The sequence below is a fragment of the Streptomyces sp. TSRI0281 genome (assembly GCF_001905125.1).
Lineage (GTDB): Bacteria > Actinomycetota > Actinomycetes > Streptomycetales > Streptomycetaceae > Streptomyces.
Map to the genome: position 1 here is coordinate 507,918 of NZ_LWLE01000012.1, position 202,410 is coordinate 710,327.

Genomic DNA, 202,410 nt, shown 5'->3' on the forward strand with positions numbered 1-202,410 from the left:
AGCCTCACCCTGCACGCCGACGAGGTCTCGGCAGCCGCGCCGGCGTTCGGAACGGTCAGCGCCGAACCACTGCCCGTGGCCGGTTCGGTCGCCCGTTTCGACCTGGCCGCACACGCCACCGTCACCGCCGACGGCGGACTGCGGTTGCAGGCCGAGTACGCCACCGACCTGTTCGACAACGACCGGATCACCCGGCTCCTGGAACACCTGGGCCGTGCCCTGACCCGTGCGGTGAGCGCCCCGGACGCCACGGTGTGCGACTTCGCCCTGCCCGGTCCGGACGAGGCCGCGCTGCTGCACCGGTGGAGCGCCGCGCGGGGCGAGGTACCGGCCGACGCCTCGCTGTGGGACCTGTTCGCCGAACAGGTCCGGCTGCGCCCCGACGCGGTGGCGGTGGTCGCCGGTGAGGAGCGGACGACCTATGCGCAACTGGCCCGGCGCGCCGAACGGCTGGCCGCCCGGCTGGCCGCCCGAGGAGCCACCCGGGGCAGCCTGGTCGGCCTGTGCACCCGCCGGGACACGGACCTTGTCGTCGGGATCCTGGGCATCCTGCGCGCCGGTGCCGCGTACGTGCCGCTGGACCCCGACTACCCGGCGCAGCGGCTGTCCTACATGGCCGCCGACGCGGGCCTGTCGGTGGTCGTCACCCAGCGAGGGATCGAGGTGCCGGTGTCCGCGCTTCTGCTGGACGCCGACACCGAAGGGGACCTCCCGGTGCCGGACGTGACCGTGACCGGTGCCGACCTGGCCTACCTGATCTACACATCCGGCTCGACCGGGGAACCCAAGGCGGTCACCGTTCCGCACGGCCAGGTCGTCCGGCTGATGCGGGCCACCCAGGACCGGTACCGGTTCGACGAGCGGGACGTGTGGACGCTGTTCCACTCGTTCGCCTTCGATTTCTCCGTCTGGGAACTGTGGGGCGCCCTCGTCCACGGCGGCCGGCTGGTCGTGGTGCCGTTCTGGCAGACCCGCTCGCCCGAGGACTTCCAGCAGTTGCTGGCCCGGGAGAAGGTGACGGTGCTCAACCAGACCCCGGCCGCGTTCCGGCAGCTGGTCGCGGTCGACGAGGAACGCCGGGAACCGCTGTCCCTGCGATACGTGATCTTCGGCGGTGACGCGCTGGACATCGACTCGGTACGGCGCTGGTTCGACCGGCACGGCGAGGACCGCCCCCGGCTGGTCAACATGTACGGCATCACCGAGACCACGGTCCATGTCACGTACTGCCCGCTGACCCGGAAGCTCCTGGATGATAACGCCGGCCCCATCGGCGAGCCGATCCCCGACCTGTCGCTGTGGGTCGTCGACCGGGCGGGGCAGCCGGCACCCATCGGCGTACCGGGCGAACTCCTCGTCGGCGGCGCCGGTCTGTCCTGGGGCTACCTGAACCGGCCCGGTCTGAGCGCGCAGCGATTCGTCGCCGACCGGTTCGGCGGGACGCCCGGCGCCCGGCTCTACCGCTCCGGCGACCTGGCCCGGCGCCGCGCCGACGGTGGCCTGGAGTACCTGGGCCGCATCGACCAGCAGGTCAAGATCCGCGGGTTCCGGATCGAACTCGGCGAGGTCGAAGCCGTACTTGCCGCACATCCTCGCGTCGACAGCGCGTGTGTGACCATGCGGGACAACCGTCTCGTCGGTTACGTGGTGGCCAGGGCTGCGGACGGTCCCGGCGACCTCGCCGAGATCCGCGCGCACCTGGCGGCCCGCCTGCCCGACTACATGGTGCCCTCCGCACTGGTACCCGTGGACCACATCGCGTTGACCGGCAACGGCAAGGTGGACCGGGGCGCGCTGCCCGCACCGGAGCCGAGCCGCGCCGGTGAGTTCGTCGCGCCGCGCAACGCCACCGAAGACGCGGTCGCCCGGATCTGGTCCGGTCTGCTGGGCACCGACCGGATCGGCGCACGCGACAACTTCTTCGACCTGGGCGGCACCTCACTCGACCTGACCCGGCTGCGTGCCGAGATCCGCCGGGAGTTCGGCGTCGAACTGGGCGTGCGCGACCTGTACTCGGCTCCGACCGTGGAGATGACCGCCATGCTGCTCGAACCGTCCCGCCGGCAGCGGACCCAGCCGTCGCCGCTGGTGCCGATCAAACCCACCGGCAGCCGGCCGCCGCTCTTCCTGGTCCACGCCGTCGGTGGATCCGTGGTGCCGTATCTGCCGCTGGCCCGCCTGTTCGACCCCGAGCAGCCGCTCTACGGCCTGGAGGATCCAGGGCTCGAAGGCGGTCCGGTCACCACGTCGCTGACCGACCTGGCCGCGCGGTACGTCGACGCGATCCGCGCCGTCCAGCCGCACGGCCCCTACCATCTCGGCGGCTGGTCCCTGGGCGGCGTGGTGGCCGCGGAGATGGCCGGTCAGCTGACCGCCGCGGGCGAACCGGTCGCGCTGGTCGTCATGCTGGACAGCGGAATGCCGCCGTACCTGGACGGGGAGCTGCCGGACCGCGCGGTGCTTCTCGGCGGGTTCGTCCATGATCTGGCCGGCCTGGCAGGGGTGCCGGCGCCCCGGTACGACGAGGCCGCACTGCGGGGTCTGTCGCCGGACCGTCAGGAAGAACTGCTGCTGGACCTGCTGGAAGGCGCGGCCCTCGTCCCGGAAGGCATCCGGGACGATATGCGGGACCGGATACGGGTCTTCGAGGCCAACACCCGCGCACTGCTGGGGCACCGCCCGGGTCCGGTCGACGGCCGCCTGGTGCTGCTGTCGGCGCGGCAGCGACCGCGCAGGCCCAAGACCCGCCCGTGGCGTGTCCTCGCCCGTGGCGGCTTCGAACTCCACACGGTCCCGGGTGACCACCACACCATGATGCAGCAGCCCCACCTGACCACGCTGGCGGAGAGTCTGCGGAGTGTTCTGGACCGGCTGGGCAGGTCGTGAGACGCCGCCCCGGCCCGGTCGGTCCGTGCGGAGGACCAGGCCGTCCGCCGCGCCGCCCTTCCCGGAAGCAGAGCCCCTGGGCCTCCGGCCTGTTCCGCCGCACGGGTCCCGCAGCGGATTCCGTGCCCGCGGGCTCGCCGGGAGGCGTGTGAACGCGAGGCAGGGTGAGCGCACGCACAGGACGGCAGGACGCACGCACAGGACGGCGGGAGCGTACGCACAGGACGGCGGGAGCGAGGAAACCGCTCCCGCCGTCCTGCCGACCGGGGTGTCAGGCTCGGTCCGGGGACCGTTCCCCGGACCGGGCGAGCTGGCCGGCGAAGTCCGCCAGCACGGGGTGTTCGAGCAGGACCCGGACCCGGACCGTGATGCCGAGGCGGCGGCGCACCGCGGCCACCACCTCCATGGCGGCCAGTGACTGACCGCCCAGGGCGAAGAAGTCGTCGTCGTCCTCGACCGGGACGCCCAGAACCTCCTGCCAGATTTCGGAGATCGCGGTGGTACCCATCGTCCATCAGCTCCTTGGCGGGCTCACGCCGGGCTCAGCCGCACCGGCAGGCTGGTCAGTCCATGGATGAAGTTGCCGGTGCTCCACACCGGCCTGCCGGCCGGGGCTATCGTGCGCACTCGGCGGATCAGCGCGGTCAGCAGAGCGGTCAGCTCCAGCCTGGCGACCCGGGACCCGACGCAGACATGGGGGCCCCAGCCGAACGCGACGTGCCGGTTGGGGGTGCGGTCGGGCCGGAAGGTGTCCGGGTCGGAGAAGACCGCCGGGTCGCGGTTGGCCGAGCAGAGCCAGGCGGTCACCCGCTCGCCGGGGAGCAGGTCGCTGCCGGAGACCGTCACCGGGCGGGTCACCGTACGCAGCCCGTGAAGGCCGGGGCTGGTCCAGCGCAGGATCTCCTCGACGGTGGTGGGCAGCAACTCCGGCGATGCGCGCAGCGCCGCCCACAGATCGGGCCGGTCGCCGAAGACCAGCAGCGCTCCGGCCGCCGCGTACCGGACGGTCTCGCTGGCACCGGTCAGCACCCCGCTGCAGTTGATCAGCAGCTCCTCGTCGGTCAGGTCGCCGCCGGCCGCGAGCAGTGCGCTGATCAGGTCGTCGCCGGGGCGGGCGCGCCGCTGGCCGATCAGGTCGGCGAAGTAGCCGAAGATCTCGGCGTTGGCGTCCAGCCGGTCGATGGGGTCGGGGGAATCCAGACCGTCGGTGGTGAGTCTGCCGATCAACGGCCAGTCCGCCCGGGGCAGGTTCATCATGGCGCAGATGACCTGGTTGGGCAGACGCTGGGTCAGGTCACCGACGGCGTCCCGGATCAGCGGCCCGGCCGCCTTGTCCGGCCGGTCCCCCAGGGGCCCGGCGACATCCGCCCCGACCACCTCGTCCACCAGGTCGGTGACGCCCGCGACGATCCGGTCGTGCCAGCGAAGCAGCGCCGCCGGGGTGAACGGCGCACCCACCACGCGGCGGATCCGGCCGTGCCGCGGCGGGTCGCTGACCACCATCATCCGGTCGGCGACCAGGCGGGCCGCCTCGTCCGATCCGCCGAGCCTGATGCCGGCGCGGGAACTGAACGTGGCCGGATCGCCCAGTACCGTCTGGACGTCGTCGTACCGGGCGGCCACCCAGAACCCGGGACCGTCCGGCTCCGGGTGCCAGGTCAGGCCCGGACGGGCGCGTACGGCCGCGAGCTGGTCCAGATGCCGTTGTCCGGCGAAGACGTCCGGCGTGAGCAGGTCGATGTCCATCGTCGGTCAGCGCGCCTCGATCACGGAGAACGGCGACCCCGGGATCGCCGAGACGTGGTTCATCCGGTAGCCGGCGGCCTCCAGGAGCCGGGTGAACCCGGCCCGGCCGCGTTCCCTGCCGCCGGTGAGGACCATCATGCCGAGGTCGCTCCAGCGGCTGACGTGCTGGGCGCCGTCCTCCGGTACCAGCATCTCGATCACCACCAACCGGCCGCCGGCCGCCAGCGCGCGACGGCTCGACCGCAGAATGTCCACCGCCTGGTCGTCGGTCCAGTCGTGCAGGACGCTGCACAGAAGGTGGGTGTCCGCGCCGGTGGGCACCGCGGCGAAGAAGTCACCCGGCACGGCGCGGCAACCGGGGACACCGCCGCGGAGGTTCACCTCGTCGATCACCGTGGGGCGGTCGAACAGAATGCCGCTCGCGTGCGGGGCCACCGAGAGGATCTCGCCGAGGAGGAAGCCGTCGGCACCGCCGATGTCCAGGATGACCTCCGACCGCGACCAGTCGACGGCCTCGGCCGCCTGCCGGTACAGGCGACCGGTCCGTTCCCGCATCCGGCGCAGGAACGCGACGTTCGCGCCGCGGCGGGTGTTCTTGACACCGAAGAAGTCGCCGCCGCCGTCGCCGTCGAAGGACGCCGCACCGGTACGGAACGTGTCCGTGGCGCGCAGCCAGGCCAGCTGGCTCTCGGCATTGACCAGCGAGGCGGAGAGGCTGCGCGGGTGGTCCCGTCGCAGCCTCGCGCCGAGCGCGGTCAGCCGGAAGCCGGTGGCGGAGTCGCCGGCGAAGAATCCGGCCGCGGCGAGTGCGGACAGCAGCCGGCCCAGGGCGTCGGGGGCGGCATCGATCAGGCTCGCCGTGGCCGCTACGGGCTGCGTGGTCGAGGAGTCCATCACATCGGCGACGCCGAGTTCGACGGCGATGCGCAAGGCGTGCGGCAGCACCGCGACCATGCTGTCGTCGACGAGCGTGAGGTAGTCCTCCACGATCTTGTCGGTGGTCTCGGTGTACGTGGTCATCGTCAGCCCCTTTCCTGGGGACGGGACGCGAGCAGCAGCTCGGTCAAGGCTCGGTGATCGACCTTGCCGTTGGCGTTGTGGGGGAGGTCGTGGAGGCGGCGCACCAGATCGGGCACCAGATGGCCGGGGAGCCGGTCGCGCAGTTCCGCGCGCACCTGGTTGGGGTCCGCGTCGCCGGTGAAGGCCAGCGCCAGACGTTCGTACGCGCCGCTTCGGCCGGACAGCGCCACCGCCACGCAGTCGCGCACGCCGGTGCGGACCGCGGCGTGGCTCTCCACCTCGCCCAGCTCCACCCGGTATCCGCGGATCTTCACCTGCCGGTCGGCACGGCCCAGGAAGTGCAGCACTCCCTCGGCGTCGCGTACCGCGCGGTCACCGGTGCGGTAGACCCTTGTCGGCACACCACGGACATCGACGGTGACGAACCGCTCGGCGGTGCGCTCCGGGTCGCGCAGGTATCCCTGGGCCAGCCCCGTGCCCGCGACGCAGAGCTCGCCGTCGATCAGATGGATCTCCGTGCCGGGCACCGGCCGCCCGATGGGCACGCCGTGCGGCCGGTCGCAGTCCTCGGGCCGGATGTGATGCATGGTGGCGAAGGCGAAACTCTCCACCGGGCCGTAACAGTTGTGGACGGTCGTGTCCGGATGCCGCAGCAGCAGTGCGCGCACCGGCTCGGGTGCCAGACGTTCACCACCGATGAACATCAGGTCGATTCCCCGGAAGCAGTCGGGATCCAGCCGTACCAGCAGGTTCACCACGGAGGCGACCAGGACGAGGGTGTTCACCCCGTGCCGTGCGATCAGGTCGCGCAGGGTGTCCGGCAGCAGATGGTCCTCGTCCGGCAGCACCACGGTGCCGCCCCGGCACAGCATGCCCCACAGCTCCAGTCCACAGGCGTCCCAGCCGACCGGGGCGAGCTGCGACAGCACCCGCCCGGGGCCGAAGGCCGCCAGGGGGCCGCTGTCGAAGAGCCGCAGCACGGCCCGGTGCGGAGTCACCACGCCCTTGGGGGCGCCGGTGCTGCCGGAGGTGAAGAAGACACAGGCCGGGTCGTCCGGCCCGATGTCCGCCCGGACCGTCCGGGACCCGGGTGCGGGTGCGGACGGTGGGGTCCAGCACGGTGCGCCGGCGAGCGGTGTGTCCGTGATGAACAACGGTGACCGCAGCAGGCGCAGCAGTTCCCGTACGCGCGCGTCCGGCCACTTCACGTCGATGGGGCAGTACGCCGCACCCGTCTTCAGCACGGCCAGCAGCAGCGTCACCATACGGGCCGAGCGGGCGATGCGAACCGGCACCAGGCAGCCCGGTCCCACCCCTGCCTCGACCAGTGAGGCCGCATACGAATCTGCCGCCGAAACAAGCTGGGAATAGGTGACGGGGCCATTGTCGCCCATCAGTGCAATATGGCCGCCGTATTCTGCCGCGCGCTCGTCGAGTGCCTGATGAATCAGCACGTACCGCTCCTTGTCCGCAGCTTCGATCGCACGCATATTCACCCGCCGCGGTGGCGTGCGCAACCCCTACGAACCCCATAGCGGATACCCCGGCACCCAGGTGCGGGAAGGGGCGTTCCGCACTGTTGGGCGGCTCCCAGCGGGGTGCATTGACATTCTTCCGTGCCCGTCCGTAGCGTTTTTTCGTCGCGGTACCGGGATCTGGAAATTCTTGTTCCCGCCGTTGAAACCGATTATCGATCCTTGGGGGAATTCGTGTCGTCCGCACCCCAGACCAGAAATCAGCACGCCGTCGACGCCGGCATCGACCACATCACACTCTCCGTCGGTGACGCCCGCGCCCGTGCGGCCGAGTTCGTCGACCGCTACGGCTTCGAGGTGATCGCCGCCGGGGACACCCCGGAGTTCACCGCCGTGGCGGTGCGGCAGCGGGACGTCGTCCTGGTGCTGCTGGAGGGCCGCACCGACGACCATCCCGCCACCCTGTTCACCACCCGGCACGGCGACGGCGTGAGCGACATCGCCCTGCTGGTGGACGAGCCGGACCACACGGTGCTCGAAGCCTTCGGCGACGTGACGCACACCTTTGTGAGCCGGCCCGCCGGCGGACCCTGGTCGCTGCCCGGTATCGCACCGGTGAGCACCGAGGAGACCACAGGGCCCCCGGCGCCGGCCGGGCGTCACCTGCTGTGCGTCGACCACATCGCGGTCTGCGTGGAGAACGGTGAACTGGAGCGAACCGTCGAGTCCTACCGGCGGGTGCTGGGCTGGCAGGTGGTGTTCGAGGAGGACATCCACGTCGGCGCGCAGGCCATGCAGTCCAAGGTGGTGCAGAGCCCGAGCGGGCGGGTGACGCTGACGCTGCTGCAGCCCATGAGCGGCGCCGCCCCGGGCCAGATCGACGACTTCCTGAAGAAGCACGGCGGCAGCGGTGTGCAGCACCTGGCTTTCGCGGTGCCGAACATCGTGGACGCGGTGGCCGATCTCGGCACCGCCGGCGTGCGGTTCCTGTCCACGCCCGACACCTACTACGAGAACCTCGAACAGCGGCACGGGTCCTCCGGTCATCCGGTGTCGGAGCTGCGCGAGCACAGCGTGCTCGTCGACCGGGATCACGACGGTGAGCTGTTCCAGATCTTCACCCGGTCCGAGCACCCGCGCCGCACCCTCTTCATGGAGATCATCGAACGCCGCGGCGCGACCACGTTCGGCAGCAACAACATCCGCAAGCTGTACGAGGCGGTCGAACGACAGGACCGGGCGTGACGGGCGGGCAGGCCGTCCTGGCGGCGGATCCGCTCACCCTCGCCGACATCGAGGACCGGGCCCGTGTCGTGCTGGCGCCCGAGGTGTACGACTTCGTGGCCGGCGGAAGCGGCCGCGAGTCGACGCTGAACGCCAACCGGACCGCGTTCGACCGGTGTCACCTGGTCCCTCGCGTCCTGTCCGGGGTGGACACCGCCGACACCACGACCACCCTGCTGGGGGCGCCCGCGTCGATGCCCGTCGCGGTGGCGCCGATGGCGTTCCACTCGGTGGTGCACCCGGACGGCGAACCCGCGGTGTCCCGTGCGGCGGCCGCGGCCGGCATCCCCTTCACGGCGGCGACCCTGGCCGGCTGCCCGCTGGACGAACTGTCCGGCTCCGGCGGTGACCTGTTCTTCCAGCTGTACTGGCTGCGCGACCGGGCCCGCACCGAGTGGCTGATCGGTGAAGCCGAGCGGCTGGGCGCCCGCGCCCTGATCCTCACCGTGGACGTTCCGTTCATGGGCCGACGGCTGCGCGATCTGCGCAACGGGTTCGCCGTGCCCGCGCACGCCGCACCGGTGAACCTGGCCGACACCCAACGCGGCGCCGGGCAGAGCGTCGGCGGGCACGCGGCTGCGGTGATCGACCCCACACTGTCCTGGTCCGACCTGGACTGGGTCCGGCGACGGACGCGATTACCGCTGGTGCTCAAGGGAGTTCTCGACCCGGCGGACGCGCGGCGCGCGGTGGACCTCGGCGCGGACGGCCTGGTGGTGTCCAATCACGGCGGCCGGCAACTGGACGGCGCCGTACCCAGCCTGCTGGCCCTGCCCGCGATCCGGGACGAGGTCGGTGACGCGTGCGAGGTGCTGCTGGACAGCGGTGTGCGCAGCGGCACCGACGTGCTGCGCGCGCTGGCCCTCGGCGCATCCGGGGTGCTGCTCGGCCGGCCGGTCCTGTGGGGACTGGCCACCGGCGGCGAGCAGGGCGTGACCGCGGCGCTGGAACTGCTGCGCACCGAACTAGAGGTGTCGATGGCCCTCGCCGGTGCGCCGCACGTGGCCGCGGCCGGGCGGCTGGGCGTGCGATGGGCGCCCGGAACGAACGAACGGGAGGAGCGATGACTGAGTCGTCCCCGGCCCGGACGGCACGCCCCGGCGCGGTGATGGACCTGGCCGACCTGCACGGGTCGCTGTCCGATCCGGCGCTGCTGTCGATGAACCTGCTGAACGAGGTGTCCGACCGCTACCCGGACGCGGTCTCCTTCGCGGCCGGACGGCCGGACCCGGGCACTTTCTCGGTGGAGGACGTCCACCGCTTTCTGCGTACCTGGACCGCGTACGTCACCGACGGCACGCCCCACGGCGCGGAGGTGGCCCGCAACCGGCTCTACCAGTACGGCGGAACGAAAGGGGTGATCCAGGACCTGGTGGCCCGCAACCTGGTGACCGACGAGAACATCCACGTCGACCCGGAGTCGATCCTGGTGACCGTCGGCTGTCAGGAGGCCATGGTCCTGGTGCTGCGCGCGCTGCGCGCCGACGACCGCGATGTGCTCCTGGCCACCTCACCGGCCTATGTGGGCATCACCGGCGCGGCCCGTCTGGTCGATATGCCGGTCGTGCCGGTCGACAGCGGCTCCGGCGGCATCGACCTGGACGACCTGGCGGCCAAGGTACGCGGCGCACGCGAGGCCGGACTGCGGCCCCGGGCCTGCTATCTGGTGCCCGATTTCGCCAATCCGACCGGGCTGAGTCTCGACGTACCGACCCGGCACCGGTTGCTGGAACTGGCCGCGGAGCTGGACATCCTGCTCATCGAGGACAACCCGTACGGCTTCTTCGGTGACGGCGCGCCCCCGAAGCCGACGCTCAAGTCGCTGGACACGGGCCATCGGGTCGTCTACCTCGGCTCGTACGCCAAGACCGCCCTGCCCGGCGCCCGGATCGGGTTCGTGGTGGCGGAGCAGCCGGTCGTGCGGGACGGAGAGCTCGTCGGCACCCTCGCCGACGAGCTCTCGAAGATCAAGAGCATGATCACGGTCAATACCCCGCCGATCGCGCAGGCGGTCATCGGCGGCAGGCTGCTGGAGAGCGACTTCGCTCTGCGCGAGGCGAACCGGGACGCCACCGCGCGGTACGGACAGCGGCTGCGGCATCTGCTCGACGGGCTGGCCGCGCGGTTCCCGACAACGTCGCCGGTCACCTGGAACCGACCGGACGGCGGATTCTTCCTGGTCGTCACGGTGCCGTTCGTCGCCGACGACGACCTGCTCGCCTACTCGGCCAAGCGGCACAAGGTCATCTGGACGCCGATGCACCACTTCTACGCGGCAGGGGGCGGTCTGCGACAGCTGCGACTGTCCTGCAGCTCGCTCACGCCGGAGAAGATCGACCTCGGTCTGGACCGGTTCGCTTCGCTGGTGACCGATCTTCTGGAGAGGACCTGAGAACCATGAGAGCGCTGACGGTAAATGACCGGATCATTTCGGACGAGACCGACGCCTATGTGATCGCCGAGATCGGCCACAACCACGAGGGCGATCTCGGCAAGGCGGAGGAGTTGGTACGTCAGGCAGCCGCGGCCGGGGCCAGTGCGGTCAAGCTGCAGAAGCGCAACAACCGCTCGCTCTACACCAGGGCGATGTTCGACTCCCCCTACACCGGACGCAACAGCTTCGGCCCGACGTACGGAGCGCATCGCGAGTTCCTGGAGTTCGGCACCCACGAGTACACGTATCTCCAGCAGCTGTCGGCCGAACTGCGCGTGGACTTCATCGCGACCGCCTTCGACTTCGCCAGCGTGGACTTCCTGGCCGAACTCGGTGTGCCGGCGATCAAGATCGCGTCCGGGGACATCAGGAACACCCCCCTGCTCGCCTACGCGGCGAAGGTGGGCAAGCCGCTGATCGTGAGTACCGGTGGTGCCGACATGGAGGCCGTACGGCGCGCCTGCGGCACCGTGCTGCCGATCAACCCGGACCTCGCGCTGCTGCAGTGCACGGCGATGTACCCGGCCGAACCGGAGGCGTTGAACCTGGCGGTGCTGAGCACCTACCGGGCCGAGTTCCCGGAGACGGTGGTCGGTTTCTCCGGGCACGACCTCGGCCCGTGGGCCGCCTGGACCGCGTACGCGCTCGGCGCCCGGGTGGTGGAGAAGCATGTCACTCTCGACCGCACCCGGCCCGGCAGCGACCACAAGTTCTCGCTGGAGCAGGCGGACATGGCCGAAATGGTCGACGGGCTGCGCCGGGTGCGGCGCTCGCTGGGCGGCCGGGACAAGCAGGTCCTGCCGGGCGAGCGGCCCGCGGTCACCAAGATGGGCAAGAAGCTGGTCGCCCAACGGGACCTGCCGGCAGGCCACCGCCTCACCCTGGAGGACGTGGCGATCAAGTCGCCGGGCGACGGGCTGACTCCCGACCGGCTCGCCGACGTGGTGGGCCGCCACCTCGGCGGGCCGCTGACGGCCGACGCCGACATCACCCTGGACGGTCTGGTGGACGGCGATGCCGACCGCGATTGACCTGACCGGATCGGTCGCCGTCGTGACCGGGGTGTCCGGACGGCTCGGCGCCGTATGGGTGGACGCCCTGCTGGGCGCCGGTGCCGATGTGCTGGGCCTGGATGTGCGGGACACCCGCGGGCCGGAGCTGCGGGCGGTGCTGGACCACCACGACCCGAAGCGGTTCGCGACGGTGGTCGCGGACATCACCGACACCGGCAGCCTGCGCCGCGCGCTCGACGACTGTCTCGAACTGGCCGGCGAGCCGACCATTCTGATCAACAACGCCGGGGTCGACAGTCCACCGTCGGACCGGGGCGCCAGCTGGCGCTTCGAGGACATCCCGGACGAGGTGTCCGGCGGCATACTCGCGGTCAACGCCCAGGGGACGCTGCGGATGTGCCAGGTGTTCGGGTCGTGGATGGCCCGGCACGGCGGCGGTTCCATCATCAATATCGGATCGATGTACGGCGGCCTCGCGCCCGACCCCCGGATGTACGAGCACCTGCCGGTGGATCCGCCGTTCCTGAAACCGCCCGCGTACGGCATGTCCAAGGCCGGCGTCGCCTCGCTCACCCGGTACCTCGCGGCGCTGTGGGGGCCGGCCGGGGTGCGGGTCAACACCCTGTCGCCGGGCGGTGTCCTGGGCGCGCAGGACCCCGCGTTCCGGGAGAAGTTCCACGCCCGCGTGCCGCTGCGGCGCATGGCCCGCGCCGAGGATCTGACCGGACCGCTGCTGTTCCTCGCGTCCGACCTGAGCAGCTATGTCACCGGTACCGAACTCGCCGTGGACGGCGGGTTCGGCTGTTGGTGACACCGACCCCTCCACGAGGAGAAGCCATGGACAGCTCCTTGGCCTGGATACCGCGCACCGAGTTCGAGCGCGTCCTGGGCCATGTCGACGATCCGTACGACAGGGCCCTCGCCTTCACAGCGATGTCCCGGATCAACACCCTCTACATGATCGCGCGTGCCGGGTCGGGCCACATCGGTTCCAGCTTCAGCGCCGCCGACGTGGTCAGCTGGCTGTTGCTGGAGGAGCTCGACCAGCCGTTCGAAGCCGACGGCGATGTGTACTTCTCGTCCAAGGGGCACGACGCGCCCGGACTGTACGCCGCGATGATCGCGCTCGGGCAGCTGGACGAGGACCTCCTGCACCGGCTGCGGCGGATCGACGGGCTGCCCGGTCACCCTGACGTCGGCACCCCGGGAATGCCCTTCAACACCGGTTCCCTGGGCATGGGCATCTCCAAGGCGAAGGGCCTGATCCTCGCCCATCGCCTGGCCGGCCGGGTCTCCCGGGTGGTGGTGATGACCGGGGACGGCGAACTGCAGGAGGGCCAGAACTGGGAGGCGCTGCCCAGCGCCGCGCGGTACGGGATGGGCGAGCTGACCGTGGTGGTCGACCACAACCGCCTGCAGTCCGACACCTTCGTCACCGACGTCAGCGACCTCGGTGACCTCTCGGGCAAGTTCACCGCCGCGGGCTGGGGCGTGCTGCACTGCGACGGGCACGATCCCCGGCAGCTGGAGAAGGCGTTCGCCCGCCGCGCCGAGGACTACCCGGAGCAGCCCGTGGTGATCGTCGCGGCAACGGTGAAGGGCGGCGGATGCCCCACGTTCGCCGCGACCTCGATGGCACCCGGCGAATGGCGCTACCGCCACCACAGCGGTGCGCCGAGCCCGCAGGACTACCGCTCCGCGCACCAGGAGCTGACCGACACCGCCGACGGGATACTCCGCAGTCACGGCCTGTCGCCCCTCCGGCAGGTCCTGCGAACGCTGGACCTGCCGGTGAAACCGGCCGGGGTGCGGCTGCCCGAGCTGTACGGCCGACTCCTCACCGAGGCGGCACACGACGATCCGCGGATCGTCGCGCTCGACGGCGACCTGGTGCTCGACACCGGCCTGATCCCGTTCCGTGAGGCCCACCCGGACCGTTTCGTCGAATGCGGCATCGCCGAGCAGGACATGGTCTCGATGGCGGGCGGACTGGCGGCCGGGGGTCTGCGGCCATTCGTGCACTCCTTCTCCTGCTTCCTGCACGCGCGCCCCAACGAGCACATCTACAACAACGCCACCGAGCGGCGGCCGGTGGTGTATGTCGGCTCGCTCGCCGGGCTGCTGCCCGCCGGGCCCGGACATTCGCACCAGGCGGTCCGCGACGTGTCGGCGCTGTGCGCCGTCCCCGGTCTGACCATCCTGGAACCGTCCCACCCGGCCCAGTTGGCCGCCGCCCTGCACTACTGCCGCTCCACCTCGGACAGCGTCTACCTGCGGCTGTCCAGTCAACCGGTCCCCGCCGAACTGGCGGATCTGCCGCCCGCGCCCCTGGTGGCCGGCCAGGGCCGGGTACTGCGTACCGGCGGTCGGGCGGTTGTGTTCGGTGCCGGTCCGGTGGTCCTCGCGCAGCTGCTGGGCGCCGCCGACCTGCTCGCCGCACAGGGCATCGCGCTGACCGTGGTGGACCTGCCCTGGCACAACCGGGTCGACCCGGTGTGGCTGGGCGGGCTGCTGACCGGCACTTCGCACGTGTTCGTGGTCGAGCACCAGTACAGCAGCGGTGGCCAGGCCGACCTGATCGCCCGTCAGCTGATGGAGACGGGCGCCGGGGACGGGACCGCCTTCCGCGGCGTCGGTCTCACGGACGTACCGCGCTGCGGCACCGACGCGGAAGTACTCGCCGCACACGGCATGGACGCATCGCACCTGGCACATCTGATCGGCGCGGACGTCCTGGACCGCACCCGTACCACCCAACCGACGGGAGACACACCGTGGAAACTGTCCGCAACGAGCTGAACCGCCCACCCGAGGAGATCGTCGAGGGCTTCCGGGCGGTGCTCGCCGAGTACAGCCCGAGCTGCCTGGTCACCGACGCCCGGCGGCGGGTCGGTGCGATCGGCGGGCTGCTGCCGGTGAAGCACCATCACAAGATCGCCGGACCGGCGCTCACCGTCAATCTCTCGATCGACGACCTGGTCGACTGCATGCCGGTGCTGACCCGGGCGCAGCCGGGCGACGTGATCGTGGTGGCCTGCCACGGCACCACCCGCACCGCGATGTGGGGCGGCCTGATGTCCACCCTGTCGCGGCAGATCGGTCTGGCCGCCGGCATCGTCGACGGTGCCATCCGCGACGTCGACGAGATCCGCGACCTGGACTTCCCGGTCTGGTACCGCAGCACCGTCCCGAGGCCCTCCCCGACCGCCGTGCACGACCGTACCGAGCCGGTCCAGGTGAACGTGCCGGTGGTGATCGACGGTCAGGTGATCAACCCGGGGGACATCCTGGTCGCCGATGAGAACGGCATCGCGGTCGTACCGCAGGGCGAGGCCGAGACCGTGCTCGCCCGCACGAGGATGAACATCGACAGGGAGCGGGTGATCCGCGAGAAGATCGGCTCCGGTCTGTCGGTCGCCGAACTGATCGCCGAGTTCGGACACCTGTGATGCGCGTCTACCTCACCGGCGCGGACGGGATGCTGGGCACCGCGCTGCGGCAGGAGCTCGCGACGCGGCCGGAAACCGCCCACTGGCCGGTCCTCGGGGTGTCCCTCTCCGACTTCGACATCGGCGACGAGACCGCCGTCCGGGACTCGATCGCCGATTTCAGGCCCGACGTGGTGGTGCACACCGCCGCGAACGCGGTGGTGGACTCCTGCGAGCGGGACCCGGCGACGGCCCTGCGCGTCAACGTGGGCGGCACCCATCACGTCGCGGAGGCCTGCCGGCGGAACGGCAGTCGGCTGATCTACATCTCCAGCGACTACGTGTTCGACGGCCGGGCGCCCGGGCCGGCCGGGTACAACGAGGAAGACATACCCGCCCCGGTCAGCGTGTACGGGCTGAGCAAACTGGCCGGTGAGCGGATCGTCGAGGCCGTGCCCGACCACCTCGTGGTGCGCACGTCCTGGCTGTACGGCGGCAGCGACCCACGCCTGGACCAAGTGGTCGCCGCCGCCCGGGAGTTCCTCGACGGCGGCCGGCCTCGACTGATCGACGACCAGTTCAGCAGCCCGACCTACGTCCCCGACCTGGCGTCCGCGCTCGTACGGCTGCTGCCCGGCGCACTGGCCGTCCGCGGCCTGCTGCACATCGCCAACCGGGGCCGGGCGAGCTGGTACCAGGTGGGTCTGGCACTCGCCGAACGTCTCGGCACCGCCCACCCGGTGCCGATGTCCATGGCCGACGCCGGTTTCTTCGGCGGCCGGCCGCGCGACTCACGCCTGGACAGCACCCGCGCGGCGGCCTTCGTGCACGCGATGCCGCACTGGACCGACGCCCTCTCCCGGTACTGCGCCCGGCTCACCGCTGTCGACCGAGGGCCGGTGAACCACTGATGCCCACGCCGTTCCTGCTGCTGGACTTCGACGGTGTGGTGTGCGACACCGAACGGGCCGCGCTGCTGGCCTGGCAGGACCTCTACGACCGGCTCGCGGTGCCCCTGAGCGGCGAGGTACGGGCCAGGATGCTCGGCAACTCGGCCGGAGCCCGGGTCGCGCTGGCCGACCTGGCCGCCCGGCTGGGCCGGCCGGTCGGGGACGACGAGTGGGCCTGGCAGCGGCAGCGGCGGACCGCCCGGTGCGCCGCCGCGCCGGCCCGGCCCGGCGTGGACCGGCTGCTGTCCACCGCCGAGGGTGCCGCGATCGTGTCCAGCAGCCCGAGCGCCTGGGTGGAGGAACACCTGCGGCGGCTCGGGCTGCGGCACCGCTTCGACTTCCTCGTGACCGGCGACGACACCGACCGGCACAAGCCCGAACCGGACCTGTATCTGCTCGCGCTGGAACGCGCCGGGGTGGGTGCCGACGACGCGTTGGCCGTCGAGGACTCCCCGATGGGGGTCCGCGCCGCCCAGGCCGCCGGTCTGCGCTGTGTGGCGGTGCCCTGGGAACCGGCCGGGGCAGCCGGACTGGCCGGTGCCGACGCGGTGCTGACCAGCCTGAGCGAGCTGGATCCGCGGCGCTACCAGCGTAACGAGGTGTGACATGGAGATCACGGCGGACAACGCCCTGGACGAACTGTCCCGGCACGTCCTGATGGACGGCCTGGACCTCGTACTGGACCTGGAACGCAGCCGCGGCAGCACGCTGGTCGACGCGCGCGGCGGCGAGGAGTACCTTGACCTGCTCACCTTCTACGGCTCGTTGCCTCTGGGCATGAACCACCCCGGCATGACCGGCGACCGGGCGTTCCTGGCCGAACTCACCAGGGCCGCGCTGCACAAGGTGACCAACTCCGACATCTACACCGCGCAGTACGCGCGGTTCACGGCGACGTTCAGCCGGGTGCTCGGCGACGCGAGGTTGCCGCACCTGTTCTTCATCGACGGGGGCGCCCTGGCCGTGGAGAACGCGCTGAAGGTGGCTTTCGACTGGCGAGCACAGCGACCGCGCCTCGATCCGGCGGCGCCCCTCGAAGTCCTGCACATGGAGAGCGCCTTCCACGGGCGCAGCGGCTACACGCTGAGCCTGACGAACACCTCGCCGACGGTGACCGCGCGGTTCCCGGTATGGACGTGGCCGCGCGTACCCGCGCCCGGGCCCGGCGGCGAACGAGAGGCGGTCGAGATCGCGCGACGGCACCTGGCCGAGCGCGGCGACCGGATCGCCTGCTTCATCGCCGAGCCGATCCAGGGAGCAGGCGGAGACCGGCATCTCAGCAGGGAATTCCTGCTGCGCATGCAGGACCTGTGCCATGAGTACGACGTGCTGTTCGTGCTCGACGAGGTGCAGACCGGTTGCGGCATGTCCGGCGCGCCGTGGACCTACCAGCGGCTCGGGCTCGCACCGGACGTGGTGGCCTTCGGCAAGAAGACCCAGGTGTGCGGCCTGATGGCGGGCGGCCGGGTGGACCAGGTGCCCCAGGGCGCGCTGGCCGTGCCGGACCGGCTCGGCTCCACCTGGGGCGGCAACACGGTGGACATGGTGCGGGCCACCCGGATCCTGGAGATCATCGAACGGGACGGCCTGGTCGACGCGGCCGAGACCAAGGGCGGACACCTGGGCCGACTGCTCGCCGACCTGGCCGCGGCCCACCCGGCGCTGGTGCGCAATGTGCGTGGCCTGGGCCTGATGTGGGCGTTCGACCTGCCGGATCCGGTACTGCGCAATGAGGTCCTGGACCGCCTGCGCCGCTTCCACCGGGTGCTGCTGCTGCCCGGTGGGGCGAGCGCCGTACGGTTCCGCCCGGCACTCACCATCGGGCTCGACGACCTGGACAAGGGGGTTGCCGCGGTGGACGCGGTTCTCACCTCGATCAGTGCGCGATGAACTCCGGGACCCGGCATCGCATACGGGGACGTAGGGGTTGTCAGAAGGTTGTGGCGCGGCGAAAATACGGGCAGCTTTGTATTTCGGCGGAAACAAGGAGTGCGATGGCTCATGAGTAATCCGTTCGAGGATGAGAATGCCTCATACTGCGTTCTGGTCAATGCGGAGGAGCAGTATTCTTTGTGGCCGGATTTCGCAGAGGTCCCGGCCGGCTGGACCGTCGTCCTGCCGAGCACGACCCGGCAGACGTGCCTGGACTACGTGAACGAACACTGGGTCGACATGCGTCCCAAGAGCCTCGTCGAAGCGATGGACCAGGCCGGCTGACGCGCCCTCCCCAGGACAGCCAGGGATCACGCCGCAAGGCGGCGTGATCCCTGGCTGCGTGTTCCGTGTCGGCCCGCACCGCGTGAGGCTTCGGACGGGAAGCGGGCGGCAGCGTGCTGCTGACGAAGGCGCGGACGAAGACGAATTGCATGGATATTCTGCACTTGTTTCGAGCGCGTCGGACGCCTCGGTACTCCCGACGCCGTCACCGGTTCACTATCAGGATTCTTTCGTTTCCGCATCGCGGCGCACGGCCGATGCCTGTGACACCCGATAGCGCGCTGATAGCCGGTCGATGAGCCGGGCGGTAAGCATGGGTCGCGTCGCTGACCGGAACGCCCGGCAGTCGCCGCGGCTCATCGACGAGGGCACGTTGCGAAGACGCATGCACTGATGCCGCAGCACACGTATGCGACCTACTGCCTGGCCGAGGAATGGTTTTCCCTCTTTCTCACTGACCCATGGTTGGAGTTCGCGGTGGAACTGGTGGAGCGCGAAACACCGTTGGCGCTACTGAACGCGCTGGCCGAACAGGCGCGGGACGGACATGGACGCGCCGTGCTCGTCTCCGGACCGGTGGCGGCCGGCAAGAGTGTGCTGGTGCACAACTTCGCCGATCGTGCCCTGAGTCTGGGAATGCTCCCGCTGTCGGCGCTGGGATCCAAGGATGAGCGGCACCTGCCCCTGGGAGTGGTGCGGCAGTTGGTGGACGACGCGCCGCTGGACCCCGAGGACCGGGCGCGGGCCGTGGCGCTGATCGAGGACGGCGTGCGCGCCGCCCGGTGCCAGGGCACCGGAGCGCAGGTGGACGACGGCATCGTGCACGGGCTCTGCACCGTTCTGCTGGAACTGGCCGAACGCTGCCCGCTGTACATCGCCGTCGACGACGTGGACCAGGCCGACCAGGCCTCGCTGACGTGTCTGGCGTACCTGGCGCGGCGGCTGAACAGCGCCCGGGTGCTCGCGGTGTTCACGCACAGCGGGCACGGGTGCGACACCGAGTTCCGCTTCGGGGCCGGCCTGCTGCGGCAGCCCAACTGTCACCGCGTCGAGGTCACGCAGGTCTCCCCGGCAGGCGTGCGGCAGCTGGTGGCCCAGCACCTGGGCGAGGCGATCGCCGATGAGCGGTCCGCGGACTGGCACGCCTACAGCGGGGGCAACCCGCTGCTGGTCGAAGCGCTGGTCCGCGACCACCTCGGTGGTGACGAGGCGGGCCCGCGCTACCGCGAGTCCGTACTGTCCTGCCTGCGCCGCGGCCGCCCGGACATGGTCCGTGTGCTGAGCGGCTACGTGGTGCTCGGCGAACTGGACAACCTGGACAGCCTGGTGGGGCTGAGTCCCGCCCGGACCACGGAGGCGGTGCACGCGCTGATCGCCTGCGGACTGCTCACCATGGACGGTTTCCGGCACGAGGCGGCCCGTGACGCGGTGGTCGGCGCGATCGATTCCGACGAGCTCGCCCGGCTGCACGTCCGAGCCGCGGTCCTCGCCCACGAGCGCGGTGCCGGCACCGCGGTGGTCGCCGACCATCTGCTCCACGCCGGTGCGCCGGCCGACGGCGGTGCGCTGGAGGAGCCGTGGGCGCTGCCGGCACTGGAGGACGCCGCGGCGCACGCTCTGCGGGACGGCGCGGCCGGCCGTGCGGTGGACTGCCTCCGGCTGGCCCGGCTGGTCTGCACGGACTCGCTCCGGCGGGCACGCATCACCGCCGCTCTGATCCGGGCCGAGTGGAGCATCAACCCCGGTGTGTCCAGCGGCCGCCTCGGCGAACTCGTCGAGGCGATGCGAAAGGGCTGCCTGCGCGGCGCCGACGCGCTCACGCTGGTCCGGGCGCTGCTCTGGCACGGCCGCTTCGAACAGGCCCAGGAGGTCCTCGGGCACCTGGCCGGATCCGGGCAGGTGATGGACCCGGAGACAGCCACCGAGCTGCAGATCACCCGACGCCGGCTGAGGCACACCTATCCGTCGTTCCTGGCCGCGCTCGGCCCGAGGTCCGGTGCCGGACGTCCCCCCACGCACTCGGTGAGCGCCGACCGCCGGTTGCAGGCGGTGTCCGCGCTGGCCGCCGTACTCGGCGAAGGTTCCTCCCAGGAAGCCGTCGGCGTGGCGCAACGGGTGCTCCACGGCACCCGGCCGGAAGAGCTGTCCACCGAGACCGTCGAAAGCGCCCTCCTCACCCTCGCGTACAGCGGGCGGGCCGAGCGTGCGACAGCCTGGTGCGATCTGTTCCTGGACCGGATGCAGGCGAGGCACACGCCGAGCAGACAGGCGAGACTCGGCGCGGTACGGGCCGAGATCGCCCTGCGCCGGGGCGACCTGACCGACGCCCTGCGGTACGCGAGTGAAGCGCTCGCCACCCTGCCGGCGATCAGCTGGGGAGTGACCGTCGGCGCACCGCTGAGCACACTGATCCTGGCCACCACCGCGATGGGCCGCTACGACGAGGCACAGGCCTACCTGGACCACCGGGTTCCGGAGGCGATGTTCGACACCCGTTACGGCATGCACTACCAGTACGCGCGGGCGCGGTTCGGGCTGGCCACCGGCCACCTGGAGATGGCCCTGGAGGACCTGCGCCGGTGTGGCGCCAAGCTGTGCCAATGGGGGATGGACACGCCTGGCCTGATCCCGTGGCGAACCGATGTCGCCGAGGTGTACCTGGGACTGGGCCGCCCGGACGACGCCAGGCGGATACTTGAGGAGCAGTCGGCCAAGTTCACCGTGATGCCGAACCGGGTCCGCGGCACCGCGACCCGGGTCCTGGCCGGAGCGGGCGCACCGGCGCACCGGCCCACGCTGCTGCGCCAGGCGGCGGAGCTGCTGCAGTCCGACGACGGCGACCGGTACGAACTCGCCCTGACCTTCGCCGACCTGGCCCGTGCCTACCGGACCCTGGGGGAGTTCCGGCGTGCCGCGGCGGCCGAGCGCCGCGCCGTCATCGTGGCCGCCGACTGCCACGCCGAAGCCCTGGTCCGGGGCCTGGCGGTGGAGAGCGCCACCGCGCTGCCGGCACTGGCCGACGGCGGTGACGGGCTCACCGAGGCGGAGCGCCGCGTGGCCGCCATGGCCGCGGTCGGCTGTTCCAACCGGGAGATCGCCGAGGGTCTGCACGTCACGGTCAGCACGGTCGAGCAGCACCTGACCCGCACGTACCGAAAGCTGCGTATCAGCCGCCGCGCGGACCTGCCGTCCCTGCTGGGCGGACCGGCGACGGTGGACCTCACCGACGCGCGGCGGCGGTGACGGACCGTGTGACATCCGATGCCCCGGCCGGTCCCGGCGACAGGTGCCCGAGGGGCTCGTCCCGTAGTTGAATTTCCGACAATTTGGCTTGGCCGCCTTCTCGGAACTGCGGTGAATCCACACATTGCGTCCCTTCGCCGAATCTCCGGCCACTTCAGTAACGCCGTTCACTGGATAGACCCGATCGGGTCAGGTAGATATGATGTTGGTGCGTAGCTGACCGGCGGGAACTGTGTCGTGGATGTGAAGGACGGTCATGCGCTTTCGTCTATTAGGGCCGTTGGAAGTGGTCGGCCCTGGTGGCCCAGCGCCGATCACCGCCGAGCGTCAGAGAATCGTCTTGGCGGTTCTGCTGCTGGAGCCCAATCGGATCGTTCCGATGGGTCGGCTGGTCGACGCGGTCTGGGGCGCGTCACCGCCGCCCACCGCGCGCGCCCAGATCCAGATCTGTGTCTCCATGGTCCGCGCCAGCATGGCGAAGGTCGGTCTGCCCGACGTCATCCAGACCAGGTCACCCGGTTACCTCGCCGAAGTCGGGGATGACGAGCTGGACCTCTATGTCTTCGAGCGGGCCGCTTCGGCCGGACGTACCGCCGAGGAGGCAGGCCGTTTCGACGAGGCGGCGTCCGCCTTCGAAACGGCGCTCGGGCTCTGGCGCGGGTCTTCGTGCTTCGGCGGTGGCATCACCAGCACGGCACTTCAGGCTCCGGCCGCGCGGCTGGACGAGCAGCGGCTCGCCGTCGTGGAGCAGTGGGTGGACGCGCGGCTGGCCCTCGGTCTGCACCAGCGGCTGGTGGCGAGACTGATCGACCTGGTCATGCAGAACCCGCTGCGGGAACGCCTTCGCGCCCAGCTCATGGTGGCGCTGTCCCGGTCGGGCCGCAAGGCCGAGGCGCTGGAGGTCTACCGGCGTGGTCGGCGCGAGCTGATCGATGAACTGGGCATCGAGCCGGGGGAGGAGCTCCGCCGGCTGCAGGAGTCGATCCTGTCCGGCCGGTTGGACGGTGCGCAGCCGGTGAGTACGCCGCCCGCGGCGCAGGCGGTGCCGGCCGTGCCCGCGGCCCGCTCGGCGTTACCGGCGCCGACGGCGGCCGCGACGTTCGTCGAACCACCGGCGGTGCCCCGGCTGCTGCCCGGCGCGATCGCCGATTTCACCGGACGTGACGATGTGCTCGCCCGGCTCGAAGCGGCGCTGGAAGAAGCCACGGATACGCCGTACGCCCTGCGGATCGTTTCGATCACCGGCAGAGGAGGCGTCGGCAAGAGCACCCTCGCGGTGCACCTCGGACATTCCTTGGCGAATCGATTCCCCGACGGTCAGATGTTCGCCAAGCTGCGAGGACCGTCAGCCCAGCCGATCCTGCCCACGCGTATTCTCGAACGCTTCCTGCGCAGCTTGGGAATACGGGGCTCGGCAATGCCGTCGAGCCTTGAGGAACGGGCGGAACTGTTCCGGAACCTCGTCGCCGACCGGCGCATGCTGATCGTTCTCGACGACGCGATCGACGAGGAGCAGGTGCGCTGGCTGTTACCCGGATCGTCCAACTGCCCGGTTCTGATCACGAGCCGGTCCCGGCTGGCCGGTCTGGAGGGCGCGTGCTCCGTCCGGATCGACGTGTTCTCCACCGAACAGGCCTTACAACTGCTCAGCCGGATCCTCGGAGCCGAGCGGATCCACAGCGAACTGTCCAGCGCCCTGCTCCTGATAAAACTGTGCGGCAACCTCGCGCTGGCGTTGCGGATCGTGGCGGCGCGGCTGGCGGCCCGGCCGCACTGGCCCCTGAACAAGATGGTGGCCCGGCTGCGTGACGAACGCCAGCGGCTGGATGAACTGACCCATGGCGGGGTCGGCGTCCGGGCCGGCCTGGCCATGGCCTACCAGGGCCTGCCCTCCGACGCGCAGCGCCTCTTCCGGCGACTGTCCATGCTGGAGGCGGCGGAGTTCTCCAGCTGGGTCGCGGCGCCCTTGCTCGACGTCGGGGTGGCGGAGGCCGAGGACACCCTGGAGTTCCTCGTGGACGCCCAGCTCGTCGATGTCGAAGTGGTGAAGGGCAGCCGCCCCCGCTATCGCCTTCACGACCTGGTCCGGGTCTACTCCCAGGAGTGCCTGGCCGAGCACGAGAGCACCCCCGAGCGAGCGGTCGTACTCGGCCGGGTGCTGAGCACCTGGCTGTTCCTGGTCGAGGAGGCGCACCGGCGGGCCTACGGCGGGGACCACACGCTGATCCATGGACACGCGCCGCGCCTGGCACTCGATGAATCGGTCATCGACCGGGAACTCGGTGATCCGCTCAGGTGGTTCGAGGACGAACGGGTCAGTCTGATCACGGCGGTCAGACAGGCCGCCGGCGCGGGTCTCGACGAGCTCTGCTGGGATCTGGCGCTGACGCTGGTCACGCTTTTCGAGATGTACGGCTACTTCGACGACTGGCGCACGACGCACGAGATCGCGCTCGGGGTCACTCAGCGCAACGGCAACCGGCGTGGTCAGGCAGCGATGCTGTACTCCCTGGGAACACTGCATATGTTCCAGTACAAGCTGGACGAGGCGCGAGGCCGCCTGGGGCTCGCCGGTGAACTGTTCCGTCAGGTCGGCGACGTGCACGGCGAAGCGCTGGCCCTGCGCAACGGCGCGTTCGTCGACCGTATCCAGGGCCGCCTCGACGAGGCGATGGCGGGCTATGAGAAGGCGCTGGTCATGCTGTGCGCGGTGAACGACTCGACCGCAGAGGCGCACGTGCTGAGCAACATGGCACAGATCCACTTGGATCGTGGCCTGATCGCGGAGGGGAAGCAGACCATGGCGGCCGGTCTGTCCGCGGTGGAGCGGTCGGGCAACCGGCGGGTGCGCGCGCAGATTCTGTGCCGCTTGGGCGAGGCGCATCTGCAGATCGACGAGGTGGCCGACGCCGAGTACGTTTTCTCACGGGCGCTGGAGACCGTCCGTTCGGTCGGGGACCCGGTGGGCGAGTGCTACGCGCTGCGCGGTCTGGCCATTGTCCGGTCGCACCAGGGGAGTCACAGCGCGGCCTACGAGATGCTGGAACAGGCCATGGTGATCGCTTCCCGGGCCCATGAGTATCTCGCCATCGGCCGGGTCCAGCTCTCCCTCGGCGAAGTGGCCGCGGACCGGGGCAGCTACGAGCGCGCCAAGGAGCACATCACCGCGGCGCTGGACATCTTCGGGCGGATGCAGGCCACCAGGTGGAAGAATCAGGCGTTGCGTCTCATGAGCGACGTCTGCGCGGCCTCCGACGACGCGGCCGCCGCCTACGCACGGGCGAGCTCGGGCTGATGCCGGGGCCCTCGGAGCGAACGACGGCAGAAGCTTCCGCCGTCGTTCCCGTCTCCGACAGCCGGACCCGGGGTCCCGGCACCGGCACCGGAACCGGCCATCTGGAAACGGAACTCCCGCGTCTCTTACGGCCGCGTGGCACGATGCCCACCTCAGCGGGAAGATCCGTCCGGACAGCGGATGCCGGGCGGTGGGAGGGAAGGGCCGAACCGTCGCGGTAGCGGCGGGGGCCGATGTTCGCAGACGGGACGCATACCGGTGTTCCGTCCCACAAAGGATGCAATCGATGAGGCCGGTGTTACGTGAAGCTCGGAGTGTGTGTCTCTGATGGAACCACTGGGCGGCCCGTCGACGGGCTGATGATCCGCATCGAACGGCCTCGCCTGGACGAGTGGCAGACCGTGTGGCACGGGCTGACCGGCAGGGACGGGCGGCTGGACCGCCCCTCCCTGCCGGAGGACACTCCCGGGCCGTTCCGGCTGGTCCTGGAGAGCGACCGGTATTTCACGACGCTCGGGAGGCGGCCGTTCTACAGTCACATCGTGGTGGCGTTCGCCGAGTGGGAGATCGATCAGGAGATTCCGATCGTGATCGCCCCCCACGGTTATGCGGTGTGTGCCGTCGGCCAGTAGCCGTGGCGCACGAGTGAGGAACGAGGACGGGCGACCCCACCCCGGTCATCTCCCCTGCGGTGGCGCGGTCGCGTGAAGTCCGGCGGTTCCGTCGTCGGCGCGGACGGAACCCGTGCTCGTCGTCGGCGCGGACGGAACCTGTGCCCATGGCGACGGGGCGGCGGCGGGCGAAGGCGATCCCTCGGTCCCGCACCTCGCCGAGCGCGGCGGTCGGCAGGGCGGTGGCCACGCGGATCAGCGCTGACGGTTGCCTCACGAGGGAAGTTTCGCCCTCCAACCCCGGTCGCTTAGCGAGTACTTAGCGTTCCAGTAGGAGGACGAAAAGGGAACTCACTAGAACTGGAGGTGTCCACCCGGACCTCCGGGTCACGAGTTTCCGCATGGGAGATCGCTATGTTGGCTCTGCTGTACACCCTGGCTGAATTCGCGGGCGACCACCGCCAGGACGACACCATCTGGGGCTGACTTTCCGCCACTTGGCAGGTGGTTGTCACCGGGGCCGGCAGGGCTTTCCCACGACATGGCGCGAGAGAAGGGCCGGACGGAGTGCCACGAAGGGCACGCGTCGGCCCCGGCGACAATGCGGCCCGGACGAGGAACTGCCCGGACCGCATTCGGCCGGCGAGTGCCTTCACGTACTTATGACGCAGGATGTGATGCGGTGTTGATGGCATGGGAAGAGCGGACGCCGAACGGCCTGTACCGACCGGGAGGTGACGGTACATGAGCATCTCGGTTCGGGTCATCGATTCCACCAGTGGTTGCCCGGTCGCGGATCTGGTCGTCACCCTGCACGCCCGGGAGGACGGCGCGTGGCCCGTCGTGTCCCGGTCGCGGACCGACAGCGCGGGGAGGATCAACTCGCTGTCCGGCACGGCCCTGCCGTACGGGTCCTACCGGCTGGTCTTCGAAACCGGTGAGTACTTCGCCGAGCGGGCGGTCGACAGCCTGTACGGGGAGGTCATCGTCTCGCTCCACTATCAAGGTGACCCGAGCCATCTGCACGTTCCGTTGCTGTTGAGCCCGTTCTCGTACACCACCTACCGGGGGCTCGCCCCCAGGACCGCGGTCGCCGAGAAGGTGTGAGGCCGGACCGGCGACGGCGCGGGGTGCGGTCGGTGTGACGCCGCCATGGCCCTCGTACGCCGCCGGGGCCGCCCGGACCTCCCGTGCCGGTATCGGTCGGCGTCCTCGGCCCGGCACGAGGACGGCGTGAGATCCCGTATGCGCGGATGGGCGAAGGCTCGCAGTGAAGGCGCCTGCGGACATGGCCCAGGGGCACCGCAAGCAGAAGGGGTGGAACAGTTGTTTGACGCATCGCAGTCGACGATTCACACAGTGCCGGTCGAATCCCTGCTGCCGGCGGACTCGCCGCGACTGGAAGGTCTGAGCGAGGGCCATGCGCAGGCACTGGCGGAGGGCGGGACCGAGTTCGAACCGATCCTCGTGCACCGGGACACGGGACGCGTGGTCGACGGCATGCACCGGCTCCGGGCCGCGATCCTGCGCGGGGAACGCCGCATCACGGTCCGCTATGTCGAGGGCGCGTCGGCCGATCTGTTCATCCGGTCGGTGCAGGCCAACATCAGCCATGGCCTTCCCCTGACACTCGGGGACCGCAAGGCGGCGGTCCTGCGCATCCTCGCGACCCACCCCCACTGGTCGGACCGGGCCATCGCCGCCGTCACAGGGGTGTCGCCGAAGACGGTAGGGGCAGTACGGGGGAGATGTTCGACTGAGGAATCTCCTCAGTCGAATCCCTCGGTCCCACGTGTGGGCAGGGACGGCCGGGCGCGCCCGGCGGACATGCCGGAGCGCCGGGAGAAGGCGCGGTCCCTGCTGACGGAGCGGCCCCGCGCGACCCTGCGCGAAGTGGCCCAGGAGGCCGGTGTCTCCGTCAGCACCGCGCACCGCCTGCGGCAGGAACTGCGGTCCTGCGCGGCCGTGCCCGAATCGGACGAGCAGACACCGGCCGCGGTGGCCGTGCACGAGGACTCCGCGTCCCTCACCGCGCTCGTGACCGTGGCGCCCGCGCGATGTTCCGGCCCGGTCTCCCGTCCGACTCCGCCGGAACCCGCCTCGCGGGGGACCGCGCGCATCCGGGTGCGGGCCATGGACGTTCTCTCCAACGATCCATCGATTCGCTTCACGGACAGCGGCCGCGCTCTCCTGCGCTGGCTCAACGGCCAGGCCCACGGGCTGGCGGCGGGCGAGCAGCTGCTGGCGGCCGTCCCACCGCACTGCGCCAGAGCCCTCACCGAAGTGGTGAGTCACTACGCCAGGGAGTGGGAGCGGCTGGCCGCCGGGCTGCAGAGCCCGACCCGATGAACGGCTCCTGGTGAGCGGTCCGGTGAGGCCACCGGCGGTGTGCCGTCGGCGGTGACAGGTCCCTGCCGGCGGCTGTGGGACGGAGACCGGGCGAACCGGCGCTGTGCGGTCGGGTGTTGGCCGGCGTCGCAGGACGGCGTGGCGCCCGTCGGCCATCCGGCGCTGGCAGCGTCCGCGTCGTACGGACGGATGTGCCATCGCCCCCTGCCGCGCCACCGCCTTGAGATCGTCGCCCGTCGCCCGTGCCTAGGCCGGTGACCGCCTCACGCGGTGTGTCGTGCGCCCACCCCGCGACGTGCGGCGTCGACGCACTTCGGCGCCTTCCCAGGGACGGGCGGCGAACATGAGAAACGCTCGGTGACGAAGCTCACGTTTGATGGGTGGATCGCATCCTCTTGGCGCCTTTTGTGTGGGGGACAGAGTGGTGAATGTGCTCAATTACCGGACTCGTGTGCATGGGTGAAACCTTCTGCGGCGCTCACTTCGTGGTTACGGTGAGACGCGAAACGAGGGGGCAGGCATCGAGCCCCGGGCTTCGCGGCCGTGCTCCCCTCGCCCGGATCCGTTCTGCTGATCCGAGTGATGTGGTCCGCACGTCATGGACCTCGTGTTCCACGGGCGCCGGTGGCAGTCCGTCAGAGGCGGGCCGACGTCATGGGTGGCGTCGACGCGTCGGAACACGAGACGGTCCGCGTGCAGGTGACCGGCGGGCCCATGCGGCAGGTGCGATGTGTTCTGACAGGAGCAGAGTGAACATCTCGGTGGACGATGTCAGAGTCAAGGCCAAGGCACTTTACGAATCACGTGCGACGGGCCGCCCCATCCCTCCCTTCACCGACGAGCATCCCGCGCTGGACATGCACGACGGATACGCCATCCAGCGCGAACTGGTCGGGATGCTGACAGCGGCCGGCGACACCGTCGTCGGCTACAAGGCGGGACTCACCTCCGTCCCGATGCAGGAGCTGTTCGGTGTCAGTACCCCGGACTACGGACCGGTGCTGGGTTCGACCGTGTACGAGAACGGAGCCACCACGCCGAGCGGCTCGTTCATCGCGCCCAAGGTCGAGGCGGAGATCGTTTTCCGGCTCGGCACGCCGCTCAAGGGGCCCGGTGTCACCGTGGCCGCGGCACGTGAGGCGATCTCCGACGTCATGGCGGGGCTGGAGATCGTCGATTCCCGGATCGAGGACTGGCGGATCCGGCTCGCGGACACCATCGCCGACCTCGCGTCGAACGGCGCGGTGGTACTCGGCCCTCCGGTTGCCCTGCCCGACGACTGCGATGTGCGCCTCGTCGGTATGGCCTTCTCCCGCAACGGCGCACTCGTGGCGACCGGAGCCGGTGCCGCAGCCCTGGGTGATCCGGTCGCGGTGGTCGCCTGGCTGGCGAATGTGCTCGGCGAGCACGGTGTGACGCTCGAAGCGGGCCAGCTGATCATGACGGGCGCCCTTCACGCCGCAGTCGCGATGTGTCCCGGCGACAGCTTCGTGGCCGAGTTCGACCGGCTGGGCACCGTCACCCTTCACGTGGGCGACACGTAGACCACCGACGCGCCCCAAGGCGAATCTCGGTGAATCTCTAGAGAGGGAAGGGCAAAGCAGCCATGAAGCGAAACGGGCGCCTGCCCGTGGCCGTCCTCGGCGCCGGCCTCATCGGAGTCGATCTGGCAGAGAAGATCATGCGTTCCGAGTACCTCGACTGCGGGCTGGTCGTGGGACGCGACGAAAAGACGCCCGGCCTGCGGCAGGCGGCCGAACTCGGTCTTGCCATCGGTACGCGCGGTATCGAGTCCCTCCTGGACGCTCCGCAGCCGTTCGGCATCGTGTTCGACGCGACCAACGCCATGGCGCATGCCGAGCACGCGGAACGCCTGAGCCTGTCGGGTACGAAGCTCGTGGACCTGACACCGAGCAAGGTCGGGCGGATGGTGATTCCGAGCGTGAACGGGGCGGAGGTCCTGAGCTGCGACGACATCAACATGATCAGCTGTGGTGGCCAGGCGTCGATACCGATCCTGCACGCGATCACCCAGGGACACAGGGTCGAGTACGTCGAGGTCGTCACGACGGCCGCCAGTCCGAGTGTCGGGCGCTCCACCCGGCTCAATCTCGACGAGTACGTCGAGACCACGCAGGACGCGGTACGTGACTTCACCGGCGTCAAGGACGTCAAGGCGATCCTCAACGTCAGTCCGGCCAGGCCGCCGGCGACCTTCCGGGTCGCCATGTCGATGCTGGGGGAAGGGTTCGGCACGGCGTCGGTGAACGCGGCCGTGACGGCCGCGGCCGACCAGGTGCGCTCCTTCGCCAAGGGATACCGGATCACCGCGTGTGTCGTGGAGGAGAGCAAGGTGTTCGTCGCCGCGGAGGTCACTTCGTCCGGCGGACGCATCCCCCGGTACGCCGGCAACCTCGACATCATCAACTCCGCCGCGGTTCATGTCGCCGAACAGTGCGCGGCGGTCGGCCTGGCGAGCACGGGTACGGAGACGTCATGAGCGCAGCAGCATCTCCCGGCGGCGCCGGAAGGCCGGTCCTCATCTACGACGCGTCCCTGCGCGACGGCCATCACGCGGTCCGTCACCAGCTGGACCGTGAACAACTGCGGTCCTACGCGAGGGCGGCGGACGCCGCCGGCGTTCCCATGGTCGAGGTGGGGCACGGCAACGGTCTGGGAGCCTCCTCCCTCCAGGTCGGGCAGTCCCGGCTCGGTGACGACGAGATGCTGTCGATCGTGCGGGAGTCCCTGCGCGACAGCAGGATGGCCGTCTTCATGCTGCCGGGATGGGGTACGACCGCGGACCTTGAGCGGGCCATCGCCCATCAGGTGGACGTGGTGCGGATCGGCACCCACTGCACCGAAGGGGACCTCGCCGAACGGCATCTGGGCTTTCTCCGGGAGCAAGGGGTCCAAGCCCAGGCCGTTCTTCTGATGAGTCATATGGCGAGTCCCGAACGGCTGGCTCATGAATGCGCCCGGCTGGTGGAGTTCGGCGCGAACGCGGTGGGCATCATGGACTCCTCCGGTCACTATCTGCCGGCCGATGTCACGGAGCGCATCGCTGCCATGCGGGAAGCCGTCGAGGTGCCGGTGATGTTCCACGCCCACAACAATCTCGGGATGGCGGTCGCGAACTCGATCGCCGCCGCGGAAGCGGGTGCGGACATCCTGGACGCCTGCGCCCGGGGTTTCGGAGCGGGCGCCGGGAACACTCAGCTGGAGGTCCTGGTGCCCGTGCTGGAACGGATGGGCTTCTCGACGGGAATCGACCTGTACGGTCTGCTGGACGCGGCCGACCTCGCCGAGCGCGAACTCATGCCGGCACCGCCCACCATCGACTCGGTGAGTGTCGTCAGCGGCCTGGCCGGAGTGTTCTCCGGGTTCAAGAACCGGGTCCTGGACATCTCGCGGCGTGAGGACGTCGATCCGCGTGATGTCTTCTTCGAACTGGGCAAGAGGCAGGCCGTGGCGGGCCAGGAGGACCTCATCGTCGAGGTGGCCCTCGCCCTGAAGGCTGCTCGTAGTGCGTGAGAGCCGCGAGCCCGCGGCCTCCGGTCGGGTGAGGACAGTGAGGGAAGAGCCAGTCGTGTACGACGTACTCAAAGACATCCTGGTCGGCGAATTGCACGTACGCGAGGAGGATGTCGTGCCGACGGCCACCCGTGAAGAGGTCGGGCTGGACTCCCTGTCGGTGCTGGAACTCGCCACCGCACTGAACGAGCGGCTCGGCATCGAGGTCCACGACTACGAACTGCTGGACGCCGGCACCCTCGCCGACGTGGCCCGTCTGATGGCGGAACGGCGGCCGGGAGGCTGAGCCCCACAGTCGATTCGGACGCCGTTCGCACGACCGAGCGTGGCGGCGTCCCCTCCACCGGGAGTCCCATGTCTTATCCACCGCTGCGCGCGGTTCTCGAAACCGTTGCCTCCTACAAGCCGTCCGACGGTGTCTACGGATCGACCGCGCGACCTCGCCCGCTGTCGGCGAACGAGTCGCCGCACACCCCCCTGCCCGGCATCGTCGAGGTGATCGAGGGGGCCGGTTCCCTGGTGAACCGTTATCCGGACCCCGGCTGCGGACCGCTGATAGGTGCCATCGCCCGGTCCCACGGGATCGCGGAGGACCGCGTCGTGGCCGGTGCCGGTTCCGTGGCGCTCCTGCAGACGCTGTTCCAGTCGATCGCCGATCCCGGCGCCGAAGCCGTGTACGCCTGGCCGTCGTTCGAGGTCTACCCCACGCTCGCCGCCCTGGCCGGCGTGGAATCCGTGCAGGTGCCGCTGGACGACGAAGCCCATGACCTGCGGGCCATGGCCGACCGGATCTCCTCCCGGACCAGGCTCGTCATCATCTGCAACCCCAACAATCCGACGGGCACGGTCGTCGGTCACGAAGAACTCCGGGAGTTCATCGAGTCCGTACCACCGACGTGCCTGGTGGCCGTGGACGAGGCCTACTACGAGTACGTCCGCGGGCCGGCGGCGTCCAGTGCCCTGTCGCTGTGCGCCGCGCATCCGAACCTGGTCGTGCTGCGCACGTTCTCGAAGGCCTATGGACTGGCCGGACTGCGGACCGGATACCTGGTGGGGGATGCCCATGTCGTCGAAAGGCTGCGCAGGGCATGTCTCCCCTACGCGGTGAACACCGTCGCGCAGCAGGCGGCCGTCGCAGCCCTCGGACTTGCGGAGCAACTGCTGCGGCGCGTCGACAGCACGGTCGCGGAACGCACTCGCGTACGGGACTCCCTGGTGCGCCGCGGCTGGGAGATCCCGGACAGCCAGGCGAACTTCCTCTGGCTGCGACTGGGCCGCCACGCCGTCGACTTCGGTGTGTGGTGTGCGAGCAGGGACATCGCGGTACGGGCGTTCGGGGACGTGGGCGTGCGTGTGTCGATCGGTTCCGCCGAGGACAACGACCAGTTCCTCGCCGCGGCGGACGAGTGGCGCTCCGCAGGGCGGATGGCCACGACCGGAGCCGGGCAGCCGCGTCAGGTCCGAAAAGAGGCGGAGGTATGACCACTCTTCACACCGCACAGGACGCTCTGGTCCCGGCCGACGCCGGGGTCTCCCGTCATGTGGTCGTCGCGCCGGGCATGTGCAGTGGCGGCTCCACGGTGTTCGGCCGGATCGGGGACTGGACCTGGGAGGTGGTGAGCGAGTCGTGCCGGGTCAACGTACACGCGGCCCGGACCGCCGCCGGAGACCCCGCCTATCTGTCCTTCTACTACTTCCATGTGCGCGGCGGAGATGTCGTCCACCCCCACGGACTCACCTTCGGCGACGAACTCCGGGTCGACTCCCGGGCCTTCCAGTTCGGCAGTCAGTCGGTCATCACCCTGCACCGGCTGGCCCCCGCCGGTCTGGAGCTGCCGGACGGACCACTGGACCCGGCGGAAGTGTACGAACACCCGCACCCGCACTGCCTCTACGCGGAGAACTTCAACCGGTGGATCGCCCGCAGCACCGCGGGCAGCAACCGGGGTCTCGCCCAGGTGACACCCCCGGACTTCAGCTACCAGGAGCTGGCGCCGCTTCCGAACGCCTACTCTCCCCGGTCCCTGGTGGGCCGGGCCCGGGCCACCGGAAGCTTCCACCCCACAGGCCCGCCCGGATTCCAGGAGGCCGGGCAGCCCCGGACCTTCGCCTACGCACTGGACGTCGTGCGCGACCTCAACGGCGCCGGACTGATGTACTTCGCCTCGTATTTCGCGGTCTTCGACACGATGCTGCTGCGTCTGTGGCGATCGCTGGGACGGACGGACGAACAGTTCCTGCGGCGCAGGGTGATCGACCAGAAGATCGGCTACTTCGGCAACGCCGACCCCGGCACGGTCTTCGAGGTCACCGTACGCAGGTGGCGGAGCACCGGGTCATCGCAGGTCGAGGTGGCCGACATGGCCCTGCGCGACACGGCGACCGGGCAGCTGATAGCCGTCACCGCGATCGAGACCGAGGTCGGGGCAGCAGGCATCCGCTCCTCGGACGGCGGGTGAGGCCCCGGCCGTCCGCTGCCCGCCCGCCCGGGAAAGCTCTCTTCGACGAACCACACCCCGGATGGAGCACATGACCGACGAATTCAACAACGGTGGCGCCGTCGGCGCGACGGTGTGGCTGACCGGCCTGCCCAGCGCGGGCAAGACCACGATCGCGCTGACCGCGGCCGCCGAACTGCGGTCCGCCGGGCGCCGGGTGCACATCCTGGACGGCGATGAGCTGCGCGCGCACCTGACGGCCGACCTCGGCTTCTCCCGCAAGGACCGGGAGGCGAACGTGTGCCGCATCGGCTACGTCGCGGAGCTGCTCGCCTCCTACGGTGTGACGGTGCTGGTACCGGTCATCGCCCCGTACACGGACGCCCGCGAGGCGGTGCGCGAGCGGCACGAGGCCGCCGGTACCGCGTATGTCGAGGTGCATGTGGCGACGCCGGTCGAGGTGTGCGCCGTACGCGATGTGAAGGGTCTGTACGCCAGGCAGGCGCGGGGCGAGATGGCCGGACTGACCGGCGTCGACGATCCCTACGAGCCGCCGGCCGCACCGGATCTGCGGATCCCGGCGCACGAGCAGAGCAGGGCGGAGTCGGCACAGGCGCTTGTCGCGCTGCTGCGGGAGAAAGGGCTGGCATGACGACGGCGACGACACGGTCCCAGAGGACCGACAACCCGTACACCCTGACCCACGCGGACGCGCTGGAGTCGGAGGCGGTGCACATCCTCCGCGAGGTGGCGGGTGAGTTCGAGCGGCCGGTGATTCTCTTCTCCGGCGGCAAGGACTCCATCGTCATGCTGCACCTCGCGCTGAAGGCATTCGCCCCCGCCCCTGTGCCGTTCGCGCTGCTGCACGTGGACACCGGACACAACTTCCCGGAGGTCCTGGAGCACCGGGACCGTGTGGTGGCGGCCCACGGGCTGCGTCTCCATGTGGCCTCCGTACAGGACTACATCGACCGTGGCGCGCTCAAGGAGCGCCCCGACGGGACCCGTAATCCGCTGCAGACGCTGCCGCTGACGGAGAGGATCCAGTCGGAGCGGTTCGACGCGGTCCTCGGTGGCGGCCGTCGTGACGAGGAGAAGGCCCGGGCCAAGGAACGGGTGTTCAGCCTCCGGGACCAGTTCTCGCAGTGGGACCCGCGCCGCCAGCGTCCGGAGCTGTGGCAGCTCTACAACGGCCGGCACGCCCCCGGTGAACATGTACGCGTCTTCCCGCTGTCCGACTGGACGGAGCTGGACGTGTGGCACTACATCGCCCGCGAGGGCATCGAGCTGCCGGAGATCTACTTCGCCCATGAGCGCGAGGTCTTCCAGCGCTCCGGGATGTGGCTGCCCGTGGGGAAGTGGGGCGACCCGAAGGACGGCGAGACCGTCGAGAAGCGGCTCGTCCGCTATCGCACGGTCGGTGACATGTCCTGCACCGGCGCGGTCGAGTCCGAGGCGGTGACCCTGGACCAGGTGATCGCGGAGATCGCCGCGTCCCGGCTGACCGAGCGGGGCGCGACACGTGCCGACGACAAGCTCTCCGAGGCCTCCATGGAGGACCGCAAGCGCGAGGGGTACTTCTGAGCATGACCAGGACCACGGAACTCCCGACCACCACCCTTCTGCGGTTCGCCACCGCCGGCTCCGTCGACGACGGCAAGTCCACGCTGGTGGGCCGGCTGCTGCACGATTCCAAGTCCGTTCTGGCCGACCAACTGGAGGCCGTGGAGCGGGCGTCGGCCGGGCGTGGCCAGGACACGCCCGACCTCGCCCTGCTCACCGACGGTCTGCGCGCCGAACGGGAACAGGGCATCACCATAGATGTCGCCTACCGCTACTTCGCCACCCCGAAGCGGCGGTTCATCCTGGCCGACACACCCGGGCATGTGCAGTACACCCGCAACATGGTCACCGGTGCCTCCACCGCCCAACTGACCGTGATCCTGGTCGACGCCCGCAACGGTGTGGTCGAGCAGACCCGCCGTCACGCCGCCATCGCCGCGCTGCTGCGCGTTCCGCACGTCGTCCTGGCGGTCAACAAGATGGACCTGGTCGGCTACCGCGAGCCGGTGTTCGACGCGATCGTGACGGAGTTCACGGCGTACGCGGCCGAGCTGGGCATCCCCGAGGTCACCGCGATACCGATCTCGGCACTGGCCGGGGACAACGTGGTGGAGCCGTCGGCGGTCATGGACTGGTACAGCGGCCCGACGGTGCTCGGCCACGTGGAGACGGTCCCGGTCAGCCACGGCCCGGCCCACCGCCACGCCCGGCTGCCGGTGCAGTACGTCATCCGCCCCCGGACCGCCGAACACGCCGACTACCGCGGCTACGCCGGCCGGATCGCGGCCGGTTCCTTCCGCGTCGGCGAGTCGGTCACGATCCTGCCGTCCGGCCGTACGACGAAGATCTCCGGTATCGACCTGCTCGGCAGGCGGGTCGACGTCGCCTGGACCGGGCAGTCGGTGACCGTCCTGCTGGAGGACGACATCGACGTCTCGCGCGGTGACCTGATCGCGCCGACGGCGGACGCCCCGGCGGCCACCCAGGACATCGAGGCGACCGTCTGCCATGTGGCCGACCAGGACCTGACCGTCGGGCACCGGGTGTTGCTCAAGCACGGCACCCGCACGGTCAAGGCCATCGTCGAGAGCATCCCCTCCCGGCTCACCCTCGACGACCTGTCCCCGCACCCGCACCCGGGCCGGCTCGTCGCCAACGACATCGGCCGCGTCAAGATCCGTACCGCGGAGCCGCTGCCCGTCGATTTCTACGCCGACTCGCGCCGCACCGGCTCGTTCATCCTGATCGACCCCGTTGACGGCACCACCCTGACCGCGGGCATGGTCGGCGCCTCCGCCGCCGTTCCCGAACCGGTCAAGGGCGCCGCCGACGACGGCTGGGACTTCTGACGTGCGACCGTCACCCGCGAGGGGACGGACGCGTACTTCGCCGTGGCAGGGCCATGACCGCCGCGCTCTCCGTCGCCCGGTTCATCGCCCTGCCGTCCCTTCCGCGGCTCTGTCCGTCAGCACCGCGCCGATCGAGGCGAGCGGAGCGGGATCCAGCATCTCGTAGTGGCCGCACGCGACGTCGAAGGCCGAGAACCGCCCGCCGCCGTACGCCTGCCAGACCTCCGGGGCGGTGCCCGGGCCGTCCGACGCGGCCCGGAAGTGGAGCACGTCCACACCGCGCGTCCGTGCCGGAGCGGCCCGCAGCGCGTCCACCGCCGACCGCACCGCCAGCCGCGCGCCCTCCACAGCCCGCTCCCCGAGCAGCGCGATCTGCTCCGGTGGCGTCCCGTCCGCGGCGAACCCGGCCGACCCGGCCACGTGCCGGTGCGTCTCCTCCCAGTCGGGCAGCCCCTCCTCGGGAGCCGGGTACGAGTCGAGCAGGGCCACGAACTCCACGGCCTGCCCCCGCTCCACCAGCTCCGCGGCCACCGCGTAGGCGAGGGTGCCGCCGACCGACCAGCCGAGCAGCCGGTACGGCCCCTCCGGCTGCACCTCCCGGATCCGCCGCGCGTACTCCCGCACCAGCTCCTCCGGCTTGCGCGCACCGCCGTCCGGATCGGCGAGGCTCGGCGCCTGCAGCCCGTACAGCGGCACATCCGGATCCAGGTGCGGCAGCAGCCGGGCGTACGGCCAGGCGAGGCCGCTCGCCGCGTGCACCGCGAACAGGGGCCGCAGACGTCCGCCGGTCCGCAGCGGCAGCAGAACGTCCAGGCCGGAGCGGTCTCCCGCGCCGTCGAGCCGGCGTGCGAGGGCCGCCGGGGTCGGCGCCTCGAACAGGGCTCGGACGGACAGTTCGGTGCCCAGGACCGCACGTACCCGGCTCACCAGCCGGGTCGCCAGCAGGGAGTGCCCGCCCAGATCGAAGAAGCCGTCGTCCGGACCGACCCGCTCCACCCCGAGCACCTCGGCGAACAGCGCGCACAGCGGCTCCTCGTGCGCGTGGGCCGGCCCCCGGTGGACGGTGGCGCCGTACGTGGGGGCCGGCAGCGCCGACCGGTCCAGCTTGCCGTTCGGCATCAGCGGGAACCGCTCCAGCTGCACCACCGCCGACGGCACCATGTGGTCCGGCAGCGTGTCACGGGTGAAACGCCGCAGCTCCGCGCCGTCGAGCGGCGTGCCCGGCTCGGCCGCCAGGGCGTACGCGACCAGCCTGCGGTCTCCCGCCCGGTCCTCCCGTACGACCGCGACGGCCTGCGTCACGCTCCCGTGCCGCAGCAGGGCGGCCTCCACGTCGCCGAGTTCGATCCGGAAGCCACGGATCTTCACCTGGCCGTCGAGCCGGCCCAGATACTCCAGCTGCCCGTCGGCCCGCCACCGCGCCCGGTCGCCCGTGCGGTACATCCGGCCGCCGGGCGCGCCGGACGGACAGGCCACAAAGCGCTCCGAGGACAGCGCCGGCCGGTTCAGATAGCCGCGGGTGACGCCCGCGCCGGCGATGTACAGCTCTCCCGGCTGCCCCACCGCGACCGGCTGGAGCCAGGGATCCAGCACGTACACCCGGCAGTTGGGCACCGGCCGGCCGATCGGCGGATCGCCGTCGGCGTCCTGGTCGCCGCTGCGCCACCACGTCGAGTAGGTGGTCGCCTCGGTGGGGCCGTAGATGTTGGTGACCGCGCAGCCGGGCACCCGCTCCCGCAGCTCGCGCAGCAGGGCGTGCGGCACAGCCTCGCCGCCGAGCACCACGTGCCGTGCCGACACCTCGAAGGCGTCGCCCGCCAGCATGCTCGCCATTGCCGAGGGAACGCCGCTGACCAGGCTCCCCTCCCAGCCGTCCCGTTCGAGCAGCGCGAACAGGTCGTCGACCAGCTTCAGATGGCCGCCGAGCGCCAGGGTCGTGACGATCTCGAAGACCGACACGTCGAAGCTGAGCGAGGTGGACGCCAGGACCCGCGCCATGCCGTCGGCGCCGAAATGGTCCTCGACGGTCGCCACGAAGTTGACGGCGTTCGCGTGCTCGACGACCACGCCCTTGGGGACGCCGGTGGTGCCCGAGGTGTAGATGACGTAGGCGGGGTGCCGGGGGAGGAGCGGTCCCGGCCGCTCCGCGTCCACGACGTCCGTCCCCTCCTGCTCCTCGACGCGCCGTGCCACGGAGGGGTCGTCCAGGACGAGCGCGGCCGTCCCCTCCGGCAGCACACCCCTGGTCGCCTCGGTGACGATGGCGAGCCGGGGCCGCGCGTCGCCGAACATCCGCGCCACCCGGTCGGCCGGGTAGCGCACGTCGACCGGCACATAGGCGGCCCCGGCCTTGAGCACGGCGAGCAGGGCGACGACCATCTCCGCGGACCTCGGCAGCGCCAGGGCCACCCGGGTCTCCGGTCCCGCACCTTCGGCGAGCAGCACGCGCGCCAGACGATTCGCCCGGCGGTTGAGCTCGTCGTGGTCGAGGGTCCGCCCCTGGTGCGACAGGGCGGGCCGCCGCGGGATCCGGGCGGCTCGCGCCTCGATCAGACCGGGCAGCGTGGCCGGTGCCACCGGGCGGTCGGTGGCGTTCCATTCCTCCAGTACCCGTCGGCGCTCGCCGTCCGACAGGACGGGCAGGCTGCCGGCCGCCCGGTGCGGATCCTCGGCGATCGCCTCCAGGATCCGTTCGAGCCGCCCGGCGATCCCCTCCACCGTCCCGCGCCCGAGCAGATCGGGCCGGAAGTCGATCCGGATGGCCAGTCGCTCGGCCGGCGTGCAGATCAGGGAGAGCGGATAGTGGGTGGCGTCGAACCCCGTGACATCGACGAGAAGTGCTTCGCCCAGACGGCGTTCGCCCGTGCCCATCGGATAGTTGTCGAAGACGGTCGTGGTGTCGAACAGGGCCCCGAAGCCCGCCTGCTGCTGGATCTCCGTCAGCCCGACGTGGTGGTGCTCGAACAGGTCGAGCTGCTCGTCCTGGACCCGTTCGAGGAGATCGAGCAGCGTGTCCCGCGGGTCGATCCGCACCCGCGCCGGAACGGTGTTGATCAGGAGCCCGACCATCGTCTCGACGCCGTCGACCTCGGCGGCCCGCCCCGACACCGTCATCCCGAACAGCACGTCGCCCTGCCCGGTCAGCTGCCGCAGCACCAGTCCCCAGGCCACGTGCATCACCGTGCCGAGAGTGACCCCCGCCGCTCGCGCCCGGTCCGTCAGCGCGGCGGTACGCGCGGCGGTCAGTTTGCGCACCACCCGTTCGGGCACCACCGTGCCCCGCGCCCGCGGAGCCACCAGCGTCGGCCCCTCGATCCCGGAAAGCGCCTCCGCCCAGGCGTCGCGGGACCACTCGTGGTCCACCTCGCCGAGCCAGTCCAGGTAGGAGGTGTACGAGGGGGCGGCCGGCAGCGGGTTCGCCGCCGCGGCACCGGCTCCGGCGTCGTACAGCCGGAACAGCTCGTCGAGGAGGATCGAGGTGGACCAGCCGTCCAGAATGATGTGATGGTTCGTCAACGCGAAGCGCCACCGGGTGTCGCCCAGCCGGATCAGCAGGAAGCGGATCAGCGGCGGCCGGGCGGTGTCGAAGCGCCGCCGCCGCTCCTCCTCGACCAGCCGCGCGGCCTCGGCCTCCCGGTCCTCGGGCGCCGTCCCGGTGAGGTCGGCCGTCCGCCAGGCCGGCTCGACCCGGGGTGCCACGAACCGGACGGGCGCGCCCGACGCGTCCGTACGGAACCCCGAACGCAGGCTGTCGTGCCGGTCCTGGAGGACCTGGCAGACCCCTCGCAGAAGAACGGGGTCGAGCGGGCCCTCGAAGTCCAGTGCCAGCTGGGTGGTGTAGATGTCCTGGCCGTCGGTGTCGAACGCCGTGTGGAAGAACAGCCCTTGCTGGAGCGGCGCCGGTCTCGACGTCCGCTCATGGGTGCGATCTGGTGCGGTCACGCCGTCTCTCCCGGTTCGCCGGTGCGTGTGGTCAGGGTGTCCAGGGCCTCGAACCAGGCATCGGCCAGGGCCTCCACCCGGGGCCGCTCCAGGACGGCCTTCGGATACGCCCAGGTGATGTGCAGTTCCGGCCCGTCCCCGCGGTCGTGGACGATCGCGGACACCTCCAGGAGGTGCGTCAGGGGCATCTCGGGGTCGCCGCCTCCGGCGACCGCGCCGGCTTCCGGCGCCAGGCCCCAGTCGGACTCGTCCGGCCGGTCGAACCGGCCCAGGTAGTTGAACAGGATCTGCGCCCGGGGCAGTGCCCCGAGCACGGGCGCGGTCTCCGGATCGAGATGGCGCAGCAGACCGAAGCCGAGCCCCTTGTCGGGCATGCTCCCGAGCTGGCCGTCCACGGCCCGCACGGTGCCTTCAAGATCGTCCGGCCGCCCCGGGAGCCGCACGGGGAACATGCTGGTGAACCAGCCCACGGTCGCCGACAGGTCGAGGTCGCCCGTGATCTCCTCGCGGCCGTGTCCCTCCACGTCCACGAGGAACGGCGCGTCGCCGTGGGCCGCCGCGCCGTCGGAAGCACCGCCGGGGACCTGTGCCGTACGCCAGTGCCCCGCCGCCGTGCTCAGCGCGCCGAGCAGCACGGCGTTCACGCCGACACCGAGCCGGGCGGGCACACGGGTCAGGAGCGGCTCCGTCCGGTCGGCGGGAAGGACCCGGGTGACGGTGTGCTTCGAGCCCTCGACATCACGGGCGGCCACCAGGCCCGCACCTTCGACGAGATCCTCCGCCCCTTCGGCGATCCCGAGCCAGAAGGGGAGTTCGGACACCCGCCCGCGCGCCTCGCGCTCCAGTCGGCGTCCCCAGTCGGCGAACGACACGTGCGCGAAGTCCGGCCCCGTCGTCCGCGGGGCCGGGGCGCCGCCGGTGCTCAGGTCCTCCAGGAGGATCCGCCACGAAACGCCGTCCACGACGAGGTGGTTGATCATCAGGAGCAGCCGGCCGGGCCGGCCGGGACCCGCGTCGAACCACACCGCCTGGAGCATGTTCCCGTCTCCGGGCGCCAGACGCCGTCGTGCCGCGTCCGCCTCGGTGCGGACCAGGTCCGCGAGCTTCCCGGCGGCCAGGCCGCCCACGTCGATCCGTACGACGCGTCCGACCGCGTCGACCGCACCGCGCGGCAGGACATCGAGGCGCCACGTGGAGGCGCGCGTCAGCCGTATCCGCAACGCGTCGTGCCGGTCGAGCAGCGACTGGACCAGCGCCCGCAGCCGCGGCAGGGACAGGTCCGCCGGGGTCCGGACGAGCACGGACTGGTGGAAGCCGTCGACGGGGCCGCCCCGTTCGCGCTGCCAGTGGACGATCGGGGTGAGCGGCACCTCGCCGGCCGACGACGCCGGGGCGGGTCCGGTCGCCGCGCCCGCCCGGGGCGTCCGCACCTTCGCGTGGACGGCCAGTTCGGCGACGGTCCGGTACCGGAAGACGTCCCGCGTGGAGAGGGCCAGACCTCGTGAGCGGGCCCGGGACACCAGCCGGATCGACACGATGCTGTCGCCGCCCAGCTCGAAGAAATCGTCCTCGACGCCGACGTCGGGCCGTCCGAGGATGGCGGCGAACAGTTCGCACAGGAGCCTCTCGGCGGGGCTGTTCGGCTCCCGGGCCTCACGGGCGGGGGAGGCGGGTCCGTGCGGGGCGGGCAGTGCGGACCGGTCGAGCTTTCCGTTGGGCGTGAGGGGAAGCCCGTCGGGGAGCACGACGACGGTGGGGACCATGTACGGCGGCAGCGCCCGCCGCGCCCACCCGGTGAGTTCGGGGACGAGGCCGTCGGCGGTGCCGGCGCCCCGGAGGGGTGCCACGTAGGCGACGAGCCGGCGCTCGCCCGGCCGGTCCTCGCGCACCACGACGGCGCTGCGGATGACGTGGTGGTGCCGGTCCAGGACCGCTTCGACCTCGCGGGGCTCGATACGGAAGCCGCGCAGTTTCACCTGGTCGTCGGTGCGCCCGAGGAAGTCGAGTTCCCCTTCCGGGGTCCACCGGACCAGGTCGCCGGTGCGGTACAGGCGGGTGCCGGGCGGACCGTACGGATCGGCGACGAACCGCTCGGCGGTCAGCCCCGGACGGCCGAGATAGCCCCGGGCCACGCCCGCACCCCCGATGTACAGCTCGCCCGGCACCCCTACGGGAACCGGCCGCAGCGCCTCGTTCATGACGTACACCCGGGTCGCGCCCAGCGGGGAGCCGAGCGGCGGGCGCTCCGCGTTGTGCGGGCCGATCGGTGCCGCGAGGGACCAGATGGTCGTCTCGGTGGGCCCGTACACGTTGGTGACCTCCGCGGCCAGGGTGGCGAGAGCGCCGGCCAGAGCAGGAGGCAGTGCCTCGCCGCCGACGAGGACGCGCAGCCCCCGGACCGCGTCGGGGACCTCGGCCACGAGGCCGGACCACAGGGAGGGCGTCGCCTGGACGGCGGTGACCCCGTGCCGTCCGATCAGCCGGCCGAGGGCGAGCGGCTCGCGCACCTCGTCGGGAGAGGCGAGGACGACGGCGGCGCCGTCGAGCAGGGGCAGGAGGAGTTCCAGGTGGGCGATGTCGAAGGCGACGGTCGTCACGGCGAGCAGCCGGTCGGTGGGGCCCAGCGGCAGCCGGTCCCGCATGGCGGCCAGCAGATGGGCGACATTGCCGTGGGTGACCACGACGCCCTTCGGCCGGCCCGTCGAACCGGAGGTGTAGAGGACGTACGCCGTGGAGTCGGCCGGGATCGCCCCGTTCAGGACCGGGCCGTCGCCCCCGGCCCCGGCGGTGAGCGCGGCGACGAGGCGGGGGTCGTCCAGGGCGAGCCAGTCGTCGGTGCCGAGCGTGTCGCGGGTGGCGCGGTCCGAGAGCACCAGGAGCGGCGCGGCCTCGGACAGCACCGTCGCCACCCGGTCCCTGGGATGGTGCGGATCGATTGGGAGGTACGCGGCGCCGGTCCGGTGCACGGCGAGGAGGGCGACCAGCAGGTCGGGAGTGCGGTTCATGGCCACGGCGATCAGCCGCTCGGGGCCGGCGCCGAGCTTCCGCAGATGCCCGGCCAGCCGGTCCACCCGCGTGTCGAGCTCCCCGTACGCGATCCGGCGGTCCCCGTGGAGCACCGCCACCGCGTCGGGCGTCCGGGCGGCCTGATCCCGGAACCACTGTGGCACCGAACCGGTCGGCGGCCGCGCACCGGCCGCCGGACCGCTCCACTCCGCGAGGACGGTGTGCCGCTGGGCGGGGGACAGGACGTCCAACTGCCGCACCGGCAGGGTGGGACGGGCCGCCGCGTCGGCGAGGAGGGCGGTGAAGTACCCGGCGAGGCGTTCCGCGGTGGCGTGGTCGAAGAGGTCGCGGGCGTGGACGAGGGTGCCGTCCAGCCCCCCGTCGGACTCGGTGAGATCGAGGAGCAGGTCGAAGGGAACGGTCCGGTACCGGCCGTGGTGCAGCATGTCGACGTGGAGGCCCGGCAGTTCCACGGCGCCGGCCGCGTTGTTCTGCAGACTCAGCATGACCTGGAAGAGCGGGTGCCGGGCCGCCGACCGCGCCGGGTCGACGGCCTCCACGACCTGCTCGAAGGGCACGTCCTGGTTCTCCAGCGCGGCGAGGACCTCGGTGCGGACGCGGTCGAGCAGGCCGCCGAAGTCCGGATCCCCGGAGACATCGGTCCGTACCACCACGGTGTTCACGAAGCAGCCGACCAGGTCGTCGAGACCGCTGTCGGTGCGTCCGGCGACCGGGCTGCCGACGAGGACGTCCGTCCCGGCGCCGAGTTGCCGCAGCAGGACCGCCAGCGCGGCGTGCAGCACCATGAACACGCTGGCACCGTGCTTCCGCGCCAGGGCGGTGACACGCGCGTGGTCCTGCGGGGCGAGCCGGAACGGCACCGCGCCGACGCGGTGGGTGGCGACGGCGGGGCGTGGCCGGTCGGCGGGCAGCGCGATTTCCTCGGGAGCGCCGTCCAGCGTGCCGCTCCAGTGGGCGAGTTGCCGGGCGAGGGGGCTGTCCGGGTCATCGGGTTCCCCGAGTTCCTCACGCTGCCACAGGGTGAAGTCGGCGTACTGCACAGGCAGTTCCGGGAAGTCGGGAGTGCGCCCCCGCAGCCGGGCGGCATAGGCCCCGGAGAGGTCGCGGAGGAAGGGTGCGGCGGACCAGCCGTCGAAGGCGATGTGATGGATCGTGAGGGCGAGGACATGCTCCTCGGGGGCGCAGGCGAAGAGCTCCGCCCGCACCGGTCTCTCCCGCGCCAGGTCGAAGTCGTGCTCCGAAGCCGCAGCCACCGCCGCCTCGATGTCCCGCTTCGCCACCTCCCGCACCTGGAGGTCGAACTCCTCAGCGTTCAGCACCAGTTGACGGGGCACACCATCGGTGACCGGGAAGACGGTGCGCAGGCTCTCGTGCCGTGTCACCACGTCCCGGAGCGCCGCCGACAGCGCCCCGGCATCCAGCGGACCCGACAGCCGCAGAGCGGTCGTGACGGTGTGCGAGGCGGCTCCCTCCGCCAGCTCGCCCTGCAGCCAGAAACGTAGCTGGGAGAACGACGGCGGCAGTACGTCCCCGCGTGGCCGGGGCCGCAGCGGGCCGCGGCCGGCACCCGTGTCCCCGAACCTCCCGGCGAGTGCGGCGGGCGTCGGCGACTCGAAGACCGTACGCATCCCGATCCCGTCGTCCAGCATCTCGCGCAGCCGGTTCACCAGCCTGATGGCCAGCAGGGAATGGCCGCCGAGCTCGAAGAAGTCGTCATCCGCACCGACCGCCGGCAGGGTGAGGATCTCGGCGAACAGCGCGCACACGAGCCGCTCGGCGGGCGTGCGCGGCGGGCGGGAGCCGCTGCCCTCCCCGGGGGCGGGCAGAGCCGCCCGGTCGAGCTTTCCGTTGGGCGTGAGGGGGAGCCCGTCGGGAAGCACGACGACGAGGGGGACCATGTAGCCGGGCAGGGCCCGCCGGGCGTGCTCGGTGATCTCCGGTGCGGGATCGCCGTCGATGTCCGTGGCGGGGACGACATAGGCGACGAGGCCGCGCTCCCCGGGCCGGTCCTCCCGTACGAGGACGGCGGCGCGGCCGACGGCCGGATGGCGCTCCAGAGCGGCCTCGATCTCGCGGGGTTCGATGCGGAAGCCGCGTATCTTGACCTGGCCGTCGACGCGGGTGAGGAAGTCGAGCCGGCCGTCGGCGGTCCACCGGACGACGTCACCGGTGCGGTACATGCGGGTGCCCATCGCGCCGTAGGGGTCGGCGACGAAGCGCCCCGCGGTGAGTCCCGGGCGGCCGAGGTAACCGCGGGCCAGTCCGGCGCCGGCGACGTACAGCTCGCCCGGCACCCCCGCGGGCACGGGCCGGAGCCGCTCGTCCAGCACATACACCCGCGTGTTCGCCATGGGCCGGCCGATCGGCGGCTTGCCGCCGTCCGCGTCCCGGTCCGGGTCCAGGAACCCGAAGGTGGTGAACGTCGTGTTCTCGGTCGGCCCGTAGACATGGGTCAGCGCGGTGCCGGGGAAGTCCGTCAGCATCTGCCGCACGGCCCCGGCCGACGGCTGCTCCCCACCCGTCCAGATGTGTCCGAGCCGGCCGAGCGCCGGACTCCTCTCCGCGACCAGCAGGTTGAAGAGCGAGGTGGTGAGGAACGCGCTCGTCGCGCCCCCCTCGGTCACGGCCCGTTCCAGCGCCTGCTGCGAGGAGTCGCCGGCCGGCACCATCACGACCGTGCCGCCGCCGAGCAGCGGCACCCACACCTCGTACGTCGAGGCGTCGAAGGAGTGCGGCGAGTGGGCGAGCACCCGGGTGTGGCCACCGTCCGCGGCCCAGCACGGATCGGCGGCGAGAGCGACGATGTTCCGGTGGGTCACCAGGACGCCCTTGGGACGGCCGGTGGAGCCGGACGTGTACATCGCGTACGCGGCCCCGTCGCCGGCGATGTCCGGCCACCCGCCCGCATCCGGACCGGGGACGGCCGGACCGTCGCCGTCGCCGTCGACCAGGACCAGCGGCAGGCCGAGCGGCGGGCCCGCGAGCTCCTCGGCCCGCTCCTTCGTGGACGCGTCCGCCAGGAGCAGGCAGGGCCGCGCCTCCGCCAGGACCGTGCGCTGGCGCTCATCCGGGTTGCGCGGGTCCAGGGGAAGGTAGGCGGCCCCCGTGTTCAGTACGGCGAGCAGGGCGACGACCAGGTCGGCCGAGCGGTTCATGGCCACGGCGACCAGCCGTTCCGGACCCGCGCCCTGCCGGCGCAGACGGCCGGCGAGGCGGTCGGCCCTTGCCTCCAGCTCCGCGTAGGTGAGCCGGGACGCGCCGCAGATCACCGCGGTGTCATCCGGCGAGGCGGCGGCGCGCCGCCGGAAGAGCTCCGGTACGGAGGCGGCCGGGACCGCCGTGTCCCGGCCGTTCCACGTCTCCAGCGTCGTGCGGCGCTCGGCGGGGGTGAGGAGCTCCAGACCACCGATGCGCTGCTCCGGCTCGGCGACCGCCTGGGCCAGGAAGGCGGTGAAGCGGCGGACGAGACGCTCGGCGGTGTCGTGGTCGAAGAGGTCGAGGGCGTGGACCAGGCTGCCGTCGAGCGCCCCTTCGGTCTCCGTGATGTCGAGGAGCAGGTCGAAGTCGGCCCTCCGGTGGCTGTAGTCCAGCAGACGGGTGTCGAGGTGGGGGAGGTGCACGGCGGCGCCCGCGTTGTTCTGCACGCTGAGCATGACGTGGAAGAGCGGGTGCAGGGCTGCCGACCGGGCCGGGTTGACGGCCTCCACGACCTGCTCGAAGGGTACGTCCTGGTGGTCGAGTGCGGCCATGACGCCGGTCCGGGCCCGCTGGAGCAGTTCGTGGAAGTCGGGGTCGCCGGAGGTGTCGGTCCGGATGACGACGGTGTTGACGAAGCAGCCGACGAGGCCGTCGAGGCCGACGTCGGTGCGGCCGGCGACCGGGCTGCCGACCAGGATGTCGGTGCCGGCGCCGAGCCTTTGAAGGAGCCCCGCGAGCGCCGCGTGGAGGACCATGAAGGTGCTGACGCCGTGCCGGAGGGCGAGCCGGGTCAGCTGCCGGACGCTGTCGGGCGGCAGGTGGAAGGGGACCGCCCCGGCCCGGTGGGTGGCGGTGGCGGGGCGTGGCCGGGTGGTGGGGAGGGGGAGTTCGGCAGGCGCGTCGGCGAGGGCGCGGGTCCAGTGGGCCAGTTGCTCGGCGAAGACACTCCGCGGATCGTCGGGCGCACCGAGCTCCTTGCGTTGCCACAGGGTGAAGTCCACGTACTGGAAGGGAAGTTCCTCCCAGGACGGAGGCCGTCCGTCGAGGCGCGCGGTGTAGGCATGGGAGAGGTCGCGGAGGAACGGTGCGACGGACCAGCCGTCGAAGGCGATGTGGTGCACGGTGATCGCCAGCACATGGTGGTCGTGGGAGCCTACGGCGAGCAGGACGGCCCGCAGCGGGATCTCGCGCTCCAGGTCGAAGAGGTGCCCGGCCGCGTCGGCCACGGCCGCCCCGACATCCTTCTCCGCGACCTGCCGTACGGGCAGCTCGACCGTCACCGCCTCCAGGATGCGCTGCCCCGGCACTCCACCGGTGACCGGGAAGACGGTGCGCAGGCTCTCGTGCCGCGTCACCACGTCCCGCAGCGCGCAGCGCATCGCCACCGGGTCCAGCCGTCCCGTCAGCCGGAGTGCCATCGAAGTGTTGGGCGATTCGCCCCCGGGTTCCATCTCTCCCTGGAACCAGAACCGCAGCTGCGAAAACGACAGAGGGATCACGGTGGTCTCGGCCTCTCGGGTCTCTCGGATCAGTTCGCTTCGCATGCTTCGCGAAGGGCGTTCAGGTGGCGCAGCCCGTCCAGCACGGTCTTGGTGCCGATGCCGTAGTCGATCAGGCAGGCGATCTCGTCCACGCCGATGGCACGCAGCCGCTCGACCGTCGCCGTCGCCTCCTCCACCGTCCCGAACAGCCCCCGCTGCTCGAAGTAGGTGTCGAAGGACTGGGCGACGAGGAAGTCGAGGTCCTCGTCCTCCAGCGCGTCGATGTCGAAGTCGGGGTCCAGGGCGCTGAACGAACGGGCGAGGAGATGGACCGAGCTCCTGAGATAGGCGCGCAGCGGCCCTTCGACGGTGGCGCGCACCTCGTCCCGGTCGGTGCCGAGGAAGGTGTGCAGCATCAGGACGACATGCCCGTCCCAGCCGGGGTACGTCTCACGCGCCGTCCGCCGGTAGTCGGCGATCTTCGCGGCGAGTTCGTCGACATCCTGGTGCAGCAGGTGGGTGAGGACCCCGGCCCGAGCCGCCGCCGCCGAACGGAAGGTCTCCGCGTCGCCCGCGCTGGTCACCCAGAGCGGCAGTTCCCGCTGCACCGGCGGCGGGAACATCCGTACGGTCGCCGGGGCGCCGTTGCCGTCCACGACTTCGTGGCCGTCCCCGCGCCACAGCCCGCGGAGCTGCTCGATGCTGTCGGTCAGCACGCGTTTGCGGTCCCCGTACGGCACCCGGCTCAGCGCGAAGTCCACCGGGTGCCAGCCGGAGGCGAGGGACACCCCGGCCCGGCCGCCGGAGAGGTTGTCCACGACCGACCACTCCTCGGCGATCCTCAGCGGGTGGTGGAGGGGCGCGACGACGCTTCCGGCGCGGATGGCGACGGTGCTTGTGACCATCGCCAGCGCGGCGCCCACCACGGAAGGGTTCGGGTAGAGCCCCCCGAAGGGGTGGAAGTGCCGCTCGGGCGTCCACACCGCGCGGAAGCCGTGCCGGTCGGCGAAGCGGGCGCCCTCCAGCAGCAGCTCGTACCGTCCGGCGTCCCCGTCCGGTGTGCTGTCGTCGGCGAAGTAGAAGAGGCTGAAGTCCATCGGGAACCCTTCGATAACCCTGGCCGTACCTGATCCGTTCGGTGTCGCGGGCCCGCGCCGCGTCAGTCGGGGCGGGGCATCCTCCGCAGGCCCGGTCGCGCCTTGCGGGCTCCCGTGAGCCGGGACGCGAGGCCGGCCACCGTGGGCGCGTCGAAGACCGTGCCGACCTGGAGCTCCACCCCCAGTTCGGCGCGGACGCGGCTCACCAGCCGGGTGACGAGCAGTGAATGGCCACCGAGGGCGAAGAAGTTGTCGTCGATCCCCACCGCGAACGCCGAGCCGGTCTCGCTCGACGCGTCCGGCCCTTTCGCCGTGCCGGCCGTTCCGGCCGCGTCCGTTCCGTCCGCCGGTTCCGCCGTGACGAGCCCGAGGACCTCCGCGTACATCCGGCACAGCGCCGCCTCCTGCGGACTCCGCGGTCGGCGGCCGGCCCCGCGCCGGGCGCGGAGAGGGGCGGGCAGGGCGGCCCGGTCGAGCTTGCCGTGCGGGGTGAGCGGCAACTCGTCGAGGACGACGACCGCGGACGGCACCATGGACACGGGGAGGTACGCGGACGCCCACGCGGCAACCGACGCGATGAGCTCCGCGTCGTCGGAAGCCGCGAAGGGAACGTTGACATGGTGCTCGGGATCCACCATCGGCTCGGTCCCCGTCTCCGGCGGGAAGTCCCGCTCCCCGAAGGAGAACTCGGCGTCGACGTGGTCGGGCCCCCCCTTCGCGGACCAGCGCACCACGACGCGGTACCCCAGCCGTTCGCCGAGCCGCGCCAGGTCCTCCGGGTCCGGACGGGAGCCCGGCGACCTGCCGGACGCGCGCAGATCCTCGGCGAGGCGTGCGTTGGGCACACCCGTGACCCGGACGGACGCGGCTTCCCGCGCGCTGTCCCGCAGGGTGGCGGCGAGGCCGTCGAGCGTACGGACCTCCGCTCCCCACAGCAGTTCCGTCACCGCACCGGTGCGGGGCCGCGCGCCGCCGGTGCGGCGCAGGACGACGTCGTAGCGGTAGCGGGTCAGTTCGTTGTGATGGGTTCCCCGTTTCAGCCGTACGTCGCAGGTCGCGAAGCGCGGCCCGGAACCCTCGGCCATGACCGTCAGCGACCGGAAGAACTCCGGATCCACCAGCAGCTCCGGCTCCGTGGCCATGCCGCGTGCCACGGCCCGGCGGTGCTCCACACTGCCCGGTGCGGCGTCCGCCGAGCGGGCCGCGACCGCCCCGTGGAAGGGCTCCAGAAGCCCCAGGTGCCGGACGTCGCCGACGAACACCGCGCCGCCGGGCGCCAGGGCGGCCGCAGCGAGCTCCAGCACCCGAGCGAGATAGCGCCCGCTGGGGAAGTACTGGAGGACGGAGTTGAGGACGACCACGTCGAAGTACCCGCGCGGGACGCCCTCGTGGTCGTCGGCCGGCCGGCTGTGCAGGACGACCCGCCCGGCCAGGTCCGGTTGCCCGTCCACCTGCCGCCGCAGCCGCTCGATCACCCGGGGCGACAGGTCGAGCCCCCAGTAGGCCTCCGCCTCGGGGGCGAGGCGTGACAGCAACAGGCCATTGCCCACGCCGAGTTCGAGGATGCGCCGGGGCCGCAGGGCGCGGATGCTCCGTACGGTCTCGTCGCGCCACTCCCGCAGCTGCTCCAGCGGCAGCGCACGGCCGTCGTATCGGCTGTTCCACCCGCTGAAGTCCTCGCCGAAGGCCGTCGGTCCGTCGTCGGCCGGCACGGCGTCGTGGACGAGCCGCCAGTCGGCCACGCGGTCCGCGTCCCTCGGGAGACCGGCGCCCGCCGGCGCGGCCGGCTCGCGGCGGATGTAGGCCACGAGCCTCCGGTCGCCGTCCTGGTCCTCGTGCACGGTCACGGCGGCGGCGGACACCCGGGGGTGGTTGACGAGCCGCGCCTCGATCTCGCCCGGTTCGATCCGGTGCCCGCGCACCTTGACCTGGTCGTCCGCGCGCCCGGCGAATTCCAGTTCGCCCGACGTCCTCCGGCGGGCCAGGTCGCCGGTGCGGTACATCCGCGTCCCGGCCGGGCCGTACGGGTCCGCGACGAAGCGCTGCGCCGTCATTCCGGGCCGGTCGAGGTAGCCGCGGGCCAGGCCCGCTCCGGCGACGTACAGCTCACCCACCACTCCGGCGGGCACCGGCCGCAGGGCGGCGTCGAGCAGGTGGAGGCGCACGCCCCGGACAGCCCCGCCGATCGGCGGCGTGCCGGAGCTCTCCGTGAGGGGCCGGCTCATCGTGGCGCAGACCGTGGTCTCCGTCGGTCCGTACGCGTTGATCAGGGTCCGGCCGGGAGCCCAGCGCCGCTGCTGTTCCGTGTCCAGGGCCTCGCCGGCCGCGACCAGGACCCGTACGCGCGGGAGGGCGTCGGACGGCAGGACGCGCAGCACGGACGGGGGCAGGGTGACGTGCGTGATCCGCTGCTCGTCGGCGAGACGGCGCAGGCCGGGCCCGGGCAGCAGGCTGCGGGCGGGCGCCAGGACGAGCGCGGCTCCGACGGAGAGCGCCATCGCCAGCTCCCAGAAGAACGCGTCGAAGCTGGGCGAGGCGAACTGCAGGACTCGGCTGTCGGCGTCCACCGCGAGGGTGCCGCGCTGGTGGGCGGCCAGGTTGGCGAGACCGGAGCGGGTGACGACCACGCCCTTGGGCAGGCCCGTGGACCCTGAGGTGTAGATGACGTACGCGGGCAGGTCACCCTGTGCGCGCCGGGCGCCGGCCGGCGGGGCGGACGCCGGGGCACGCCGCAGCGCCGCGCCGGTCTCCGGATCGTCCAGGTCGGTACGGGGTACGCCGGTGCCGTCCGGGAGGACCGTGCCGGAATGCGCGAGGAGCAGTGCCGGGGCCGCGTCGCCCAGGATGTGGGCGACGCGCTGCTCCGGGTAGCCGGGATCCACCGGAAGGTGGGCCGCCCCGGCCTTCATCACCGCCAGCACCGCGACGACCAGCTCCACCGACCGGTCGAGCGCCGAGGCGACCACCGTCTCCGGCCCGGCGCCCCGTGCGGCCAGCAGGTGGGCCAGCCGGTTCGCACGGGCGTCGAGCTCCGCGTACGAGACGCTGTCCTCGCCGAACACCAGGGCGGTGGCGTCCGGGGCGGTCCCGGCACACTCCTCGAAGAGGTCGAGCAGCGGCCGTGCCGGGGCGTCGGAGGCGTCGGGGGAGTCGCGCGGCGCGGGGTCCTCCGGGGCGTCGGGCGCGGGGGCCGCGGACGTGACATGGGCGACGGGACGCCGCTCGTCGGAGCGGTCCTCGCGGGCGGTGACCACGGCCCGGCGCGCATGGGGGTGTTGGCCCGGTACGTCCTCGGTCCCGCCCCGCTCGATCCGGTGGCCGCGCGGCTCGGTCCGGTCGTCCACCCGGCCGAGGTGGGCCAGCTCTCCGCCGGGGAGCCGGCGGACCCGGTCGCCGGTGCGGTACATCCGGGTGCCGGCCGGACCATGGGGGTCGGCGACGAACCGCTCGGCGGTCGGTCCCGGGCGGCCCCCGTACCCGAGGACGACACCGTCACCCGCGAGGTACAGGTCTCCCGGCTCGCCCTCGGCCACCGGCCGCAGTGTGCCGTCGAGGACGTGGGCGCGTACGGCGGGCAGAGGCGAACCGATATGGGGTAAGGGGCCGGTGACGGGCGCGGCGGTGGAGACGAACGTGCACTCCGCGGGCCCGTACAGATGGACGGCGTCCACCCGCCCCCGCCCGGCACGTCGCGTCAGGTCCGCCCAGAGGGCCCGGGACACGGGCTCCCCGCCGAGGAAGAGCCGCAGCGGAGCGGTGTCCGGCCCCTCGGGCACCACGTAGGGGCGCAGGACCTCCCACTGGGACGGGGTGGCATCGAGGTCGGTGGCCCCGTACTCCCGGAGGAATCGGGCGAACAGCTGTGGGTCGGCGCGCAGTTCGTCGGTCGGAAGGAGCAGGGTGTCGCCGCGGCAGATCCGGGCCCACTGCTGGACCGGGGCATCGGAGCCGGGGCCCGCGTTCCACACCACCCGCGAAGGGGCCGGGGGATAGACACCGCGGTCCTCCAACGCGCGGACGAGATGCGCGGTGTTGCGCCGGGTGACCGTCACCCCCTGGGGGCACCCGAAGGGGCCCGAGGTGTGGACGACGCACGCCGCTGCGCCGTCCGGCACCTCGCGCGCCGGGGCCGGTGTGCCCGAGGCGAACGGGCCGGGGCCGGAGGCCGGATCGAGGCGGCGCGTGCCCGTCGGCCACTCGGTGCCGTCCGTCCCCGCGGTGAGCACCAGGCGCGCCCCGGCATCCTCGGCGAGCAGCCGCCGCCGGTGCGCCGGGTGGGCCGGGTCGAGCGGTACGTACGCCGCGCCGGCCCGCCACACCGCGAGCATCGCCGTCACCAGGCCGACACCGCGGGGGAGGTTCAGGGCGACGGTCGTACCGGGCTCCGCGCCCGCCGAGCTCAGCGCCCGGGCAGTCCGCTCCACGCGCTCGTCCAGTTCGCCGAACGTCACCGACTCCGACGGTGTGACCACGGCGGCGCGCTCGGGGTGCCGGGCCGCCTCCCGCAGAAAGCGGGTGAGGAGGTCGATCGCGCTGGTGACCACGGACAGCTCCTTGTAAGGGAAAGGGGTTTGCCGGTGTGGGCGATGACGGAGGGACCGGGGGCGGTCGCGGCGCCCCCGGAGCAGGCCGCCGCTGGTGCGGTGCCATGTCCGTCGTGGCGCGCAGGCCAGTCGGCCATGCCGGTCCGGGCGTGCCGCACGCAGTCCAGGCATGCCACCCGCAGGCCTGGTCCGAATGCCGCGTTCCACCCGTCCGGAATATCGAATTCCATAGGCCGGAGGAAGTGCTGGTCCTCCTCATTGACAAGGACCGGGAAATGACCGGAATCGCTCTCTGACGGACAGGCCATCCGGGGCTCGACTCTGGCACGGGGCATGGTTCGTTGGCAATGGAAACGGTCGAGCCGAAGGGCTGCCCCGGTGGGAAACGGCCACCCTGGTTTCCGGGGCGATGAACTTGTACGCTCCAGCGCGAACCAACGGCCATCGCACCTTCTGTGGCGCGTCGGAAATCCGTCGGTTGTCGAAGTCCGGAGGCCCCTGATGGAATCCGCCATGCCGGCTGCCGCGCGGTCCGCCAAGGGTCAGGACCGGCGGCCCCACCGGAACTTCCGGTTGCTGCTCATCGGCGAGACCACCAGCAAGCTGGGCACCAGTGTGACGTCCGTCCTGCTGCCGCTCGTGGCCGTCACCACCCTCCACGCCTCGCCGTTCGTGATGGGCGTGCTCACCGCCGCGCCGTGGCTGCCGTGGCTGATACTCGGCCTGCCCGCGGGTGCGTGGGTCGACCGTCTAGCCCCGCGCCGGGTGATGCTCGTGTGCAACGCCGTCTCCGCGGCGGTGTTCGTGAGCGTGCCGGTCACCTGGTGGCTGGGGGCCCTGACCCTCGGGCATCTCCTCGGGGCTGCCCTGATCTCCGGTGCCGCCTCCGTCTTCTTCTCCACCGCCTACTCGGCCTATCTGCCCCAACTGGTGCCCACACAGGACCTGATGGAGCGCAACGCGCAGCTGCAGGCCGGGGATCAGACCGCCAGGGTGGCGGGCCCCGGTCTCGGCGGGCTGATCGCCCAGACCCTGGGCAGTGTGCCGGGCCTGCTCCTCGACGCGGTCTCCTTCGTGGTGTCATCGCTCTGTCTCACGGCCATCCGCTCCGACGTTCCGCGCCCCGCCCCGGCACCCCGGCGGCGGCTGAGCCGCGAGATCTCCGACGGCCTGCGCTTCGTCGTCGGTGATCCGCAGGTCCGGGCCGTCACCGCGTTCGGTGCGGCGGTCAACCTGGCGATGGCCGGCCTCCAGGCCGTCCAGGTCGTCTTTCTCGTGCGGACCGTCGGCGTCGACTCCGACACGCTCGGCTGGCTCGTCTCCTGCGGGGGCCTCGGCGGGGTGCTCGGCGGCCTCGTGGCCGGCCGGCTCGCCACACGCATGGGGTCGGCACGCGCCCTCCTGGCCATCCAGTTCGCCGCCTCGCCCTTCGGCCTGCTGGCCGCGCTCACCGGTCCCGGGCCGCGACTGGCGTTCTTCGTGTTCGGAACGGCCGTGATGCTCGCCGGGGTCGTGGCCTGCAACGTCATCATCGTCAGCTTCCGGCAGGCGTACTGCCCGTCCGAGCTGCTGGGGCGCGTCACCGCGACCACCCTGTTCCTCAACTACAGCACCATCCCGCTCGGCGCCCTCCTCGGTGGCTCCCTCGCCTCCCTCTTCGGTGCCCGCCCCACGATGTGGGTCGTCACGGCCGCGCTGGTGGCCGCCGGCGGTTTCCTTCTCGTGGCGCCGCTGCGCGGCCTCCGCGACCTGCCGGGCGCACCTGCCGCCGACGGTTGAGGGCTCCGGCCGGAACCGAGCTGCCCCCTCGCCCCCGCGGTGGGGCGGGCTCGCGGGGTGCGTTCCGCCCCGCCGGGGCTCGGGGCCCAGAGCTGCCGAAGCGGGTCGTCATGACCGCGGAACCGAGCGCGGCCACCTCCCGGCCTGCGCCGATTGACCACTTCCCGGCCCATGGGACCGTCCCTCCGGGGGTCTCCCTGGAAGGACGGCCAACTCGCTCCGGCCGGGGTTAGGTTGGACCGATCGTCGTGCAATCCCTTGGGAAGGGACATGGATCGGTATGACCGTCGCCTCACAAGCCCAAGCCCAAGCCCAAGCCCAAGCCCCGGCCCCAGCCCCGGCCCCAGCCCCGGCCCCAGCCCCGGCCCAAGGCCGCGCTGCCCGGTTGGTGCGGCGGGCCCCCTCAGGGGTGCGGCCGTATCTGGAGTTGCTGCGGCTCGACCGGCCGGTGGGGGCCTGGCTGCTGGTGGTGCCCGGATGGATCGCCCTGGGAGCGATAGCCGGGCCCCGGGACGGGGTCCTGCTCGGGCTACTGCTCCTGGTGTTCGGGGTGCTGTCGAGAGGAGCCGCCTGCGGGCTCAACGATGTGCTGGACGCGCGGTTCGACGCACGGGTGCCGCGTACGGCGGGGCGGCCCGTCGCCTCCGGACGGCTGGCGGCCGGGCGGGCACTGGTGCTGTGCGTCGTGGTGGGGGCCGTCGCGCCGCTGGTGATGGGGTTCTGGAGTGTGGAGGCCGTGGTGTGGGCGGCGGTCGGGGCGCCCCTCGCGGCGGTGTATCCGTATATGAAGCGGGTCACCCACTGGCCGCATGTGTGGCTGGGCATCACCATCAACTGGATGGTGCCGCTGGTGTACGGCCTGCTCACCGGCGGGCTCGGGCTCGGGGGAGGGGTGCTGTACGGGGCGCTGATCTGCTGGGCCGTGGGGACGGACGTGATCTACGCCTGCCAGGACCGGGAGGCTGATGTGCGGGCCGGTGTGCGGTCGGCCGCCGTGCTGCTGGGGCGCCGTAGCCGGGTGCTGGTGGGCGGCGTGTACGCGGGGTGTGTGGTGCTGCTCGCCTGGTTCGGGGTCGTGGCCGGGCTCGGGCCGTTGTACTGGCCCGGACTGTGCGTGGTCGCCGGGCAATTGGGGTGGCAGGTATGGCGGGCGAACCCTGCGGACGTCGGAGCCTGCGGGCGGGCGTTCGGCACCAACCCCCTGTGCGGTCTGCTCATCCTCGTGGCCGTGCTGGCCGGGCGGGTAGGTACCCTCGGCTGAGGGACACGGACCCTGGAGGTGCTGGTGGGACTGCGGGAACGGATCGCGGCGGAACTTACGGCGACCATGCATGGCGGCGATCTCAAGCTGGAGCGGTACGCCGGGCCGCCCGGTGATCCCGGGCTGTTCGGTATCGCGCCGCGGGACCCGGTGTGGCGGGTGCACGGGCAGGCCACCGGGATGCTCACCGGCGGGTTCGCCGCGCTCATGCTCCAGTCGCTGCATCCGCTGGCCATGGCGGGGGTCGACCAGCACTCCGACTTCCGCGCCGATCCGGTCGGGCGGCTGAACGGAACCGTACGGTTCATCACCACGACCACCTTCGGCTCCTCGGCCGCCGCCCGCGAGGTGATCGACCTCGTCCGGCGGATCCACACCCGGGTGCACGGCACCGCCCCCGACGGCCGGCCGTACCGTGCGGACGACCCCGATCTGCTCACCTGGGTACACACCGCCGAGGTACGCAGCTTTCTCGCCGGGTACCAGAGCTACGCACCCCGGTCGCTCCGGCTGACGCCCACCGAGTGCGACGCCTACTACCGCCAAGCAGGCCAGTTCGCCGAGGCGTTGGGCGCACGGAACGTACCGCGCACGTCCCTCGAAGTCGAGCGCTACCTGTCCCGCCTCCGCCCCCAACTCCACGCCACGCAAGCTGCGTTGGACTCGGTGCTGTTCCTCCGCCGCTTCGGACGCACACGACGGGAGCGGCTGGCCGTGGGCCTCCTCACGAACGCCTCGGTCGGAATCCTCCCCGACTGGGCCCGCACTGAACTCGGCATCCACCGCCCGGCCCCTGTCCGCGCCGGCTGGGACCGACCCCTGGCGACGGCCGTCGGACGTACCCTCCAGTGGGGGCTCGGGCCCTCCCGGATCCAGGCCGCCGCGCGGGGGCGGCTCTCGGGGACGCAGGGGTAGACACCGCGCGGGAGGCATGACCCGGGCCTTGGCCCGGAAATGCCGGCCGCGGTCCGGCCTTCTGTCTTCACCCGCCGATGATCACCGGTGGCCGCACCCGTTCCCGGACCAGCCCGGACCTGTGTGATCGGCCGGCGGATGGCGGACGGTCGGAAATCCGGACGGTCGGAAATCCGGGCGACGGCCACCGGCCCGGCTGACACGCTGGCACACATGGCCACACCGCTGACCGCAGGACAACGACTTGCCGCGCTCCACAGCCATGCGGCCGTGAACGGTGAGGACTTCACCGGCCGGAACCTTGCCTCCGCTCGCACGTCCCGGCTGCGGTTCACCCGCTGCTCATTCATCGGGGCCGATCTGCGCCACGCCACCCTGGACGGGTGTTCGTTCAAGTTCTGTGACTTCAGCGGCGCAGATTTGCGCGGGGCTTCACTGCGCGAAGTCAGCCTGGCCGGATGCGATCTTCGGGGTGCTGACCTGCGCGACACCGATCTGACCGACGCCAGGTTCGCAAGCGTGAACACGGGCATGCCCCCGCTCGGGCTGACCGACGTCACCGGTGCCCGGTTCGAGGGAGCGTCCCTGCGCAGCGTTCAGGCGGAAGACGTCATCGGGTGGCTACCCCGGGCATGACGGGAACGAGTAGACCTTGTGGGGCAGCGCGCCGATCACCACCCCAATCAAGCTGAGGTTGTGGGCCGGTCCTCGCCCACCGCTCTCGGCCGGAGCCCGGTGAAGCCGGCCGGCTTCTTGGTCGCTGTGGCACGTCAAGGAGACCAAGGACAGGTCGAAGTTCCTGGAGGTCCGCCGCTATCTGCGTTCACTGCATCCGATGGACGTACGCAATTGCGATCGTCTATGAAAACTACTTCCCGCACCTGACGACGAAACGGTGCCGGCGCGTCGCGACGCGGACGGAGGCGAACAACTCAAGATCGCCTATGCCCCGACCGGAAGCTCCAGGCTCAACCGGATCGAGGTCCAGTTCACCGCATTGCGTTCCTTCGCCTTCGACGCAATCGACCGAACGAAGGGCCTTCGCGAGGTCGTGAACCGGACAAACGTTGCCTGATATGGCACTAGTCATGGGCCCGACGGTAGTAGTGGGCCATCGGAAAGGCGCGTGGGTGGTGCGCTGGGTGGTGATTGACCAGGCCAGGGCACACCCATCGATCCCATCGAAGTCGGTTAAAGGCCTGCGGAGGTTGATGGTTGACAGGCGATCAACTTCATTGTATTAAAAGGTGGTTATGGGAGCGGTCTTGCGTGGGTGCCACGTCGGCACGACAATTTGCAGCCGCTCCTAGCACTTTGGGGGCGCTCCGTGGTGGGGGTGGGCGTGCGTGCTTGTCAGTACATGCGTACCGGGGTAATGAGGGGCGGGGTCTTGGCGGTGTTTGCCAAGTTGGTAGGTCTCAGGTCTTCTTAGGCCTTCACGCGGTACTGGATCGCTTGTGGTGACGGGCGGATAAACCCTTCACCGCAGGTGCTGGCGCCGGCCGGCTTCGAAAGATTACGCAATCGTGCGCGGTCTGATATGAATAGCTGAAGAACCGCGCCGCATCGTACCCTTGAGTTGGCTTCTGTTCGCCATGCCAACTTTTACTGAGCTGCCCAGACCAAGATAATTTCTGCATTATTGAGGAGAAGGTCTATGCTCGATCTGTTGGGGATTGGATTCGGCCCGTCCAATGTGGCGCTGGCCGCTGCCATGGCAGAGGCGGGAAATCCACCCAGAGCACTCTTCCTGGAGTCCAAAGAGAGATTCGGCTGGCATCCGGGAATGTTGCTGGATGGCGCCCGGATGCAGATTTCCTTCCTGAAGGACTTAGTGACGCTGCGCAATCCGGGAAGCCCTTATTCTTTCCTTGCGTACCTCAAGGCCAAGGGTCGCCTGGAGGAGTTCGCGAATCTCCGGGAATTTTATCCCTCCCGTATTGAATTCCAGGACTACCTTCGCTGGGTAGCGGGGCACTTCGAGCACCAGGCTGTCTTCGGGGCGCGCGTGGCGTCGGTCAGTCCGGACTTCGGCATCGACGGCATGGCGCGCAGCTTCACGGTCAGAGCGGAACTCGCGCATTCCGGGGAGTACGTTACCTATCAGGCGCGCAATGTCGTGTACGCCCCGGGCGGAACCCCGAATCGGGTCGCAGGTGTGGCTCCGCGTGACGAGCGTGTCATTCATACCGCAGAATTCCTTGAGCGTTTTCCGAAGAGCTTCCCCGATCGCTCGGCGGATCTGTCGTTCGCCGTGGTCGGCGGCGGTCAGTCCGCCGCGGAGATCATCGAGTACATCCTCGCGAAGTACCCCTTGAGCCGCGTCCACGCGATTCTCCCCGGATACTCCTTCCGGCCCGCGGACGACAGCCCGTACAGCAACGAGGTCTTCTTCTCCGCCGAGGTCGACGGCCACTTCACCGCCCACGACCGCGCAGCTCGGCTGGCGGAGGCGCGCAGCACCAACTACGGCGTCGTGGACCTTGACCTCATCGAAGACCTGTATCGCATGGGCTACGAGGATCAGGTCCGTGGGAATGTGCCGCGGCTCACGTTCTGCCGGTCCAGCAGGCTGCTGTCGGCGGACGCCGGCCCGTCGGGAATCGAGGTGACCGTCGGTGGCCCGGAGGGTAGCCGGAGCCTGAACCTGGACGGCCTCGTGCTGGCTACCGGCTATCACCGCGAGCTCGATCCCGAGATGTTCCGGGACGTCATCCCGCATCTGCAGCGGAACGAATCAGGTAATTTCCTGGTCAGTCGTGCGTACCGAGCGGACAGCGCACCGGAACTGACGGCAGGCATCTATTTTCAGGGTCTCACGGAGTTGTCGCACGGTATTGGCGACACCTTGCTCTCGCTCCTGCCCTTCCGGTCCGCCGAGATAGCTGAAGACGTGCGGAAGAGGTCGGAAGTACCCTCGGCAGATGAGGTGGAATACCCGCCGGCTCGGCATATCGAGCCGGACAGGGCGACCATTCTGGAAACCCTGCAGCGCTTCCCGCTCGCGACGTTGATCTCCTCGGATGACGAGAGCGAGGTGTTCGCGACGCACCTTCCGCTGATCCTTGACCGGGAACGGGGGGAGCAGGGGGTGCTGTTCGGTCATCTCGACGCCGGAAACCCTCAGGTCCCGAATCTCAACGGCCGCCGAGTGCTCGCAGTATTCCACGGTCCGAATTCTTATATATCGCCCAAGGCCTACACGACGGACCAGCTGCCGACCTGGAATTACGTAGCTGTCCATGTGCGGGGTCACGTGCGCGTTCTGGAGAACCAGGATCAGGTTGTCTCGGGTCTCGCCAGCATCAGCGAGAAGGCCGATCGGTCGGATGGTGCATACCGCTTGGATGAGAACGACTCGCGTATCGAGAAGCTTATCGGCGGCATCGTAGGGTTCGAGCTGGACATCGAATCGTTGACCGGCCGGTTCAAGCTCTCCCAGGACCGGAACGACGAGGATCGGAAACGTGCTATGGCGGTTCTCCGTGAGGGCGCGGGCGACGAGCACCATGACTTTGTGGCCCGCATACACCAGCAGTGAACCGCTCCTCAGCCCCAGCTGACCGGAACTTGGACGAGGAATCATGGAAAACCCTGGCGCATATGTAGTTGTCCGCAACGTTGAGGAGCAGTACTCGCTCTGGCGCGTCGGTCGACGAATCCCGGACGGCTGGACGGTGGTGGGCGAGCCGGCGGAGAGGGCCGCATGCCTGGATCGTATCGAGGAGCTGTGGACGGACATGCGTCCGAAGAGCGCGCGGTGATGGCCGGTGCTGTGGGGGAATTCTCGATGAGCAATGCCGAACCGGGCAGTGTGCACGAGCTGTTCGACCTTCGAGCGACGCAGTCTCCCGAAGCCGTGGCTGTGCGGGCAGAGGGGATGGATCACTCGTACCTCTCGTTGCGGAGTGCCTCTGACAGCATTGCCGCGGTACTTGTCGAGAAGGGGGTGCTGCCGGGCGATGTCGTGGCCGTCGCCTGCCCAAGGTCGTTCAACCTGATTGCCGGGATGCTGGGCATCCTCAAGGCGGGTGCGGCGTACCTACCGATCGAGCAAGAACTTCCCGACGCCCGGGTGCGGGGAATGCTCCGTACATCCGGTGCCCGGGTGGTGCTGACCGGCGGTGCGGGAGCCATGCGCGACTGGGCGGACCTCGGCGTGGTACAGGTGCCCGCAGGTGAGTGCACGCCTGGGCGGCAGGCGCCAGGAATTGCGGTCTCTCCTACGGTTGCCGCCTATGTGCTGTTCACCTCCGGATCGACCGGGAAACCCAAGGGCGTTGTCTACCCCCATGCAGGCGCGGTGAACCGGCTGCGCTGGCTCCAGGAGACGTACGGCCTCCGGCCGGGCGACCGGGTGATCCAGAAGACACCCTACGGATTCGACGTATCGTTCTGGGAGTTCTTCTGGCCGCTGTCCGTGGGTGCCACCCTGGTTTTCGCCTCCGCGGGAGATCACCGGGATCCGGCCCGAGTGGCCGCACTGATCAGGGACGAGCGGATCACTGTCGCCCATTTCGTTCCGTCGGTTCTGCGCATCTTCCTCGACCAGGAGGACGTGGCGGAGTTCACCTCCTCGCTCCGTCATCTGTTCGCCAGCGGAGAGGCACTCTCCCCCGAACTGGCGGAAGCTGTGCACCAGAAGCTGGGTATCCGGGTGGACAACCAGTACGGGCCCACGGAGTCGGGCGAGTGCACCTGGTGGACCTACCGGGAGAACCACGGCCATGCCTCGACACCCATCGGGGAAGCCATCCCGGGGTTCCGTACCTACGTCCTCGACGAGCACCTCGGGCGGGTTCCCGACGGTGAGGCCGGTGAACTCTTCCTGGGTGGCGACGGGAACCTCGCGCACGGCTACCTGGGGGAGCCTGCCCTCACGGCCCAGAAGTTTCTGCCGGACCCGTTCGGCCCACCCGGTGAGCGCATGTACCGGACCGGGGACCGGGTCAGGCACGACCCCGAGGCCGGGTTGTTGTACCTGGGCAGGACCGACAGTCAGCTGAAGCTGCACGGCAACCGCATCGAGACCGGGGAGGTGGAAGCCGCTCTCCGGAAGCTGCCGGGCGTCCGGGAGGCCGCCGTCAAGGTCGTGCCCGACGAGACCGGTGGACGGCTGGTCGGCTACGTGCTCACGGACTCGCCTTTCAGCCCCGGTGACGCACGGCGTCTTCTCGCCGAGACCCTCGTGGCGGCCGCCGTGCCCTCGCACTACGTGGTACTGGACGAGTTCCCCGTGAACCGCAACGGCAAGCTGGACCGTGACGCCCTGCCCGTACACGCGCTCGATGCGGAGGCCGCGAACGGGTCCATGGACGGTGCCTCGGAGCTGCACGCCGCCGTCGCCGAAGTGTGGGCGGGAGTGACGGGCCGGTCACCGGTGTCGATCGATCAGGAATTCCTGGACTCGGGCGGCAATTCCCTCAAAGCGGTTCAACTCGTCGGTCGGCTACGCCGGCTGACCGGGCTCGACCTCACCGTGGAGGAGTTCTTCACGGCCGGCACCGTACGTTCCATCGCCACAGTCCTCGAGCATCGGTTCGAGAACCTCGATTCCCCCGGGATACCGTCATGAGTGAGCCCCTGTCCCTGCTCGACCGGCTCCGGCAGGCACCACCCGCGGCCGGGTTCCCCAAGCGAAGGACGGCCGACCGGGCCCCGGCATCGGCGGCGCAGCGCCGGCTCTGGTTCCTCGCGGAAGCCGACGAGAGCACCGTTCCGTACCACGTGCCCGTGGCCTTCCACATCGACGGCCCATTGGATGCCGAGGCTTTGGAGCGCGGTGTCTCCCTGGTCGTCGAACGCCACGAGGCGCTCCGCACAGCGCTGGTCGTCGACGCCGATGGCCTTCGCCAGGAGATATCCGAACCGTCGCCCGTTGTGGTTGAGCGCAGGAACGCGGAGTCCGTCGACGATTTCCTCGGTGCCGCGCACAAGGACGCCTGCGAGCCCGTCGACCTCTCCCGCGCGCCGCTGCTGCGGGTCCACCTCTACGCGCTTGCCGACGGCAGTCATGGGCTCTTGTTCGTCTTCCACCACACCGTGATCGACGCGTGGTCGCTCGACATCTTCTTCGGCGATCTCAACGCAGCGTGCGCCGACGTGGCCTTGCCGGCCGTATCCCACCAGTATGGGGACTATGCCCAGTGGCAGGAGGGCTGGCTGTCCGGCGACGAGGCCCGGCGATCCCGGCAGTACTGGACAGGGGCGCTCGAAAAGGGGTACCCGCCCCTTTCCATCCATCCGCGTCGCAACCGTGCCGCCGGCGGCCCGCGTGGAGGTGCGATCCATCGGTTCGGTGTTCCCGCGGCACCGGTCGAGGAGGTCTCCTCCCAGGCTTCGGCGACGCCGTTCTCCGTCCTGTTGGCGGCCTTCCAGGCGCTGCTGCACCGCTACTCGCTGAATGATGTGGTGAGCACGGGGGTGCCGGTGGCCTGCCGGACGACCCCGGAGAGCGAGTCGATACTCGGCTACTTCGTCAACACCGTCGTCGTTCCCACCGAGTTCGACAAGGGAACCTCGCTCACGGATGTGGTCCGGAGTGTCGGGCAGCGCATGCGCGAGGCCCTGAGCCACCAGGAACTGCCCTTCGACGAGGTGGTGGGCGCCGTCGCACCACATCGGAGCGCGGACGCGAACCCCCTGTTCGACTCCGTCTTCGTTATGCAGAACACGGAGTCGGCGACTACTCTCTCGCTGCCCGGCTGCAGGACGGAGCCGGTGCACGTCCACAACGGAACGGCGAAGTTCGACCTCACGCTATCCGTTGTCAGGGAATCGGACACGTTCACCTGCGAGCTCGAATACGCGACGGACACCTTCGACGCCGATTGGGCCGAGGAATTCGGCCTGGCATTCGGCGAAATGCTGCGCAGGGCGCCGGTTTCTCGTTCCCTTCCCGTCGGGGAAGCTCCGCTGCTCTCGGAGGAGACGAGGGCCGGAATCCTCCGGGACACCGCGCGGGGCGTGGAGCCCTACCGGATCGATGGGACCTTGCACGGCCTTGTCGTAGAACAGGCCGCCCGAACCCCTGACGCGACCGCGATCGTTGCGGACGGAGCGAACATCACCTATGCCGAACTGGACCGGCGATCCGACGCCCTGGCGGCTGTTATGGCCGAACGAGGCATCGGCCGGGAGTCCGTCGTCGGTGTATGCATGCGGCGCTCGGTCGATCAGATTGTCTCGCTGCTGGCGATACTGAAGGCCGGCGGGGCGTTCGTGCCGCTCGACCCGCGCCTCCCGAGGGCACGTCTGGCGGGAATAGCCGATGACGCTTCACTCGCCCTCGTCGTGACCGACGAGCAGTGCCTCGACCTGCTCGACGGCCTGGCACCCCTGCTCGTCCCCGATGCGGAAACGGTTCCGGACGCTGTCCCGACTGCCCGCGCCACTGATCCGTCCGGCCTGGCCTACGTGTACTACACGTCGGGTTCGACCGGTAAGCCCAAAGGCGTGGCCATCGATCATCTGTGCGCCGGGACCCGTCTGGAATGGCTGCGGCGCCGCTACGCGCTGGGCAGCGGGAAGGCGGTGCTCTACAAGACGCCGCTCATCTTCGACGTCGCGATCTGGGAGATCTTCCTCCCCCTCCTGACCGGTGCGACCGTCGTTATGGCGGATGCCGAAGCCGAGTCCGACATCCAGCACATCGCGGACCTCCTGCGCGAACACCCCGTCGTGCTGGCGCACTTCGTGCCATCGATGCTGGAGGTCTATCTCGACGGAGTCGTCCCGCAGGAATACGCCCACCTCCAGTGGGTCGCGCTCAGCGGAGAGGCCGCTTCGGCCGCCCTGATCGAGCGGGCCGCGGAGCACTTCGGCGTGCCCGTGCACAATCAGTACGGCCAGACCGAGACCTCCGAGGTCGCTGTAGGGGAAGGCGACGGTGACTCCCTCCCCGAACTGTCGGTCATCGGCACGCAGGTGGGTGCCTACCGGCTCTATGTGATGGACGCGTCGCAGGAACTGGTTCCCCACGATGTGCCGGGCGAGCTCTGCGTGGCCGGCCTGGACGGCCTGGCCCGCGGCTACGTGGGCAGGCCGAGCCTCACCGCGCAGAGCTTCGTTCCCCACCCGTACCCGGCGCGGCCGGGCGAACGCCTCTACCGCACCGGGGACCTGGTCCGACGCCGAGCCACCGGTGAGATCGTCTATCTGGGCCGTGGCGACCACCTGGTGAAGATCCGGGGCTGCCGGGTGGAGACCGGTGAGGTCGAGAGCGTTCTCCTGGACCACCCTGCCCTCACCTCCTGCGTGGTGATCGCGCGTCCCGGACCGGGCGGTGACCTCTGCCTGGTGGCCTACACCGTCGGGCGGGAGGCCGGGCGCGCGGAGCTCGTCGGCCACGCCGCGTCCAGCTTGCCCTGGTACATGGTTCCGAGTGCGTTCGTCCACCTCGGCGAAATGCCACGCACGGCGAGCGGAAAGATCGATCGAAACCGGCTGCCCGAACCGCGGCTCTCCGATTTCGAGGAGGAGAGGCCCTGGGAGGAACCGCAGACGCCTCTGGAGACTCATCTCGCCGCTGTGTGGTCGGAGGTGCTGGGGATCCGGAAAGTCGGCCGCCGCGACGGCTTCTACGCCCTGGGCGGCAACTCGCTTCAGACCACGCGCGTGCTGGCGACGCTCAAGGCGTCATTCGAGATCCGGCTGTCGGTCCGGGACTTCATGCACGCCCCCACAGTGGAAGGGCAGGCACGGTTGGTGATGGCTGCCCTGGAGAAGAAGGCTGCCGCACTGCTGGAGGAGAACGGCGCATGAGCGAGCACCTCACCGGGTCCGCCTCCCGCCAGGAGCAGCTGGTGGCCGAGCTGCTCGCGCAGGGGCTGGGCCGGACGACCACCGGAGCCGGAGCCGGAACGCACACCGTGGGGCCTCTGTCGGTCGCCCAGCGTCGGCTGTGGTTTCTCGAACAGCTGAAGCCAGGGACAGCCACCTACAACATTGCCCTGATGGCGGAGCTGCACGGGACGCCGTCCCAGAACGCCCTCCAGGACGCCCTGCACATCGTGCAGGACCGGCACACTGTCTTGCGCTGCCGCTTTACCGAGCAGGACGGTGAACCCCGGCAGGAGGTCGTGCAGGGCGAGGGCGTTCCCCTCGCCTGGCACGACCTGCGGGCCCCGTCCGCGGACACGGACCCCGACGAGACGGCACGCCGGATCGCCGCGGACTGCGCCAAGCGTCCCTTTCGGCTGGACGACGCACCACTCTTCCGGTGCGCGGCCGTCCTTCTTCCCGATGACCGCTGGCACCTCGTGCTGTGCTTCCATCACATCGTCGTGGACGGCTGGTCCGTTGGCGTCCTTCTCGATGACCTGGGCACCCTGCTGAGCGGCGGCAGCCTCGGCCCGGTTCCGTCCTTCCGGTTCCTCGACTGGGTGGCCGAGACCTCCGGGCAGTCGCTCGATCCCGAGGACGAGGCGTACTGGGCCAAGAAGCTGTCCGGTGCCCCGGCCGTGCTGACTCCGTTCAACGACGCCCCGCGCCGGCCGTCGGAGCACGCCGCTGGCAAGCTCATGAGTTTCGTCGTCCCGGCTCCCACGGTCTCCGCCGTGGAGCGGCTCGCCGAGTCGGCCGGTACGACCACCTTCGTGGTACTCCTGTCCGCGTTCAAGGTGCTGTTGCAACGGGTGGCCGGTGTGGACGATGTGGTGGTCGGCGCACCGTTCGCAGGACGCCCCGACCCTCGCCTCGACAACGTCGTCGGCTTCTTCGTCAACACACTTCCGTTGCGCACCGAGTTGGCCGGCGCCCGGGCCTTCCGAGACGTTCTGGAGCGGGTGCGCGTCACGGTCATGGAAGCGCAGGACCACCAGGACACGCCGTTCGACCGCATCGTCGAACTCCTCGGACTCAGCGGGGCCACATCGGAGAGCGCGTTGTTCCGCACCATGCTGGCCTGGCAGAACACTCCGGGCGGACAGCTGCGGTGGGAGGGGAGGACGGTCGCTCCCACGCATCTGGACACCGGCACGGCCAAATTTGACCTGACGCTCTCGCTGGAGCAGACGGACGGTGTGATCGAGGGGCAGGCCGAGTGGTTCCTCGGGTTGGCGGATACGGCGTTCGTGGAGGGGTTCGTCCACGCCTACCTCCAGTTGCTCCGCTCGCTCTCCGAGGGGCCGGACGCCCAGTTGGCCGAGCACGCGCTGACCGGTCCCCGTGACGAGGAATCGGTCGTCCCGCCTGCCGCCTCGCCCCGGCCGACGGTGCCGTACCGGACCCTCAGCGAGCCCTTCGGAGAGCAGGCGCGGCGGACACCGGATGCCGTGGCGCTCCTCGGTGACGAGGGGACGCTCACCTACGCACAACTGTGGGAGAGAGTCGAGCGGTTCGCCGCCGGCCTGTATGGGTGCGGTGTGCGGCCCGGCGACAGGGTGGGCGTGCTCATGCAGCGCTCCTTCGACATGGTTGCCGCCCTGCATGCGGTGTGCGCGATCGGCGCGGCCTATGTCCCCCTGGACCCCTCGGCTCCGCGGGAACGTCTCCACGGCATGCTGTCGACGCTGGACATTTCCCACGTCACGGCCCATGGCGCGACCGCTGACAAGGTGCCCGACGGCCCTTGGGGTGTTGTGCGCACGGAGAGCCTGGCGGATCCGGACGCGGCAGTGGATGTTCATCCGGACGCTGCCGCCGACGCGCTGTCGTCGGAGCGTACGGCCTACGTGCTGCATACCTCAGGGTCCACGGGACGGCCAAAGCCTGTTGCCTATCCCACTGACGCGTCGTTGGCCTTTCTCGGCTGGCTCCAGGGCCTGATACCGGTGGGCCCGGGTGATCGCCTCCTCCTCAAGACGCCCTACGGCTTCGACGTGTCCGTGTGGGAGCTCTTCTGGCCCCTCCAGCATGGGGCCACGATCGTGGTGGCGGACCCTGACGGCCACCTGGACCCGAGCTATCTCGCGCGCTTCGTCCAGCGGCATGAAGTGAACGTGGTCAATTTCGTCCCTTCGATGCTGGAGAGCTTCCTGGGGCAACTCGACGCCGTCGGCTGCCCTTCACTGAGCCATGTGCTGTCTGCCGGTGAGGAGCTCAAGCCGGGGCTGGTGGCCCTGACCCACCGGAAGCTCAAAGCCGAACTGATCAATCTGTACGGGCCCACCGAGGCCGGCGCAGTGAGCTACCACCTCACCCGGCCCGGGGCCATGGGGACCGTACCCATCGGTCATCCGCTGCCTTACGTACGCCTGTACGTGCTCGACGCCGACTTGCGGCCGGTGCCTGTGGGTATGCCTGGAGAGCTGTACATAGCCGGCGAACTGGGGCTGGCCAACGGTTACGAGGGCAGTCCCGCTGCCACGGCGGAGAAGTTTCTCCCGGACCCCTACAGCAGAGTGCCGGGCGGCCGGATGTACCGCACCCAGGACATCTGCCGACAACTGCCGGGAGGCGAACTGGAGTACCTCGGCCGGAGCGACCGGCAGGTGAAGCTGAGAGGGATCCGTCTGGAACCTGCGGAGATCGAACAGGCGATGCTGGCGTCGGCCGAGGTCGCCGCCGCCCGCGTGCTGGCGACGGGGAGCGGATCCGAACAGAAACTGATCGGTTTCTATGTGCCGGTGGAGGGTGCCGCACCCGATCCGCGCGCTCTGCACAGTCATCTGGAGCACCGGCTGCCGCGGAACATCATCCCGTCCGCCCTGGTGGAGGTGGAGACCATCCCCACCACCCCGAACGGCAAGACGGACCAAGCCGCACTGACAGCTGTCTGGAAGGAAAGGCAGCAGACCGCAGGTTCTGGGCGACTGACGGGGGACACGGGCAGGAGGCCGAAGCCGGCCGACGGTTCGCTGGAGGCTCGGGTGTGTGCCGTCTTCGAGAACGTCCTGGAGATCCCGTCGGCCGATCCTGACACAGGCTTCTTCGCCATGGGCGGGCACTCCCTCCAAGTACTCAAGCTCACGGCTGCGTGCAAGGAGCGCCTGGGCATCAAGCCGTCCGTGGCGACGATCTTCGCCCACCCCACACCGCGAGAACTCGCCGCATGGATCAGCGAGACGGCGAGCAGTGAGCAGGACATGGTCGTTCCGCTGGCGCCACGGGAGGACGGGCCGCTGGTCATCGGCGTGCACGCGGCCACGGGTTCCGCACTGCCGTACCTTCCGCTCAGCCGCGCGCTGGCGGACCGCTGTTCCTTCCTCGGACTGCAGGCGCCCGGTCTGGAGTCGGATGCCAGGACTCCCCGTTCGGTGGAGGAGTTCATCGCGGTCTACCTTCCGCTCGTCGAGCGACTGGCCGCCTCACGACAGCTGGTGCTGACGGGCTGGTCCTTCGGTGGCAACGTCGCCTACGAACTCGCCGCGGCGCTCGACCGCCGTGGACGTGCTCCTCTGGCCACGGTCCTCATCGACTCCTGGATCGGGGACAGCCTGGAGGACATCGCAGGGGATACCCCCGAGGAAGCGGTGGGCACGCTGCGTCGGCACGGGCTGGTGCCGGACGGACTCCCCAGTGAGACGGAGACCGGGATGCTGCGGGTGCTGGCCGGGACCTTGAAAGCCTTTCATGCCTACCGGCCGGCCCGGTCGGAACTGGTGGTCGACCTCGTCAGGGCCACGGCGGATGGAGCGGAGAGCCCCTACCCACGGCAGATACGGGAATCCGCCGACCGCGGAATCGGAGCCTTCGCCAAGGCGGTCCGTATCCACAACGTCGACGCGGACCACTACAGCGTGATGTCCGGAGACCATGAGGCAACGCTGGCTGCGATCTTCGAGAGCATTCTGTGCGAGCACACATGAAAGCGGGTGAGGAAGAACCGACCGCAGGGAGGAGGCGCTCACGACGACACCTATGGGTCAGGCCCGCCCCCCTGACTCTGGTGGTGGCCCTACAGCTCACCATGGGCACCGCCTGGTGGATGGCACTGGTCGCCAACCAGGCGCGGGCGACCTACGAACTGGGTGCGACGGAGCTGTACCTCGCCCTGGTGGCCACGGTCTGGGGCGCCCCCACCATCCTCCTGGGGCCGTGGATAGGACGTCTGGCCGATCTGTACAGTCCCGCCGTTGTGGGGGCGGCGAGCACTGCCGTCGGTATCGGCGGGGCGGTCGGCCTTGCCGTCGCGGACTCGGCGCAGTGGTTGCTCGTGGCGGCCTTGACCAGCGGAGTGGCCAGGGCGGTCACCCAGGTTGCCATCGACGCATTGCCCAGCAGGGTGCTGGGGAGCAACCAAGAAGTGAAATCGAGCATTCTGCTGGGCTTCGCCAGCAGCGTTCCCATCGTCGCCGGCCCCACCCTGTCGGCTGTCATGCTGGCGAACTGGGGCAGCAACAGCGCCCAGTGGGCGAACGCGGCCGTCCATCTGGTCGGATTGGCGATCTTCTGCGTGCTGCGGGTTGATGTGCCCTCCCGCAGCAGGGACAGGGACCCTGATGCGGGCGGCCGTCACCGGAGCCTCATCAGAGACCCGTCGCTGCGTGAGGCACTGGTGTTGACGGGCATGGTCTGGGTATCCCTGGGCTGGATCGGCCCGTTGGAGATTCTCTTCGTCAGCGAGGTGTTGTCCGAGCCGGCCGAGACGTACGCGGCTCTCCAAGTAGCCTTCGGAGTCGCGCTCCTGGCGGCGACGTACGTGATGTCGAAGGGGCAGACTCTCGTCGTCCGCCGTTGGTTCTTCGTCATGACCGTGGTGCTCGTCGGCGCCGGGGAATCCCTGTTCGCCTCTTCCCACAGTGTGGGCATGGCATTCGCTGCCATCTCCCTCTGGGGAATGGCAGCGGGTCTGTTCAACCCTGCGAGCAGGATCGCCTTCCTCAAGGCCGCTCCTGCGGAGATGCACGGACGCGCCATGGGGCTCTGGAGGGCAGTTCAGTCCTTCGGCAGCCTGGCCCCCCCGATTCTTGCCGGTGTCGTCGCACATGCCTACGGACTGCGGACGGCCATGCTCGGCATGGGTGTCTGCACTCTGTTGGCCGCAGCGGTGGTGCTCGGGATCTCCGCTCGGCGTGGGACACGCGGAGGGCGGTCGGCAGCACGGGCGGCGGGCGACGCGCGAGCGGATGAGGAGGGCATCGGGTGCACCGACGAGCTTCAGAGCCGCTGACAACCGCATTCAAATCAAGACGTATCGGAGGCGTTCGATGCTGTCCCCTGTGGAAACCATGAATTCTAGATCGGAGCGGGGAATGTTCCGTACGGCCAAACCACACCGACTGCTGATGTGCCGCCCCCGGCACTTCGACGTCGTCTACTCGATCAACCCATGGATGGCACCGGAGAAGCCGGTCGACAACGGCCTGGCGGTGCGTCAGTGGGAGGAGCTTCGCCAGCTCTACACGCACCTTGGGCACACCGTTGAGGTAGTGGAGCCCGTCCCCGGTCTCCCGGATATGGTCTTCGCTGCGAACGGTGCCACCGTCGTCGACGGAAAGGTCCTGGGCGCCCGATTCCGGCATGTCGAGCGCACGGCCGAAGGGCCCGCCTATCTGAACTGGTTTCTGCAGAACGGCTACGAGGACGTCTTGTGGCCGGAGTTCATCAATGAGGGAGAAGGCGACTATCTGACCGTCGGCCGCAGAATCCTGGCCGGCACGGGCTTCCGTACGGACTCCAGGTCGCACGCCGAAGCTCAGGAATTCTTCGGGCTTCCGGTCACGGGGCTGACCCTGGTCAACCCGAGGCATTACCACTTGGACACCGCCCTGGCCGTACTCTCCGATACCGAAATCATGTACTATCCGGCAGCGTTCACGACCGGCAGCCAGGCAGTTCTGAAGGAGATGTTCCCGGACGCCGTCATCGCGTCGGACGAAGACGCCGCGGTGTTCGGACTCAACGCCTTTTCGGACGGTCGGAACGTTCTTCTGCCCGAGGGTGCCACCGGTCTGACTCTGCAGTTGGAGAAACGGGGTTTCAGCCCCGTCGGAGTGGACGTATCGGAACTTCTCAAGGCCGGCGGCAGCGTCAAGTGCTGCACGCTGGTGCTTCGCTGACCCACACGCCAATAGGGAGGCTAAATCATGAGTACCAACCGCGAACTGCTCATGCTGGATTCCGTCCTGATGATCGACGGACCCGATGACGGGCCCTACTCCGCAGAGGAGATCGACAGGGTGGTTGAGCTCTGCGAGAAGCTGCCGCGCGATGTAGGAATCGGCGACAACAACAATGTCGAGGTCGGACGCATAGTCGTCGACTCCTTCGACATCGCCATGTCCGATTCCACCTCCGCACCGCATAAGGTGGCAGCGCCGGACATCGCCGAGGAGATCCTTCAGATCATTGCCAAGAGTGAGGCAATGGCCTATTGGGGCGAGCTGTGTGGCCACAAGGTGTCCGTGCGGCGGTCGCAGGTCAACTACATGCAGCGTGGCCAATACATAGGACGTCACACCGACTCGGAAGCGAACCCGGAGTACTGCGCCAACGTCGTCATCGGTCTCAGTGATGACTACACCGGGGGCGAGTTTGTGGCTCACATGGACAGCGAGCAGCCCAGACGGTTCGTCCTTCGCCGCGGCTCGATTCTCGTCGGCACCAACGACCTGCTGCACGAAGTGAGCGAAGTGAGTTCCGGTGTACGTGGTTCGCTGGTCATGTTCCTGGTACCCGAAGGCCAGTGACTCCTTCTCATCCTGGCCGGGGGCAATGACACGTTCGGCTGTTGGCGGACTCACTCGTCGAGCAGAGGTGAGGCGTCCGTAGGGCGGGAGCCGGCGTCGGGCCGCTGATCGTGAAGCTCTGGCCGGGGTCGTCTTCGTGGCCACCTCGGGCTGTACATGGCGGCAGCTTCCGACAGTGTTTCGGTCCGGCCCGGCGGACGGTCTACCGGCGGATCGCGCAGTGGAGCCTGGACCGGGTTCGGGCTCGGCTCCACCGCGTGGTCCTGGACGAACGCGGTGCCCGGGGCGAGATGCGACTTCGTGCCCCGAGGGGCGCGGTTCGTGCGCGGGAACTGTTCCGCGCGAGCAACGCGGCAACGTGAACGCCGACCTGGCCATGCGCGTTTCGAGCAGTCCGGCCGTGACGCCGTGACTGATCGGTCTGCTGACGGCGGAGGTCTGCGCGATTGAACGCGAAGGGCCAGTCAGTGTCGCCCGGATTCTCGCGCCTCGGGCGCAACGGCGGTCTTCGGGGCCGGTGATTGCCCAGTGACGTTGGGCGTATCAGGCGCGGTCGTGGAGAGTGACTTGGTGGCCGTCGGGGTCGGCGAAGGTGAATGTCCGGCCGAAGGGGCCGTCAATCGGTGCGGAGACGATGGTGTGACCGTCGGCGACGAGAGCATCGTGGATGGCCTGGACGTCCGTGGCGTGGAGCCAGATCTCGGCACCGATGCCGGGCTGGGCAACGGATGCGAGATCGGTGCCGGGAACGACGTCGCGGAGTGCGAACGCGATGGGCTTCGTCTCGAAGACGACGGCGTGCGGAGGTCCGGCCTGCGAGCGGACGAGGCCGAGGTACTGCTCGTACAGGTGCGGCGGGCGTCGGCGAGCTCGGCGAAGGAGTTGTAGGCGGGAGCAGATGTGCGTCCGTGGGCACCAGGTCGGCCTTCGCGATACGGACCGTTGCCTCCGCGCCGCCCTCTGATTCCGGGTCGTACGGCACGCAACTGACCACTTGGCAGCCGTAATGCCGGCCGGCGGCAACCCCTGCGTATGCCGCACTGGGGTTCCGGCGATGTGCTCGACGGTGACCGTCTTCGCGTTGTCGGTCAGCGCATAAGTCGGTGACCCGCCGATCCGGCGCAAGGTCGTGTCCAGAGAGGCCACCAGTGTGCCCAACGTGCCATCCCAGACCGGGATCACTACCCGGAACCGCGACCACGACAGCCACGCGCAGAACAGCCGGGTCCGACGCCTATCGATGCGGGGCCCTCTCCCCGGTCGAACTGCAGCCGGCGGCCCGGCTCGGGAACCCACGGCCGGTAGGTGCGGCGCTTGCCCGCCTTCCACGCCATCTTCGCCGAGTTCACCGCCCGCCTCGTCGAGCGTGCGCTGCCCAGGTAGCCCATCGTCACTTGCTTCTCGTGGACCACATCGGCGCGGATCGTCGCCTTCGACTGCTCAACCCATTCCTCGACCTTCTTCAGGAACGTGTCGATCATCTTCGGCCGCGGCTCTCGTTCATAGGGATCGCGCCCGCTGGCACGGGCTTCGACGAACCGCTTGACCGTCTTCGGGTCGTGTCTCGCCAAGGTCGCCGCTGACCGGACGGTCCCGGTCAGGTCGTACGCCTCAAGGATTTCCATGATCTCTTTGTCGGACTTCGTCACATGTCCTCCAGGCTTCACAGTTTCGCGATCACTCCTGCGTGATCATGAGCACCATTACGGGTCTGCCGCGTAGACACTGGCGTCCACGCGGCAGACCCGTAACCGTGAGAGCAGGGCGTCGTCGCGCGTGCACATGCACGGCACTTCACCGTTCGTGCGGTGTCAGTTGAAGTCGGCGCGGTGCTCCTCGCACCACTGGCGGAAGGTGCGCGGTGCGGTGAGCGGTTGGAACCCGTATGTGAACCCCTCTCACCGGGCTGCTGAAGCTGGATGAGGCTGGTGCCCCGTGGACGAAGACTCATGTGCCACGTGTGGTGCCCGAGTGGGGGCGGCCTGCTTGACGAGGCGCCATGGAGATCGGCCCGCTCCGGACCGCCCGCTCGCCGGTACCGATCGAGGGCACGCTCGCCTCGCAGGCCCGCACGTTGCGAGTTACCTACCTCGTGGGCCTGTTCAGATACAGATCGGCCTGTTCAGATGGAGATCACGATCTTTCCTCGGGTGCGTCCGCGCTCGGCGTGCGCGTGGGCGTCGGCGATCCGCTCCAGGGGGTATGCCTGTTCGATACGGGGTGTGTAGCGGCCTTGCCGGCCCAGTTCCGCGGCCGCGGCCAGGAGGGGGGAATCGTTCTCCGCGTTGACCACATGCGTGCCCAGGCGCTGCCCGCCCGCATGGTCGGCGACCGTCGCGACGCACGTCGGGTCACCTGTGATCGCGACGAGGTCGTCCAGCGATCCGGAGGCCGCGGTGTCGAGCGCTGTGTCGACTCCGCGCGGGGCGAGGGTGGTGAGGCGCTGCGCGAGGCCGGGGCCGTAGGTGGTGGGAACGGCGCCGAGTGCGGTGAGGAACTCGTGGTTGCGTTCACTGGCTGTCCCGATCACAGTGGCACCTTGCGCTACCGCGATCTCGACCGCCGCGCTGCCCACGCCACCGGCGGCGCCCTCGACGAGAAGGGTGCGCCCCGCGAGGGAGCCGAGCGCGTTCAGGCCGCGCATCGCGGTCACGGACGCGAGACCGGCGCCCGCGGCCTGCTCGTCGCTCCACGTGCCGGGGGCGTGGGCCCAGGCCGAGAGGATGACCAGCTCCGCGGTCGCGCCGGTGACACCGCCCAGCCCGAAGACGCGGTCGCCGATGCTCACCCCCTGCACGCCGTCACCGATCTCGTCGACCACCCCGGCGGCGTCGCGCCCGGGAATGGCGGGTAGCTCCAGGGGAATCAGCTGCTGCAGGGCGCCGGCGCGCAGCTTCCAGTCGATGGGATTGACACTGGCCGCCGCGACGCGGACACGGACCTCACCGGGTCCGGGGTGGGGGTCGGGGGCCTGCTCGATCACCAGGCTCTCCGCTCCGCCGTATTCGTGGAACCGGGCTGCGCGCATAATGGTCTGCCTTACTTTGACGGGCCGGAATGACGTGTTCATCCGACGCTCGTCACTCTAGAACCTGACGTTGACGTGAGGTGCAAGCCGCAACTGCCGCCCGGCCGGAGGAGGGCAGGCGCGGGTGGGTGAGGTTGCCGAGCGGGCGGGGGCGAGCGTGGGGGCCTGTGCCACTACGAGGGATCACGCCGCCCGTCACGGTCGACACCCATGTGCCCTCGGGCGGGCTCGGCGATCCCGGCACGACGCGAGGACTGCCGTGCGTACGTGAACCGCGTGAACGCCCTCGGGTCCGCCGCTGGGTCATGATCAATCTCGGTGCCGGCAACGGTTCGATCGGCCCCCAGGGCTGCCCCCGGAGCCGGTACCGCTAGCCTAAACCTGACATCAATGTGAGGTACGAGCGGGAAGGGAGTGACCTGCGTCATGCGCATCGGACAGCTTGCCAGGCGGTCAGGGGTCAGCGTGCGGGCCCTGCGCTACTACGAGGAACAGCGGCTCCTGGAATCGGCGCGGACGCCCGGTGGGCAGCGTGACTATCCCGACGAAGCCCTGGAGCGGGTCCAGCTCATCCAGGACCTCTTCGCGGCCGGCCTCTCCAGCCGTACCGTCGTCGAACTCCTGCCGTGCGTGAGCACAGGCGTCGCGACCCCCGCCATGCTCGACCAGCTCATCATCGAACGCGACCGCATCGCCGCACGCATCCAGGACCTGACCCGGGCCAAGACCAAACTCGGCCGCGTGATCGAGAATGTGACCGCGGCGAACGCGGCGCAGGACTGATCAACCCGTCGCGAGGGGTGGGGCCCCGACCTATCCGGCATCTACCTGGCACTGGCCGGCCACGGGAAGCCCCAGGCGTATCCGGAGGCCGTCGAAACAGCGTTCGTCGCTCTCGCTACCCCGGACACGCACCGGGCAGCGCTGAGTAGGTCAGGTCGCGGCTGACCACGATGCCGGCACACCGCAGGACCAGTCAGCCGCGACCTCTCCGACCGGACAACGTTCACGAGCGGATAGCAAGGGTCCGGGCGGCCTGCGGCTGGATCGGCCACGCCATCGATACCGGAGAGGTGGACATGCGACTTCCTGTGGCCATCAGTCTGGATTCGTATGGCCGCATACCTGGACTTCGCCATGGCCACTCTCAGCTCCGTTGCCGGGTGTCGGCGGGTGCCTTCCGTTTTCGTAGACAGCGACATTCCGGCTCGGCAGCCATCTCCCGCGGCCTTCAACAACTGCTGTCGTGAGACGTCGATAAAGCCAGACTGGACGGTTGGTCTGTCGGGCGGCGCCCTCGACGTCGTTCTCGCCAGCGAGCGGGTGGAGTTCGGGTAAATAGCGCGATATCGTAGCAAGTGGGGCAATAGCGGATGTGTCTTTCGTGCGTTGCCACCTGCTGAACCTGGCGTATGTCCGTGTCCTCCAGGGTTGGAGACCGAGATGACTCAGCCTGATGAAACCTGGGCCGATCGAATGCAGGGCCTCACGGGCGCATCCGAAAAGGAAGGCGCCGAGCTCGTGCGCGACATCTACAAGACCGCTCAGGACGACCTGGACGCCCAGCGGGCCCAGGCCGAGTTGGAACGAGAGGAATAACCGCCTACGGCTGACGGAACCCGTCCCGGCAGCACGGCCGGCCGGGGCCCTGGTGTGCCCTGCGGCCGCCGGGCGCCCACGGGCGCCCGACACTCACGCGACGGGCGAGATACGCTCAAGTGCCGCTGGAGGTCCGGGCCCACGGCTCACGACTGTGTAGTCGCGGGTGATCCTGACGCGGGTCCCGGTGTGCCAGTAGCGCTGAGCGGTCAAGGTTTCGTGCTGCATGGTCATTTCTCCTGCGGTCGGTCCGGGTTCTCTCTCCCTACAAGGGCGCCACCTCCGGCCGCAGGCCGGGGAGTGCCGAGCCATACGAATCTGTGGCTGGTTTGACGGGGTGGTCCGGGCGAGTCCCGCCCGGTGGGGTTTTCCATCGTGGGCGGGGTGCGGCGCGGGAGGGGGGAAGCGGTGCGGCGGACCGCATCAGCCTCAGGGCCCGGAGCGTTGGCAGGGGGACCGGGCGTACGCCCCCACTCTCGCCAACAGGAGTCCCTAGGACCTTCCGTCTCCAGCGTGCGACCGTGCTGTTCGGTGCGGCGGCCACCGCCATCGCCCTGAGCGCGGGTGCCGCCTCGGCCACTGGTGAAGATCCTTCGCGCGTGGAGATCGCCCAGTCCCTGCCGACCGCTGTGGACAAACCCAGCCCCGGAGGGGGAACTGCACACCGGCAGCCTGGAGGACAGGCCCCGTTCCTCCAGGCCGTGGCGGAAGGGGGGCTGACGCTGTAACCCGCGTCGGCGACCACGACCGGGGCTTCTCAGCCCCCACCCGGACACGTTGTCCAGCAGACCGAGCGCGAGGCGCCATTTCTCCTGGTGGACGGTGCCGTCCGGGATACCGGCGCGGCGGCAGCGGCCCGGCTCGTCCGTCCACTCCCGGGGCAGATACAGCTGCCGGTCCAGTGGGCACGACGCGGTGTCGGTCGCCGCATGAACAGGTGACCGCGACCTGGCAGTTCGCCCGCTTCCCGAGTGCTCCGCAGTACTGGTGGGCCACCCCGGCCGAGGCCCGGCCGCACTGGGGAAACGACACATCGGCGATCACCCACACCTGTGGCGTGATCGCCTCGACCGGACGGCGGGCCATCCGCCGCCGCACCGGCAACGGATCCCACGGCGACTGATTCACGAACTGCTGCAGGGCCGGCATGTTCCCGTCCGGCAGCCGCTCGGCCATCGGCTGGACCGACTTACGCCGACCGTCCAGCATCAGACCCCGCAGACAGCACGCACCCCACCGCCGCTGATCCCGCCGCGGCAACGACCCGAACACATCACCCACGAACCCCGCCGACCCGCCCCGGAGCCGCTCGATATCCCCCCGCTTCACGCCCGGAAGATGCCCACCACCAGGCAAAATCACTCAAGGTAACGAAGCGCTACTAGGAAATGTCCGACCGATCATGTGACTACTCCGTGCCCGGGTCGCTATTGGACATGGGGCGTGGAGGACGAGCCCGCCTGTGGGCGGTGGCAGCGGAGGCGTCATGACCGCTTCGAAGCGGTCATGACGCCTCCGCCACGATGTCGGTTTCGTTCCGCAGGCCAAGCGGTGGGTGGTGGAGCAGATCAACGGCATCCCGATGTTGCAGCGTAGGCTCGTCCGGGACTACGAACACCTCACTTCTTCCTCTGCATCACGGGTCTACCGGGCCATGAGCGCCATGATGACCCGCCGCCTGACCGGCGCCTCAACCCTGGCCTGGCGTTGAGCATGAACAACCACGACCCGGCTCTCGGTGCGGTCCCGGTCCGCCCGGACCAGCGCGAACCCGACCTCGCCACCCAGGCGAAAGCCGTGCGCGAGCAGGTGGTGACGCAGGCGTGCATCCTCTACCGCCCGGAGCGCCGCAACAGCCGCTGGGCATCGTCGCGCTCGACTGCGTCTACGAGCGCGACACCCTCGCTCGGCCAACGCCCACTCACCGAACGAAGCGAGGTCCTAATCCCTGACCTTGAGGAAGCGCATCCGGGTTGCGCCATTGCTGTCGGTGCCGCCGGCCTCGGCGTTGGAGATCTTGCCGCCGGTGAGGACGAACATCAGGTGCAGGCGGACCGTCCGAGGGCCGGAGGCGACCGTGTACTCGGTCATGATGTGTGTGGTTCCGCCTTGCTGCTCCTGGCTCGCTGCGTTGATCGCCGCGATCTGGGTGAAGCTCGTCAGGAGGGTGTTCGTGGTCTCGTCCCTGAGCCAGCCGATGATGTAGCCGCTGCCGCCGATGGCGGAACCGAGCGCGTACCGTACATCGCTGTCGATGTGGTATACCCCGGCTTCCGGGAGCACGATGTCGGACTCGGGGATCGGTACGTCGGTACCGGCCCGGGCCAGGAGGTTGGCGTGCTGCCGCTCGGAGTTGAGGAACGCGCTCACCGGCGTGAGGCGGGCGCCGATCTTCCACCTTTCGGGGCAGCCGGGCGTGCCGGTGACGTCGATGTCCACCGACCGTTCGATGCCGCTGTTGCCGCCAGGAGCGATACCCGTCAGGTCGATCCGCGGCACGAGTAGTCCACCGGTCGTGTTCCGTGCGGCATTGCACGGGGACGGGTCCAGAGCAGGCGTGTCGGGCGCGTACAGACACCCGTCGCTGCCCCGAGTGATGGCGTTGCCCCGGTCGGTGGAGAGGCACGGAGGGCGTGCGGTGGCGCATCCATCCTGGCAGGAGGCGACCGGGATGACCGGCGGGACCGCGGCGTAGGGAGTCGAGCCGTCGAGGGTGTCGGTCGTGCAGGTGATCGTGCCGTCGCAGTTACGGCAGGTCGTACGGAGGAACGGCCTGCCGCAGCCCGGGGCGGACGCCTGGACGGTGAGGACGAAGCTGTCGACGGTCCACTGCTTGGGGCCGACTCGGCAGGTGTCGTCGTTGCCTGTTTCCAGGTTGAGCTCGACGGCGATCTTTCCCGCGAGGACGTCCGCGAGGGACACGGTGGTCGGTGGGATGACGCCGTTGTCGTCACCACCCGCCGGCAGATCGGGTGGGCCCAGGAGATCGGCGCGGATCGGGGTCGTGCCGTTCCACAGGGCGAAGCGGCCGTAGAGCTGGCAGGCCGCGTTTCTGCCGTCGTTGTGGACATGGACCGAGGCGCTGATCGTGACGCTGGTGGGGTTGCCGCGCAGTGACGCAGGGTCGATGTGCACGACGCCGGCGAGCCAGGTGTGCTGGCCGTTGTGCGTCCCGTTGTCGGCCGGGAACGTGCCCGTGCCGCTGTTCAGGATGGTCTGGGCGACGACAGGGTCCAGTGCGGCATGGGTGTTGGCGATGGTGTAGTACGGCGTGGGGTCGGTGCTGCTCGCGGTCGCTGCGACCCGGTACGGCGCGGAGTCGCGCAGTGGGGTCGTCTCGCAGTGCTCGCACGGCTTGGAACCGGGACAAGCAACGGGGGGACAGGCCGGTTTGGAGGGCTGACAGCCGCCGATGGCGATGGGGGACTGCCCGCAGCCGCATCCACTCATGGGTCAACTCCTTTTGTGGGGTGGAGCGCTGGCAGTGGCGGTGTGCGCCATGCCGCTTTGGCGCCGTTGGTGCACGAGGGGGTGGTGCGTCGGCTCGTCTGCCGAAACGGATGAAAGTCGAGCTGGGGCAGTCGCGTTGAGGGGATGCCGGCGGACCTGAAGGCGGTCGCGCGACCGGGGAACGGAAGAAGACCGTTTGGCGTACCGCTCGCCGGGCCTTGGCTGACATGACGTCGATCGTCATCCAGCTACGTGTTCCCGCAGCCGGTCATGTCCTTGGGGTGGGAGACAGAAGCGGCCGTGTCGGCCCCTCTTCGCGAATCTGCTGCTGGTACTGGGCAAACCGCGTTGGGCGCTCGGACACAGGGCCTGAAGCCCAGTCACTTGCCTTCTTCGTTGCCATCCCTAATGTACTATCCCGTGATCTGTCGGGCATTACCCCGTTAGGGTGGCTGCTTTCACCGTCGAGGGGGGCCGAGCGCCCACATTTCTGCCGGCGTACGAGCCGGGAGTGTATGGGCGACCGGGCGCCGCTACACCCGGACCTCCATACCGATGCCGAGGGGGGCGACCGGAGGATTCCAGGTCCAGCAGGTTCCGTGCCTCGCCGTGCTGCGGCAAGCTCCCCGGGCCGGAAGGCATCCGTAGGTGTCGGGAACCAGCACCGGTAGAGTGACCGGCCGAACCACGGGGAGGGCACTGATGCGGACGCTGACAGGGATACGGAGACGGACTGGGGCGTTCAGGGCCCGGGCGGGCGCGGCGCTGGCGGTCCTCGTGTTGCTCGGCAGCGCCGGAACGACGGTTGCGGCCGGCCCGAGCACCGTGTCGAGCGCCACGGCCACCACCGCTCCGACTGGTCGATTCGCCGAAGGCGCAACCCAGCCCGAGCGCCTGGCCGAGGAGCTGCGCAGGAATCCGGTCTACGTATCGGCCGACCGTCCCCGTAGGCTGCCGCGCTCGCTCGCCCCGGACATCGCCGCCCTCGCCGAACGCACCGGCGTGCCCACCTATGTGCTGGCGTTGCCTGCGGGCGACGCCACGCTGCTCGCCCTGGTGCGCGACCGGCTGGGCGAGGACGGACTGTACGTGCTGATCGGCGACCACAGCAGCATCTCCGCCTCCGCGTTCGGCGTCGACGTCCCGGACGAGGAGGCCTGCCGTATCGCCCTGTACGGGACCCCGTACGGGGCCGGTCCACTCGCCGCGTTCGAGTCCTTCGTCGACGCGATCGCCTCTGGCCGCGACCGGGCCGCAGCCAAGGCGGACGAGCTGTACGACCGTTATCACAAGAACGGCAAGCCCGACCTGTACATCAGTTCCACCGACCGGCAGAACCAGAACCTGCTGCTCGGCCTGGCCGTGGTGGTGATCCCCGGCCTGGTACTGGCCCTCGGTATCCGGCTCTCCCGGCGCCGCTCGCAGTCGGCTGGGAAGAAGAAGTCCGCCGTCCCGACCAAGCCCCCGGCCGTCACCCTGGCCAAGGGTTCGGGAGAGGGCTCCGGCAAGGCAGCGGCGAAGCCGAAGGCTCCGGCCCGCACCACCTGGTTCCCTGCCCGCCGACGCGGTGTGCTGCCCGTGACGACGATGGCGGCGGTGGCTGCCGCGGTCGCCGTGGTGCTGGCCGCTCCCACCGTCTTCCCGCAGACCGTCGACAGGCCCGACCTCAGCGTCACCCAGGGCGACCTGGATGCCAGGGTGGAGGAGGTCGCTGCAGGGCTCGCCGCCGGACCGGTCTACCAGGACCCGTCCACCGCGGACCTGCTGACCGGCGCCGACCTGCCCGCGATCCGGCAGCGGATCGCCGATCTCGCGCCCAAGGGCCCGGTGCACGTACTGGTCACGCCGACAGACGGCGATGACGAGAGTGGGGGCGACAGGAGCATCCTGCTCGCCCGGGTGCATCAGCGCACCGGTCAGAACGGCGTCTATGTGCTGATCGACCCGGTGTCCGGCCGGATCGACCTGGACACCTTCGGTACCGACCAGGACGCCGCGCGCCGCTTCAGGGGCCTGCCGTCCACCGTCCTGTATCCGGAGTACCGCAGCGACGGCGACCTTCGGGTGGTGCCGCGCCTCAACCGGACCCTGGACGCCGTTGCCGCAGCCCGGCCGAGCGAGGGCGACGACCCCGCGAACCGCGATGCCGGACTGCCCCCACTGCGCGACAACCGGCTGCCCGGCCTGTTCACCAGCGACTTCGGGCCCGGAATCATGCTCGGCACGATGCTGCTGGGCACGCTGCTGCTGATCGCCTGGCTGGGGATCGTCATCACACGGGCCGTGCTGCGCTCTCTCCGCACCCGCGCGGCCGACCCCTCGCCGTCGCCCGCCGGACCTCGGCATGCCACTGCGCTGCCGTCCGTCCGGCAGTTGCGCGCCTGGGCTGCCACCGATGTCCGCGAGCTCACCGGGAGGCTGGCCGCCGTCGGCCAGGAAGCGCCCGGCCGCGCCCGCGCCTGGGACTGCCTGGACGCCGCCGAGTTGCTGGCCGGCTCCGGCTCCGGCTCCGGTGACAGGTGTCCCGACGAGGCCGCCGAGGCTGGGCGCCTGGCCGCTGTCCTCGTGCTCGCCCAGGCCGGACTCGCCGCTCTTCAGGGACACCTCCATCCCACCCTCTGCCGGCTCAACCCGTTGCATGGCGAGGCCACCGGCGGCAGGGTCCCGGGGTGGCTCGTCGACCTCGGCGTCGGCCCTCGGTCCACGCGGTTGTGCCCCGCGTGTCGGGACGCCCTCCGTAGGAGCGGCGCCAACCGCAGCACCGCAGGCCCGGCCACCCGCGAACGGGAGGTCACCGAACGGCTGCTGCGCCTGCCCGCGGCGGACAGCCGCACCCGGACCGCCTGGGACGAGGCCGGACAGGTCCTGCCGGCTGCCCGTGAAGGGCTTGAAACACTCATCCTCAGGGCCAGGGAGTCCGCCAGTGTCCAGTGAACGTCTGACCTGTGACCGCCCGTCCGGTGCTTCCCGCGGCTTCACCGCCCGGCTGCTCACCGCCCTGTTGATGGCCTGCACGGCGCTGCTCGGCACCGGCGCCGCAGCCTGGGCGGAGACTGCGGAGACTGCGGAGACTGCGGAGACTGCGGGGACCGGGCCGACCGCGTCGATGATCGCCGAGGCGCTGGCCGGTAGCCCGGTTTACGTCGACCCCTCCTACGAGGCCGCTGTCAACTCTGCCCAGCAGCAGGCCCTGGTCGACCGGATCGCCACGACCGGCCTTCCGATCAAGGTGGTGCTGGTGCCGTTGAAGAAGGGCGATGCGTTCGACGGCAGCGACCGCGCGCTCGCCTCGGTGATCAAGGAACGGCTGGGGCAGCAACAGCTGATCCTGATCACCACCGACGAGTACGGGAAGTGGCTCAACGGCACCGAGTGGCCCACTGACGCGCACCAGACCCGCGACGCCGCCGCCGCCGTCGGTTTCCTCAAGGAGCTCAACGACGCCGGACTGGCCGCCCGGGTCGGCAAGGCCGTGGAACTGATCGACGCCGGCAACGGCACCGAGGTCTACAAGGCTGAGACCGCCAGGATCGACAAGGAGTACTCAGCCCGGCCCAAGGTCGAGGAGGACCCCTCCGGTTCCTCTTCCGGCGGCGGTTCGGGCACATGGCTCGCGGTCGCCGCAGTACTGATACTCGCCGTCGTCGGTACTGCCTTCCTGGTGCGCCGCCGCTCGCCCCGGCACACCGCCTTCACCTTCCCTGACGCCGTCTTCGCCGCCGAGCAGGCTGCCGACGAGGCGGGGCTGCGCCGACAGGCCTCCGCCGGGATACTCGCTCTCGGCGAGGCCGTGGAGCACGCCGACGGCGCCGCCACTCCGGGCCTGAGCCGGGCCCTGGATGCCTACGATGCGGCCGGCCGGGTGCTGGACGCTGCACAGGACATGCCCGATCTGGTCGGAGTACTGGCCCTGGTCGCCGAGGGACGCTCCGCCCTGGCCCCGGACCCCGGACTTCCGTTGTGCTTCTTCGACCCTCGGCACGGCCGCGCCGTTCGCCGGACCAGCTGGCGCCCGCTCGGCCGCCGGGAGCGGGCCGACGTCGCGGTCTGCGAGGACTGCGGTCAGGCCCTGCACGCCCGCCGCTCGCCGCAGGTGCTGGCGGTCCGCGACCAGGGCCGCACCATTCCCTACTTCGAGGTGGCCACCGAGCGCAGCCTGTGGGCGGCCACCGGTTACGGATCCCTGCTGTCCGGCCCCGACGATACGCTTGCCGCCCGAGTCGGCACTGGTGAGTTCAGCCGCGCCCGGCAGCGGTCCGGGGGCCGGGGCGCGGCCGGGAACTGAGCCCGGCATGCCGCTCTGCTGGCGGTACAGGCGGTACACCCTTCTGACCAGCCAGGATGTCGGTCCGGCCCTTTCGATGGGGGAGTTGGTCCGCGTATGGTCCAGGTCTTGGTTGGGACTGGGGCTGTGTCGTACCGCGATGGTTCGGTTGGCAGCCGAGGAGAGACGACGAGCGCGATGACGCATGATGCGTCGGTGCGCACCGCCCACTTTCGCGCGAGTCGATAGGGGCGCTGGTGGTGGCTGACCCGGCGAAGCCGGGGACTGATCACTGGGCGGGGGACTGTGATGCGGCGGCCCTGGACGCCGATGATGGTCGCGGCGGCCTGCTCGTGGTTCTTCTCGTCGCGCGCGGTGTTCCAGACGCCGGTGACGGGTTATCACGCGGAGACTGGTGCCGGGACATCATGATCGCCGGGGACGCGGCGGAGGCCGAGAGGAGTACGTGCGCGGCCATCTCGCGCATGTGCGGACCCTGTGGTCGGTGCGGAAGCGGGAAGCCGGCCATGTGTCCTCGGCCCTCTGGCGCGGAACCCGCTGACACGGGGCCCGTCCGGCACGACCGGCTGTCTCGACCGGTTCGGGCGCCTACGGACCGGACAGTCAGGACCGTTCCCCCGGCGTTCCCCCCTTCCGCCGGTAGGCCGCGACGGCGACCACCAGGTCCTGCCAGGCCATCCCGCACGTCTTCACGACCAGCGGGCAGTCGGCCGGGGCAACGGCCCGCGAGGCGATCAGGTCCGTCATGGTCACCAGCGAGTCCGGGAGGAGCGAGCCCCCGTGCACCGCCATCACGACATCGCCCGCCTCGCGGAGGGCGCTCTCCCGGCTCTCCACGACGACCCGTCGCGCGGCCCATCAGCGCGCCGTCGAGTTCCCGCACGTCCGGTTCGTGCGAGCCGATCGCCAGCACCACCGCACCGTCGCGCACCAGACGTCCGTCGACCACCGGTTCGCGGGCGGAGGTCGCGGTGACGACGACATCCGCGCGAGACACCGAAGCTGCCGTTTCCACGCCGTCCGCCGTCGTATGCCGGTCCGCCCAGCCGGGAACGGGTCCCCCGCGCCGGGTGACGACCGTGACGTCGGCCACCGGGACGTGGGCCCGGACAGTGGCGACGTGCCCCTCTCCCCGGGGGCTCACACCGAAGACCACCAGACGAAGTCCTCCGCGGGCGTCCGCGAGCGCGCGCAGCCGGTCCAGGCAGGCCGCGACCGAGACGGCCGGGGTCCGCAGGGTCGTCAGCGCCACCCCGTCCAGGATCGCCACCAGGGTCAGGGTCTCGCTGTCGTGCGGCAGATACGTGGCGTTGATGCGCCGCAGCCCGCGCGCGGCGTTGCCCGGCGCGACGGTCGCGATCTTCACACCGAACCAGTCGCCGGATTCCGAGGGCATGAGCAGCCCCTGACCACGTGCCAGCGGAATGATCGCACGCGGGCACGCCGCCGTCCGGGTCGAGCCCCCCGACCAGCGCTTCCCGGACTGCGGCGACCGCGCCGACCGGACCGAGCGCGAGCACGTCCTCCTCGTCGAGCATCGTCGTCATCGCAGCACGAACCCCGGCAGGAGGGTGTCGTCGGGGTCGACGGTGAAACGGCAGGTCCCGATGGCGTACGCCGTGCCCGTCACGGCCGGTGCGACTGCGGGGAGGCCGTGGGCAGTGGTCAGACGGGCGATCCTGGCGTGGAAGACCGATCCCACCACCGACTCGTGCAGAAGCTCGTCGCCGGGATGCAGTTCCCTGGCATCGGCCAGCAGCGCGACCCGTGCGGCGGTGCCCGAGCCGCACAGGGAGCGGTCGACCTCACCGTCCGCGAACACGGTGACATTGCGGTGGTGCAACCGCCGGGTGCCGTCGGGCCGGTGGGCCGGTGGGCCGGCCTCCTCGGTGAACACCGTCCCGTAGACGCCGGACAGCCGCGGGTCCTCCGGATGTCCGGCCGCGCCGGCCGCGTTCGGCGCGTCGCGGATCTCGCGGCCCGCCGCGATGAGCGGGGGAATGTCCTCCGGCCGGACCCGCAGCCCCAACCGCTCGGCCGGAAGCACCGCGTACATGGCGCCACCGAAGGCGATGTCGACGGCGACGGTTCCGTGCGAGGTCGGCACCTCGACGCCGCGCGCGTGGACGTAGCCGGGGACGTTGATGAACGTCACATCCGCGACCCGGCCGCCGACGGTGCGCACGCTCGCCGTGACGCGACCGGAGGGTACGTCGATCACGACGTCCGTCGTTCCGTCGGCGGACGCCGGGACCAGGCCCGAGGCGACCGCCCATGCTCCGAGGGCGATCGTGCCGTGGCCGCAGGCCGTGGACGGTCGCCAGGTAGCAGAACTTCCCGCCGTCGAGGGGCAGGTAGGTGATGTCGCCGGCGTACTTCGTGTTCGGGACCGTGGCGGTGAAGTCGCGGCCGATCAGGTCCGGCGCCCGGGCCGCGGCCGGATCGGGGACGGTCGTGCGGTGTCGTCGGCGCAACCGGACTCCCTCGATCCCGGACGCCCGCATGATCCTGGCGATCCGCTTGTGGTTGACCGCCTCACCGCTCGTCTCGCGGAGCCCGGCGGTGATTCTCGGGGCTCCGTAGGTGCTGTCCGATTCCTGGTGCACGGCCCGTATCCGGGCGGCCGGCTTCGCGTCGGCCGCCTGCCGGGCGGCCCGGTCCGCGGCTGTCCGGCGCCAGTAGCAGAAGCACGAGCGGCTGACGCCGAGGATGCTGCACAGCCGCTTCACGCCGTAACGGCGCTGATGGTCGGCGACGCACTGGAAGCGGTTCACCAGCGCGTCTCCCCGGCGAAATACTTCGCCGCTTTCCGCAAGATCTCGCGTTCCTCCTCGAGCTCGCGGACCTTCTTCCGCAGAGCCGCGTTCTCCGCCTGCAACGGGGCTGGCGGTTGGGCCGGGTTCCTGCGTGCGGCGCTCTCGTGGACGACTCGCTCCAGCCGCCCGGACCCAGTTCCGCAGCGTCTCCGGATTGATCCCCGGATCGGCGGCGACCGACCTGATCGTCGCTTCGGGCCGCGACTCGTACAGCGCGACCGCGTCCGCCTTGAACTGCGGCGGGTAGTTCTTCATGACCGCGAGATGTCCGTCCTCAGATTCTCAGGATCCAGTGTCTCGTGTGTCCGACATCAGGGGGCAAGGCCCAGTTACGCAGGATTCAACTCCGGCCCCGTCTCATCGACGGCTGTCTTACCGCCACAAGACTGGCCATCAACCCACCGACCCCGCCTTGAAAACCTCAGTAATCACAAACGGAAGGGGTCGACCGTTTAGCGGGTTAGCGTGACCTGGTGCCGCGGTGCCCGCGGTCAGCTCTCTGCCGCAGAGGTGAGCGGCTGCGAGTTCTCTTGCTGAACGACGTGCCATGTGTACGGAGATTGTCCGTGTTTGCCGTGCAATACCACTGCTGTGGCGGTTCCGAGGTCCTTTGCGTCGAGGAGGTCGAAGAGCCGCACCCGGGGCCCGGTCAGGTCCGCATCGCGGTGCGTGCCACCGGCGTCACCCCTGCTGACTGGTACCTGCGCTCAGGGAAGCTGCGGGACATCGCCACCGTGGACTTCCCCCATATACCTGGCATGGGGGCCGGCACGGAGTGCGGTTCTCCCGCTCCGAAGCCGGAGGGTCGCCGGGCTGGGCAGGACTACCGCTGGCGGCCGACCTCGTCGACCACGGCCGCCTCGCGGTCCCGCTGCACGCCGTGTTCCCGCTGAAGGAGGCCGCCAGAGCTCATGACGCCAGCACCACAGGCCACGCGCGCGGCAAGATCGTCATCACCGTGCCCTGACACGCGGACCCTGCGGCCCGCGACCGGCGGCCCGCAGCAGGGCGGCCACGGCCACGGTGGCCTTCGTCGGCGCGGACCCGGGCCGGACCGCACGCCGGCACCGGCCGCCACCGGCGTACCGACCCGAACTGCCATAGCCCGCACCGACCGGTGCCCGCCACCGGCCACTGATTCGTCGTCGGCGGCGTCCTTGTCGCGCAGGGCCGCAGGCCGCCGGGCAGGTCGGGAAGCTGGAAGGAGGAGCGGCCTGGACCCCGGCGACGTCCCGCCGACCCCCGTCTCCCGGATCTCCCCGGCTGCGTACGGGCTATCCCGTCACGTTCGCCGTACTGCTCGAAGTACGACGGATCCGTGATCTCCAATCGCTCCGCCGGATACCCGGCGACCTCCTCCTGCGCCTGCCGCAGGTCCGGCAGAAACCGGCCCAGCCACCGCACGCTCGTCCGCTGGACCGCGACCACCGGCCGGTTGTGCGCGCCGCTTGGCCTGCACCGCATCCCGGTTCACGTCGTCCAGGAAGGAGTACCTCTCCAACTCCGTACGGGAGGGCGCCCCGTAGAACGCTCCGTACCTGGCTACCTGGCTATCCGACAGGAACTCGACCACCACAAGAACTTTCAGCGGCCCGGTCTCCGGAAGAAGATGAGCGACCCGCCACTCGCGCAAGGACGTCACGTCGCCGACGGCTTGCCGGAGATCGTCAGCTGTTCGACCATCTCGTTCAACTCGGCGAGCGAGGAGACCTGGCGCTCTGCGACGACTCCGCAAAGATCTGTGCCAGAACCGAGAAAAGAGACGGCACATCACGGGGCAGTCGCTGCGGGTGAACGCCGGAGAGTTGATGAAGTAGACCCGTTGCGACCGCCACCCGTTCCAGTGACTCTGTGTATCGATTTCATATGCGTGGGGCATGTCTACCTTGACATTCTCGCCCAATGATCACCTGGAGTCACCGTGAGCCGTCTTCGACTGGCCGCGTTCGGCACCGTCGCCGCTCTGTGCGCCACCGCCCTCTGCACCGGTGCGTCCCCCGTCGGCCCCGAATCCGCCCCCGCCCAGGTGCGGGCCCCGCACACCATCGTCGTGGGCGCGCCCTCGACCGTGGCCCCGCACTCGGCGAGCACGACCAACGTCCCCTGCCAGGGAGGCCAGGTCCCCTCCGGAGGGGGCGTGCGCACCACGAGCAACGGGGTGTTTCTGACCGCCACGTGGCCCAGCGGAATCAGCTGGGTCGGTGACGTCTACAACGAGACCAACACCCCGCAGACCTTTACGCCCGTGGCGATCTGCACCTCCCAGAACCACACGACCCGGACCGGCACCTTTGTGAGCGTGGGGTCGGGGCAGACGGCGATCGTCCGCGCGGTCTGCGATCCGGGACAGGTGGCCACCGGCGGCGGACCGAACGCCGGCTCCCGCGGTACGGGGTCCGACAGCGGGCAGGCCTACATCAGCCAGTCGTCCGACATCGGCCAGGAGTGGGTCGGCCGGGTCACCAACCACGGCCCCCGCGCCACGGTCCTGCAGACCTATGTGCGGTGCACCGGCACGCCCCACACCGCCCATGCCAGCGCCCCGACCAGCCTGGCACAGGGCGCCACGGGCACCGCGCACGCCGAGTGCGGGGCCGGTGAGGTGCCGACCGGAGGCGGCGGGCTGGGCAACCCGGCGGTCGACTTCAACGAGTCGTTCCCGACGGCCACGGGGTGGACCATGCGCGCCACCAACCACGGATCCAGCCCGCTGGACCTGTTCGCCCGGGTGACCTGCACAAGCCCCTGATCCGAGGGCAGAAAAACCTGGAGCAGATACGTGGCCGGCGACCACAGGCGACGTCACTACTGGCTTCTGGCACAGGCCGGCCTTGGGGAGCCATTGCGGAGCGCCCCCCGACGTTCGATTGCGAGGGGCTGGCTCGGGGTGGGCGGCGTACGCCTTGTCGTTGGACAGTCGGAAGTGACGCTCCCTCCGGCCGCTGCCGCGGCCGGTTGCGAGTGGTGATGGTGCTGGTCAGGCAGACCGGTGCTGTTCTGGGACTCGCTGGTGTGAGAGGGGACCGGCGACGTGGACGTCGAGGCGGTTACGGCTGAGTTCGACTCGGTCGAGGTGGAGGTGAGAGGCCCCGCGGCCCGGGTGGTGTGTCCGGTCTGACGGCGCTTTATGGAGCGAGTCCACGACCGTTTTCAGCGCAGGCTGAAGGACCGTTCGCGCAGCGGGCCACCCGCCACCGGGCGACGGCCCAGGGGCCATACCGCGGACGCGGGGAGCAGGGCTTCGCCACCACCGAGTACGGGCGCAGCGTACCGATGGCGTAGCACGCCCAGTGACGCTGAGCATCGCGCTCCGTTGGACTTGACGCACTCCAAGAGAACAGCGTTCACGGCAACATGATGATCTACTGCATAAAGCGACCATGTGCCTGGCTGGTCTGTATGAGGGCTCCCGGCGGCGAGCGAATGAGGCGGTAATGAGTGAACTGACGAAGCCCGAGATCGACCTTCCGGAGGGTGACGCTCCCACCGAGCTGACATTCCGCGACCTCGTCGTCGGGGACGGGCTTGAGGCGAAGCCGGGCAGGGTTGTCCAGGTTCACTACGTCGGGGTCACCTTCGAGTCCGGAAAGGAATTCGACGCCTCCTGGGACCGGGGCAAGACGTTCAAGTTCGCCGTGGGCGGTGGCAAGGTCATCAAGGGCTGGGACCGCGGGGTCAGAGGGATGAAGGTCGGCGGCCGGCGCGAGATCATCGTTCCCCCGCGCCTCGGCTACGGTAAGCAGTCACCCTCGCCGTTGATCCCGGCGGGCTCGACACTCGTCTTCGTGGTGGACCTGCTCTCCGTCGCAGTCTGAGGCCTTCTGCTACCCGGCCTCTCCGCCCGGAACCAAGGCCGGGCAACACCTGCCGGCCGACCGCGACACCACACCCGTGCCAGGACAAGCAACTCTTCACCCGCAGCCACGGAGAGAGGCACGCGCCGGCAACAACACGCATCGGCGCCCGTGATCCACAAACGGCAGATACCCCAGTAGCGGGCCTGAATCCCCGCCCGGACCGCTGGCGACGGCCGGGGCCGCTTTTGACCGTCAGGACTACAAGGCGCGGCACGTGGCTGTGACCCCGCCCGCCTTCCTGCGGTTGTCCTGGCGGAGGGCGGACCGATCGTTACGGGGAAGGGTTGCTTGTCCTGGCACGGGTGCCGGGCGGAGCGACTCGGGTTGCACCTTCCGTAGCGGTATGTGGTCCGGTGGACTCATCTCCCGACCCACTGAGGAAGGCCCCTGCTCATGTATTCGCCCTTCATCCCGCCGCGCCAGGTCAAGATCGGTGACGCGGCGGCCTTCGTCGGCACCACACCGCGGGCGATCCGCCACTACCACGAGATCGGCCTGCTCCCCGAGCCCGTGCGGGGCGGCGACGACCGCCGCCGCTACGGCTACGAAGACATGATCCGGCTGCTGTGGATCCGCAGCACGGCCGACGCGGGGATCGCCCTGGACGACATCCGTGACGCCTTCGCCGACACGGCTTCCGCCGGTGCCGACAGCGACGACGGCATCGGGAGCATCCTGGAACGGCTGGAGGAATCCCTCGTCGCCCAGGAAGCAGAACTGCGGCGGCAGCGGACTGCTGTGCAGCGCATGCGTACCGAGGGCAGCAGGATGGGTCTGCTCTCCGACTTCGTCACCAGCCGCCTCAAGAGCCTGCCCGAGGGCTCCCTGCGCCAGGCGGACCTGGACAGCCTGCTGGTCACCGAGCGGATCTTCGGCCCGCTCGGTGCGGCCGTCCAGGCCACCCGTTTCATCGCCCTGGCCACTCACCCGGATCTGCGGGAGGACTCCGACCGTATTGATGCCGCCGAGGAGGCACTCGATGACACGATCGCTGTCGATGACCCCCGTGTGGCCCGGGTGGCTACCGAACGGCACGCCTTCGAACAGGCGCTGCAAGCCGTGATCGAGGATTCCGGCCTGGCGGAGAGCGACGACGCGCTCTTCGACTCCTGGGACACTTTGCACCCCGCTACCGCTGATGAGGGTGAGGACGAGGCCGGCCAAAGCTCTGGCAGGGGGCAAGAGTCCATGAGCGCATTCGAAGCCACAGGGAAGATGCCCTACGACTTCTCCCCGGCCCGCCTGCGCTGCATGGAATTGGCCGAAGAACTCGCCGCCCACGAGTCACCCGCTTCCTGAAACACGGCCTGGATAGGGTCGGCCTCCACGGTGTCGGTGATCCGGTCAGTCGGCGGCAGCGTGCCGTCCAGGATCACGCACGCCTCCGTCCGTACGGTACTTATTGCTTCGGCCGGAGTAGGAGCGAGGTGTGGCCAGAGTGGCGAAGGCTTCACCCGTGTAGCGGTAGGCCGTCGTGGCACCGATGCGGAACCCGGCCGCGAGCTGCGCATGGTGTCACCGCATGACAGGTGGGGGCCAGGGCGATCAGGGCCCGCTGGCCCACTGGCAGCCGTGACCATCGCGTGACGATTTCCGTTACCGGGTGCGGAGTTGTCCCTTCAGCGGTCCGCTCGTCCGCGAGGTCGTCGGAGGCTTCCGCGCTGTTGTTGGTGCCTTCGGTGCTGAGGCTCCCGGTCATAATCCCACCCCGGTACGAAGACCTGCGGATCCTGCCGAACCTCAGTGCCGGGGGAGAGGGCCGCCGTGGTGGGGCACGCGGACATCCTGAATGCCGGGCAACTGGTCGCTGACATCCTGCCCGTTGGTGCCGTTCCACTGCTCGACAGCGGTGCGATTCTTGCCAGGATGTGCTGGGCAGCAGCACGGGATGGGTTTCAACTTGGCTGCCGGGTGAGGTGGTTGGCTCTACAGTGACGGGGCTCCCTGATGGTGGGCGACCACTCCACTGGGGCGCTTTTTTGGGTCCGGCATCGTGGTGGCCGAGGGCATCGCGGCGGTGGGGGTGCGTACCAGTGGGCTGTCCGGTTTCGCACCCGTGAAGGGGGAGCACCAGTGGCACATGGTCAGGACGGCAGCGGAGACGGTGTTCTCGCGCGCCGGGAGGTACAGGAGAAGAGGGAACGGCTGAGGGTCGAGTTCGGCAGCCGGCTGCGGGTGCTGTTCGATCTGGCGGGTCTGAGTTCGCGTGAGTTCGCTCTGCGCTATCCCGCCTACAAGGACTCCGCGATCCGCTTCACGTACCTCCCGGGCAAGAGCCTGCCTCCCTGGGATTTTCTCCACGACCTGCTCACCGAAGTCACCCGCCGTACCGACGACCCCGCCGCACCGCAGCGCAGGACCGAGCTCTTCACCGCCTACCGCCAGGTCCTGGTCGACATCGGCGCCGACGCCCGGGGCAGCGACCAGAACTCTCTCCTGCTGCGCCTCCTGGACGGCGAGGAGGCGCTGCGCCGGCTCGGGGAGGAGCTGGCCGAGGTCCGTGTGCGGGAGAACCGGCTCCGCACGGACCTGGAGGAGGAGAGCCGACGGGCGCGGCCTTCGCTGAGCACCGGCAGCCAGGACAGGAAGCACCAGCTCGAAGAGGCGAGCCGGCTCCTGGCGGAACGCCGTAACGAGCTGGTCCACCGCCGTGGTGACCTGCTCACCGAACTGGACGGCTGCCGTGCGCGCCTGGTCGTACTCGAAGAAGCAGACGGGCAGGGCGACCTGGTCCCGGCCGGGAGCGGCACCGGTCTGCACCACACGTCCCCCGTGCCTCACGATCCGCCCAAGCACCCGACGGCGGATCCCAAGAAGCCCGGCATCCGCCCCGGTGTCCTGCTGATCGGCGGGGCGGTGGCCGTCCTGCTGCTGGCCGGCGGGGGCGCCGCGGTCGGCATCTGGGCGACCGGGGCGCACGACACGACCGACCAGGCCGTCCCTTCGCCTACGTCCGTCCCCTCGCAGCCGTCCGCCGCCTCGACGCCGGCCACACCCACCCCCATCCCCACCCCCACCGTCTCACCTCCACTCCCATCCCCATCCCCATCTCCCTCACCGTCAGCGGTTCCTTCCGACGAAGCGCCCGATCCGCCTCCGGCGGCCGTACCTGTGCGCTGGCACGGAACGCTGACCCTGGACGACGGGAGCAGCACCGGGATCGTGACAGCGGCCTGGTCTCTGGACACCGTTCCGCCGCAGCGGGCACTCGCGGGGGATGTCGGCATGACCTGCCGGCTCAGTTGTGATGGGAGCCAGTTCACCGGCAACGCGATCGTGCTCTGGGACGGCGCGTCACCGCCCCGGCGTGAGCAGTGCGTCGGCCTCCTCAACGCCAATCCGGCCCAGCGGAGCGTCAACGTCCCCGCAGGCTCCACCGCCTGCTTCGGAACCGCCGCCGGACGGGTCGGCTACTTCACACCCAGCGGTGCGGCGGCCAACGGCCAGGGAAGGCTGGAGGCCACCGTTTGGGAACTGCCCTGACCCCAGTGGCGGCGTGCGCGCCCGGCCGACCTCGCCGACGTGCCCGACGGATGCGCGGCAGCTGAGCAGGTTGTGGATGGGACGTGGTGCCAGCCCGATCGCGGCTGCACCGTAGCGGCTGCGGGGAACATGCTCTATTCCTGTCTCCATGAATGGTGTGGTGTGGCTCGTGGTGAGTACGAGTGGGGTCCTGGCGGTCCTGAACCTGGGCATCGGGGGACTGGCCCTGTCGAGTTACCGGGCCGGGTCGCGGACCGCGGACCGGCTGATCGCGTCGGGCGATTTGGACGAGTACCACGCGGCATGGCTGCTCGGGCCCGGATTCCGACGGTCGGATCCCAGGGAACGGGAGTGGGCGGCGGCCGAGATGGCCGTGCGGTCGCTGATCGCGGCAGGGCTGGCGAGCCTCGACCCGGAGGGACGGACCAGCCCTGAGATACGGCTCGACCCGGCCGTATGGCTCGACCCGAAGCAACCACTCCTTCCCCTGGCCGGGTTGGACCAGGAGGTCGCGGTTCCTCCGGAGCATCCCCTGGTCCTGGAGGCGTGGCGGTTCGCCCGCGATTCGTGGTCCGCCGGACGTCCTGTGTCGGTGAAGGCACTCACCGACCACCCCGCTTTCAAGGTGGCCTGCAGGGCCCACGCGGAGCTGGTGTCCGGATATCTGCCGCTTCACCGCACGCGGCGTGACAACCGTGCCGACCGCGCACCGTGGGCCGCGGGGCTGATCGCCGCGGGATGGATCACGGTCAACACCTGCGTACTGCTGGCACGCAAGGCCTCAGGTACACACGGCGTCGGGGCCGAAGGGGGCTTCGAAAAGATCGACAAAGTGGTAGCCGCGACGCTGGGCACCGCAGCGCTCTCCGGGTTCCTCCTGGTGGTGTTCCACGTCCTCGTCTGGCGGGCGTGGCAGGATCGGTGGCCCCAACGGCTGCGCACCCACTGCCAGGCCATGATCCGGCAGGGCTCCGGGAATCGGTCATCTCTGTCACGGCCCCCACGCTGATCCTTCCCACGGATGGCCTTCGCCCTCGACTTCCCGCAGATTCTCGCAGAGCGATCACGGTTTCACGAGGCGGTGTGCTCCGCAGCGCTTCTCCCTGCCGCAACGACCATGCCGCTGGGGCGCCGGCCATCGTGGTCGTCGCCACGGTCCCGGTACAGGGACGGTGGCGCCGGGGTGGCCATGCCGCCCGCCGCAGGTACGGCATTGACGCGTCAACCACCTGCGTACGCGAGCGGGTGGTCCGCCGTGCACGTTGACTGAGCACCCGCATGGCAGCAACCGCCCCTGGAACTGGGCATCGGCCCGGGGCATTCCTGTCGGCGGCGACCGGGCCGGTGGGCCGGACCCGGGCCCGATGGTGGGGGCCGACCGGTGAAGAGTGTCCAAGGTCGCGGGAAAGCTGAGGGAGGGACCCGAAGTGGTCCGCCCGTCGCCGGGAGGCAACCCGGTGAACTGTGCGGTCGTCCTCAACGACGGGTCATCTCAAGGAGGTCATACGGTGGGTACGCACGCCGACGTCGTCACATCACTGCCGGAACTGCTCAAGAACCACGCCCGGCGCCTGGGGGACAAGGTCTGTTTTCAGGACCGGCTCAGGCATGTGACCTACCGGGAGCTGGAACGGAGGACCGCGCGGCTGGCCGGTCACCTTGCAGACCTCGGCCTGGCGCGCGGCGACCGGGTGGCCGTACTGCTCGGCAACCGCGTCGAGGCGGTCGAGAGCCTGCTCGCCGTCACCCGGGCAGGCGGCGTGGGCGTACCTCTGGACATCGGGAACTCGGAGGCGGAGCTGACCCGCTTGCTGGATGACAGCGGGGCGCGGGTGCTCATCACCGATGGCGTCTGCCTGACGCGGCGGCCGACGCCGGCAGTGCGACCCGGACTGACCGTGGTGGTGGCCGAAGGCGGAGACGAGGACGGGGCCGAGGACGGGTCCAGGGCCGAGGACGGGGCCGGGGACCGGCTCGCCACGGGTGCGGAAGGTGTTCTGCGGTACGAGGAGTTGGCGGGCACGGAGCCGCAATCGCCGGCCCGGGACGATCTCGGACTGGACGAAGTGGCCTGGCTGCTCTACACCTCGGGCTCCTCCGGCGTACCCAAGGGCGTCCTGTCCACTCAGCGCAACCGCCTCTCGACGGTCGCGACGGGGCTCGTCGGCGTCCTGGGACTGTCCGAACGGGACCGTGTGCTGTGGCCGTTGCCCCTCCACCACGCGATGAGTCAGGTGGTGTGTTTCCTCGGGGTGACCGCGGTGGGGGCGAGCGCGGTGCTGCTGCCCCGGTTCTCGGTGGCGGAGGTGCTCGGCGAACTGCGCGAGGAGGATGCCTCGTTCACCTTGCTCGGCGGGGTCCCCACGACGTATTCGGCGTTGCTCGACGCGGTCCGGGGCGAGCGGAGCGGCATCGACGGCGGCAAGGCCGGCGGCGGTCTCGGCGCCCCCGCGCTGCGGGGTTGCGTCAGCGCCGGCGCCGCGGCGGGGCCCGGGTTCCGCGAGTCCTTCGAGGCCATCTGCGGTGTCCCCTATCTGGAGCACTACGGCAGCACGGAGGCGGGCCCGGTCACCATGCCGGCGCCGGGCGAGGCGATCGTGTCCGGGGCGTCCCGGGCGTGGGGCCGGGTGCTGCCCGGCACCCGGGTCCGGGTCGGCGGAGGCCCCGACGGCCGGGACACGGGTGAGGGCGAGCTGTGGGTCAACGGGCCCGGGGTCATGGTCGGATACCACGGCAGGCCGGAAGCGACCGCGGAGGTACTGCGCGACGGCTGGTTCCGCACGGGTGACCTGGCCAGGATCGATGCCTTCGGTGGGCTGGCCATCACCGGCCGGGCGAGTGATCTGATCATTCGAGGCGGGGTGAACATCCACCCTTCCGAGGTGGAGGCGGTGTTGCGGCGGCTGCCGGGGGTGGCGGACGCAGCTGTGGCCGGGCGCCCGCACTCCGTCTTCGGCGAGGTGCCGATCGGCTATCTGGTCCCCGAGCCCGGTGGCGCCGTGCTGGACAGGGGACGCGTCCTCGCCGCCTGCCGTGCGGAGCTGTCCGGCTTCAAGGTCCCCGTCGAGCTGTTCGAGGTGGCGGAGATTCCCCGTACCGCCTCCGGGAAGACCCTGCGGCGCAACCTCGCGGACCTGCCCGCGCGGGCGCTGGTCGCGGCGGCCACCGGAAAGCCGTCGGAGGACCTGCTGGCCCTGGTGCGGAACGAAGTGGCGGCCGTGCTCGGCTGTGCGCCCCAGGCGGTGGAGCCGAGCACGGCACTGCGGGACCTGGGCATGGACTCCCTGACGGCGACAGTGCTGCGGGAGCGGCTGTCGGCCGTCACCGGCCTGCCGCTCTCCGAGGCCGTCGCCTTCGACTTTCCCACGGCTGCCGCACTTGCCGACCACCTCGGTTCACAGAACGCCGCCGCGCCGTCCGGCACCGGGCCCGTGAACCGGAGCGCGGCCCGGCCGGACGGCGACCCCGTGGTGATCGTGGGGATGGCATGCCGCTATCCCGGAGGCGTGACCTCTCCCGAGGAACTGTGGCGGTTGGTGGCCGACGGGAGGGACGCCATCGGTCCCTTCCCCACCGACCGGGGCTGGGACGCCGAGGCGCTGTACGACCCGGATCCGGGGCGGCCCGGACGGACGTACGTGCGCGAAGGCGGTTTCCTCTCCGGTGCGGACCGCTTCGACCCCGGCTTCTTCGGAATCTCTCCCCGCGAGGCGCTGGCCATGGACCCGCAGCACCGGCTGCTGCTCGAAGTGGCGTGGGAGGCCTTCGAGCACGCCGGTCTCGTCCCCGACGCCCTGCGCGGTTCGGCGACCGGGGTGTACGTCGGGCTGATGTACAGCGACTACGCCCGCCATCTGACAAGGACGCCCGAGCATGTCGAGGGCTACCTCGGCCTCGGCAACGCCGGAAGCGTCGCCTCCGGTCGTATCGCCTACACCTTCGGTCTCGAAGGCCCGGCCCTCACCGTGGACACGGCGTGTTCCTCGTCCCTGGTGGCGCTGCACCTGGCGGCCCAGGCGCTGCGCCGGGGCGAGTGTGCCTACGCGTTGGCCGGTGGCGCCACGGTGATGTCGGGACCCTCATCGTTCGTGGAGTTCAGCCGCCAGCGGGCGCTGTCCCCGGACGGCCGCTGCAAGGCGTTCGGCGCGTCGGCCGACGGCACCGGGTGGGCCGAGGGGGCCGGAATGCTGCTGCTGAGCCGGTTGTCCGAGGCACGCCGCGCCGGACTTCCGGTACTGGCCGTGGTGCGCGGCTCGGCGGTGAACCAGGACGGGGCGAGCAACGGGCTGACCGCACCGCACGGACCGGCGCAGCAGCGGGTGATCCGGCAGGCCCTCGTCGACGCGGGCCTGAATGCCGGAGACATCGACGCGGTGGAGGCGCACGGCACCGGCACCCGGCTGGGGGACGTCATCGAGGCGGAGGCCTTCTTCGCGACGTACGGGGGGCAGGCGCGGCAGCGTCCCCTCCGGCTGGGTTCGGTGAAGTCGAACATCGGTCACACCCAGGCCGCTGCCGGAGTGGCCGGCGTGATCAAGATGGTGCAGGCGATGCGGCACGGCGTGCTGCCGCGCACCCTGCACGCCGACGAACCGACCCCCCGTGTCGACTGGTCCACGGGGCGGATCGCGCTGCTGAGCCGGGCGGAGGAGTGGCCCGCGACGGACCGTCCGCGCCGGGCGGGGGTGTCCTCGTTCGGCATCAGTGGCACCAACGCCCATGTGCTGCTCGAAGAGACTCCGGACGACGAGGAGGCCGCGCTGTCGCATGCGGCAGCGGACGGCGGGGTCGCGAGCGGCCACGTCGGGCCCGGGGCGGTGCTGGAAGGTGCGACACACCCCGGACCGGCCGCGGTGGCCTTTCCGGTGTCGGCCAGGAGCGTGCCGGGGCTGCGGGCCCAGGCGCGACGGCTGTACGACCAGGTGGTCGCCACGCCCGACGTGTCCCTGGTGGACATCGGGTACTCACTCGCCACCACGCGTGCGGCCTTCGAGCACCGGGCCGTGCCGGTGGCCCGGGACCGTGACGGGCTGCTCGGCTCCCTGCGGGCCGTGGCGGAGGACGGCGGCGGGCGCGGAGCGCACACGAGCACGTCCCGCCACCGGGGCCCGCTGGCCCTGCTGTTCACCGGCCAGGGCAGCCAGCGCGTCGGTATGGGCCGTGAACTGTACGAGTCACGGGATCGGTATCCGGCCTTCGCCGCTTCGTTGGACGAGTGCTGTGCCCTGCTCGACACGCTGCTGCCGATGCCCCTGCGGGACGTCATGTTCGCCGAGCCCGGTACGGAGAGGGGCGCGCTGCTGGACACGACCCGGTTCACGCAGCCGGCGCTCTTCGTCCTGGAGACGGCCCTGTTCCGGCAGTTCGAGGCCTGGGGGGTACGCCCCGACCTGGTGGCAGGGCACTCGGTGGGCGAGGTGACGGCCGCACATGTCGCTGGGGTGTTGTCCCTCGCTGACGCGTGCACACTGGTGGCGGCCCGTGGCCGGCTGATGGACGCGCTGCCTCCGGGCGGCGCGATGGCGGCGGTGGCCGCCGGCGCGGACGAGGTGGCCGCCCACCTCGCCGATACCGGGTGTGCGGTGGAGATCGCCGCGGTCAACGGCCCCGCCTCGGTGGTCGTCTCGGGCGACGGGGCCGCGGTGGGGGAAGCTGCCGCGTACTTCCGGAAGCTGGGCCGTTCGGTGACGCCGCTGCGGGTCGGTCATGCCTTCCACTCCGCTCGGATGGAGCCCGTGCTGGCCGATTTCGCGGACGTGGTCCGGCGGCTTTCCTTCGCCGCGCCGCGGCTGCCTCTGATCACCGCCGTGCACGGCCGGGCGGCCACCGACGAGGAGCTGTGCACACCGGAGTTCTGGGTGGACCACGTCCGCCGTCCGGTCCTCTTCGCCGATTCGGTGGCGCACCTGGGCGACCGAGGCGCGGCACACTACGTCGAACTGGGGCCGGACGGGGTGCTCACCGGCCTGGTACGAGACTGCCTCGCCTCCACCGGGCCAATCTCCACCGGACCGGCCTCGACCGGCCTGGCCCCCTCCGGACCGGCCTCGACCGGCCTGGCCCCCTCCGGACCGGCCTCGACCGGCCTGGTCCCCTCCGGACCGGCCTCGACCGGCCTGGTCTCCTCCGGACCGGCCCCGACCGGCCTGCTCTCCTCCGGACCGGCCCCGACCGACCCGGACACGGGCGAGGCGGACGGCGGCAAGCGGGGTCCGGCACCGCTGGTCCTGCCGACACTGCGCGGCACGCGGCCGGAGGCGGACGCCCTGCTCGACACGCTGGCCACGCTGCACGCCCACGGCGTGCCCGTCGACTGGCAGGCCGTCTTCGCCGGGCGCGGTGGCCGCCGCGTCGCACTGCCCACGTACACGTTCCAGCGCCGCCGGTACTGGCTGGAGGCCGCCCCGGAACTTACGCCCGTGTCCCCGACGGCCGAGACCACCCACCCGTTCCTGCAGTCGGCCACCCGCACGGCCGACGACGACGGATTGCTGCTGAGCGGGGTGCTTTCGGTGCGCGAACAGCCGTGGCTCGCCGACCATGTGGTGGCCGGACAGATCTTGCTACCGGCGACCGCCTTCGTCGAAATGGCCCTTCACGCAGGTGAGTTGGCGGGTACGACCATTCTGGACGAGCTCGTCCTGACCGCGCCGCTGCCCTTGCCCCCGGACGGCGCAGTGGCCTTGCAGGTGAAGGTGGCGGGGGCGGACGAAGCGGGACGGCGGACCGTGCTCTTCCACTCCCGGCCGCACACTCCGGCGGGTGACCGGCCCTGGCTCCGGAACGCCGCCGGAACTCTTTCGACGGCACAGCCGCCCCTGGACGGGGGAGCGACCGCCACCGAAACCGGCGGCGCGTCCGGCCAGGACGCGCCCCGGCCGGACGCGTCCTGGCCGCCGGAGGAGACGGTGCCGCTGCATGCCGACGGGCCGGGGACCGGACCGTACGAGCGGCTGGCCGCCGACGGGTTGCGCTACGGCCCCGCCTTCCAGGGTATGCGTGCTGCCTGGAGGCACGGGGAGGAGCTGTACGCCGACGTCGTGCTGCCCGAAGCGGCCCGGACCCCGCGCCCGGAGGCGGGCGGCCCCGACTTCGGCCTGCATCCCGCGCTGCTCGACGCGGCGCTGCACGCCCTGGCCCTGGACAGCCTTGTCACGAACGGTTCCGGGACAGGCAGCCCCGCGGCCGGTGGGCTGTCCCTGCCGTTCGCCTTCAGCGGAGTGCGCGTGCACACCACCCGGGCACAGCGCGTGCGGGTCCGGCTGACCCCAGGGCCCGACGGCCAGGCCGGGGTGGAGCTGACCGACGAGACAGGCGCACCGGTGGCGACGGTCCGATCGCTGACGCTGCGGCCTCTTCCGCGTACCGGCTCGGCGACGGCGGAGGCCGCCACCGCTGCTCTCCACCGGACGGACTGGGTGCCGCTGACCGAGCCGCCCGCACCCGTGACGATGCCCCGCTGGGGGGTTCTGGGCCCGGCGGGCACACCGCTGGTGGACGCCCTCGCGCCCCCGGGTTCCGGCGTTCCGGTGTACCCGGGCCCGGCGGCGTCCGATGCGTCGTCGGCCGTCGTCGTGGCACCGTGCCCGCTGCCGGACACGACCGGCGACGCGCAGGACCAAGCTGCCGGGATGCTGCGCGCAGCGGGCTGGGCGCTGAAGCTCGTGCAGGAGTGGCTGGCCGAACCGCACCTGTCCCGCTCCCGCCTGGTCCTCGTGACGTCCGGCGCCGTCACTTCGGCAGACGACGGTTTCCCGGCGGACGGCACCGCTCGCGGGAATGACGACCGGTCCGGTGAAGCAGCGTCCGTACCGTTGCACGCTCCGGTGTGGGGACTGGTCCGCTCCGCCCTGCGGGAGAATCCGGGCCGCTTCGCCCTGATCGATGTGGACGAACACCCCGGCTCCTGGAGCGCCCTGCCCGCCCTGCTGGCCGCCCCGGTACCGGAGGCGGCCGTACGCCGAGGGGCGGCATACGTACCGAAACTGGTGCCGGTGGCCGAGGCGGCACCGAAGCCGACGAAGCGGCGGCCGCTCGACCCGGAAGGCACCGTCCTGGTCACCGGCGGCACAGGTTCCCTGGGCATGCTGGTGGCGCGGCACCTGGTCACCGCTCACGGAGTCCGGCATCTGCTGCTCGTCGGCCGCCGCGGGCCGGATGCCCCGGGGGCCCGGGAACTCGTCGCGGAGCTGCGGGAGGCGGGCGCCCAGGCGACCGTTCACGCCTGTGACGTCGCGGACCGGACCGCGCTCGCCGCGCTGCTCGACACGGTACCGGCGGCCCACCCGCTGACCGGTGTGGTGCACAGCGCCGGAGTGCTCGACGACGGAGTCGTCACGGCGCTCACCACCGACCGTCTGAGGCAGGTGCTGCGCCCCAAGGCGGACGCCGCCCTGGCTCTGCACGAACTGACCCGGGGACACGACCTGGCCGTGTTCGCGCTGTTCTCCTCGGTGGCGGGCACCTTCGGCTCCGCCGGCCAGGCCAACTACGCCGCGGCCAACTGCGCGCTGGACGCCTTGGCACGACACCGCGGGCGGCTCGGACTGCCCGGTACGTCGATCGTCTGGGGCCCCTGGCGGCAGAACGAAGGAATGATGGAGCACCTCGGCGACGCGGATCGGCAGCGGATGGACCGCGCCGGGTTCGGCCCGCTCGGGCCGGAGGAAGGCCTGGCGCTGTTCGACGCCGCCGTGGCCGGGGACGAACCCGTGGTGGTGGCCGCCCGCCTCGCCCCGGCCGCCCTCCGCGGCTCCGAACCGGCGGCGAACCGGCTCCGCACACCTGCCGCCGACGCCGACGAGGGAGGCGGGGACCGACTCGGCCGGGCGCCGACGACTGCTCGACCCGGCGAGCAGGGCGGGGCGCTGCTCACGAAGGTCCGGACCCTCGCCGCCCGCGTCCTGGGCCATGGGGAGGGGGCGAGCGAGATCGACGAGGACACCCTGCTGGCAGACCTGGGGCTGGACTCCCTGGCCGCGGTCGATCTGCGCAATGAGCTCGCGGCGTGGACGGGGCTGGCACTGCCGTCGACGCTCCTGTTCGACTTCCCGACACCGCGCGCGCTCGCCGCCGAGCTGACGCGGCGATTTGCCGCCGAGGCGCCTCCTGCGGGCGCCGCGCCCGACGGCCCGGGGAGCCCGCAGGCCCGGCCTGAGGCCGCCGGACTTGCGGGCTCCCCGGGCCTACCGGCGGACGACGGCACGGGAGGCGGTCCGGCGGGCAGTCCGGCGGCGGGCACTGGACCGGACGCCCGGATGCGGGCCGCCGACGCACCGCACAGCGGCGGAGCTCCGGACTCCCTGGGCGCACTCTTTCGTACCGCCTGCGCCCGGGGACGGAGCTGGGACGGCATGGTGCTCCTCACCATCGCCGCGCGCCTGCGCCCGGTCTTCGACGGGACCGGGGCGCCCGGTGCGACCCACGAACCCGTCATGCTCACGGCGGGCGGTACAGGCGCCCGGCTGGTCTGTTCCCCCGCGCTCAGCGCCCTGTCCGGACCGCAGGAGTACGCGCGCCTCGGTGCCGGACTGCGAGGGCTGCGCCCGGTTTCCGCGGTGCGGCACCCGGGGTTCGAGCCCCGAGAGGCTCTGCCCGCCACACTGGACGCCCTCGTCACCGCCCAGGCCGACGCCGTCCGCGCAGCCGCGGCCGGAGGTCCGGCGGTACTGCTGGGGCGGTCGGCCGGTGGCTGGGTGGCCCATGCCGTGGCCGAGCGTCTGGAGTCCGAGGGTGCCGCTCCGGCGGCCGTCGTCCTGGTGGACACCTATCCCCCCGGTCACGGTGACCGGGGTCAGGCGCTCTCCGCGATGACCTCGGACATGCTGCGCCGGGCGGGGGAGTTCGCCGCGGCCGAGACCGACCGACTCACCGCCATGGCCGGATACTTCGAGCTCTTCAGTGACTGGAAACCCGCGCCGCTCGCCTGTCCCACCCTGTACGTCCGGGCCCGGGACCTGCTGCCCGGCGCCGAACCCGCCCCGGACTGGATCCTGCCGCACGCCGAGGTCACCGTGCCCGGGGACCACTTCACCATGCTGGAGGAACACGCCCGTACCACCGCACTCGCCATCCACCGGTGGCTCGGCGACCGGGCCTGAGGACGTCCGGGGAACGGTACGGGTGCGGGTGTGCGGAACGGCTACGTCGCACACACCCGTACCCGTACCCGTACCCGTACCCGCGACCAATGCTGTTCGCTGCGGATCGTCATGTGCCCTTGGGCTAGGGGCCGTCCATCGCCGCCGGAAACCAGGTGGCCTCGGCGAACCACCTGGCTATGGTTGGGCCATGCCCGAGCTGAAGCGGCTGCATGTCAGCCATGCCCCGGCGGTCTTGGCCTTCGAGTTGTCGAATCGCGCCTACTTCGCTGCCTCGGTCTCCGACCGCGGCGACGACTTCTTCGCCCAGTTCACCGACAGGTACAACGCCTTGCTGGCTGAGCAGGAGACGGGCATCTGCGCCTTCTACGTGCTCGTTGCCGAGGACAGCTCGGTCCTCGGCAGGTTCAACCTGGTCGACATCGAGGACCGCGCCGCGGAGCTCGGCTACCGGGTCGCGCAGCACGTGGCCGGCCGCGGCGTGGCGACCGCGACCGTCCGGGACGTGTGCCGACTGGCGGCGGCCCAGCACGGGCTGCGCACCTTGCGAGCGGCCACGGCCTGCCAGAATGTCGCGTCCCAAAAGGTGCTGACCAACGCCGGGTTCGTCCCCGTCGGCCGCGTCGACCCCGCCCACATCGGCGGTAAGCCGGGCACCTGGTATCAGCGTGACCTGGTGCTCCAGCCATCCAGCACGATCTTGCCTGGGCACCGGCTGCGGGAAGGCCCCGGCCACCGTTGATCATCGGTGTGTGAAGACCAACGGTCTTGTGCCGACCGCGGGTGACTGCGTAGACCCTGCCTGCTGGCATGAGGTGTCCGAGGGCCTGATCGGCCTGATCGGCCGGGTCGCGAGGGGACACCGGCGCCGTTCGCGAAGAATGTCGCGTCCATGCCGTTGGGGCCATAGATGCCGGTGAACGGCGTGCACCATATGCGCCTCTGAGCACTCCGGGGGCGACCGTTCACCGTACGTCCGACGCGCCGCTTCGGGAGTCGTGTGCTCCTGGCGGATACGGTGATCCGATGACCACTGTCAACGCCCATGAGGTCGTCCTGGGCATCGAGTCCTTCGGTGACGACGCCGCACCACTCGTCCTGCTCGCGGGCGGGACGACGATGCTCTCCTGGCCCGACGCGCTCTGCGAGCGCCTCGCCGCGGGCGGGCGCCGCGTGGTGCGCTACGACCTGCGCGACAGCGGCGAGTCGACGACGGCGGACCCGGAGGCGCCCGCCTACGACCTGCGCGACCTCGCCGCCGACGCGGCGGCTCTTGTCGACACGCTCGGCGGAGGGCCCGCGCACCTCGCGGGGATCGGCGTCGGTGGAATGGTCGCCCAGGTGGCCGTGCTCGACCATCCGGGCGCGTTCTCGGCGCTCACCCTGGCCGGCACCCGCGCGGTCGCGCCCGGCCCGCCCGACGACGACCTCCCCGACCATGACCAGGCGACGATGGGCCGGCTGTTCGCGCATCCGATGCCCGACTGGACCGACCGCGAGGCGGTGGGGGAGTTCGCTGCCGCCGGTGCGGAGATCCTCGGCGACGACCCCGTCGCCGCGCGCGCGATCGCCGAGCGCATCTGGGACCGCACGCCCGGCACCGTACCCCCGGTCCAGATGGCCAACCAGATGGGCATGGTGTTCTCCAAGCTCGACTGCAAACCCCGCTGGCGCGAGCGCCTGCCCGAGGTCGAGGTGCCCACGCTCGTCGTTCACGGCCGCCGCGACCGGTTCTTCCCGGTCGGCAATGGCGAGGCGATCGCGCGCGAGATCCCTGGGGCGCGGCTGCTCGTCCTCGAAGAGGCCGCCACCGCGATCCCCGATGCGGCGGCACGGGAGGTCGCCGAGGCGATGCTCGCGCTCGGGTAGAGGACGGCGTGTGCCGCGCGGGTACGGCATCCGCGCGGCAGTGGATGTCGGGGGCCCGGCACGGCCGTGCGCCCGCGCCTGCGGAACTCGCGATGAACTGGGTGCGGTCGTTTCTGTACCCGCCGTCAGAACGGACACCGGCGGACGGCCGGCACGGTACTGGAGTCGACCGACACCAGCCGCTGGTGGAGACTCACCCGCGATTCGTAGCGTTCAGGTGCATCCCGCCGCGCGACCGCGGTCCGGAACCACCGCACCATCCCGTTGAGGACCGTCCGGTCGTCCAGCCGAGACCGCCCCGACGAGGTCCGGGGCAACAGTGGTTGCACCGGCGCCCACTCGGCCGCGATGCCGGACCGCCGTGATTCGGCCACGGATGCACCAGCGGCAACGGCCGACCGCCTGCTGCTCCCACGGGCGAGAAGACCGCCCCGGATGGCGACGGCTGACAGACTGGACGACGTACTCCTCGAAACTGGTGGTTGCCTGCGCGGGTCCTGTCTGGCCGAGCCCTCGCCGAAGCGCTCAACGGCCGTCCTGCAGTGCACTTGCGCGCAAAGTCCAGGGTTCTCGCGCTGGTTGCCCATGACGGCCCGCACGCGTGAAGGACAGAATCCAGAGGTGCCGGAGTGGATGACGACCTCCTCCCCTCGACCTGCCGCAAGGCCACTCGTCGGCGTGCATGAGGCGATCGCACTCCGGCCACTCGTACTCACCAAAGGAGCTTTGGCTATGCGCAAGACTTTCGCCGGCATCGCAGGGGGCGTTCTGGCGCTCTCCGGTTTCCTGGCAACTCCCGCAGGTGCCTCCGCGCAATCCGAGGTGGCAGTGCGGTCTGCGGCTCCTTCCGCTGACTGCACGCACTTCTATCGAGAGAGGGCCGAAGGCGCCACGGAGGGATACATCTGTGGGAATGTGGCCACGGGCTGGGTGCGGGACGACAGCGCGGACGGGCGGTGTCCCTTCACCCGATTCTGGGACCGGTGGACCAACGAGGCGGTCGACGGCCCGCAGGTTGGACCCAAGGGCGCGCAGATCGATTTCCGGGTGGCCACGACGACCAACAACCCCCTTCTCGGCTATGCCTCGATCGAATGGCGCAGTTGCTGACGCTGAACCGCAGTCGGCATTTCAGGATGCAGACGGTCGGCCATCGGCAGGGAGTGCCACTCCGTGGCGGTGATCCTGGGGCGTGATCCCGTAAGCCACGCGGAAGGTGCGGCTGAACAAGGTCGCGTCGGTGAAGCCCCATTGTGCGGCGATGGCGCGGATCGGCAGCGTACGTAGGCGCGGATTGCTGAGCGCGGCTCGCGCGCCCTCCAACCGCCGATGGCGGATCGTCGCGGAGACGGTCCGCTCCCGCTGCCGGAACAGGGCGTGGAGTGTGCGGACGGATATGTGGTGGTGTGCGGCAATGTCCGAGGGAGACAGCGTCTGATCCGTGAGGTTGGCGTCGATGAAGTGGTCGATACGCGCCAGCAGCACTCGGGTGCGGGACTCCGGCTGTACCCGGTCGAGCAGGCCGAGCCGACGCGCGAGGAAGGCGGTGGCCAGGTCCAGGGTTGCGGGCCCGAGCGCTCTGCAGTCCTGCTCGGTGAGTGTGGGGCCCTGGTCCATGATGCTGCACAGGTGGCGGGCCAGGACAACGCCCATGCCGTCGGCGGCCGGGAGATTCCGGACGAGCAGGTGATCGATCTTGGCGTGTGGCAGCGGGAGGAGCGCTCGCGGGAGGTGCACGATGACGGCGCGCGGGGCGTCCATCGGACTGCCGCTGACGGCTCGGCCGACGTAGGGGAGTGAGGAGCTCCACATGAGGAACTCGCCGACGGTTGCCCGGACATCCTCGCGCGCCTGGGACACCCACATCTGGCCGCTGAGAACCAGGGTCAACTCGTATGTCTCCGGATCCGACTGGCGGATCAGCTCCGTAGTCCGTTGTGACCGTATGGGAGGAAAAGCCAGGGTGCTGGTTTGCACCGGTCCCATCGTCAAAGAGGCAAAGCTGCCCGTGAATTCGGCCGCGTGACTACTGGCATTCCGGGTGGGCGCCACGCCGCGGTTGACAGTCTCGCACCACCAGTCGAACCTGTCCTCGGGTGGCAACGCGCTGCTGTCGAAGTACACGTACGCCATCGTTCGCCTCTCCCGGATCCCATGGTCCTTTCCACTGTCGGTGGTGGTCGCGTACAACACAACGCACCCGCCAGCCATGCGCTCCGCGCGGCGGACACGGCTGAGAACAGGTGATCGCGCCGACGTAGCCGGGCGTCGGGCCGTACGAGGTCCGCCGGCCGGACACGCGCCGGCGCGGTGGCAGACCACCCGGCCCGCACACGCCACCGGAAGATGTCGTGTGCTCGCCATGGGCACCGGTCGATCGTCACCCTGTGTCGGTGGTGTGCGGCAGGATGGCCGCCGTGGATACCGAGATACTGATAGATGTCTGGCAGCGGCTTCTCGCCGACCCTCGCAAGTCGTGGGTGCTGTTCGAGCACGGCACTTGTGTCGTGCTGACCGCCCCGAATGGAGAGCTTGCTGAACAGGCCACCGAGATCCTGAAGAAGTTCGGCCCGGCGCATGCCGGATCTTCGGCAGGAGACTTTGGGGTGATCGACCTCAAAGACGCCGAGGGATGGGTCGTCACCGGGCACCACAATGACGTCCTTACCTATGTCGGCCCTGATGAGCCTCAAGGTCAGTCAGAGGTCGCTGTCGGGCTGTTCGGACGTTCCAAGCGCCATCGGGATGGCGCCGAACTTCACATCGTCCATGTCGAGGACAAGCGAGGCTCAGCGGACCCGGCGTGAGTAGCTGCGCCTCACCGTCGGTGGTCGCGGGGGCATTTGGCCTTCATGAGTCAGCACGACGAAGCATGTCCGGGTCCGTCGGGGAGGAGCGAAGATGAGCATGTCCCACGAGAATCCTGCTGAGGCGGCCGCCGCCATTCTGGGGGAAGTCGGTGTGCGGGGACGGGAGTCGGCCCAGTACGCCGCGCTGACCGGTGGAACGTACAACACCGTTCTCCGGATCACTCTGGACCGGGGAAGCGACTGGGTGCTGAAGCTTCCACCGCGTTCGGCTGAAGGGCTGGCGTATGAGCGTGGGCTGTTGACGGGCGAGGTCACTTTTTACGAGTCCGCCGTGACGGTCGATGACGCCGGCATCGTGCCTCGGGTGGTCCACAGCGATACCGGGGCCGCCGCGGACACCGGCCCCTACCTGATCATGACGGCCTGCCCCGGTAGTCCCTGGCACGAGGTCGCCGATTCTCTGGAGGACGGCGAACAGGGGCGGCTGCGGGAGGAGTTGGGGCAACTGGTGGCGCGCCTGCACGCGGTGACCGGGCCGGGATTCGGCTACCCCGCGCAGCCGCTGGGGCCGTTGACACCGACCTGGCGGGAGGCGTTCACCACGATGACCGGTGCCGTGCTGGACGACGCGGAGCGGTACGCCGCGCGGCTTCCGCGTTCCACCACCGCCATCCGGGAGGTGTTCGCCGCCGCGTCCGGCGTGCTGGACGAGGTGACCCGGCCCGCGCTGGTGCACTTCGACCTCTGGCAGGGAAACCTGCTGCTCTCCGGGCCGCCCGGCGCCGTCCGGCTGAGCGGGCTGATCGACGGCGAGCGGATGTTCTGGGGCGATCCGGTGGCCGATTTCGTCTCGCTGGCGCTCTTCGCCGACATGGAACAGGACAAGGAGTTCCTGACCGGCTATGCGAGGGCCGGTGGGGAGGTCGTCTTCGACGACTCGGTACGGCTGCGTCTCGCGCTCTACCGGGCGTACCTCTACCTGATCATGCTGGTGGAGGTGGAGCCCCGCAAGGCTGCGCCTGCCGACCGGGAGTGGGCGTGGAGCCATGTGGCCCCCCAGCTCCTCTCGGCCCTGGACGACGTGGAATCGGGGCTGCACGGTGGCCGCCAGTGATCGCGATACTCACTTCGAGGGTTGCCCGGGGAGTTGCGCGTATTGAGGTTGCTGCCCGCGTTCCGGCTACGGGAGCGAGTCGCACCTGTCGCGGATGAGGTGCTGGACCGCTGCTGCCCGCGACCGGCTCGCGGCCGTGACCGGGCCGACACCGCGGTGCCCGGGAGTTCCCGGCTACTCGGGAGCCAGTCGGACCGACCGCCGGATTGGCTGCTGCCAGTGGGCCTACCTGCCAGGCGGCGCGGTGTACTCCTACTGCGAACGGCGACGGGGCGACATCACACCGACCAGAACCTCCGTGCCCTGCCGACGCGGCAGGGCACGGAGGTTCTGCCCCCATTTTCGGCAAGGCAATGGGTCAGCCGACAGCGTTGAGGATCGGTGCCCAGGTGGGGCCGGTGAGTGCGGCCACCGCCTGCTTCTGGGTGAGCGGGGGAGCGTCGCGGGTCGGTTTCGGCCTTCCGTTGCCGGAGTCGCCGGTGGTGTTCCACTGCACCATCTGAAGCTGGGCGCCGGTCGATTTCAGGGTCACCGTCGTCGTCCAGCGGTGAGCGATCTCGGAGTCGGGGACGGGGTCTGCACCGATCGGCTGCCTTTCCGCGATCTTCTCCGACATCACCAGGGCTCCGCCGGGAAGCGCGGCGCTGCTGGGCAGTTCGCTCAGCTCGCAGGTGTCGCCGGCCTCGGCACGCCCGGCCGTGCCGTCGCAGTTCAGCCCTTCGCCGTCCCCGAGCGGCAGCCTGAGCCGCTGGGCCGAGACACCGACAGCGGCGGCGCCGTGCCCGTCGTTCACGTCCGTCCCGCCGTTGGCGACCCACCCGCCGGACGGGTCCGAGGGGTCGTTGCTCTGCCCATTGTCCTGGCCGAACCGGCTCCCGGGGAACGTCTTCTTCACCGCGTCGATCATCTGAGTACCGGTGATCGCGGAACGCGGCATCGCCAGCGCCACCGTCTCCATACCGGACTCCGCCGGGCGACTCCCGGCAAGCACACCAGGAAGCACCAGACCGGCTGCCGCGACCGCCGCGCAGGCCCCGACCCCGGCCATGACAACCACGTTACGCCGGCGCCGGCTGCGGCTCCGCCCACGCTCCACGGCTCCGCCCGTGAGCGCGGTGAGATCGGGTTCGAGGGACTCGGTCGTACGGTCCAGGGCACGTGCGAGATCTGTTTCGAACGGCATACTGACATCACCTTCTCTGTCATTGACGGGAATTCTGCGACGGGTCCGACCCGTGGGTACCGGCACTCAGTGCACAACCAGGTCCGACAGACTGTCACCGAGCAACGCACGCACCCGGTTCAGTGCCCGGGTGCCCTGCGAACGGACCGCGCCGCTGCTCAGCCTGAGCATCCCGGCGGTCTCCTCGACACTGCGGTCCTCCCAGTAACGCAGCAGCAGCACCGCCCGGTCCCGGGGCGGCAGCTGACCGAGCGCGTCCAGCAGAGTGACCCGCAAAGCCGCATCCGGGCCCGCCGCCGCACTGTCGGGCACACTCCCGACGGGACGCTCCCCGGTGCTCCGCCGACGCCGCAGACTGAGGAAAGTACGGACCAGAACCGTCTGGGCATAAGCCGCCGGACTGTCCGCCCCCGCCACCCGCTTCCAGTGCACATACACCCGCCCGAGAGTCTCCTGCACCAGATCCTCGGCTAGATGCGTGTCCCCCGCCGCCAGCACATACGCCGACCGGTACAACGCCTTCGCCCTCACCGCCACGAACTCCAAGTACTCATCCTCCTGTGCTGATTTCACTCGACCCCGCCTGTTCTCTTGTTCCGTGATCCCCGCGCATACCCCCTTTGACTACGCGACACGGCAGGATGTCACGCAGCTCGAACACGTTCTTTCCCCCGGCCGGGCACGGCCGACGGTCGGCGGGGCGGCCGGTACCGCACTCAATCCGATCAACAACTATCTGGGAATCCCTGCGGGGACCAGGCCCTGGACCTGGCGCACACCTGGATGGGGCAGATCAACGCGGCCGGGGTCGAGTGGCTTCCGGGGTGCAGGGCCACCGCGATCACACAGATCGAGGATCCCAGGAAGACCGGGACCGAGGACTCGTCCCTCTATCCCACGTACAAGCTCGCCATCCAGAGGACCGACGGCAAAGGTCCCGTCGACCTCTACGCGGGGATGGTGCTGATCGCCGCGGGCCTCAAGCCCAACCGGCTCGGATGTACAGGCGAAGAGCAGTACTTGGGCCGAGGTGTGTACTACGGCACGCTGCCGACCGACATCGCCAGGGCAAGGAAAGAACGAGTCATCGGGATCGTGGGCGCTGGAGACACCGCCTCCGTAGCCGCGATCCTGCTCGCCGAGGAGAAGGAGAAGGAGAAGGCGAAGGACCCGGCGCAGAAGCTGCAGGTGGCCATGTTCGTCCGGGGCGAATTCGGCAAGGACACGATCCCCGGCAATGTGGACAGGGTGAGGGAATACATGGACTGGCAGTTCATCACGGTCTACGAAGGGACGGAGGTTTTCAGCTGCGTGGGGAAAGACAGGAAACTGACCGGCGTCGAGTTCGGGAAGACCGGGCTCGCTCACGACGACGGGGGTGGACGCCATCTTCGCCGCAGGGGACGTGCGCGAGGGCGCGGTACGACGCATCGCGGCCGCCGTGGGAGAAGGTGGGGCGGCCTCCCTGGACATGAACGCCTATGCGGTCACGGACGGCACATGGCAGACGGCCATCAAGGAGGGGACAGCGCTCTACAAGTACTACGAGGCCACAGCACCCAGGAACTAGCCGGACACCGGGCATGCTCGACGACGGTGCGGTCTGGGTACAGACGGGCTTCTGGCGCCATGCCCCATTGGCGCCGGACAGGCTGCCGATCACCAAGGGCGCGGCGGCGTCCAGCAGTGCCACGGACCTCTGTCAGAACAGCCCCTCCGTGGGGCAGCGCGCCGCAGACCTCGGGGGAGCGCTGCCCTGGCTGCTGTTCGGTTCCCTCGCGCTGCTGCTCTTCTCCCGGCTGCTGAGGACGACCGTGCTCCAGGGGCCGTTCACCGAGGCGGTGTCGCGACGGCTCTCCGTTCTCGGCTGGTTCGTCGCCGTGGGTACGCCGCTGACTGGCCTCGTCGTCGGCTGGTCGCAGTCCTGGCTCGTCGGAAGCATGGTGCCGGTCGCGGATTCCGGGCCGGCGGTCTCCGGGTCGCAGGTGCTCGTCCTCGCAGGCCTCGCCGCAGTGATCATGGGAAGGATCATGCGCGAGGGCGTGCGCACGCGAAAGGACCTCGAAGGGACCATGTGATGCCTGAAGAGGAGCTCCACGCGATCCGGATCCACCTCGACCGGCTTCTCGCCGAGCGTGGCATGACGCTCACCGAACTGTCCGCGCAGGTGGGCATCACCATGGTCAACCTGTCTGTGCTCAAGTACGGGCGGGCCAAGGCCATCCGCTTCTCGACCCTGTCGAGGATCTGCGATGTCCTGGGGCCAACGGATGGACAGATTTTTTCCCGACCTACGGGGTGCCTAGCCTCGGGGTGTACGGGGTGTACGGGGTGTACGGGGCGGAGGTGCGGCCGGTGTCGGGAATGCTGGACCACTCAGCGGAGCAGCATGCAGTCGGTCAGCCGCTGCACAGAGGCCGCCTGCTTCCTGATCCGTCGTTCCCGACCTCATCACCACCGTGGACGCAACCTGCGCTTCACGCATCGCCATCCGTGGACCGAGCTCCTCGCCCCGCGTTTCTGCGAGGTCCTGTCGGGCTGGGGATCCCCGCAGCCCGGATCGCCTCGCAGTTCCGGGCGTCCGTCGCGGAGAACCTCGCGCCCAGCGACACGACGCAGGCCACCGGCTTTCAGGCGCCGGACATGTGTGCGCCCTTCCCGAACGCGGTGAACCCGCACGTCCCCTGGGTCGCGGACATCGTGGCCGGGTGGATCGAAACCGCCGGACTCACACCCACCGACGGGGCGCGCGAGCGGATGCGCCGCACCGACCCTGACGGTGCGGCGGCCTACACCTGGTCGCATGCCGGTTTCCAGGATCTGATCCTGGAAACCCGGTGGCTCGCCACGGTCTTCCGCCTCGAAGACCAGCTCGACGAAGGGGCCATCGGCTCCCGGCCCGACACATGCGCCAAGGTCATCAGTGCATTGTGCGACGTGCTCGACGCAACGCCCCCGCGTTCCGCAGCCCTGTCCTCAACGCCTCCGCCGACCTGTGGAACGAGACCTGCCCCCGGTTCCCCGGCCCGTGGGGCGCGGGGCTCGCGGCCAATCTGAAGAAGTGGCTGTGGACCTACCATGAGGACGCTGTCCTGGCCTCCTCCGGGCTCCCGCTCGACCTTCCCTTGTACCTCCGGAGGCGCGAATACTCGGTGGGGATGCCTTGGCTCCATGACCTCGCCGCCCTCGACCTGCACCCCCTGCTTCCGGCGGCCTCACTGGCCAGCCCCGCGATGCGGGCCCTGCGGCGCGCGGCAAGTCTGCACTCCGGCCTTGTCAACGATCTCTATTCGGCCAACCGCGAAGCCGGGACCGGGTATCCCGCCAACGCCGTCCTCATCATCGAGCAAAGCATCAGGCGTACCCGGCAGGAAGCCGCTGACGCTGTCAACGGCATGATCACCGAGCTCGCCCACGACCTCAATACCGCCCGGGCCGCCCTGCCCGCCGAACTCAGCGCCCTCGCCACGCCGCCCCACCCATGGATACCCCGAGGACCTCCTTTCCTCCACAGGATGAGGAGAGGCTCCATACCCGGAGCCCCGGTAGCGGCGGGCAGTTGCTGTTCGTCATGCGCAGGCTCCGCGATCACCACTGGCTCCCGTTACACGGCGCTGCCTGTCGTTCTGCGGCAGCTTCGGGAGCGTAGGGCCGGGACGATCCTCGGGGGTGCTTGACCGCGCGAGGCAGGGCGCGGAGAGGCGGAACGATTCTGACGCTGCCTGCGGGGCGGGGTCGGCCAACGGTGTCCGGGTGGCGGTGGGCCGGGCATTGGGTTTGACCGAGGGTGTAGTTAGCTGCCATATTACTTGCATGGCAACGGACGAGACCAACCATGAGTCACCCACGCTGGATCAGGCTCGGCGGCAGTTGGAGCACTACGGTCTCGGGGTCGACCCGCAGGCGGTGCTCGTCGCGGTGCGGCTGATCTCGGCGGGGGCGCGGCTCGGTCGGGCGACGGAGGTGCACTTCGCGAGGTATGGGTTGTCGACCGGGCGATACCGGCTGCTCGCGGATCTGGAGGATCACGACGGGGAGAAGTCCCCCTCGCGTCTGGCCGCCGATCTCGGCGTCTCGCGGGCCACGGTTACCGGCCTGGTCGACGGTCTGGAGCGGGAGGGGCTGGTCGCTCGGCGTCCGTCTGCCGAGGACGGGCGGGGCGCTGTGGTGGTCCTGACCGCTCGTGGTGCGCAGCGGTTGCGCGACATGGCGCCCGAGCATTTCGCTCGCCTTCAGGAAATGGTGGGCGAGCTCACTGTCGACGAGCGTGCGGTGTTTCTGGATCTGCTCTCGCGGGTCGTTCGTGGAATCGGCGCCCTGACCGCGGAGTAGTTCGCCCGGCCGTGCGCCCGGTTGCGTGTCCCTTGCGTAGCGATCCGAAAGGTCGGCCCGGCCCGAATCGCGCGCTGCGGCGCCCGCCGGTGCGGGAGGTTGCCCTTTTGTGCCCCAATAGTTAGCTGCTTAATTATAATCGGGAAGCTGGTCCCCTACCGCGCCCCGCCCTGATGGTCAGCGTCGGCGGGGTCGCCGGTGGTCAGGCCGAGTTGGCGGTGGCGGCCTGTGCGTCCACCGTCGGCACCTCGGTCGTGGTGGCGCCGCTTGACCGACACCTGGGCGCAGGACCCAGCGAGCACAGCCACGACAGCCGCAGCCGCACCGCAGCCCGCACCGCCTGCACTCCCCGTACCCCTGTTCCGCCCCTGCCCCGTACTACTCACACCGCCCATGCCGGGAGCAGACCCACCGGCCGGCCTACGCATCGCCAGACACCCCCCCCGCGATTGCCCCGGGGAAGACCGAAAGGCACACGATGATCGTCATCATGGGAGCGTCCGGAACCACCGGCGGCGCGTTGCTGCGCAGCCTCGCCGCGACGGGCGTGCCGAGCAGGGCGCTGACCCGCGACCCTGACCGGCTCCGGGCCCACCTCGGCGACGCGGTCGGCGACGTGGTCGAGGTCGTGCCCGCCGACGCTTCGGACAACGCCTCGCTGCGCGCGGCGTTCAAGGGCGCCCGACAACTCTTCCTCGCCATGGCCAACAGCCCGGCGCAGGTCGAGCTCGAAACGCGTGTCATCGACACGGCCGCCGACAGCGGTATCGAGCACATCGTCAAGATCTCCGATCCGTCCGCCGAAGCGGACTCTCCCGTCGCCATCTCCCGCGGCCACCACGCCGTCGAGGAACACCTGCGCGCGTCCGGCCTCACCCACACCGTGCTCCGCCCCTACGCGTTCATGCAGAACCTGCTGCTCCTGGCTCCGGCCGTGGCCGCGCAGGGGGTCGTCCTGGGCGCGATGCGGGACGCCCCGTGCAACTGGGTCGACTGCCGCGACATCGGTGACGTCGCCGCCGCGGCGCTGACGCGCGCCGAGCTCGCGGGCGGTACCTACGTGCTCACCGGGAGCGAGGCGGTCGGCTACGGCGGACTCGCCGAAACCCTGACCCGCCTGCTCGGCCGTCCGGTGCGCTACGTGGACCTGGCCCCGCACGAACTGAGGGAAAGCCTCGTCCATCACGCGCACATGCCCCCGTGGCTCGCCGAGCACGTGGTGGATGTCCAGCGACTGGCCGTGTCCCACCCGGAGTCACCCACCGACACGGTAGCCCGCGTCCTGGGCCGGGAGCCCCGCACCCTGGACGCGTTCCTGCGCGAACACGTGGGCCGCTTCCGCTGATCCCATCCGCACCGCTCCGAAGCCATGATCCGCCTCGTGATGATCGACCTGATGAGCCGCAGGCTCACCCGGTCGCCGACCTCGAACTGGAAGGACTCATAGCCCCCGGGCCACACTGACCCGCGCGCCGAAGATCCCGAAGGTGTGGGAGACACCCGCGGGAAGGCCATCCGCGACGGCTCTCTCCCAGCGCATCCCCAGGCGTACGGGAATAGCCCCGCAAACCGGTCGTTGACATGCTGGAGCCCTTGCGGCTCCCGGTGACCGGGCCCGTGCAGAATTTGCCGGGTGGGCCAGAACTTCGACTCTTCGTCGACGATGTACGTACATCGCGGGGCCGATGTCGTACGACGGGACTCCTGCCGCGTACCGCTCAGCAACCCGCGCTGCGGGAAAGCCGGGCGATCAGTGTGATCCATTTCGTTCTGCTCGTCGTGTGCGCGGTGGCGATCCATCTCTCGTGCGAGTGGTTCGTCAACGCGGTGGAGTGGTTGGGCCGGCGCCTCCATATCGCGAAGATGGCGGTCGGCACGATCCTGGCCGCGTTCGGGACGGCACTGCCCGAGTCCGTGGTGACCCTGGTCGCGGTCACCACAGGCGCCACCGAGGAGGCTCAAGAGCATCGGTGTCGGCGCGGCAATGGGCGGTCCGTCGGCGCTGGCCACGGTGGCCTACGGTGTGACGGGCGGAATGCTGCTTCTCAAGCGCCGCAGGGCAAGACCAAGCTCCCTGGCGAACATCTCCGGCGCCACTATGATCCAGGTGACCGTCCCCAGCGGCCTGGGACTCATCCCGATCCTGACCTGACGCCCGCACCGTCGGCTCCGTCGGCGGTCGGGCAGCACCAACACCTTGAACGGCAAAGTACTCGGCCACCACTACCGCCCGGTGAACCGCATGTATGGGAGAACGCTGTCGCGGTCCGAACCGGCCGCAGCGGAAAAGCCGGTCTTCTCCCGGGCGGGCGCTCAGGTCGAGGAAAAGCCCGGGACCGAGTCACCGTTGAGGTTCCAGAGGGCTGCGGTGTACCAGAGGAGAGCCACGCCGAGCACGAGGAGCGAGCCCATCGCCGGGAGCAGCCAGCCGGGCAGGCGTCGGCTGCGTACGACGATCACCTTGGCCACGAACGCACCGTAGAGGGCGCACCCGGCGAAGGAGTGGATCGCGACCCGCGGGGTCGTCGTCTCGATCCCGTAGGCCATGAGGCAGTGGTACGCGATCGGCAGGGAGAAGAGGAAGGTGAGGAATCCGAGCGTACGGTGCACCGACCGTACGGACCTGGGCGCCGACCGGGTGCCGGGCACACGACCGTACATCCACAGGGCGAGGCCGAGCTGGATGAGAGCGAGGCAGAGCAGTGCGCTGCCGAGCCTGGCCTTGAGGTCCACCGCGGCGGTGCCGTGCTGCCCGTAGAGTCCGCTGGTGTAGTCAGGGGTGTGCTGCGTGCCGAAGACATAGATTCCGACGCCGACCGCGATGGGCACCAGGACGGCGAGCACGGCGCGGACCGCCCGGCCGTTGCCGCCGACTCCGCCGCGCTGGGCGCTCGCGCCGCTCTCCCGGCTCAGCTCCCGACCTTCTTGCCTTTGGCGTTCAGGACGTACCACGCGGCACCGAACTGGTTGAGGTCCTGTCCGTTGGTCTGGCCGGGCTTGGAGTCACCGGCGTAGTAGTAGAGGGGGTGGCCGTTGTAGGTGACCTGTTCGGCGCCACCGGAGCGTTTGGTGATGTCGAGCAGCTTCTTGTCCACGCCCTTGCCGGCCTTGGCGGCGCCCTTGCTGAGCAGCGGTGGCCAGGCTTTCGCGCAGTCGCCGGTGCAGGTCGACTTGTTCTTCTCCTTGTCGGCGAGAAAGAGGTAGAGGGTGCGGCCCTTTTCGTCGACGAGGATGGTGCCGAGTTTGCCCGCGGACTTCGTGGCGACGGTGGCCTGCTCGACCTTCGTGGGAGTGGGGCTGGAGACGGCGGGGCCGTGGCCTTCCTCGGCGGAGTTGCCGGTGCTGTCGGAGCAGCCGGTCAGGACGGTGGCGAGCAGGACTGCGGCGGCACAGATGGCCGCTGTGGCAGTGCGTTTCATCAGGGGCTCCATGGGTCGTGGTGGGGGCCCACTCTCTTTCCCCGCTTCCACCTGCCCGCGTACAGAGCCATCGTCAAGTCCACTCGCCCGGCTCATTCGATGGTTCGGCCGCCCTGTGCGCCCAGGGCAGCTCGAACGCACCCGTACCGACACCCACGTACTGGTGACTCGTCTGTGGCCGTCCTGAAACATTCCTCGCGAGGGAGGACGGGCAGGAATCGTGCTGACCATGGTTCTGAAGGTGAACGCCCGAAGGGCCATTGAGCAAGGCAAGGAGTGTTCATGATGCGTACCAACCGGAAGATTGCTGTCACCCTCGCCGCCACTGTGCTGGCGGGCGCCGCTGGTGCGGGATTCGCGCAGGCTTCACCGACAACGGGCAGGAGCGTTGCCCCCTCCGCCTGCCGTCCGGCCAACCACACCGCGAAGATCATCGATGCGCCCAGCAGCGCGGGGCACCGTCATTACCGGGTCACCCTGACCGCGCCGCGCGGGTACGAGCCGTGCGAGCTGGCCGGTTCGCCCACGGACGTGCGGTTCTCGGACCACGGCTCGGACAGCGGGGTCACTGCCGGGCGCTACGGCAGCCAGAAGACCGCGGTGACCTTCGGCCCGGGGCACCCGGTCCACTTCGACATTCAGGTTCCGAACACCGGCCGCGTTACCCCCGCGGACGAGGCGTCATTCACGCTCCAGGCTCCGGGCGGGCAGATCCCCGGTACCTCTTTCGCCGAGGGCGGGTTCACCGTGGCCACCGGCACCCTCATCGGTCCGGTCCAGAGCGGCGTCTGACCACCGTCCACACCTCGGTGGCGTTACGCGGCAGTCTCTCTGCCGCCGAACGCCACCGAGTTTTTTTGGCGTGGGCGTACCTTCGTGTGTCTCATGAGGCAGACACCGACCGGGGGAGCGGCGCCTCACACATGCCTGAACCAGGCATGGGGTGACAACACCGAACAACCCACCGGTGTCGGCCCCGGCCCTGGACGACGTGTTACCTGACGGTCAGCAGACAGAGCCACCTGAGCCACCTGCGCTGCCTGCGCCACCGGTGCCGTTCGCGGGGGTCCTTGCTGCGGGCGAGTGTGAGTCCGCGCTCGCCAGGAACTCTCGACGAGGGCCTTGTCGCCCGTGGCGAGCTTCCAGCAGGCTCGGTGGCGAACCGGTCGGCACCTTAGGCGATGTACCGCGCGTCGGACGGGCCCCGGCTCGGTGTTCACTCATTCCGGTTGATTGGTGCGGACCCGGCCGGTCCGCCTGCGCCCGTGCGCCATTGTCGCCACGGGAGCGGCTTGCTCCTTGGCCGATGCCGCTACGGCAGGATCGGCCCGACAACGCAACGCAGGGAACCCGATATGACCAGCGCAGTCGCCGAAACGTCCGAGATCGTCCGGCTCATGACGACCCCCACTCCGGAACGGGACCTGCAGTGGCTCAAGGACGGTTTGCAGGCGGCCGTCGCACTGGAACTGTCGACGCTCCCGCCGTACTTGTGCGGCTACTGGTCGGTCAAGTCGTCGTCGTCCGAAGCCGCTCGGCTCATTTCCCATATCGCGGTCGACGAGATGTTCCACATGGGACTGGTCTCCAACATGCTCACCGCGATCGGCGGTACACCGCGCATCGTCGAGGCCGCGACGAAGATCTCCTACCCCGGTCATCTCCCGGGCGGGGTACGGCCCCAGCTGAGCGTGTACCTGTCCGGCCTCACGAAGAACTACGTGAAGGAGGTGTTCATGGAGATCGAGATGCCGGAACACCCCCTGGCCTTCACCGACGAGGGTGTGCCGACGATCGGAGCGTTCTACGACGCCCTCCTCGACGCCTTCAAGGATGTCAACCCCACCATCGATCCCGCCAGGCAGTTGACCAGCAACGTCGGTGCGGCGAACAAGCTCGTGCCGATGACCGGCCTCGGCGTCATCGAGGAGAGCATCGCCCTGATCAAGGAGCAGGGCGAAGGCACAGCGGATTCACCGAGCAGCGGGGACGCCCCGGCCCACTACTACCGCTTCGGCGAGCTCTACCACGGTCACAAGCTGCGGTGGACGGGTACCGACTGGAAGTTCGACGGCGCCCCCGTCGCGTTCCCCGACGCCTACCCCATGGGCCGGCTCACGACCGCCTCGTGGCCGGACCCCGCCCCGGACGTGGCCGCACTGCTCACGACGTTCAACCAGACCTACACCACCATGCTCGGACACCTCGACAAGGCGTGGGAGACCGGGTCCGCCAGCGAGCTGGGTGCGTCGGTCGGCAAGATGTACCAGCTCGCTTCCCCCGCGCGTTCACTCATGCAGAAGCCGCTGCCGGACAGCGACGGCACGCAGACCTACGGACCCGAGTTCCTCGTCGTGCCGACCTGAATCGACACGGCAGGTGCCGACCGTCGATCCGCCAGACCCGACGTCGGCTCCGCCCCGTCGACGGGGGCTCGAACGCGATCGCCCCTCGGGCCGAACGGCGGTGTGGTCCGCGCTCTCCGAGGGGCGGTGTGCTCGGCGCCCTACCTTCCGAGGGCGTGTCCGAGCGCTTCGTCGAGCAGTTCCCGCAGAGCCGAGGAGTTCGGTGCGACGGCGGTGGCGAGGAGTGCCGGGCCGCCGGCCAGAGGTGCGAGGACGGCAGCCCCGTTCCTGGTCCCGTCGCGGAGCAGGACGGGGCCGCGGCTGACGTCCAGCGCCGGATCCACCAGCAGGAGTTGGCCGACAGCGCGGTGTCCGTCCAGGACCGCGGGACTGTCCCATCCGGGCTCCGGGTCCCCGTACGCGGTGCGCTGGTCGAGCAGCGGGCGGCCCGCGTGGTGGACCCGGATGCGGCTGACGAGGCGGCCCGGCTCCTCGTCGGCCCTGCCCAGGAGTTGTTCCTCCCGCAGCAGCAGTCGTGAGGTGGCGGCGAGGTTCACGGTGCAGGTCTGCCGCAGGTTGCTGCCGGCGGCGCTGATCAGCGGTTGTGGCAGCCAACGCAGGCGGGCGTGCTCCCCGGCGGTCAGTCGTACGTCGTAGGTGGCCGGGGCGGTGGTGGGGCCGCGCAGTGCGAGCGTGGCGGCGGCCGTGGTGACTTCCAGTTCGGCCCGGTCTTCGGCGGTGATGTCGATGGCGAGCCGGTCGCCGCCGAGCGGGGCGCTCATCGCACCGATGATTCCCACCGTCGCGCCCCTGCCGCCGACCCGCATACGGCGTAGATGGAACGGGCCGTCGCTGCGCAGTTGCGGGAGCGTGGTGACGCGTCCGTTGTACGTCGCGCGGATCCGGGCGGCGGCACGCACACCGTCCGGGTGCCCGGAGGGTTCACCGATGCCGGACACGGGGCCGGCGGGTCCGGGCGAATCCCTGCGGGTGGCGAGATGGGCAGCGGTGCTCATGCTGCCGCCTCCGTACGCCACCGGGCGAGGTGGCCGGTGACCCAGTCGGCGATCTCGCGAATGCCGTTGTCGGAGGTGAGGCTGGTGAAGATGACGGGAAGGTCGCCGCGTTGCCGCTCGGCGTCGGCGGCCATGGTGGCGAGATCGGCGCCGACGTACGGGGCGAGGTCGGTCTTGTTGACGACGAGGAGGTCGGCGTTGGTGATGCCGGGACCTCCCTTGCGGGGGATGTCGTCACCGCTGGAGACATCGATGATGAAGATCTGCACGTCGACGAGGCCCTTGGAAAAGGTGGCGGTGAGATTGTCGCCGCCGGACTCGACGAGCACGAGGTCGAGGGGGTGCAGGCTCTCATCGAAGTGCTCGACGGCCTCCAGGTTGGCGGAGATGTCGTCGCGGATCGCGGTGTGCGGACAGGCTCCGGTCTCCACCGCGGTGATCCGTTCCGGCGGCAGCACAGCCTCGCGCAGGAGGAACTCGGCGTCCTCGCGGGTGTAGATGTCGTTGGTGACGACGGCCAGGGAGAGCTTGTCGCGCAGGGCGTGGCAGAGCGCGGCGACACTGGCGGTCTTGCCGGAGCCGACGGGACCGCCCAGGCCGACGCGGAAGGCGCGGGGGCTGCCGTCCGCGCGCAGCGGCCCGGCACTGTGGGTGTGGTGGTGGGGCACGGTCACGGGGTGATCGAGGTGCATGAAAACTCCAACGGGGAGGGACGGGGTCAGGAGGCGAAGAGCCGCACGGTCCAGGCGGCGTGCTGCTCCGCGGTGATGTCCAGCAGTGGGGCGGACGCCGACGGCAGGGCGTCAAGGCCCTCGGTCGTCGCACGGGCCCCTGCGTCGGCGGCGGCAGCGGCGACGGTGTCGATCTCCGCACTGAGGTGCACCAGCAGCCGCGAGGCGTCGAGTGGATTGAGGCTGAGCAGGCGCACCGCCGCGGTGGCCGGACCGCCGACGCTCTCGTACGCCGTGGCAAGGGCGGTTTCCACCGGGGTGAGCCCGGCCGACCGGGCGGCGAGGCCCTGGACGACGCACTGGTGGGCGCCCTGGGGGAGCTCGGCGGCCAGGCGGTCGAGTTCGGCGGACGGGAAGGTGGCGCGCGCCGCCCGCATCATCTGCCGTCCGAGTCTGCGGGCCACGGCGCGCAGCGCGGGGACGGGGGTGCGTGCGTCGGCGGCGCCGTCCAGCCGCAGCGGGTCGCATCCGGCGGCGGCCGCGGCAGCGAGTCCGGCTGTAGTCAGGCCGGTGGTGTGCAGGCGCCCGCGGCAGAAGGCTTCGAGGCTGTCGATGTCGTGTACGGCTGTGTGGGCGATCGCGGATTCGACGCCGCCGGAGTGGGCGTACCCGCCGGCGGGGAAGCGGCCGTCGGCCAGCAGGAGCAGTGCGGCTCGGCTCATGGCGAGCGGCTGCCTTTCGCAGGGTCGGATGGTGTGTGCTGTGTCCGGGTCGGGGTACCCCGACCCGGACACAGCGGCAGTGACGGCGTTCGGCAGGGCGGGCCCGGCCCAGTCAGAAGAGGAAGTACCGTTGTGCCATGGGCACTTCAGTGACATAGGCGCGTGGCACGGTCGCCCCGTTGAGTTCCGTCCGGGCGTCCCCCGTGGTCGCTCCGCCGATGGTGACCTCGAAGCTGTTGTGGTCGACCTCAAGGCTCTCCGGCACCGTGTCGTTCAGCTTCATGTCGGCCTTGGTGACGCCCCGGGTGCTGGTGATCTCCACGAACTTCTTGTCGAGGCCGAGTCCCTTCGGGTACGGCCCGTCGGCGGCCGAGCCTCCGCCGGAGTTGAGGCGGTCGGCCACTTCCTTGTCGGCCACGAAGTTGACCGAGTTGCTTCGGGTGGCACGGCCGGTGGCCCCCCAGACCTGCCGGGGCAGGTAGGGCTGCGGCGTCGTGATCGAGGCGTTGGCGTCGCCCACCTGCGCGTACGCGAGCTGCCCGCCCTTGAGGACCATGTGCATCTTGACGCCGAAGAACTTCGGCTCCCACAGCACCAGGTCGGCAAACTTGCCGATCTCCACGGAACCGACATACCCGTCGATGCCGTGCGTGATCGCCGGGTTGATTGTGTACTTGGCAACGTAGCGGCGTGCCCGGTAGTTGTCGTTCGGGACCAGCCGGTCCGGGTTGTACGAGTGATCCGTGTCGTTGGCGATCGGGCGGACCTTCGCGCTCTCAAGGTCCTCCGGCAGAGGGCCGTAGCGGGACTTCATGACGTGCGCGGTCTGCCAGGTGCGCATGATCATTTCCCCGATTCGTCCCATCGCCTGGGCATCGGAAGACATCATCGAGATGGCTCCCATGTCGTGGAGAAGGTCCTCCGCGGCCATGGTGGACGGCCGGATGCGGGAGTCGGCGAAGGCCATGTCCGCCGGAATATCCGGGTTGAGGTGGTGGCAGACCACCATCATGTCGATGTGCTCCTTCACGGTGTTCACCGTCAGGGGGCGGGTCGGGTTGGTCGAAGCGGGCAGGACGTTGTCCTCCTTGACCAGCTCGATCATGTCCGGTGCGTGGCCACCGCCGGCGCCCTCGACATGGAAGATGTGAACCGAGCGCTTCTTCCCGTTCTTCGAGAAGGCGCTTCGGGTGCTCTCCAGGAAGCCGGATTCGTTCAGGGAGTCGGCGTGCAGGGCCAGCTGCACCCCGCGGGCCTCACACACGTCCAGTGCCGTGTCGATCACCGCGGGAGTGGCGCCCCAGTCCTCGTGGACCTTGAACCCGATGACCCCGGCGTCGACCTGTTCCAGGAGAGCATCCTCGTTCACCGTGCTGCCCTTGCCCAGCAGGCCGATGTTGACCGGGTACTCGTCCAGGCTTTCGAAAACCCGGGTGATGTGCCACGCACCCGGGGTCACCGTGGTGGCCGTGCTGCCCTCGGCGGGACCGGTGCCGCCACCGATGAGCGTGGTCACGCCCGAGGCAAGAGCCTCGTGGATCTGCTCCGGACAGATGAAATGGACGTGCGTGTCCACGCCGCCCGCGGTGAGGATCCGCCCGTTGCCGGAGATGACCTCGGTACTCGGGCCCACCACGAAGTTCGATGGTTCCGGCAGCCCCCGGTCCTGGACCCCTCCTTGCCCCTGCCCGTCCTGACTGTCCGGGGCACGGCGTTTCGGCATCTCGAACTCAAGGATCGGATCCATCGTTTCGGGGTTGTACGCCTTGCCGATCGCGGCGATCCTGCCGTCGCGGATACCGACGTCGGTCTTCACCACCCCCCACCAGTCGAGGATCAGCGCACCCGTGATGACCGTGTCCACCGGCTCGCGGCCCTCAGGGGCCTTGTCCCTCGCGATGTGCGACATGCCCATCGACTCACGGATGACCTTTCCGCCACCGAAGATCATCTCGTTGCCGCTGTGCTGCGGCCCGCCGCTCCAGTCGGCCTCGATCTCGATCGTCAGTGCGGTGTCGGCCAAGCGGACGCGGTCCTTGGTGGTGGGCCCGTACAGGGCGGTGTAATCGGCCCGCTTCAGTCGGTTGCTCGGCGTCGGGTTCTCCCGCGAGTTCGCTGACCCGCCGCTCGACGAGGCGCTTGAGTTGTTGCTCATCGGTGCGTCACCCCGCGCAGTCCCTCGATCTGTCGGTCCCCCTGGATCTCCACCAGTTCGACACAGCACACGTCGCCCGGCTCGAAGCGCACGGACGTGCCGGCGGCGATGTTGAGCCGGCGCATCTGTGCCGCCTCGCAGTCCTTGAGCTCCTGTGGCGGCTTCAGTTCCGGACCGGAAGGTACTTCGACCTTGAGGACCTTCAGCCCCGGGTTGACGTCGGGGAAGTGGTAGTGGGAACCGATCTGGATGGGGCGGTCGGACATGTTCCGCACCTTGATCCTTGTCCTGCCCCCACTGATCCCGCCACCGTCCGGCAGCTCGACGGCCTCTTCCTGCAGGTCTGCGTTGAACGTGATCGCCTCGTGCCAGGACGCCGCGCCCTGGCACTGGTCACAGCACGACGACGAGTCTTTGCCGTTGCCGGCGCAATCGACCGGACAGTCGGGCTCCCGCGGCGGCTGAGGGTGTTCGATCCTGCCCGGGTACACCTCGGGCTCCTCTGCGGCCTCCGGGAAGGGATCGTGGATGGTGACCAGCTTGGTGCCGTCCGGGAACGTGGCTTCCACCTGCACGTTCTTGATCATCTCCGGGACGCCGTCCATCACCTCGTCACGGCTGAACAACTGCCGACCCGAGTCCATGATGTCGCTGACCGTCTTGCCGGCCCGCGCCTGCTCAAAGACGTACACAGTCAACAGGGCCATCACTTCTGGATAGTTGAGCAGCAGCCCGCTGTCGCGGCGCCTGCGCGCCACGTCGGCCGCCACATGGATCAGCAAGCGTTCCTGCTCATGCGGAGTTAAGTGCACAATGAGTCGATTCTGTTGTTTCGGACAGTGCGTGCGGCCGGGCATACCAAGAACACGGCGCACGCCCCTGTATGGCGCCTGTCGCTCGTTGATCCTTGGCGGAAGAGGCCGGCAGAGTGCCCCCGAGCACGGACCGCGTACACGAACGAGTGAAATGTGAGCCGCAGCATGCATATGCGGCACCCCCATGTGAGATGGGGGGCGGGGTGGAGATGTCGAACTGCGCTTCCGTAAGCGGGCGTTCAGTGACCGTCGAGGCTGGTGTCACGCCCGCTTACGGGAGCGCAGTTCCGTGTCCGGGGCGGGCGATCCTCGTTGAAGTCGGCATGATCAAAAATTTCCGCCGATTCGTGACGCCCGCCGTAATCGCGACGGCCGTCGTGCTGTCCCCTGGTGCTTTCCCGGCTTCCGCGGCCGAGCCCGCGGTGGAACTGCACTGCTCGGGCCCGGACCTCAACGGCGTGGTGGCTGTTGACTGTGCACCCGCTACCAAGGAGAAGCCGGCGAACCAGGACTGCGAGTCCCTGAAAAACTCCGACGACCCCGCGGTTGCCGGTCTCCTCGGCCTGCTCGGCGTCACTGTCTCCCCGGGTACCGGCATCGGGGTGACCTGCCTGCCGCACAAGCCCGCACAAGGCTAGACACCGCGCACTGACCCGGCCGGTCGGCGCACTGACCCGGCCGGTCGGCACACTGCCCGTCCGGGCCGGGTTGCTCGGCGTCCCGGCAGATCGACCTTAACGTCCTTGTGAGCATGGACTGTTGGGGTTCTCTGGGCCGTTCGGTGCCGGCGTATCCGTAGCGTCGTTCTGTGACGCCCGTCGGCGGCGGCAGGCCCTCATTCGGCAGCGGTCCGAGCGGTACGCCGACGCCCGGCCGCGTACGGCTCCGGGCGCCGACGTATGTCATTCCGTTCGAGGAACTCAACGGTTACCTGGGCAAGAGCGGTGTCCGTTACGCGAGTATGTACGGCATCGGCCAGACCCTGCCCGCGGACTCGGGATGTACGTACTATCTGGACTGCCCCGGCACTCCTGTCGTGCCGAGCACGAAGAACGACTTCGTCAACGCGGCCACCTACGTGGGGGCGAAGCCTTTCACTCCTGAGTTGACGCCCTCCATGACGTTCATGGACCTGAATCACCCAGAACCATTCCGAGTGGAATTGCCCTCCTCGACCAGGAGTTCCCGGGGGTGTTCCGGTGGGCGGGGGAGGTCAACCTTGTCAAGCAGGCGCTGTTTCCCCATCAGTACAAGCCTGCGACGAGTGAGAACATCAGGAACTGGGCGCCCTTCATGAAGGTGCTGCGGGACCGTGGGATGCCGATCACCATCCACGCGGATCTCGGGAGCGATGCGCAGCCCACGAAGTACCTCCACCTGATGGAGGAGACACTCCTCCAATTTCCCCAGAACAAGATTGTCTGGGCGCACATGGGTCTGCCGAAGGAGCTCGCCACGATGGATCCCGATCAGCACATCGGGATCATGGAAAGGCTTCCGGACGCATACCCCCGGCTCACCCTGGACATCAGTTGGCGGGTTCTGGGGGACCAATATTTCAGTAAGCCTGGAGCGCGGCAGAAGTACGCCGCATTCCTCGACCGATACCCCAACAGGGCCATCCCGGGGACCGACTTCGTGGCGTCCGCGAACAAGGACTACACGGTGTACGAAGAGGAACTTGAGGTCACCAGCCGCATCAGCCCGTCCCTCGGGGACGAAGCATTCCGCGGTATCGCACTCGGCCAGAACTCCTTCCGGCTGCTCGGCATGAAGAAGACAGCTCCCAAGGTGTGCAAGGCGCGCTGATCCCCTATTTGCGGACGCCGGAAGCTGTAGCCGCTTGGGGAGCGTGATCGGGCGTGTGTGGAGGTCGGGGCGGGCGGACCAAAGGGGTGGGGGGGTCACGCAGGTTCGCCCCTCAGGGGCAAGGAGGAGTGCCGGGAATGTTCGCCGGAGGAGCGCCCGTCCCATAGGTTGAACGTATGAGGGATCAACGCGGTTCGGGTCTGCGGTGGATCGGCGAGCATGCCCACCAGGATGCGAAGGGCCGTATGCCGGGGATGCTCCGCGGCATTTCCCTGACGGCGGCCCGCGGCGTGGACACGGAGGAGTTCCTCGTCCGGCTCGGCGCGGATCCTGAGCAGCTCGGATGCGGGGACCTGTACAAGGAGCGCCACGAGCTCGCCGTGCCCGCAGACATGGGGGACGTCAGCCGCGCGATGTACGGCACCTGCGGCAGCTGGCTTTACGTCCTGGAGGACACGTGGGCGGCCACCTGGTCCCTCGGCTTCCGCGAGGTACCGGAGATGGATCCCCTCGTCGGCGAGGAGATCATCTGTCTCACCCTGAACCTCGGACCGGGCCCCTCCCGGATCCCGCACGCGCCGGGCGACGACGGTCGCACCTGGCAGGCCGAGTTCGCCGAGAGCACCGGCCGGAACTCGAAGCTCGACATCGCCCTGCATGCTGCCGGGGCTGTCTTCCCCACCGCCTACGACGGCATGCACACCCAGGAGGAGGCATCGCGGTACTTCGAGGAGCACCACCGCGACATTCCGGCTCGCGTGTTCGGCGGTGTGGGCGACTACTGCGGCCTCACGATCGACCGGGCCGCGGTGGAAGCCGGAACGCTTCCGCTCGTTCTGCTGCCGGTCCCGCAGATCTGAGACGCGAGACGGTGCGTGCTCCCCTTCCCACGGGCGAGCTCGCTTCGGCTGCCACTCGCTGCGCGGAGGGCCGCGCGCAGCTGGATACGGCTCGTGCTTGGACGGCAGCTCGGCGCGGTGGGGAGCGGTCAGGTCGAGCAGGAGCATGGCGTCGTGGTCGGGAGTGCCGAGTTCGGCGGTGTAGATGCCCATGCGGTGGCCGGGGGTGCCTTCGAGGGCCGGGCCCTGGAAGCTGAGGGTGATTCTGCCTACCTGGGGGTGAGGCCGGCCGGCTGGGGACTGGTCTAGATGATTGATTCCAAGGTCAGTGGTCGTAGGCGGTCAGCGAGCGGATGACCGGTCCGCCCGTGTTGTGGTTGTGCCAGATCGCGGCGGTCAGGGCGAGGAGCCGCTGCAGGACGCGGACGGTGACCCCGGCGGGTGTGCGACCGCCGTGCCGTTCGAGATCGAGCTGGCCTTTCAGGGTCTGGTTGACCGATTCGATCAGCTGCCGCAGCGGTTTGAACAGTCCGGCTCCGGCTCGTTCGGGTTCGCCCTTGCGGGCCGGCCGCAGCAGCATGACGCCCGACTCGGCGAGTCGGCTTTCGAAGTCACGGCCGTAGTAGTTCCGGTCTGCCAGCAGAGTCGGTGCCCGACGGCCGGCCAGCAGACCGGGATCGACGTCGAGGATGTCGAGGAGCACCTCGCGCTCGGGGGCCTTGGCGCCGGTCAGCGTGAACGCGATGGGCAGGCCGTGCAGAGTGCAGACCAGATGGAGGCGCAGTCCCCAGAAGAACCGCGAGTGGCTGGCGCAGTAGCCGTACTCGGCCCATCCGGCCAGGTCGGAGCGTTTCGCGGTCTCGCGGGAGCGCCCGCACTCCACCGGTGTGGAGTCTTCGATCCACACGTCATCGCCCCACAGGGCGGTGTCGGTGGCCAGCTCACGTAGAACCTGTCTGACCAGGCCGGATGCCCGTCGCAGGCGCTTGTTCCAGCCGCTCTGCTGGGGCAGGTACGGAAACAGATGCCGCAGGTGAGCGTGGGCATGACGCAGCCAGCGGGCCTCGGAGACGAAGCCCAGCAGCGGCTGCATCACCGCGAGAGCGACCAGTTCCGCGTCGCTGAGCTTCGGCTCCAGGCCCACCCGGGGCCGCCACGGAGCAAGATGCGGCGAGGCCTTCAAAAGGTCATCAACCCGCACGTACAGTGCAGTTGCGAGGGTGTCTATCTCGGTCGTCACACACTGAGAGTGGGCACCCTCGCGTCCGTACAGCTACCCCTTGGAATCAATCATCTAGGTGCGGCGGGCGCGCAGGAAGCGTCCCAGTTCGTCGCCGCCGCTGTGGTGCTCGGGTGCCATATCGACAGTGTCTGCCCGTCGACGGTGCGATGCGCCCGTCGAGGGGGCCCCGTCACACCCCCGCCGGCTACCCCCTGGCACATCTCGGCCTGCCTCTGTCAGGCGAGGCGGGGCAGGGTTGAGCGTGTCGCCTCATGTTCGGAGCGAGCGCCCCCGCCGTCCCCGTACCGGTTCCGCTCGGGCCGGTGCCGCCCCGATGGCGTGCCTCATACCGGCGGGCCACGGTGGATGTGATGGACAGCGACACGGCCGAGCGGAGCCCTGGCTCTCGGCCCTGCCCGGCGGAAGGGAACGATGACGGTGGACTGGAACGGGTCGGATCTGGAGAAGATCGCTGCGGCTGAGGAGCTGGACCTTGCCTCCGAACGGGGCAATGGCACCCTGCGCCCTCCGGTGACGATGTGGGTGGTCCGCTCCGGCGACCATCTGTACGTCCGCTCCGTCAAGGGCCCCGCCGGCCCCTGGTATCGGGGGGCTCGCTCCCGTAACCGGGGTCGCATCGAAGCCGGCGGCGTCCGGCAGGACGTCACCTTCCACCAGGCCGACCCCGGCGAGTACCCGGAGGTGGACGCCGCCTACCGGAAGAAGTACGGGCACTACCCGAGCATTGTCGAGCACGTACTGACCCACCGGGCCCGCATTGCCACGCTCCGTCTCGAACCACGCTGACCAGCTCGGAGGCCGCCGGACTTCACCAGCTCAACAACTCGCCACAGGTACGAAAGGCAAGATCTTCCATGCGTGCCACCTTCCTGCACGGGCCCTGCGATGTGCGGGTCGAGAACGCGCCCGACCCGCGGATCGTCGAGCCCACGGACGCGATCGTCCGGATCACGCCGGCCTGCGTGTGCGGCTCCGGCCCGAGCGACGTCTACCTGGGAAGGGGTAGCCGAGGTGAGGGACCTGACCGGTGGCGAGGGCTCGCACGTCGTGCTGGAGGCCGTCGGGCTGATGCCCGCCTACGAGCAGGCGTACGGCACCGTCCGGCCAGGGGGATCATTGACGACTTCGCCTTCGACGAGGTCCTGCGCCACACCGGCGGGATCGATGAACGCACCCGGCCGCTGACGCGGCTCGCGGCGATCGCGATGCCCGCCGCGAGCGGCGGCGTGGACACCCGGACGAAGGGACATGCCGCGGCCGGCATGAACGTCGGCAACAACCCCCATCCCGAGCTCAACCCATCAGGAGAATCACGGACATGAAGCACATCAACCTGGGTGACCTGCAGGTTTCCCGCATCGGACTGGGTGCGATGGGGATGACGCACGGCTACACCGGATCCGGGACGGACGAGGCGGAGTCCATCCGTACCGTGCATCGTGCGCTGGACCTGGGCGTCACACTGATCGACACCGCCGAGATCTACGGCCCGTACACCAACGAGGAACTCCTCGGCCGGGCGCTGAAGGGCCGCCGCGACCAGGTGGTGCTGGCGACGAAGTTCGGCCTCGTCTCCCACGCGGGCGGGGGACCGTGGAACCTCGACAGCAGCCCGGCCAATATCCGCACGGCGGTCGAGGGTTCGCTCGAACGCCTGGGCACCGACTGCATCGACCTGTACTACCAGCACCGGGTCGACCCGGACACTCCGATCGAGGAGACGGCCGGTGCGGTCGGCGAGCTGATCGCCGAGGGCAAGGTCCGTGCGTTCGGCTTGTCCGAGGCCGGCCCGGACACCATCCGTCGCGCCCACGCCGTCCATCCCGTGACCGCGGTGCAGTCGGAGTACTCGCTGTGGACCCGGGGCGTGGAGGAGCGGATCCTGCCGGTGCTGCGCGAGCTGAACATCGGCCTGGTGCCGTTCTCGCCCCTCGGCCGCGGCTTCCTGACGGGCACGATCCGATCCACCGACCAGTTCGACGCGGACGACTTCCGACGCGACAACCCGCGCTTCACCGGCGAGAATTTCCTGCGCAACCTGGCGATCGCCGATGAGGTCCAGGCCGTCGCCACCGAGGCCGGTGCCACGCCCGCTCAGGTCGCGCTGGCCTGGCTGCTCGCGCAGGGCGACGACATCGCCCCGATCCCCGGCACCAAGCGCGTAAGCCGGGTCGAGGAGAACACCGCCTCCGACGGCATCGCGCTCACTGTTGCTCAGCTCGACAAGCTCAGCAGTCTGCCGCCCGCCGCCGGAGAGACCCACACCGAAGCCCAGGCACAGATGCTCGAACGCTGACACCGCTCACCCCGCCCGGCTGCCCGACGGCTCCCACGCACCGAACGACAAGGAAGATCCACATGCAGACCGTCACCCTGAACAACGGCATCGAGATGCCGATCCTCGGCTTCGGCGTCTACCAGATCCCGCCGGAGAAGACCGAACAGGCCGTCACCGACGCCCTCGCGGTCGGCTACCGGCTCCTTGACACCGCGGCCGCGTACGGCAACGAGGGCGCCGTCGGCCGGGCCATCGAGAACAGCGGGATTCCGCGCGGGGAACTGTTCGTCACCACCAAGCTGTGGATCCAGGACGCGCAGGCCGAGGAGAACACCCGCCGCGCCTTCGAGACGTCCCTGACCGAGCTGGGCCTTGACCACGTCGACCTGTACCTGATGCACCAGCCCTACGGCGACGTCTACGGCCAGTGGCGCGCGATGGAAGCACTCAACCGCGAGGGCCTGGCCAAGGCGATCGGCGTCGCCAACTTCTCCCCCGACCGGCTCCTGGACCTGATCCTCAACAACGAGATCACCCCCGCGGTCAACCAGATCGAGACCCACCCCTTCTTCCAGCGCACCGCCGACCACGACCTCATGCGTGAGCACGGAGTCCAGCACCAGTCCTGGGGCGGATTCGCCGAAGGCAAGAACGACCTGTTCACCCACCCCGTCCTGAGCGAGATCGGCAGGGCACACGACAAGGCCGCAGCCCAGGTCGTACTCCGCTGGCTGATCCAGCGGAGCATCGTCACGATCCCCAAGTCGGTCAGCCCCGACCGGATGGCGCAGAACTTCGACGTCTTCGACTTCGAACTCACCGACGCCCAGATGGCCCGGATCGCCGACCTGGAAACCGGCACGACGCTGTTCTTCGACCACCACGACCCCGAGATGGTCGCCTGGCTCAGCAAGCGCCGCCTGGGCAGCTGAACGCCGCGCGCGGGCCGTCCGCCACCGGGACCGGGCCGGGAGCCGCTGCCCGATCCCGCTCTCCCAGGCGCGGCGCCCGGTCCCGACCTAGGGTGATGTGCAGAGGTAGTCCTGTTTTCTTCGTATAGCGGGAGTGATCGTGGCTGACAAGAACGAGAACGCGCTGGACAAGCTCAAGGGCAAGGCGAAGGAAGTGACCGGCAAGGCGACCGGTGACAAGCGCAAGGAGACCGAGGGCAAGACGGACCAGGTCAAGGCCGATACCAAGAAGAAGGCCGATGACCTGGGCGACCGTGTCGAGGGTGCCGTGGATTCGCTCAAGCGGGACGACAAGGACTGACGCCCTGGCGCGCGTGACCCCGTAGTTCCGGTGGAGCCGGTCCGTGCGTACGACCGGCCCGAGGGGGGAAGACCCGCACCGGCATGGCCACGGCCACGGTCTCGTGGTCGCGGTCCTTGCCCGGTCGGGCTGTCACGCACTCTCACGGTGACCCGGATGCGCGACGAGCGCCCGTGGTCGCGAGGATCAGTGCGTCTCCGGCGCCTGCGGGCGTTGCTCCCACTCGGTTCGGGTCAGTTCGTACTCGACCTCGCCGTGCTCGGAGCCCTCGATCGCGTCGGGCCAGTCCCCGGAGAACGTCCGGATGAACGACAGGCCCGCCTTCTCCATCACACGTCGCGATCCCGCGTTGACCGTCATGGTGTTCGCGGTCACCCGCTCCACCCCAAATTCCGTGAACCCCTTGCAGAGGAGGGCCCGTGAGCCCTCCGTGGCATATCCACTGCCCCAGGCGGCCTTGTTCAGCCGGTAGCCGAGTTCGATCACGGCGGGGCTGTGGTCGTCCAGGGGGCGGAATTCGAACCAGCCGAGGAAGGCCCCGGTGGTCCTCTCCTCCGCCGCCCAGTAGCCGTGGGTCCCGATGCAGGGGTGGACGTGAAGGAGCCGGGGCAATGTCCGCTCCTTGATCACCTCACGGCTTGTCGGCCGACCGCCGTTGGTGAAGCGCGTGACATCGGGGTCGCCGTCCAACGCGAGCAGATGTGCGGCGTCGGCCTCGGTGAACGGGCGCAGCACGAGCCGTTCGGTCTCCAGGAAGATATGCATGCCGCGATCTTCACCGCCGGTAGTCGGGGCCACTACCGAATATTCGCAGCGGGCCGGCGAAGGGACGGCCATGGCGAGGCCGGCTGCCCGGCCGACCGCTCCCTCGGCCGCCGCAGGGAGCCTTGTTCCGTACTGCTGGGCGGAGGCTCGGCGGACTACGTCGTGGTGGGCGACGAGCTCGGCGGCATCGGCCCTGGATCAGGAACCATCGCCACCACTTCGACAGCGGCGAGAGGGAAAGGAATGCCATGCTGCGTCAGGTGGCAACGGACAAGGGCCCCACCGGCGGAGCTGGACGCGGCCCCGGCGCGTACGAGGACGGCCTCCGGCCGACCGCCCCGCAGTGGTACCAGAACGGCACGAAGGACACCGACATGAAGATCGGCGAGCGGCACCGATGAACAGGAAGTACCTGATCCTGCCGGCCGTACTCCTGGTCGCGGCCGCCACCGTCATCGCTGCCCGCATGTGGCCCAGCCCTTTGAAGGACCTGCGCGCGCGGAATCTCTGCCTCGGCATGCTCACGGAGAAGACCGTCAGGCTCCTCGACGACCACAAGGGCGGCAAGCCGGCCGTGGACGAGGACAAGAGCGAAGGGGCTGGGGCTGACCCCGTGTTCTCCACCGTCTGCTTCGTCGGGCGTGAGACGAGCGAGGACACGCCCCCCCCGGATCCAGTACACCCTGGATGTCCGGCCTGCCGACGCCCCGAACGTACCCATGAAGGGCGCCACCCCACTCACCGACGGCCGGTCCGGGTGGGTGGGCCCCCGACAGAGCGAGGTCCAGCTCCCCACCGCATGCCCGAAGCAGATGAAGACCGATGCCGAGTACGTCACCGTCACCCTGAAGGTCGCACCCGGGGTGGTCGCGGCGGAGAACTGGGACGAAGCGGCCCTCATCGCCGCCTCCCGCACGGTTGCGCTGGAGGCCGTCGACCACCTCGCCCAGCAGTACGACTGCGCGGCATAGGTACGAGTCTCCGATCCGCAGAGGCCGGTTCGGAGAAACGGGCCACTCCGCCTCCCGGTCTCCGATCGTGTTCGCTGAGCGGTTCGCGGTAGCCGTTCAGCGAACGGCGCGCACGCACCAGGGGCCGACGGGCACCCCGGACTGGTCAGGGCGAACCGGCGTCCTGGGGCCGGAGATGCGACGCTGACGGTGAGGCAATCCCCGGAGACGACCGTGCAGACGCATGCCCACAGAAGCCACTTGGGCGCCGATGCCGTGAAGGAGAATCTCAGCCCCGGAGCGTCGACCGAGAAGGCGAGGTGGCGCGTTGGTATCTCGCCCACCGGAAGTGCCGGGCCACCGGGACATGCGCAAACGTCACTGCCTTCGCGGGCCCTCTCCAGAAGGACTGGAGTCTGTGGATCCACCGGCAGTACCAGCAGATTCACCGGTCTCCGCGCGCAGGGGAGATCCCTTGGAGACACCGGACGAACACGGTCGCCGGAGCCAGAAGTGGAACCGTGAGGCGTGGGGGCGGAGCAGCACCTGGAAACGTACTGCCTGGAAGATCTCCGCAAGTGATGGCCGCTGCCTGTACCAGGACGACCGTGAACTCCCCGCCCGCTCGGACAGCCGCGACCGGCAGAGACCCGAACTGAGGCTCTCCGACTGCGGCACGAAGTCCCGGCCCGAACTCTACTGGCGCTGGGGCGGCTGACGGCCCGAACATCATCCGGCTCCGGCCCGTACGGCGGGCCGCCGTGTTCAACGGGTGGGACTCCAGGCGCCCGCGGTGCAGCCACTTCGGCAGTCCGGGGGCTTCTAAGAACCCCTCGGCACGGGCGCTCGCAATCCCGATCCGCAGCAGGTCGGTGCTCTGGGCGTACAGCAGGAAGCGGGGCTCTCAGATGGGCCGGTACTTGGCGTTGGCGCGGTAGAGCGACTCGATCTGCCACCAACGGGAGAAGAACGTCAGCAGTGAGAGCCACAGTCGCAGCCCGGGACCCGCGCCGATCCGGGAGCCGCGTTCGAAGACCGCGCGGAACATCGCGAAGTTCAGCGAGATCTGGGTGATGCCGAGGTCGCCCGCGCGCCGGATCAACTCCAGCACCATGAACTCGAACAGCCCGTTGTCCGAGTTCCGGTCACGTCGCATCAGGCCCAGGGAGAGCCCGTCGCCGCCCCATGGGACGAAGCTCAGCAGGGCACGCGGCCGTCCGTCGGCATCACGGCAGACGAGTATCACGCAGCGCCCGTCCTGGGGGTCGCCGAGACGTCCCAGCGCCATGGAGAAACCGTGTTCCGTCGCCCCGTCGCGCCAGTCGTCTGCCAGTTCGGTCATCCGGGCCATCTCGTCCGGCGGCAGGTCCTCGTGACAGCTGATACGAACGGTGTACCCGGCGCGTTCGACACGGTGGTGCGCCTGGCGGACACTCCGTATGGCTCGGCCCTCAAGAGCGAACTCACCGGTGTCGACGATTGCCTCGTCGCCCAACTCCAGGGCGTCGAGGCCGTGGCGGGCGTAGACGGTGCCACCCTCTTCACTCGCCCCGATCACGGAAGGTGTCCAGCCGTGTGCGCGGGCCTGGGCCAGCCAGCGGTCGATCGCTCCCGTTCATGCCTCCGGGTCGCCGACCGGATCGCCGGAGGCCAGCGAGACCCCGCTGACCACGCGGTAGGTGACGGCTGATTTGCCCGACGGCGACCAGATGACACTTTTGTCGCGGCGCAGGGCGAAGTAGCCGAGGGAGTCCCGTTCGCCGTGACGGTCGAGCAGCGCACGCATGTCCCGCTGGTCCTCTTCGGTCAGCGGGTCGACGGAGCGACGGGACCTGAACGCCGCGTACAGGACCAGCAGGATCAGTGCCGTGCTCATCAGGTTGATGAGCACATGGGCCCAGCCGGGGGTGACGATCCCCTCGAAGTGGACGTCGTCGTAGGTGAGCGAGAACATGCGGAGCACGCCGTAGCGCCAGCGTTCCGGGAAGTCGGAGCGCCCGGGGTCCGGGTCGGTGTTGCTCACGGAGACCATCGTGGCGGCGAGCAGGCGTGTTGCCGGTACACCGGCGACCCCAGGGCGAGGGCGGTCAGCACCGGCGTCAGCCCGGACACGGCGAGATTGAGGATCCAGGCCGCGCGTTTACGCCGCCGGCTGGTGCACCGCCAGAAACAGGGACAGAGCACCCGAGGCAAACCCGGCGGTCAGTAGATAGGGCGTGAAGTACTCGCCGTCACTGTGCCGCCGGATGTCGTTTCCGAAGGAGACCCACACAGCGCTGAGGAAGTTGACGAAGGTGACGGCACGCAGGTACCAGACCGCGAACGCATACGAACGCCGTGACCACCCGCGGTGATCCGCGCCCGGCTCCGGACTCGCTCGAACGCGTCCCATGGCGGCGACCCTGGAGGGCGCGGCGCGCGCAGGCGTGCTCCGTCGGCACGGTGAATGGGTGGACCTGCCATCGGTGGGGTACGTCCCTGTGGCAGGTGTCCGGTCAGTCGTCCTGCGCCTCGCCCTGGGCGATCTCCGCATGGTGATGCAGGCTCATGAGTCCGGTGGCGGCTCCCGCGCCGGTCGCGGCCGAGCAGGCCAGCAGCAGGCAAGCCGCCGCGACGGCCATTCCGTGACGACGCGCCCCGGGTTCCCGGGGAGGGCGCAGGCCGTCGGCTTCGGGCGGTCCAGGACGCTGCGGTCTCCCGCCGACCGCCGAGGACGCGTTCCGCAGCGGCGCGTGCGCGGTGCGGTACTGGTGGAGCTGACGCAGCGTCGACCGCGTCATGGCGAAGGCGCAGGCGGCCGACGGGCCGGCGGCGAGCGCGGTCACCGGATAGGCGACGCCCGCGGTGATCGCTGCGCTGCTCATGCCGCTGCTGATGCCGTTCGTGGCGCCGGCGCTCGTGTGGTGGACCGCTCCCCGTCCGCGCGCCGCGGCCTCCCGGTGTGGGTGGGCGCGCACGACCCGCACGACGTCCTCATCGGGTTCGCCGTGGCTGCCCTCGTCGCCCTCCTCGCCACTGGGGCGGTGCGGCGCAAGCAGAGCGCGCTCGCCACCCGGCTGAAGGCGGGTGCGCCGCGTCCCCTGTCGGCCGCGGCGTGACCCGCCGCCCGGACGGAGGAACCGTCCGGGCGGCGGGTCACGGTGATCAGTGGCGCAGGTTGAGACGGTGCACGCCGCCGTCGACGGTGCCGACGTAGAGGGTGCGGCCGTCGGGGCCCGCGGCCAGTTTGGTGGTGTTGGTGTTCTGCAGGCCGGTGGAGATGTTGTGCCAGCTCCGACCGTGGTCGGTGCTGCGCATGACGCCGCGGCCGCCCTGGAGGAGGCCGCTGGCCCTGGAGCTGGTGGTGGCCGCGTAGAACGTGTCCTTGACCCGGAGCAGGTCGGAGACATGGATCGCGAGAGCGCCGGTGTCCGCGGTGCGGAAGGTCCGGCCGCCGTCGGAGCTGACGCGAACGCTCTCGCCGCCGATGACGAGACGCCGTCCGTCGAGATCGATCGCGGTCACCGGGCCGCCGGCGACTTTGGTGACCGTCACCCCACCGTCGTCGGACCGGTAGAGACCGGCCGTGTTGCCGAGCCACAGGCGCAGCGGGTTCGCGGGGTCACCCACGATGGTGTCGAAGGTGCGCTCGTGGTACAGGTTCTTCCACGTCGCGCCGCCGTCATTGGTGGCGAACAGCCCACGGCCCAGAAGGCTTTGGAAGCTGACCATGACCCGGTTCGGGTCGGCGGGGTGGACCAGGAGTGCGGTCGGCACCTCGGCAGAACTGCCCCTGTGCTCCCAGGTGGCACCCCCATCGCCACTGCGCTCGACGGCGAACGCGCCGAACCCGGTGCGCCGGACCTTCCAGACCACCTTCGGATCCTTGGCCGACACAGCGAGCTGCGGGACGCCGACGCCCCGCCCGCCCTCGCCGCCCGACCGGCCCCATTCCGGGCTCGCGACGGGAAGCGCGGTGCGGTAGACCGCACTCTCGGTGGCGGCGAGCAGATGGCCGTCACTGACAGCGAGAGCGTTGACGGTCAGCCCCTGGACGCCGATCCGTCGATATCCGGTGCCGTTCGCGGCACCCCGGTAGAGACCGTCCTGTTCGCTGGAGACGGTGACGGAACCGTCGGCCCAGCGGTCGTAGTCCATCGGTACCGCCGCCCGGGACGGGACGGCGACCTCGGTCCACGTCCGCCCGTGGTCGCGGCTGAGACGGCCCTTGCCGGTCAACGTGCTCAGGTACAGGTCGTCACCCGAGATGGTCAGGTGGAGGCCGCCCTCCGTCATGGACAGCAGGGTGGTCCAGGTCTTCCCGCTGTCATGGGAACCGACAACTCCCCGGCCCGGGACGTACACCGCCACGACCGAGGAGTCGGCGGCCACCCTGCCGACGGTTCCGTCGGCCTCGTCGAAGAGCGGCCGCGCCTCGCCGGGATTGCCCGAGCCGATGCCGGAGCGGGCCCAGACGCCGTGATTCGACGTCATGTAAAGGGTGTCGCCGGTGACGGCGGCGGAGGTGATGGCGCCGGTGACACCGGTCGGATACGTCGTCCAGTGGTCGCCCGCGTCCGTACTGACCAGCAGTGCGTCCGAGGAGACCGCGACCAGGGTACGGGTCTGTTCATCGGCGGCGAGCGCCGCGATGCGCGTGTCCGGGACGTCGAGCGTGCGCCAGGTCCGCCCGTTGTCATCGGTGCGCAGGATGGCGCCCCGGCGGCTGCCGTCGCGAACGCTGTTCACGACGTACCACCAGCGGTCGGGATTCTTCGCGTCCACCACGAGCGGGCCCGTGCCGTCCGCGACTGGCAGCCGTCCCAACTGGCGCCAGGAGGCGCCGTTGTCGGTGGTCAGCCAGGGAGCCGCCTTCTGGTACTGGGTGAGGACGGCCTGCTTCGGCCGGCTCGACGAGAGGGCGACGGAACCGGCCTCGCTGTTGGGGCCGACCGGCTCCCAGCGGTCCCTTCGGCTGTCGACCGGGGTGACTTCGAAGGCGCCGGCGCCGGTGAGCCGCTGTCCGGTACCGGCGGTGCCGCGTACCGAGACCCGGTAGGCACCGGCCGTGCTGCCGGTCACCTCGGCCCGGTAGTAGCCGTTGGCGGGATCGAGGGTGGAAGTGACCTTGACGGCCTTGCCGCGCGGCGGGGTGACGGTGACGACTGGCGGTGCGGCCAGCCGGGTCGGCGGGGCGATGTGCACGGTCGAGTGACCGTCGCTCGGATCGGGCGCGGCCTGGACGGCCAGATACCGGACGGCGAGCAGGTAGGGCACCTCGATCGCCGGACCCCGGTCGGGAGTCGCCGTGAGACGGCCGCTGATCTCCGTGTCGGCCACCGGCCGGGCGACGCGCAGCGAGACCGTGACGGTCGCGGTCCTTCCGGCCGGCACGGTGACCCGCTTCGGCGAGACCGTGGCCGCACCGTCGGTCCGCAGCGAGGTGGCGACCGGGTGCTTGCCCGAGTTCCGCAGTGTCACCTTCGCGATGCCGCCGACGTGACGCCGGGACAGATCGGCGAGCCCGAACGACACCGACGCCGGTGAGGCGCTGACCGTGGCCGAGGCGGCCGCGGCCACATCGAGCCGGCCCGAACCCTGCGTCGTGGGCCCGCTGCCCTTCAGCGGCTCGGCGGTGCCGATCAGCGCGGCCTTGATCTCGGCGGGGGCCCGGTCAGGGTGCAGCTGGCGCAGCAGGGCCGCGGCGCCGGCGACGTGCGGGGCGGCCATCGACGTACCCGACATGCGGTACTGGCCGGGCCCGTACAGCGCCTTGGGGATGGTCGAGCGGATCTCCACGCCCGGCGCGACCAGATCGGGCTTCAGGCCGAAGGCCGGTGTGGGGCCGCGGGACGAGAACGAGGCGATCTGGTCGGTGGTGTCGGTGCCGCGCAGTGTCACCGACACCTTCCCGGCGGCGAGCCGGGTGCTCAACTCCGCGTACTGGGTCGAGTCGATGCCCATCACCACCAGGCGGTCCATGCGCAGTGAGTCGCCGGAGGCGTCGATCCGCGCGGACGAGGACGGCACCTGGACCACTCCCGGCTCGGGGTTCACCTCCGGCGGCCGGACCTCTCCCGGCGCTCCGGCGACGAACACCGGGCCGTCGTTGGAGGGCAGGCCGGCCAGTACGGCGATCGCGCCGCGCTTCTCCGCCTCCTGCGCCCACTCCACCGCGCTCCCCGTCAGGTACTGGGCGCTGGCGGCGACGAGCATCTGGCCCCGTACGATCTTTCCGCGTACGTCCCCGGCCCGCTTCCAGTCCTCGGCGGTGCCCTCGCCGACGTCGACGAGCGGCGCCGTGACGGGGCGCTCCGGTGGATTCGCGGACAGGATGCCGCGGTAACTCTGGATCAACTCGGGTTTTCTGCCCGCCAGATAGGCGCTGGGCAGGCGCAGATTGCTCGTCGAAGCGCCGACCGAGACGACACCGTCGGCCGTTCCCGGACTGCTGACCGTACCCGGGCCCGGACCGTCGTTGCCGGCCGCGGCCACCACGACCACACCGGCCCGAACGGCCGCGGTCGCGGCGCAGCCCAGCGGATCGGTGCCGTCGCCCGGGCCGCCGAGGCTCAGGTTGATGACATCGGCGCGGTGCGGGTTGGCCGGATCGGAGGCAGCCTCGATTCCCGCGATGATGTCCGATGTGTAGCCGGAGCCATCGGCGTCCATCACCTTGTAGGCCAGCAGATTCGCGCCGGGCGCCACGCCGGTGACGCCGCCCTTCTCGGCCGCCTTGCCCGCGATGATGCCGGCGACATGGGTGCCGTGGCCGTTGTCGTCCATCGGGTCCTCGTCGCCGTTGACGAAGTCGTGCCCGCCGACGACCTTGTGCCCCTTGCCGAGTCCGCCGCCCAGGTCGGGGTGGCTGTAGTCCACGCCGCTGTCCAGGACCGCGACGGTGGTTCCCTTGCCGGTGACGCGACTTCCGGCGGAGTCCTTGCGCTGCCAGACGCCGGGTGCTCCGATCAAGGGCACGCTCGCGTCCGTCTTCGTCAGCACCCGGGTGTCGGGGCGGACGGCGGTGACGCCCGGCAGCGACGACAGCCGCCCGACCTCGGACGCGGGCACCGTCATTGCCACGGCATTGACGAGCAGCCCCAGTCTGCGGGTGGCCGAAGCGTGCAGCCCGGCGCTCTTCACCGAGCCGAGGAACGTCTCCTGCCGCGCGTCGAGCGCGCGGCGGGCGGTACCGACGCCGCGGACGGCCTCGGCGGACAGCAGCGATCCACCGGGTGCGGCGGTGACCGCGGGACTCCCGGAGAGTTCGACGAGCACTCGTTGCGACGGGTCGGGCGCGGACGCGTCGGCGGCACCCGGTATCGCCGCCAGCGTGCCGGCGAGAACAACGGCGGCGAGGGCGGTATGACGCGATCTTCGTGACTTCATTGCCATGCCTAAAGGTCTTAGCGGTGAGGACACTTGCCGCACAACCGATCTTCGTGGCCCATTGCTGCCGCTGGCACAAGTGGGCCACCATCCGTCCATGACTCCCGAAACACCGCAACTCACGGCGGCAGGCATCGATCCGTTCGACGAGAGCGTCTACCGCGCCGTCCTGTCCCGGCGGACGGCGGCGCCCGCCGAACTCACCGCGGATCTGTGCTGTTCGGCCGAGCGCGTCGCCAGGGCGCTGGACCGGCTCCGTGACCACGGGCTGGTCGGCCGCCTCTCCGGTTCCCGCCGCCGTTACGCCGCGATCGAGCCGGGCGCCGCTGTGGAGGCGCTGGTGCGGGCCAGAAGCAACGAGCTGGAGCGGGTCCGTTCGGCGGCCGACGAGCTGTCCCGGCTGTTCGCCGCCGCGCGCACCGGTGCGACGTACGAGGACGAGGTGGAGATCACCACCGGCAGCGAGGCGCTCGGCCGCTGGTTCGTCCGCCTTCAACAGGAGGCCCACGAGGACGTGATGACCCTGGACCGGCCACCGTACGCCCTGACCACCTCCAACCCGGTGGAGGCGACGGCGCTCGGCCGCGGGGTACGGTACCGCGCGGTCTACGCTCCCGAAGCACTGGAATGGCCGGGCGTCCTCGACGACATCCGCGAGCTGGTCCGGCACGGCGAACAGGCCCGCGTCCTGCCCGGCCTGGGCATCAAACTCGCCATCGCCGACCGCAGGCTCGCCCTGATGCCGCTCTCCCTCGACCTCAAGAATGTCCGCGCCGCGGTGATCCGCCCCTCCACTCTGCTCGATGCCCTCACCGACTACTGGGAAATGTGCTGGGAGCGGGCACTGCCCCTCAACGCCCCCGCCGAGGACCCCCTCGGCGAGGAGGACCGCCTCGTCCTCACCCTCCTGGTCAGCGGTCTCAAGGACGAGGCGATAGCCCGCCAGCTTGGCTGGTCCGTCCGCACCATGCGCCGCCGCATCAGCCGGCTGCACGACCTCCTCGGCGCCGCCAACCGCTTCCAGGCCGGAGTGATCGCGGCCCGCCGCGGCTGGTTGTGAGGCAGCACGCCGACAGCAGATGGGGCGTCACTGAGTGGGTTCCGGCTCTCGCGTCGGTGCGGACCGGCCTGGAGCTTCCGGTGGGAGTGAGGCGGGGAATCCGGTGGCCGTCCCCGGGCCCGAGGGATCAGCCCGCTGTCCCCGCCGCGCGGCGCAGGCATCCCAGGTGGCGCATCGCCGGATGGCTCCGGTCCTCGACCAGTACGGTGCCCGGCTGGAAGGCGGGGTGGCCGCGGCGAAGCGTGCACCGAGCAACTCCCCGTGGTACGGCCAGTGGTACTCGGTGCACGCGGCCGGATGGAGACCCATGAAGGAGGGGCGGCGTCGTTCGGGTCGCGGGACGCGAGCATGTACACGATCACCCTGATGGGTGTCGTCTTCCCTCGTCACACCGACGACGTACAGGCGGTGGCGGCGGCCGGGGAGTACGGCATACCGCTGGCTGCGTGTCATCTCGCGGTGGGGCCCGATCCGGAAACGGGCCCGGGTACTCGACGATCTCTCCGAACCGCCGGTGCTCCACCTGCCCGGTGTGACGGCCCAGCACGGCCAGTCATACATCGGAGCGTTCACTCCCGCGTGCCCCCGGGGGTTCCTGGATGAGGAGATCCTCTGAAAGGTCGAACACGTAGTCCTACGGATCCTCCACGGTGCGGTCCATCCTGGCTCCTTCGTTCGACGTCAGGCGCGAACATCCCGTCCGGCGTGCACCGTGGAGTGCGTGCGATCCACCCACCCAGCGGCCCCGGCTGCTCACTGGACAAGGGCGCGTCCCCAGGGTGGCCGAACTCACCGGAGCACGGCCGCTTGGGCGGGTGAGGGATGCGCGAGGGGAGAAGGAGCTGTCGGACTGCGACCAGGCCGGGCCGCCGATCCCGGCCAATAGGGCGTAACGGGCAAAAGGGTGACCCGATTTCAGGCCATGCTCAGATCATGGCCCTGACGCGGGCGGCCGGGTGAGCCCCGGAGGATCTTCACGTGCGGGGCTCATTCGCAGCGGAATCTTCACTTTGTGATCCGTGGAGCGTCGGCATGGAGGGGAATCGATGGCGGCGGCACCCGTATGACCTGCGAAGACATGTCCATATGACAGCCAACCAAAATTTTGCTGCTTCTGTGAACCGTCACTCCCCATGTAGTCATGGTCGCGGCGGCCCCAAACAACCTGGGGGCCGCCTCATTCATGCTCATGGGGGGTATTCACCATGTCCAAACTCACCCGTCGTCAGACCCTCGGGGCCGTCACCGGCGCTGCCGCGGGCATAGCGCTCGTCGGCGTGGCCACCGCGTCCGCGGACACCGCGCCGGTCAAGGGCAACGACAAGGCGGCCGCACCCGGTGGCACCGGAGGGCCCGCGTCCTTCGACGAGGTCTTCCAGGGTCGCCGCATCCAGGGCCTGGCCACCGAGGCTCATGCCCACGCCGGACACAGCACCGGCTACCGCGTCCTGGTCGACGGCCGCGAACTCCATGTGATGCAGCACGGAAAGAGCGGCTGGAGCAGCGCGATCAACCACTACGAGAGATTCGCCAACCCGCGCGACGCCGCGCGCACCGCGGTCACCTCACTCAAGGGCGCCGACGTCGTTCCTTTCGACCCCACAGCCTGAGCCGGGAGCAACTGCCATGACCGTACGCAAGAACCAGGCGAACCTCACAGGTGCCGAGAAGAAGGCATTTGTCGACGCTGTACTGGAAGTCAAGCGCAAAGGTGTGTACGACGAGTTCGTCGCCGCCCACCGCCTCCGGTTCGCGCTGGACATGAACACCGGGATATACGTGGGTCACTTCGGCCCGTCGTTCCTGCCCTGGCACCGCAAGTTCCTCATCGACTTCGAGAACGAACTCCAGAAGGTCGACCCGTCGGTGTCGATCCCTTACTGGGACTGGACCGCGGACAACACCGTCGGCTCGTCGCTCTGGGCGCCGGACTTCCTCGGCGGCACCGGCCGAGCCCTGGACGACCAGGTGATGGACGGCCCCTTCGCCTACTCCTCCGGCAAGTGGCCCATCACCATCCAGGTCGACACCCGCCCGTTCCTCGCCCGCAATCTCGCCTACCGCGTCCCCACTCTCCCGACCCGGGCCGAGGTCGACGCCGCCCTCGCCATTCCCACCTACGACTCCGCGCCCTGGCGTGACGGCTCATCCGGCTTCCGCTCCACGCTCGAAGGCACGGCGGGATACATGAGCATGCACAACCGGGTGCACACCTGGATCTGGGGTCAGATGGAGACGAGTGTTTCCCCCAATGATCCCGTGTTCTGGCTGCACCACTCGTTCGTCGACAAGCTCTGGGCCGACTGGCACACACTCCACCCGAGCAGCGCCGAGTACCTCCCCGCCGGAGGCACCCCCGACGTCATCGATCTGGACGAGACCATGCCTCCCTGGACCGACACGACCCCACAGAGCATGCTGGACCACACGCCCTTCTACACCTACGCCTGAGTTCAGGGCGTGACGGGTCTGCTGCCGGAATCGACGGCGTCCGCCGTCGATTCCGGCTTGCAGGTTCTCGCCGTGTGCGCTGACCGTCCATGACGGACACGACACCGGGACAGCGGCCGTACTTCCACTGTTGTGCGAGCCGCCTTCCCGGATCGTCACCCTCGAAGTGCACGCCGAGCGCGTACGAAGTGGGGGAGGCCCGGCCGGTTCACACGCTGGAGCCGAACAGAGCTGTGCAGACGATGCCGCTGTTGCCGCAATGGTTACGCGGCAGACTCAACGGCAAGCCGGCCTGGTTGCCGCTGCCCAACCCGCTCCCGGCCACCGTGGTGCCCGCAGCCTGTGCACTGCCCTGGCTGACGCACGTGTTGCCGAACACCGCGTTCCCGATCCCGATGACGTTCGCGTGAGCGGCACCCGCCGGAACCAACGCCACCCCGGCCACCGCACCCAGCACCGCGGCCCGCTTACCCACACGTCCGCCACCGCCGCCCGTCCCGTGAATCTCCGCACCCATCGCGATTCTCCTTCGTCCGGGACCACGTCCCGGTGCCTGTTCGGACCACGCACGGCCGGACGGTCCCGGGCCGCACTCCCGAACCAACGAGAGAACCCGGCTCCCGACACGCGGACTCCGCCAGCCCCTTCCGACGCGGGTCGCCGAGGCGAAGCCGAGTCGACCGTGCCCCCTCGATCGCTCTGGATCTACGGCGCGGGCCACCTCTCCGACGCAGACTCCACGGCCGGCTACGCGATGTCGCCGCACATCGACCTGTCCTCGCTGGACCGTCCTGGACCACACGCTCAGCCAGGGCCGCAGCCGCACGTGGGACGACACTTGGCAGCTGAACGGATCACTCACGGCCGGCAGCAACGTGCAGAAGTTCTCCGCCTCTGTCGAAGGGCGCGCCCAGAAGGGCTTCTTCGAGTTCCGGCTCCCACCTGGCGCGCCACCGGGTCGCGGAGCGGCTCATCCTATGTCTACAACCTCTCGTTCCCGACCGGGGGCCGCTGCGGTCCGACCGGGTCTACCGTCCGAGTGATTCCAAGCTGGCCCGGGTCACCGAGAAGTGGAACGCCCTCGGGAAGGAGGCCGACTACCTCGACGGGCTGTTCATCCTCCCCGCCTGGAACAGGAACACCACTGTCCCGGTGAGCCTGCTCGCCCCGGTCGAGGTGCCGGGCACCCGGGACCGCCCACTGCACGACCGGCGACGACACCTGGTCACGGCGCGATGACCAGCTTCCCGTTTGCCGCGTTCATGGCCGACCAATACCGCGTCCATCAGCCCGGTGACCGGCGTACGGAGGAGTGGTACCGCGGCCTCCTGCGACCGGCCGCGACGCGCGACACCGACGGCGGCCTGGCGTTGGCCGCCGAGCGACAGGGCGATCTGATCGGCTTCCGGAGTGCGCTCTGGCTCGACGGCTCCGGCGATCACTGGTCCTACGGCGGGTCCTTCGGCGACCTGTTGCTGAAGCGCGACGGCGAGGAGAGCGCCAGAAGCACCTATCCGTACGATGCGTTCAAGGTGCCGGCCGAGGACTCCGCGTACGAACTCACCCAGAACCTGTCAAAGATCGACACCTCGGACCGGAACTGGCTGCGTTCCACCGCTCTCACCACTACCTGGAGCTTCCGCTCCCGCCTGGAGCCTGACGTCTACTCCCGCGGCGTGCCGATCTTCTTCCCGGCGTACGACTTGCCGGTGGACGGCGTGAACACGCTGCCCGCGCGGGGAGGTATCAAGGTCGGTCTGTCCGCCGAAGGCCACGCCGGGTACACACCGGGCACGATCACAGAGGCATCGCTGTCCTACTCCTACGACGGCGGCACCACCTGGACCCGGGCGCCGACCGAGCAGCGGGCCGGCACGTGGACGGCCACCCTTGACCACACCGGTGCCACCGGCAAACAGGTCATGCTGAGAGCCACCCTCACTGACTCCAACAGCAACTCGGTTACCCAGACCATCACCCGCGCCTACGACGTTCGATAGCCACACGGTCGGGCCGGGGGGCCTTCCGCAACAGGGACACCGCCCGGCCGCCTGTTCGCCGCCTTACCTGTGATCAGCCCGACTTGTGCGGGGAGCTCTGTGACGGGCACCCACGTTGTGGTGCGGTTCGCAACGCGCCGACGCCCTGGCGGGTCGGTTCGGACCCTGATCGCTGCCCGAGGGCACGTACTTGTGTGTACGTGCGTCGTGTCGCGCTCAGTGATGCGGGGACCGTCGGACGGACAGGACTGCGACATCGTCATGCTGCCCGCCTTCTCCGGCGAAGGCGCGCGCGTCGTCGTAGAGGGCATCCGGCAGTTCGGTGGGAGAGAGCGAGGCGCGCTCGGCGAGGCGTTCGGTGACGGGGTAGAACGTACCGTCGGCGGCACGGGTCTCGGTGAGCCCATCGGTGGTCAGTAGCAGCGTCGCGCCGGGCGGGAAGGTGAACCAGCTGACGGTCGCGGGTTCGGCGGCGAGTTCGGCGAGACCGAGGGGCACACCGGAGTCGAGGGTCGGTGTGCTGACTGTGGCGTCATGCAGCAGCTGCGGCGGAATGTGCCCGCAGTTGAGGGCTTGTACCTCGTCGTGCGCGTCGATGTTGAGGATGAGCGCTGTGACGAACCTTTCGTCGTCGCCGGTCTGTGTGGCATAGGAGTTGTGCCGTACGACGGAGCCATCAAGGGCATCGGCGAGCGCGGTCAGGGTGGGCTCCCGGTGAGCCCCCTCACGGAACGCGCCGATGACGGCGAACGCGGCGCCGACCGCAGGCAGGCCTTTGCCCTGGACATCGCCGATCAGAACCCGGGTTCCCCACGGGGAGACGACGACGTCGTAGATGTCGCCGCCGACGAGCCGGTCCTCCTGCACAGGCTCGTACACACCGTCGACCAGGACGTCGTCGGTGAGCAGAGGCAGAGGGCGCAGGATGTGGCGCTGCATCGCTGCGGCGGTGGAGCGAATCCGCAGCATCTCGTGTTCCCGGTGGATACGCCGGTGGCAGGCGTACACGGAGGCCGCTCCCAGGGTGAGGGTGAGCAGCACCATGAGGATCCTGTCGAGCCACGACGCCCCGTCACCGTGCCGGACCACCACGGTGATGGTGACCACAAGCGTGGTCCATACAGCGACAAACTGCGTCTGCCGTACGGTGCACAGCGCCGACGCCGTTCCTGGCAGAAACACAAGGAGCCCCAGGAGCCACACCAGTGACCCGGACAGGGCACCGAGGACCATCACCAGAACCGTGATCGACACCACGCCGATCACGACTTCGACGTTGCGCGGCGGCTCGATGGCTTCGAAGGGATGTGTGAATCTTTTCGGGTGATTGCGGGGCACGGGACCTCCTGACAGGTAGGTGGTGTATTCCCGTACGCTAGGCAGGCCCGTCGCGCGAGAGCCGTTGCCCCGCCGGACAATGTTCGGCGCGGCTCCGGCCGTGGGGTGAGGAAGGGCAGCAGCCATCTGGGACGGGCCCGCGATACGGACGTACTCCGATCAACACCGACGGCTTCGAGACGACCTCCGGAACCCCTCGGGGGAGGACAGGTTCACCAGCGAGTGGCGGTCCGCGGTAGGGGCTGGTTCCGGATTCTGGTGTGGATCCATCGGCGAGGACATCCGCGGCCTCGCCGGCGCGAGCGTGGGCGGTTGCCTGATGCCGGAGGGGCTCGAAAGGGGTATTCCCCATCGAGTGTCTGGATCAGGAGCTGGATGTTTTTCCCGACTGCCGACTGCCGACTGCCGACTGCCGACTGCCGACTGCCGACTGCCGACTGCCGACTGCCGACTGCCGACTGCGCGCTGCGTGGCGGGCTTCGGCGCGGGGCCGGCAGGAGCTCGGTGGTCTCTCGGGAACGGCGGCCCTCCTGGGCAGCCGTCGGCGCCCGGGTGGCGTAGCGTGGCCGGTGGAGAGAGTCCGTCGCAGTCTCGTCGAGCCGCCCGCCGTGAGCGCGATCGGCCGTGTGCCCGCCTCCCCTCGTGGCCCGATGGCGAGAGGAGGAGCGATGTCCGTCGTGGCACCGGATGCGGTGAAGCAGGAGGCGTTCGCGGGTCGCATGATCCAGGTGGTGAACGACACCTGCCTGGGTCTGATGGCGGGCCTGGGCCATGAGAGCGGTCTGTTCGACACGATGGCCGGCATGGCGCCGGCCACGAGTGGAGAGATCGCAGGGGCCGCCGGGCTGAACGAGCGCTACGTTCGGGAGTGGCTGGGAGCGATGGTCGTCGGGGGCATCGTCGACTACGAGCCCGAGCGGGGCACGTACGCGCTGCCGCCCGAACATGCCGCCTCGCTGACACGAGCGGCGGGGCCCGACAATCTGGCCCGGATCGCGCAGGACTTCGGAATGATGGGCGAGGTCGAGCAGCAGGTGCTGGAGGCGTTCCGCACCGGGGACGGGCTGCCGTATTCGGCGTACCCGAGGTTTCAGACCCTTCAGGCGGAGGAGTCCGGGGAGGTCTTCGACCTGGCCCTGGTGAACGGGATCGTTCCGCTGGCGCCCGGTCTCACCGAGAGATTGGGCTCGGGCATCGACGTGCTGGACATCGGTACCGGCCACGGCCACGCGGTCAACGTCCTGGCCAGGGCCTTCCCCGCAAGCCGCTTCCGGGGGCTCGACATGTCCGAGGACGGCATCGCCGCTGCGCGTGCCGAGGCAGCCGCCCTGGGACTGACCAACGCCGGCTTCGAGGCAGGCGACTGTTCCGAGCTGACCGGCCCCTACGACCTGATCACGGCGTTCGATGTCATTCACGACCTGGCCCGGCCGTCGCGCACGCTCGCTGCCGTCGCCGGCGCCCTGGCGGACGATGGCGTGTTCCTGATGGGGGACATCGCGGCATCCAGCCGTCTGGAGGAGAACGTCGACCACCCGCTGGGTCCGGCGCTGTACACCTTCTCGACGTTCTACTGCATGAGTGTTTCGCTGGGCGAGGGCGGCGAGGGCCTGGGCACCATGTGGGGTGAGCAGACCGCCCGCAGGATGCTCGGCGATGCCGGGTTCAGCCGGGTCGACACCCAGAGGGTGGAGGGCGACATCTTGAACGTCTACTACGTGGCGCGGCGCTGAACGCCTGTTGTGCCGCCCGTTGGGTTTCACCGGCTGGGACGGGACATCCGGATCCGCTGTCAAATGGTCCCTGGACTTGACCTTCGTTTTCCCGGTTGAGCGGACAGGCGGGCGGCCTTCGCCTGATTCGCCCCCCGGCCTTCATCACCTGGCCGTACGCGAACCGCGGCTGGGGCGTGCGCTCGGTCCGCCCGGCGACCGCGAGGTGGTCGGTGACTGGATCGTGAGGGGAGACAACCGGGTGCGGCCCGGCGCCGGCGGGACCTCGGCCATGCCCGCCTGGGCCTCTTCCCCGGCGCTCGGGGTCCGGTGCGTCCGCTCCCTCATCTCCGCGATGACGGTCACGGCGGCGACGGGGCCCCGTCTTCGTTTTCGGAGAGGGCAGGAGGGGCGGGACGGCCGGTCTCCGGGGCGATACTCGGGTCAGGTGGGAGCGACTCCGCCGGGGGCAGGCCTGCGCGGGCGCGGAGCATGTCGGCTTCTGCCCTTCGCATCTCGGCCCGGGCTCGCATGAGGTCGGCGTCAGCCTGTCCGCGAGCCTGGACGATGTCGGAGGCGTTTTGCCCTCGTGCTCTGACGAACTTGGCGAGTCCGTTGAGAATGCCTCCGATCAGCACTCCGGAGGCCGTGATGACGCTGACGATGGCCACGACGACGGGAGGTGCGTCAGAAGGACCCAGTTCGGCACTGTTGCTGATGCCCGGCAGGACCGCCCTCGTGCTGAGCCAGGCCACCACCAGCAACGCAATCACGATGGCGGCCCACAGCGCCACAGAGATACCTGGAGCATTCCGCAAGGCGTGCCACGCTCGCCTCGGCCATGGCAGGTTGGCCCGCAACCGCCGCTGCTGAGCACGATAGACCCGAGTGGCAGCGTGGTCGTCGCCGCTACGGTGGAATGTGGCGGCGAGCTGTTCGTACGGTTGGGAGCTGTACTCGGTAGTGGCTTCGGCCAACCAGGCCAAGCGCTGATCAAGCGGGAAAGGGCCCACCCAGGACAGGCTGTCGTAGACGAATCCGTCGATGAGTATCTGGCCGCGGCCGGGCCAGCTCGTCGCTTTGTCGACCAGTTTGTCGACCCTCGCGCCGGACAGGACGACCCGCCCTTCTTCCGGCCGCTCCCCGAGAAAGCGCAGTTCCGGGGTCTGGACACGGCGCAGCGAGATCTCGTCCTCGCGCCCAAGCAGCCTGAAGCGCGCCGATTCGAAGTCGATCGCGTCGCCGAAGCGCCCGTCGTCGAGCCGGACACCTCCCACGCACTCGAAGCGTCGCCCGCGCGGGGGAGTGGAGACGCTCGCATAGGCATTACCCAGCGCCGACGTCAGGGAGAGCGTGTGCCCGACTGTCATCTGTGGCGCGTTCAGAGCGCGGAGCTCCTGAGCGTTTCTCAGCCGACTGCCGCGCAGCGAGAGCGAGAAGCCCACCGTCGCGCCGCGCAGGCTCAGTTCACCGTGGCTTTCCAGCATCTCGGCCTGGAGATCCTGCCCGACAGAGATCCCGTCCGCCATGATCGAATGGCCGTGCCGGTCGCCGGACACGACGGCTTGGTTGAGCAGCAGGTCCGCGCCTATGCGGGCGCCGGTGAGGCGGACGCCCCTGTGGAAGTGGCAGCGCGGCAGATGAAGGTCGCCCCGCGTATGCACTCGGGCAGCTTCCAGACGCGGCACCCGAACAGTCGACGAGCCGTACCGTCGTGAAGCGCGCCTCAGTAAGCAGCACTTCCTTCTCGAAGCGGCACTGCTCCAGTCCGACGTACGGGACGACCGTGCCCCCAGCGACATCGAGTACGCCGGTGACCTTTACACCGCGAAGTCTGAGAGACGACAACCGACCGGGCAGGGCCGGCGGGCCGTTGAGCAGCAGCCGGGCCACGATCCGGGCGCGCACGCTGCGCTCGGGTCCCCAGGGATGTCTGCCGTGCGGATCGTCGGCCTCGCTGTCGCCCGTACGAAGGTCGCAGACGCTGCCGTCGCGGAACGCGTGCCACATCCCGACCTCTGCTGCGGTCAGCCCGTCCGGCGGATCGTGGTCGTTGTCGCCTGTCGGCGCGATACTCATGGTTGCGTTTCCCTCTCACCGACTCATTGCTCGTGCCCCGTGCCTTGCGGCTTCCGCCAGAGCGTTGTGGCACGCAGAAGTGGCCACCGTTGCACCGCGACCGCACCTCCTGGCCCGCCTCCGACCTCGTCGCCCGATCAGAGACGCTTCTGAAGTGGAGCCGCACTCCATGGAGCCCCAATCGTGCCGCCCCCGGCGTGCGCGGGCGGGCGGAATCCCGGAATCCGGCGCATCCGGCTGCGGCTGCGGGTTCAGGAAATGCGCATAGCGGGTGTTCTGTTCCTGCTGGTGGGTTGCAGGCTTGAACGGTTGGCGTGAGACGTCTGGATGATCACCCTACAATCGGTTTTTCCCGGTCGAGAAGCCTCCCATCAAGGCCGTCGGCGGCCAGGATCTTGCCCAACGTGCCCGGTCCCGCTGCCGCCCGGGCCTGCCGACTTCCCGGCATGTCAGCGGGGCGCCGTACGCTGCGGCGACGACCTACGCCGCCGAGGCGGCAAGCCCGCACAGGAAAGCAGACAGCACTCGTGTTCCAGGAAACCCCGATCTATACCCGACTCGTCACCGAACGCGGCGACGTTCCCACCGAGGTGCGCACCGACGCCGAGCGCATACACCGGGATCTGTCGCGGTTGTTCCCCGCGAGCCTTCCGCTCGGTTCGGCCACACCGCAGTACCGGCCGCGCGAGCAATAGCTGGGTCCGTCGGCACCGTCCGGGTGTCAGCAGGTGCCGCCCTGAACGCCGCACCGGCTACACCGCATGACTGAGTGGCCGTACGGCGACCGTTGACCGTCCCGCAGGCTGAGCTTTGGTCGGCTGCGACCTCCGCGCGATCCGGGCACCCCCGATGAGGAATGACCGTGTGGCCGTCGCCACGGCCTGCTAACGTCTGCGGCATGAAGCGCGCTGCTATGACGACGACGCCGGAGAGTGTCCCGGCGCGCTGACAGATGTCTTAGTGCGAAGCCCCGGGGCGAGTGCCCCGGGGCTTCGCCTTGCGGTCACTCGCCCGATGTCCGCGAGGAGACCGCCATGCATGACCACCGCAAGCTCGGCCGTGAACTGGACCTGTTCGACACCGACCCGCTGATCGGCGCGGGCCTGCCGTACTGGCTGCCCGACGGCGCGACCGTACGGCACACCCTGGAGGAGTACATCCGCGCCGCCGAGCGGCGAGCCGGTTACCGCCACGTGTACTCACCGGTCCTCGGCAAGCGGGAGCTGTACGAGATCTCCGGGCACTGGGCGCACTACAGCGACGACATGTTCCCCCCGATGGACCTCGGCGGTGAGCAGGTCCTCCTGCGGCCCAGCCTGTGCCCTCACCACGCGGTGATCTATCGCTCCCGCTCCCACAGCTACCGGGAGCTGCCCCTGCGCATGGCCGAGCTGGGAGGCATGTACCGCTCCGAACTCTCCGGCGTACTCGGCGGGCTGACCCGGGTGCGGGCCATCCAGCTCAACGACGCGCACATCTTCTGCACCCTGGAGCAGGTCGCCGAGGAGGCGCGGGGCGCGCTGGAGATGATCCGCCGGGCCTACGAGGCGCTCGGCATCACCCCGACCCGCTACCGGCTCTCCCTCCCCGGCCCCGGCGGCAAGTACGTCGCCGCCCCCGAGAAGTGGCAACAGTCCACCGCCCTGCTGACCGATGTCCTCGACCGCTCCGGCCTGCCCTACGAGGCGGCCGAGGGGGAGGCCGCGTTCTACGGCCCCAAGATCGATGTCCAGGTCACCGACGGCGCCGGCCGGGAGTCCACCCTGTCCACCGTCCAGGTCGATTTTCACCAGCCCGAGCGGTTCGGCCTGCACTACATCGGCGCGGACGGCGCCAAACACCGCCCGGTCATGATCCACCGCAGCATCATCGGCAGCGTGGAGCGAGCCGTTGCCCATCTCATCGAACAGTACGGCGGCGCCTTCCCGGCCTGGCTCGCCCCCACTCAGCTGGTGATCCTGCCGATCTCCGACGCCGAGCTTCCCAACGCCGCAGCCCTCGCGCAGCGTTGTGCCGGCCTCGGACTGCGTGCCGAGATCGCAGGACCGGAGCGCGGCACCCTGGGCGCCCGAATCCGAGAGGCCCGACTGGTTCCCTACCAAGCCGTCATCGGCGCCAAGGAGGCAACCGACGATCACGTCGCCCTGCGCCTGCGTGACGGACACCGACTCGACCCGCAGCCGGTCGGCGACGCACTCACCCGCATCAGTGCGCTCGTCGATGCCCACAGCACCGACCTGTGGGTCGGCACTGCCCAATAGCGGGTGGTGCGATCGTCGGCACTGCCCAATAGCGGGTGGTGCGATCGTCGGCACTGCCCAATAGCGGGTGGTGCGATCAGCGTCTGCTGTCGCCCGGGGCAGGTCGGAACCGGTCAGGGGCCCTGGCTCAGCGTTTCGGGGTCTGCGGTATGAGCCGTTCCTTCAGGCGCTCCCCCGCTTCGATGTCCTCCGCGATCAGGCAGAAGGGGACGGTGCCGCCGTTCTTGTCCCGCCAGGAGTTCAGCAGGACGAAGCCGGTGCGTGCCTCCTGGTCGTAGGCGAGGCCCTCGCTCTCCACGTACTTGCGGGCTTCCGCGAAGGAGGGCATCGGCCAGGAGACGTACTCGGCCGGCAGCCGGTCGTGGGCGTAGCCGGCTCCGGCCAGACGCTTGCCGAGGTGGTGACCGGGTCGACCCGGTCACCAGGCCGTTTTACTCCGTGAACAGGACCTCGGGGTCGCCGTCGCCGATGTCGACCACGATGGCATCGGCGCTCAGGACACCTCGGTGGCCCATCTCCCGGAGGACCGCGCTCAGTCGGCGGCCACCCGCCATCAGGGCCCGCTCCTGGTCGGGCGTCAGGTCGGGGGCCGGAAGGAAGGAATGGTCGGCGACCGGTTCGGCCACCAACTCGCCCTGGCCGCCGAGTTCGATCCCCTCGTCCCCGATCCAGAACTCGGCGAACACGGCCCGGCTGCACGGATGGTATTCCTCGACGACGATCTGATGGAGCCGGCCTTCGGTGAGCCATTCCCAGCGTTCGTTGAGGGATGCGGACGGCGTCGCGGGCATCGGGGAGGACCACCGTACGGGCCGCGCCGTTGACCTTGATGCCCTCCGTGAGGGGCAGGACCTCGTTGCCGCTGCCGGCCTCGGCGAACTCTTTCTTGAGGATGACCGGTCGGCCCGCGTCGAGGAGCCGTGCGATCAGGCGGTACGCGCTTTCCGGATTGGCGCTGACGCCGCCCTCGCGCCGGCGCCGGCCCCGAGCATGCGGAAGGCCGCCTTGCTGTCGGCGAGGCGGTCACCGCCCTGGTCGAGGAAGGCGTGGCCGGGCACCGCCGACTTCGCTCCGAGGGTCCTGGCGAGTTCGACCACTGCCTCGTTGGGGCAGAGCGCGAACACCTCGGTCGGGCACGTCCGGCCAGCGCCTGCCGTGTCCGGTCCGCCAGCTCCGGATCGAGCAGCCAGTTGCCGGGCCGGTTCCCGGCCGACGGCAGCACGCGCAGTCCGTCGATGATGTCGACGGACAGGTCGGTGAGTGCGCCCTGCCGGTCACGCAGTCGTTCCTGACGGCCGTGCAGCAGCCGCATCAGGCGGGCGACGGCGGCCGCGATCAGCGGTACGCCGAAGAGGAGGACGAGCCCCAGCTGCCACGACGTGACCAGCATGAACACGGATGCGAAGAGGATTGAGGCGATGGCCCCGCTGCCACGTGCGGTGCCCTCGACGGTGGTGCCCAGGTAGCCGACGTCCATGGCGCTGACGCCGACCACCGAACCGGTGGAGGCCCGCCGGTGCAGCTCCGAGCCGATCTCGGTGGCCTGGCGGACGACCAACTGGGTGGCACGGTAGGCCGCCCCGAACCGGTACCAGGCCGTCGTCCGGTCGCGCAGCGTCCCGACGACGGCCTGGAAGACGCCGAGCAGCAGCACCGCCCCGCCCCACACCAGCAGCGCCCCCCCCGGTCGATGCCGAAGCCGATGGCCACCGGCACCAGCGCCTGCGCGAGGGTGCACAGCACACCGAACACGGTGGCCAGGGCGAGGCTGCCCCGGTGCCGGGTCACGAGCCACGCCAGGAAGCGGACGGGGGAGGTGGTGACCGGGTCACCCGGATCGGGTACGGGGAAGCGGCCGCGGCCGCCGCAGGCTTTCCTCACGCTTTGGTTCCGATGGTCAGGCCGTGTTCGCAGGGGTGGTCGGTGAGGGTCCGTACGCCGGTGAAGCCGGCCCGGCGCGCCCATTCCTCGTAGTCACGGGCGGGGTAGGCCATGCCCTGCCCGCTGGCGAGCACGTTCAGGTAGAGGGACGCCGCGATGCATACCTGAGTCTGATGGGAACTCATCACGCAGAGGTAGGGCAGATGGTCCATGGGGCCGATGCCGGCTGCCGTCGTGGATGTGACATTCGAACGATGACCGTTGCTGTACGGGGATCGAGAACGTCACGGCTCATGCGATGGCAGTGGCAGCCGCGCTGGGCACGCTGGTCGGCAGTGTTATGGGGAGTGGTCTATTCCGGCTTCGGCCTGACCTGTGTGGTGAGCGGGACCCCGCTGTTCCACCACGGTGGTGACCCGGGACCGCCCTCGCTGGGATGGGCAGCGGTGGCGGTGGGAGTCGCGGCGGCCCTGTCCTGCGGGGCGGTCCTGCGGTACGGGCTGCTGCCGGCACTCCGCCGGCTGCTCTGGCTGCTCTGCGTGCTGGCCGGGATCGCCGCCTTCAGTCTGCTGATGGACGTGATCACGTTGATGTTCGGCCAGGGGGTGGACAGCGGGACGGCGGCGGCGAACCACGCACTGGCTGCGGTGGGAACGCTGCTGCTGGCGGCCACCGCCCGGTCCGAGCATCGTCCGGCCGATGGCGCCCGCGTGCAGGAGCCATCGGCAGCGTCCGGGCCGGTTCAACTCGCGGCCTGGGCCGGAACGGCGGCCTTCCTGCCCTACGCCGGGATGAAACTGATCTGGGCTTCCGGGGGCACTTTCGCCGGGATCTCCGGCGCGGAGATGCGGGCGGTGTCCCGGCGCAACGGAGCCTCGGGCATCTGGCTCACCCTGGATTCCTGGGGGCTGGACGCCACCATGCTGCTGGCCGCGCTCGGCGTCTTCCTGCTCTGGGGGCTGGTCCGTCCCTGGGGGCAGGTCTTCCCCCGCTGGACGTTGCCCCTGCGCGGCCGCCGTGTCCCGCGCTGGCTTCCGCTGGCCCCGGCCCTGCTCGGCGCCGCCACCCTTGCTCCGTACGGCGTGTTCGGGATCGGCTACTCTGCCCTGGCAACAGCGGGCGTGGTCACCATGCGCCAAGGCGACTTCCACTCCTCGGGCGACGCACTCCTGGTCGCCTGGATCGGCATGGTCGCCTTCGCCGGCTACGGGCTCGCGCTGACCGCCGCGGCCCACTCGTACGGGATACGGACCCGCGGGCTGCCGGTGGCGAGCTGAGGTTCGGCACCTGAGTACCGACTCTGCCGCGGATCCGGGAAGTGGGGCATCTCAGGGGGGTGGCCGGCGGATCGCCGGTACTTCGTTCGCCGATGTCATCGACCGCATCGGCCCGGTCGACGCCGACAGGGGCCGGACCGAGCACGAGGGGACCGCAGGACGGTCCAGGGCATCTTCGGCCTGGGACGTCGGCCCGGCGCCCCCGGTCGGGGCACCGGGCGACCAGTGACGGTGCGGGGCGGTCGGCAGCCACAGCAGCCGCGAAATGGCTCAGAGGCGTCGTGTCCGGCCGCGTTCGGCTGCGCTAGCGTCGCCTTTCCACACCGATGGGGAGGTCTCGTGCGCGCTCTCGTCTATCTGGGTCCAGGCTCCGCCGAACTTCAGGACCGGCCCGACGCACAGCTCGTGAACGGTGATGATGTCGTGGTGGAGGTCGTCGGTACGGGAGTCTGCGGGACGGACCGCAAGATTCTGCTCGGGAGGTTCCCGGCCCGGCCGGGCGTCGTGCTCGGACACGAGTCGGTGGGGGTGGTGCGGGAGACCGGACCCCAGGTGCGTTCGGTCGGGGTGGGGGACCGGGTGGTGGTCAACCCGACGCTGTTCTGCGGCTGGTGCGTCCCGTGCCGCCGGGGAGCGACCAACTTCTGCCGTCACAAGGCCGGGACCGAGGTCGGCGTCGACAAGGACGGCACATACGCGGAGACCGTGACCCTGCCGGAACGTTTCGTCGAACGGGTTCCCGCCGGGCTGTCCTTCCGCAGCGCGGTCCTGATCGAGCCGCTCGCCTGCGTCTTGAACAACGTCGGGGCCGCGTCCGTCACCTTCGACGACACCGTGGTGGTGCTCGGCGCGGGCCCGATCGGGATGCTGACCGCACTGGTCGCCTCCCGCCACGCTCGCCGGGTCACCGTCGCCGAACCGGACGGCTACCGGCTGGAGCGGGCGGGCGAACAGTTCGCGCACGTGGTGGACGTGGCCGGAACGGATCCGGCCGAAGCCGTGGTGAAGGCATCGGGCGGCGAGCGTCCCTCCGTCGTCTTCGACACCACGGGCACCGGCCTGGACGCGGCACTACGGTTGATCGACGACGGCGGCCGGGTGGTGGTGATGGGCTTCGACGACACCTACACCGTGCCGCTGCGCCCGCTCCAGCTCACCAACCGGGGCATCCAGCTGATCGGCGCCGGGGACTACCGGGCCGATACCTTCCCCGTCGCCGTGGACCTGGCCGCCGAACTCAGCGACCCCCAGCGACCCGGCAACGGCGACGGACCGGTCCTGGAGCGGCTGGTGACACACGAGTTCCCGCTCGACCGGTACGCGGAGGCGTTCACCGCGCTCGGCGGCCTCACCCGGGGCGACGGAGGCGGCGGCACCGAACGGCCCGCGCGCTACGGCGCACTCAAGGTCGTCATCCGCTCGCACTCCGGCCCGGTCGGCGCCGACGGCTGGCCGGTGGACGCGTGAGCGCGCCGCGGCTCGGCTCCATCGAGTCCGGCGGGTCCAAGTTCGTCTGTCTGGTCGGCTCGGCCCCCGACCGGATCGAGGCCGAGACCCGGTTCCCGACCGGCCGACCGGGCCCCACCCTGACTCGGGCCATCGCCTTCTTCCGGGAGACGGCCGCCGAGACCGGACCGCTGGACGCGATCGGCATCGCCTCCTTCGGACCCCTCGAACTGCGCCCAGGACATGCCAAGTTCGGCCATCTCGCCGCCACCCCCAAACCCGGCTGGTCCGGGGTGGACGTCGCCGGACCGTTCGCTGCCGCGCTCGGAGTGCCGGTGGGCATCGACACGGACGTCAACGGTGCGGCCCTCGGCGAGGGCCGCTGGGGCGCCGCGCGGGGTTTGGACACCTACGTCTACCTCACCGTCGGCACCGGGATCGGCGGCGGTGCGGTGATCGGCGGCAAGGTGGTCAGCGGCCTGGTCCACACCGAGATGGGCCACCTCACGGTGCCCAGGATCGCGGGCGACACCTTCCCCGGCTCCTGTCCCTTCCACGGCGACTGCTGGGAGGGGCTGGCGGGCGGTGAGGCGATGGGCGCCCGCTGGGGGACCCCGGCCGAGGAACTGACCGGGGAGGCACTGGGTGAGGCGCTGCGGCTGGAGGCGGCCTACCTGGCCGCGGGGCTGCGCAACATCGTCTACACGACCGCACCCCAGCGGATCGTGATCGGCGGCGGCGTCGCGGAGTTCCCCGGGCTCTTCCCGCTGCTCCGCGCCGAACTGACCTCGGCACTGGCCGGATACCCCGGGCTGCCCGAGCATGCGGCCGAGGACTTCGTGGTCCCGGCGCGGCTCGGCCGGCTCGCCGGACCGGCGGGCGGACTGGTGCTGGCGGCCGGGGCGGCCGCCGCCGCACGGTCGTTGCCCGGCGCTGGACCATTGGGGGGAACGGCCGCATGAGGGCGGCCCCGGGCCGGGCAGGCTGGTTCGTATGACGCGCTCCCATCCGGTGGGACTCCTGCACCCGGCCACGCACGCCTGGCTGACCCGGCACGCCCTGCCCGGGGCCCTGCTGCACGAGGTGGACCCGCTGCCCGGCGGGTTCACCAACGACATGGCCATGCTCACCGCCCAGCACCCCGACGCGGCGGGCGCGGAGCGCTACGTGGTGCGCCGCTACCGGCCGCACGGCAGCCGGGTCCCGCGCAACACCTGTGCGGTGGAGATCGCCGTACTCGGCCGGGCGGCGGCCCGGGCCGTCCCGGTGACCGCGGTGGTCGCGGCCGATCCGCAGGGCCACGCCACCGGCCGCCCCACCCTGCTCTACCGGTTCGTGGACGGGACCCCGCTCAGCCAGGTGCTCGCGGCCGGCCCGGCGAGCGGCGAAGCGCGGGACCTGGGCCGGGCCGTCGGCGCGGTGCTGGCGCGGATCGGCCGGGTCAGGCTGCCCCGCCCGGGCGTCTTCGGCGACTCTTCGCTGGAACCGGCCCCGGACGGCGCGGCCCCGCTGGGTGACCTGCCCGGTTTCGTCGACCGCTGTCTGGTCACGGCGGCCGCGGACGGGCCGCTGAGCGGGACGGATTCGGCCGTACTGCGCGCCCTGGCCCGCCGGGGGCCGTCGGCACTTGCTGCCCTGGAGGGTGAACGGAGCCTGGTGCACGGCGACTTCAACCCGAAGAACGTTCTGGTCCAACGGCGCGCCGGGCAATGGGCGGTGGCCGCCGTGCTCGACTGGGAGCTCGCCTTCAGCGGCTCCCCGCTCTTCGACGTCGGGAACATGCTGCGCTTCGCCCACGAGTACCCGCCTGCCTTCACCACGGGCTTCGTCGACGGCTTCCGGGGCGGCAACGGCCGTCTGCCTGCGAACTGGCTGCGTCTCAGCCGGACGCTGGACCTCTTCGCGCTCGCGGACATCCTCACCGCTCCGCCCGACCCCGCCTACTTCGCCCGTGCGCGCGCCGTACTCCACCGGACCGCCGCCGGCAGGCACTGATCGCTGCCGGCCACGGTTGCCAATGGTTGCCCCCGTTCCCATCCGTCCCGTGCACCACTTCATTCCCAGGAGGTAACTGCTGTCCGTGCAGATCGCGGAAGTTCTGGCAATAAATGCCGAAGGAATGGCTGAGAGGCAACACATGGTGTTCTTCTCAGCATTGAGAATTCCGGCTACTCTGCCTGGGCCGAAGCGAAGGATCTTTGACCGAGGGAGAATTCCGCTATGGAGAACGGAAGTCCGGAAAGCGTCCTGAAGATGCTCACGCCGACCGTTCGCTGCAACGGCACGCCGCCCACGCCCGCCCTGCGCGAAGGCCCGTACTACAAGCCCGACACCCCCTTCAGGACCAGCTTCCGGGGCGATGTGGACGGGGGTGTCCCGATGCTGCTGCACGGTGCCGTGCGCACCCCCGACGGGGAACCGATCGGCGGCACCCTGCTCGACTTCTGGCAGGTCGGGGGTGCCGGAGTCTACGACGGCGACGGATTTCGGCTGCGCGGCCACCAGTTCGCGGACGCCGAGGGGCAGTGGCGGCTGGAGACGGTGCTGCCCGCCATGTACCCGGGGCGGACGCGGCACGTGCACGTGAAGGTGCAGCCGCCCGGCGGAGCCGTACTGACCACGATGCTGTATTTTCCCGGCGAACGCCGAAACCACCTCGACAAGTATTTCCGGCCAGAATGCCTCATGGACGTGCGGGAGACACCCGAGGGCTGGAATGCCGCCTTCACCTTCGTCCTGAACGTATAGCTCCCGCCCCCCGTCCCCTCGTCATTCCGACGGGAATCTTTTATTCCACCGCCCGGAGTCATCGATGTTCGCCGTCCCTCGTATCCACGGACGGAAGCCGACAGGAGTCATATGGCCGACCTCATGCGCGCCCAGCACGGTGCCCGGAGTGACGCACGCGGCGACGTCCGCAGCGATGCCCTGAACTACGCACAGAACCATCTGTACTACCCGGTCAGCGCGTACGAGATGGAGCACGGCGAGGGCGTCCATCTGTATGACACCGACGGCAACGAGTACCTGGACTGCGCTTCCGGCACCTTCAACCTGAGCCTCGGCTACGGGCACCCCGAGGTGGTCAAGGCCATGCGGGACCAGGCCGAACGACTGGTGCACACCACCTCGACCTTCCAGACCGCCCCCGTCAACGAGCTCGTGCGGCGGTTGGTCGAGGTGACCCCGCCGAACCTGACCAAGGTGCACCTGAAGGTGTCGGGCGGCTCCACCGCCAATGAGGGCGCTGTCAAGATGGCGCAGCTCGCCACCGGCCGCCGCGACGTCATCACGCTGTTCCGCAGCCACCACGGCCAGACCATGATGACGACCACCATGTCGGGCGAGTCCTTCCGCAAGGCCCCTTTCCCGCACCTGATGCCCGGCGTGCTCCAGGTCCCCGACCCCTACTGCCTGCGCTGCTTCTACCGCCAGGCGGGCCCCGACAGCTGCGGCATGCTCTGCGTCGAGCGCATCAACGACTTCCTCGACCACGCCAGTTCCGGCAGCGTCGCCTGCGTGGTCGTCGAACCGGTCTCCGGCAGCGGCGGCAACATCGTGCCGCCCGACGGCTATCTGCCCGCGCTGCGTGCCCTGTGCGACGAACGGGGCATCGTCCTCGTCTTCGACGAGATACAGACCGGCATAGGCCGGGTCGGCCGGATGTTCGCCGCCGAGCACTACGGGGTCCGACCCGACATCCTGACCACCGCCAAGGGCCTCGGCGGCTCCGGCGCCCAGATCGCGGCCATCGTCGCCGACGAGCGGATGTCCGGGCTCAGCAGCGACCACCACTCCTTCACCTACGGCGGCAACGTCCTCGCCGCCGCGGCAGCGGCCACCACCCTCGACGTGATCGGCCGCCCCGGCTTCCTGGAGAACGTCCGGGAGGTCGGCGCCCACATCATGGAACGGCTGCGTGCGCTGGCCGCCCGCCACCCCGCCGTCGTGGACGTGCGCGGCCTCGGCCTGATGATCGGGATCGAGATCGGCGACGACCGGGGACGCCCGCACAGCGAACGGGCCCAGGCCCTGGCCCGGCGCGGCATGGACCACGGCCTGATCCTGCGTACCTCCCGTTACGGCCGCGGCAACGTGATCAAGATCCGTCCGCCGCTGATCCTCACCCGTACCGAGGCCGATCTGCTCTGCGACCGGATCGAAGCCCTCTTCGACGCGGAGGCCGCCGCATGACCGGACCCGAGCACGCCGGCCCCTGGGGGGCCGCAGCCATGCGGCAGTACGTGACCGGTCTCGCCGGAGCCGTCCGCGAGGCCGTACTGGCCGCTCAGCACCACGCGGGCAGCCGCCTGGTCCGGGGCCACTCTCCGGGCGGGGACGCCCAGTTCGGCCTCGACGACGTCGCGGAGGCGGCCACCTGGAAGTACGTCGCCGACCACGACCTGCCCGTCGCCGTCTACTCCGAGGACCGCGGCCTGCAGTACCACGGCACGGACCCGGCCCACCTGCTGGTCGTCGACCCCATCGACGGCACCCGGCCCGCCGTCGCCGGCCTGGAGTCGGCCACCGTCTCGGTCGCCGTCGCCCGCATGTCGCAGCTCCCGCGCATCGCCGACGTCGAGTACGCGATCCTGATGGAACTGCGCTCGGGCGCCTACCTCTACGCGGACCGGGCGACACCCGGCATCACCGCGCACGGCTACGACCATCCCGTACCGGCGCTGACCCGCACCACCGACCCCGCGCGGATGTTCTGGTCGCTGGAGTTCAACGGCCACCCGGCCCGGCTGATGACCGAGGCGTACGGCCACCTCATCGACCGCTCGGCCAACACCGGAGGGGTCTTCGTCTTCAACAGCGCCACCTGGTCCATCTCCCGGCTGCTCACAGGCCAGCTCGACGCCTACGTGGACATCGGCAACCGGCTGCTGCGCGACGATCCGGCGCTGCTGCCCGAGTTCGAACGCGTCGGCAACGGCCGGGTCCTGCACCTGTTCCCGTACGACATCGCGGCGGCGGTCTTCCTCGCCGAGCGGGCCGGGGCGGTCATCACCGACGGCTACGGACAACCGCTCGGCGACACCGTCCTGACCGACCTGAGCATCGCCAACCAGCGGTCCTGCGTGGCCGCATCCACTCCCGAACTCCACCGGGCCCTGCTGTCGGCCATCCGATGGAAGGAGTGACGCCCATGCGCCCGATCACCCCGCCCGCCCGAGCGGTCAGCACCACGACGGCGGACGACACCGAGTTCCGGACCCTGCTCGACCGGCTCTCCGACAAGGCCACCGCTGACTACTACAACCCCTTCACCACCTTCGACTGGCCGGCCGAGATCCCCACCGACGAACTCTGGATGTCCCCCGAACTGCTCTCCCTCCACGGCACCGAGCTGATGGACGAACTGAGCCCCGCCCAGCTCCAGGCCCTGAGCCGGTGGGAGAGCGTCAACTTCTACAGCCTCAACGTGCACGGCATCCGCGAACTGCTCATCGAGGTCACCCGGCGCGTCCACACACCCGGCTTCGCGCTCCCCTCCGAGTTCTTCCACCACTTCATCGGTGAGGAGAACGACCACATGTGGTTCTTCGCCACCTTCTGCCTCAAGTACGCCGGCAAGATCTACCCCGACAGGTCGGTCAAGCTGCCCGAGGCCCCACGCGACCCGGACATCGAGAACTTCCTGGTCTTCGCCCGGATCCTGGTCTTCGAGCAGATCGTGGACCACTACAACGTCCAGCTGGCAGCCGACCGCCGCCTGCACCCGACCGTCCGGCACATCAACCGGCTGCACCACCAGGACGAATCCCGCCACATAGCCTTCGGCTGCCGCCTGGTGCACCTGCTGTGGGAGCGGCTCCTCGACCGAGGCCTGGACGAGACGGCCCGGCACGAACTGCGCAGCTATCTCGGCCGCTACCTCACCACCAGCATCGAGTCCTTCTACAACCCGGCCGTCTACCGCGACACGGGACTCCCGGACGGCTTCGCACTGCGCCGACGGCTGCTCACCCACCCCGCCCGGCAGGCCGCCCACGCCAAGGTCCTGCACAAGACAACCGGCTTCCTCCACCGGATCGGGGTGTTCGATGCCCGTCACTGACCCCGCGTCCACGGGGGAGACCGCGACCACCTGGTCGGTCCGGGACGGACTGGCCACCCTCGACGAACCCGCCGTCCTGCTGAAGGACGCACTCGACGCGGTGTTCACCCGCTGGGGCACCGAGGCCGGAGCCCGGCGGCAGAGCTACCCGCCGCTGCTGCGGGCCGAGGAGCTGCGGTCCCTCGACTACTTCCGCAACTTCCCGCACCTGGGCAACCCGGTCACCCGCATCCGCCGCGACCGGCTGGCCGCCCGCGCCGCGGCCCCGCCCGGAGACATCGCACTGCCCGCGGCCGACCTGGCCGAAGCCACCCACCTGCTGCCCTCCGCGGCCTGCTACGGCTGCTTCCTGCACCTCTCCGGCACCAGCGCCGACACCCCCGTCCTGATCACCACCGTCGCGCAGTGCTTCCGCAACGAGGACCACCACGACGGGCTGCGCCGCCTCTGGGGGTTCACCATGCGGGAGATCGTGTGCGTCGGCTCCGCCGAAGCCGTACGGGCCCACCTCGACCGGCACCGGGAGCGGATCGCCACCTTCGGCACGGCCCTCGGCCTCACTCTGGACCGGCAGCCCGCCACCGACCCGTTCTTCGAGAAGGACGGCTCCCGCACCGTCATACAGCTGCTCGCCCCGGTCAAGGACGAGTACCTGCACACCGACGGCACCGCCGTGGCCTCCACCAACAACCACCGCAACTTCTTCGGCGAGCGCCGTGCCATCCGCCACGCGGGCCGCCCCGCCTTCACCGGCTGCGTCGCCTTCGGCCTGGAACGCTGGGTGCACGCCCTGGGTGACCTCTTCGAAGGGGACCTGGCCGCCGCGCACCACGCGGTACGGCGGGCGGGGGAGCGCTCGTGACCCGGCTGGCCGCCCGGCTCGGCCTCGGACTGCCGCTGCTGCAGGCCGGGATGGGCGCCGTCGCCGGGCCCGGACTGTGCGCCGCGGTGTCCCGGGCAGGAGCGGGCGGCACCCTCGCGCTGTACAAGGAACCACCCGCGCGGGCCGTCCGGCTGGTCCGTGAGGTGGCGGCAGCCACCAGCCGCCCGTTCGGGGTGAACGTGATCCCCGAGGTCACCGGCCCGGCCGCCTGCCTGGACCAGCTCCGGGCCGTCCTGCCCGAACTGCCCCCGGGCGCCTTCGTCACGTCCTTCGGGCTGCCCGACGCCGACGCGGCCCGGGCCGTCCGGGCCGCCGGGCACCCGCTGGTGGTCCAGGTCGGCACCCTCGCGGACGCCGGCACCGCCCTCGGACGGGGTGCGGCCGTCCTGGTCCTCCAGGGCACCGAAGCCGGCGGCCATCTGCTCGGCTCGCTGCCCGTGGACCTCCTGCTGGCCGCCGTCCGTGCCCGCTACCCGCACACGGTACTGGCCGTCGCGGGCGGGATCGCCACCGGAAGAGACCTCGCGGACGCCGTGGCCCGGGGCGCGGACGGGGCGATGGCCGGAACCCTGTTCGTCCCGGCCGCGGAATCCACCGCGCACCCGGAGTTCAAACGGCGGGTGGCCGAGGCCGTGGCCGACGACACCCTCATCACCTCCCTGTTCGACATCGGCTGGCCGCACCGCCCGCATCGCGTCCTGCGCAATCCCCTCACCACCACCGCGGGACGCGCCCCGGCCACCTTCATAGCCACCACTCGGGTGGACGGGCGGGAATACCCGGTACCGCGCTACAGCGCGGCGGCTCCGGGTGACGGCACCACCGGCCGCATCGAGGAGATGGCGATGTACTGCGGCCGGTCCTGCGACCGCGTCACCGCCCGGCACCCGGCCGCCGTCACCATCGCCCGGATCGGCCGGGAGTACGAGAGCGCCCGCAGTCCCCGCGCAGCCGCCCCGGGCCCCGCGAACGGCGCCACCGCGCGCACGAGCGGCTCCCACACGCCGAACCGGATCCACGAGAGGTAACGATGGACGACGTGATCAAGCCGGTCGTGGACTGGCTGCGCGAACGCAACCCCACCGTCGAGGAGATCCCGGAGGACCTCGACCTGATCGAGAACCGGCTGATCGACTCGCTCAGCTTCATGGAGTTCATCCTGCTGGTGGAGGACCTGATCGGGCGGGAACTGCGGCTCGATCAGATCGACGTGGACCAGTTCCGCACGCTTCGCTCCCTCACGCATCACTTCCTGAAGGGGTAGACCGCCCATGGCGCAGGACCCGCCGCCGCCCGGACCCGCCCGTGTCACCTCCCTGCACCTTGCCGCGCACCCCGGCGAGCCGGCCTTCCGCGTCGCGGAGGCCCGCGCGGTGGCGGGCCACGGCCTGGTGGGGGACCGCAACTACTGGGCGGGCGAGGGCCCCCGGCCCCGACGCCGGGGAACCGGCCGGACGTCGGGGGTCTGCGACGTCACCCTCATCGAGGCCGAGGCCCTCGACGCCCTGGCCCGCGAACACGGCATCACGCTCACCCCCGCCGAATGCCGCCGCAACCTCGTCTGCCGCGATATCCGGCTCGACCCGCTGGTGGACCAGGAGTTCCGGATCGGCGCGGTGATCCTGCGCGGTCTCAAACTCAGCGAACCCTGCGTCCGCCTCGAACAACTGGTGCGCCCCGGCCTGATCCGCGGCCTGCTGCACCGCGGCGGGCTGCGGGCCGAGGTGATCCGCGGCGGGACGATCCGGGTGGGCGAACTGATCCTTCCGCTGCCGCACGACGCACGGCCGTTGCCCACCGTTCCCGCCCCCCTTCGCTGAGGCCGCACGGATGGCCGCCCGAGCAGGCCCGGACACCGCCCGAACCGTCCGCACAGGGACGCCCGGTGAATCGTGGGGAGGCCCGCAAACCGGCGTATGTGTGGCCAGGAACAGACCGTAAGCACCCATGCCCGCGGATCCGGATGATTCGCCCGCGCGCCGAGCGCGGGGCGAACCGCCCCGCCGTGGCCCTGCAGACAGGAAGACAGCATGGCGATCGAAGGCGCCGCCCCCGGGCGGAAGAGCGGCACAGCAACGCAATCCGGCCCGGACGCCCCCTCGGCCAAGGCCGTGGAACGCGCGGAAGGGGCCGCCAAGGAGCTCGCCGCGGCGGGCGCGTCCGTCTCCGTCCGCATACTGGAGTGGGGCTTCGCCCTCCGCCTCGACCAACGGGCCGCCGACCGCCTCGCGGACCTCGACAGCACCGGGCCCCTCGACGGCTTCCGCGGCCTGGTGTCGGAGGTGCTCGCCGGATCTCTGCCCGCGGATATCGCCGGAGCCGTCGGCGCGGCGCTGACCGGCCGCGCCGAACAGATCCGGTCGGCCGCCCGGGGCGCCGGGTGCGAGCTGCTTTCGCCGTGGTCCGCGCCGACCCTCCTCGCCCCCACGGCCCTTGACGCGCCGCCGCGCGAGACCGGCCTGTGGTTCAGCGTGTTCGCACCGGGCGCGGGCTGGGGAACCGAAGCGCAGTTCACGCCCCACTACGCCTCCGAAACCCCTGCCCTGGCCGTCTTCCGCGATGACCTGTACTGCGTCTACCAGGGCCGGGGCGACAATCCCGGCCTGCGGTGGACCGCGCACCGCGCGGACGGCAGCCGCTCCGAGGACCAGCCGTTCCCCGCCCACCACACCCTGGGCAGCCCGGCCCTGGCCGTGTTCCGGGACCGGCTGTACTGCGCGCACCGCGGTGGCTCGGGCGACTGGGGCATCGCGCTGACCTCCTACGACAGCGGTACCTGGACGCCGGACCGGCCGGTCCCGCACGCCGAGAGCGTCTACGGCCCGGCGCTGGCCGTCCACCGCGACGCCCTCCACCTCGCCTACGCCGACGCCGCCCAGCGGATCATGGTCACCACCAGCCGGGACGGCCGCGACTGGACCACCCCCGAACCCGTCCCCGGCTGCGCCACCACGCGGTCCCCGGCGCTCGCCGAGTACGACGGCGCACTCCACCTGCTGCACGGCAACCCCAAGAACGGGGCCATCCACTGGAGCCGGCTGCGCGGCACCGCCTGGACCTCCGAGGGCGCGCTGCCGGGGCACCGTACGCGGAGCAACATCGGCCTCGCCGTCTTCGAGGGCAAGCTGATGTGCGTCCACCGCGACCCCGCGCGCCAGCAGCTGTGGTGGTCCGCCTTCGACGGCGCCGGGTGGAGCACCGACACCGAGATGCCGGGGCACAGCAGCAAGTACGGTACGGCGCTGGCCGTGCACCGGGACCCGACCGGCACCCGCGACCAACTCCTGTGCGTCCACCGGGGCCACGCCCAGCGCTTCGTCACCGTGGCGGGGGAGGTGCTGACCGACGAGGACCCGGCGGGGCTGCACGAACTCGACGATCCGGGCCCCGCCACCGACTGAGACCGGCCCCTCGCGGCGGCCGGGGCGCACGAGGCCGCGGAACACACCCCACAGGGGCAAACCGCACAACGTCCGGAACCGGGCCCGCCTCGACCCCGCCGCAGCCGCCCTGCCACGGCCGGCCCGTGCCCCCGGCGCCGCGCTCCAGCCCTCAGCCCTCCGCCGGTGGCCCGTGGAGCGTCTCGCGCAGGAGCGCCGCCTCATGGTCCAGGTGGTGCAGCAGCGCCTGGAGGGCGGGGGTGCGCGTGCGGTGGGCCGCCTCGGTGGTGCCCACCGTGCGGCCCACCGAGGGCAGTTCGACCGGCAGGGCGGCGAGGTGCTCGTCGGCGCGCAGGACCAGCTCGGGCAGCAGCGCCACCATGTCCGTCTGCACGAGCAGCGCCCGCATGGTGAGGAACGACGTGCACTCGACCCGGTCCGAGGGCAGTGTGAGGCCCCGGTCCACGAAGAGGGCGCCGAGCTCCTGGCGCAGGGCGGTCTGTTCGACCGGGAGGATCCACGGGAAGCCGAGGGTGTCCGTGAGTGCCACGTCGGCTGTCTCCAGCAGAGGGTGGCCGGCGCGGACGGCGAGCCGGATGCGCTCCCGGTACAGCCGCCTCTGGCGCAGACCGTCCCCCTCCCTCGGCGCGGGCCCCACCCGGCCGACGACGACGTCCAGTTCGCCTGACAGCAGCGCGGGATGGAGGACGTCCGGGGTCCCTTCCCGTACGACGACCGTGAGGCCGGGCCGGTCCCGCTTGAGCTGGGCGACCGCCCGGGGAAGCAGCACATTGGTGCCGGCGAGGAGCGCGCCCACCGTCACCGTGCCCTCCCGGCCCTGCCGCAGCGCGGTGAGGCGTTCCTCCGCCCTCCGCATCTCGGCGAGCACGGCGCGGGCGTGCTCCGTCAGCGCTTCTCCGTAGAGCGTCGCCCGCATGCCGCGGGGCTCCCGGACGAAGAGCGGCAGATCGGCGATGCCCTCCAGCTCGCGCAGGGTCCGGGTCGCGGCGGGCTGGGTGAGGTGCAGGCTCTCGGCGGCCCGCACCACGCTGCCGTGGTCGACGATCGCGACAAGCAGCGTCAGGTGACGGAACTTCAGCCGGCCGTCCAGGAGGTCCATCGCCGGGGCTCCTTCCGGGAGCGGGGTGGCGGGCCGAACTTCGCCATACCCGATTCGGTATGGGGATCACGCCTTTTGGCATTGGTTCGGCATAGCTCGGTGGGCGCATGCTACCCGCACACGCCGGGTCCAGATCCGAATCCCCGGCCTGGCAACGGAGGTCTGCAAGGTGCGCTCAGCTGTGCGGCATTACGTAGGGGGCGGGTTCGACGCGTCGGGCGTCCCGTTCCCGCTCATCGACCCGGCCCGCGGGCACACCGTCGGCGAAGCGCCCGCCGCCTCCCGGGAGTTGGTCGACCGCGCGGTGGACGCGGCGCGGGCGGCACTGCGCGGGCCGTGGGCCTCGTGGAGCCCGGCGGACCGTGCGCGGATGCTGCACCGGATCGCCGACGGCATCGAGGGGCGCTTCGAGGAGTTCGTCGCCGCCGAGTGCGCCGACACGGGAAAGCCCCGCGAGCTCGCCTCGACGGTCGACATCCCGCGTGCGATCGCCAACTTCCGCTCGTACGCCGACCTCCTGGCCGGGCGCGGTGAGCGGTCCTGGCACACGAGCACCCCGGACGGCCGTGGCGCGCTGAACTACACGGTGCACAAGCCGCTCGGCGTGGTCGCGGTGATCTCGCCGTGGAACCTGCCGCTGCTCCTGCTCACCTGGAAGGTCGCCCCCGCCCTCGCCACGGGCAACACGGTGGTCGCCAAGCCCTCCGAACTCACGCCGGGCACCGCCTGTCTGCTGGCGGAGGTGATGGCCGAGGCGGACGTACCGGCGGGGGTCTTCAACCTCGTCCACGGCCACGGTGCGGACGCCGCCGGGCAGTGGCTCACCGAGCACCCGGGGGTGGACGCGATCGCCTTCACCGGGGAGTCGCGCACCGGCGGGACCATCATGCGGGCCGCCGCGGCGCGCCTGGCCCCCGTCTCGTTCGAGCTGGGCGGCAAGAACGCCGGTCTCGTCTTCGCCGACGCGGATCTGGAGAAGGCCGTGGAGGGCACCCTCCGCTCGTCCTTCACCCACAGCGGGCAGGTGTGCCTGTGCACCGAGCGGATGTACGTGGAGCGGCCGGTCTTCGACGCGTTCGCCGAGGCTCTGGCCACCGGTGCGCGGGCGCTGAGCGGGTACGGCCCGATGATCTCGGCGGCGCACCGCGACAAGGTGCTGGGATACCTCGGCAGGGCGGCGGCCGACGGCCAGGTGCTCGCGGGCGGCGGGGTGCCGTGCTTCTCCGACGACCGGGACGGCGGCTTCTGGGTGGAGCCGACCGTGCTGTCGGGGCTGCCGGAAGACCATCCGGCGGTACGGGAGGAGATCTTCGGTCCCGTCGTCCATCTGGCGCCGTTCGACACCGAGGAGGAGGCGCTGGCGCTCGCCAACAACGGTCCGTACGGGCTGGCCGCGACGGTGTGGACGGGTGACGTGAGCCGGGCGCACCGCGTCGCCCCCGCCCTCGACGTCGGGATCGCCTGGGTCAACACCTGGAACCTGCGCGACCTCCGTACTCCCTTCGGAGGGGTGAAGGCATCCGGGATAGGCCGCGAGGGCGGCGACCACTCCCTCGACTTCTTCTCCGAGCCGATGAATGTGTGCGTGAAGCTGTGACCACGGTGGACGAAGCGGTGGCGCGGGCCGCCGAACGACTCGACACGGCGCGCCGGACGGGTGTCCCGTGCGCCCCCGTCCGCGATCTCCTCCCCGACGGGGACCTCACGGCCGCCTACGCCGTCCAGGCCGTCCTCAGCGACCGCCGCTTCGCCGAGGGGCGCCGCGTCACCGGCTGGAAGATCGGTCTGACCTCGGCGGCGGTGCAGGCCCAGCTCGGCGTCGGCACACCGGACTTCGGTCCGCTGATGGACGACACCGCTGTGCCGGACGGGGCCGAGATCCCCTGGGGCGCGGTGCTCCAGCCGCGGGCCGAGGCCGAGGTCGCCCTGGTCCTGGAACAGGACCTCACCCACGAGCGGCACACCGTGGCCGATGTGATCCGGGCGACCGCGTTCGCGCTGCCCGCCGTCGAGGTGGTGGGCAGCCGGATCCGCGACTGGGACATCTCGGCCGTCGACACCATCGCCGACAACGCCTCCAGCGGCGCGTACGTCCTGGGCACCCGCCCCGTACCGCTGCGGGAACTCGACCTGCGGACCGCCGGCATGGTGATGGAGCGCCGCGGTGAGCCCGTCTCCACCGGTGCGGGCGCGGCCTGTCTGGGCAATCCGCTGCACGCCGCCGTCTGGCTGGCGGACACGCTCGTGCGGCTCGGCCGCCCCCTGCGGGCCGGGGACACCGTGCTGACCGGCGCGCTGGGGCCCATGACGAGCGTCGAGCCCGGCGACGTGCTCGAAGCGCGCATCGACGGACTCGGTTCGGTACGTGCGGCCTTCGGGCGCACCGCACAGGAGGGGAGCACCCGATGAACGTCACGGCACTGGCCGGGACCCTGGACAGCGCGGCACGGGACAGGCGTCCGCTGCCGGGCGGCGGCAGCGGACTGAAGGACACCGAAGAGGCGTACGCCGTCCAGGAGGCCCTGATCGGGCTGCGGCTGGCCCGCGGTGAGCGGCTCACCGGCTTCAAACTGGGCTTCACCAGCCTGGCCAAGATGCGGCAGATGGGCGTGACCGACCTGATCCACGGGCGGCTGACGGACCGGATGGAGATCGCCGACGGGGGACGTCTGGACGTCTCCGGGCTGATCCACCCCCGGGTCGAGCCCGAGGTGGCCTTCCTCCTCGGCGACACGCTGCGCCCCGGCACCGACCCCATGGCGGCGGTCGCGGCCGTGGCCCCGGCGCTGGAGGTCATCGACTCCCGCTACGACGGCTTCCGGTTCTCCCTGCCCGAGGTGATCGCCGACAACACGTCCGCGTCGGGCTACGCCATCGGCCCGTGGCACGCCCCGGGTGACCTCGGCAACCTCGGGGTCCTCCTGGAGCTCGACGGGCGTCCGGCCGAAACCGGCTCCACCGCGGCGATCCTCGGACACCCGGTGCGCGCCCTCGCCGCCGCAGCCCGGCTCGCCGGTCCACTGGAGCCCGGCACGGTGATCCTCGCCGGCGCGGCGACGGCCGCCGTACCGCTGCCGCCCGGAACGCACGTACGGGCCACCGTCGCGGGCCTCGGCACCGTCCGGTTCACCACGGAGGACGAGGCATGATCGTGCCCGGAGCCGCCCCGCCCCGCGGCCGTTTCCCCCATCTCCGGCGCGCGGGCGACCTGGTCTTCGTGTCCGGTACGAGCTCGCGCCGCCCCGACGGCACCTTCGCCGGCGCGAGCGCCGACGCGATGGGGGTGACGGATCTCGACATCCGGGCCCAGACCCGTGCCGTGCTCGACACCGTCGGGCGTCTGCTGGCCGCCGTCGGCGGGGGCCTGGACGACCTGGTGTCCGTGACCACGTACCTGGTGAGCATGAACGACTTCGGCGGCTACAACGAGGTCTACGCCGAGTACTTCGACGAGAGCGGTCCGACCCGCACCACCGTCGCCGTCCACCAGCTTCCCCATCCGCATCTGCTGATCGAGATCAGCGCCGTCGCCCACATCCCTCCGAACAAGGAACCGCGCCGATGACCATGCAGCCGTTCAACCTCCAGGCATGGATCGAGGAACACCGCCATCTGCTCAAGCCGCCGGTCGGCAACGTCCAGATCTGGCGGGACGCCGATCTGATGGTGACGATCGTCGGAGGCCCCAACCGCCGCACCGACTTCCACGACGACCCGATCGAGGAGTTCTTCTACCAGCTCAAGGGCGACATGGTGCTGCGAGTCATGGACGAGGAGGGACGTCCGCCGCGCGACATCCACATCCGTGAGGGCGACGTCTTCCTCCTCCCGCCCCACGTGCGGCACTCCCCGCAGCGACCGGAGGAGGACAGCGTCGGCCTGGTCGTCGAGTTCGCCCGGCCGCAGGGACAGCGGGACGCCTTCGAGTGGTACTGCACGCGCTGCCATCACCTGGTCCACCGCAGCGAGGTACAGCTCAGCTCGATCGTCGACGACCTGCCACCGGTGTTCGCCGCGTTCTACGGCGACGACGCCGCCCGTACCTGCGGGAACTGCGGGGCGGTGCACCCGGGCAAGGACTGGCCGCAGGAGCTGCGTCCGCGCACCCGTCGCGACGGGGCGGACGGCGCATGACCGTCGTCGACATCCACGCGCATGTCTTCCCCGAGATCGGCCGTGCCGAGTCCCGGCGGCTCACCGGCTCCGACGACGGTCCCTGGCTGCGGACCACCGACGGCCCGGACGCCGGAATGATGATGGCCGGCGCCGCCGAGTACCGGCCGGTGCGCCGCACCCTGTGGGACCCCGCGGAGCGCGTCGCCGACCTGGACCGGCTCGGCGTGGACGTCCAGGTGCTGTCCAGCACACCGCTGCTCTTCGGCTACGGCCTGGAGTCCGGGCGCGCCGCCGACTGGTGCCGTACGGTCAACTCCCGCCTCCTTGAGTACGGCTCGTACGCCCCTCACCGGCTGGCCCCGCTGTGCCAGGTGCCGTTGCAGGACACCGAGGCGGCCTGCGCCACGCTCAGCGAGGCGATGCGCCAGGGATTTCACGGTGTCCACATCGGCAACCACCTCGGCGACCGCGACCTGGACCACGGGGCGCTCCTGGAGTTCCTCACGCACTGCGCCGAGGAGAACGCCGCCGTCCTGGTCCACCCCTGGGACCTGCCGACGGGCCCGCGCTTCTCCCGGTACATGCTGGCCTGGCTGGCGGGCATGGCCGCCGAGACCCACCTGACCATCCTGTCGCTGATCCTCTCCGGCGCCTTCGAGCGTCTGCCGGCATCGCTGCGGCTGCTGTTCGCCCACGGCGGCGGCAGCTTCCCGTACCTCCTGGGCCGGGCCGACAACGCCTGGCACCGCCGCGACCTCGTCCGCGCCGACACCCCGCACCCGCCCTCGCACTACACCGACCGCTTCTCGGTCGACTCCGCGGTCTTCGACCCCGGTGCGCTGCGCCTGCTGGTGGACGTGATGGGCGCGGAACGGGTACTGCTCGGCTCCGACCATCCCTTCCCGCTCGGCGAGGAGGCGATCGGCCGGCTGGTACGGGAGAGCGCCCTCACCCCGCAGGAACAGCAGGCCGTCCTCGGCGGCAACGCCGTCCGATTCTTCGGTCTGACCCCGCTGCTGAAGGAGGCCGTCCGATGAGGGCAGCCGTGATCGGATCGGGCAACATCGGCACCGATCTCCTCATCAAGATCGTCCGAGGTCCGGGGAACGTCACCGCCGCCGCGATGATCGGCATCGACCCGGAGTCCGAGGGGCTCGCACGGGCCCGTCGGCTCGGCGTCCGGACCAGTGCGGAGGGAGTCACGGGGCTGCTCGCCCTCGACGACTTCGACGATATCGACATCGTCTTCGACGCCACCTCCGCGAGCGCCCACCACCGCAACGCGGCCGCGCTCGCGCCGTACGGCAAACGGATCGTCGACCTGACCCCGGCGGCCATCGGCCCCTACGTCGTCCCTCCCGTCAACCTCGACGAGCACCTCGACGCCCCGAACCTCAACATGGTCACCTGCGGCGGCCAGGCCACCGTCCCGATCGTCGCCGCCGTCTCGGCGGTGGCACCGGTGCACTACGCGGAGATCGTCGCCTCGATCGCCTCGCGGTCGGCCGGTCCGGGCACCCGCGCGAACATCGACGAGTTCACCGAGACCACCGCCCGCGCCCTGGAGCAGGTGGGCGGCGCCGCCCGGGGCAAGGCGATCATCGTCCTCAACCCGGCGGAGCCGGCGCTGCTGATGCGCGACACCGTGCACTGCGTCGTCGACGACTGCGACACACAACGGGTGGCAGCCTCCGTCCGCGCGATGGCCGAGTCCGTCGCCGCATACGTGCCCGGCTACCGGCTCAAGCAGGAACCGCAGTTCCGCAGGGTGGCCGACGACGACCCGCTGACGCGGCTCGCCGGGGGCGGGCGGCTGCTCGTCTCCGTGTACCTGGAGGTGGAGGGCGCCGCCCACTACCTCCCGGCCTACGCCGGAAACCTCGACATCATGACCTCCGCCGCGCTGCGCACCGCCGAGCGCCTGGCCGAACGGAGTCCGGCCCGATGACCTCGGTCTACGTCCAGGACGTCACCCTTCGCGACGGCATGCACGCCGTCTCCCACCGCTACACCCTCGACCAGGTGCGGGCCATCGCGGCCGCCCTCGACGCAGCAGGCGTCGACGCCGTCGAGGTCGCCCACGGCGACGGTCTCTCCGGCTCCTCCGTGACCTACGGCCCCGGCGCGTTCACCGACTGGGAGTGGCTGGAGGCGGCGGCCGAGGTCCTCCACAGGGCCAGGCTGACCACCCTGCTGCTGCCCGGGGTCGGCACGGCGCACGACCTGCGCCGTGCGCACGCGCTCGGTGTCACCTCCGTGCGCGTCGCCACCCACTGCACGGAGGCGGACATCGCCGCCCAGCACATCGGCCTGGCCCGGGAACTGGGGATGGACGTGGCGGGCTTCCTCATGATGTCCCACATGGCCCCGCCGGCCGAACTGGCCGCCCAGGCCCGCCTCATGGAGTCGTACGGCGCGCACTGCGTCTACGTCACGGACTCCGGCGGCCGGCTGACCATGGACGGCGTACGGGAGCGGGTCCGCGCCTACCGCGCCGTCCTCGACCCCGCCACCGAGATCGGCATCCACGCCCACCACAACCTCGGCCTGGGCGTGGCCAACAGCGTCACGGCGGTGGAGGCGGGCGCCTACCGGGTGGACGCCTCGCTCGCGGGCCAGGGCGCCGGAGCGGGGAACGCGCCACTGGAGCCGACGGTGGCCGTGTTCGACCTGATGGGCTGGGAGCACGGCTGCGCACTGTTCCCGCTGATGGACGCGGCGGAGGAGCTCGTACGGCCGACGCAGGACCGGCCCGTCCGGGTGGACCGGGAGACGCTGACCCTGGGCTACGCCGGGGTGTACTCCAGCTTCCTGCGGCACGCGGAGACCACCGCCGTGCGCCACGGTCTGGACACGCGGGACCTGCTGGTCGAGGTGGGGAGGCGGCGACTCGTCGGCGGACAGGAGGACCTGCTCGCGGACATCGCGCTCGACCTCGTGAACGACCGCGGTGGCGACGCCCCCGTACCGGCTGCCTCCGCGTCCGCCGATTCCCTGCCCACCGCCTCACACGCAACGACGGAGTGACCTCGTGCTGAACGAATCGACGACCGAGAAGCAGACCGCAACGCTCATCGACCGTGCCGCCGCGCTGGACGCCGCCGACCCGCTCGCGCACGTCCGGGACCGCTTCCTCCTCCCCGAGGGGGTCGTCTATCTCGACGGCAACTCCCTCGGCGCCCTTCCCGCGGCCGTTCCCCCGGCCGTCGAGGACGCGGTGCACCGCCAGTGGGGCACCGACCTGATCCGTTCCTGGAACAACAACGGCTGGTGGGAGGCGCCGGTACGGACGGGCGACGCCATCGGCCGCCTGATCGGCGCGTCCCCGGGCCAGGTGGTGGCAGGCGACTCCACCAGCGTCCAGCTGTTCAACACGCTGCTCGCCGCCGCCCGGCTGCGCCCCGGCCGCCCCCTGCTGCTGACCGACCCCGACCACTTTCCCACCGACCAGTACATCGCCGACTCGGTGGGACGGCTGCTGGGCCTGGAGGTCCGCAGGGTGCCCGCGCGCGACGCCGCCGCCGTGCTGGCCGCCGACGGGGCGGACGTCGCGGTCGCCGCCTACGCACCGGTGGACTACCGCACCGGCGAGCTGTACGACACGGCCGCGCTCACCGGCGCCGCGCACACCGCGGGGGCCCTGATGCACTGGGACCTGTGCCATGCCGCCGGCGCGATGCCCATCGGACTCGACGCCATCGAGGCCGACTTCGCCGTCGGCTGCGGCTACAAGTACCTCTCGGGCGGTCCGGGTGCCCCGGCGTTCGCCTACGTCGCGCGCCGCCACCAGCAGGGCTTCGACCACCCCGTGACCGGCTGGCACGGTCACGCGGAGCCGTTCGCCATGTCCGGAACGTACGCTCCCGCCCCGGGCATCACCCGGGCCCGCGTCGGTACTCCGCCCCTCCTCTCGCTGGTCGCCCTGGAAGCCGCGCTGACGGCGTACGACGGGGTCGACATGGAGTCCGTACGGGCCAAGAGCCTCGCCCTGACAGGCTTCTTCCAGGAGTGCGCCGACTCCCTCCTCGACGGCCTGGGCTTCACCATGGCCACCCCGCGCGAGGCCGCGCGCCGCGGCAGCCAGGTCGCTCTGCGCCACCCGGAGGCGTACCCGCTGGTCGCCGCGCTCACCGCACGTGGCGTCATCGGCGACATGCGCGCCCCGGACCTGCTGCGCTTCGGCTTCAACGCGCTGTACCTCACGCACGCGGACGTGCTGCACGCCGTGCGGGAGCTGCGGGACATCACGTCCACGGGCGCCCACCGGGCCGCCGCCCACCAGCAGCGCCCGACGGTCACCTGACCGGGTCGCACGACCGCCCGGTCCGCGCGATCCCCGAGGTCACGGCATCCGCCCGACCTCCGCGCGTCCGGCTCCGTACCGGTCCGTCTCCCGGCGGACCGGTACCGCACCACCTCCGTACCCGACCCACGGGCCGGCCCCTCACCACTCCCGGACCGGTGCTCCGCAAGGCTCCCGGACCGGACCGGCCCCCTTCGCACGTCCACTCTCCGCCGCCGAGACCCCTAGGACTGCCCATGCGATCCCTCCGTACAAGAGCGGGCCTGGCGACGGCAGTCGCCGCCGCCACCGCCGCGACCCTCCTCGTGCCGGGCAGCTCCGGCGCCACCGCCACGGCCACCGCCACCGACCCGGACATCCCCGAGGTCTGCGCCGACCGTCGACCCGGGCCGGCCGACCCCGGCGCGTACGGCATGCAGCTGGACGGCACGTTCCGCCACCCCGCTCTCACGCCGGTCGACGAGGAGCACGAGCACTCCTTCCCGGGCCGCAACAAGAAGTACGACACCCGCTCGTACATCAAGAACATGAAGGTCGAAGCCGCGTACGAGGGCGCGGACTTCACTCCCGACCCCTTCCACACCTGGCAGAACATCGTCGACTTCGGCGGTCGCCGCTACATGTTCCAGTACGACCGCTCCGAGGGCCGCGTCTACGACATCACCGATGTGAAGAAGGTGAAGGTCGTCGAGAGGATGAGCCGCCAGGACGTGGACGGCGACGAGACGAAGGCCAACGGCACCTGGGCGGCCAATGACTACTGGGGCGCCTCGACCATTCAGTGGAACAAGAAGCTCGACGCGTACGTCATGGTCCAGAGCTTCGAGGACAAGCGGCAGATATCGGAACTCACGGACGACCCGGCGAACGACAAGTACAGCAACCCGGAGGGGGTCAGGAAGCTGCGCGAGAAGCCCGGGCTCAAGGGCTTCAAGGTCTTCCGCCTGGACGGCCCCCGGAAGAAGGACTGGAAGCTCCTCGCGACCGTCTCCACCGACGCCACCCAGAAGGACCGCCTCACGAGCGACCCGAACACGGCGCAGCAGGGCTCCGGTTCCCTCGACACGCCGTACTGGACCGGCGAGCGGTACATGTTCATCGCGACGGCGCCCGACGACACGTACTCCCGTACCGAGTACCCCACCAACCTTCACTCGGCCGGCTACCAGTCGTGGGACATGGCCGACCCGGCCCACCCGAAGCTCCTCGACACCTGGCACCTGCCGGGCCAGCGCACCGGTGAGGACGCGGCGTACCGGAAGAACCCGCGCTGCGGCAACCGCACCAGCTGGATGGGCGCGCGGATGCCGCTGTTCATCCCCAAGCCCGTCGAGAAGGGCGGGCGTTACGCCTTCGCCGCCATGGGCGGCTACGGCCTGACGGTCCTCGACATCTCGAACCCGGCCGACCTGAGGACGGTCAGCCACCTGGACCTGCCGCCGTCCGTCTCGGGCACCGAGGGCGACAACATCGACGTCTCGCAGTACGAGCGGACCGGGATCATCCACTACTCCGGCTACCCGCTCACCGAGGACTGTTACGAGCCGTACAAGGACGTCTACCAGATCGACGCCAAGGACCCGAAGAACCCCCGCGTCGTCGGCGCCCTGCCCCGTCCCACCCCGCCTCCGTCCGCCGGCATCACGGACTTCTGCCAGCGCCGCGGCAGCTTCGGCCCCAAGCGCACCGGCTCCTACACCAACCCGGGCCGGCACACCCCGGGCGTACTCGGCTACGGCTTCTACAACGCGGGCGTGCAGTTCTTCGACGTCTCCGACCCCGCCACGCCGAAGATCGACGCCTATTTCGTCCCGAAGGCGTACGGCACCGAGACCCCCGACTACGCGTACGGCAACCAGACCCACGGCGTGTACGTGGAGTGGGACCGCAACATCGCCTGGGTGCTGACCAACCACGGCATCTACGCGCTGTCCTCACCGAAGGTGCTGGGCAGGCCCGACCTCGACCGGCCCGAAAGGCCGTTCCGCAACAGCGAGTTCTGAGCCCGAGCTCTCCGAGCGAAGAGCTCTGAGCCCTCCGGGGGCGGCGGAACGATCCGCCGCCCCCCTCCCGCCGCGACTCCCACACCCACACGTACAAGAAGGACACCTGCCATGGCCGCTCCGGAAAGACCCGCCCAGGCTCCCGTCTCCCCTCCCGCCACGAGCGGTGAACCGGCGAAGGGCCCAGGTCTCGTCCGCTCCCTCACCCACCGTCAGACCACCATGATCGGTCTGGGCTCCGCGCTCGGCACCGGCCTGTTCCTCGGCTCCGGGTCGGCGATATCCGCCGCGGGCCCCGCCGTGATCATCTCGTACGCGATCGGAGCCGTACTGGTCGCGATCATCGCCGTCCTGCTCGGCGAGATGTCCGCCGCGCATCCGGTGCAGGGCTCGTTCGGCGCCATCGCGCACAAGTACCTCGGCCCGTGGGCCGGCTTCGTCACCCGCTGGATGTACTGGTTCAGCGCCGTCGTGGTCATCGGTACGGAGGTCGTCGCCTCCGCGCTCTACATCCGCTGGTGGTGGCCCGGCGTGCCGATGTCGGCGGCCATCCTCGCGATCGCGGTGGTGGTGCTCGCGGTGAACATCATCAACGTGAAGTCCTTCGGCACCACGGAGTTCTGGCTCTCCACCATCAAGGTGACCGCGCTGTGCGCGTTCATCCTGTGCGCGGCACTCCTCGTCTTCTTCGGCCTCCCGGACACCGAGGCCACCGGCCTCGCGCACCTCACCGACGACGGCGGGTTCGTCCCGCACGGTGCGAAGTCCGTCTGGATCGCCATGTCCGTCGTGATGTTCGCGTACGCCGGCTTCGAGGTCGTCGCCATCGCGTCGGCCGAGGCCACCGACCCGCAGCGCAGTATCCGCACCGCGATGCGCCAGCTCGCCTGGCGGCTCAGCGTCTTCTACGTCCTGGCGATCACCCTGGTCGTGGCGCTGATCCCGTGGCGGCGGCTGGCCGCAGGGGACGGCAGCATCGAGGAGAGCCCGTTCGTGCGGGTCTTCTCCGACGTCGGCGTGCCCGCCGCGGCGACCCTCACCAACCTCGTCGTGCTCATCGCCGCCGTCTCCGCCGCCAATGCCCACCTGTACGGCGCCTCCCGTCTCCTGCACTCCCTCGGCGACGACGGCCTGGCCCCGGCCCCGCTGGCCCGCCTCACCTTCCGCGGCGTCCCGGCCACGGCCCTGGCCGCCTCCACCCTCGGTATCGCGGCCGCGGCGCTGCTCGCCTTCTACGACGTCGGCGGCATCTTCAGCATCCTGATGTCGATCGCTCTCTTCGCGGTGCTGCTCGTCTGGCTGCTGATCCTCGCCTCGTACATCGCCTTCCGCCGCCACCGGGACGCGCACCCTGCGGAATTCACGGGCTTCACCATCCCGGGAGGCAGCAAGCTCGCGCTGGTGGCCGGACTCGGGGTGCTGGCCGTCGCCGCCACCGCCGTCGAGGTCCCGGACATGCGTCAGGCGGCGGGCATCGGTCTCGCCTTCACCCTCGTCCTGCTCGCCTGCTACGCCCTGACCGCCTTCCGCCGGGCACGACGGCCCTGAGGAGCCACCGGGCGGAGGCCCGGCCGCGCGCCGCGCTTCGCCGAGGGACGCGCGAGGCGGCCGATCGGCCCGTTCCGCCGACAGCACGCGACCCCGGGCGACGATGCCCGGGGTCACGCCGCTCGGCGCCGTTCCGCGGTTCGCCGACCGGCTGCGGCCGGTGTCACACGAGCGCCGCGCCCATGATCGCCGTCGGCTGCTCGGCGCGCGTCCGGGCCCGTAACGATGTCTGTCCATGCTGTCCGCTGCACCTCCGAGAGGGGGCTATCCCCCCTACGGTTTCGGAAGCAGGCTCCCTTACGTGGTCATGGCATCGAGGGCGACGATTCTCTCAAGTTGCACAGCACAAGTTGAGGGGCAGAACACCATGGACGGGCGCCGGAAATACATCAGCCGACGGGGACTGCTGGCCACCGCGGTGGTGGCGATGGGAGCGGTCCTCGTTCCTGTGGCGGTCCAAGCGGCACCGGCCGACGGGGCTGAGGGGAAGCGGAGCGCGGTCCGCGAGCTGGAGCGGGTGGCCCATCCGCTGCGCTCGACGGAGCCCGGGGGAGACACGGCCGACCTGCGTGCCCTGGCCGCGATGATCGGCAACGCCGAAGTCGTCGGACTCGGCGAGGCCACGCACGGCTCCCATGAGTTCTTCACCATGAAGGAGCGGGTCTTCCGCTACCTCGTGGAGAAGAAGGGCTTCACCACTTTCTCCCTGGAGATGAGCTGGTCAGCAGGGCTCCGGATCGACGACTATCTCCAGACCGGCAAGGGCGACGCCCGCAGCATGGCCAAGGAGGCGCTGGGCAACTCCCCCTGGGAACGAGAGGAGTTCGTGAGCCTTCTTGAGTGGATGCGGGAGCACAACCGCAGCAACCCCGGCCGCACCGTCCATTTCATGGGCAACGACCTCGGCGCTCCCACACTGAGCGACGAGTTCTTCGGCCGGGTGACCGGCTACATGCAGCGCAACCACCCGGCGGCGCTGCCACGGCTCAACGAGCTCTACGCCGGTCTGCGCCCGATCGACGACGTCTTCGCCTACCTGGCCAAGCCGCTGGCGGAACGACAGCAGCTCGCCGCCAAGGCCCAGCAGGCCCTGGACCTGGTCAGCAGCCAAAAGGACCCCGGCGACGAGGCGTTCGTGTGGGCCGAGCAGAACGCCCGGTCGATCGCCCAGACCGCCAAGTTCCTCACGATGGACGTCACCGACCCGGACTCGATGGCCGCCTCGCAGCGCTTCCGCGATGAGGTGATGGCCCAGAACGTCACCTGGTGGCAGCGGCAGACCGGCAGCAAGGTGCTGCTGTCGGCACACAACGACCATGTCGGCTACAAGGCCGGTGACCCCACGATGTACCCCAAGACACAGGGCTCCTTCCTGCGCGACACCATGGGCAAGAACTACCTCCCCATCGGCTTCACCTTCAACCAGGGCTCCTTCCTGTCGAAGGACACCGCCCTCGGCGGCGACTGGAAGAAGTTCACGGTGGGGGCCGCCGGCCCCGGCCGGAACGAGCACACCCTCGACCAGGTCCGCCACCGGGACTTCTACCTCGACGTCCGCCATGCCCCGGCCCGCGCACGCGCCTGGCTGAACACGGCCCGGCCCACGCTCAACCTCGGCACCCAGTTCCCCGCGGAACCGAGCGATATCGCCCTCGCCAAGTCCTTCGACGTCCTCATCCACCTGCACCAAGTCCGGGAGGCCGACAAGCTGAAGCCGTGACGGCGATCTCCAGGTTCAGGGACAGTGGCGGTGAGGTCCCAACCAGGACTACGAGGCCGACCGGTGCGGGCTGGGTGGCTGCCACAGGGGACGGCGCTGATGGTCCGGCTGCGCACAGACCTCTTCCGTGGGAAGCCGTTGGTGTCGGTGTTCCCGTGCGCCGGTGCCCCCAGTTGGCACCAGGACCGCACACCGTATGCCTCGTCGCGGGTTGGCGGCGACGCGCGCCCGTCGGCTGATCGTCCTGCTGGTGTCGCTACTCGGTGTGCGCGGTGTGGGTGGTGATGTGGATGTATTGGACGTCGAGTTGGTTGGCGATGTTGTCGAGGACGTCGGCGAGGGAGCGGACGGTCACGGGTTCGAGGCTGATTCCCGGTCCGCTCTCTGTGGTCATCACGGGGACGCCGTCGTGGGCACCGGCCTGCCAGGAGCGGGCGATGGACCGCAGGAGCGCGGTGACGTGTTCCGCGGGAACGGTCAGGCGCCCGTCAGGCTCGACATTGACCTCGGGTGCCGCGAGCGGCGCTTCGTGTCCCTCGTCCGGGGAGCTCATGCCGTCCATTCGATGCCGATCTTGGTGAGTGCGTTGCACTGCTCGGGGGTGAGCCGGTCGCGGCGCGGTCCCGCGCGGACGGCCTGCCTCAGGTCGAGATACTGCCGTTGTCTCAAGCCGGCCGGGGCGTCAGGCCGACATCAGGCGAAGGGCCGAAAGGCAGGCTGTCTACCCGTGATCATCTGGACTGCCGGCCCGGCTGGGGCGGTCGAGAAGTCGTACGCCGAAGTCGATGGCGCGGTCCGCCCGTGAGCGATCCCCTGAGACGAGGAGATCGAGTTGTAGGCCCCGGAGCTGCGCGAGGACAAGGGTGGACAGAGCGGAGGCGTCCTCGGGCGGCCAGCCGTCCGCAGCAAGCCTGTTGGCGATGATCTCGATCCAGTCGTGGACGATCGCCCGGGAGGGTTCCTCGTCTTCCCCGGACTTCTCCCCGTGGCGGCCGACGAATTCGAAGAGCAGGAGGAACTGGCGCTGCCCCTGCGGTTCGCACAGCTGATGCCATATCGCCCTGACGAGTTCGGCCGTCGAGTGTGCCTGGCGGAGTTCCACGTCCGAAACCAGCCATGCGGCCAGATCCGTGCGGACCTTCTCTGCGACGGCCAGGAGTAGCGCGTCCTTCGAGGAGAAGTGCCGTAGCAACGTCGCGTGGGTGACACCGAGCGCCTGCGCCACGGGGCGCAGGGACAGGCCGCTGACGCCGTGTTCGAGGACGTACTCGGTCGCCGCAGCCAGCAACTCCGGCCGCCGGTGCTGGAACCGGAGGGTGCGCCCGTCGACGCGGGGCGAACTCATCGCTGCCTTCCTCCGCTCTGTGCCCATGGAAAAGTAGCAGTACCACTCGGATAACCTAACCAAATGGTACTGCTACTTTCTGGGTATCACGGCCGCGAATCCCATGCTTCGTCTCCGCCAACCGGAGGGACAAGAAGGAGCTCGGTGAACCCGACAAAAGCGGTGCGGAGAAGGTCGGGTGACCGGGACCGGTGTCGCCGCACGATGGGGGCATGGACGACACGACCTTGGTATCCCGATTCCTCCGCGACGGCTTCGTGAAGTTGGAGGGCGCCGTCGCACCGCGCGTGGCCGCGGACTGCGCGCGGCTGCTGTGGCGAGAGACAGGCTGTGACCCGGACGATCCGGCGACGTGGGCGCAGCCCGTGCACTGGGTGGCCGGTATGGCGCAGGGACCGTTCGCCGCCGCACCCAACTCCCCGTCCCTGCAGCGCGCGTACGATCTGCTCGTCGGCGCGGGATGCTGGGAGCCGCGCTACTCGCTGGGCACGTTTCCGCTGCGCTTCCCGCACGAGGAGGAGCCGGACGATGCGGGCTGGCACATCGAGGGGAGCTATCTGCCGGAGGGCGAGAGCTGGTACTTCACGAATCTGCGCTCCCGGGGCCGGGCGCTGCTGATGCTGTTCCTGTTCAGCGAGGTCGGTGAGGAGGACGCCCCGACCCGGATCCGGGTCGGCTCACACCTCGACGTACCGAAGGTGCTGGAGAAGTACGGGGAGGACGGGGCGAGCGGGCTGACCCTTGCGCCCGATCTGGTGGCGGCGTCCGAGCACCGGCCCCTCGCGCTCGCCACCGGGTCCCCGGGCGACGTCTTCCTGTGCCATCCGTTCCTGGTGCACGCCGCGCAACCGCACCATGGCGTGCGACCGCGCTTCATGGCCCAGCCGCCGCTGATGCCGGCCGCACCGTACGAACTGGAGCGGGCCGACGGCGCGTACTCACCCGTGGAGATCGCGATCCGCCGGGGCCTGGGACAGGACACTCCCGGCCCGGACGGAGACAGCGCCGACTGCGGTGCCGGGTAGACACGCCTCATCAATCAGGCGCATGCAGCCTGAACTGCCTCACGACTGCCGGGGATGTGGGAGGTGGCGTTGCCGGTTCAGCGGTCACGGACATTTCCCGTTCTCGCCGATCGCGGTCGGCTACTCAACCGGCGACCCGGTACTACTGCCGACGCCGGGGGCCCGGGGACGCGGCGTCGGGTCAGGTTCCGCCGGTGTGGGGGCGGTGTGCTGGGGGGCCTGGGCCCGTAAGGCTGCGACTTCGCTCCGGAGTTCGGTGAGTTCCCGGTGCAGGGCCTGGATCGCGACGAGGGCCACTCCGTTGGCGTCGGTGCAGCAGATCGTCCTGTCGTTCTCACCCACTTTGAAGGCTTTCCACCAGTCCTGCGCCATGGGGCCCAGGTGCCGAACGTGGGGCGGGTCCCAGTGATACCTCCATGTGCTGACCGGCAGCTGCACCACTTGTTCGAGTACCTGGTAGCCGTTGACCGGCTCGCTGCCGCACACCGCCCCCGACACCGCGCCGGAGGCCAACCCGGCCGCGGAAACGCCCTGCCGACGGCGCTCCTTGACCGCGACCGGCGTCCAGATCCTGGCCAGGAGCCCCCTCAACCGCAAGCCGCTCACCGCTCCCAGACCACCGGGGTGACCGCGGTCTTCCACTCACGGTCGGAGAAGAGGAGACTGCCACCGCCACCGCCGTTCTCGGGTCGGTTCACCGGGAGTTGGACGAGACTGCCGACCACCCCGCTGCCGTGAGCTGTCTCGCCGGCCGCCGTGACTTCCTTGTGCGTGTTGATCATCGTGTTGCCGTATGCGCCATTGCCGGCTGCGAGAATGTTCTCGCTCGCCACGGCCGGGGCAGTCATGGCGCCGGTGCATGCGGCGGCCGTGGCCGACAGCACCACCAGACGGTGGCCAACGCGCTTCGTGAGCATCAAGCATCCTTTCGCCGGGGACGCCGATCACGCCCGTTCCTCCTAACGGCCCAACGCCCGGCAGGACACGTGGTGAACAGCTGGGGCGGTGGGCCGTAAGCGGGGGACGACCCGGGCGGGGTCCGCCGACCGCGCCCGGGCCCGGTGCACGGCCCGGCGGAACCCGGGCCGTGTCGCGTCACTCCACTACTTCAGCCCGTTGTCCAACGCGGTCATCAGCTGTCCGTTCGGGGTGTCGCCGGACATCTCCCAGACGAAGCCGCCCAGCAGCCCCTTGGACTTGACCCAGGCGGTCTTCTTGGCGATCGACCAGGCGTCGTCGAAGGACCACCACTGGCCGTTGGGTCCGGTGTAGCCGTACGTCGACACCGACTGCTCGTCGTGGCGGACGGTCATGTTCGGGAAGCTGGTGATCAGGTTGTTGTAGCCCCTGACGCCGGCCTCGGTGTCGAACTGGCCGGGTGCGGCACCGCTCGCGCTCTGCCACTCACCGTTGACGCCACCGTCCGCGACGCCCTGCCAGCCGCGCCCGTAGAAGGGGAAGCCCACGGTCAGCTTGCGGGGGTTGACCCCGGCGCCGAGGTAGGCGTTGATGGCGTTCTCGACGCTGAAGTGGAACGCGTACGGGTCCTGGCCGTCCGTGTAGAGGTTGGACGCGTGACCGGCGCGGTTCGGCTCCCAGGAGTTGTCGCTGCCCGCGCCATGGAAGTCGTAGCCCTGCACGTTGGCGTAGTCGAGGGACTCGAAGATGCGGCTGAGGTCCCAGCCGGCCCCGATCTTCGCCGGGTCGGCCGGGGTGAACGCGGTGAGCAGCTTGTGCTCGCCGCCGAGCGCGTCGAGCTGCTTACGGAACTCCGCGAGCAGAGCAGTCAGGTTGCCCTTGTCCTGCGGGCCGTAGTGGTTGCCCGGGTGGCCCTCGGAGCCCGGCCACTCCCAGTCGATGTCGATGCCGTCGAAGATGCCGGTCCCGGTGCCCGGCCCGCCCGCGCCGTTGTAGACGGGCAGGTCACCCTTGATCCACACGTCGATGCAGGACTTGACGAACTTCTCCCGGGACTGCTGCGTGGCGGCGGCGTCCGAGAAGAACTTCGAGTACGTCCACCCGCCGAGGGACACGACGACCTTCAGCTTGGGGTATTTCGCCTTCAGCTTCTTCAACTGGTTGAAGTTGCCGCGCAGTTTGCCCCAGCCGTCGTCCGCGACGCCGTCCACGGACTGGGCGGCGGACATGGGACGGGCGTAGTCGGCGTCCGCGTCACCGGCGCCGGTGCCCTCGTCCGGGTCCTGCGGGTTGCCGGAGACGCCCTTGGTCACCCCCGCCTGGCAGGTGAGGTTCTTCGGGTCGATGTTCTCGAACGAGTAGTTGATGACGTCCAGCTTGGCCGCGGCACCGGAGGTGTCGAGGTTCTTCACGAAGTACTGGCGTCCGTAGATGCCCCACTGAGCGTAGTAGCCGACCTTGAGCTGTTTGCCCGCGCCGGCCACGTCGTCGGTGGTGACGGTCAGGGCGTTGGAGCCGGGCGACGGATTGTCGGCGGTGTCCCGGGCCTTGACGGTGAAGGTGTACGGAGTGGCCGGGGAGAGCCCCTCCACGGTGGCGGTCAGGGTGTCCGCGCCGACGGACGTGACCAGCGTGCCGCCGCGGTAGACGTCGTAGGCGGCCACGGCGACGTTGTCGGTGGACCTGCCCCACGCCAGGCCGACGGTGGATGCGGTCCTGCCGGTGGAGCGGAGGGAGCCCGGAGCTGTCGGCGGCGTCGGGTCGGTCGCCGGGTCCACCGTCCTGACCGACAGCGGGTCACTGGCCGGCCCGACGTTGCCGCGGATGTCCTTCGCCCGGACGGTGAAGGTGTGGTCCGTTGCCGGCGTCAGGCCGGTGACGGTCGCGGAGGTGCCGGTCGCTGTGGCGACGGTCTCCGAGCCGCTGAGCACCTCGTAGCCGGCCACGGGGTGGTCGCCGTCGCGGGCGGCGACCCAGCTCAGCGCGACCGTGCGCGCGGTGACCGCGGTGGCCTTCGGCGCTCCGGGGGCGGTCGGCGGGACGTCGGGGCTGCCGTCGCACTTGTCGCCGTTGATCGTGCAGCCGGTCGGGGTGCCGGGGGTGCCGTTCGCCGTGAACCAGTAGCTATACGGTTCGGTGGTGCTGCCTGCCGGGACGTTGGCGTTGTAGAAGGCGTTCTTGACGGTCACGTGGCGGCCGGAGACGGTCACCTCGCCGTTGTAGTTGCCGGACAGGGCCACCCCGGCCGGCAGGTTGAACTCCAGGGTCCAGCCGTTCACCGCGGCCGTTCCGGTGTTGCGGACGATGTACGTCCCTTTCCACCAGGAGCCGTTGTCCTGCGTGGTGAAGGACGCGGTCAGGGTACCGGCCGCGTGGGCGGGTGCCGCGAGGGCGGTGAGCCCGGCGAGCGGCAGCAGCAGGGCGGTGCCGAGGAGCGCGACCCGTTGCCGCAGCCGTCGCGCGCCGCCGGATCCGGGCGGATGTGCCGCTGCCCTCGTACCGGGAAATGCTCTCTTTCCGGAAAGTGGTCTGCGCCTGTGGAACATGGTTCTCCCTGCGGTGGTGGGGTGGTACAGGGGTGAGACGAACCGTGCGCGTGCGCCTGCGGGTGACCGGACGATGGCAGGCTGATGTGCGAGGCGGAGCCGGTCTGGAGGCCGGGTACCGCCTTTGCTCAGGACGCCCCACAACGTAGAAGGTCTGGACCAATGCGTCAATAGGTCCATACCATGGACGGGTCGTCCTGTACGTCCCGGGTTCGTCGTGGTGACGTGGTGGCCCCAGTCCGCCGACGGGGGAGTGGGGGCCGGCTGCCCGGCCTCGGTGGCCTGCCTCCCCGCGGTGCCCCTGGGGCACGAGTGCCGCGCCATGGAACAGGAACGCGCCGCGCTCCGACGCCTGCACCCCGGGACCTCAGTGGAACGGCGCGTCGGAGTGGGGCACGATCCGCTCATGGAGTACGTCATCGACCTTGATCAGGCAGCCGCAGTAGTCGCTGAGCGGATGGCGCGATGGCTGGCGGCCGGTCTCAAGGTCGGGCAGATGACCTGGCGGGACGAAACCGCGCCGTGGCCCCAGCGGTGTGAGACGGACAGAACTCTCGTGCGTGATCCCGACTCGGTCGGCGTGCTCATCTCCGGCCCGGCGGACGCTGAGCTGTCGGTGGTGTTGTTCCGGGGCGGCTGGGCAGCCGGCCCGGGCTGTCTCACGGGGCTGCCCGGCGCCCTCCTCATGGGCCGGCGCGAGCAGGACGGCGCCCTGCGACAGGGACGTCGCCGGTCCACTCGCACGGGCGATGCGGGCATGGATCTCACAGCGAGGTCAGGTGTCGGAATCGGATGAGGTGTGAGGGGCCGGGCCGGCATGGGCCACGGCGTATGCCCAGCGCTGTTCGACCGTGTCGCCCACCTGCGGGCCTCGAAGGCGTGGGCCAGGGTCAGGCTTTTCCAGTCCTCTGGAGGCGTGGATGCCCGCCGTGCCGCCGTAGACCTCAAGCCGGTCGTCCGTGTCGTTCCATACGCCCGCGAAGACGTACTGGCCGCCTACCCTCATTGCCGGAACTCCTGGGTCCGGGAGCTCCTTGCCGGACTCCAGGAAGGAATTGGTGTTGACTTCGATTCTTCCGCCGACGTCGCCTTTGAACGACCGTTCGACCTCGACGAGCCATTGCTGTTCCATGTCGCCGTTGTCATCGGTGAGCTGCTGGCCGCTCTTGCTGATGACCGTGCCGTGGAAGAGGAGTTGAGCGGCGTGTGCCACGTACTCGTCCCTGGACAGGTCGGGGACGCGAAGCGACTCTGACCGACCGGCCCTGGCCGGGCTTTCGGCGCCTGCCAGGCTGAGGTACGCGCCGTACCCCGTTGCGGTCATGACGGCGGCGGCCGAAGCCATTACGGCGATTCCCCGACTGATTCGCATCTTATCCCCAGAGTCTGTGGTAGGCGTTGCGGTCATGCTCAGTTGGCTGATTGCTCGCCACCTCACTCATGTCCGGAGTCATGAGTGACTTCTTTTCCTGGCCTTTGTGGCAGAAGCCGAGCGCGTGACCGAACTCGTGTGCGGCTGCTGCCTTTCGCCAGTAGTCGGAGGCCCAGTCTCCACGGCCGTCCAGGTAATGCTTGTTGAGATAAATGTAGTCCGTCGCACCCATATTGCCGTGGCGTTCCCATGTTGCGAGTGCACCATCGGCCTTCTTCTTGTCCTTCCAGTGCAGGTCGTTGCTGGTCAGGGCGTCATCTGGTGTGACTTTCACCTTGTTCAGACGGTAGTTCGAGGTGTACCAGCGGGACTGTGCCCACGTGCGCGCCTTGTCGTACTTCGTTGCCTCGGTCCAACTGATTTCCCGGTCATCGACGGACGAGTACGACTTCGAGTCCCTCTTTCCGTTCACGCATTCTGTTGGAGCTGCTGCAGCGTAGGCGTGAGGTGACGTTGAGGCGATGCTGGTGCACGACGCCGCTAGGGCGCGTATTGAGTTGTGATCAATCTGCGGGATTCGCTGTCGTGGCGACGCTTGGACCGGTAGACCTTCTTGTATGACGCAAGTGCAACTGGCGGACGTGGAGTGGGAGTTCATCGGGCCGTACCTGCCGGTCGGCGGGTACGGCCCGTATCCCGAGCGGCTGCGGCAGCAGTTCGAGGGCGTGATCTGGAAGTTCAGGACAGGCGGGCAGTGGCGGGAGATGCCGGCTGAGTTCGGTCCCTGGCCGACCGTCCACAACCGCTTCCGGCAGTGGCGTGACGGCGGGGTCTTCGAGGCCCTGCTGGAGGGTCTGATCGCCGAAGCCGCGAGGCGGGGCGAGGCAGACGTGTCCCTGGTCAGCGTGGACTCCACCACCGCCCGGGCCCACCACGGTGCCGCCGGGATGCACCTGGACGAGAGCGTCCTGACCGCCCTGGAAAGAGCCGCCGCCGAGGAGGAGAAGGCCCGGCAAAAGGGGGCGGGGCGGAAGGACAAGCCGGGCGATCCGCCGACCGTGGTCCCGCCCACGAAGAGCGGCGACGTAACCGACGCCGACACAAACTCCGGCTGAAGGCCGCCCTGCTCGGGCGCTCGCGGGGCGGGCAGACCAGCAAGGTCCACCTCGCAGCCGACCGCAAGTGCCGCCCGCTCGCGATCGTCCTGACCGCGGGACAGGCCGCCGACAGCCCCCAGTTCATCCCCGTGCTCAAGAAGATCCGGGTCCGTGGCCCGGCCGGCCGCCCCCGGACCCGGCCGGACGCGGTCGCCGGGGACAAGGCGTACTCCTCCCGCGGCAACCGTTCCTACCTGCGCAAACGCCAGATCAAGGCCGTCATCCCGGAGAAGAAGGACCAGGCTGCCAACCGGAAGAGGAAAGGCAGCCGGGGCGGCCGGCCCGTCAGCCACGACACCGACCTCTACAAAGAGAGGAACACCGTCGAACGCCTGATCAACAGACTGAAAGCCTGGCGGGGCATCGCCACCCGCTACGACAAGACACCCGAAAGCTACCTCGCCGGCCTCCATCTCCGTGCCTCCATGATCTGGATCAAGGACCTCACACGAACCAATTGATCACGACTCAATACGCGCCCTAGCGGGTCAGCGTCTCGAAGCCGGCATCGCCGCAGTACTGCACAACACGCCCCTCCGCCTCGGAGTCACTGTTGTTCATCGCTGCCACCGTCGCCTCCGCCAAGGTGCGACCGCCGCCGACTGCCTCGTTCCGGAGCGGTCGCATCGCGAGGAAGGCGTCCTGAGCGACGGCCCCGACCTCGTCGTACCCTGACGACTCCGGCGTGTCCGTGCCCGCCGCATTCCGCGCCTTCTGCCACGCCCCCAGTTGCGTGCAGTAGTTCTCCCGCTGCACGGTCAGCTGCTGCCCGTCCTTCCCCTCGGACGAGGAACACCCCATCGCGACCGCCATCAGGGTGAGCACCGGGACTACAGCCTTAAGCACGCGCACCATGTTGCCCCCGGGTGAAATTTGCGTCCGCTGGTCCCTGTCACCTGCAACTCCCGTAGCAGGATACCCGCGTCGGATACCTTGGCCGCCGCAGCGGTCGCTGACTGAGCTGCGCAGTGTTCGTACACGGGACAACGGTGCTCTGTGCCGACGAACGTGGACCGTTCGCTGTCGATGGCGGACCGTGAATCCGTCCGGCGGTACGGCTTCGACGGCGCCGAACAGCCCACGTACCGGGTCTGAAGGGTCTCAGCGCTGACCGGTTACGGGGGCTTCCGGTCCGTCATACGTGAGGCGGGCTTCGCCGGGCGGAGTTCGTGAGCCGTTCGGCGAGAGCTTCGACGAGGTCGCGGAGCTCATCCGGGCGTTCGATGACGAAGGGCCGGTCCAGCGAGGCGAGTACAGCAGGAAGCCAGTCGAGCCGGCCCGGCCGCCCATTCCTCGGCAGCGATGACTGTGCTGGTCAGCACTCGCCGGGTGCGAAGGCCTGCAGATGGGAGAGGGTGATCCGACGCCGTGGAAGGTCGATGCCCAGAATCTTCACGGTGAGGCGATCTCCGACCTCAACGAAATCCTCGGGCCGGTCCACGTGCCCTTCGGCCAGCTCCGTGAGGTGCACCAAGCCTTCGAGGCCGTCCTCTCTGTCTTCGATACGGACGAAGGCGCCGAGCGGTACGAGTTTGGTCACGACGCCGTTCGTGATCTGGCCGACCTGCTGTAGGAACTGCGCCATCGGGTCCTCCTGCAATGCCTTCAGAGACAGCGACACGCGCTCGCTCACCAGGCCGACGCCGAGGCCTCCAGCCGCTCCGGGAAGAGACCGAGAGCCCGGGTGCTGGCAACGGCCCGCCGGCAGGGCTTGTCGCTGCTGACATAGACGTACTGGTCCCCACCGACCTGCACGGCGAACCTGTCCTCCACCTCCAGACGACACCAGGCACCGTTGTCGGGGAGCATGCCTCTGACCAGCTCCAGGCCGTGGGAGAGAGGCACCTCCGCACCGTCGTGGAACCCGCTGAGGTCGGGTGGGAAGAGCCCGGCAAGCCCGTGGCCGTCGACAGCCGGCTCCAGGCCGAAGTGGGCGAAGCCGGAGATCCCCGGCTCACGAATGGCCAGGCGGTCGATGCGGGTGTCCTCGGCGAAGGCGGCAATCGCTTGCAGATAGGCGGCCTCGACCGTTCCGTGGTCGCTGATCGAGTCCTCAGCACCGATGTAGCTGCCGTGCCCGTCGCGGTGGGCAGGGTCGTACTTGGTGATCTGATAGACGAAAGGCGGCACGCTGCTCCCGTGGTTGTTGACGATGCTCGCTCAGCGGTCGATCTGGTGATCGGGAGCGTGGGGCGGGATGGGCCGGCGCATCGCCGCCTTCGAGGATGGCCATCGAGATCACCTTCTGCAAGCGGGATACCGTGCCGCATCAGGCCGCATCAGGCCGCATCGATCAGCGGCGATCGATGCGAGTCCCGCCATCGCTTCGGTCGGCTGCCTTGGAGAGACGCTGGTTCTCCAGCGTGATGAACTGACCTGATCGGTCGCTGACCGGCATCAGCACGTCTTTCGCGCCCGGTTGCGGATTTCGGTCAGGACGGTCTGCCAGTACGTGGCGCCCTCGCCGCCGTCATCGCCCCACGGTCCGAAGATTTTGCGGTAGCTGTTCACGGGGATGGCGGTGGTTACGTAGATGGGCCGGTTCGCCACATGCCCGCACAAATTCGACTCAGTGGCACCACGACACGACCGACCTCAACGCGCCACGGGCAGCTCTGTTGCACCTGCACAGGTGGCGCGGGGCCTGCGTAATGAGGTCGACCGACTCTTCGGCCCGGCGCGCTCGGTGGGTGCCGGAACTGCTCTTCGCCGCGATCTGATGACAATGCGCAGGGCCGCGCAATGCTCGGGAGCGCCGGCGGGCATCCTCGTCACTCTCCACCCCGCCTTGGCACCGCTGCTCGTCCTCGCGGTCGTCCCGCAGGGCATCAGCCGCTGACAGACCTTCGCCCGCGACAACATCACCGTCGGCCAAGTGGGAGACGACGACCGTGTCCACGCCGTCGCCGCGGCGTCCGGAGTCGATACCGTCATTGAACAGCTCCCGGAAGGCTTCGACACCTACCTGTCGCTGTCCCAATGGGGCGGCCGCGATCTCTCCCGGGCAGTGTCAAAAGCTGACCGGCGCTTGAGCCTTCTACCGCCAAGATGCCGCAGAGCTCCACAAGATTCAGAGGGAAGGGCCGCAGGAGTGAATAGATGTGCAGGATCCGCGGATTCGCGAGTACCGTCGGCCGATCCGAGCCCTGTCCGAGCAATTGCGGGTGATCAAGAGTTCGGTGACGTCCCAAGAGGGGTTTTCTCAGCGCGATGTGCGCAGGAGAGCGTCCAAGGTGCTCATGAGGTGGGCAACGCGACTCCTGCCCGTTGGAGCGAGCGGATACCGGACAAGAACATCGACCAGGACCGGCGTAGCGCGTCGCCGGGCCTGCTCGATCAGCTCGTCTCCGACAGCGGGATCGCCGCCTGCACTCAACTTGGCCACGCGCGCTGCACATGCAGCCCCGCGCAGGATGTGACCTACCTGGGTAGCCTTCGCGATGGGATGCAGGTATGCGGCAGCTGCGGCGTCGCCAGCAGCACGCGCAGCAAGGCGTGCAGTCTCGGTGGGTGCTTCCTTCGCAGCCCGGTGTGCGTCCAACGCGGTGACGCGCTGCAACTTGGTCCTCCGCGCGCCGTTCGCGAACTCCCAGGCAGCATCAACGGCTGCGCGAGGCCGAGGATCATCGGGAACAGCCTCCTCAAACGCCGGAAGGACATCCTCAGCGCTTTCCACCACGTAGCGCACGACGATGCGCAGCTCTTCCATCGTCAGCTCGAAATCACCGGCCTCAGTCGTCATGACCCGATTCTCCCATCGACGTGGAGGGCAGGGGCGCAGCTCCGGAGAGGTGCCCCTACACTCCGGCCGCCCAGCGAAACTCACAGGTCAGACAACGAAGGTGCGCGTGCGCGGGCCCGTCGGCCGCCCCCGCACCCGGCCGGACGCGGTCGCCGGAGACAATGCCTACTCCTCGCGCGGTAATCGCGCCCACCTGCGAATACGCCGCATCAAAGCAGTCATCCCGGAGAAGAAGGACCAGAGCGCGAACCGAAAGAAGAGGGGCTCCCAAGGCGGCCGGCCCGTCAGTCACGACGCCGACCTCTACAAGGAACGCAACACCGTCGAGCGCCTGATCAACAAACTCAAGGCATGGCGCGGCCCCGCCACCCGATACGACAAAACCCCGGACAGCTACCTCGCCGGACTCCACCTGCGCGCGTCGATGATCTGGATCAAAGACCTCACCCGGCCCACCCAACGATCACGACCCGCTACATGCCCTGGCCGCAGTATCGGGTTCATAGAACCGTCACCACATGCCCTCTGACAGCGCCAAGGCGCGACTCCCGCGACGAAGCTTCAGCATGGAGAGCTGGAGCTCGACAGAGCCGCGCCCGCTTGGCAGGTCACACCGGCCGTGCCAGGAGACCTGACTTACAGCACCAGAACGGACTACACCGACGGGCGCGTCGCCGGGTACGGATAGCCGTTGGGAACCGTCTTGTAGCAGGCTTCGGCCCACGTGGCCGCGGACGGGTTGGTCGTGCACTGGTAGAGCACGCTGGCGTTGCTCGGAGAGTCGGTGCCGTCAGCCGCCGGAACGGTAGCCGTTCCCGTCCCCTGCCAGCTGTCCCCCTTGTCGTTAATGATGCTCCAGGTACCGGTCATCGCCTTGAGCAGCTGAGCTCGGGCCACCCAGCCCACCTGACCGGGCGGGATGTCGAATTGAACTTGACCAGACTGCGTCGTAGTGGTGTTCCACTGGCTTCCCCAGTACCCCTGAATGGCCACAGAGATCGATGCCGCCACGGGCGACGTACTCAGGGGCCCGGTTCCGACCGTTCCGGTGACCGTGACCGATCCGCCGTTGCTGAAGGTGTACCCCGTGCTGTGCGACCAGCCGTACTGGTATACCGAGCCGCTGGCGCCCGCGAAAGCCGGGGGGCCCACCACCTGGGCGGGGCCGGACTTCGCCGGAGCCGGAGTCCCCACCTGGAATGTAGCCGTCGGGATGACCGAGGACTTGTTGTTGAACTGGTTCAACGCATACATCGTGGCCCAGGATTTCAGCTGCTGGACGAGTTCCGGCGCATGCTCCTGGCCGGAACCGTATTTGCCGATCGCGAAGCGGTCGTTCCAGGCACTCGAACCCTGGCAGTTCCAGAGACCCACGGTGGTACCCGCCGACGTACCGCCGCCCCAAGCATTCAGACACTTGTTGTCGCTGGCACGCCGAAAGCGGAATTGTTCGTATCCGGTATTCGTTGTCTGCAGCGGCTGAGCGTACCAATCCTGGGAACTCTGACCACTACAGATCTGTACAATAGCGCTATCGGAATTATTGGTGGTGTCGAGGCACAGTCCACTCGATGCGACCCGAATCGTGAAGGCTCCGTTCCCGCTGGGACTGGGAACGAACATCCAGTGGTTTGGGGAACCATAGTTATTGGTCAGTTTCACGGCACTGCCGGCTCCACCGGTCGCAGCGACATCGGTCATAGTGGAACCGGTATAGCCGGACATGATGTTTCCGCAGAGCACACCATCAACGCCGCAGGACGGCGCCGCATACGCCGAACCGGTGGCCAGCGGCGAGACCACCACACCAAGGGCCATGACGCCGATTCCCATGGCGGCCGACCCCAGGCGTCGGGCCTTCGAGGAGGTTCTCTTGAACATTGCGACTCACGACCTTCTTCGTCGGTTGGCTTCACGTGGAATGCGCAGGATGCGCGGCAACAGCGAGAGATCATGCTTCGATTGGTGCTATTCGGTCAGAAAGATCTAATGGTGCGGGCATGTCAAATGTGACGTGGCAATCGCGCCCTTCCCCTCCTCGGCCTCTTACGCGCCCCGCGTTGCCACGCGGGTGTCGTCAAGGTGTTGCCCCACCCCCTTTCGCACCCTGATCCTCTAGGGGCCGCCAGGCAGCGAGAGCACTAAGGGCGATTTGAGAGTAAGTTCGAGATAAGACCGTGTATAGGCGTAGAACAAGCCGTTCGAGTAGCCGTATTCAAGCCGAACAGGCGCCAGCGCCGGCTCTCCCTGCCGCTCTTGACGCTCACTCAGTACTCGCCACCACTACCGACCTGCCAATTCCCCTATCTCGGCGATGGCGACCGCGATCCGCGGCGGCCAAGATCGCAACCACATACGGGCCCTAGTACTGCAACGGTCTTTGGCCTGATGGGTGGGCAGTTTCGGGTGGTGTGTGGCC

The 202,410-nt window shown here is 70.1% G+C and carries 149 protein-coding genes and 23 pseudogenes; 114 read left to right on the forward strand and 58 right to left on the reverse strand.

The genetic code is table 11. The features are described 5' to 3' along the window. On the forward strand, nucleotides 1-2,886 hold a 2,886-nt coding region (locus A6A29_RS45300), incomplete at its 5' end, for a non-ribosomal peptide synthetase (RefSeq protein ID WP_158074421.1). Nucleotides 2,887-3,157: 271 nt separating this feature from the next. Here A6A29_RS45300 and A6A29_RS19810 read toward each other — a convergent pair. From A6A29_RS19810 to A6A29_RS19825, 4 genes are read right to left on the reverse strand one after another with little or no spacing between them, the layout of a single operon-like run. Beyond that, nucleotides 3,158-3,394, reverse strand: a complete 237-nt coding sequence (locus tag A6A29_RS19810) for a phosphopantetheine-binding protein (RefSeq protein WP_073721518.1) — start codon at nucleotides 3,392-3,394, stop codon at nucleotides 3,158-3,160. 23 nt (nucleotides 3,395-3,417) lie between these two features. Continuing rightward, nucleotides 3,418-4,632, reverse strand: a complete 1,215-nt coding sequence (locus tag A6A29_RS19815; protein ID WP_073721519.1) for a cytochrome P450 — start codon at nucleotides 4,630-4,632, stop codon at nucleotides 3,418-3,420. 6 nt (nucleotides 4,633-4,638) lie between these two features. Next, nucleotides 4,639-5,652: a methyltransferase gene (locus A6A29_RS19820; protein ID WP_073721520.1), complete on the reverse strand. Its 1,014-nt coding sequence runs from the start codon at nucleotides 5,650-5,652 to the stop codon at nucleotides 4,639-4,641. 2 nt (nucleotides 5,653-5,654) lie between these two features. Then, nucleotides 5,655-7,106, reverse strand: a complete 1,452-nt coding sequence (locus tag A6A29_RS19825; protein ID WP_158074422.1) for an AMP-binding protein — start codon at nucleotides 7,104-7,106, stop codon at nucleotides 5,655-5,657. A gap of 243 nt (nucleotides 7,107-7,349) precedes the next feature. Between A6A29_RS19825 and A6A29_RS19830 the strand changes: the two genes are divergently transcribed. The 25 genes from A6A29_RS19830 to A6A29_RS19950 all read left to right on the forward strand — a co-directional run bounded on the left by A6A29_RS19830 (nucleotide 7,350) and on the right by A6A29_RS19950 (nucleotide 36,835). After that, a complete protein-coding gene (locus tag A6A29_RS19830) occupies nucleotides 7,350-8,372 on the forward strand; it encodes a VOC family protein (protein WP_241838557.1) in 1,023 nt (340 codons plus the stop codon). After that, nucleotides 8,369-9,478 (forward strand): alpha-hydroxy acid oxidase, encoded by a 1,110-nt coding sequence (locus A6A29_RS19835; RefSeq protein ID WP_073721523.1) that lies wholly within the window; start codon nucleotides 8,369-8,371, stop codon nucleotides 9,476-9,478. The genes A6A29_RS19830 and A6A29_RS19835 overlap by 4 nt, the downstream gene beginning before the upstream one ends. Then, on the forward strand, nucleotides 9,475-10,803 hold the full coding sequence (locus A6A29_RS19840; RefSeq protein WP_073721524.1) for an aminotransferase-like domain-containing protein: 1,329 nt from the start codon (nucleotides 9,475-9,477) through the stop codon (nucleotides 10,801-10,803). The genes A6A29_RS19835 and A6A29_RS19840 overlap by 4 nt, the downstream gene beginning before the upstream one ends. Nucleotides 10,804-10,808: 5 nt before the next feature. Continuing rightward, a complete protein-coding gene (locus tag A6A29_RS19845) occupies nucleotides 10,809-11,876 on the forward strand; it encodes an N-acetylneuraminate synthase family protein (RefSeq protein WP_073721525.1) in 1,068 nt (355 codons plus the stop codon). Then, nucleotides 11,860-12,669, forward strand: a complete 810-nt coding sequence (locus A6A29_RS19850) for an SDR family oxidoreductase (protein WP_073721526.1) — start codon at nucleotides 11,860-11,862, stop codon at nucleotides 12,667-12,669. Before A6A29_RS19845 ends, A6A29_RS19850 begins: the two co-directional genes overlap by 17 nt. Nucleotides 12,670-12,695: 26 nt before the next feature. After that, entirely contained in the window at nucleotides 12,696-14,657 is a 1,962-nt protein-coding gene (locus tag A6A29_RS19855) for a transketolase family protein (RefSeq protein WP_073721528.1), read from the forward strand. Continuing rightward, the gene (locus A6A29_RS19860; protein WP_073721530.1) at nucleotides 14,633-15,307 is read left to right on the forward strand and encodes an RraA family protein; all 675 of its coding nucleotides are present in this window, start codon (nucleotides 14,633-14,635) and stop codon (nucleotides 15,305-15,307) included. Before A6A29_RS19855 ends, A6A29_RS19860 begins: the two co-directional genes overlap by 25 nt. Next, complete coding sequence (gene rfbD / locus A6A29_RS19865) at nucleotides 15,307-16,197, forward strand: dTDP-4-dehydrorhamnose reductase (protein WP_073721532.1); 891 nt, start codon at nucleotides 15,307-15,309, stop codon at nucleotides 16,195-16,197. Before A6A29_RS19860 ends, rfbD begins: the two co-directional genes overlap by 1 nt. Next, the gene (locus A6A29_RS19870; RefSeq protein ID WP_073721534.1) at nucleotides 16,197-16,841 is read left to right on the forward strand and encodes an HAD family hydrolase; all 645 of its coding nucleotides are present in this window, start codon (nucleotides 16,197-16,199) and stop codon (nucleotides 16,839-16,841) included. The genes rfbD and A6A29_RS19870 overlap by 1 nt, the downstream gene beginning before the upstream one ends. Nucleotide 16,842: 1 nt before the next feature. Next, on the forward strand, nucleotides 16,843-18,126 hold the full coding sequence (gene lat / locus A6A29_RS19875; RefSeq protein WP_073721536.1) for an L-lysine 6-transaminase: 1,284 nt from the start codon (nucleotides 16,843-16,845) through the stop codon (nucleotides 18,124-18,126). Between the two features lie 111 nt (nucleotides 18,127-18,237). Next, complete coding sequence (locus A6A29_RS19880) at nucleotides 18,238-18,453, forward strand: MbtH family protein (protein WP_073721538.1); 216 nt, start codon at nucleotides 18,238-18,240, stop codon at nucleotides 18,451-18,453. Between the two features lie 393 nt (nucleotides 18,454-18,846). Continuing rightward, nucleotides 18,847-21,696, forward strand: a complete 2,850-nt coding sequence (locus tag A6A29_RS19885) for a helix-turn-helix transcriptional regulator (RefSeq protein WP_198953111.1) — start codon at nucleotides 18,847-18,849, stop codon at nucleotides 21,694-21,696. Between the two features lie 340 nt (nucleotides 21,697-22,036). After that, entirely contained in the window at nucleotides 22,037-24,991 is a 2,955-nt protein-coding gene (locus A6A29_RS19890) for an AfsR/SARP family transcriptional regulator (RefSeq protein ID WP_158074423.1), read from the forward strand. A gap of 314 nt (nucleotides 24,992-25,305) precedes the next feature. Continuing rightward, nucleotides 25,306-25,623, forward strand: a complete 318-nt coding sequence (locus tag A6A29_RS19895; protein WP_274535817.1) for a hydroxyisourate hydrolase — start codon at nucleotides 25,306-25,308, stop codon at nucleotides 25,621-25,623. A gap of 723 nt (nucleotides 25,624-26,346) precedes the next feature. Continuing rightward, nucleotides 26,347-26,709, forward strand: coding sequence for a hydroxyisourate hydrolase (uraH, locus tag A6A29_RS19900; RefSeq protein ID WP_073721545.1), 363 nt, complete (start codon nucleotides 26,347-26,349; stop codon nucleotides 26,707-26,709). Between the two features lie 252 nt (nucleotides 26,710-26,961). Next, a complete protein-coding gene (locus tag A6A29_RS19905) occupies nucleotides 26,962-27,951 on the forward strand; it encodes a ParB/RepB/Spo0J family partition protein (protein ID WP_241838558.1) in 990 nt (329 codons plus the stop codon). Nucleotides 27,952-28,700: 749 nt separating this feature from the next. Beyond that, nucleotides 28,701-29,495, forward strand: a complete 795-nt coding sequence (locus A6A29_RS19910) for a 2-keto-4-pentenoate hydratase (protein ID WP_241838559.1) — start codon at nucleotides 28,701-28,703, stop codon at nucleotides 29,493-29,495. Nucleotides 29,496-29,557: 62 nt separating this feature from the next. Then, entirely contained in the window at nucleotides 29,558-30,451 is an 894-nt protein-coding gene (locus tag A6A29_RS19915) for an acetaldehyde dehydrogenase (acetylating) (protein ID WP_073721549.1), read from the forward strand. Further along, nucleotides 30,448-31,485, forward strand: a complete 1,038-nt coding sequence (gene dmpG / locus A6A29_RS19920; protein WP_073721551.1) for a 4-hydroxy-2-oxovalerate aldolase — start codon at nucleotides 30,448-30,450, stop codon at nucleotides 31,483-31,485. The genes A6A29_RS19915 and dmpG (A6A29_RS19920) overlap by 4 nt, the downstream gene beginning before the upstream one ends. A gap of 55 nt (nucleotides 31,486-31,540) precedes the next feature. Beyond that, entirely contained in the window at nucleotides 31,541-31,771 is a 231-nt protein-coding gene (locus A6A29_RS19925; protein ID WP_073721553.1) for an acyl carrier protein, read from the forward strand. Nucleotides 31,772-31,839: 68 nt separating this feature from the next. Continuing rightward, nucleotides 31,840-32,967, forward strand: coding sequence for a histidinol-phosphate transaminase (locus A6A29_RS19930; RefSeq protein ID WP_073721555.1), 1,128 nt, complete (start codon nucleotides 31,840-31,842; stop codon nucleotides 32,965-32,967). Beyond that, nucleotides 32,964-33,944: an LnmK family bifunctional acyltransferase/decarboxylase gene (locus A6A29_RS19935; protein ID WP_073721557.1), complete on the forward strand. Its 981-nt coding sequence runs from the start codon at nucleotides 32,964-32,966 to the stop codon at nucleotides 33,942-33,944. Before A6A29_RS19930 ends, A6A29_RS19935 begins: the two co-directional genes overlap by 4 nt. A gap of 70 nt (nucleotides 33,945-34,014) precedes the next feature. Beyond that, complete coding sequence (gene cysC, locus A6A29_RS19940) at nucleotides 34,015-34,575, forward strand: adenylyl-sulfate kinase (protein WP_241838560.1); 561 nt, start codon at nucleotides 34,015-34,017, stop codon at nucleotides 34,573-34,575. Next, nucleotides 34,572-35,507: a sulfate adenylyltransferase subunit CysD gene (gene cysD / locus A6A29_RS19945; RefSeq protein ID WP_073721561.1), complete on the forward strand. Its 936-nt coding sequence runs from the start codon at nucleotides 34,572-34,574 to the stop codon at nucleotides 35,505-35,507. Before cysC ends, cysD begins: the two co-directional genes overlap by 4 nt. Nucleotides 35,508-35,509: 2 nt before the next feature. Beyond that, a complete protein-coding gene (locus A6A29_RS19950; protein ID WP_079182878.1) occupies nucleotides 35,510-36,835 on the forward strand; it encodes a sulfate adenylyltransferase subunit 1 in 1,326 nt (441 codons plus the stop codon). A gap of 81 nt (nucleotides 36,836-36,916) precedes the next feature. Here the strand turns inward: A6A29_RS19950 and A6A29_RS19955 are convergent, their stop codons facing one another. The 5 genes and pseudogenes from A6A29_RS19955 to A6A29_RS19975 form a co-directional block, all read right to left on the reverse strand. Beyond that, nucleotides 36,917-40,777 carry a non-ribosomal peptide synthetase gene (locus A6A29_RS19955; RefSeq protein ID WP_073721565.1) on the reverse strand — a complete coding sequence of 1,287 codons (3,861 nt, stop codon included), beginning with the start codon at nucleotides 40,775-40,777 and terminating at the stop codon, nucleotides 36,917-36,919. Then, complete coding sequence (locus tag A6A29_RS19960; RefSeq protein WP_073721567.1) at nucleotides 40,774-48,546, reverse strand: non-ribosomal peptide synthetase; 7,773 nt, start codon at nucleotides 48,544-48,546, stop codon at nucleotides 40,774-40,776. The genes A6A29_RS19955 and A6A29_RS19960 overlap by 4 nt, the downstream gene beginning before the upstream one ends. Beyond that, entirely contained in the window at nucleotides 48,531-49,580 is a 1,050-nt protein-coding gene (locus A6A29_RS19965; protein ID WP_073721569.1) for a MupA/Atu3671 family FMN-dependent luciferase-like monooxygenase, read from the reverse strand. Before A6A29_RS19965 ends, A6A29_RS19960 begins: the two co-directional genes overlap by 16 nt. 116 nt (nucleotides 49,581-49,696) lie before the next feature. Then, a pseudogene (locus A6A29_RS19970) lies at nucleotides 49,697-54,073 on the reverse strand (amino acid adenylation domain-containing protein); the annotation flags it as partial. Next, on the reverse strand, nucleotides 54,028-54,639 hold the full coding sequence (locus A6A29_RS19975; protein WP_338012885.1) for an MbtH family NRPS accessory protein: 612 nt from the start codon (nucleotides 54,637-54,639) through the stop codon (nucleotides 54,028-54,030). The gene A6A29_RS19975 and the pseudogene A6A29_RS19970, both read right to left, overlap by 46 nt. Here A6A29_RS19975 and A6A29_RS19980 point away from each other — a divergent pair. From A6A29_RS19980 to A6A29_RS46675, 13 genes and pseudogenes are all read left to right on the forward strand, one after another. Then, nucleotides 54,638-55,903 carry an MFS transporter gene (locus A6A29_RS19980; protein WP_073721797.1) on the forward strand — a complete coding sequence of 422 codons (1,266 nt, stop codon included), beginning with the start codon at nucleotides 54,638-54,640 and terminating at the stop codon, nucleotides 55,901-55,903. The genes A6A29_RS19975 and A6A29_RS19980 overlap by 2 nt on opposite strands. Before the next feature lie 409 nt (nucleotides 55,904-56,312). After that, on the forward strand, nucleotides 56,313-57,164 hold the full coding sequence (locus tag A6A29_RS44825) for a 4-hydroxybenzoate octaprenyltransferase (protein WP_158074424.1): 852 nt from the start codon (nucleotides 56,313-56,315) through the stop codon (nucleotides 57,162-57,164). Nucleotides 57,165-57,188: 24 nt separating this feature from the next. Further along, nucleotides 57,189-58,079: an oxygenase MpaB family protein gene (locus A6A29_RS19990; protein WP_241838562.1), complete on the forward strand. Its 891-nt coding sequence runs from the start codon at nucleotides 57,189-57,191 to the stop codon at nucleotides 58,077-58,079. A 213-nt stretch (nucleotides 58,080-58,292) separates the two neighbouring features. Further along, on the forward strand, nucleotides 58,293-58,715 hold the full coding sequence (locus tag A6A29_RS19995) for a pentapeptide repeat-containing protein (RefSeq protein WP_073721799.1): 423 nt from the start codon (nucleotides 58,293-58,295) through the stop codon (nucleotides 58,713-58,715). Nucleotides 58,716-59,736: 1,021 nt separating this feature from the next. Continuing rightward, the gene (locus tag A6A29_RS20005; RefSeq protein ID WP_073721577.1) at nucleotides 59,737-61,620 is read left to right on the forward strand and encodes a SidA/IucD/PvdA family monooxygenase; all 1,884 of its coding nucleotides are present in this window, start codon (nucleotides 59,737-59,739) and stop codon (nucleotides 61,618-61,620) included. Nucleotides 61,621-61,663: 43 nt separating this feature from the next. Continuing rightward, nucleotides 61,664-61,843 (forward strand): MbtH family protein, encoded by a 180-nt coding sequence (locus A6A29_RS20010; protein WP_073721579.1) that lies wholly within the window; start codon nucleotides 61,664-61,666, stop codon nucleotides 61,841-61,843. A gap of 26 nt (nucleotides 61,844-61,869) precedes the next feature. Beyond that, nucleotides 61,870-63,654 (forward strand): non-ribosomal peptide synthetase, encoded by a 1,785-nt coding sequence (locus A6A29_RS20015; protein WP_158074425.1) that lies wholly within the window; start codon nucleotides 61,870-61,872, stop codon nucleotides 63,652-63,654. Next, entirely contained in the window at nucleotides 63,651-66,842 is a 3,192-nt protein-coding gene (locus tag A6A29_RS20020) for a non-ribosomal peptide synthetase (RefSeq protein ID WP_073721583.1), read from the forward strand. Before A6A29_RS20015 ends, A6A29_RS20020 begins: the two co-directional genes overlap by 4 nt. Continuing rightward, nucleotides 66,839-70,828, forward strand: a complete 3,990-nt coding sequence (locus A6A29_RS20025) for a non-ribosomal peptide synthetase (RefSeq protein ID WP_073721585.1) — start codon at nucleotides 66,839-66,841, stop codon at nucleotides 70,826-70,828. Before A6A29_RS20020 ends, A6A29_RS20025 begins: the two co-directional genes overlap by 4 nt. A gap of 101 nt (nucleotides 70,829-70,929) precedes the next feature. Then, entirely contained in the window at nucleotides 70,930-72,132 is a 1,203-nt protein-coding gene (locus A6A29_RS20030; protein ID WP_274535818.1) for an MFS transporter, read from the forward strand. A 58-nt stretch (nucleotides 72,133-72,190) separates the two neighbouring features. After that, nucleotides 72,191-73,021, forward strand: a complete 831-nt coding sequence (gene ddaH / locus A6A29_RS20035; RefSeq protein WP_198953121.1) for a dimethylargininase — start codon at nucleotides 72,191-72,193, stop codon at nucleotides 73,019-73,021. A 27-nt stretch (nucleotides 73,022-73,048) separates the two neighbouring features. After that, nucleotides 73,049-73,651, forward strand: coding sequence for a 2OG-Fe(II) oxygenase family protein (locus tag A6A29_RS20040; protein ID WP_073721591.1), 603 nt, complete (start codon nucleotides 73,049-73,051; stop codon nucleotides 73,649-73,651). Nucleotides 73,652-73,733: 82 nt separating this feature from the next. Further along, nucleotides 73,734-73,944: pseudogene (locus A6A29_RS46675) on the forward strand (transposase); the annotation flags it as partial. Between the two features lie 250 nt (nucleotides 73,945-74,194). Here the strand turns inward: A6A29_RS46675 and A6A29_RS20050 are convergent. The 3 genes and pseudogenes from A6A29_RS20050 to A6A29_RS20060 form a co-directional block, all read right to left on the reverse strand. Further along, a pseudogene (locus tag A6A29_RS20050) lies at nucleotides 74,195-74,497 on the reverse strand (VOC family protein); the annotation flags it as partial. A gap of 335 nt (nucleotides 74,498-74,832) precedes the next feature. Next, nucleotides 74,833-75,300 (reverse strand): hypothetical protein, encoded by a 468-nt coding sequence (locus A6A29_RS20055; protein ID WP_073721593.1) that lies wholly within the window; start codon nucleotides 75,298-75,300, stop codon nucleotides 74,833-74,835. Nucleotides 75,301-75,773: 473 nt separating this feature from the next. Beyond that, nucleotides 75,774-76,679: an NADP-dependent oxidoreductase gene (locus A6A29_RS20060; RefSeq protein WP_073721595.1), complete on the reverse strand. Its 906-nt coding sequence runs from the start codon at nucleotides 76,677-76,679 to the stop codon at nucleotides 75,774-75,776. A gap of 426 nt (nucleotides 76,680-77,105) precedes the next feature. On the opposite strand from A6A29_RS20060, the gene A6A29_RS20065 reads away from it, so the two are divergent. Continuing rightward, nucleotides 77,106-77,462: a MerR family transcriptional regulator gene (locus tag A6A29_RS20065; RefSeq protein ID WP_073721597.1), complete on the forward strand. Its 357-nt coding sequence runs from the start codon at nucleotides 77,106-77,108 to the stop codon at nucleotides 77,460-77,462. A 660-nt stretch (nucleotides 77,463-78,122) separates the two neighbouring features. Next, a complete protein-coding gene (locus A6A29_RS45305) occupies nucleotides 78,123-78,278 on the forward strand; it encodes a hypothetical protein (RefSeq protein WP_158074427.1) in 156 nt (51 codons plus the stop codon). Nucleotides 78,279-78,958: 680 nt separating this feature from the next. Here the strand turns inward: A6A29_RS45305 and A6A29_RS20075 are convergent. Then, a pseudogene (locus tag A6A29_RS20075) lies at nucleotides 78,959-79,607 on the reverse strand (IS701 family transposase); the annotation flags it as partial. Nucleotides 79,608-79,806: 199 nt separating this feature from the next. Here A6A29_RS20075 and A6A29_RS20080 point away from each other — a divergent pair. Continuing rightward, a pseudogene (locus A6A29_RS20080) lies at nucleotides 79,807-79,989 on the forward strand (IS5/IS1182 family transposase); the annotation flags it as partial. Between the two features lie 230 nt (nucleotides 79,990-80,219). Here A6A29_RS20080 and A6A29_RS20085 read toward each other — a convergent pair. Next, entirely contained in the window at nucleotides 80,220-81,728 is a 1,509-nt protein-coding gene (locus tag A6A29_RS20085; RefSeq protein ID WP_073721599.1) for a hypothetical protein, read from the reverse strand. A 702-nt stretch (nucleotides 81,729-82,430) separates the two neighbouring features. On the opposite strand from A6A29_RS20085, the gene A6A29_RS20095 reads away from it, so the two are divergent. After that, a complete protein-coding gene (locus A6A29_RS20095) occupies nucleotides 82,431-84,662 on the forward strand; it encodes a hypothetical protein (RefSeq protein ID WP_143197011.1) in 2,232 nt (743 codons plus the stop codon). Further along, the gene (locus A6A29_RS20100; RefSeq protein WP_241838563.1) at nucleotides 84,652-86,013 is read left to right on the forward strand and encodes a hypothetical protein; all 1,362 of its coding nucleotides are present in this window, start codon (nucleotides 84,652-84,654) and stop codon (nucleotides 86,011-86,013) included. Before A6A29_RS20095 ends, A6A29_RS20100 begins: the two co-directional genes overlap by 11 nt. Before the next feature lie 603 nt (nucleotides 86,014-86,616). Here A6A29_RS20100 and A6A29_RS20105 read toward each other — a convergent pair. The 3 pseudogenes from A6A29_RS20105 to A6A29_RS48075 all read right to left on the reverse strand — a co-directional run. Then, a pseudogene (locus tag A6A29_RS20105) lies at nucleotides 86,617-87,560 on the reverse strand (ornithine cyclodeaminase family protein). Then, a pseudogene (locus tag A6A29_RS20110) lies at nucleotides 87,557-88,327 on the reverse strand (proline racemase family protein); the annotation flags it as partial. The pseudogenes A6A29_RS20105 and A6A29_RS20110, both read right to left, overlap by 4 nt. Nucleotides 88,328-88,385: 58 nt before the next feature. Next, nucleotides 88,386-89,084: pseudogene (locus A6A29_RS48075) on the reverse strand (IS3 family transposase); the annotation flags it as partial. Nucleotides 89,085-89,395: 311 nt separating this feature from the next. On the opposite strand from A6A29_RS48075, the pseudogene A6A29_RS48080 reads away from it, so the two are divergent. Continuing rightward, nucleotides 89,396-89,796, forward strand: a pseudogene (locus A6A29_RS48080) (zinc-binding dehydrogenase). Here the strand turns inward: A6A29_RS48080 and A6A29_RS44100 are convergent. Further along, nucleotides 89,739-90,293 (reverse strand): DUF4158 domain-containing protein, encoded by a 555-nt coding sequence (locus A6A29_RS44100; protein ID WP_107468253.1) that lies wholly within the window; start codon nucleotides 90,291-90,293, stop codon nucleotides 89,739-89,741. The pseudogene A6A29_RS48080 and the gene A6A29_RS44100 overlap by 58 nt on opposite strands. Nucleotides 90,294-90,750: 457 nt before the next feature. Here A6A29_RS44100 and A6A29_RS20140 point away from each other — a divergent pair, with 457 nt between their 5' ends. From A6A29_RS20140 to A6A29_RS44830, 9 genes are all read left to right on the forward strand, one after another. Continuing rightward, nucleotides 90,751-91,578 (forward strand): hypothetical protein, encoded by an 828-nt coding sequence (locus A6A29_RS20140; protein WP_073721604.1) that lies wholly within the window; start codon nucleotides 90,751-90,753, stop codon nucleotides 91,576-91,578. Between the two features lie 685 nt (nucleotides 91,579-92,263). Next, nucleotides 92,264-92,644 carry an FKBP-type peptidyl-prolyl cis-trans isomerase gene (locus tag A6A29_RS20145; protein ID WP_073721605.1) on the forward strand — a complete coding sequence of 127 codons (381 nt, stop codon included), beginning with the start codon at nucleotides 92,264-92,266 and terminating at the stop codon, nucleotides 92,642-92,644. A 435-nt stretch (nucleotides 92,645-93,079) separates the two neighbouring features. After that, entirely contained in the window at nucleotides 93,080-93,985 is a 906-nt protein-coding gene (locus A6A29_RS20150; protein ID WP_073721606.1) for a MerR family transcriptional regulator, read from the forward strand. Nucleotides 93,986-94,759: 774 nt separating this feature from the next. Beyond that, nucleotides 94,760-96,169 (forward strand): hypothetical protein, encoded by a 1,410-nt coding sequence (locus A6A29_RS20155; protein WP_073721607.1) that lies wholly within the window; start codon nucleotides 94,760-94,762, stop codon nucleotides 96,167-96,169. 172 nt (nucleotides 96,170-96,341) lie between these two features. Continuing rightward, nucleotides 96,342-97,178, forward strand: coding sequence for a hypothetical protein (locus tag A6A29_RS44105; RefSeq protein WP_143197012.1), 837 nt, complete (start codon nucleotides 96,342-96,344; stop codon nucleotides 97,176-97,178). Between the two features lie 499 nt (nucleotides 97,179-97,677). Continuing rightward, a complete protein-coding gene (locus A6A29_RS20165) occupies nucleotides 97,678-106,269 on the forward strand; it encodes a type I polyketide synthase (protein ID WP_073721609.1) in 8,592 nt (2,863 codons plus the stop codon). A gap of 190 nt (nucleotides 106,270-106,459) precedes the next feature. Then, nucleotides 106,460-107,011 (forward strand): GNAT family N-acetyltransferase, encoded by a 552-nt coding sequence (locus A6A29_RS20170; protein ID WP_073721610.1) that lies wholly within the window; start codon nucleotides 106,460-106,462, stop codon nucleotides 107,009-107,011. A 284-nt stretch (nucleotides 107,012-107,295) separates the two neighbouring features. Further along, nucleotides 107,296-108,138: an alpha/beta fold hydrolase gene (locus A6A29_RS20175; RefSeq protein ID WP_073721611.1), complete on the forward strand. Its 843-nt coding sequence runs from the start codon at nucleotides 107,296-107,298 to the stop codon at nucleotides 108,136-108,138. Nucleotides 108,139-108,870: 732 nt separating this feature from the next. Further along, nucleotides 108,871-109,248, forward strand: a complete 378-nt coding sequence (locus tag A6A29_RS44830; RefSeq protein ID WP_143197013.1) for a hypothetical protein — start codon at nucleotides 108,871-108,873, stop codon at nucleotides 109,246-109,248. 21 nt (nucleotides 109,249-109,269) lie between these two features. Here the strand turns inward: A6A29_RS44830 and A6A29_RS47560 are convergent, their stop codons facing one another. Beyond that, nucleotides 109,270-110,271, reverse strand: a complete 1,002-nt coding sequence (locus A6A29_RS47560) for a helix-turn-helix domain-containing protein (RefSeq protein WP_073721802.1) — start codon at nucleotides 110,269-110,271, stop codon at nucleotides 109,270-109,272. Between the two features lie 275 nt (nucleotides 110,272-110,546). On the opposite strand from A6A29_RS47560, the gene A6A29_RS20195 reads away from it, so the two are divergent. Both A6A29_RS20195 and A6A29_RS20200 read left to right on the forward strand, forming a co-directional pair. After that, nucleotides 110,547-110,945, forward strand: coding sequence for a hypothetical protein (locus A6A29_RS20195; RefSeq protein ID WP_073721803.1), 399 nt, complete (start codon nucleotides 110,547-110,549; stop codon nucleotides 110,943-110,945). Nucleotides 110,946-111,045: 100 nt separating this feature from the next. Further along, nucleotides 111,046-112,062: a phosphotransferase family protein gene (locus A6A29_RS20200; RefSeq protein WP_073721805.1), complete on the forward strand. Its 1,017-nt coding sequence runs from the start codon at nucleotides 111,046-111,048 to the stop codon at nucleotides 112,060-112,062. A 358-nt stretch (nucleotides 112,063-112,420) separates the two neighbouring features. On the opposite strand, the gene A6A29_RS20205 is transcribed toward A6A29_RS20200, so the two are convergent. Then, nucleotides 112,421-113,245 (reverse strand): hypothetical protein, encoded by an 825-nt coding sequence (locus A6A29_RS20205; RefSeq protein ID WP_073721614.1) that lies wholly within the window; start codon nucleotides 113,243-113,245, stop codon nucleotides 112,421-112,423. A 66-nt stretch (nucleotides 113,246-113,311) separates the two neighbouring features. After that, nucleotides 113,312-113,818, reverse strand: coding sequence for a SigE family RNA polymerase sigma factor (locus A6A29_RS20210; RefSeq protein ID WP_073721615.1), 507 nt, complete (start codon nucleotides 113,816-113,818; stop codon nucleotides 113,312-113,314). An 805-nt stretch (nucleotides 113,819-114,623) separates the two neighbouring features. Between A6A29_RS20210 and A6A29_RS44110 the strand changes: the two genes are divergently transcribed. The 8 genes and pseudogenes from A6A29_RS44110 to A6A29_RS46695 all read left to right on the forward strand — a co-directional run. After that, nucleotides 114,624-114,815: a hypothetical protein gene (locus A6A29_RS44110; protein WP_107468254.1), complete on the forward strand. Its 192-nt coding sequence runs from the start codon at nucleotides 114,624-114,626 to the stop codon at nucleotides 114,813-114,815. A 13-nt stretch (nucleotides 114,816-114,828) separates the two neighbouring features. Then, nucleotides 114,829-115,323: a DUF2975 domain-containing protein gene (locus A6A29_RS20220; protein ID WP_241838564.1), complete on the forward strand. Its 495-nt coding sequence runs from the start codon at nucleotides 114,829-114,831 to the stop codon at nucleotides 115,321-115,323. Continuing rightward, a pseudogene (locus A6A29_RS48085) lies at nucleotides 115,323-115,532 on the forward strand (helix-turn-helix domain-containing protein); the annotation flags it as partial. The gene A6A29_RS20220 and the pseudogene A6A29_RS48085, both read left to right, overlap by 1 nt. 643 nt (nucleotides 115,533-116,175) lie before the next feature. Beyond that, nucleotides 116,176-116,922 carry a terpene synthase family protein gene (locus A6A29_RS20230; RefSeq protein ID WP_143197014.1) on the forward strand — a complete coding sequence of 249 codons (747 nt, stop codon included), beginning with the start codon at nucleotides 116,176-116,178 and terminating at the stop codon, nucleotides 116,920-116,922. 136 nt (nucleotides 116,923-117,058) lie between these two features. Continuing rightward, a complete protein-coding gene (locus A6A29_RS20235; protein ID WP_073721618.1) occupies nucleotides 117,059-117,577 on the forward strand; it encodes a MarR family winged helix-turn-helix transcriptional regulator in 519 nt (172 codons plus the stop codon). Between the two features lie 490 nt (nucleotides 117,578-118,067). After that, a complete protein-coding gene (locus A6A29_RS20240; protein ID WP_338012886.1) occupies nucleotides 118,068-118,922 on the forward strand; it encodes an NmrA family NAD(P)-binding protein in 855 nt (284 codons plus the stop codon). After that, nucleotides 118,923-119,024, forward strand: a pseudogene (locus tag A6A29_RS47850) (IS5 family transposase); the annotation flags it as partial. A 134-nt stretch (nucleotides 119,025-119,158) separates the two neighbouring features. After that, a pseudogene (locus A6A29_RS46695) lies at nucleotides 119,159-119,464 on the forward strand (hypothetical protein); the annotation flags it as partial. Nucleotides 119,465-119,890: 426 nt separating this feature from the next. Here A6A29_RS46695 and A6A29_RS20255 read toward each other — a convergent pair. Both A6A29_RS20255 and A6A29_RS20260 read right to left on the reverse strand, forming a co-directional pair. After that, nucleotides 119,891-120,421: a DUF6529 family protein gene (locus tag A6A29_RS20255; protein ID WP_073721620.1), complete on the reverse strand. Its 531-nt coding sequence runs from the start codon at nucleotides 120,419-120,421 to the stop codon at nucleotides 119,891-119,893. 65 nt (nucleotides 120,422-120,486) lie between these two features. Continuing rightward, nucleotides 120,487-120,996 (reverse strand): COG4315 family predicted lipoprotein, encoded by a 510-nt coding sequence (locus A6A29_RS20260; RefSeq protein WP_073721807.1) that lies wholly within the window; start codon nucleotides 120,994-120,996, stop codon nucleotides 120,487-120,489. Between the two features lie 282 nt (nucleotides 120,997-121,278). Here A6A29_RS20260 and A6A29_RS20265 point away from each other — a divergent pair, with 282 nt between their 5' ends. Together A6A29_RS20265 and A6A29_RS20270 are read left to right on the forward strand one after the other, a co-directional pair. Continuing rightward, the gene (locus tag A6A29_RS20265) at nucleotides 121,279-121,788 is read left to right on the forward strand and encodes a DUF4232 domain-containing protein (RefSeq protein ID WP_073721621.1); all 510 of its coding nucleotides are present in this window, start codon (nucleotides 121,279-121,281) and stop codon (nucleotides 121,786-121,788) included. A 563-nt stretch (nucleotides 121,789-122,351) separates the two neighbouring features. Further along, entirely contained in the window at nucleotides 122,352-123,362 is a 1,011-nt protein-coding gene (locus tag A6A29_RS20270) for a ferritin-like domain-containing protein (protein WP_241838565.1), read from the forward strand. A 140-nt stretch (nucleotides 123,363-123,502) separates the two neighbouring features. Here A6A29_RS20270 and A6A29_RS20275 read toward each other — a convergent pair whose 3' ends face one another. The 6 genes and pseudogenes from A6A29_RS20275 to A6A29_RS46705 form a co-directional block, all read right to left on the reverse strand. Then, nucleotides 123,503-124,357 carry an urease accessory protein UreD gene (locus A6A29_RS20275; RefSeq protein ID WP_107468256.1) on the reverse strand — a complete coding sequence of 285 codons (855 nt, stop codon included), beginning with the start codon at nucleotides 124,355-124,357 and terminating at the stop codon, nucleotides 123,503-123,505. Further along, nucleotides 124,354-125,049 (reverse strand): urease accessory protein UreG, encoded by a 696-nt coding sequence (gene ureG / locus A6A29_RS20280; protein ID WP_073721622.1) that lies wholly within the window; start codon nucleotides 125,047-125,049, stop codon nucleotides 124,354-124,356. Before ureG ends, A6A29_RS20275 begins: the two co-directional genes overlap by 4 nt. 26 nt (nucleotides 125,050-125,075) lie before the next feature. Continuing rightward, nucleotides 125,076-125,750, reverse strand: coding sequence for an urease accessory protein UreF (locus A6A29_RS20285; RefSeq protein ID WP_073721624.1), 675 nt, complete (start codon nucleotides 125,748-125,750; stop codon nucleotides 125,076-125,078). Between the two features lie 112 nt (nucleotides 125,751-125,862). Further along, nucleotides 125,863-127,905 carry an urease subunit alpha gene (locus A6A29_RS20290; RefSeq protein WP_079182888.1) on the reverse strand — a complete coding sequence of 681 codons (2,043 nt, stop codon included), beginning with the start codon at nucleotides 127,903-127,905 and terminating at the stop codon, nucleotides 125,863-125,865. Next, nucleotides 127,902-128,396 carry an urease subunit beta gene (locus A6A29_RS47570; RefSeq protein WP_274535819.1) on the reverse strand — a complete coding sequence of 165 codons (495 nt, stop codon included), beginning with the start codon at nucleotides 128,394-128,396 and terminating at the stop codon, nucleotides 127,902-127,904. The genes A6A29_RS20290 and A6A29_RS47570 overlap by 4 nt, the downstream gene beginning before the upstream one ends. A gap of 27 nt (nucleotides 128,397-128,423) precedes the next feature. Then, a pseudogene (locus A6A29_RS46705) lies at nucleotides 128,424-128,717 on the reverse strand (urease subunit gamma); the annotation flags it as partial. 245 nt (nucleotides 128,718-128,962) lie between these two features. Here A6A29_RS46705 and A6A29_RS20305 point away from each other — a divergent pair. From A6A29_RS20305 to A6A29_RS20315, 3 genes are all read left to right on the forward strand, one after another. Further along, nucleotides 128,963-129,358, forward strand: coding sequence for a hydrophobin family protein (locus A6A29_RS20305; RefSeq protein WP_206745370.1), 396 nt, complete (start codon nucleotides 128,963-128,965; stop codon nucleotides 129,356-129,358). A 553-nt stretch (nucleotides 129,359-129,911) separates the two neighbouring features. Then, complete coding sequence (locus A6A29_RS20310) at nucleotides 129,912-130,529, forward strand: amidohydrolase family protein (protein WP_073721628.1); 618 nt, start codon at nucleotides 129,912-129,914, stop codon at nucleotides 130,527-130,529. Between the two features lie 176 nt (nucleotides 130,530-130,705). Then, on the forward strand, nucleotides 130,706-131,389 hold the full coding sequence (locus A6A29_RS20315) for a hypothetical protein (protein ID WP_198953112.1): 684 nt from the start codon (nucleotides 130,706-130,708) through the stop codon (nucleotides 131,387-131,389). 99 nt (nucleotides 131,390-131,488) lie between these two features. Here A6A29_RS20315 and A6A29_RS46710 read toward each other — a convergent pair. Together A6A29_RS46710 and A6A29_RS20325 are read right to left on the reverse strand one after the other, a co-directional pair. Then, a pseudogene (locus A6A29_RS46710) lies at nucleotides 131,489-131,650 on the reverse strand (transcriptional regulator); the annotation flags it as partial. 43 nt (nucleotides 131,651-131,693) lie between these two features. After that, nucleotides 131,694-132,608: an IS982 family transposase gene (locus A6A29_RS20325; RefSeq protein WP_073721632.1), complete on the reverse strand. Its 915-nt coding sequence runs from the start codon at nucleotides 132,606-132,608 to the stop codon at nucleotides 131,694-131,696. Nucleotides 132,609-133,022: 414 nt separating this feature from the next. Here A6A29_RS20325 and A6A29_RS20330 point away from each other — a divergent pair, with 414 nt between their 5' ends. From A6A29_RS20330 to A6A29_RS20350, 5 genes and pseudogenes are all read left to right on the forward strand, one after another. After that, nucleotides 133,023-133,397, forward strand: coding sequence for a DUF2255 family protein (locus tag A6A29_RS20330; RefSeq protein WP_073721634.1), 375 nt, complete (start codon nucleotides 133,023-133,025; stop codon nucleotides 133,395-133,397). Between the two features lie 68 nt (nucleotides 133,398-133,465). Then, nucleotides 133,466-133,585: pseudogene (locus A6A29_RS48090) on the forward strand (IMP dehydrogenase); the annotation flags it as partial. A gap of 344 nt (nucleotides 133,586-133,929) precedes the next feature. Next, nucleotides 133,930-134,907: an aldo/keto reductase gene (locus A6A29_RS20340; RefSeq protein WP_073721638.1), complete on the forward strand. Its 978-nt coding sequence runs from the start codon at nucleotides 133,930-133,932 to the stop codon at nucleotides 134,905-134,907. A 62-nt stretch (nucleotides 134,908-134,969) separates the two neighbouring features. Beyond that, entirely contained in the window at nucleotides 134,970-135,821 is an 852-nt protein-coding gene (locus A6A29_RS20345) for an aldo/keto reductase (protein WP_073721640.1), read from the forward strand. Between the two features lie 139 nt (nucleotides 135,822-135,960). Next, on the forward strand, nucleotides 135,961-136,161 hold the full coding sequence (locus A6A29_RS20350) for a CsbD family protein (RefSeq protein ID WP_073721817.1): 201 nt from the start codon (nucleotides 135,961-135,963) through the stop codon (nucleotides 136,159-136,161). A gap of 186 nt (nucleotides 136,162-136,347) precedes the next feature. Here A6A29_RS20350 and A6A29_RS20355 read toward each other — a convergent pair whose 3' ends face one another. Then, the gene (locus A6A29_RS20355) at nucleotides 136,348-136,926 is read right to left on the reverse strand and encodes a GNAT family N-acetyltransferase (RefSeq protein WP_073721642.1); all 579 of its coding nucleotides are present in this window, start codon (nucleotides 136,924-136,926) and stop codon (nucleotides 136,348-136,350) included. A gap of 248 nt (nucleotides 136,927-137,174) precedes the next feature. On the opposite strand from A6A29_RS20355, the gene A6A29_RS45310 reads away from it, so the two are divergent. From A6A29_RS45310 to A6A29_RS45850, 3 genes are all read left to right on the forward strand, one after another. Beyond that, nucleotides 137,175-137,327 (forward strand): hypothetical protein, encoded by a 153-nt coding sequence (locus A6A29_RS45310; protein WP_158074429.1) that lies wholly within the window; start codon nucleotides 137,175-137,177, stop codon nucleotides 137,325-137,327. A 318-nt stretch (nucleotides 137,328-137,645) separates the two neighbouring features. Beyond that, nucleotides 137,646-137,897 carry a hypothetical protein gene (locus tag A6A29_RS46720; RefSeq protein ID WP_241838566.1) on the forward strand — a complete coding sequence of 84 codons (252 nt, stop codon included), beginning with the start codon at nucleotides 137,646-137,648 and terminating at the stop codon, nucleotides 137,895-137,897. Nucleotides 137,898-138,351: 454 nt separating this feature from the next. Beyond that, nucleotides 138,352-138,594, forward strand: coding sequence for a hypothetical protein (locus tag A6A29_RS45850; RefSeq protein WP_073721644.1), 243 nt, complete (start codon nucleotides 138,352-138,354; stop codon nucleotides 138,592-138,594). Nucleotides 138,595-138,645: 51 nt separating this feature from the next. On the opposite strand, the pseudogene A6A29_RS43185 reads toward A6A29_RS45850, so the two are convergent. Together A6A29_RS43185 and A6A29_RS20385 are read right to left on the reverse strand one after the other, a co-directional pair. Next, nucleotides 138,646-140,268: pseudogene (locus tag A6A29_RS43185) on the reverse strand (phosphatidylglycerol lysyltransferase domain-containing protein); the annotation flags it as partial. A gap of 103 nt (nucleotides 140,269-140,371) precedes the next feature. Next, entirely contained in the window at nucleotides 140,372-140,740 is a 369-nt protein-coding gene (locus A6A29_RS20385; protein ID WP_073721652.1) for a hypothetical protein, read from the reverse strand. 39 nt (nucleotides 140,741-140,779) lie between these two features. On the opposite strand from A6A29_RS20385, the gene A6A29_RS20390 reads away from it, so the two are divergent. Then, nucleotides 140,780-140,974, forward strand: a complete 195-nt coding sequence (locus A6A29_RS20390) for a hypothetical protein (protein WP_143197015.1) — start codon at nucleotides 140,780-140,782, stop codon at nucleotides 140,972-140,974. 46 nt (nucleotides 140,975-141,020) lie between these two features. Here the strand turns inward: A6A29_RS20390 and A6A29_RS44835 are convergent, their stop codons facing one another. Further along, nucleotides 141,021-145,244: a S8 family serine peptidase gene (locus A6A29_RS44835; RefSeq protein ID WP_158074430.1), complete on the reverse strand. Its 4,224-nt coding sequence runs from the start codon at nucleotides 145,242-145,244 to the stop codon at nucleotides 141,021-141,023. A gap of 97 nt (nucleotides 145,245-145,341) precedes the next feature. On the opposite strand from A6A29_RS44835, the gene A6A29_RS20400 reads away from it, so the two are divergent. Continuing rightward, nucleotides 145,342-146,304: a helix-turn-helix domain-containing protein gene (locus A6A29_RS20400; protein WP_073721819.1), complete on the forward strand. Its 963-nt coding sequence runs from the start codon at nucleotides 145,342-145,344 to the stop codon at nucleotides 146,302-146,304. Nucleotides 146,305-146,467: 163 nt separating this feature from the next. On the opposite strand, the pseudogene A6A29_RS46725 reads toward A6A29_RS20400, so the two are convergent. Further along, nucleotides 146,468-146,616: pseudogene (locus A6A29_RS46725) on the reverse strand (ThuA domain-containing protein); the annotation flags it as partial. An 893-nt stretch (nucleotides 146,617-147,509) separates the two neighbouring features. Between A6A29_RS46725 and melC1 the strand changes: the two are divergent. Further along, nucleotides 147,510-147,914, forward strand: a complete 405-nt coding sequence (melC1, locus tag A6A29_RS20410; RefSeq protein ID WP_073721658.1) for an apotyrosinase chaperone MelC1 — start codon at nucleotides 147,510-147,512, stop codon at nucleotides 147,912-147,914. Nucleotides 147,915-147,930: 16 nt separating this feature from the next. Then, nucleotides 147,931-148,755, forward strand: a complete 825-nt coding sequence (locus A6A29_RS20415; protein WP_073721660.1) for a tyrosinase family protein — start codon at nucleotides 147,931-147,933, stop codon at nucleotides 148,753-148,755. A 208-nt stretch (nucleotides 148,756-148,963) separates the two neighbouring features. Here A6A29_RS20415 and A6A29_RS20420 read toward each other — a convergent pair whose 3' ends face one another. Continuing rightward, nucleotides 148,964-149,272: a chaplin family protein gene (locus tag A6A29_RS20420; protein ID WP_073721662.1), complete on the reverse strand. Its 309-nt coding sequence runs from the start codon at nucleotides 149,270-149,272 to the stop codon at nucleotides 148,964-148,966. Nucleotides 149,273-149,990: 718 nt separating this feature from the next. Between A6A29_RS20420 and A6A29_RS20425 the strand changes: the two genes are divergently transcribed. Beyond that, nucleotides 149,991-150,755 (forward strand): hypothetical protein, encoded by a 765-nt coding sequence (locus A6A29_RS20425; RefSeq protein WP_073721664.1) that lies wholly within the window; start codon nucleotides 149,991-149,993, stop codon nucleotides 150,753-150,755. Nucleotides 150,756-150,971: 216 nt separating this feature from the next. On the opposite strand, the gene A6A29_RS20430 is transcribed toward A6A29_RS20425, so the two are convergent. After that, entirely contained in the window at nucleotides 150,972-152,093 is a 1,122-nt protein-coding gene (locus tag A6A29_RS20430; RefSeq protein WP_073721666.1) for a PP2C family protein-serine/threonine phosphatase, read from the reverse strand. A 668-nt stretch (nucleotides 152,094-152,761) separates the two neighbouring features. On the opposite strand from A6A29_RS20430, the gene A6A29_RS20435 reads away from it, so the two are divergent. Beyond that, nucleotides 152,762-153,826 (forward strand): class I SAM-dependent methyltransferase, encoded by a 1,065-nt coding sequence (locus tag A6A29_RS20435; RefSeq protein ID WP_073721668.1) that lies wholly within the window; start codon nucleotides 152,762-152,764, stop codon nucleotides 153,824-153,826. Nucleotides 153,827-154,551: 725 nt separating this feature from the next. On the opposite strand, the pseudogene A6A29_RS20440 reads toward A6A29_RS20435, so the two are convergent. Continuing rightward, nucleotides 154,552-155,884 (reverse strand): annotated as a pseudogene (locus A6A29_RS20440) (oxidoreductase); the annotation flags it as partial. Nucleotides 155,885-156,411: 527 nt separating this feature from the next. On the opposite strand from A6A29_RS20440, the gene A6A29_RS45855 reads away from it, so the two are divergent. Continuing rightward, on the forward strand, nucleotides 156,412-156,579 hold the full coding sequence (locus A6A29_RS45855; RefSeq protein WP_198953113.1) for a hypothetical protein: 168 nt from the start codon (nucleotides 156,412-156,414) through the stop codon (nucleotides 156,577-156,579). A 237-nt stretch (nucleotides 156,580-156,816) separates the two neighbouring features. After that, complete coding sequence (gene thrS / locus A6A29_RS20445; protein WP_274535816.1) at nucleotides 156,817-158,145, forward strand: threonine--tRNA ligase; 1,329 nt, start codon at nucleotides 156,817-156,819, stop codon at nucleotides 158,143-158,145. 127 nt (nucleotides 158,146-158,272) lie between these two features. Here thrS and A6A29_RS45860 read toward each other — a convergent pair whose 3' ends face one another. The 4 genes and pseudogenes from A6A29_RS45860 to A6A29_RS20465 all read right to left on the reverse strand — a co-directional run bounded on the left by A6A29_RS45860 (nucleotide 158,273) and on the right by A6A29_RS20465 (nucleotide 160,211). After that, nucleotides 158,273-158,473 (reverse strand): peptide ligase PGM1-related protein, encoded by a 201-nt coding sequence (locus tag A6A29_RS45860; RefSeq protein ID WP_073721674.1) that lies wholly within the window; start codon nucleotides 158,471-158,473, stop codon nucleotides 158,273-158,275. A 103-nt stretch (nucleotides 158,474-158,576) separates the two neighbouring features. Beyond that, complete coding sequence (locus A6A29_RS45865) at nucleotides 158,577-158,936, reverse strand: hypothetical protein (protein WP_198953125.1); 360 nt, start codon at nucleotides 158,934-158,936, stop codon at nucleotides 158,577-158,579. 485 nt (nucleotides 158,937-159,421) lie between these two features. Continuing rightward, a pseudogene (locus A6A29_RS46730) lies at nucleotides 159,422-159,940 on the reverse strand (ABC transporter transmembrane domain-containing protein); the annotation flags it as partial. Nucleotides 159,941-160,022: 82 nt separating this feature from the next. Then, entirely contained in the window at nucleotides 160,023-160,211 is a 189-nt protein-coding gene (locus A6A29_RS20465) for a hypothetical protein (protein WP_241838567.1), read from the reverse strand. 69 nt (nucleotides 160,212-160,280) lie between these two features. Here A6A29_RS20465 and A6A29_RS46735 point away from each other — a divergent pair, with 69 nt between their 5' ends. From A6A29_RS46735 to A6A29_RS20530, 13 genes are all read left to right on the forward strand, one after another. Then, nucleotides 160,281-161,303 (forward strand): hypothetical protein, encoded by a 1,023-nt coding sequence (locus tag A6A29_RS46735; protein ID WP_241838568.1) that lies wholly within the window; start codon nucleotides 160,281-160,283, stop codon nucleotides 161,301-161,303. A gap of 339 nt (nucleotides 161,304-161,642) precedes the next feature. After that, nucleotides 161,643-162,770 (forward strand): zinc-dependent alcohol dehydrogenase, encoded by a 1,128-nt coding sequence (locus tag A6A29_RS20475; RefSeq protein ID WP_073721679.1) that lies wholly within the window; start codon nucleotides 161,643-161,645, stop codon nucleotides 162,768-162,770. Continuing rightward, nucleotides 162,767-163,711 (forward strand): ROK family protein, encoded by a 945-nt coding sequence (locus A6A29_RS20480; RefSeq protein ID WP_073721680.1) that lies wholly within the window; start codon nucleotides 162,767-162,769, stop codon nucleotides 163,709-163,711. The genes A6A29_RS20475 and A6A29_RS20480 overlap by 4 nt, the downstream gene beginning before the upstream one ends. A gap of 31 nt (nucleotides 163,712-163,742) precedes the next feature. Then, entirely contained in the window at nucleotides 163,743-164,744 is a 1,002-nt protein-coding gene (locus A6A29_RS20485; protein WP_073721681.1) for a phosphotransferase, read from the forward strand. Nucleotides 164,745-164,969: 225 nt separating this feature from the next. Continuing rightward, nucleotides 164,970-165,497, forward strand: a complete 528-nt coding sequence (locus A6A29_RS20490) for a dioxygenase family protein (protein WP_073721682.1) — start codon at nucleotides 164,970-164,972, stop codon at nucleotides 165,495-165,497. A 111-nt stretch (nucleotides 165,498-165,608) separates the two neighbouring features. Beyond that, nucleotides 165,609-166,943 carry an aspartate aminotransferase family protein gene (locus A6A29_RS20495; protein WP_241838569.1) on the forward strand — a complete coding sequence of 445 codons (1,335 nt, stop codon included), beginning with the start codon at nucleotides 165,609-165,611 and terminating at the stop codon, nucleotides 166,941-166,943. Beyond that, nucleotides 166,940-167,896, forward strand: coding sequence for an inositol monophosphatase family protein (locus tag A6A29_RS20500; protein ID WP_241838570.1), 957 nt, complete (start codon nucleotides 166,940-166,942; stop codon nucleotides 167,894-167,896). The genes A6A29_RS20495 and A6A29_RS20500 overlap by 4 nt, the downstream gene beginning before the upstream one ends. A gap of 5 nt (nucleotides 167,897-167,901) precedes the next feature. Beyond that, complete coding sequence (locus tag A6A29_RS20505) at nucleotides 167,902-168,813, forward strand: diiron oxygenase (protein ID WP_079182894.1); 912 nt, start codon at nucleotides 167,902-167,904, stop codon at nucleotides 168,811-168,813. After that, on the forward strand, nucleotides 168,800-169,675 hold the full coding sequence (locus tag A6A29_RS20510; RefSeq protein ID WP_073721683.1) for a hypothetical protein: 876 nt from the start codon (nucleotides 168,800-168,802) through the stop codon (nucleotides 169,673-169,675). The genes A6A29_RS20505 and A6A29_RS20510 overlap by 14 nt, the downstream gene beginning before the upstream one ends. Continuing rightward, complete coding sequence (locus A6A29_RS20515) at nucleotides 169,672-170,724, forward strand: NAD(P)H-dependent flavin oxidoreductase (RefSeq protein ID WP_073721684.1); 1,053 nt, start codon at nucleotides 169,672-169,674, stop codon at nucleotides 170,722-170,724. The genes A6A29_RS20510 and A6A29_RS20515 overlap by 4 nt, the downstream gene beginning before the upstream one ends. A 2-nt stretch (nucleotides 170,725-170,726) precedes the next feature. Further along, entirely contained in the window at nucleotides 170,727-170,960 is a 234-nt protein-coding gene (locus A6A29_RS20520; RefSeq protein WP_073721685.1) for an acetyl xylan esterase, read from the forward strand. A 7-nt stretch (nucleotides 170,961-170,967) separates the two neighbouring features. Further along, a complete protein-coding gene (locus A6A29_RS20525) occupies nucleotides 170,968-171,516 on the forward strand; it encodes an MOSC domain-containing protein (RefSeq protein ID WP_073721686.1) in 549 nt (182 codons plus the stop codon). A 210-nt stretch (nucleotides 171,517-171,726) separates the two neighbouring features. Further along, complete coding sequence (locus A6A29_RS20530) at nucleotides 171,727-173,097, forward strand: hypothetical protein (protein WP_073721687.1); 1,371 nt, start codon at nucleotides 171,727-171,729, stop codon at nucleotides 173,095-173,097. A 151-nt stretch (nucleotides 173,098-173,248) separates the two neighbouring features. On the opposite strand, the gene A6A29_RS20535 is transcribed toward A6A29_RS20530, so the two are convergent. Further along, the gene (locus A6A29_RS20535) at nucleotides 173,249-174,196 is read right to left on the reverse strand and encodes a LysR substrate-binding domain-containing protein (RefSeq protein ID WP_073721688.1); all 948 of its coding nucleotides are present in this window, start codon (nucleotides 174,194-174,196) and stop codon (nucleotides 173,249-173,251) included. A gap of 181 nt (nucleotides 174,197-174,377) precedes the next feature. On the opposite strand from A6A29_RS20535, the gene A6A29_RS20540 reads away from it, so the two are divergent. From A6A29_RS20540 to A6A29_RS20595, 12 genes are all read left to right on the forward strand, one after another. Continuing rightward, nucleotides 174,378-175,793: a 2-hydroxymuconic semialdehyde dehydrogenase gene (locus A6A29_RS20540; RefSeq protein WP_079182895.1), complete on the forward strand. Its 1,416-nt coding sequence runs from the start codon at nucleotides 174,378-174,380 to the stop codon at nucleotides 175,791-175,793. After that, nucleotides 175,778-176,605 (forward strand): 2-keto-4-pentenoate hydratase, encoded by an 828-nt coding sequence (locus A6A29_RS20545; RefSeq protein WP_073721690.1) that lies wholly within the window; start codon nucleotides 175,778-175,780, stop codon nucleotides 176,603-176,605. Before A6A29_RS20540 ends, A6A29_RS20545 begins: the two co-directional genes overlap by 16 nt. Beyond that, nucleotides 176,602-177,345 (forward strand): 2-keto-4-pentenoate hydratase, encoded by a 744-nt coding sequence (locus tag A6A29_RS20550; protein ID WP_073721691.1) that lies wholly within the window; start codon nucleotides 176,602-176,604, stop codon nucleotides 177,343-177,345. The genes A6A29_RS20545 and A6A29_RS20550 overlap by 4 nt, the downstream gene beginning before the upstream one ends. Beyond that, nucleotides 177,342-177,761 (forward strand): RidA family protein, encoded by a 420-nt coding sequence (locus tag A6A29_RS20555; RefSeq protein WP_073721692.1) that lies wholly within the window; start codon nucleotides 177,342-177,344, stop codon nucleotides 177,759-177,761. Before A6A29_RS20550 ends, A6A29_RS20555 begins: the two co-directional genes overlap by 4 nt. Further along, a complete protein-coding gene (locus A6A29_RS20560) occupies nucleotides 177,758-178,330 on the forward strand; it encodes a 3-hydroxyanthranilate 3,4-dioxygenase (protein ID WP_073721693.1) in 573 nt (190 codons plus the stop codon). Before A6A29_RS20555 ends, A6A29_RS20560 begins: the two co-directional genes overlap by 4 nt. Continuing rightward, nucleotides 178,327-179,349, forward strand: a complete 1,023-nt coding sequence (locus A6A29_RS20565) for an amidohydrolase family protein (RefSeq protein ID WP_073721694.1) — start codon at nucleotides 178,327-178,329, stop codon at nucleotides 179,347-179,349. The genes A6A29_RS20560 and A6A29_RS20565 overlap by 4 nt, the downstream gene beginning before the upstream one ends. Beyond that, entirely contained in the window at nucleotides 179,346-180,260 is a 915-nt protein-coding gene (locus A6A29_RS20570) for an acetaldehyde dehydrogenase (acetylating) (protein ID WP_073721695.1), read from the forward strand. The genes A6A29_RS20565 and A6A29_RS20570 overlap by 4 nt, the downstream gene beginning before the upstream one ends. Next, nucleotides 180,257-181,339: a 4-hydroxy-2-oxovalerate aldolase gene (gene dmpG / locus A6A29_RS20575; protein WP_073721696.1), complete on the forward strand. Its 1,083-nt coding sequence runs from the start codon at nucleotides 180,257-180,259 to the stop codon at nucleotides 181,337-181,339. The genes A6A29_RS20570 and dmpG (A6A29_RS20575) overlap by 4 nt, the downstream gene beginning before the upstream one ends. Nucleotides 181,340-181,346: 7 nt before the next feature. Further along, nucleotides 181,347-182,615, forward strand: a complete 1,269-nt coding sequence (gene kynU, locus A6A29_RS20580) for a kynureninase (RefSeq protein WP_073721827.1) — start codon at nucleotides 181,347-181,349, stop codon at nucleotides 182,613-182,615. Nucleotides 182,616-182,851: 236 nt separating this feature from the next. Next, nucleotides 182,852-184,618 (forward strand): hypothetical protein, encoded by a 1,767-nt coding sequence (locus A6A29_RS20585; RefSeq protein ID WP_073721697.1) that lies wholly within the window; start codon nucleotides 182,852-182,854, stop codon nucleotides 184,616-184,618. Nucleotides 184,619-184,729: 111 nt separating this feature from the next. Further along, nucleotides 184,730-186,166 (forward strand): amino acid permease, encoded by a 1,437-nt coding sequence (locus A6A29_RS20590; RefSeq protein WP_073721698.1) that lies wholly within the window; start codon nucleotides 184,730-184,732, stop codon nucleotides 186,164-186,166. 367 nt (nucleotides 186,167-186,533) lie between these two features. Further along, nucleotides 186,534-187,886, forward strand: a complete 1,353-nt coding sequence (locus A6A29_RS20595; RefSeq protein ID WP_073721699.1) for an erythromycin esterase family protein — start codon at nucleotides 186,534-186,536, stop codon at nucleotides 187,884-187,886. A 256-nt stretch (nucleotides 187,887-188,142) separates the two neighbouring features. Here A6A29_RS20595 and A6A29_RS20600 read toward each other — a convergent pair whose 3' ends face one another. Continuing rightward, a complete protein-coding gene (locus A6A29_RS20600; protein ID WP_241838571.1) occupies nucleotides 188,143-188,439 on the reverse strand; it encodes a hypothetical protein in 297 nt (98 codons plus the stop codon). 168 nt (nucleotides 188,440-188,607) lie between these two features. Continuing rightward, entirely contained in the window at nucleotides 188,608-189,231 is a 624-nt protein-coding gene (locus A6A29_RS20605; protein WP_073721701.1) for a TetR/AcrR family transcriptional regulator, read from the reverse strand. Nucleotides 189,232-189,443: 212 nt separating this feature from the next. Between A6A29_RS20605 and A6A29_RS20610 the strand changes: the two genes are divergently transcribed. Then, on the forward strand, nucleotides 189,444-190,256 hold the full coding sequence (locus A6A29_RS20610) for a phytanoyl-CoA dioxygenase family protein (protein ID WP_073721702.1): 813 nt from the start codon (nucleotides 189,444-189,446) through the stop codon (nucleotides 190,254-190,256). A gap of 120 nt (nucleotides 190,257-190,376) precedes the next feature. On the opposite strand, the gene A6A29_RS20615 is transcribed toward A6A29_RS20610, so the two are convergent. The 3 genes from A6A29_RS20615 to A6A29_RS20625 form a co-directional block, all read right to left on the reverse strand. Beyond that, the gene (locus A6A29_RS20615) at nucleotides 190,377-190,853 is read right to left on the reverse strand and encodes a tail fiber domain-containing protein (protein ID WP_143197017.1); all 477 of its coding nucleotides are present in this window, start codon (nucleotides 190,851-190,853) and stop codon (nucleotides 190,377-190,379) included. Nucleotides 190,854-190,858: 5 nt separating this feature from the next. After that, complete coding sequence (locus A6A29_RS20620; protein ID WP_073721705.1) at nucleotides 190,859-191,173, reverse strand: hypothetical protein; 315 nt, start codon at nucleotides 191,171-191,173, stop codon at nucleotides 190,859-190,861. Between the two features lie 186 nt (nucleotides 191,174-191,359). Further along, nucleotides 191,360-193,720, reverse strand: coding sequence for a glycosyl hydrolase family 18 protein (locus tag A6A29_RS20625; RefSeq protein WP_079182896.1), 2,361 nt, complete (start codon nucleotides 193,718-193,720; stop codon nucleotides 191,360-191,362). Nucleotides 193,721-194,126: 406 nt separating this feature from the next. Between A6A29_RS20625 and A6A29_RS20630 the strand changes: the two genes are divergently transcribed. Beyond that, nucleotides 194,127-194,516 (forward strand): hypothetical protein, encoded by a 390-nt coding sequence (locus tag A6A29_RS20630; protein ID WP_143197018.1) that lies wholly within the window; start codon nucleotides 194,127-194,129, stop codon nucleotides 194,514-194,516. Here the strand turns inward: A6A29_RS20630 and A6A29_RS20635 are convergent. After that, entirely contained in the window at nucleotides 194,496-195,128 is a 633-nt protein-coding gene (locus A6A29_RS20635; RefSeq protein ID WP_143197019.1) for a hypothetical protein, read from the reverse strand. The two genes, A6A29_RS20630 and A6A29_RS20635, sit on opposite strands and share 21 nt — an antisense overlap. Further along, the gene (locus A6A29_RS20640) at nucleotides 195,094-195,564 is read right to left on the reverse strand and encodes a matrixin family metalloprotease (RefSeq protein WP_073721711.1); all 471 of its coding nucleotides are present in this window, start codon (nucleotides 195,562-195,564) and stop codon (nucleotides 195,094-195,096) included. Before A6A29_RS20640 ends, A6A29_RS20635 begins: the two co-directional genes overlap by 35 nt. Nucleotides 195,565-195,709: 145 nt before the next feature. On the opposite strand from A6A29_RS20640, the pseudogene A6A29_RS43200 reads away from it, so the two are divergent. Then, a pseudogene (locus tag A6A29_RS43200) lies at nucleotides 195,710-196,710 on the forward strand (IS5 family transposase). A gap of 19 nt (nucleotides 196,711-196,729) precedes the next feature. On the opposite strand, the gene A6A29_RS20655 reads toward A6A29_RS43200, so the two are convergent. From A6A29_RS20655 to A6A29_RS20670, 6 genes and pseudogenes are all read right to left on the reverse strand, one after another. Beyond that, entirely contained in the window at nucleotides 196,730-197,104 is a 375-nt protein-coding gene (locus tag A6A29_RS20655; RefSeq protein ID WP_241838572.1) for a hypothetical protein, read from the reverse strand. A gap of 280 nt (nucleotides 197,105-197,384) precedes the next feature. Further along, a pseudogene (locus tag A6A29_RS46740) lies at nucleotides 197,385-197,534 on the reverse strand (transcriptional regulator); the annotation flags it as partial. A gap of 51 nt (nucleotides 197,535-197,585) precedes the next feature. After that, nucleotides 197,586-197,897, reverse strand: a pseudogene (locus tag A6A29_RS44155) (S1 RNA-binding domain-containing protein); the annotation flags it as partial. Then, a complete protein-coding gene (locus A6A29_RS44160; protein WP_198953114.1) occupies nucleotides 197,879-198,379 on the reverse strand; it encodes a hypothetical protein in 501 nt (166 codons plus the stop codon). The gene A6A29_RS44160 and the pseudogene A6A29_RS44155, both read right to left, overlap by 19 nt. A 267-nt stretch (nucleotides 198,380-198,646) precedes the next feature. Next, a complete protein-coding gene (locus A6A29_RS48095) occupies nucleotides 198,647-198,799 on the reverse strand; it encodes a hypothetical protein (protein WP_385733033.1) in 153 nt (50 codons plus the stop codon). A gap of 652 nt (nucleotides 198,800-199,451) precedes the next feature. Further along, nucleotides 199,452-199,991 (reverse strand): putative immunity protein, encoded by a 540-nt coding sequence (locus A6A29_RS20670; RefSeq protein WP_073721719.1) that lies wholly within the window; start codon nucleotides 199,989-199,991, stop codon nucleotides 199,452-199,454. Between the two features lie 97 nt (nucleotides 199,992-200,088). Here A6A29_RS20670 and A6A29_RS20675 point away from each other — a divergent pair. Continuing rightward, nucleotides 200,089-200,451 (forward strand): annotated as a pseudogene (locus A6A29_RS20675) (transposase); the annotation flags it as partial. A gap of 194 nt (nucleotides 200,452-200,645) precedes the next feature. Here the strand turns inward: A6A29_RS20675 and A6A29_RS20680 are convergent. After that, entirely contained in the window at nucleotides 200,646-201,872 is a 1,227-nt protein-coding gene (locus A6A29_RS20680) for an RICIN domain-containing protein (protein WP_079182897.1), read from the reverse strand. Nucleotides 201,873-202,410: the final 538 nt, after the last annotated feature.

Coding starts and splice junctions, on each gene's coding strand:
- A6A29_RS19810 (WP_073721518.1), bottom strand. CDS start 3,394: ATGGGTACCACCGCGATCTCCGAAATCTGGCAGGAGGTTCTGGGCGTC.
- A6A29_RS19815 (WP_073721519.1), bottom strand. CDS start 4,632: ATGGACATCGACCTGCTCACGCCGGACGTCTTCGCCGGACAACGGCAT.
- A6A29_RS19820 (WP_073721520.1), bottom strand. CDS start 5,652: ATGACCACGTACACCGAGACCACCGACAAGATCGTGGAGGACTACCTC.
- A6A29_RS19840 (WP_073721524.1), top strand. CDS start 9,475: ATGACTGAGTCGTCCCCGGCCCGGACGGCACGCCCCGGCGCGGTGATG.
- A6A29_RS19845 (WP_073721525.1), top strand. CDS start 10,809: ATGAGAGCGCTGACGGTAAATGACCGGATCATTTCGGACGAGACCGAC.
- A6A29_RS19850 (WP_073721526.1), top strand. CDS start 11,860: ATGCCGACCGCGATTGACCTGACCGGATCGGTCGCCGTCGTGACCGGG.
- A6A29_RS19855 (WP_073721528.1), top strand. CDS start 12,696: ATGGACAGCTCCTTGGCCTGGATACCGCGCACCGAGTTCGAGCGCGTC.
- rfbD (WP_073721532.1), top strand. CDS start 15,307: ATGCGCGTCTACCTCACCGGCGCGGACGGGATGCTGGGCACCGCGCTG.
- A6A29_RS19870 (WP_073721534.1), top strand. CDS start 16,197: ATGCCCACGCCGTTCCTGCTGCTGGACTTCGACGGTGTGGTGTGCGAC.
- lat (WP_073721536.1), top strand. CDS start 16,843: ATGGAGATCACGGCGGACAACGCCCTGGACGAACTGTCCCGGCACGTC.
- A6A29_RS19880 (WP_073721538.1), top strand. CDS start 18,238: ATGAGTAATCCGTTCGAGGATGAGAATGCCTCATACTGCGTTCTGGTC.
- A6A29_RS19885 (WP_198953111.1), top strand. CDS start 18,847: ATGCCGCAGCACACGTATGCGACCTACTGCCTGGCCGAGGAATGGTTT.
- uraH (WP_073721545.1), top strand. CDS start 26,347: ATGAGCATCTCGGTTCGGGTCATCGATTCCACCAGTGGTTGCCCGGTC.
- A6A29_RS19915 (WP_073721549.1), top strand. CDS start 29,558: ATGAAGCGAAACGGGCGCCTGCCCGTGGCCGTCCTCGGCGCCGGCCTC.
- dmpG (WP_073721551.1), top strand. CDS start 30,448: ATGAGCGCAGCAGCATCTCCCGGCGGCGCCGGAAGGCCGGTCCTCATC.
- A6A29_RS19930 (WP_073721555.1), top strand. CDS start 31,840: ATGTCTTATCCACCGCTGCGCGCGGTTCTCGAAACCGTTGCCTCCTAC.
- A6A29_RS19935 (WP_073721557.1), top strand. CDS start 32,964: ATGACCACTCTTCACACCGCACAGGACGCTCTGGTCCCGGCCGACGCC.
- cysC (WP_241838560.1), top strand. CDS start 34,015: ATGACCGACGAATTCAACAACGGTGGCGCCGTCGGCGCGACGGTGTGG.
- cysD (WP_073721561.1), top strand. CDS start 34,572: ATGACGACGGCGACGACACGGTCCCAGAGGACCGACAACCCGTACACC.
- A6A29_RS19950 (WP_079182878.1), top strand. CDS start 35,510: ATGACCAGGACCACGGAACTCCCGACCACCACCCTTCTGCGGTTCGCC.
- A6A29_RS19960 (WP_073721567.1), bottom strand. CDS start 48,546: ATGCGAAGCGAACTGATCCGAGAGACCCGAGAGGCCGAGACCACCGTG.
- A6A29_RS19965 (WP_073721569.1), bottom strand. CDS start 49,580: ATGGACTTCAGCCTCTTCTACTTCGCCGACGACAGCACACCGGACGGG.
- A6A29_RS19980 (WP_073721797.1), top strand. CDS start 54,638: ATGCCGGCTGCCGCGCGGTCCGCCAAGGGTCAGGACCGGCGGCCCCAC.
- A6A29_RS19975 (WP_338012885.1), bottom strand. CDS start 54,639: ATGGCGGATTCCATCAGGGGCCTCCGGACTTCGACAACCGACGGATTT.
- A6A29_RS19995 (WP_073721799.1), top strand. CDS start 58,293: ATGGCCACACCGCTGACCGCAGGACAACGACTTGCCGCGCTCCACAGC.
- A6A29_RS20005 (WP_073721577.1), top strand. CDS start 59,737: ATGCTCGATCTGTTGGGGATTGGATTCGGCCCGTCCAATGTGGCGCTG.
- A6A29_RS20010 (WP_073721579.1), top strand. CDS start 61,664: ATGGAAAACCCTGGCGCATATGTAGTTGTCCGCAACGTTGAGGAGCAG.
- A6A29_RS20015 (WP_158074425.1), top strand. CDS start 61,870: ATGAGCAATGCCGAACCGGGCAGTGTGCACGAGCTGTTCGACCTTCGA.
- A6A29_RS20020 (WP_073721583.1), top strand. CDS start 63,651: ATGAGTGAGCCCCTGTCCCTGCTCGACCGGCTCCGGCAGGCACCACCC.
- A6A29_RS20025 (WP_073721585.1), top strand. CDS start 66,839: ATGAGCGAGCACCTCACCGGGTCCGCCTCCCGCCAGGAGCAGCTGGTG.
- A6A29_RS20030 (WP_274535818.1), top strand. CDS start 70,930: ATGGGCACCGCCTGGTGGATGGCACTGGTCGCCAACCAGGCGCGGGCG.
- ddaH (WP_198953121.1), top strand. CDS start 72,191: ATGAATTCTAGATCGGAGCGGGGAATGTTCCGTACGGCCAAACCACAC.
- A6A29_RS20040 (WP_073721591.1), top strand. CDS start 73,049: ATGAGTACCAACCGCGAACTGCTCATGCTGGATTCCGTCCTGATGATC.
- A6A29_RS20060 (WP_073721595.1), bottom strand. CDS start 76,679: ATGCGCGCAGCCCGGTTCCACGAATACGGCGGAGCGGAGAGCCTGGTG.
- A6A29_RS20065 (WP_073721597.1), top strand. CDS start 77,106: ATGCGCATCGGACAGCTTGCCAGGCGGTCAGGGGTCAGCGTGCGGGCC.
- A6A29_RS45305 (WP_158074427.1), top strand. CDS start 78,123: ATGACTCAGCCTGATGAAACCTGGGCCGATCGAATGCAGGGCCTCACG.
- A6A29_RS20085 (WP_073721599.1), bottom strand. CDS start 81,728: ATGAGTGGATGCGGCTGCGGGCAGTCCCCCATCGCCATCGGCGGCTGT.
- A6A29_RS20095 (WP_143197011.1), top strand. CDS start 82,431: ATGCGGACGCTGACAGGGATACGGAGACGGACTGGGGCGTTCAGGGCC.
- A6A29_RS44100 (WP_107468253.1), bottom strand. CDS start 90,293: ATGCGGTGCAGGCCAAGCGGCGCGCACAACCGGCCGGTGGTCGCGGTC.
- A6A29_RS20145 (WP_073721605.1), top strand. CDS start 92,264: ATGAGTGAACTGACGAAGCCCGAGATCGACCTTCCGGAGGGTGACGCT.
- A6A29_RS20150 (WP_073721606.1), top strand. CDS start 93,080: ATGTATTCGCCCTTCATCCCGCCGCGCCAGGTCAAGATCGGTGACGCG.
- A6A29_RS20170 (WP_073721610.1), top strand. CDS start 106,460: ATGCCCGAGCTGAAGCGGCTGCATGTCAGCCATGCCCCGGCGGTCTTG.
- A6A29_RS20175 (WP_073721611.1), top strand. CDS start 107,296: ATGACCACTGTCAACGCCCATGAGGTCGTCCTGGGCATCGAGTCCTTC.
- A6A29_RS44830 (WP_143197013.1), top strand. CDS start 108,871: ATGCGCAAGACTTTCGCCGGCATCGCAGGGGGCGTTCTGGCGCTCTCC.
- A6A29_RS47560 (WP_073721802.1), bottom strand. CDS start 110,271: ATGGCGTACGTGTACTTCGACAGCAGCGCGTTGCCACCCGAGGACAGG.
- A6A29_RS20195 (WP_073721803.1), top strand. CDS start 110,547: ATGGCCGCCGTGGATACCGAGATACTGATAGATGTCTGGCAGCGGCTT.
- A6A29_RS20200 (WP_073721805.1), top strand. CDS start 111,046: ATGTCCCACGAGAATCCTGCTGAGGCGGCCGCCGCCATTCTGGGGGAA.
- A6A29_RS20205 (WP_073721614.1), bottom strand. CDS start 113,245: ATGCCGTTCGAAACAGATCTCGCACGTGCCCTGGACCGTACGACCGAG.
- A6A29_RS20220 (WP_241838564.1), top strand. CDS start 114,829: ATGCTCGACGACGGTGCGGTCTGGGTACAGACGGGCTTCTGGCGCCAT.
- A6A29_RS20235 (WP_073721618.1), top strand. CDS start 117,059: ATGGCAACGGACGAGACCAACCATGAGTCACCCACGCTGGATCAGGCT.
- A6A29_RS20240 (WP_338012886.1), top strand. CDS start 118,068: ATGGGAGCGTCCGGAACCACCGGCGGCGCGTTGCTGCGCAGCCTCGCC.
- A6A29_RS20260 (WP_073721807.1), bottom strand. CDS start 120,996: ATGAAACGCACTGCCACAGCGGCCATCTGTGCCGCCGCAGTCCTGCTC.
- A6A29_RS20265 (WP_073721621.1), top strand. CDS start 121,279: ATGATGCGTACCAACCGGAAGATTGCTGTCACCCTCGCCGCCACTGTG.
- A6A29_RS20270 (WP_241838565.1), top strand. CDS start 122,352: ATGACCAGCGCAGTCGCCGAAACGTCCGAGATCGTCCGGCTCATGACG.
- A6A29_RS20275 (WP_107468256.1), bottom strand. CDS start 124,357: ATGAGCACCGCTGCCCATCTCGCCACCCGCAGGGATTCGCCCGGACCC.
- ureG (WP_073721622.1), bottom strand. CDS start 125,049: ATGCACCTCGATCACCCCGTGACCGTGCCCCACCACCACACCCACAGT.
- A6A29_RS20285 (WP_073721624.1), bottom strand. CDS start 125,750: ATGAGCCGAGCCGCACTGCTCCTGCTGGCCGACGGCCGCTTCCCCGCC.
- A6A29_RS20290 (WP_079182888.1), bottom strand. CDS start 127,905: ATGAGCAACAACTCAAGCGCCTCGTCGAGCGGCGGGTCAGCGAACTCG.
- A6A29_RS20315 (WP_198953112.1), top strand. CDS start 130,706: ATGAGGGATCAACGCGGTTCGGGTCTGCGGTGGATCGGCGAGCATGCC.
- A6A29_RS20330 (WP_073721634.1), top strand. CDS start 133,023: ATGACGGTGGACTGGAACGGGTCGGATCTGGAGAAGATCGCTGCGGCT.
- A6A29_RS20340 (WP_073721638.1), top strand. CDS start 133,930: ATGAAGCACATCAACCTGGGTGACCTGCAGGTTTCCCGCATCGGACTG.
- A6A29_RS20345 (WP_073721640.1), top strand. CDS start 134,970: ATGCAGACCGTCACCCTGAACAACGGCATCGAGATGCCGATCCTCGGC.
- A6A29_RS20355 (WP_073721642.1), bottom strand. CDS start 136,926: ATGCATATCTTCCTGGAGACCGAACGGCTCGTGCTGCGCCCGTTCACC.
- A6A29_RS45310 (WP_158074429.1), top strand. CDS start 137,175: ATGCTGCGTCAGGTGGCAACGGACAAGGGCCCCACCGGCGGAGCTGGA.
- A6A29_RS46720 (WP_241838566.1), top strand. CDS start 137,646: ATGAAGGGCGCCACCCCACTCACCGACGGCCGGTCCGGGTGGGTGGGC.
- A6A29_RS20385 (WP_073721652.1), bottom strand. CDS start 140,740: ATGAGCAGCGCAGCGATCACCGCGGGCGTCGCCTATCCGGTGACCGCG.
- A6A29_RS44835 (WP_158074430.1), bottom strand. CDS start 145,244: ATGAAGTCACGAAGATCGCGTCATACCGCCCTCGCCGCCGTTGTTCTC.
- A6A29_RS20400 (WP_073721819.1), top strand. CDS start 145,342: ATGACTCCCGAAACACCGCAACTCACGGCGGCAGGCATCGATCCGTTC.
- melC1 (WP_073721658.1), top strand. CDS start 147,510: ATGTCCAAACTCACCCGTCGTCAGACCCTCGGGGCCGTCACCGGCGCT.
- A6A29_RS20415 (WP_073721660.1), top strand. CDS start 147,931: ATGACCGTACGCAAGAACCAGGCGAACCTCACAGGTGCCGAGAAGAAG.
- A6A29_RS20420 (WP_073721662.1), bottom strand. CDS start 149,272: ATGGGTGCGGAGATTCACGGGACGGGCGGCGGTGGCGGACGTGTGGGT.
- A6A29_RS20425 (WP_073721664.1), top strand. CDS start 149,991: ATGACCAGCTTCCCGTTTGCCGCGTTCATGGCCGACCAATACCGCGTC.
- A6A29_RS20435 (WP_073721668.1), top strand. CDS start 152,762: ATGTCCGTCGTGGCACCGGATGCGGTGAAGCAGGAGGCGTTCGCGGGT.
- A6A29_RS45860 (WP_073721674.1), bottom strand. CDS start 158,473: ATGCCCTCCTTCGCGGAAGCCCGCAAGTACGTGGAGAGCGAGGGCCTC.
- A6A29_RS45865 (WP_198953125.1), bottom strand. CDS start 158,936: ATGCCCGCGACGCCGTCCGCATCCCTCAACGAACGCTGGGAATGGCTC.
- A6A29_RS20465 (WP_241838567.1), bottom strand. CDS start 160,211: ATGAGTTCCCATCAGACTCAGGTATGCATCGCGGCGTCCCTCTACCTG.
- A6A29_RS46735 (WP_241838568.1), top strand. CDS start 160,281: ATGACCGTTGCTGTACGGGGATCGAGAACGTCACGGCTCATGCGATGG.
- A6A29_RS20485 (WP_073721681.1), top strand. CDS start 163,743: ATGACGCGCTCCCATCCGGTGGGACTCCTGCACCCGGCCACGCACGCC.
- A6A29_RS20490 (WP_073721682.1), top strand. CDS start 164,970: ATGGAGAACGGAAGTCCGGAAAGCGTCCTGAAGATGCTCACGCCGACC.
- A6A29_RS20495 (WP_241838569.1), top strand. CDS start 165,609: ATGGCCGACCTCATGCGCGCCCAGCACGGTGCCCGGAGTGACGCACGC.
- A6A29_RS20500 (WP_241838570.1), top strand. CDS start 166,940: ATGACCGGACCCGAGCACGCCGGCCCCTGGGGGGCCGCAGCCATGCGG.
- A6A29_RS20505 (WP_079182894.1), top strand. CDS start 167,902: ATGCGCCCGATCACCCCGCCCGCCCGAGCGGTCAGCACCACGACGGCG.
- A6A29_RS20510 (WP_073721683.1), top strand. CDS start 168,800: ATGCCCGTCACTGACCCCGCGTCCACGGGGGAGACCGCGACCACCTGG.
- A6A29_RS20520 (WP_073721685.1), top strand. CDS start 170,727: ATGGACGACGTGATCAAGCCGGTCGTGGACTGGCTGCGCGAACGCAAC.
- A6A29_RS20525 (WP_073721686.1), top strand. CDS start 170,968: ATGGCGCAGGACCCGCCGCCGCCCGGACCCGCCCGTGTCACCTCCCTG.
- A6A29_RS20530 (WP_073721687.1), top strand. CDS start 171,727: ATGGCGATCGAAGGCGCCGCCCCCGGGCGGAAGAGCGGCACAGCAACG.
- A6A29_RS20535 (WP_073721688.1), bottom strand. CDS start 174,196: ATGGACCTCCTGGACGGCCGGCTGAAGTTCCGTCACCTGACGCTGCTT.
- A6A29_RS20550 (WP_073721691.1), top strand. CDS start 176,602: ATGAACGTCACGGCACTGGCCGGGACCCTGGACAGCGCGGCACGGGAC.
- A6A29_RS20555 (WP_073721692.1), top strand. CDS start 177,342: ATGATCGTGCCCGGAGCCGCCCCGCCCCGCGGCCGTTTCCCCCATCTC.
- A6A29_RS20560 (WP_073721693.1), top strand. CDS start 177,758: ATGACCATGCAGCCGTTCAACCTCCAGGCATGGATCGAGGAACACCGC.
- A6A29_RS20565 (WP_073721694.1), top strand. CDS start 178,327: ATGACCGTCGTCGACATCCACGCGCATGTCTTCCCCGAGATCGGCCGT.
- A6A29_RS20570 (WP_073721695.1), top strand. CDS start 179,346: ATGAGGGCAGCCGTGATCGGATCGGGCAACATCGGCACCGATCTCCTC.
- dmpG (WP_073721696.1), top strand. CDS start 180,257: ATGACCTCGGTCTACGTCCAGGACGTCACCCTTCGCGACGGCATGCAC.
- A6A29_RS20585 (WP_073721697.1), top strand. CDS start 182,852: ATGCGATCCCTCCGTACAAGAGCGGGCCTGGCGACGGCAGTCGCCGCC.
- A6A29_RS20590 (WP_073721698.1), top strand. CDS start 184,730: ATGGCCGCTCCGGAAAGACCCGCCCAGGCTCCCGTCTCCCCTCCCGCC.
- A6A29_RS20595 (WP_073721699.1), top strand. CDS start 186,534: ATGGACGGGCGCCGGAAATACATCAGCCGACGGGGACTGCTGGCCACC.
- A6A29_RS20600 (WP_241838571.1), bottom strand. CDS start 188,439: ATGAGCTCCCCGGACGAGGGACACGAAGCGCCGCTCGCGGCACCCGAG.
- A6A29_RS20605 (WP_073721701.1), bottom strand. CDS start 189,231: ATGAGTTCGCCCCGCGTCGACGGGCGCACCCTCCGGTTCCAGCACCGG.
- A6A29_RS20610 (WP_073721702.1), top strand. CDS start 189,444: ATGGACGACACGACCTTGGTATCCCGATTCCTCCGCGACGGCTTCGTG.
- A6A29_RS20620 (WP_073721705.1), bottom strand. CDS start 191,173: ATGCTCACGAAGCGCGTTGGCCACCGTCTGGTGGTGCTGTCGGCCACG.
- A6A29_RS20625 (WP_079182896.1), bottom strand. CDS start 193,720: ATGTTCCACAGGCGCAGACCACTTTCCGGAAAGAGAGCATTTCCCGGT.
- A6A29_RS20630 (WP_143197018.1), top strand. CDS start 194,127: ATGGAGTACGTCATCGACCTTGATCAGGCAGCCGCAGTAGTCGCTGAG.
- A6A29_RS20635 (WP_143197019.1), bottom strand. CDS start 195,128: ATGACCGCAACGCCTACCACAGACTCTGGGGATAAGATGCGAATCAGT.
- A6A29_RS20655 (WP_241838572.1), bottom strand. CDS start 197,104: ATGGTGCGCGTGCTTAAGGCTGTAGTCCCGGTGCTCACCCTGATGGCG.
- A6A29_RS20670 (WP_073721719.1), bottom strand. CDS start 199,991: ATGACGACTGAGGCCGGTGATTTCGAGCTGACGATGGAAGAGCTGCGC.
- A6A29_RS20680 (WP_079182897.1), bottom strand. CDS start 201,872: ATGTTCAAGAGAACCTCCTCGAAGGCCCGACGCCTGGGGTCGGCCGCC.